This window comes from Nannocystis exedens, assembly GCF_002343915.1.
Lineage (GTDB): Bacteria > Myxococcota_A > Polyangia > Nannocystales > Nannocystaceae > Nannocystis > Nannocystis exedens.
This window is the reverse complement of the sequence record NZ_NETK01000001.1, coordinates 4,028,875-4,257,017: the sequence shown is the minus strand read 5'-3', so window position 1 is coordinate 4,257,017 and position 228,143 is coordinate 4,028,875. Positions and strand designations below refer to the sequence as shown.

The window sequence follows — 228,143 nt, the reverse complement described above, 5'->3', positions numbered from 1 at the left end:
ACCTTCACGCTCACAGGTGGCACCATCGTATATCCGGTTGTCGACGACAATGCTCTCTGTGCCAACTGCGGGAAGCCGATGAACGCTCACAATCCCGACTACCGCCTCCCCGAGAGCAACGAGAGCCGGGATGCGGTGACGCAATTCGGCACGGACCTACAGAACAGCCCGACGACTGGTAACAAGGCGGGTATGATCGGCGCGCTCGTCTCGAACTGTCCGGGCCCCCCGCCGCACAAGGACACCTTGCTAGCCGTCGCAGGCGCTCCGACCGGGAAGGTGGCATTCAAGGGCTGGGCAGGCGTCGCCGGAGCCGGCAAGGCCGCGACCAATTTCACGCCCGGCAGCCCAGTCACCGTGCAGACCGTACGAGGCCCCGCGCAGATCACCAAACCCCCCGCTGGGACCCATCCGCCGCTTCAGTGCGCGGCCCAGAAGCTGATCCAGACCGCGCTGGCGAAGGGATGTAAACCTGCGTCGTTGACCGAGGCCTGGATGGTGAAACAGGACGGCGGTGACACGACTCATTCCGTCGCCTCCTGTCCGACCTGCCAGGACAACATCGCCCGCATGTTGTGCCCCGACGAGCCTGCCTGAACCCGGATAACTCCCATGGATGCGCAGACTTACCCCCAGAGCCTGGTGACGTGGGTCGAACGGTGGGAGCCAGACTTTCGCGAAGGGATCGCCGGTGCGGCCGATGAACAAATACGGGAACTGGAAGGAACGCTCGGCGTCGAGCTGCCGGCCGTTTACCGTGTCTTCCTCGCTCACATGGGTCACAGCCACAATGGTCTGAACGCCTACGGGGATGACAACCTGCGCATGGATGTTCTGGCCCTCCAGGCCTTCGCGCGAGATCCCGAGTTGTGTCCCGATCCGCGGGAGTTCCTGTGCGTCGGCGCGCCGCGCCCAGGCGTGGAGGGCCTCTTCTTCGACATGCGCGCCGGTCCGGCCGCGAACCCGCCGCTCGTACGCCTGGCGGCGGGAGGAGCAAGGCCAACGGTGATCGCCGAACACCCATCGCTCCCGGCGATGCTGTTCGGCTTCGCTTTCCTACTCAAGGCTCTCCCGTGCTTCGAGCACCAAATCCAGCTTCGCTCGCCCGGGACCGTGCAGCCGCGCTTTCCTGGTTGTCCGCCGGGAACCTGGCTCCCACGGTTCCGCTGGATCGCTGACCGCCTGGGTTTTCACGCCGTTCCCGAGACGGGCCCGTGGTGGGCTTGTCAACTTCGGAGTGACGCCACGGTCATGATGTACGAAGCGCCGGGATGGGCTCCGGACGTCCGCGTCGGAGCTCGCGACCGCCGCACAGCAGCGTTGATCGCGGAGATCCTCATGGACAATCTCGACCTCCGGATCTACTCAGCGCCCGCAGGCAGCGCTCCTTGAGCGCGAGCAGTTCCTCGCGGGTCAGGACGGCAGGATGTGGCGATCCGGCTCGAAGTTCGCCAGGGCGGCGAGCCAGGGCGGGCTCCATCCAGCGAAGCGCCTCCTCCGCGGCCTTGATCGCCTCCTCGTTTCGGCCGAGCTGGGCCGAAGCCGCGGCGATGATGGCGTATGTGTCGGCGTCGATCGACGCGTGTCGGGCTTCTTCACGCGCACGCCCGGGGTCGCCGGCATGGAGGTGTGCGCGCGCGAGGTAGTGGTGTGCGAACCCGAGTTCGAGGGGCGAGAGAGGGCCCGCGGACGCGTGCCTGAGCGTTGCCAGCGCCGCTTCATGGTCACCGCGCAGCTCCTGGGACGCCCCGCGGAACAGGTCGATACGCGGGCTCCCATTGAACGCATCGATCAGCTCTTGGTACTCGCCGCGCGCGAAGAGCAGCCGGGCGAGCCGCTCTCGCGCCGGTGGCGCGTCTGGGTGCCGCGTGAGGACGCCGCGGAGGAGAGTGAGCGCGCGCTCGGGCGCCTCAGTCTCGACCAAGCTGGCGAGGGCGAGCGCGCTTTGGTCATCGCCCGGGTTTGCCAGGAGCGTGGCCTCGAGCGCTGCAATTTCCTGGCGCCGCCGATCGTCCGCCGCCCGTTCCACGTCGAGAAGATCCTCGTACCAGCGAGGAAGGCCGCGGCTGAGCGGGCGGAGCTCCTGCGTCCCCCCTGGGACGAATCGCCACATGCGCCCGCGCTCGGGTCCAGTCACGACGAGCAAGTCGACCGTGCCGCACCCATCATCCAGGAGAGGAATGCAGCCTCTCAATGCATATGGATCGGCATACTCATCAGCATCGTCGTCCCAGGGCAGATCCACGGGTTCATCGCCCGTGAAGGGGAACGGCTCGTGAATGGGCCCGGCCGGCCCTAGTCTGTGGAGCTGGGGCACCGCTTCGGCGAGCGGAATGAGCGCGTGATGTCGCGAGACCGGCGCCCTGTCGCCGATCTCCGTCAGTAAGGCGATGAACTCGGCGGGAAGCGTGGCCTTGAACTGTTGTTCCCACTCCGCGATCTGCTGGTTCGACAGCGGCCGCGCCCAACCCTTCCACTCCGGCCGCACCAACAGGAGCGCTTCGTACTTGTCTCGGAGGTGGCCCGGCAATTTCTTCATCGGTCCTCAGTACAATGCGAGGCTCACCAGCTCGTCTCGATCTGCCCGTGGTCGGCGAGCCACTGCTTGCGCGCCGGGTAGTCGGGCAGGACGCGCTCCAGGCGCGCCCAGAACGCCGAAGTATGATGGGGCTCGTGGATGTGGACGAGCTCGTGGACGAGGATGTAGTCGATGATCCGCGGCGGCAGGAGGATGGTCTTCCAGTGGAAGTTGACAGCGCCGCGGCGGCCGCAGGAGCCCCAGCGGTAGCCGAGGTCCTGGACGCGAAGATCCTCGACGATCACGCCGACGCGCGCGCAGAAGCGGGTGAGGCGCGCGGACAGCCACGCCTGGCCGTGAGCGGTGTACCAGGCGACCATGTCCTCCCGGGCGCGGGCGGCGTCGCGGCGGCGCAGGCAGAACCGGCCGCCGGTGAGCTTGACAGGGACGTCCTGCTTCTCGACGAAGAGCAGGCGGTAGCTGCGGCCGAGGTAGCGCAGGCCCTCACCATTGACGAACTGCTTGGCCGGTGCTGGGTGGCGGAGCGCCTCCTTCTCGGCCAGCTTGGTGAAGATCCACATCCGGCGCGAGCGGACGAATGACTCGATGATATCCTGCGAGCACTGCTCGGGGGCAATCAGGACGAGCTCGCCGCCGCGATCGACCGTGATCTGGACGCTGCGCCGGCGGGGGCTGAGACGCAGCTCGAACTCGAGGTCGTCGACGGTCAGCGTGCTCATGTCGCGGCGAGCCGGTCGTGGTTGGCCTTGCCCAGCTCCATCAGGCGATCGGCGAGGCGCTCGGCGGCGTCGATGTCGACGATCGAGTGCTCGTCGAGGAACATGAAGATCTGGCCGCGCAGTTCTTCCTGATACGAGGCGTTCTTCCAGAAGCCGACCATGCGGACGCGTTCACGGATGTGCTCGACGAGCTGGACACACAGGCCCGCGAGCCAGCGCAGATCACCGGTGGAGACCGGCGTCTCCTGCTCCCGCGCCTGTCGCAGCAGGTCGAGGAAGGGGGCGTGCAGCCGCGGGTCAATCCCCTCGACGCCCGGCTGGGCGTCACGGCCGCGGCGGACCTGCTCGACGAATTCGCTGAGCGCCAGGGCGAGCTGCTCCCAGTTCTCGCCGAACTTCTCCAGGATCTCCTCGAGGCGCTCGGAGAGGCGCTGGAAGTGGACCGGATCCTGGTCGAGGTTCTTGCGGATGTGATGCCGGATCGCGTGCTCCATCTCGGACGCCTTGGCACGCGGCGAGACCTGCCGGGCGACGTGCTCGGCGAACTTGGCGTCGGTGATCGAGATCGGCGGGATCTTGGGGTCGATGCCGAGAGAGATGATGTGCTCGTCGATGAGGCGCTGGACCTTGCGGCCGATCGCCTCGCTGAGCTCGAGGGCGTCATCGCGGTACAGGCGCTGCGCGCGGGTGTAGAGCTCGGCGAGCAGCTCGACGTCGCGGACGTAGGGCAGTGCCGCGGGGCGTGGAAGGACGAAGTCGTAGGTGGCGAGGAACTGGCGCAGCTTGACGGCGAACTCGGCGCGCAGCCGTTCGTCGCGCAGCAGATGCACGCAATCGTCTGTCTGGGTGCGTGGGTCGAGGCCGCGGCTGGTGAAGATCGCCATCACCCGGGCATGCTGGGTGGCGAGCTTCGGGACCTCGTCGGCCACGCTCTGCAAGGCGCCGTCGATGTCGGCGGCGTCATAGGCGCTGAGCGCTTCCTTGAGGTGGCGGGCGACTCCGTAGTAATCGACGATCAGGCCGGCCTTCTTGGCCTTGTACGTGCGATTGACGCGGGCCAGCGCCTGTAGCAGATCGGCCTCGCGCAACGAGCGGTCGAGGTACATGACGCCCTCGACCGGGGCGTCGAAGCCGGTCAGCAGCATCGACTTCACAGCCAGGAAGGCGAGCGGGTCGCGCTTGGCCGGATCCTTGTGCGTGAAGGGTCGCTTGAAGCGGGCGATCCGCTCGATGACCTTGGCGGAGTCGGTCCACTCCTTGTATTCCGGGAGGTCGTTGTTGCTCGGGGAGATGACGGCCGCAAACTGGAGCTCGGCCAGCAACGCCTCCACCCGCGCGGCGTAGGCGGCGGCGCGGATCTTGGCCGGCTTGCTGGCGAGATCGACGTCGTCGAGGGCGCGCGTCGCGGGGTCGAGCGCCCGGGCGTCGCGCAGGAGCTCGTCACGGGCGGCGACGAGGGCGGCCTGGTAGGTAACGGCGGCGCGGCGCGAGTAGGCCACGACCTGGGCCTTGAGGCCCGCGGGCAGGACGTGCTGCACGTAGTGACGGAGGATGTCGCGCGCCTTGGCCTCGATCAGCTTCGGCGCCTCGAGGATCGCGCCGCTGGTGGCGTACTTGCGCTTGATCTGCTCGAGCTCAGCCTCGCTGTGCTCGGCAAACATGTCTTCAAAGACCTGGTCGAGGTCGCGCCCGTCGGCGACGGCGCCGTCAGCGGTGCGGCCCTCGTAGAGAATCGGGACGGTCGCGCCGTCGGCCTCGGACTCGCGGAGCGTGTAGCGATCGATCTCGGGGCCGAAGATCTCGGTGGTGCGCTTCTTGGCGCCCATGATGATCGGCGTGCCCGTGAAGCCGATCCGCGCGGCGTTCGGGAGGGCCTGCAGCAGGTGGGCGTGCAGGGTGTTGGTGTGCGAGCGGTGGGCCTCGTCGACGAGGACGAGGATCGCGTCGTCGTCGTTGAGAAGGCCGAGGTCGCCGACGTCGTCGCCGGGCTCGAGCTGCTCGAGGTCGGGATCCGTGTACTTCTGGATCATCGCAAACACGAGGCCGGGGCCTCGCTTGCGCAGCAGTTCCTTAACGCGCTTGACGGACTTGCCGACCTGCACGGTCTCGCCGGTGAGACCCGCAGTGCCGGAGAGCTGGCGCTCGAGGTCCTTGCGGTCGGTGACGACGACGACCTTGAAGCGTTTCACGGCGTCCAGCGAGCGCAGCTTGCGGACGAGGAAGACCATCGTGAGGCTCTTGCCCGAGCCCTGGGTGTGCCAGATGATGCCGCCGCGGCGATCAAGCTCGCCGTCCTGGCGGCGGGTCTTGCCGTGCTGGAGGCGCTCGAGGGCGCGATGGACAGCGCGGAACTGCTGGTAGCGGGCGACGATCTTGATCGTGCGGCCGTCGCTTTGGTTGAAGATCGTGAAGTGGCGGATGATGTCGAGGAGGTGGGCCGGGCGCAGCATGCCGGCTACCAAGCGCTCCTGGCTGTTCAGCTTGGCCTTGCCGCCGAGCTCGGCCCGCACGTCGTCGAGCGAAACCGGGGCGGTGTCCTTCCACTCGAGGTAGTCTGGGGCATCGGCGCCGATCGTGCCGACGCGCGCGCTGTCACGACAGGTCGCGATGAGGAACTGGTTGGTGTAGAAGAGGCGCTCGTTGCCCTCGTTCAGGTCGGTCTCGCCGGCCGCCTTGCGGCCGTTGTGGTAGCGGCGGAGCTGGTCGATCGCCTGCTCGAGCGGAGAGTTGACCCCCGGGCTCTTGCACTCGACGACCACGACCGGGATCCCATTAATAAAGAGGGCGATGTCCGGGATGATGCAGCGCTTGGCCTGTCCTCCGGGACAGTCGACGCGGAACTGCTGCACGGCGGTGAAGGTGTTGCGCTCGGGGTGCTTCCAGTCGATGAAGTGGACCGTCCGAGCGCGGCCGAAGTCCCAGTCCGGGAGGCCGTCGACCGAGACGCCATCCAGGAGCAGCCTGGTCGCCTCCTGGTTGCCCTCCATGAGCCGCGGGGTGGCGAGCCGCTCGAGCTCGCTGACGGCCTGGGCGATCCGGGCGTCGTCGAGCCACGGAGCGCCGTCGCGCAAGTTGATCCGCCGCAGGGCCCTGCGCAGGTCGGATTTAATAAGGACGTCGCGGAAACTCTCGCGGCCGGTGACGGTCGGCTCCTCGTCGTGGCCGACGATCACCTTCCAGCCGAGGCCCGCGAGCTGATCCAGAAAGGGCGCTTCGACTTCGACGTACTCGGGACCTCGGCTCATATTCTTTTATGCATTCCCTTCCAGGAGCGGGGTGACGCGGACGCGGCCGGTGAGCAGGTCGTCCATCAGGGCCTGCTTGAGCAGGCGGAGCTTCTCTAGCACCGTCACCTCGGCGCGAATTCGACCATCCTCGGCCGCCAGAAGCTGGGTGATGCGGTCCTGCTCCTCTAGCGAAGTCGGCAACGCGACCAGTGTCCTCCGAAGGTTTGTGGGGTTGATGTTGACTTGATGGACGCCTGGAGTGGCGTATCGCCGAATTTGTAGTTGAATGATATCCCAGTTAAGTAGACGGTTCAGAAATTCGCATCTCAGCCGCGCGGGATCGGGATCGAGTTTTACGAGATATGAAGCAAATGATGCTGTAGCGATCTGCCCACGCCAAATCCCGGTGCGACCCACATGCTCGATGCTATTTGTTCTGTTGAACAACACATCGCCATCCCGTAGCAAGAGACCGCGGTAGCATGGATGGTCTGAGTACTTTAGATCCTCAAGATGCGCCTCTCCGTCCCTAATGTTGTTCATGCGCAGGACAGGAATGCCCGGACCAGCGGTGAGGGCCTCCGATCCCCCATAGGTTGCCCGTGGGACCACGCCCCCTAACTGCGTCGCAACCCATGTTTTCGGGATGCGGCCTAGGGGGGAGTCCTGGAATTGCTCGGGGTGGCGGTCGGGGTCGCGGAGTTCGCCGTTGTCGTCGATGCCGCGGGTCAGCAGGTCATGAACTAGCCCCTGCTTCACCAGCTTGAGCTTGGCCACTATTTGCTCGCTACGCGATACCGCACTGTCAATGGTATCGAGGATTTGAGCGATTAAATTTTGTTCGGCCAGGGGTGGCAACGCCACGCGGAGGCGCCGCAGGCTGCTCATGTTGAGCGTGCCTCCTTTGATCGCCACATCGATAACAGCGCGCGATGCGATCGGCGGAAGCGCGTAATATAGCCAATGTGTATCAGCGCTTGCTCGATCGAGAAAAAAAGAAGCGATGGCTTCGTTGCTGTAGAGCAAGCGGGCGGCGATCGCGCATCGGCCGATCGTCAGCTTAAAGCTCATCATCAAGGTACCGGGAGGGATCGGCTTGGTGTTGCTGTGCCGTACACCGGCGTCGGTAATTGTCTCCGAGGTGGTCGATATCCATTTTCGCGTCAAATCGGCGATAGATGCCCAGGCATGTCCCTCTTGGGAATGTGCCCAGAATCGTGGCTGGTCGCGCGCAGGTGTTCCTCCGATCTCGATACGAGCGATTTCTCCAAGATGGACTGAGCGCCAGTCAGACATACCCGAGCCTCCCGAGGAACCCGCGCAGGGTCGTGCTGGCTGCGTCACGGTCGGCTTCGATGCTCGTCAGCGTCACGCGGTACTTGTCCCACCAGGCCTCGAACGCTGCGACGACGCGCTGGAGCTCGGCATCGGCGTAGCGGGCGAGGATCGCGTCGAGGTGGCCGCGAAGGATGTCGAGCACCAAGTCGCGGGCCTTGTCGCCAGACAGGGCCGTACAAGCTTCGCGCAGGCGCGAGGTCAGGTTCGCCTGGGCCGTCTTGATCGCCTTTTTGGCGTCGGCGAGCTGTTTCTTGAGCGCCTTGAGCTGCTCCTCGGACAGGGCCTCCTCGCCCTCGCCTTCCTCGGCTTCGCTCTCCTCGGCATCCTCGTCGCCCTCGCTGGCGGTGGCGCCCTTGATCGTCGCCTCGAGCTCGGCCCGCTTCGCGCCGAGCTCGGCGAGGTCGTTGAGGTAGCCGGGAAGCAGGCGGGTGACGAGCGGGTGGTCGAGCGGGCTGTCCTTGCCGCGGGCCTCCTCGAGGCCGGCGAGGATGCTGGTCTCCCAGGCGAGGACGAGGCCGTAGAAGCCGCGGCTGGCGATCGTGCGGATGTCGTTCTGGGCGTCCTCCCACCACGAGGCGATCACGCCGGCGACCTGGTAGCGGTCAAGCGAGCCGATCGGACGCAGCGCGGCCTCGAAACTGGTGAGGAGCTTCTCGCGCGCGACCATCGGTGCGCCGGTCTTCGGCAAGTCGCTCAGGGTCTTGCACGCGCCGGTCCACCAGACCGACACCGCGTTCAGCAGTTGCTCGCGCCGGGCCAGCACCCCGGCGTCCTGGCGAAGCATCCGCGCCAGCTCCGACCGCTCGCCGAGGCTGGCGGCGAAGTCGAGGTAGGCGGCGTCGCGCGGCGTGAAGTAGCGCTGCGGGTCGAGGCCCTGGGCGGCGAACAGCGGCTGCTTCGCGGCGACCTCGGCACGCGGCACCCCCCCGAACAGGTGGGCGCGAACGTCCTGCGGCTCGGGCGGCGGCGCGTTGTCGGCGTAGCGGCGGATGTTGAGGTTGTCGGCGTTGTCGCGCAGCTCCGCGCGGTCGACGACGCGCGCGAAGCCCGGCACGTCGGCGAACTCCTCCCAGGTGCGGACGATCTTCTCGATGTGCTCGGGGTAGAGGTAGTTCTGGGCCCGACCCTCGGTGTATTCGCGGTCCGCGTTGATGAACAGCACCTTGCCGCGGCGCTCGCGGGGCTTCGAGCCGGGTGCGCGGAGGACCAGGATGCAGGCAGGAATACCTGTCCCGTAGAACAGGTTGGGTCCGAGGCCGATCACTGCGTCGAGCTGGTCGGCGTCGAGGATCCCCGCGCGGATCTCCCGCTCCTTGCCGCCGCGGAACAGCACGCCGTGGGGCATCACCGTCACCGCCATGCCGCCGGGCTTGAGCACCGCAAGCATGTGCTGGACGAACATGAGGTCGGCCTTCTTGCCGGTCTCGGGGCACCAGCCGAAGCGGAAGCGCTCGGGGAACGGGATGTTCGCCGCGCTGTAGTTCTGTGAGAACGGCGGATTCGAGAGCACGCGGTCGAAGGGCACGAGCTCGCCGCCCTCGGTGTGCTTGGGCTCGGCGAGCGTGTCGCCGTTTTGCACGTCGGCGCCGGCGATCCCGTGCAGCAGCATGTTCATCTTCGAGATCGCCCAGACGCCGCCGTTCGACTCCTGGCCGTAGAGCGCCAGGTTCTTGATATTGCGGCGGTGCTCGTCGAGGTACTCGCGCGCGAGCACCAGCATGCCGCCCGAGCCCGAGCACGGGTCGTAGACGCTCATGCCCTCGTCGGGCCGGGCGATCCGCACCATCAGGCGGACGACGGAGCGCGGGGTGTAGAACTCGCCGCCCTTCTTGCCGGCGGAGTCGGCGAAGTCGCGGATCAAATACTCGTAGGCGGCACCGAGGAGATCGGGATACTCGAAGTCCTCGTTGCGCAGGCGGTGCTCGGAAAAATGGTCGATGAGGTCACGCAGGCGGGCGTCGGGGATCTTCGACTGGCCGACCTTGCGATTGAAGTCGATGTGCGTGACGACGCCCTCGAGGCTGGTGTTCTCGTGCTCGAGCGCGCCGAGGGCCTTGTTGAGGCCGTCGCCGACGTTGTGGTGCAGCTCGTCGCGGATGTACGTCCAGCGGGCGATCGGCGGGACGTAGAAGGTGCCGGCGCCGGTGTAATAGGCGGCGTTGTCGAGGCGCTTGGCGGCCTCGGCCCGGGTCCTGCCCTTCTCGAGCTCCTTGGCGAGGTTCTGCTCGTAGCGCGCCTCGAACTCGTCGGAGCAGCGCTTCAAGAACAACATCCCGAAGATGTATTCCTTGAACTCGGAGGCATCCATCTTGCCGCGCAGAATGTCGGCGGCGGCGAAGAGGTGGCGCTCGAGCTGCGGGAGCGTCAGCGGGCCTTGGGGACGCGGTGCCGGCGGTGACGGCGCAGGCGATGCGGGCGCGGTCAGGGGAAGTTGCCCCTGGGCCGGGGCCGGGCGCGCGGGGGCTGGCGGGTCGTCCTCGGCCGGCGCCTTGCCGAGGAGGCGCGCGGCGAGCACCGCCTTCTCGCGGCCGGAGCTGTCGAGGCCGAGGGCGCGGCAGAGCTCCTGCAGGCGTTCACGCGAGTAGTTCTCGAGGAGGGGGCCTAGCTTGGCCTTCTTGGAGGCGGCGATGGCCTCGAGCATGGCCGCGGGGCTGCGACGGTCGGCCGTGAGCTGGAAGTGCTCGAGGATGGCGAGGAGCTCGTCCCGGGTGAGCTTGGCGAGGAGGTCGCGCTTGGTCGGCATTCCGTGCGGCTGCGAGAGTACGGCACTTGCGTCCGGCCGGACATCGTGCGCACTTGGCGCAGGCCAGGAACGGCCTCAACTACGCGGCGCGTCCGCAGCGCTGGACTGCTGCATCGGGATGCTCCCCTCGCGCCCTTGATTCGTGTCGAGCTCGGCCAACGCAGCGAGCACCTCGGCGATCGTGAACCCCGATGCGCGCCGGTGCGCGATATAGCGCGCGCGCTCGACCGCCCACGCGGGGAAGCGGTTGAACACGCCGCCCGGCGAGCCCTGGGAGACCTTCGTCGGCGCTGGCAGGAGGCCCTGAGCCACCCATGCCGCCACGGTCCGGCGCGTGACCCCGGCCGCCCGCACGATGTCTTCGGTCGTGGCGAACGCGGGGTCCAGGCGGCGGGGCTGCGTCACGGTTGCGGAGTGTAAGCCGGGCCGGGGGCGGCGCGCCACTTGCGGGGCGCGGTGCTCGAGGATAGCTTTGATTTCCCACTGAAAGGACATTGAGTTCTCATGGCTCGGATCCGTTCCACGCCTACCGTCACCCGCACCCCTGCCGGCCGCCTGTTGTTCTCCAGCGAGGACCGAAACCTCGCTGCCAACCTCGCGGCGCTCGTGCGCTACGCCGTCGAGTCCGCGCCCAGCGCGGAGAGCTGCGCGGCCCGGCTCGGGGTCTCGATGCAGAAGCTCCGCCAGCTCGCGCGCGCCGCGGGCGTGCCCCTCGAGTTCGGTGCGGGCAAGCCCGCCTCCGCCTCCTCGACGCCGGTCCCCAGCCGGTCGGCGGCGACGGCGCCCGCTACACGGCCCCGTTCCTCCACGTTCGCCAGCTCGGTGTCGAGGCCCGTCGCGCAGAAGGGAGGCCGGCGATGAAACCCGTCGCTGCCGGAGAGGCTCTCCCCTCGCAGCCCAAGATCCGGTGGAAGGCGTCCGGTCCCGCCATGTGCAACCGTGACGGCATGGTGGACATGGGCGGGACGATCCACGTCGTGCGGCAGGACGACGGGCGCTACACCGTCAAGTACGCCGGGAAGGTCCGTGCCACGGACCTCGACGATATCGAGACCGCGAAGCAGTGGACGCGCGACCACGTGGCGGCGTGGGTCGAAGAGGCGGCAGCCGCGCGCAAAGCCCAGGAGGAGAGCCTGGCGCGCAAGAACGCCGAGTACGCGGCGCACCAGGAGCGCCGCAAGAAGGTCGCTCGGGAGCTCCAGGAGCTCGGGGTCCTCGCGCGTGCTGTGCCAGGCCTCATCGTCCTCGACACGTACGTCGCCGAGGACCTGGCCGAGCGGCTCCGGGACGAGCGCGCACGGCGGGAGGCCCAATGACGCAGCACTCGCCGGCCGAGCTCGACGTCGACATCGCTACGGAGGATGTGCCGGCGCCTCCGCTTGGGGCACCGGCGGACTTCCGGGAGCGGTTGGCGCTGGCGCTCCGTACGACCGAGCCGAAGATCCTCGAGGCCGCCGAGGCCGGCTACCGCGGCATCTACCCCTCCAAACACGATTACATCGTCGAGCGAGTCGCCGAGCACCTGAACCCGAGCCTTGCCTGGGTGCTGGCGTGCACCGTCCCCGAGAGCCTTCAGCGCGGCTACGAGGCTGAGGCGGTGGTCGTGTGGTCGATCCCGCTCGGGGAGGGCACCTGCATGGTCTTCGAGACGCGACTGCAGCCCTGGGCCTGATGACCCGGACCGCGTCTGGCGTACACTCCGCGGACCGTGACGCCGCCGCCACGCAACCTCGATCCGTCGTTCGCCACGACCGAAGACATCATGAACGCCGCCGGTATCACGCGGAAGACCGTGGCGGCGTGGGTTGCTTGCGGCTTCCTGCCCACGCCGATACGGGTGTCGCAGGGCACCGTCGGCGGCGTGTTCAACCGCTTCCCCGCATGGGCGGTCGAGCGGGCCCGCTTCGTCGCGCAGCGCCGGGCGGCCGGCTTCACGCAGGACGAGATCCTCGAGATGCTGGCCGAGCTCGACGCGCGACAGGGCATCTCCGGCAAGGCCGCGGCGCCGCCGCGGAAGGACAAGGGGCGCAGCACCGGCCGGAAGTAGCGCGAACGCCGTCTGACGGCGTATCCTCGCCGAACCATGACCGAACGCCGCCGGCTGGACCCGTCGTTCGCCACGACCACGGACATCATGGAAGCTGCGGGCATCACCCGCCGCACCGTCACGGCGTGGATCAACGCCGGGCTCTTGCCACGGCCGATCAAGATCTCGCTCGGCAGCCCCGGCGGGGTGTTTAATCGATTCCCAATGAGCGCGCTCGGACAGGCGCGCTTCGTCGCCGCCAAGCGGGCCGAGGGCCTGTCGCTCGAGCAGATCGCAGAGTTGCTCGCCGCACAGGCTGGTACCGCTGCACGCTCTAAGGTACGATCGCGCGATGCCGCGCCCAAGTCTGCTCGCGCGAGTCGCCGCCGCTAGCCTGGCGGTCGCGTGCGGCGACTCGACGGCGACGACCGGCTTCACGACCACGCCGAGCACGACGACGGCGCCGCTCACCACGAGCGGCGCCGACAGCTCCGACGGCACCAGCAGCAGCACGAGTACCAGCACGAGCACGGGCTCCGGGTCCGGCGGTGAGGACAGCACGGCAGGCTCGAGCAGCACGAGCTCGAGCGGCGTCTCCGACGTCGGGTCGATCCCGGATTTCCCGACCACGCCCGGCTGCAAGGGCAAGATCGACTTCCTGTTCGTGATCTCGTCGAACGAGGAGATGGCCTACAAGCAGGTCCAGCTCCAGGAGGCGTTCCCGGAGTTCGTCAAGATCCTCGAGGCCGACTTCGCCGACTTCGACTACCACGTCATGGTCGTGGACGCCTCGCTTCCCTTCCTCCCGAGCTGCGACATCTGCTACTCCTGCTCGCAGGTGATGTGTGATGGCCCGGGCTGCTCGCAGTGGGACGGGCCGCCGGACTACCCGTGCAACGAGATCTTCGAGGAGTGCACGGGTGTCTATGGCGCAGGAGTGACCATCGTCGGGAACTTCGATGCCTCGAACACGCGCTGCCTGCCTGCAGATGGGCCTCGCTTCATCACCAGGGACGATCCCGATCTCAAGGGCACGTTCGAGTGCATTTCCAAACTCGGTGCGGGCCCGAAGGCTCCCCTTGCGGCGCGCTCGATGATTAAGGCGCTCGAGCCCGACATCTTGAGCAAGTGGGGCTGCAACGCAGGGTTCCTGCGATCTGATGCGCTCTTGGCGCTCGTGGTCCTCGCTGGAGAGGACAACTTGACGCCCGGGACGCCGGCGGAGTGGTACGCGGCTGTCCTCGAGGCCAAGAAAGGTAACGAGGACGCGCTCGTCCCCCTGGTGTTCTCCCACGATCGCGATCTGCCGAATCCGAAGTGTGAGGGTCCGGAGGCTGGCCCAAACGTGATGCGCCTCTTCGCCGAAGCGGGGAAGCATGGGCGCTTCGCCAGCATGTGCGAGCCGAGTTACGTCCCGTTCATGAAGCAGATGGCGGAAACGATCCTCGAGCAGTGCTCGGTCTTTATCCCGCCGCAGTGAGCATCAGCCGCGGATCATCCCCATGATCCACTGCGCTGCGCCGTCGACCTCCTCCGAGCCGGTCCACGCGCACATGTACTCGCACGCCAGCCCGAGCACACGGTCCTGCCCACCCGACATGCCGTTGCGCTTCATGTAATCCACGCGGGGCGAGGCCGCATCTTCGACCGCGAAGATCCAGGCGTTGTCGCCGTCCAGGTTCTCGTGGACGGTGGCGCCGACGATCGTCGCGCCCTCCATGTTCGTGCCGACTCCGTAGCACGTGGACGCGTCGGGCGTACTCTCGAGGCGCGGGGCCTTCGCTTCCGAAAGATCCTCCCCCAGCCAGCGGATCAGGATCTGCGGCTTGTTGGCCGGGATGTTGGTCTCGTTCTGCGCGTAGCCGCAGAGCACGACGCCAGTCCTGGCTGGTGCGGCCGCGAAGATTGTGTCGTTCACCATCTTGTCGCCCGACGATGTCCATTCGTGGACGCGCTTGCCCTTGCCCTCATAGATGAGCACGACGCCGCGCAGATAGAGCTTGTTGGTCACGGGAGACCACACCTCGCGGGTGCCGGCGACGGCGACTCGGCCGCTCGCCAGTACCGCGACCGCTCGCCCGTGCTCGCTGTAGTCCTCCAGTTCGTCCTCCAGATCTTTGAAGATGTCGGGTCCGAACGCCTGCTTGTCAGGGCCGTAGACCCACGTCGCCATGTCCCAGACGTCGGGCCCCTTCGCCACGCGCACCCCGCCGGCGACATAGATCGATCCGTCCTTCGTGATGCCCGTGCCGCGCGCCTCCGTCCCGATCGGCCCGAGCACCTCCCAGATCAGACCGCCGCCGGATCCGAAGCGGGCGACGTACATCCGCGGTTCGCCGTCGACCTGCGCCGTGCCGACCGCGACGATGTTGCCCTCGGCGTCCACCGCGAGCGCGTTCAGGCCGAGGTGCCCAGTCTTCAGCTCCGCGCGCTGCGTCCAGTCCGTGTGCTGCTGGGTCCACCCGTCGCTCGTGGCGATCCACGTGCCCGACTTGTCGTAGCGGCGCAGGGTTGCCAAGATCTGGTTGTTCTCCCAGCGGACGCCGGCGCCGATGGCGTTGTTGCCGTCCAGCGCGACCGCCCCGCCGCTGCTGAACTGGCCGTCGTTCGGCTCGAGGGTGGTCCAGACCGTGCTGCCCGGGTCCTTGATCAGGCTCGGCTGGTAGATGGACGCCTCCGCGGTCTGGCCGGCTGGGTCACGCACAACCACCGACAGATTGCTGCCGGGGTTGTTCGTCGGGCCGCTCGTGACCGGGAAGACGAAGGGCGCTCCCGCGGGGCCGGTGGCGATCACCACGCCGTCGTCCAGAAGATCCGCCTCGACCGCGTCGGCGCTCGCCTTGTAGGTGACGACGGTCGGCCCGACCTCGAAAGCCTCCGGGGGATCGCACGCGAGATCTTCGATCCACGGTGGGGGATCGCTCGGCTCGCCCGTCGACGGCGAGGTGCCGCCCGAGGTGTCCGTGTCCCCGCTGCCGCTCCCGGTGAACGCGTCGGACGTCATGATGCCGGGCCCCGAGCTGCTGCCGGACGTGCTGCCCGCTCCTTCTCCGGTGCTCCCGGCGTCCGCCTCGCAGTAAGTCATGGAGATGCTGCAAGCCGCCAGATCCGCCCCGTCGAAGCACCCGGGGGTCAGCAACGCGGCGGCATGGATCACAAGCAGGGGACGGCGTACGGTCCGGATCATACCTTCCACAGTAGCGCAAGTGCGCCCGCCATGTCAGCGGGGGCGGGCAACCGCATGTAAGATAATTGCCCACTGAAAACGCAACCGCGGCGCGTTGCTGACCGAAGATCCGGTACCATCCGCGGTCATGATGCTTTTTCCCGTGTTCCTGGCGGTGGTGCTGTCGCCGGGCCCGGCCGAGACCCCCGCCGAGCCGTGGCAGGTACACGCGGCCGAATGCCAGCGACGCAAGGCCGCGGGGGAGCACGCCAAAGCGGGCGACGCTTGCCGCCGGGCGTTCGAGGCCGTGCCGGAAAGGCCGGAGTCGTTCGACCAGCGCTCCCTGCTCGCGTTCTCCGCCGTCCGCCTCTACAAGAAGGCGCACAAGGCTAGCTACGACGTAGCACCGCTCTGCAACGCAGCGGCGCTTCTGCGAACGTTCGAGGCGCAGCTCGCCACCCTGCCGCCCGCCGATCGCCCAGGAGATCGGGCGGGCGTCGCCGACGCCCTGCGAGAGATCGAGCCGCGGATCGCCGGGATGTGCACGGACGCATCCCCCGACGATTTGGTCGCTGTCGGTCGTCCGGCCGGCAAGCCCAAGACCGACCCTCCGGCCTCACCCGCTCAAATGCCGGCGGCGGTGGTCGTCCAGCCCGCGCGCCCCGCGATGACCTCGAAGACCGACCGTCCGTCGATACGGAGCGGCGAGCGCCGCCCGCTCCGTATCGCTGGATTGACCACGCTCGGCGTCGGACTGGCCCTCGGCGGTGGGGCGATCGCCATGCTGGTGAGGGGAGCCGCGATGGACGTGCAGGTGGACAGCCTGAATGCCACGTACCCGGCAAGCACCATGATCCCTCACGCGGAAGCGCAACGCTTCCATGACCTCACGCGGCAGGGAGAACGCGCCAACGACCTGGCGCTCGGCCTCGGTGTCCCTGCGCTCGCTCTGTTCATCTCCGGCGTTACGCTGCTGGGGATCGACGCGCATCAACGGCGCACCGATCGCCGCTTCGCGGTGCATCCTGGCCCGGCGGGGCTCCGCCTCACGATGGAGTTCTAAGCATGTTCACGGAACCGGATCAGGGCTTCCGACCGCGCATCGCCCACGACTTCACCGGCGAGACTCTCGGAGGCCGTTACCACTTCGACTACCGGATCGGCTACGGCGCCGCCGCCTCGATCTACGCGGCGACGTGCAAGAACACCGGGGCGATCTTCGCCCTCAAGGTGCTCCACCCCGACCACGACAACGACGCGGTCGAGGTCCAGCGGTTCAAGCAGGAGGGACTGCTCGCCGCGCAGATCCGGCATCCGAATCTGATCCCGGCCTACGATGCCGGGTGGCTGGGCGGGCGCCACTTCATCGCCATGGAGCTCATCGAGGGCAAGACGCTGGCGGACGTGCTCAAGGACGGGCCGATCCCGTGGGAGCGAAGCGTATCGATCGTCTGCGATGTGCTCGCGGGGCTCGCGGCGCTCCACGAGCGAGCGGTCGCGCACCGGGACATCTCGCCCAACAACTGCATCCTCGAGTTCATCGGCGGTAGCGAACGCGCCCGCCTCTCCGACCTCGGCTACGCGCGCGTCGTCGAGGGGATGTCCGAGGCCGAGGGCTTGAAGCTCGGCGTGCCACCCGAATCGGTGCCGACGATGATCTTCGGGACCCCGTACTTCATCGCCCCGGAACGCCTGCGCGGCAGCCCTGGAGATTTCCGGGCCGACATCTACTCGGTGGGTGCGCTGTGGTACACGATGCTCACCGGCGAGGCGCTTCCCGATCCGCGCGACTCGGACCCTGTTGCCGTCGCCCAGCGGATCGATCTTCCGCCGACGCTGCGCGCCGTGCTGCTCGGCTCGGTCGAGATCCGCATGCGGCGTCACCACAGCGCCGCGTCGATGGCCGACGCGATCCGCAAGACGCTCGAGGACATCCGGGCTCCCTCGAATGACGCGATCCACAAAATGCTCGCAGACCTCCATGGCCAACGCCGACGCGCGCGACGGTTCAAGACGTTCGCGCCGCTGTTGGTCGTCCCGGTCTGGCTCGCGGTCCAACCCGAGCCGACCTCGTCCGAGTGTCCCGACCCGAAGATGCTCGTGGCATCGCCTGCGGTGGCTGCCTGTCCCGAACTGCCTGTCGCCACGCCTGTAGACCCGGAGCCGGAGATACGACCGGAGCCCGCGCCTTCAGCCGCGACTCCGACCACACCGCCACCGGAGTGGAAGTCCGATTCGCAGGTGTTGGTGGAGGTGCACGCCGACGAGCCGCGTGCTGCCTCTCGCCGTGAGGTGGCTGGCTCCGCGCGCGTGTTCAACCTCCGGCGCGCTCTGGCGAAGTGCAAGCCGCCCGGACCGATGTCGCTCGAGATAGCGATCGTTTCTGGCGAGAAGACGCAGATCGACGGAGAGCCTGCGGAGGGCGAGCTCGGGCGCTGTGTCGAGGGCGTGCTCGCCTCGCACCCACCGAAACGTGCCGAGACGCTCAAGCTCTAAATCAGCGATCGGTGGTCACGAGGGACTTTCGCGCCGTCATGGCCGCGCGGGGCCGTGCCGATGGACATCGTGTTGCATCCGGACGTCGGACGCCACACGGGGCTTTATGCCCGCGCTGAACAACGTTCCTGCGCGGGACGCGAGAGCTTCAACAGACTGGCGTCGGACGGGCCTTTGGGCTACGTTCCCGCTCGCCGGCATGTCGTCTCTCTGCGTCTCCATGATGATGTTGCTGCTCGTGGCGCCAGCGGACCCCACGGCGACGAACGCGGGCGCGCCAGCCGAGACGACCAGGCCGGCCGCATCCAGCGACAGGGCCGAGCGGACCACACAGGCGGCTGATTTCTTCGAGGGCGGCCGCTACGTCGAGGCTGCACTCGAGTTCGAGGCGCTTCGGCGCGATTACCCTGACGAGCCCTCTCTGCTGTTCAACGCCGCCGCGAGCCGCGATGCCGCCGGTCATTTCGCACATGCGGTCGCCTACGTGCGCGAATACCTGGCGCGCACAGACATCGGGCCCGACGATCGCAAGCAGGGCGAGGAGCAGCTCGCGGAGGCGGTCCGCAAGGTGACGGCGGTGACCGTGACGGTCACGTTGCCGCTCGAAGGCCCGCAGACAGTCAGCGTGGTCGCGCGGCACGTCTCCAAGAGCCCTGCGGATCTGCGGCCCGAGCTCTCGTTTCCGCTGACGAACCCGCGGCAGCCGCTAAAGCTCGAGCTCGATCCCGGCGCGTGGGTCGTGCGGGTGGAGGGCTCCGGCTATCAACCCGCGGAGCAGCAGGTCGCGGTCGGCTCCGCGCCGCTGGCGATCTCGCTGCGACCCGAGCTGGCTCCCGTCGCGCGACCCGAGCCGCCGCAAGCGCGCATGGTGCCGCCCAAGGTCGTGAAGGACACCGCGCGCGGTGTCTACATCGGCGGTGGTGCGGTGGCAGCGGTCGGGCTCGGACTCATCGGCGGCGGCGTGGGGATGATCCACGGCCAGCGGGTCAAGACGTGCGACGATCCGACGCTCGCCGACTGCCGGCGCCGATTTGCCAACGCGTTCGTGGTGCGCAACGTCGGCGCGACGCTCCTCGGCGCGGGCGCCGGGCTGGCCGCGAGCGCGCTGGTGTGGCGCGCGAACGATGCGCGCCAGCGCATGATCGCATGGAGCGCCCTCGCGGCGGTCGGCGGCGTGGGCGTCATCCTGGGCGAGGTGTTGGCGGTCCGGGGCCCGATCCCGTTCAGTCGCGACAACACGGATCCGGAGGCCACGCTCGCGGGCTGGCCCGAACATTGGAGAGAGCACCGTCATTCGGTGCTGCCGGCCCTCGGGGCGACCGTGCGCGGGCTCGGCGTCGGTCTGCTCGCAGGCGCGGTGACAGGTCTGATCGTCCAGCGCAAGCACCTCGGCCCCGGGGGAGCTCGGGCAATTCGCGTCGATCCCAGCGCCGGCCCGGGTCACACCGGCATCGTGCTCTCGGGCAAGTTTTGAGTCGCCGACCGGCTGGTGCCGAGCGGCACGCGCGAACGATGCTTGCGGCCCCGCTCGGGTCGTGATTGCGGCGCCGCAACCATGCTCAGGGCTGCAGGGCCGCGCGGCAGCGAGGCGGCTCCCTGGGGCGCAGGCTCTTGCATACGAAACGATCGGCGCACGGGCAGTCCTGGCAACAAGTGGTCCGGCTCTCGTGGGGGTCGCAGACGCCGTTGCCGCACATGGGTGAGGACGCGGGCGCTGTTACCTGCAGCTCGGGGAGCTTCTGCAGCCGGGAACACTTGCCATTACGGAGCTGAGTCTTCGGTGGGCACGTGGTCGGCAGAACCTCGGGCGATGTGACGGCGACGGACGCAGCGGGCTCGGGCTCGACGACTTCTGCGGTGCCGGGGAGGTCGCTACTACGACGGCGCAGCGGCCCGCAGTCCTCGAAGCTGTGATGCGCGGCGGTACGCTCGATCGCCTCGCAGCGCCCGTTGCCGGGCCATTCGAGGGTGCACCAGGCGCCAGGGCGGGTGTCCGCGAGCTCGGCGCGGAGCTGGTCGATGATCGGTTCGAGGGCGGCAAAGTCGGCCTCGCCGAGCTGTTCGAACTTGGCCCAGCGGACCCGACGGTTGCAGTCGAGCACCAGCGTGACCGGCAGGTTGCCGCGGTAAAGACCGCCTCTGTCGCCGACTGCGAGGGTCGAGGCGAGAGCGTCGCTCATCGTGCGATCGGCGAGGCGGATCGGCGCTGGCGGCATGACGCCGGCATAATCATGGTAGGACCGCAGCGGGTCGGTGTGGTCCTTGATCTGGATTGGCACGAAGCGGACGTCGTCCCACTCGCGGTGGCGAGTGAACATCGACTTGAACTCGGGCAGCTCGGCGAGGCACGGATCGCACCAGGTCGCCCACAGGTTGACGACGTGGATCGTCCGCGGCGGGAGGACCTGCGGCGAGCCGAGGCGCAGGGTGTCGAGCGGGAGCTTGCCGGCCTCGCCCGGAGGCAGCGCCTCGAGGTTGAGGCGCATCGCCGGCGAGATGTCCATGCCCGAGGCGCCGAGGTAGCCTGACTTCGCCGAGTCCTGGCGTGGCGGCGCCTGCACAAGCTTGACAGTCGCCGGCTCTTCGGTGAACTCGGCGGGGGTGCAAGCATTTCGTCGCTCCGCGTACAGCCGCACGAATTGCTCGTGCTGGTCAGTCCGCCGATCCATCACCCATAGGGTGATGATGAGCCCCAGTCCCGTGAACACGAGGTTGATGGCGGACCATCCGAGGTAGAGCCTGGTACGATCAGCGCTCACGTCACGGCTCCTGCTCGCACGCGGCAGCGAGCCAGCGGAGGCTGCTGCGGGCCTCCATCATGGCGCAGGCTTCATTAAAGGACCGCGCCTGCAGCTCGGCGCCGCGGGCCGGATGAGACTCGACCACCTTGATCGCCAGGGTCGCACCGGTCCGGAAGTGGCGGCCGGCCGCATCGTCGTCGAGGTGCGTCGTGCGATGTTCGGGCGCGATCATGATCCAGCACGCCGAGACGTTCTTGCGAGGAAAGCTGGGTCTGGGGAGGTCACGGCGAGCTTTGGAAGCAGTAGAGGTGGAGGCTGGCGCTGCAAGTGAAGGGATTGAGCCCTGCGTTGTTCAGATCAGTCCAGTCGTTGTTCATCGCAGTGGTGTCGCCGAGGCGGCCCGTGGAGAGAGGCATCGCACTCATCCAACTGTTGCAGTTCTCGGCACCTGCTTTCGCTCCGGTGGGGTCCGTGTTCGACCAGGCGAGCAAAGGATCTACGGGTGCCATTCCGGCCTCCGTAAGATTGATTGCGCTCGCTAGGATGCCGTCGGTGAGGTCGGACCAGCCCTTGGCCACGGGGGTGCCGTTGACGAGTTGGTACCAGCCGGTGAAGGTGGTGTCGAAGCGGGTGGAGGGAGAACCGGTGTCGTCGCTGAGCCAGGCGCGCCAGGCGGTGGCGGGGAGGTTGGGGTCGGCGGTCATGCCGGCCGTGCCGCACTCCATGTCGGCACCGGCGAGGCCGCCGAGGTTGCCCTTGAAGTCCGACGACGTGACGAAGACGAGGCGGGGCTTGATGCACTCGTTGCTGCACGCGTCGTCGTCGATCGCGTTGCCGTCGTCGCACTCTTCGCCCGGCTGCGGGATGCCGTTGCCGCACGTCGTGCAGTTGTTACGGCACTCGTCGTTGTCGATCATGTTGCCGTCGTCGCACGACTCGCCAGCGGCGGGGTTGTGTTGGCCGTCGCCGCACTCGACCGCGGTGCAGTCCGCGTCGCAGGTCGGGGTGGCCGAACCTTCGTCGCAGGTTTCAGGCGCGCTCACGATGCCGTCGCCGCAGGTGCAGTCGGCGCAGGTGGTGTCCTCGTTCGCCTCCTGGCAGACTCCGTCGCCGCAGTGGGGGGCTTGGCCCGTGCACGCGGTGTTGCAGGCGACCTGGTCGGGGCTGTCGTCGTAGGCCTCGGAGTTGTCTTCGCCGTCATCGCAGGTCTCACCGGCCGCAGCGTTGAGAACGCCGTCACCGCACTCGACCAGCGTGCAGTCGGCGTCGCAGGTCTGAGTGCCCTCGCCCTCGTCGCATGCCTCCGGCGCTTGCACCGACTGGTCCCCGCACCAGCCGGGATAGAGGCCGTTGCAGGCCGCGTTGCAGTGCTTCTCGCCGGTGTACTCGTCGGAGTTGCACACGCCAGTGCCGCAGTCCTCGCCGTCGTCGCAGGTCTCGCCGGGGTCGACCACCGCGTTGCCACACAGGCCCCCGGTGGTCGAGGAGTCGGTGCTGGTCTCGGTGGTCGTGTCCGTCGTCGAATCGGTCGTGGTACTCGGATCGACGGGGGCCCAGCACACAGCGGTGATGCATTTGCCAGGGATGTCGGCGCAACCCAATGGGCCTGGGAGGACGGCGGAGAGAACGACGACTGAGAGCGCGGCACGTCCGGAGGCGAACATCGGGCCCGACCTTATCGAACGAGACGCTACCGTGCAAGACGCGATCGGCCCCGAACGACGTTCGGCGGCATTTCTCAGGATCTCGGGAGGCCCGTGTCGGGCGGCCACCGGAGCAGGTCGTCGGGCCTGTGCCTGAACGTCCGGTTCGCGCGTGGACGCGCTCGCGCAGAGACGCGGCGCAAGGCAAAAATTTGGTGGCCACGTGCCGAGGTGAGCGACGGCCACATGCTCTTGGCGACGCTCCAGAACCACGTCGGCCGCCATGGGGTAAGCACCGAGAGTGCCCCCGCGTGCGGTGCTCTGCTCGTCGCCACGCTTGTCGTCCTCGTGATGGTGCCGCTCGTGGACATCGTCGTCGCTCGCTGCTTGGCGGCGAGTGGCGCCACGTGTGTGGCGCCAGTGGCCGCCGCGTGTGTGGCCCTCGTGGCGGCCGTTGGCGTAGCCCGCGGGAGGTGCCCTACAGGCGGCATCTGCCTGCCATCTGACCCGTCTGGCGGGCCTGATCTCGCAGTACGACGCCGACCAACAGCGGTGTCACCTGCCTGCAAGTCGGCGTGCGATCGATGGCCGACAGGTGGGCGCCTACCGGCGGGATGAGGCGCGTCAGCTCGTCGCTCGCCTGTGCGTCGGCTCGCCCGCTGGCTGTCGGCTCCGCGTCGCGACCTGGCGTCGGATGTCGTCCGCTTGCTGGTCGCGCCGCCCGCTAGAATCACCTGCCAGTGCGGCGCTCACCGAACAGCCGGCGCGTGGCAAGCGGGTGCCTTCCCGGCACGGAGCCTCGACGGCGAGCGCACGCGGCGTTCCGGGGGGCACCAGGTGACCGTCGACCAGGCTCCGCGGGGCTCCCTGGCCGCGAGCGTCGAGCGCCCTCGAGAGCCATCACCGCGAGACCGAGCGTGTCCAACAACCGGCGCGCGCACCATTCATCGCGCGTCGTCCTCGTGGGACGATTGGGCACGGTTGTGATGCAGCGCGCGTGGGACGTTTGGGCACGATCGTGATGGCCCGCGATCTCGAGGAGGGCACACGACCCTGGCGGCCAGGCGTATCCCTCGACAGTATGACACCATGAAGACCATCATCGTGTACAACAACAAGGGTGGCATCGGAAAGACCACCTTCTCCGTGCACCTCGCGCTGTTCGCCTCGGAGCGGCGGATCAGGACCCTCGTGGTCGGGCTCGATCGCCAGGGCGACATCTGCCGCTGGCTCTCCGGCGGCGACGAACACCTCATGAACGGGCACTTCTTCCGCGTGAACGAGTGCCTCCAGGTCCTCTACAGCCCGATGGAGCTGCCCCAGGACCTCGCCAACTTCGACCTCGTGGTCGCGGACTGCCCGCCGCACGTCGAGATCGTCGATCAGGTCGACGCGGATCTTTGGCTCGTGCCGATCGACGGGCGCCTGGCGATGGAGAACATGGGGAACGTGTACTCCGCGCTGCGGCGGGCCGACGGCACGATCTTGATCGTGCTGAACCGCTGCGATCTCATCGGCAAGCGCGCGCTCGAGGGACTCCGCGAGGCCGCGCATCAGATTCCCCACGCCACCGTGCGAGACGAGCCGATCCCTTCATCGGCGGCGATCGCCAAGGCGTCGGAGTACTTCCGCCCGGTGTGGAAGGTGCCCTACGGCAAGGACACGCAGGGTGATCGCGCGATGCAGGCGATGTGCGGCGACGTGCTGAAGATGTGCGGGTTCGAGGGGAGGCTGTGACATGGCATCGAAGTCGTCCAAGAACAGCGGCCTCCGCTACGGCATGACGGGCTTCGCGCACGCCAGGCAACCTGCCGGTGCCCACCCGGTGGCCATCGTGGCGCTGAAGGAAGGCGGCAACATCCGGGAGGCGGCAAGCCCCCCCGCCGCGCCACTCGCCAGCGAGTCCCCCGCTCTCGGGCCCGTCGTCGACACCACCGCGACCGAGGTGCGGACGGTCGCCCAGGACTCGCACACCGTCGCGCCGGCCGAGCCGGCGATCCGATCGGAGACGCCCACTTCAGCGGCCAAGCAGGAGCAAGCGAGCGTGGGCACGAGTCGACGTCGGGGGCGCCGAGCCTCCGACGAATACAAGCTGCCGCCGCGGGGAGCCGCCAAGCAACGACCACGATCGCATCATTTCCGGTTTCCGGAAAAGATCGACGTCTACCTCAACACACTTGCCGAAGCGTTCGACTGCACCCGGACCCACGTCGTTTGTTCGGCGATCCGTTCGGAGTGGCAGCGCCTCCGCCGCAAGCAGGCGAAGGATGCGAAGAAGGCCTCGACCTCTCACTGATCCTGGCGGTCGACGACGCGATCCTTGCCCGGGCGAGACCCGAGTCGAGCAATGCACGTCGCGTTCGGCTCGCTGAACCATTCCACGTGGTTCTTCCAGTACGCGATCCGCTTGACGACCGCGCGCTCGAACAGCGGGGATCGAGCGGCCAGCCAGTGCAACGCGCCACGGCCGGCGCGCTCCTTCGGCGGCGCCCGCATGTCGCCTTGCTCGAGGACCCAGGCGAAGATTTCCGTGTGCGTGCCGATGACGGGAGTCCTGCGGCCGCGCGCGTGTGCGGACACGAGGGCCCAGACCAGATGCCGCGCGTACTCGGTGCCGAGCTCGTCCCGGGCGGCGCGCACGAGCGCCGCGAGGTGGTCGCGGATCGCCGGATCCAGCTTGGGCTGGCGTGCGATCGCGTCGGCGACCGTCTCGGGCGTGAAGGGTCGCGGCCGCTCGAGCAGCGCGACCGGGACCTCGTCAGGGAGAAGCTCGTGGCCGTTCGCCTGGCTGGCTGTCCCTCGAAACAGGCATCGTGCGACGCCGTCCTCGCCGACGAAGACGAGGGCGACGTCGTCGTCACCGAGGAGACAGAGGTAGACCTCGCCGAGCGGCGTATGCACGAACCCGGCAAGTCCCGGAAGCCGGACGTACTCGAGCCGATGCGGCACACCGCAGACGCGAACGGCGAACGGCTCGTCGCCGTCGTGCAGGTCGCTCGCAAATTCGTTGGTCAGGTTGCCGCGCCAGAAGTTCGCGAGCGCCGTCAAGTTGTAGTCGGGCCCAAACCCGACCAGCACGAACGCGCCCGTGGGGCTGACCAGGAAGAGAGCGTGGTCTCCGTGGAGGTTCGCCCCGAGCGGGCGCACGCGCGCTTCGTAGCCGGCGCCGAACCCCTGCGACAGCGCGCTCTCGTGGGTCTTCATCCTCTTGAACTGCGTCAGATGAAGCCGTCGCTGCGGGCGTCCAGGTCGAGGAGGCTCGTCTTCGGTGACGAAGGGCGCGCCATGGGGGCCCCCTCTCCGGCAGATCTGCTGCGCGCGAGTCTGCAGTGCCAAGAGCTCGCCGCGGCCGATGATGCGGGAGCCACCCCGCGGCCAGCGGAACCGGAGCGTCATCTCGCGGCTCCGTGCGCGCCCCGACTCGATCTTGATGTCGAAGTCCTTCCACCACGCGTAGTAGTCGCTCCCGTGGCGTTCCCACTCGAGGGCGACGGTCTGCGATGTGAACTGCCGCCAGTGCCGCAGCAAGTATGTGAACGTCTTCTCCTCGCTCGGAAAGTTGAAGAGCTCCCGGAGCCGTTGCTGGATCTCGAGCATCATCGATGCACTCCTTCCGGGTCGGAGGCCCGGAGATCTCGTTGTTGGCAACTATCTGAAAACTCTAGCAGGGCCATGGCCTCATTTGCCAGATTGATCTAGCTGTGCGCTCTGACGCGCAGAATTCATGGGAATATAGGCTGGCAGATAGCTCCGTGAGCGAAAATAGACTCTGGCAAGACGCGGGTAGCCCGGCGATCGAGGTCCTATCTTCACCACATGGGAGGTTGGAGATGATCCGCGAGGAAGGCTTTAAGACGCTGATGGAGTATGTCCGCGGGATGATCCGAGGCGAGCGCCCGGATATGGACGTGGTGTCGGCGCGGGCGCTGGAAGCCCTGCGCCGACAACCGCTCGCGGTCTTCCTGGCCGAGCTCGCGGCGTCGGGTTGCAAGATCCGCGGCGCCCGCGGGAACACACCCGGCGACGTGATCGACCTGCTCGAGCAGGTGCGGGTGCAAACTGGCGTCTCGAAGCAGGAGTTGTCTCGGCGCTCCGGCGTGTCCCGCGGGCACATCATCGCGTTGCTCGGCGACGGCGCCAACCCCACGCTCGAGACCATCGTCCGCCTGGCGATCGGGCTCAGCTTCCCGCTCGAGGTCGTCTGCCAGGCCGGGAGCGACCTCGACGACGGCAAGGTCGACGACGAGTCCCTATCGAGGATGGACGAGGCCGCGCCCGCGAGCGTGAGCGCCGCGTGGGGGCAGGTCGGCACCTTCGGCGCGACGATGGCAGGGGCGACGTTGCTCCCGCAGTTGTTCAGGGATCCGCGCGCCGTGGTGTTCGGCTGCGGTGTGCTCGGGGTCGCATCTCTCGGCGTCGCGGTCCTCGTCGAGGATCCGGCCGTGCGTCGCGCGTCTAGCCTCGTCGCCGCCGGCCTGCTCACCGGCGCGGCGCTCGGCGGCCTCGTGGGTCTCGTACGCGCGCATCGCAGCGCGCAGCAGCAAGGAGAGGCTCATGTCCGCTGAGACGACGCGGCCGGAGTACATCGGGTCCAGCGAGGCCATGAAGATCACCGGGTTCTCGCGCACGACCTTCTACCGCCGGGTCAAGGATGGCGACATCCCGTGCGTCCGGGCGATCCATCGCTGGATCTTCCACCGCGAGACCCTCATCGCGTGGCGCGAGAAGCTACTGGCGCCCTCGCGCTCCGTGCCCTGAGCCGCTCGTCGTTGAGTTTCTGCATCCCGCTCGCCGACTGCTGGTCGAGCACGAAGGAGGGATCCGTGAACAACTCCGATCCTTACGGCAAGGAACCGTCCCGAGGACGACATGTACATTCGGACAGGCGCGCGGAGATCAGTCTTGAGCGCCGTTCACTCGCCGTGAGTTCGCGCGAGGCGTCGTCGCTCCCGCCGCCGCTGATGACGGTCGAAGAGCTCGCCGCACTGCTCCACACGAGCAAGGGCGCGGTCTATGCCCGCCATGCGCGCGGCGGGATCCCAGGCGGCCTGCGTCTCGGCCGGACCTTGCGCTTCGACCCCCGGATCATCGCACAATGGCTCTCGGCGAACAGTGCGAGCGCGGGAGGTCGGTCATGACGATCAAGCTGCGCCCGTGGAAGGGAAGGAAGAATGAATTTGAAGTCGACGTCATCGTCAAGAACGCAAGAGGTGACGAGCTCAGGAGCCGTGTCAAGGCGCCCGTCACCGGCAAGACCAGCGTCGAGCGATGGGCCAGGAATCTGGAGCAGGAGCTCCTCGCGCGGCTGCTCGCGCCTGAGCCCGAGCCCGAGAAGCCGCCACCCCCGACGTTCGAGGAGTTCTCCAAGACCTTCCTCGATCTCTGCGAGGCCGACCGGCTCGGGACCAACACGCGGATGAACTACGACGTCCATCTGCGCCTGTACCTGCTGCCGGTGCTGGCTCGACGGCGGCTCGACGAGGTGACGCCCAAGGACATCACCGCGATCAAGAAGTCGCTGGTGAGCAAGTCGCACAACACGATGTGCGAGGTCCTCAAGACTCTCCGCCGTCTGTTCAACCGGGCGATCGCGGAGAAGGAGATCAAGTGCGCTCCGGTGGACTTCGAGGTCCCCCGTCGGAAACGCAAGCCTGCGGTCGCGTATGACGACCAGGAGCAGGTGGCGCTCCTCGCTGCGGCCGAAGCCCTCGGTCCGATGTTCGTCATCGTGGTCCTGCTGGGCCTCGACGGCGGTCTGCGCCGCGGAGAGATCCTCGCGCTCAAGTGGACGGACGTCGATTTCAAGCGACGGCTCGTCGCGGTCCGCCACAACATCGTGCGCGGTAAGCTCGATGTCCCCAAGGGGAGGACCGAGGATGAGGTCGGCTTGACTCCGCGCCTCGCCGAGGTTCTGCGGAGTTTCCCGGCCACCGGCCCCTTCGTGCTCGACAACAGCGGGAGCCACTTCAAAGAGCACCACATCAAGGGGTGGATGAAGGCACTCGTGAAGCGCGCGGGTCTGCCCTGGCGCGGCACTCACGTCCTCCGCAAGTCGTGCGGCACCCGGATCGCCGAGGGCGGTGGCGGCGTGGCCGCCGTCGCCAGCCACCTCCGCCACAAGGATCTGCAGACGGCGAGCGACTATGTCGACCGCCGTGGCGGCAGCGCCGGCGCGCTCCATGCGCTGGAGACGTCGTGGAGACGCGCTTCCGAGCACTCGTAAGTGCCCGGAATCTTAAATTGAATTTGTCTTATCTTCACTGCTCGAAGCAGTAGAGGTGCAGCTTTTGCGAGCAGTCGACGGCGGGGCAGCCTTCGGTCCAGCCGAGGTTGGTCGCGTGCACGAGGCCGGCGACGGCGGTGCCGCTGCCGAGCAGCCAGCCGCTGCACGGGTCGCCGGGGAAGGGGCTGCCGGTGGCGCGGGTGTGGGTCCAGGCGAGGTCGGCGGGCTCGCTGCAGGCGAGGCCGCCGGCGAGCTCGAGGCCGGCGGCGGTGTGGTCGATGGCGTGATCGAGGGCGCCGTCGACGAGGTCGAGCCAGCCGTCGGCGACGACCGCGAGCGAGCCGGGCAGGACGTAGGGGGCGTCGTGACGCACGAAGCCGGCGGCCGGCGGGTCGCCGGGGAAGGTCAGCCAGGCGCGGTAGGTGCCGGGCAGGCCGGCGTCCTCGGCCGCGTCCTGGCAGTGCGCGTCGGCGACGGCGACGGTGCCGAGCGCGCCGGAGAAGGTCTCGGCGGTGACGAACACGAAGTAGGCGTCGCGCTCGCAGGTCGGGGAGCAGCCGTCGCCGGCGACGTCGTTGCCGTCGTCGCAGGCCTCGCCCGCGACGAGCACGCCGTCGCCGCACATCTCGAGCTGGCAGTCGGGCGAGCAGCCGTCGCCGGACACGAGGTTGCCGTCGTCGCACATCTCGGTCAGCGCGGGCACGCCGTCGCCGCAGACGTTGAGCAGGCAGCGGTCGGTGCAGTGCTCGTCGGCGACCTGGCACTCCTCGCCGGGCTCGGGGTCGGTGTTGGCGACACAGCTGGCGAGGGCGCAGGTGGCGTCGCACGGCGGGTCGGGGTTCGTCGGCTCGCAGGCCTCGCCGGGGCCGACGACGCCGTCGCCGCAGGCCGCGAGGGTGCAGGCGGTGGTGCAGGCGGCGGTGTCGGCGTTGTGCGGGCCGTGGTCGCACTCCTCGCCGTCCTGCAGCAGGCCGTCGCCGCAGCCGGTCTCGCGGCAGGTGCGGGTACACGCGTCGGTGTCGTCGAGGTCGCCGTCGTCGCACTGCTCGTCGTCGCGATTGACGAGGCCGTCGCCGCAGCGCACCGGGGTGCAGTCGGGCAGGCAGTCGTCGCCGCCGTCGCAGGCCTCGGTCGGGGCGCGGAAGCCGTCGCCGCAGGCCGCGACCGTGCAGTCGGTCTTGCACGTCGCCCAGTCGCCGTTCAGCGGGCCGGCGTCGCACTGCTCGCCCGGCTGCACCAGGCCGTCGCCGCACACCGCCGCGGCGCCGGTGGTCACCTCGCCGCCGGTCGTCGTGGTCGAGTCGGCGCCGCCGGTCTGGCCGGGCGCAGGGCCGTCGCCGGGGCCGAGGTCGGCGAAGCAGCCGGCGAGCGCGAGCGCGGCGAGCAGCGCGGGGAGGGATGCCCGAAGGGACAGGTGATCTCGGGTATGGCCGAGGCCTCGGGCGGGCCGGCCGCGGGCGGCCTGGGATGTCCGATGAGACCTGTTCTTTTGGCCGTCGGCGGCCCGCGGCTGCGGGTCGATGGATGTCCGAAGAGACATGTGCGTTCGGACATGGCGGGGAGCGCCGCCGGCGAGGCGGTCGCTCGCCGCCGCCTGAAGAGGGCCGGTCACGACGGCTGCTCGAAGCAGTAGATGCGGGCCGACAGGTTGCAGGCGACGTTGCTGCAGCCTTCGGTCCAGCCGCCGTCTTCGAGTCGGACGCTGCCGGCGAGGCCGTTCATCTCCATGTCGCCGCTGGCCCACTTGGAGCAGTTGTCGCCGAAGCCGTTGTCGCCGTGGATGCCGGTCCAGACGACGTTGTTGCCGGCGCAGTCCGACCCGCTGTTCAGCTCCTGGTTGGTGTCGGTGACGTCGATGCCGGTGATGATGTCCGCGTCGGTCAGGTCGGTCCAGCTCTCGGCGATCTTGGTGGTGGTGGTGTTCCGGAGGGTGTAGTAGGGGATCGAGCTCTTGTGGAAGTTGTTGCCGGGGCCGACGGTGCCGTCGCCGAGCCAGGCCTTCCACTTGCCGCCCTTGATCTTGAGCCAGCCCATGTCGCTGGCGGCGAGCTCGGCGCAGCGGGCGTCGGCGGCGGCGATCGAGTCGAAGCCGCTGCCCGGGATGTAGAGCTGCGAGCTGACGAACACGAGGAAGCCGCTGCGGGTGCAGTCGGTCTTGCACGTGCCCTTGGTGGGGTCGCTGTTGTTGTGGGTGCCGTGGTCGCACTCCTCCTCGGAGTCGGCGTGCAGCCAGCCGTCGCCGCACGTGGCGAACTCGCAGTTGTTGAGGCAGTCGTCGGTCTGGTCGTCGTTGCCGTCGTCGCACTCCTCGACGCCGGCGTGGACGAAGCCGTCGCCGCAGGTGTTGTTCTGGCAGGTGTCGAGGCAGCCGTCGGTCTGGTCGTCGTTGCCGTCGTCGCACTCCTCGCCGTCCTGGACGATGCTGTCGCCGCACATCGGGGTCTTGCACCCGTTGGTGCACGCGTCGTCGTCGACGTCGTTGCCGTCGTCGCACGGCTCGACGCCCATGTGGACCTTGCCGTCGCCGCAGACGTTGTTCTTGCACTCGAGGGTGCAGGCGGCGTTGTCGGCGTTCTGGGTCACGCCCTGGTCGCACTCCTCGCCGGCCTGGACGATGCTGTCGCCGCACTCGGGGTTCTTGCAGGTGTTGCTGCAGCCGTCGTCGTTGACCTGGTTGCCGTCGTCGCACTCCTCGCCGGGCGACATGATGCCGTCGCCGCAGCCGGGCGGGCCGCAGCTGTTGGGGCAGTCGTCGTTGTCGACCTGGTTCCCGTCGTCGCAGAACTCGGTGCCGTCCCACACGAGGCCGTCGCCGCACACGGCCATCTTGCAGTCGACGCAGGCGTCGGTGTCGAGGTCGTTGGCGTCGTCGCACTGCTCGACGCCGGCGTGGGTGAAGCTGTCGCCGCAAATGGCGTGCTTGCAGGTGCTGAGGCAGGCGTCAGACTCGTCGAGGTTGCCGTCGTCGCACTCCTCGCCGACGTCCATCATGCCGTTGCCGCACGAGGCGAGCTGGCAGCCCACGCAGCCCTCGACCGCCCCGTCGCAGTCCTCGCCGGCGCCGACGTAGCCGTCGCCGCAGGTGTTGTAGGCGCACTTCGGCGTGCACACGCCGTTGCCGTTCGGACCCTGGTCGCACTCCTCGCCGTCGTCGAGCTGATAGTTGCCGCACAGGTCGCCCGGGACGGTGGTGGTCGTCGGCTCGCTGGTGACGTCCATGGTGGTGGTGGACGTCGAGGTGCCGGTGGTCTCGGTGCTCGCCTGGGTCGTCTGGGGCTGCTCGCCGAAGCCGGTACCGTCGAAGGTGCAGCCGGCCAGGGCGATGCAGGAGAACAGCAGGGCCGCGGCGTTGCGGGTGATCATCGGAAGGCGCTCCTAAGCGAAGGCGCCCGGCGACGCGGGCGCGCAGAATTGCCGACACGATACGAGAGCCGGCGGGGGCGCGTCCACCCGGACGCCCGTCCTCATCGGTGCGGCTGCGGGCCGCCCGCGTAGGTCATGAGCCCGCCCGGCGCGCGGGCGATCCGGCGCGCACCCCACAAGAGGACCCATCCCCCGAGCAGCACCGGGAGCGCGGTGGTCGCGATCGCAAGGTTGAGGCCCGCGGCCTCCGCCGCCCGCACGGCGGCCTCGGTCGGCACCTGACCGGCGAGGTAGGCGGTCTTGGCCCGGTCGCTCACGTAGCCGATCAAGGTGCGCGACAACGCGTCGCCGAACGCGTGAATGCAGAAGATGTTGACGGCGAAGGCGGTGCCCCGCAGCCACGCGGGCACGCAGCCGACCAGCGCCGCGTTGAGCGGGCCGGTGTTGAGGAACAGCAGCAGCTCGGCGAAGAAGGCGACCACGAACAGGGCGACGAGCTGGTCCATCGTCGTCATCAGGACGATCAGCGGGGCGCTCAAGACCAGACCCAAACCGCTCAGCCAGAAGTAACCGCCCGCCGAACGGGCCTGCAGACGGTCGCCGAGGCTGCCGCCGAGGAGGGTGCCGCACAGGCCGGCCACGACGGTGACGGCGCCGAACACCGGGCCCGCGGTGGCGGTGCTCATGCCGTGGACCCGCTCGAGGTAGGTCGGCATCCACAGCGAGAGGCCGCCGACGGTGAAGGTCATCATCGCCAGGCCGACGGTGTTGATGCCCCACGCCGGGGTGCGGACGATCCGCCCCAGCGCGGTGAAGAAGGTGCCCTCGGTCCGCGCGCTCGCCGGGTCGAGCCGGCCGCGCTCGGGCTCGACGATCCGCGCGGCCAGGGCGGCGAACAAGAGCCCCGGCAGGCCGCCGACCAAAAACACGGCGCGCCAGCCGAAGTGCTCGCCGATGAGGCCGCCGAGGATGAAGCCCAGCGCCGAGCCGACCGGGGTGGCGACGTAGAACAGCGCGAGCTTGCGGCTGCGCTCGTCGGGGCCGTAGAGGTCGGCGATGATCGAGGGGGCGGTGGTGGCGTAGGCGGCCTCGCCGATGCCGAGCAGCGCGCGACACACGAGCAGCTCCTCGTAGCTGCGCGCGAACGCGGCGGCCAGGGTGGCGAGGCTCCACAGGGTGACGCCGCCGGCGATGATGTTCTTGCGCTTGAAGCGGTCGCCGAGGTACCCGAGCGGCGCGGCCAGCGTGTAGGTGATGACGAACAGGCTGCCGAGCAGGCCGCCCGCGGTGTCGCTCAGGGTGAACTCGAGCTTGATCTGCTCGAGCACGGAGCTGAGCAGCATCTGGTCGATGTAGTTGAGGAAGTTGATGACCGTGAGGACGGTCAGGATCGCCGCGGCCCGCCCGCGCCAGCTCGTGCTCGCGTCGCTCATGCGTCTCCCAGCGCGGACCGCAGCTCGGCGACCCTCGCCGCGTGCTCGCGGTCGGTCAGCACCGGCTCGACGTCGCCCGCGACCGCCTCGGCGAGGTCGACCCAGGAGTGGCAGCCGGCGTACTCGGCCCGGTCGGCGATGTCGATGACCTGTCCCGAGCGATAGGTGCGGAGGAACAGGACCCAAAGACCAGGTTTGCGATAGGCGAAGCGGTCGGCGACGCACTCGCGGGCGAGGCCGTGGGCGTCGCCGAGCCGATCGAGCCGCGCGAGGTCGTGGACCTCGACGGCGGCGTCGACCTCGGTCCACAGCGAGAGGTGCAGGCGGCCGGAGGGCGGGGCGTCGGCCAGGACCTGCGGCAGGCGGGCGCGCGCGGCCGGGGCGAGGTCGCGGTCGCGCCCGGGCTCGCGGGCGTGGAACCAGGTCGGGAGCAGCCAGAAGCCGCGGTGTTCGGGCGTGAAGGTCGGAGCCTGCCCGGCCGCGCGCGGCTCGCGGATCCCGCCCTTGCGCACGAGCACGCTCTGCTCGCCGGCGTCGAGGCCCGCGCACAGGACGGCCCACTCCTTGAGGGCGACGGAGGATGTGACCCGCATGCGCCCTCAGGCTACCATGGGGCGGTGTTCCAGCGCCGACGGCGTCCGCGAGCCTCGGCCGCGCTGACGGCCCTGCTCGGGCTCGCGGGCTGCGCCCACGGGCCCGGGCGCGGGCAGGACGGGGCGCTGCGCTGGCGTTACCGCGTCGAGGTGCCGGCCGCGCTCGACCGCCTGCGCGTCGAGGTCTGCTTCCCCGACGGGGCGCCGCGGCGGCTGAAGATCGACGAGGACGACGCGGCGGCGGTGGAGGCGGTGTCGGAGGTGGCGGCCGACACGGGGGAGGCCCGGCTCGACCGCGAGGCGGCGACGATCGTGCTCGGGAAGCTGCCGGCGGGCGCGTGCGTGCGCTACTCGGTGGCGACGGAGCTTCTGCTCGCGGGCTCGGGTTCGCGCCTGCGCGCGCGCGCCGGCGAGGTGGTGTCGGTCGACCCACGCCTGGTGCTGTGGCGCCCGGCGACGCTCTACTACGAGGCCGACGTCGCGCTCGAGCTGGCGCTGGCCGAGGGCGTGAAGGCGTCGGTGCCGTGGCCCGCGACCGGCGAGAACAATTTCCACCTGCCGGTGACGGCGCTGATGTGGGCGTCGCAGGCGGTGTTCGGCGGGCTGACGACACAGACGGTCGAGGCGGCGGGCGCGACGTTCTCGGTGGCGATCGTCGACCAGCCGCGCAAGCTCGGCGCGGCCGGGGTGGAGAAGTGGATCGCGACCGCGGCCGAGACGGTGGCGACGCTGTACGGCACGTTCCCGACCGAGCGCATGCAGGTGGTGGTGCTGCCGTTCCCGGGCGGCGGCGGGCCGGTGTACTTCGGCATGGCGCTGCGCGGCGGGGGACCGTCGGTGCAGCTGCTGGTGTCGAGCGAGGCGGCCGACCACGCGTTCCCCGGCGAGTGGGTGGCGATCCACGAGTTCCTCCACCACGGGATGCCGTTCGTGCAGCAGGCCGACGCGTGGCTGTCGGAGGGCTTCGTCACCTACTACACGGAGATCTTGCCGACCCGCCGCGGCTTTCGCAGCGAGTCGGCCGGCTGGCAAGTGTTGATCGACGGGTTCGGCCGCGGACGCCGGGACGGCAGCGGCCAGCCGCTCGCGCAGGAGAGCCGCGAGATGCACGAGACGCACAGTTATCAGCGCGTCTACTGGTCCGGCGCCGCGCTCGCCCTGCTCGCCGATGTCGGCCTCCGCTCGGGCGCCGGCGAGAGATCGCTCGACGCCGCGATGCGCCACTTGCTGCGCTGCTGCGCGGCCACGCCGCGGGTGTGGACCGCCGCGGCGGCCCTGCGCGAGCTCGATGCCTGGGCCGGCAGCCCCGTGTTCACCGACCTGGCGGCCTCGTGGCTGCCGCGCGCCGAGTTCCCCGTGCTGGAGGCGCTCTATAGGAAGCTCGGGCTCGATGTGTTAGACGGAGAGGTGAAGATCCGCCAATCCGCCCCCGCAGCCGCTGTCCGTCGGGCCATCTTCGCCAGACCCTCCGGCCCCTGAGCGAGACCGACGCACGCGCCCCGCCGGTGCGTAGACCACCAAGCAGCAAGAAGGAAGCACCCTCTCATGAACGTCAAGCACATCGCCGCCACCCTCGCCATCCTCGGCTCCGCCTCGTTCGCCGTCACCGGCTGCAAGAAGAACGCGGAGGGCACCGAGGTCCCCGCGGAGGGCGAGAAGAAGGCCGACGGCAGCTGCGGCGCGAACAAGGACGGCAGCTGCGGCGCGAACAAGGACGGCAGCTGCAGCGCGAAGAAGGAAGGCGAGGGCGATGTCCCCGCCGCCGGCGACGCCCCGGCCGAGGCCACCCCGCCGCCGGCGAACTGAGCTCCGCGCCAACGACCGGCCCGGATTCGGCAGCCAGGCCCCGCCTGCGCGGCGCCGGGCCCGGGTCGGGCGCTTCTCCGGCGCGCTGCTATACTGTTTCTTCGGACATGTCTTTTCGAGCAGGTATCGCCGCGCGCGCCGCGGTCCCCACCGGGGTCGGCCTCGGCCTGCGCAGCACGTTCCTGGCCGAGGTCGATCGCGGGGCCGCCGACGGCCGCGTGCCGTTCTGGGAGATCTCGCCCGACAACTACGTGGCCCGCGGCGGCAGCCGCCCGGCCCGCCTGGCCCGCGTCGCCGAGCGCTTCCCGATCCTGTCGCACGGGCTGTCGCTGTCGCTCGGCGGGCTCGACGCATTGAACGATGACTTCCTGAGCGGGCTGCGCGGGTTCTTCGCCGGGCTGCAGCCGCCGTGGCACTCCGACCACCTGTGCTTCTCGGCCCACGACGGCAAGATGCTGCACGACCTGCTGCCGCTGCCGTGGACGACCGCGTCGGCCAGGCGCGTGGCGGCCCGCGTGCGCGAGGTGTCCGAGCGGCTCGAGCGGCCGATGCTGGTCGAGAACATCAGCTACTACCTGCCGCTCGGCTCGAGCCCGCTCGACGAGGCGGCGTTCGTCGTCGAGGTGCTCGAGCGGGCCGACTGCGGGCTGCTCCTCGACGTCAACAACGTGTTCGTCAACGCGACCAACCACGGGTTCGACCCGCTGGCGTGGCTGGCCCAGATCCCGCTGGGTCGCGTGGTCCAGCTGCACGTGGCCGGCCACGAGTTCTGGGACGACGAGCGCCAGGACCTGATCATCGACACCCACGGCGCGCCGGTCCGCAGCGAGGTCGACGCGCTGCTGGCATGGGTGGTCGAAAGGACAGGCGCGCTGCCGGTGCTGCTCGAGCGCGACGAGAACATCCCGCCGCTCGCGGAGCTGCTGGCCGAGCGCGACCGCGTCGACGCGGTCTACCAGGCGGCGCTGGCCCGCCACGCGGCGCAGCAGGCCACGCAGGGGGCCGCATGAGCGAGGAGGCGCTGATCCGGGCGTTCGCCGCCAGCGTGATCGAGCTCGACGCGCCGGCCGCGGTGCAGGCCGATGTCCGCCAGTTCTTCGCCCGCCACGGGGTGCCGCCGGAGGTGGCGGCGCGGCTGCCGGAGACGGCGGCGGAGCGCCTGGCGATCTACCGGACCATGGTCCACAGCCGGCTGCGCGCGGCGGTGGCGGAGTTCTTGCCGAAGACGGCGATCCGGCTCGGCCGACCGCGGCTGCGGCGGGAGATCGAGCAATTCGTGGCGGAGGCAGCGCCGAAGGCCCCGTACTTCTGGCGGCTGACCGGTGAATTTTTGGAATGGGCCGGGCCGCGCTGGGCGAGCGACGCGACGCTGCCGGGCTACCTGCTCGACCTGGCGCGGCACGAGTGGTCGGATGCCGAGGTCGGCAACGACCCGGCCGGTGGTGAGGCCGCGAGCGGCAAGCCGCTGGCGCTCGACCAGCCGGTGCAATTCGACGGCACGGTCCGGCTCCGCCGCTACGCCTGGGCGGTCCACCGGGCGACCGAGACGGAGGCGCCCCCGGCGGAGGCGACGGCCCTGCTGCTGTACCGCGACCGCAACGACCACCAGGTCAAGACGCTCGAGCTGACGCCGCGCGCGGCCGCGGTGACGGCCCGCCTGCTGGCCGGGGAGCCGCTGCAGGCCGCCCTGACGGACGCGTGCGCCGAGCTCGGCACCCCGCTCGACGACGAGTTCCTGGCGGCGATGGCCGGCTACCTCGCCGACCTCGCCGAGCGCGGAGCGCTGCTCGGCGCGGCCTGAGCGGGCGGCCGCGGCAGATGTCCTCGCGGACAGGCTGCCCCCACGCGCCGGAGGCCGCGGCGGGCGGTCCGGCGCGGACAGGTGATGCGGAGCATGCCCCTCCGAACATGCTCCCGGGAGCATGGCCTATGGAGCATGCCCCGAAGAACATGTCCCGAACGCCCGGTCAGGCCGGCGCGCCGTTGAAGATCCACCGGAACAGGATCTGCACCTTCTCGGCCTCGAGCGGGGCCTTGCCCTTCGGCATCTGCTCGCCGGTGGTCTGGGTGGTGCGCGTCAGCTTCTTGAACAAATAGCTCTGGCCGGGCAGGTCGGGGATGACGCGCTTGGTCTGGGCGTCCTGGGTCGCGGGGGCGAGCAGGGCGGCGTGGACGTCGGGGGCGGCGAGGTCGAAGGCCAGGCCGGCCGGGGGCATCGCGCCCTTGTGGCAGCCGCAGTTGGTCGACAGGACGTTGAGCGCGTCGGTGAAGCCGGCCGCCGCGACCGCCTGGTTGTTGAGGACGGAGACCGTGAGCGACTCGCTGACCACGCCCTCGACCTCCGCGGTCACGTCGGAGGTGCCGGGGTTGAGGCCGAGGAGGGTGCCCTTGGCGTCGACGTAGAGGACCGTCTCGTCGCTCGACAGCCACTTGACCGTCGGGCCGACCACCGGGTCGCCGTTCTGGTCGAGGACCGTGACGTCGAGGTCGAGCATCTCGCCGATCTCCACGTTCACCGGGCCCTGCTCGTCGATCGTCACCGAGCCGGCCTCGCCGTCGCCGCCGCCGCCGCAGTCGAACGCGCCGGCCTCGGGCGCCCCGGCGGCGATCCACGTCTCGATCAGCGCGATCTGGTCGGCCGCCAGCATGCCGCCCTCGGGCATCTGCAGGCCGACCGGCGGCATCGGCTTGATCTTGGTGACCAACCAGCTCCCCGCGGGGTTGCCCGGGTCGACGTAGGGGGTGCCCGGCTGGCCCATGCTGTCGACGCCGACCAGCGCGGCGAACGACTGGCCCTCGCTCAGCACCAGCCCCTTCGGCGGCATGTTGCTGAGGTGGCAGCCGCAGCTGGCGCTGAAGATCGGCTGGATCGAGGTCGGGTAGTCGCAGTCCGCCGGCGGCGGATCGCCCGTGGTCGGATCGCTGCTGACGGTCGGGTCACTGCTGGGCCCGGCGCTCGGGTCGGGCCCGGTGGTCGTGCTGCTGCTCGTCGACGTCGTCGGGTCGAGCGGGTCGGTCGTGGCGTCGCCCGAGCTGCCGGTGGAGGTCAGCCCGGTCGGGTTGCCGGTCGCTCCGGTGGCGTCGGTGTCCCCCTCGTCGGGGACTTGATAGACGGTGCAGGCGGTCAGCAGGACCAAGCAAAGACATCGTGTCGAGCGCATGCGCACATGCAACCGCATGCGCAGGCGTGAAGACAGTCCTCCCTCGCCGGGTGTAGGAGTGAAAAACGTCACGCAAACGCAGGATGCGTGGGACCTGTCCTGAGAGTCAGCTCGTGATCCGCTCGTGCGGGGCGCCGAGGCGGCGGGCGATCGCGACCGCGACGCGGAGGCCGTCGAGCGCGGCGGAGACGATGCCGCCGGCGAAACCGGCCCCTTCGCCGCACGGGTAGAGGTGCGGCGTGCTCGGCGACTCGAGCGTCTCGCCGTCGCGGTCGACGCGGACCGGGCAGCTGGTGCGGCTCTCGACACCCACGGCGATCGCGTCGTCGCCGAGGAAGCCGGGCATGCGCGCGCCGAGGGCCTGCAGCGCGCTCTGGAGCGGCGGCGCGAGCGGGCCGAGGAGCAGGTCGAGGCGGGCCGGGTGCAGGCCGCGGTGGTAGCTGGTCGGCGGCAGCTCGCGCGAGACGGCGCCGGCGACGAAGTCGGCGAGACGCTGGGCCGGTGCGACGAAGGCCCCGCCGCCGGCGACGTAGGCCGCGGCCTCGAAGCGGGACTGGTACTCGACGCCGGCCAGCGGGTCGTCGGGCGACAGGCCGGCGGCCGCGAGGTGCTGCGGGCCGACCTCGGTGACGAGCCCGGAGTTGGCGAACCGGCCGCGCCGGCTGTGCGGGCTCATGCCGTTGACGACCTGCATCCCGGGGTCGGTCGCCGCGGGCACGATGTAGCCGCCGGGACACATGCAGAACGAGAAGGCCGCGCCGGCGGCGGTCTGTTCGACCAGGCGATAGGAAGCCGCGCCGAGGGCCGGGTGGCCGGCCAGCGCGCCGAACTGCAGGCGGTCGATCAGCGCCTGCGGGTGCTCGATGCGGACCCCGAGCGCGAACGGCTTGAACGACAGCTTGACCCCGGCCGCGCGCAGCCAGGCCTGGACGTCGCGGGCCGAGTGCCCGGGCGCGACGACGACGGCGCGGGCCGGCACGACCTCGCCGCCGCGCAGGCGCACGCCCGCGGCCGCGCCGTCGTGCACGACCAGCGCGTCGGCGCGGGCCTCGAAGCGGAACGCCACGCCGGCGCCGATCAGGTGCTCGCGCATGGCGGTGATCACCCGCGGCAGCCGGTTGGTGCCGATGTGCGGGCGGGCGTCGACGAGGATCTCCGGCGGCGCCCCGTAGCCGGCGAACGCCCGCAGCACCAGGTCGACCGGGCCGCGCTTGGTCGCCCGCGTGTACAGCTTGCCGTCGGAGTAGGTGCCGGCGCCGCCCTCGCCGAAGCAGTAGTTGCTCTCGGGGTCGAGCTCGCCGCGCTGGCTCAGCCCGGCGAGGTCGCGCCGCCGCGCCCGCACGTCGCGCCCGCGCTCGAGCACGACCGCCCGCACCCCCGCGCGCGCCAGGCCCCAGGCGCAGAACATGCCCGCCGGCCCGGCGCCGACGATCACCACGGCGGGCTCCTGGGACATGTTCGGCAGGACATGTGGCAAGTAACATGGCTCTTCGGGCATGTCCTTGCCGACATAAACGAGCAGCTCGACGTGGACGCGGACGCGGCCGCGGCGGGCGTCGATCGAGCGGTGGGCGACGGCGACGTGGCGGACGTCGGCCTCGCGCACGCCGGCGGCGCGGGCGCCGGCGCTGCGCAGGGCGGCGGGGTCGAGGAGGGCGTCGGGGTGGAGGTCGACGCGCACCCGCTGAGCGGCGGACGACACGGCGCTCACTCCGCGGCCGGGGCGGTGACCGGAGCCGAGGTGCCCTGGACCCGCTTGACGACGGTGTCGGGGTTCGAGCCGGGCAGGCCGGGGGCGAGCCCGCCGCCCTCGGGCGGGGCCTTGTAGGGGACCGGCAAGCCGTCGGCGACCGCGCGCGTGACCCCGTGGACGAGCGTGCCGATCGCCACCAGGCCGTCGTAGTTGATCTTGTCGGCGTGGTCGCCCGGCCGGTGGTAGTCGGCGTGGGTGCCGGTGAAGAAGAACAGCACCGGCAGCTTCTTCTTGTAGAAGTTGGCGTGGTCGCTGCGGGTGGCGACGCTGGCCTCGTAGAGGACGGAGAGCCCGGCGGTCCCGACCCGGTCGAGCAGCGGCATCCAGGCGTCGGACGAGACGATGCCGCCGATCGCCAGGCCCTTCGGTCCGAGTCGGCCGATCATGTCGAGGTTGACCATGGCGACGACCTTGTCGAGCGCAAACGGCGGCTTGTCCGCCAGCGCCTTCGAGCCGAGCAGCCCCAGCTCCTCGCCGGCGAAGTGGGCGAACACCACCGTGCGCCGCGGCCGCTGCTGCGAGAAGTGCCGCGCCAGCTCGAGCAGCATGGCGGTGCCGCTGGCGTTGTCGTCGGCGCCGTTGCAGATGACGTCGACCGCGTCGCCCTTGCGGCTCTCGCCGCACTCGCCCTTGCCGACGGCGCCGATGTGATCGTAGTGCGCGCCGAGGACGACGATCTCGTCGCCCAGGTCGCTGCCGGAGATCTTCGCCAGCACGTTCGGCGCGCGCACCTGGACCGGCTCGACCACCGCCGACAACTTCAGCGCGACCCCCGGGAGCTCGGCCGACCTCGGCTCGAGCTTGGTGTCGATCGCCTCCTGCAGCGCGGAGATCTTCTGCTTGCCCTTGCCCACGCGCAGCAGCCGGTCGGCCGCTTTCCACTTGAGCTGCACGACCGGGAGCGCGTACGCCTCGCCGAGCGCGCCGTCCTCTCGCTGCAGCGGCGCGAACGCGTCGGCCTCGCGCTCCTCCGCGTCGAGGAAGCTCCGGGGCCCCCGCACGGCGACCACCCCGACGGCGCCGGCCTTGGCCAGCCGCTCGACCTTGGTCCGCAGCGATCCCGCGCCCGCGCCGAACTGCGGGCCCTTGCGCTTGCCGGCCTCGCGCATGACCGGGCCGACGAGCGACTGGAGGTCGAACTCGACCGTGAGCGGGTCGGCCGGCAGCGGCCACATGTCCTTCAGGTCAGCCTCGGGCATGAACCGCTGGAGGATGGCGATCACGCGCCCGCGGGTGCGCTCGTGCAGCGCGCGCAGGCCGGCCGCGTCGCCCTTCTCTTTCAGCGGGGCGGCCTCTGCCGCAAATTCGCTCGCTTCGCGCTGAAGCCTGCGAAAGAAGGTCATCGTGTCGGGCCGTCCCGGAGCGTCGAGCAGCACGACGGCGATCTTCCCCTTGAGGTCGAGCCCGGCGAGGTCGTCGTAGACCCTGGCCTCGGGCGCGTCGCCGTCGGCGCCGGGCGTCGGCTCCGAGGCGGCCGCGTAGCCGACGAACACGGCCGGTCCCTGCACCGCGCCGCTCGCGGTCTGCGGCGAGATCGAGAAGTCGGTGGCGGCGATCGCCGTCGCCCGCTCGCCGCGGACAAGCTGCAAGCTCACAGGCTGACTTGGGCGCACGCCGACGGAAATCGAAAAGTCGGCCAGGAACGAATCGCCCGCAACCGGCTCGAGGCCGAGCGTACGGTGCCTCTGCGCCAAGTACTCCGCGGCCGCGGCGAGCTCGGGGCTCAAGGTGAAGCGGCCGCGAAGCTCGTCGCGCGCCAGCGCAGCGATGTCCGCTTGCAGACGGGCGCGGTCGGGGGCCCACGTCACCGGCGTCGGGGACGGCGATGCATCAGCTCGCTCGACCGGCGCTGCCGTCGGTGAAGCGGCCGGCCGTGTGCAGCCTGGCGCCGGCATCAGGGCCGCAGCCAACAAGAGCGACGTGGACGAAAACGGCGGGCGCACGAGCGACTCTTAGCGCCCTTTTGACCGTCGCCTCGGACATCGCGGTGCTCCCGCTTGCGTGCGTTGCTTCACGCATCATCGGCCCACTACTCGACCGAACCTGACGATCATCGCGTACTCGACGGTGCTCGAGGCGCACCACGTGGCACGTGCAACCTTGGTTGCACGGCCGTCCTCCGGTGTATTGACGCCCTCACGGACTCTGGCGTACCGTGCCCCCCGCTGTCCCAAACCCGCGAAACGTTACGCGCACGCGCGTGGTGTGTCGGAACCGGTCACTAAGCCCCACAAGGATTACCAGCAATGAAGCGTCTCAGTCTGATTGGAAGTTGGAAGCGCCTCGGCGTGCAGGTCGGTCTCCTGGCCGGCGTCGGCATCGCCTTCATCGGCGGCTCGGAGCCGCCGCCCGCGGCCGCTGCCCCTCAGTGTGTCGAGGAAGGTCAGTGCACCTTCGTCAAGCCGCTGTTCCTGATCGTCGCCGACTACTCGACGTCGATGAACACCATGTTCGACGCCAACCAGACCCGCTGGGAGGCGGCGGTCAGCGCGATCGTGGCGATGGTCGACGCCGACAACGGCTACCTGCAGGGCAACGTCCTGCTCGGCCTCATGCGCTTCGGCCACGACCCCAACGTCGGCCAGACGGGCACGCTGATCCAGAACGACTCGTCGGGCATCACCGACGGTCAGAAGATCGACGTCGGCTTCTACGACGAGCAGGCCCCGGACAAGGCCTACTACCAGTGTAACGGCGAGGCGATCAAGAACGCCATCATGACGGTGCCCGCGCCGATCAACGGCAGCCTCACCGGCATCGGCACGTGGACCAAGGGCGCGATGGACAAGGCCAAGGCCTACATCCATCAGACCTGGGCCGACCACCCGAACGACAAGCAGCAGCGCAAGGCCGCGATCGTGCTGCTCACCGACGGCCAGTGGACCGACCCGTCGGGCACCCAGTCGCCGGGCCCGGCCAACCAGAACCCGTCGATCACCGCCAAGGATCTGTTCGACAACGACAAGGTCCCGACCTACGTCGTCGCCATCGGCGAGGCGATGGGCAAGATGTTCGCCGACGAGATCGCGATGAACGGCGGCACCGGCACGGCGTACGACGCCGCCAACCCGCAGCAGCTGATCGACGCGCTCAAGATGGTCGTCCAGGCGATCATCAACGACGTCATCCAGCCGGTCTGCGCGCCCGGCCTCCCGCGCATCATGGTGCTCCTCGACGCCTCGTCGTCGATGCTCAACATCAACAACGGCAACCAGGCCGGCCCGATGGGCATGACCGGCTGGGACGCGGCCCGCGACGCGCTCGCCGGCGCCAACTCGCTGTTCGACCAGGTCGTCATGGGCAACCAGGCGGTCGAGAACCTGGTGCACCTCGGCCTCGCGGTGTTCGGCTACAACATGCCGGCGCCGGGCGAGCAGAAGCTGCTCGTCGATTACGGCCCGTGCATGAAGGACAACTTCGCGTGGGCCCTCGACCCGAACACCTCGTGCGAGGCGCCGGGTTGCACCGACCCGTGGGGCGGCCCGCCGATCACGTGGACCTTCAAGGATGGTTCGGCGAACGACCCGCCGGGCTTCGACGCGCAGACGCTGAGCCACATGCCGAAGTGCGACTTCGCCGGCAACCTGCCGGAGGCGTGCGTCGGCTCCGGCACGTACACGCACCTCGGCCTCCAGCTGGTCCAGCAGAACATCACCGACTACAAGGCCGCCTGCGCCGACCCGCTGTTCCCGTACCCGTGTGACGCGAACACCAAGTTCATCAACATCCTGGTCACCGACGGCGACTACCAGTCGACCGACGCGCAGGTCCAGGCGCCGCTGCAGGCGATGTACAACGCCGGCGTCACGACCTACGTGATCGGCTTCGGCGACCTCGTCAACTCGCCGCAGTCGATGACGAAGCTGAACAACATGGCGAACTGGGGCTCGGGCGGCTCCGAGATGTACTACGACGCCAACAACCAGGCGGCCCTCGAGGCGGCGCTCGCCAACATCATCGAGCAGATCACGTTCGACCCGTGCTGCGGCTTCGTCAACTGCGCGCTCAACCCCGAGCCCGACACCAACGAGCCCGACCCGCTGCCCCCGGAGACGACGTCGACCACGTCGGAGTCGGAGACCGACACCGACACGGCGACCGCGACGGACACCGACACGACCGACACTGGCGTCACCGCGACGGACACCGACTCGACGGACACCGACACGCCGGTCACCACGACCGAGACGACCGACGGCACCTCGGCCGGCCCGACCACCGACACGCCGCCGACCACCACCGACACGCCGACCACCTCGGACGGCACCGGCACCTCGGAGAGCGACACCGGCGAGCCGACCACCGGCACCAACCCGACGGGTGGCAACGTCGGCGAGACCGACGGCACCGACACCGAGGCCGGCACCGACAGCGACAACCCGGACTCCGCCACCTCCGGCCAGACCGACAGCGCCGGTGGTTGCGGATGCAAGGTCGACGACGCCGAGGGCCAGACCCGCGGCCTGCTCGCCTCGCTCTTCACCTTCGGCCTGGCGGGCTTCATCCGCCGTCGCCGCCGCGCCTGAGCGCACGACTCGGGCCCTCGAGGTCCGTGAGCGGCCGTGCCGCACGCAGGGGCCGCCTCCGGTTTCGGAGGCGGCCTCCGCCTTTTTTTGTCGTCGATCCGGATCGTCGCGGGTCGCCTCGGGCCGTCTCGGGGTCGGCCTCTTCTGCCGCAAAACGGGGCCGAGCGGCCCGTTGCGGTCCGTGTGACGAATTTATGGGTCGCCTCACACCGAGGCGTGCTCGCCTACTGGCCGGCTAGCGGCCCTTTTGCTATGCACACCGATCGTGTCGCAGGAGCACCACGACCCTGACCTCAACGCGCTGTCCTCCGAGGGCGGCCGGATCGTCGCCGAAGAGCTCGACATCTTGCGGCGGATCCAGGAGCGCCTCGAACGCGAGGCCCAGAACGCGCCCGGGCAGATCGAGGACCTCGACGCCCAGCTGATCGAGCTGCGCGACGCCCTGGCCGAAGCCAAGGAGGAGGACCAGGCCTCGCTGGTCGAGCAGATGCATCAGGTCGCCGCCCTGAGTCGCACCCGCGGGCAGGGCCGCGACGCCCCGGTCGATCCCAAGAACCCGTACTTCGGGCACCTCCGCCTGCGCGAGGCCAAGTCGTCGCGGCAGCGCGACGTCCTGGTCGGCAAGCGCACCCTCCTCGACGACGGCGACGGCCTGTCGATCGTCGACTGGCGCAACGCCCCGGTCTCGCGCCTCTACTACCGCTACGAGGAGGACGACGAGTACGAGGAGGAGTTCGACGCCCGCTCGCTCGAGGGCACGGTGATGGTGCGTCGCTCGGTCGCCGTGATGGACGCCAGCCTGCGCCGCGTGTCGGCGCCGCAGGGCACCTTCGTCAGCGACCGCCGCGGCCGCTGGCGCGACGCTGTCGGCGCCGCCAAGCCGACGCTCGAGGGCGGGGTCGGCACCGCCGTGCGCGTGCCGCAGGGCCAGCTCGGCGTCCACAGCGAGGACGACCAGCCGCGCGCCGACAAGCACCTGCAGGAGATCACGGCGCTCATCGACAAGGAGCAGTTCAACCTGATCACGCAGCCCGAGTCGGGCATCGTGCTGATCCAGGGCGGCGCCGGCTCGGGCAAGACGACCGTCGCGCTGCACCGGGTGGCCTACCTGGCCTATCAGGACCGCCGCCGGTTCGCGCCGGGCAAGATGCTGATCATGGTCTTCAACGAGGCCCTGGTCGAGTACATCCGCCACGTGCTGCCGTCGCTCGGCATCGACGGCGTGCCGGTCACGACCTACCGCAAGTGGAGCACCCAGCTGCTGCGCAAGCTGAAGCTGCGGATCCCCATCAGCCACATCGACGGCGTCCCCGACGCGGTCAGCCGCTTCAAGAAGCACCCGGTCGTCCTGCGCATGATCGACGACCGCATCGCCTGGCAGCTCGAGGAGGCCGAGGAGCTGCTCAAGAAGCGGCTCGGCGAGCGCGCCGGCGCCGACGCGGCGTTCGCGGTGTGGCAGCACAACGCCGACCTCCCGCCGGTCGTCCGCGCCGAGCGCACGCTCGACCAGATCAAGGCCGACGTCAGCATCCCCGGGCCGGCGCGCGCCGCCGCCGAGACCGCCCTGCGGGCGATCCGCGACGACCTGCGCGACGTCTGCGACGACTGGCTCGAGCTGATGACCGACAGCGAGGCGCTGCGCACCGCGCTGCGGGAGTACGCCCCCGGCGCGTTCAACGAGGCCGACACCGCGACGATCGTCCGCTGGTGCGCGGCCAAGGCCGAGCTCGACGAGGAGCCCGAGCCCGAGGAGGAGCGCGACGAGGAGGAGGCCGAGGAGCGCGCCGAGCCGAGCATCGACGCCGAGCCGGCCCCGCCGAAGGGCGAGGCCGAGGACGGCGAGGACGGCGACGGCGACGCCGCGCCGCCGCCGCGGGTGCGCAACCACGCGGTCGGCCTCGACCCCGAGGACGACGCGATCCTGCTGCGCCTGTTGCAACGCAAGTACGGCGGCCTGTTCCTCGGCGGCAAGCGCTTCGAGTACGAGCACATCGTCATCGACGAGGCCCAGGACCTGGCGCCGATCGAGGTGCGGGTGCTGCTCGACTGCGCGACCGAGGGCCAGAGCGTGACCATCGCCGGCGACCGGGCGCAGAAGATGATCTTCGACAACGGCTTCGTCGACTGGCCGCAGCTGCTCGGCGACGCCGGCCTGCCGCACGTGGCGATCCAGCCGCTCAAGATCACCTACCGCTCGACCCGCCAGGTGATGGAGCTGTCGCGTCACGTGCTCGGGCCGCTGCACAGCCCGGAGGACGCCCTCATCGCCCGCGAGGGCGCGCCGGTCGGCTACTACCAGTTCGGCGACACCGGCGAGGCGGTCGCGTTCCTGGCCGAGGCCCTGCGCGCGCTGATGCAGCGCGAGCCGACCGCCAGCTGCGCGCTCGTCACCCGCTACCCCCAGCAGGCCGACGTGTACCACGACGCCCTGCGGATCGCCGAGGTGCCCAAGCTGCGCCGCGTCGGCCGCCAGGACTTCAGCTTCACCCCCGGCATCGACGTCACCGACATCCGCCAGGTCAAGGGCCTCGAGTTCGACTACGTCGTCCTGCTCGACCCGACGGTCCAGAACTACCCCGAGGTGGTCGAGTCGCGCCACCTCCTGCACATCGGGGCCACCCGCGCCGCGCACCAGCTGTGGCTGGTCTGCTCCGGTCCGCCGAGCAAGCTCATCCCCGAGGACCTGATCGTCGCCAGCCTCGAGTAGCGGCGGCCCAGGGCACGAAAAAGGGACATGCTCCGCGGAGCATGTCCCTTTTTGCATGTTGGATGGGACATGCCCGCGAGGGCATGTCCCCGGAGACACTGCTTCAGCTCGCCGCCTGCGCCAGCTTCTGCAGCGCGAGGTCGGCGATCGCCTGGCCGACCTCGGAGCAGCGGGCCGCCTTGGCCTCGCCGACGAGGTCGTAGGTGAGGGGGTGGCCGTCGCGGAGCACGTCGACGACCGCGGCCTCGATGGCGGCGGCGGCGCGGACCAGGCGGTCGTCGTTCTTGCGCTCGCCGAGCCAGTCGAGGCCTTCCTTGACGGCGAGGATCATGGCGATCGGGTTGACCTTGTCCTTGCCGGCGTGCTTGGGCGCGCTGCCGTGGATCGGCTCGAACATGCCGTGGTCCTTGCCGACGTTGGCGCCGACGGCCATGCCCATGCCGCCCTGCAGCACCGAGGCGAGGTCGGTGACGATGTCGCCGAACATGTTGGTGGTGACGACCACGTCGTAGTACTCGGGCTGGCCGATCAGCCACTGCGTGAAGGCGTCGACGATCGCCGAGTCCTTCTCGATCTGCGGGTACTCCTCGCCGACCTGGTTGAAGACCTCCTGGAACAGGCGGCAGCCGTGCAGCACGTTGTCCTTGACGACCGCGGTGACGCGCAGCTTGCCGTCCTTCGGCGCGCCCTTGTTGCGCTTCTTGCACAGCTCGAAGGCCTTGCGGATCACCTGCTCGCTGGCGCGGCGCGTGATCACGCGGGTGTCGATCGCCAGCTCGGTGGTGCCGCCGGGGGCGAGCTTGCCGCCGACCTGCGAGTACAGGCCCTCGGTGTTCTCGCGGATGATCACCATGTCGACCTGGCCCGGCTGCCACACCAGCTTGTTGGCGCCGTGGATCCGGTGCTGCACGCCCTCGTACAGCTTGACCGGGCGGACGTTGGCGAACAGGTTGAGGCGGATCCGGTTGCCGATGACCGGCGAGTAGCCCGCCATCTTGCCGTCCTTCATCAGCACCGGGCCCGGGCCGGTGGGCGACGGCCAGCCGACCGCGCCGAGCAGGATCAGGTCGGCCGCGTCGCAGCGCTCCTCTGCTCCCTCCGGCCAGTCGCGGCTGCCGTGCTCGAGATAGAACTGCCCGCCGCACGGGATGTCCTCGACCTCCCACGCGACATCCAGGACCTTGGACAGCGCCGAGAGCACGCGCAGTCCCTCGCGCATCACTTCCGGTCCGGTCCCGTCCCCGCCAAGGGTCACCAGCTTGTACGCCATGGCTTCCGGTGTACACGCGCGTCGGCGCGTGCGACCGACCGCGCCGTTCGCCGCGCCGGTGTGGATCCTCACCCAATTCGCGCGCAGGACGCGGTATACATGCACCGCCGGCCGCGAACCCGTACGCGGCATCTTGGGATCTCGACGTGCTCGCGCAGCTCCTGCCTGTCTGGGTCCTGGTCGCGTGGGGTCTGTCCGCACGGGCCTTCGCCCCCGCGCCGGCCGCAGGCGCCGCCGACCCGAAGCAGCCCACGGCCGGGCCCGCCGTCGACAAGCTCGCGCCCGGAGCGGGCGCCCCGTTGCCGGAGCCGGCGCCGAAGGCACCTGGCGTCCAGGACATGTCCGAAACGCCATTGTGGGTGCGGCCGACCAGCGCGCCGCCGCTGCGGCCGGTCGTCGGCAAGGCGCGGGTGCGGGACTTCAAGCTCAAGTCGTCGCGCATCGACGACGACGCGATCGAGATCGACGGCCGGACGACCGAACCGGCGTGGATGGCGGTGCCGCTGCTGCCCGACCTGGTCCAGATCGAGCCGCGCTACGGCTACGGGCCGACGCACGAGACGCGGGTGCGGGTCGCCTACGGGACCAAGGGCCTCTACGTCGCCTTCGACTGCATCGACGACCCGAAGCACGTGCGCGCCGGCGTGTTCCGCAAGGACCAGCTCGGCCCTTCGGACATCGTCTGGCTCGAGCTCGACCCCAACAACAACGACACCACCGGCTACTCGTTCGCGCTCAACGCCTCCGGCTCACAGGAGGACTCGCAGCTGTTCCGCGACGACTCCGAGGAGCTGCTGTGGGACGGCGTGTGGAAGGGCGCGGCCAAGCTGACCGACACCGGCTGGTCGGCCGAGATGTTCATCCCGTGGTCGACGATCCGCTTCACCGCCCGCGACGAGTACACCTTCGGCCTCAACATCGGCCGGTGGATCAACCACGACGGTGAGACCCAGGTCCTCTCGCCGGCGCCGCAGGGCCTGCCGGGGCGCATGAGCTGGGCGCTCGACTACACCGGCGTCAGGGGCATCCAGCCCGGCCTCAACCTCGAGCTGCGGCCGTTCTTCTCGCTGCGCGGGGTGCCGCGGCGCGGCGACGACAGCCTCGACCGCTCGTTCCCGCTTCTGCCCAACGGCGGCTTCGACCTCAAGTACGGTCTGCGCGGCAACCTGACCCTCGACCTCGCCGTCAACCCCGACTTCGGCCAGGCCGAGGTCGACCCGGCGGTGCTGAACCTCGGGCCGTTCGAGGTCTACTTCCCCGAGCGGCGCACGTTCTTCCTCGAGTCGAAGGAGATCTTCGAGACCCGCTTCCAGCTGTTCTATTCGCGCCGGATCGGCCGGGTCCCCCGGGCCGCGCTGGCCGACCAGACGCCGCGCGGCGAGGAGGACGGCGAGATCGTCGCGCTCGACCCGCTGACGCGGATCTTCGGCGCCCTGCGCGTCACGGGGCAGGTCAAGCCGGGCTGGAGCCTCGGCGTGCTGACGGCCAACACCGGCGCGAGCTTCGGGGTCGAGCGCTTCTCCGACGGCTTCGAGCGGCGCGTGACCGTCGACCCGATCAGCGAGTATTCGGTGGTCCGCGTGCGCCGCGAGTTCGACGGCCAGACCAGCCTCGGCGCGCTGGTCACCGGGGTCGTGCGCGGCGGCGGCGAGCCGTCGGCGTTCACCGGCGGCTTCGACTACCGGATCCGCTTCCGCGAGCGCTGGCGGCACTCGGCGCAGATCATCGGCACGCACAACGGCCGGCGCGAGGGCATGGGCGCGGTGGCCGACATCAACCGCACCGGCAAGAACCTGTCGATGGGGGCGGTGTTCGAGACCCTCACGCCGCACGCGGACTTCAACGACCTCGGCTTCATGCGCTTCAACAACTACATCGACGGCAAGGCCAACGTCGGTGTGTTCAACGCCCAGCCGGTCGGCAACGTCCGCCGCATGTCGGCGACGCTGTCGTCGCAGGTGGCCTCGTCGTACCAGGGCTACCTGCTGCAGAAGCAGCTCCACCTCGACCTCAGCCTGACCACGCTCAAGCTGTGGGGCACCTCGCTGTGGGCGGGCGGCCACCTGCCGCAGTACGACCTGTTCGAGACGCGCGGCGGGATCCCCTACCTCGTCCCGTTCCACTGGTGGATCGGCGGCACCTCCACGAGCCCCGACAACAAGAAGGTCGTCGGCGTGTTCAACTGGGCCTACGGCGAGCAGAACGGCCGCCCCGGCCCCGACTACGGCCTCGAGCTCCGCCTCCGCCCCGTCCCTCGGCTCGAGCTCACCCTCCGCGGCGACCTCAACCTCAGCTTCGGGCGCCCGCGCTGGACCACCACCAACGACCTCGACGAGGCCGTGTTCGGGCGCGCCTACGTCACCCAGTACATCGGCGTGCTGCGCGGCACCCTCGGCATCCTGCCCAACCTGACGCTGCAGACTTTCAATCAGTTGTACTTCCTGTCGGCGCGCCACACCGACTTCTTCATCCTCGAGCGCCCCGGCACGCTGGTCCCGACCAACCCCGCGCCCTACGCCGGCGAGGTCGACCAGGGCCTCACCAGCTTCATCTCCAACTCGATCCTCCGCTGGGAGTACCGCCCCGGCAGCTTCCTGTTCTTCGTCTACACCCACCGCACGGTGCTGACCGATTTCAGCCCCCGCTTCAGCTACCGGCCGATCGGCGGCTTCAGCAACCTCGTCGCCCCGGGCGTGGCCAACGAAGACATCCTGTTCCTCAAGCTGCAGCACATGTTCGGCCTGTGAGTGGGGGGAGTTCCCCGGGGACATGTCGGGGAGGGCATGCGACGAAGGACATGTTCCTCGGGGCATGCGCCGAAAGACTGGCCCGATGCACGTGCGCACCGGGCGCGGCGGGTCGACGGTGACGCAGGCTCAATCTCGCCGGGGCGGCCTACGGGTCCGGCGAGACCAGGCCGGCGCGCACGGCGTACTTGACCAGGCCGGCGAGGTGATGGACATCGAGCTTGGCCATGATCCGGCCGCGGTGACCCTCGACGGTCTTCATGCTGAGACCGAGGTCCCGCGCGATCTGGTTGCTCGACTGGCCCTGCGCGACGAGCCGGAGGATCTCGCACTCCCGATTGGTGAGGGCGTCGGCCGGATGGGTCTCGCGCCGGCGGGAGTCGACGAGCACGAGCTTGGCGATCGCCGGGCTGAAGAAAGCGCCGCCGCGGGCGACGGCGGCGATCGCGGCCACCAGGTCGGACAACGCCGAGCCTTTCAATAAATAGCCGCTCGCGCCGGCGCGGATCGCCGGCCGCACGTACTCTCGCCCGAGTACATCGACAAGACCAGGACCTGGGTCCCGGGAAATTCGCGGCAGATCGCGCGCGTCGCCTCGACGCCGTTCATCTCCGGCATGCCGAGGTCCATGACCACGACGTCGGGCCGCAAGCGCCCGACGGCCGCGACGGCGGCGCGTCCGTCCGCGACCTCGCCGACGACCTCGACGCCGGGCTGGCCGGCGAGCAGCATGCGAACACCTTCCCGGACGATCGCGTGATCGTCCGCGAGCAACACCCGGACAACCTGCCTCTGTTCCACGCCGCGGACCCTAGCACGCGCCGTCCCACGACGCGCACCACGAGACGCCGGACGCATGAAGGCGTGTTCATGACGTTGCCGAAAGGGCATGTATTAAAAGACATGTGAGGCCGGCTCGCCGCTGCGAGCGCCGTGCGGCCGGAATGCGTGTTCAGAAGAATCACGGTCCGGCGCGGCGGAGCGAGCGAACGAGGCGGCCTGTCGCATGGGACATGTGGTCTCTCCGGCGTTGGGTCGGACCGCCCTTGCTCCCGCGGTGCGGGTCGGTCGAGCGATGCGGGGCGCCGAGACGCATGGCGAGGAGCACCGGCGCTTCGCCGCGCTCGTCCGGGCGGAGGCTCGCGACGCTCGCGCGACTCACCGCGTGAAGGGCACCGGCTCACTCGTCGCGCCCGGTCGAGGCATGCGGATGACTGGCGACGCCCGCGGCCCATGCATGGCGAAGGGCACGGGCTCGCTCGGTCGAGGCGTGCGGACTGCCTGCTTCCGCAGGACCTGCGTGCAGGGCACCGGGGCGGAGGACGACCTCCCGCGAGGGCGTCGAGCCGCGACGAGCGCCGCGCGTGAGCGCGAGGAGCCACTCGTGCCCACACCTCGCGGCGGCTCGGTGCGTCGCGGCTCGGCAGTCCTCCGGGCCGCGACGTCGCCCGAAATTGCGCCCGGCGTTCAGCGGCGGGCGAGCTTGCGCAGCATCGCCTGCACCTCGTCGCGGACCTCGCCGAGGCGCTGGGAGCGGTAGACGCCGTAGGCGCTGCCGAGGACCGGGCCCGTGATCATGCCGACGACCGGCAGGACCGAGGCGGCCAGGCCGATCTTGGCGCCGCTGATCAGCGCCCCGCCGGGGGTGAGGCGCTCGTGGAGGGCCAGCAGCTCGTCGGCGAGCTTCTGCCGCTCGTCGGCGTCGAGCTCGCTCAGGCGGGCCGTGCGCTCGCGCAGGGAGTTCAGCTCGCGCTCGAGCGCCGCGTCGCTGAACGGGGCCACGTCGACCATCTGCTTGAGGCGCTCGCCCTGGGCCTTGGCCCAGCCTTTCGGGTCGCTGCGGATCTGGTCGGTCTGCTGCTTGGCCCAGTCTCTCGCCTGGTCGCGGATGGACATCACGGGCCAGCATAGCAAACGGGGCGGCCGGGCGCCCGAACCGCCCCGGTCGACCGGACCGGCCGCGCGGCCCGTGCTATGCGACGGGCATGGACGACGTCGCCCAGGTCCAGTGTCCGTACTGCTTCGAGGTGGTCGAGATCGTGGTCGACCCGGCCACTCGCGGTGAGCTGATCCAGGACTGCGAGGTCTGCTGCCGTCCGTGGCGCCTGCTGGTCCGCCGCCGCCGCGACGGCTCGCCGCTGGTCACCGTCGAGCGCGCGCAGTGAGCCGGGCGGCGCGGCGCCGGGCCGCGGTGCGAGCAGGACATGTCCTTCGGGTCATGTCACCGGGGCGCGGCATGGCGAGACGGCGTCCTCCGCGACGCACCGGGGTGGTGGCGGCGCCGGGGGCCGCGATCGGCCCCGCGGCGGGGGGCCGCGTCGAGGTGTGACCGTCGTTGCGGCCCCGCGGCGGCGGATCTGGCCGCGGGCGTGATGTCCCTCAGGGGCCGGCCGGGCCGGCGCCCCGTCATGCGGCGCGGGGAGAGCAGCTATCCTCCAGCCTCATGCCGACGCACAGCAGAGTCCTCATCCTCGGTTCGGGCCCGGCGGGCTACACCGCCGCGATCTACGCCGCGCGCGCGAGCCTGGAGCCCGTGATGGTCGCCGGCCCCGAACCGGGCGGCCAGCTCACCACGACCACCGAGGTCGAGAACTATCCGGGCTTCCCCAAGGGCATCACCGGCCCCGACATGATGGAGGAGTTCCGCGCGCAGGCCGAGCGCTTCGGCACCAAGGTCCACTACGACATGGGCGTGCGCGTCGACCTGTCGCGCCGGCCCTTCGTGGTCGAGGGCGAGGCCGACACCTACCACGGCGACGCCCTCATCATCGCCACCGGCGCCTCGGCCAAGTGGCTCGGCCTGCCCAACGAGCAGCGGCTGCGCATGTCGGGCGGCGGCGTGACGGCCTGCGCCACCTGTGACGGCGCCTTCTACCGCAACCAGGACGTCGCGGTGGTCGGCGGCGGCGACACGGCGATGGAGGAGGCCACCTTCCTCACCCGCATGTGCCGCAACGTGCACCTCATCCATCGCCGCGACAGCTTCCGCGCCAGCAAGATCATGCAGACGCGCGCGATCGAGAACCCGAAGATCACGGTGCACTACAACACCGAGGTCAACGACGTCCTCGGCGGCGACCGGGTCGTCGGCCTGTCCCTGCGCGACACCGTGACCGGGGCCCTGCGCGAGCTGCCCGTCACCGGCCTTTTCCTCGCCATCGGCCACCAGCCGAACAGCGAGATCTTCAAGGGCCAGCTCGACATGGACGAGACCGGCTACCTCAAGGTCCGCCCCGGCTCGACCTACACCAACGTCCCCGGCGTGTTCGCCTGCGGCGACGTGGCCGACAAGGTCTACCGCCAGGCCGTCAGCGCCGCCGGCACCGGCTGCATGGCGGCGATCGACGCCGAGCGCTGGCTCGCCGAGCACCTGTGAGCGAGAGGCGGCCGTAGCGGCATCGAGACGAGCGCGGCGCCCGAGGGACGCGGGGCTCGTCTCGGTGCGAGAGCCTCCGGATCGCTGCGCGACAGGTTAGCGAAGACATGTCCCGATGGGCATGGTCGATGCGGCATGTTGCTCGCGACATGTCGCCCAGGACATGTGCCCCGGCGACCACGGGAACCAGCGGCGGCCGAGGCTCCCGGGTCGCGCCGCAGGCGCCGACGAGTGTGAAGCAGGCCGTCGCCGCCCGTGGGGGCGCCGCCGGGCGGCGAGTTCGGTGAGCCTTGATGTCGGCTCACGGGTGTGTGCGCGCGAGAGCCGGCGCCGCGTGCGGCGTCCGGGCTCCGGCTCTTCGGGCCAGGCGCTCAGCGGCGCTCGATCATCGCCGAGTGGGTCGAGCCGCCGCGCTTCACCTCGACGGCGACCTTGGCGTCGTCGCTGGCCAGCGCGCTGGCGACGTCGCTCACCTGCGTCACCTTCTGGCCGTTGATCGTCTGCAGCACGTCGCCCTCGCGCAGGCCGAGCTCGTCGGCGAGCGAGCCGGGCATGACGCTGCGGACCGTCAGCCGTCCGTCCTTGGCCTCGACCTGGGCGCCGAGGCGCGGCTGGCCGTCGGGGAACAGCTTGCCGGGCTCGCCGCTCATGCGGCGGGCCGAGCGCTGCAGCTCCTCCTCGCTGGGCAGCTTGCCGATCGTCGCCTTGAGGTCGACCGTCTTGCCGCCGCGGTCGACCGACAGGATGACCTGAGAGCCAGGTTTGGTGTCGGCGATGCGGCCGCGGAGGTCGCTGAAGTTGAGCACGTCGCGACCGTTGATCGCGGTCACGCGGTCGCCGGCGCGCAGGCCCGCCTGCGCGGCCGGGGTGCCGGGCTGGACCGCGCCGACCACCGCCCCGGTTTCGGGCGCGCGGCCGACGGCCGGCTCGATCTCCCGGCCGGAGATGCCCAGCCAGCCGCGGACCACCTTGCCGGTCGCCTTGAGCTGCGGGATGACCGTCTTGGCCTGGTCGATCGGGACCGCGAAGCCGAGCCCGCGGCCGATCCCGCCGACCGCGGTGTTGATGCCGACGACCTCGCCGGCCATGTTGAACAGCGGCCCGCCGCTGCTGCCCGGCGCGATCGAGGCGTCGGTCTGCAGGAAGTCGATGTAGCTGTTGGCATAGAGGCCGAGGCTGCCGCGGCCCTTGGCCGAGACGATGCCGGCGGTGGCGGTCTGCTCGAGGCCCATCGGCGAGCCGATCGCCATCACCCAGTCGCCGACGGCCAGCGCGGTGCTGTTGCCGAGCGTCGCCGTCTTGAGCCCGCTCGCGCCCTCGAGCTGGACCAGGGCGATGTCGGTGTACGGGTCGGAGCCGAGCACCTTGCCCTTGTACATGCGGCCGTCGTGGAGCTTGACCTCGAGCCGCTCGGTCCCGTTCACCACGTGGTGGTTGGTGACCACGAGGCCGTCGGAGGTGAGCACGAAGCCCGAGCCGATGCCTTGCTGCGGCGGCGCCTCGGCGCCGGGGCCCATGAACTGGTCGATGAAGGGCAGCATGCGCGGGTCGACGCCCTGCATGTCGAGCTGCGCGCGCTTGCCGTAGGCGCGGATGTTGACCACCGCGGGGGCCAGCTCCTTGACGAGCGGCGCCAGGCTGCGGCGGGGGTCGAAGTCGCCGCCGACCACCGGCGTGCCGCTGCCCTCGCGCCACAGCGTCCCGGCGGTGTTGGCGGCGGCGACCTCGCCCGCCGCCTCGGCGTGGTTGTGATAGCTGAGTGCGACCGCTGCGCCGCCGATCGTCGTCAGGCCGAGGAAGGCGAGCAGCGCCTGCGGCGAACGGAGTCGTCGGGACCGGATCGTGGTTGAGCTCATGCCGCGGGAACCGGGGGCTGGGCGCCGCTATTCCCGTCGTCGGTCTCCTCTTGGAAGCCCATCCGGTAGAGCTCGGCGTACACGCCGCCGCGCGCGAGCAGGACGTCGTGCGGGCCCTGCTCGACGATCACGCCGTCTTGCAGCACGAGAATCTTGTCGGCCCGCCGGACCGTGCTCAACCGGTGGGCGATCACCAGCACGCTGCGCCCGCGCAGCAGCCGCTCGATCGCGGCCTGCACCTTGTGCTCGGTCATGCTGTCGACGCTCGCCGTCGCCTCGTCGAGGATGAGCAGCGTCGGCTGGCGCGCGGCCACCCGCGCGAACGCGAGGAGCTGCGCCTCGCCGGCCGACAGGTTGCGCCCGCGCTCGCCGACCACGAACTGCAGGCCGCCGCGCTCCTGCACGAAGTCCCACGCCTGCACCGTGCGCAGCGCGGCCTCGATGCGCGCCGGGTCGTCGGCCAGCCCGGCCTCGCCGAGGCTGACGTTGAAGGCGACGTCGTCGTTGAACAGGAACACGTCCTGTTGGACCATCAGGACATGTCCCCGGAGACAGTCGGGGACGACGTCGCGGACCTCGACCGGCCCGGCCGGCGCCTGCAGCGAGACGCTGCCGCGGTAGCCGTCGTAGGTGCGGGTCAAGATCCGTCCGAGGCTGGTCTTGCCCGAGCCGGTGCGGCCGACCACCGCCACGACCTCGCCCGGGGCGATGTCGAAGTCGATGCCCTTGAGCACGTCGGGCGCGCCCTCGCGGTAGCCGAAGCGGAGGTCGCGGACCTGCAGCCCGCCGGTCCAGCCCTGCAGCGGGTCGGCGCCCGAGCCGATGCGCGCCTCGGGCGGCTCGTCGAGGAGGCTGTAGATCCGCTCGAGCGAGGCGACCGCGCGCTGGATGGTGGCGAGCTTGGCCGAGAACTCGCGGATCGGGATGAACACCCGCTGCAGGTAGTCGATGAACGCGAACAGCAGGCCGAGGGTCACGCCGCTGCGCGCGACGTCCTCGAACAGGTAGGGCGCGGCGAAGTAGATCAGCAGCGCCACGCACATCGCGCTGACGCCGTCCATCACCGAGTAGAGCCCGGCGTCGTACCAGTTGGCGGTCTTGACCGCGCGCAGGAAGCGGTCGCCGAGCCGCTCGAACTCCTGCACCGCCGCGCGCTCGCGGCCGAACAGCTGCAGCACCGTGACCCCCGCGAGCTGCTCGGCCAAGTACCCGCTCTGGACCGACTGGGCGCGCCGGATCTCGAGCTGCAGCGCCCGCAGCCGGGCCGAGAAGTGGGCGACGATCACCCACAACAGCGGCGCGGCCGCCAGCGACACCAGCGTGAGGCGCCAGTCGAGGGCGAACATCGCCACCAGGATCGACAGGATCACCGCGACGTCGGTGAGGATCGTGAACACCCCGAACGCGAGCGTCTCGCTCAGCGCCTCGATGTCGCTGGTGCTGCGCGCGAGCAGGTTGCCGATCGGCGTCTTGTCGTAGAAGCGGGCCGGCAGCTTGAGCACGTGGCCGAAGATCGAGCGCCGCAGGTCGGTGATGGTGGCGTGCCCGGCCCGGGACAGCGCGTAGACCTGGGCCGCGGTGGCGAGGAACTCGGCCATCACCGCGGCGAGGAACAGGATGCCGGTGACCCGCAGGGCGATCAGGTCGCCGTGGGCGATGTCGGTGTCGACGGCCTGCTTGACGAGCAGCGGCCGCAGCGCCGACATCGCCGCGACCACCGGGATCATCCACAGGCCGAGCCACAGCCAGCGCTTGTGCGCGCGCGCGTACGGCCAGAACCGGCGCAGCGCGGCCCAGGTGCTGCCCTGCGGCGCGCCGTCCTGGCCCTTCGACCTGGTCTTCGGGTCAGCCATGGTGCGCGGCCTCCTGGTGGCGGTGGGTCTCGGCGTAGACGCCGTTCAGCGCGAGCAGCTGGGCGTGCGTGCCGCGCTCGACGACGGCGCCGCGCTCGAGCACGAGGATCTCGTCGGCGTGCTCGAGCACGCTGGTGCGGTGCGACACGATCACGGTGGTGGCCGGCTGCTTCATCAGGCCGCCGCCGCCCTCGTCGTGGAGCCCGCGGATCGCCGCGACCAACCGCACCTCGGTGCCCTGGTCGACCGCCGACAGCACGTCGTCGAGCAGGAGCAGCCCCGGCCCGCGGTACAGCGCTCGCGCCAGCGCGGTCCGCTGGCGCTGCCCGCCCGACAGCATCACCCCGCGCTCGCCGACCACGGTGTCGAGGCCCTCGGGCAGCGAGCGCACGTCGTCGACCAGGCAGGCCGCGCGCAGCACCTGCTGCAACCGCGGGTCCTCGGGCGCCTCGGTGCGCAGGTGCGACGACGAGGCCGAGCCGCCGCCGTCCTCGCCGCGCACGTGCCCGGTCCGCTCGCCGCGCAGGCGGATGTTGTCGCGCAGCGTGGTCGAGAACAGGAACGGGTCCTGCGGCACGACCGCGAGCTGGGCGCGGACCTGGTCCAAAGGCAAGGTCGTGACGTCTTTGCCGGCCACGAACACGGTGCCGGTCGGCGGGGTGTAGACGCGCGACAGCAGGTGGATCAGCGTCGACTTGCCGGCGCCGGTGCGGCCGAAGATCCCGAGCGTCTTGCCCGGCGCGAGCGCGAACGAGATGTCGCGCAGCGACGGCTCCTCCGCGCCGGGGTAGGTGAAGGTCAGGCCGCGCAGCTCGAGCGACGGCGGCGGGCCGGGCGGCAAGATGTCCGTCGGGACAGGTAGCCCGTCGGGGGTGGCGATGACCTCGTCGACCCGCTTGATCGCCACGATCCCGCGCGACACCGAGGCCAGCACCCACGCGACCGCCATCAGCAGCGCGACCAGGCTGGCCAGCAGGGTGGTGAAGGTGACGAGCGCGCCGACCGGCAGCTCGCCGGCGATCACCCGCGCGCCGCCGACCCACAGCACGATCGCCGCCGCCACCTGGCCCGACAGCCCGAGCACCGGCATCGAGAACGCGCGCATCGACGACAGCCGCAGCTGCAGGTCGAGGTAGGACTGGTTGCGGGTGTCGAAGTGGCGGAGGATCGCCGCCTCGGCCGCGTGGGCGCGGACCGTGCCGATCCCCGCGTACGACTCGAGCACGCGGTCGGACAGCCGCCCGAGCTCCTCGAACGACACCCGGATCAGCGAGTAGAACTGGCGCACGACCGCGATCGTGTAGGCGCTGCCGGCGGCGATCGGCAGCAGGCACCACAGCGTCAGCCAGGCGTCGGTGAGCAGCATCTGCCCGAGGTGCAGCGGGACCGCGACGACGACGTTGCACACCTGCAGGCCGGCGAAGCCGATGAGCAGGCGGATCGACATCGTGTCGTTGGTCGCCATGCTGACCAGCTCGCCGACCTTGCGCCGGAGGAAGAACGGCCGCTGCAGCGCCAGCAGGTGGGTGAACAGGTCGACGCTGACGCGGTACTCGACCTCGCGCCCGGGGTTGAAGAACAGCACGCGCGACAGCGTGCGCACGAACACCACCGCGACCGCCCAGATCATCAGCTCGAGGGCGATGCCCTGGCCGACGGCGAGGGCGTCGGCCTTGCCGCCGCCGAAGGCGTCGAGGGCGTTGCCGATCAGGGTCGGGATCCGCACCACCGCGTAGTTGGTCGCGACCAACATCGCGAAGCCCAGCGCGTACTGCGGCAGGTTGCGCCGGACGTACCGGTGGAAGAAGCGGGCGGCGAGCGACACGATGGGGCCGGGGGTCCGGGGCCTATAGCAGAAATCGACCCCGGGGGTCGGACACTACACTGCAGAATAAAACATGGGCCAGACCGGCGAATTGCCAGTCTGGCCCATGGAACAGCAAGCTGAGATCTCCCGCAGGAGATCGGGCTTACGGGGTGGGGGCAGCCGCGTCGCCGCCCTCGGCCGGGGTACCCTCGGCCGGCTTCTCCTCGCCCTCGGCGGTCTTCTCACCCTCGGCGGGGGTCTCCGCCGGGGTCTCGGTCTTCGCCTCGTCGGGGTTGGCGGTGTCGGTCTTGCTCTTGTTGCAGCCAAAGGTCGCCACCGAGAGGGCGGCGAACACGATCGCGATCGTCTTCTTCATGAGTTCTCCTGGCTTCCCCTCGCGGGGCGAATGCACGGCCCCTTGCGAGGGGCAGTCGTCATGGACGGTGCTTTAGCCAGGTACCGCAAAACTTGGCCAATTACCAGGATCTTGAACGACGCCCGCGCAATGCGCGCAAAATCGCCGCCAGAGGCCTGAATTCATGGCCCTGCGGCCAGTTCTTCGTCGTGCTCGATCTCGTCGAGGACGCGTGACACGGCGGTCAGCGCGTCGCGGAGTTCGACGAGGAGGGCGGAGAAGCGCGCGTCGGCAGCGACTTCACCGCCGAGATCTTCCCGCAGCTCTTCCCACCGGCGATAGGCGTCGGCGAGCAGGCGCTGGGTCTGACCGCCGTCGAAGCCGTCATCAGCGACGTGCTGATACAACCCTGCGACGCGGTCGGCCCGTCGTCTCGAGACCCCGCGCCAGCGCTCGTAGGCCCGCTGCGGGTCGCTGGTCCGCAACCATCGCTTGGCGGCGCGCTCGATCTCCGCCACGTTGCCGCGCAGCGCCTTCACCACCTCGCGGTACGCCGGCAGGTGGGCCCGCACGTAGCTCCGGGCCACCTTCTCGCGGGCCTCGGCGCGCTCCGCCTCGAGCGTCGCCCCGTCCTGGAAGCCGGCCTTGCGGCGGGTCTCGGCCAGCTCGTCCGGGGTCATCGACGCGGGGGCCGCGGCGACCGGCGGGGGCACCGGAGGCGGCTCCGCCCGCGGCGCCGACTCCGGCTCACCGCACGCTCCGAACACCAGCGCGACCGCTGCGACCCTGCGCATCTCTCGTCCGGCCAACCTTGTAAAATTGCCCGGCGCCTCGAACAAGCCCCGGGCTACACTTCGCGGCGGTGCTCCCGGTCGCTCGTGCCGTCGTCGACGTCCTGTCCGGAAGGACTGGTGGGCCTGCGGCTCTGGCGACGGTGATCGCTCGTTCGGGCTCGGCGCCGCAGGTCGTGGGGGCCCGTCTGCTCCTGCGCGAGGACGGGGTGCAGGTCGGCACGGTGGGCGGCGGTGCGATCGAGGAGCAGGTGCTGGACGCCTGTCGCGCCTGTCTGCGCGACGGCAGCCCGCGGGTTGTCAAGGCGCACCTGGTCCGCGACCTCGGCATGTGTTGCGGCGGCGCCATGGAGGTGTTCGTGGAGTATCTCGCCCCTGAAGCGCGGCTCGTCCTCGTCGGCGCCGGCCATGTCGCCCAGGCGGTGGCTCCGGTGGCGGCCGGGGTCGGCTTTCGCGTCGTCGTCGTCGACGACCGCGAGGAGCTGCTCGGGCACCCGGCCTTCGCCGGCGCCGAGCGACACGCCCGCGACGTCGACGAGCTCGACCTCGCCGTGCCCGACCTCGGCGAGCGCGACTACGTCGTCGTCCTCACCCGCGACCACGCCCGCGACGAGCGGGCTCTGGCGCATCTGGTCCGCCGCCCCCACCGCTACCTCGGGATGATCGGCAGCGTCCGCAAGGTCCACGCGATCGTCGCTCGCGTCCTGCGCCGCGAGCAGGAGCTGGGCCGCTCCGTCCCCGACCTGTCGCGCGTGCGGGCCCCGGTGGGAATTGCGCTGGGCGGGCGGACGCCGGCCGAGATCGCCATCAGCATCGTCGCCGAGCTGCTGGCGGACCGCCACGGCGGCACTGGTGCGGCCATGAACGTCGTGCCCCAGGCGCTCGCCCGGCTCGGCGTACCGGCCTCGGCCGTCGCCTCCGGCCGCGAAGGCGACGCGCGCGACGACCGCTGATACACTCCGCGGCGATGTTCACCGCCCGCGTCGCGCTCGTGACGACCGCCATGGTCGTCGCTCCTGCCACACTTGGCTGCGCCAAGAAGACACCGCCGCCCAACGTCGTTGTGGTCGACGAACCGCAGTCGCAGGACGGCGGCGGCGGCGCTCCGGGCGAGGGTCAGGCCGGGCGGACCCCGCGCAAGCCGCCCGCGGGCCAGCCGCTGAAGCTGCGCGCCACCCTCCACGGCGCCGGCGATCTGATGACCCTGGTCAAGCAGACCACCACCGCCTGGACCCCCAAGTCGCCGATCGATCCGGCCGCGCAGATCCAGGCGATGCTGCTGCAGATGGGCTTCGGACCTGGTCTTTGGGCCAGCCTCGATCTGGCCGGCCCGTTCGCCGTCGACGCCACCTTCTACGCCCAGGACCCGAGCAACGACCTCAAGCTCGCCGGCACCCTCGCGGCGGTCAGCGCCAAGGGCATCATGGACGGCATGCCCTCGGCCCAGCGGCCGCAGCCGCTCGGCAACGGCCTGTGGGAGCTGGTCCAGGGCGAGCTGCGGGTGCTCCTGCGCGAGAAGCCGAAGGCCCTCGAGTTCGCGCTGTCGAACGCCGACCTCGAGCGGGCCGCCGGGCTCGCCGAGGAGGCGGGGCAGGGGCGGCGGCTGCGGCTGCGCGGCACCGACCTGCCGCCGGGCATGCTCGAGACCAGCGCGCTCTCGGGGCTGCCGGCCGGCCTGCGCAAGCAGGTGCTCGCGGTCCTGCGCGAGGCCACCGCGGGCTCGCTCGAGCTCGACGCCGGCACCGACCGCGACCTCGTGCTGCAGCTGTCCGCCGAGGCCCCGTTCTCGCGCCTCGGCCTGTCGCCGCTCGGCCCGGCGCGCACCGCCCCGACCCCGCTCGAAGCTGTCCTTCCGGCCAGCCCCGCCTTGGTCGTGGCGATGCCCTGGGGCACCCCCGAGGCGCTGCACGGCGCCCTCGACAAGGGCGTCCCGCTGAGCCAGATCCCCGCGCCCTTCGACGTCGTCGCCAAGGACGCCATCGCCGCCGCCCACGCCGTCCTCGACCAGGTCCAGAGCGACGTCGTGTTCGCCCTCTACCTCTCGCCGAAGGGCGAGGCCACCGCGGTGCTGGCCGCCAACGTCAAGGACGAGGCCGGGGCGCGCGCGGCCATCCGCGGCGTCGAGCAGGCGCTGGCCAAGGGCTTCGCCGCGTTCGACAGCCTGACCGGCGAGGACAAGTCGGCCAAGATCAACTTCACGCTCAAGACCGACGGCGCCAAGGCCGGCCCGGTCAAGGGCGACCTCCTGACGATCCCTGTCCCGAAGAACATGGCCAAAGAGGCAGCCGACCTCGAGCCGTTCCTGGTCGGCAAGAAGAAGCTCGAGGCCGCCTCGTTCGTCGCCGGCAACCTCGCCGTGTTCACCGTCGGCGCCGGCGCGACGAAGGTCGCCGGCGACATCGGCGGGGCGCTCAAGGGCCGCAAGACGAGCCTCGGCGGCGACGCCGGGCTGCGCCTGGCCCGGGCCGCCAGCCAGGGCTGCCACTTCTGCGCCAGCCTCGACCCGACCGCGCTGCTGCGCCTGTCGGTCCTGAGCAGCGCCGAGGCGCGGGCCGACAAGGCCCGGCTCAAGAAGATCGAGGCCGGCTCGGCCGCGTTCGCGCGCATCGGCGGGGCCGTCGGCGTCGGCGTCAAGCTCGACCCCAACCTCGGCAGCCTGGCCGTCGGCGTGCCCAAGGCGGTGCTCGTGCCCTCGCCGGCCGACGCCGCCCAGCTCGGCGAGCTGTTCGGCGCCAAGGCCGAGCCGGCCCGCCCGAACGACAAGCCGCTGGCGAAGGACAAGCCGCTGCCGGCCGAGTGATCGACGGCGCCGCCTGCCTGAACGGACAGGTGCTTACGGACAGACCGAACCAAGCTGCGCTCCTGACTGAAAGGACCTGCCGTAACGGCCAGGTCCTTTCGGCCATGCTCATGAGGACATGCTCGATCAGCCAGCCTCGCTCGACGGGCCGGGCTCGGTTCGCCGCGCAGGACGGCCTCGCACGGTCGCGGCGGGGCCTGCGATCGTCGCGTCGCCCCGCGCCGCGCGAGCTCGCGTCGCCTGCGACTTCGCGTCGCCCCGCGTCCCGTGAGCTCGCGTCGCCTCCGACCTCGCGTCGCCCCTCGTCCCGCGACTTCGCGCTGCTCGCCTCGACCGGCCTCGTCTCTCGCCGCGGAGGCCGCCCGTGACCGCCCTCGGCGCCGTCGTCCTGGCCGCCGGCGCCGGCGAGCGCATGGGCCGGCCCAAGGCCCTGATCGCGTGGCGCGGCCGCAGCTTCGTCCGCCACGCCGTCGCCCAGGCCGAGGCCGCCGCGGCCGGCCCGATCGTCGTCGTCGAGGGCGCGGTCGTCATCCCGGCCGAGCACCTCGGGCCGGCGATCAAGGTGACCAATCCGACATGGCCGAAGGGACAGATGGACAGCCTGCGCCGCGGCCTGGTCGAGCTGGGCGGGCTGGCGCCGGGCTGCGCCGCGCTGGTGCTGACGGTCGACCGCCCGCACGTGCGGCCCGAGACGGTCGCGGCGCTGGCTGCGGCGTTCCGCGCGGCGCCCACGCAGGTGTGGCAGCCGGAGCACGGCGGTCGCCGCGGACACCCGCTGATCTGGCCGGCGATGTTGGTGCCGGAGCTGCTGGCGCTGGGACCCGAGGAGAGCCCGCGCGACCTGCTGGGACGTCCCACGGTCACCGGCCTCCGCCGCGCCCTCGCGGTCGACGATCCCGCCGTGCTCGACAACGTCGACCGGCCCGCCGATCTCGCGCGGCTACCGTGAGCCGAGGTGGGTCCCATTACCCGCTGGCACTCGCCCGGCGGCCCTCGTATGGTCCGGGGCGCACATGTTCGAGCGCATCGAGGCCCTGCACCCGCACTACGACCCCGAGCTCCGGCTCCTCACGCTGACCCTCGATCACGGCAAGGCGAACGAGGTCGGCACCGTCACGCTCGACGCCTTCGAGGCGCTGTGCGAGCTGCTCGAGCACGGCGAGGTCGCCTGCCTGTGCACCACCAGCCGGCGCGCCAGCAAGTCGGGCACCCCGATCTTCATCTCCGGCGCCGACGTCACCGAACGCGTCGGCTGGCCCGACGAGCGCGTCAAGGCCCACGTCCGCCGGCAGCGCTCGATCCTCCAGCGACTGCGCCACGTCCCGCTCTTCACCGTCGCGCTGAGCCACGGCGTCACGCTCGGCTGGGGCCTCGAATTCTTGCTCACCGCCGACTATTGCCTGACGACGCCGGCGGGTCGCTTCGGCCTGCCGGAGACGGGCCTCGGCATCATCCCGGGCGCTCGCGGCACGGCGGAGCTGGCGCTGGCGGTGGGCCCGGCGCACGCGCTCCGGCTCGGCTGCACGGGCGAGGAGATCGGCGCCGACGAGGCGCTGCGGATCGGCCTGTGCCACGAAATCGTCCCGGACATCGACGCAGGTCTCGCCCGCGTGCGCACCTTCGCCGAACTCCTGCGACGGCGCTCCCCCACCGCTGTCGCGGTGTACAAGCGTGGCCTGTTGGCGGCCACTGGGCAGGCCGAAGCGGAGCGCCTGTGCATCGAGGCCGCCGCGTACGAACGCTGTATCGACACCGGTCAGGCCGCGATCGGGCGTGCCTCGTTCAGCGCGATTCGCGCGGGAGAAGTGCCACCGTGGGGTCCCCGCCGGTCTTGAGCGACCCTGCCCCAAAAACCCGCCGACCTGCGAATATTTCAATTTGATACGTCACTGGGACGTTGCTGTGGAATACTCGTCCCTCGCGTTCGGCCGTTTTTGGGCGGCGGCAGGGGTCCGTTGTCCGCGCACCGCCGGCGCCTGATCGCCGCCCCGTCCACCTCGCGCCATGAACCAGCCCGACGCGCAGCAATCGAAGCCCTCGGCGGACGGGGCGGAGCCGCCGATGCCGGACAAGATCGCCGGGCGCTATCAGGTCCGCGGGCTGCTCGGGCGCGGCGGTTTCGGCGCCGTCTACGAGGCCTACGACGAGCTGGAGGAGCGCCCGGTGGCGCTCAAGCTGATCCGCCGCGACGCCAGCCTCGACGCCCCCGGTTCGCGCTCCAGCGAGGCCGCGCCGGCCAGCACCATCCAGCCGACGGCGGCCGCCGCGAGCTCGAGCGCGCGCCTGGCCGAGGGCGCCCGGCGGGCCCCGATCACCCGCAGCTTCGGCGCCACCCAGGGCGCCGTCAGCGACGACATCGCCGAGTTCAAGGCCGAGTTTCGCCTGCTGACCCAGCTCCACCACCCGAACCTCGCGGCGGTCTACGACTTCGGCCGCTGCGAGGACGGCGGCGTGTACTTCACGCAGGAGCTGCTGGCCGGCGTGTCGCTGCAGGAGTGCCTGCGCACCGCCCCGCGCGAGACCATCGTCGAGCTGTTCGTCCAGCTGGCGCGCGCGCTCGACTACATCCACGCCGTCGGGTTCGTCCACGGCGACATCAAGCCGAGCAACGTCATCGTCTGCCAGCCCGACGTCGAGGGCGGCCAGCCGCAGGCCAAGCTGATCGACTTCGGCCTCGCGCGCCTGTTCCGGCACCACCGCAAGCTCAAGGACCTCGCGCTCGACCAGCTCGACGAGAACGAGGAGCTGATCAAGGTCCGCGGCACGCCCGGCTTCAGCGCGCCCGAGAAGGTCCGCGGCGAGGTCATCGACAGCCGCGCCGACATCTACTCGCTGGCCGCGACGATCTACACCGCCGTCCGCGGCGTGCGGCCGTTCCCCTCGCGCACCTTCAAGGAGGCGCTGCGCAACGCGATCGACTGGCGCCCCGAGCTGGCCGGCGCGCTGCTGCAGCAGTGCGGCCCGGTGGTCGCCGAGCTGGTCGGCCGCATGCTCTCGCCCGACCCGGAGCTGCGGCCGCAGAGCGCCCGCAGCATCGTGCTCGAGCTGCTGCGGCGCGAGTCGAGCCACATCCGCGACCGCCAGAAGTCGGCCCAGGACCGCCGCGAGTTCGCCCGCGTGCTCGTCGAGCTGCTGCCGTTCGTCGACCGCGCCGACTACCTCGACATCCTGCTGCTGCGCGCCCACGACGTGCTGCGCCCCGACACCGCGCGCAACCGCGGCAGCCGGGTGATCCGCACCGTCATCGTCGAGGCGCCGGAGGGCATGGGCAAGACCCGGCTGCTGAACGAGCTGCGGCGGGAGATCCAGCTCGGCGACGGGCTGTTCGTCGAGGGCTCGTGCTGGACCGGCGACGGCGAGGGCCTCGGCCCGTTCGCGCCGGTCGTGCTGCAGCTGGCCACCGCGCTCGGCGAGCGCAGCGAGGCCGTCCGCAAGTACCCCGACCTGATCCGCGCCGCCCGCGACCGCAGCCACGAGTCGGCGGCGGCCGCCCAGCTGACCGAGTTCCTGGTCCGCTGCGCCGCCGAGCACCCCTACGTGCTCTACCTCAGCGACCTGGCCCGAGGGACAGAGACCACCCGCGCCCTGGTCGAGCAGCTCACCCGCGCCATCGACCACAACGAGGCCCGCGCGCTGCTCTGCATCACCACCGAGCCGCACCCCAAGTTCCGCCCGCAGCTGGTCGCGCTGAGCCGCGAGCAGCTGGTCGAGCTGTGGAACCTGCGCCCGTTCACGCAGAAGGAGATGATGGATGTCCTCAAGGGCATCCTCGGCGACGCGCCGGCGCTGCGCGAGCTCGTCACCATGCTCGACAAGCTCACCGGCGGCCACCCGCTGAGCTTCCGCGAGACCTTGCGCGTGCTGATCGAGGAGTCGATCCTCGTCCGCGACAACGACACCTGGGTCCTACGCTCCGCCTCGGCCGCCGCCGAGCAGCTGCACAAGACCCTGGCCCAGCGCAGCGAGGCCCGCCTCGACGCGCTCGGCGTGTCGGCCTGGGAGGTCGCCAGCATCCTCTACCTGATCGAGGCGCCGATCGACGAGGAGCGCCTGGCCCACCTCACCGACCTGCGGCGCGAACGCTTCCGCCGCACGCTCGAGCGGCTCGAGGGCGAGGGCCTCATCCTGCGCAGCGCCATCACCGGCGCCTCGCAGGTCGTGCTGGCCCACGCGAGCGTGCGCGAGGCGGTCCGGATCCGCTACGAAGACTCGCTGTCCGAGACGCGCCTCGAGCTGGCCGAGCGGATCGCCGAGCAGGCCGGCGCCGACCCGCAATTCGTGTTCCTGCGCGCCCGCCTGCTCGACGCCGCCGCCGACGGCCTCGAGTACCTCAGCGAGCTCGAGAAGGCCGCCGAGGACCTGTTCGCCGCCGGTCAGCCGGCGCTCGCGGCCCAGGTGCTCGAGCGCGTGATCGTCCGCCTGCGCAAGTTCGGCCGGGTCCAGGGCCTGCCGCGCCTGCTCAAGGCCCAGCTCAACCTGGTCGAGCGGGCCCCCGGCGCGCTCAACGACCCCCGCCGCGAGGCCGCGCACCACGAGGCCGGCATCCTCGTCGCCGAGCTGCTCGGCGACTACCGGGCCCAGGCCGTGTTCTGGCTCGGCCTCGTCGACCGCTACACCCTCGACGGCGGGTCCGACGCCGAGATGGCGCTCGGCCGCCTGCAGAACGCCGCGGTCGCGGCCAAGCAGGCGCGCGACCGGATCCTCGAGCTGCGGATCGCCAACCGCCGCGCCGAGATCTTGCTCGGCGCGGGCGAGATCGACGGCGCGGTCCGCTGCTCGAAGGAGGCGATGGAGATCCTCGACCTCCCCGACGCGCAAGACCACTACGTCTGCCACGTCGTCGGCACCCGTCTGCGCTGCCTGTCCCTCGCCGGACAGCTGGCCGAAGCTCGCCGCTTGCACGACCAGGCCAAGCCGCTCGCCGCCCGCGTGTCGGTGCTGCAGCGCCAGGCCTATATCTCCGGCATCGCCTACCTCGCGGTGCTCGGCAACGAACCCGAACGAGCGATTCCGGAGACCCGCGCCGCCCTGGAGCAATTGCGCGCTGCAGGGGTCACGCGCATGCTCATCAACCCGCTGCACAACCTCGGCGACCTGCTCCTCCGCAGCGGCGACTTCGAGGGCGCGTCCGAGAGCTTCCGCGAGGCCCTGCGCTTCGCCGGCCTGCACGGCTTTGCCTACCACCTCCACCTCAACCGCGGCTTCCTCGGCTACACGCTGGCCCGCATGGGCGAGGTCGAGGAGGGCGCCGCGATGCTCGCCGAGGCGCGTCGCGGGATCCAGACGATCCAGAACGAGCAGTTCGCCCAGCATCAGCTGCGCCTCCTCGACGCCGAAGTCGCGCACATGCTCGGGCAGAGCCCGAGAGCGCGCCGCGAGCTCGAAGAGATGCTGGCCGACTTCCACTCGACCAATGAGCTCAGCCTCGCGCAGTGGGCTCAGGAGGCGCTCAGCCGCATCGAGCGCGACCGCGGCACGAGCTTCATCGAGACCCCCGACGAGGCCGACGCGCAGACCGTCTCCCCCGACCAGGACACCGTGCGGACCAAGCCCCTGCGCTGACGCCGGCACAGTGTTCTGCCCCACGCGCGTCCGGCCTGATTTCCGCTTCCCGGCCCTCCGGGCCTGCATTAATGTCCGTGTTGCCTCGAGCCCTCGAGGCCACCTCATGACCCCCACCCTTAGACTACGCGGCGACGTGCGAGACCGGGCGCAGACATGACCGCCGCGGCTGGCACCTCTCGCGACCTCGCGTCGCTGGTCGGCACCGTCCTGGACGGCACCTACCGGCTCGACCAGCTCATCGGCGAGGGCGGCATGGGCGCGGTGTTCCGCGGCCGCCACGTCATCATGATGCGGGACGTCGCGATCAAGGTCCTGCACCCGGACTTCAACCGCGACCCCGAGCTGGTGCGGCGGTTCGACCGCGAGGCCCAGAGCGCGGCCCGCCTCGACCACCCGAACTGCATCCACGTGTCGGCCTACGGCACCACCGAGGACGGCATGCGCTACCTGGTGATGCAGCTGCTCGAGGGCGTCGAGCTGGCCGACCTGCTGACCGAGCCGACGGCGCCGAAGCGGGTGGTGGAGTGGTCGATCCAGATCTTGCGAGGCCTCGAGCACGCCCACAGCCAGGGCGTGATCCACCGCGACCTCAAGCCGCAGAACGTGTTCCTCACCCGCGACCAGCACGGCAATCAATTGCTCAAGCTGGTCGACTTCGGCATCGCCAAGCTGGTCGGGAGCGACGCCGGCGACCCGCTCACGCGCGCCGGCATGGTCTTCGGGACGCCGCAGTACATGAGCCCGGAGCAGGCGCTCGGCATGGAGATCGACCCGCGCGCCGACCTCTACGCCGTGGGCATCCTGATGTTCCAGATGCTCACCGGGCGGCTGCCGTTCAACCACGAGGACGCGATCGCGCTGATCCGCATGCAGGTCAGCACCGAGCCGCCGCAGCTGCCCGACAACGTGCCGCAGGAGCTGGCCGCGATCGTCTACCGCCTGCTGTCGAAGCAGCGCGAGCAGCGGTTCCCCGACGCCCGCACCGTCCGCGCCGCGCTCGAGCGCTACCGCAGCAACATGTCGCACAAGGGCCGCGGCGACACCTCGGACCCGCTGCTCGACATCGGCGCCGTCACCACCGACACCGCCAACCGCCCGCTGCCCGAGGCCCTGCGCCCGCGCCAGATCGACTTCGTCGAGTCGGTGCTGCAGACCGACCGCTGGTCCCGGCGCACGTGGTTCAAGGCGCTGATCGCCGGCTGCGTCGTGCTCGCGCTCGCCTCGGTCGGGCTCATCTACTGGCTGTTCTTCAGCGAGGGCCCGCCCGCGCCGGCCGAGCCCGCCGCGGCCGAGGCCCCGGCCGACCCGGCCGGCAAGACCGCGGCCACCGGTGGGCCTGGCCCTTCAGCCATGTCCCAAACGCCAGGCCCCAGCGAGCTCGAGCTGGCGGCCCTCGACGACCTGATCAAGCAGGGCAAGCTCGACGAGGCGCAGACCCAGATCGACGCCCTGCTCGAGCGCTACCCGGGCCACGCGCAGCTGGTGTGGCGCGACGCCCGGCAGCTGGCCAAGCGGCCGACGATGCACGAGGCGGCGGTGCGGCGCTACGGCGAGGTGCTGAAGAAGTCGCCCGACCTCGAGCGCGACCTCGGCTTCATCGACGAGGTCGACGCCCTGCTGCGCAAGCGGCCGTACACCGACGCCGCGATCGCCCTCGCGACCGACCTCGGCGCCGCCGGCGTGCCGATCCTCGTCCACTACATCAACGACGCCAAGCCCTGGGCCACCTGGGCCCAGCGGCGACAGATCCGCGACGCCCTCCCGGCCGACGCCGCGGCCCAGATCGACGTCGTCCTCAACCGCCGCCGCGACCTCGAGCAGTACGCCGAGGCGCCCGACCCGTGCGCCGCCGCGTTGCCGGTGCTGCAGGCGATCCAGGCCGAGCCGCTGGCCGACTACATCCCGGCGCTCAAGGCGGCCCAGCCGCCGGCCATGCCCGCGGGCGCCCCGCCGAACCCGGCCTGCGACCAGGCAGCGGCCCTGCTGGCCACCGTCCGCACCGCCTACGCCGGGCGCTTCCCCGAGGCCTTCGCCCCGGCCAAGCCGGTCAAGAAGAAGCCGACGGTGAAGAAGAAGAAGAAGCGCGGGAAGTGACCCCCGGGATGATGAGCCCGATCAAGTCACTGACCTGACGGTGCGCCTCGATGCGGTGGCGCAGCGGCTGGTTCGTGTGCACGACGTACAAGTTGCGACGTCCGCTTCGGTGGCGGGTGATGTATCCCGACTCTTCGAGTTCGGTGACGATCCGCTGGACCGCTCGTTCCGTGATGCCGACTGCCTCCGCGACGTCGCGCAGACGGATCTCCGGGTCCTGCGCCACGCAGAAGAGCACGTGCGCGTGATTGGTCAGAAACGTCCACTCCGAGGGCCTATCGGGCACAATAAGTCTCCGGTGTCGATCATGAAGAAATCATCACCTTCGGTCAACTCGATCGCGCCGTCACCGCCCACCCGGGCGTGAGAGGCTGCCAAAACTGATGCGGAACCTTGTTCTAGCCTCGACATCGCGCTATCGGCGCGAGCTCCTGTCCCGCCTCGATGTTCCGTTCTTCACGGCGGCGCCCGCGTACGACGAGCGGGCCGAGGACGCGCGCTTCGGCGAACTCGGCGCCGACGCGTTCGCCCTCAGGCTCGCCCTGGGGAAGGCGGAGAGTCTGCGAACCACGAACCCGAATGCGTGGATCCTCGGGGCCGACCAGGTCGCGATCGGGCCCGGGCGAGAGCTGCTCCACAAGCCAGGTACCGAAGACCAGGCGATCGTCCAGCTCATGCGCCTGTCGGGGGCGACGTTCCAGCTGATCACCGGCGTGGTCCTGCTCGACGCCGCCTCCGGCGCCACCGAAACGGCCGTCGACGTCCAGACCTTGACCATGCGCCCCTACGGCGAGGAGGAGGCCGCGGCGTACGTCCGCCGCTACCAGCCGCTCGACTGCGCCGGCAGCTTCCGCATCGAGGACGCCGGCATCAAGCTGTTCGCCCGCATCGACAGCGGCGACTTCACCGGCATCATCGGCCTGCCGCTGCTCGCGGTGGCTCGCCTGCTGCGCGGCGCCGGCCTGCTCCCGGGCCCATGATCGCCGGGCAGCGTGAGCGGCAGGCCGCGGTCGTCGCTCCTTCGCTCGTCGGTCGACGATGTCCGTGTCCGGCGGCGGTCAAGGCGAACGCGGGCGGGTGGGCACGGCGTTGCGCAGGTTCGCGGTGAAGTCGTCCTCGACGATGCTCGCGTCACCGCGGCGCCAGCGAGCCTCGAAGGCCTTGATGGCGCGGACGATGTCGTCGATCGTGCCGTCGAGCGCGTGCGACTGTTCGAACCTTCGCAGCATCTCGGACGCGTGGAGGCGGGCCTGGGTCGGCGACGCGCCGTTGTTGGGCAAACTGACGCGGTTCGGGTCGCCTCCCTCGCCGTCATCCTCCCACAAGCAGACGACGCACACTTCGTAGCTCGCGCGCTCGCTCAGGGTCGGGAAGCCGCACACTGAGCAGGTGTGCTTGTGGTGGAGGATGTTGCTGGCTTCCAGCGCGGCCTCGAAGGCGGAGCGCCGGCGAGTAAACTCGGCGAGCAGCTCGACCTCCTCCGGGGTGAGCGGGGGCGCCGGTGCCTCTCGTCGCTTGTCTCGCCGCGCCATGCGGGGGCGGATTTTCGCAAATTCCGCGGTCGAGGAGGCGGTCAGCCGCGGCCCGCTGATCGATCGCGCACTGCGGCACACAGCGCGAACGGTGGCGGAGTCATGAGCCCCGAAGCTGAGGTCGCAATGGCGCAGCCGCTCGCGTCGCTCGGATTGCGACCTTCACCCCGCGGTCGCGCATCGAGCGGACAGCGACGAGCCCTGCGGAAGAGACCTCGGCTCGAGCACTCACTCGCACGCTCCATCCGTCAGCGATCCGCCGCGATGGCAGTGTCGGGCGAGCTCGGTGCTCGTCTCGCCCTCCTTCATGCGGATCGTGATGTCGCACTGCTTCGCCTCGCCCGCGGCCGCGCCGGGCGTTTGCAGCGTTCCGGTGCGCCAGATCGACTCGCCGCGCTCGAGCGCGTCGAAGTGGCCGCGGCCGAGCGTCATCTGGCCCGGTCTGCTGTCGCAGGTCGCGGCGAGCGTGACCGAGAAGCCGGCGGCGGGCAGCGGACCATGGAGGGTCAGCAGGCTGCCGAAGATCGGGCCGTTCGAGCCGTCCCTGGGCGGCCGCGCGCTGACGACCTTCGCCGTCAGCGTCCTGCCGGCCTGCGGCGTGCGCGGCACGACGTCCGCCGGGCAGGCGCCCTCGGCGAGCGCTCGCGTGCCGTCGACCTTGCGGTAGCACAGCTTCCCGAGCGGCTGCTGCTTCCTCCCCGGCACCGGCGGGCCGTTCTCCTCGAGCCGCAGATCGAGCTCGCAAGCGGAAGGTTCGTCGCTGCCGGTCGAGCGCAGGTAGTCGTCGAGCTCCGCCATCATGATGTCCAGGCTGAGCTTGCCGTCGACGGGCGCGTTGCCATAGGCGACGAAGCCCTCGGTGAGGACGACATCGCCGACGACGCAGCTGTACTTGACGCCCGGCCTGTAGTTCTTCAGCGCCTCGCCCGCGGCCGCGAACTTGACGCTCAGGCTCTTGTACGTGCTGCCGTCGTCGCGGCGGAGCTCGACGACCTTCAGCTCGACGTCGGTGACCGCCACGCCGGCGGTCGCCGGCACCGCCATCACGGCGAGCGTGGCGCGATCGCTGTCGACGACGTTGCCGCCGCACGCGAAACCGAGGAGAACAGGGAGCGCGAGGAGTGAGCGCGACGTGGACATCGACGATCCTTCTGAGGGCGGGAGATCCGTGTGGTGAGACCGCGGAGTTTGCGGCGCCGTCGGCCGCTCTCTCCGCTCCGAGGACCCGGGCACCCGGCGGAGGTCGCAAAAATTCCACCGGCGATCCGCGCCTCAGCCGCGCTCGCTCCGCTCGTCGCGCATCGATTCGCGCGTCTCGTCGCGGTGATGCCGGCGAGCGCAGCCGCGAGCGGGCCATGCCCGATGCGGCGATCAGCGCGAGACCGTGCGGCAGGCTCCCAGCGTCCGCCCCCGATGCGCTCGCGGCCCTGGTCCGACGCGCCCGAGCGTGCAGCGACGGTCCGCGCATCGAGCTCGGCCGCGGAGCCCACCTCTGCTTGAGCCCGGTCTGCGCTTCGCAGCCTGCCGTGGACACGCGGGCCTCCCGGACCGCCTCGTTTCGCCCGCCCTCGCAGGTGACTTCGTGCGAGTGAGCAACGACGCTCGCTCCGCCGGCGTCGACCGCTGCGGCCTCGTGCCGGCTATCTTGCGGTCATGCTCCGCTCGCTGCTCGTCCTCGCGCTCGCGCTCGCCCCGGCCGCCGTCACGACCGGCTGCGGCGGCGCGGCGAAGACCGAGGTCGAGTTGCAGCGGCCGCTGGTGCTCACCCCGGTCGACGATTCGAAGGGCGCGCTGAGGCGGGTCGCCGAGGCCGTGCGCGCCGATCCGCAGTCGGGCCTCGAGGTCGAGTCGAGCGTGGTCGCCGGCGTCGACGGCGGGCCGACCCTTGAAGAGCACTTCGCGACAGGTCCCGAGAAACATGTCCTCGAGGACTACATCCGCACGCACCCCGAGCTCGCCCCGCCGGCCGACCAGGAGTTCGGCTACGAGCGCCTGCGCGACGGCGAGGGCCGGACCTACTGGCGCATGCACTGCGTCCGGGCCGGCGGCCTCGCGCTGCGCAAGCTGGCGGCCGCCGAGCTCGTCGAGGGCCCCGACGCCCGGCCGCGGATCCACGTGCGCCTGACGCCCGAGGACGGCCAGCGCCTCGCGGCGCTGACCGCCGAGCAGCGCGGGCATCGGCTCGCGGTGGTCCAGGACGACGAGGTGTTGATGGCGCCGACGATCCGCGAGCCGCTGACGACCGGCGAGCTCGAGATCCCGCTCGCCGCGGTGGCGACGCGAGCCGAGGCCCAGGCCGCGCTCGACCACCTGCTCGGCGGTAGCCTCGCGCCGAAGCTCATCCGGGGCGGACGGTGACCGGCTCGAGCAGCGACAGCGTCGCGCGCCGGGGGTCGAGCTCGACGCGGGCGCCGCAGGGCAGGGCCGCGTGCTCGTGCGGCAGGTGTCCGAAGGGCAAGCCGAACACCAGCGGCACTCCGAGCGCCTGCAGGCGTTCGCGGACCACCGCGCGCGCGTTCGGGCTGTCGGGGTTGCCGGCGGGCGGCTCCTCGCAGGCGTACAGCTGACCGATCGCGAACCCGCGCACTTTGGCGAATGCGCCGCTGGTGATGAGCTGCGTCAGCGCGCGGTCGATGCGGTAGGGCCGCTCCCCGATCTCCTCGAGCGCCACGATCGTGCCGGCCAAATCGGGCATCCACGGCGTGCCGACCAGCGAGCGCAGCACCTCGAGGTTGGCCGGCACGAGCGGCGCGGCCACGCGAGCCTCGCCGACGCCCTCGTCGCCGGTCAGGGGGGCGGGGAGCTCGCCGCGCATCAGCGCCGCGAGGCGCAGGCCGTCGGCCGGCGGCAGCGCGGACAGCTGCGTCACCACCGGCCCGTGGACGCTGCACACGCCGGCGCCGAGGGCCCAGCACAGCAGCGCGGTCGCGTCGGAGAAGCCGACCAGCAGCTTGGGCGCGGCCTGAAACCGCTCCGCGCGCAGGTGCGGGAGCAGGCGGGTCAGCCCGTAGCCGCCGCGCGCGCACACGATCGCGGTCACCTCGGGGTCGTCGAGCGCCGCCTGCAGCGCGGCCAGGCGGACGGCGTCCTCGCCGGCGAAATAGCCGGTCTTCACGCCCAGGTTGGCCGCGAGCGAGATCTCACCGATCTGCAAGTCGCGCAGGACGGCCAGGCCCTCGGCGAGCCTGGGCTCGGGGACGGGGCCGGACGGGGCCACGACGACGACGCGGCCGCTGGGGCCAGACGGGGGCGGACGCACGAGAGCGGCCTTCACGGCGGCGACAGTACCAGCGGGCGTGTCAGTTATCGCCTTTCTTCTGCGATCATGCCGCGTGGACACGGGCGCGCCTCGCCCGTACCCTTTGCCCCGCGCACGGCCCGCCATGTTCAACGGACTCATCAAGAAGATCTTCGGCACCAAGCACGAGCGGCAGATGAAGAAGCTGCAGCCGCTCGTGAGCGCGATCGCCGGTTTGGAGCCCAAGATGAAGGCCCGCAGCGACGCCGAGCTGAAGGCGCTGACGGCCGACTTCAAGCAGCAGGTGCACAACGGCCGCTCGCTCGACGACCTCCTGCCCGAGGCGTTCGCGGCCGTGCGCGAGGCCTCGGTGCGCGTGCTGGGCATGCGCCACTACGACGTGCAGATGATCGGCGGCATCGGCCTGCACCAGGGCAAGATCACGGAGATGCGGACCGGCGAGGGCAAGACCCTCACCGCCACCTCGGCGCTCTACCTCAACGCGCTGGTCGGCCGCGGCGCCCACCTCATCACCGTCAACGACTACCTCGCCAGCCGCGACGCCGAGTGGATGGGCCAGATCTACGGCTTCCTCGGCATGTCGACCGGCGTGATCGTCAACGGGATGTACCACACCGAGCGGCAGAAGAACTACCGCGCGGACATCACGTACGGCACCAACAACGAGTTCGGCTTCGATTATCTCCGCGACAACATGAAGGAGACGATCGAGAAGTACGTGCAGCGCGACCTGTACTACGCGATCGTCGACGAGGTCGACTCGATCCTGATCGACGAGGCCCGCACGCCGCTGATCATCTCCGGCGAGAGCGACAAGCCGCCGGAGACCTACATCACCGTCAACAAGGTCATCCCGTCGCTGCGCCGCGACCTCGACTACACCGTCGACGAGAAGGCCCACAGCGTCCAGCTGACCGACGCCGGCGTCGACCGCATCGAGCGGCTGCTCGGCTGCCGCAACCTCTACGCGCCCGAGAACAACGAGCTGCTGCACCACGTGTTCCAGGCGCTGCGGGCCCACGTCCTCTACAAGAAGGACGTCAACTACATCGTCGAGAAGGGCCAGGTGGTCATCATCGACGAGTTCCGCGGGCGCAAGATGGAGGGCCGGCGGTGGAGCGACGGCCTGCACCAGGCGGTCGAGGCCAAGGAGGGCGTGGAGATCCAGCCCGAGAGCCAGACGCTGGCGACGATCACGTACCAGAACTACTTCCGCATGTACGACAAGTTGGCGGGCATGACCGGCACCGCCGACACCGAGGCCGAGGAGTTCCACAAGATCTACAACCTCGACGTCATCGTCATCCCGCCCAACCGCACCATCCAGCGCAAGGACGAGGACGACCTGGTCTTCAAGAACGAGCGCGGCAAGTTCCGCGCGGTCGTCAACGAGATCATCGAGGCCAACAAGCGCGGCCAGCCGGTCCTGCTCGGCACCGCCAGCGTCGAGAAGTCGCAGGTGCTGCACGCGATGCTCGAGCGCGCCGGCATCCCGCACGAGGTCCTCAACGCCAAGAACCACGAGCGCGAGGCGTACATCATCGCCCAGGCCGGGCGGAAGTTCGCGGTCACCGTCGCCACCAACATGGCCGGCCGCGGCACCGACATCCTCCTCGGCGGCAACCCGGAGATGATGGCCCGCGCCCGCTTCGACCCCGACAAGGAGCCGGAGAAGTACGAGTCGCTCTACAAGCAGATCAAGGCCCAGTGCGACGAGGAGAAGAAAGAGGTGCTCGCGGCCGGCGGCCTCTACGTCATCGGCACCGAGCGCCACGAGAGCCGGCGCATCGACAACCAGCTGCGCGGCCGCTCGGGCCGCCAGGGCGACCCGGGCCGCTCGCGGTTCTTCCTCAGCCTCGAGGACGACCTCATGCGGATCTTCGGCGCCGACCGGATCACCGGCCTGATGGAGCGCCTCGGCATGGAAGAGGACGTGCCGATCGAGGCGCCGCTGGTCAACCGGGCGATCGCCAACGCCCAGTCGCGCGTCGAGGCGATGCACTTCGACACGCGCAAGAACCTGTTCGAGTACGACAACGTCATGAACGACCAGCGCAAGGCGATCTACGCCCTGCGCAAGCAGATCCTCGAGGGCCGCTACCAGCCGGAGATCCTCGACGAGCAGGCGCGCAAGGAGCAGGCCAAGAGCCTGCCGCCGCCGCCCGAGAAGTCGGGCCCGCACACGATCGCCTCGCTGTCCGAGACGGTCCGCACCCGCATCACCCAGATCCTCAACAACCACTGCGCCGCGCTGTTCGAGGCCCAGGGCCAGCCGATCGTGCCGAACGCCTTGCCGCCCGGCGGCATCGTCCCCGAGAAGCTGACCCACGAGATCTACCGCCACTACGGCGCGCTGGTCCTGCTCGAGGACGTGAAGCACGACCGCGAGAAGCTGCTCGCGCGCATGATCGACGTGGTCGCCCGCTCGCTGATCCAGCAGCGCGAGCGCGTCCACGACCTCGCGTTCAAGCTGGTCGAGCAGACCGTGCTCGAGCTGTGCCCCGAGGACGTCCACCCCGACGAGTGGGACCTGCCCGGCCTCGAGAAGGCGATGCTCGAGCGCTTCAAGGTCAAGACCGACCTCAGCCAGGTCGAGGACAGCGTCGACAAGCTGGTCGACCGCGTGTGGCGCTCGGTCGAGGCGCTGCTGACCCGCCCCGAGAAGGAGTTCGACCTCTACACGTTCCTGTTCTACGTCCGCCAGTTCTACCTGGCCGAGATCGACGAGCAGTGGATCGCCCACCTCAAGAACATCGAGCACCTGCGCACCGGCATCGGCCTGGTCGGCTACGCCACGCGCAACCCGAAGAACGAGTACAAGATCCGCGGCTTCAACCTCTTCAAGGAGATGTGGGAGGGCATCGAGAACACCGTGCTCGGCAAGGTGATGTCGATGCAGCTCACCGCCGCTCAGAAGCGCCAGGCCGAGGAGGGCGCCGAGTACGAGACGGCCGTCACCCGCGCCACCCGTCAGGCCCAGGACAAGGTGTCCTCCGCCCAGCGGCAGATGGCCCAGGTCCGGGCCGAGCTGTCCAAGCTCCAGGAGGCGTCCCGCGCAGTGCGTGAACGGGTCGCCCAGCCCGCCGCACCGGCTGGCGGGACCGGGCCGGCCGCCGCCGCGGCCGAAGCGGCTGCGCCGCCCGCGGCCGAGAAGAAGCTGCCGAAGGTCGGCAAGAACGACCCGTGCCCCTGCGGCTCGGGCAAGCTGTACCGCAAGTGCCACGGCAAGGAAGTCGCGGCCTGAGTGTCCGGACGCATGGCCGGCCCCGCCGCCCCCGCGACGGCCGTTGCCGCTCACGGCGCCGGGGAGTACCTTCCCGGCCATGCGCAACCTGTTCGCAGTGGTCCTCGGGGTCGCGGTCGCCGTGTTCGCGATCATGATCGTCGAACTTATCGGCCACGCCGTTTATCCGCCGCCGGCCGACCTCCGGCTGGATGACCCAAAGGCCATCCGCGATTACATCGAGCACGCTCCGTTCCTCGCCCTCGCCTTCGTGCCGATCGCCTGGGCCGCCGGCGCCTTCTGCGGCGGGGCCGTGGCCGCGCTGGCCGCCAGCGGCCGCCGGCCGCAGCGCTTCGGGGTGATCGTCGGCGCCGTGCTCCTCGTCGCCAGCGCGATGAACCTGTGGGTCATCCCGCACCCGGCCTGGCTCGTCCTCGCCACCCCGTTCGCGTGCCTGATCCCGGGCAGGATCGGCGGCGCGGTCGGGGCCCGGCGCGACTATTGACAGGGTGAGGTGGCGCAAGGGACATGCTTCATGGGGCATGTCCTTTAGAACACGTAGCTACGGCGTCGCGACGAGGCAGTTCTCGTCGATGTCGGGGCAGACGTCGGCCTCGTTGCCGAGGATGCAGAGGATGGTCGGCATCACCGTCATCGCCTCCGGGACGGCGACGGCGCCGCAGGTGGCGAGCGCCTCGTTGCCGACGATGCTCAGCGACTCGGTGGTCGCCAGCGAGCCGCCCACGCCGATCTGAAGGGCGGCGACCGACGTGAGCGCGGGGTTGAAGTCGACGGCCACGAACTGCGCGCTCTCCAGGCCCTCGAGCCCGGCGAGGCTCGCGAGCGCGGGGTTGACCCGGATGTCGAGGGCGGCGCTCCGCAGCGACGCGAGGTCCGAGAGGTCGGTGATCGCAAGGGCCGAGAGCGTGAGCCGCTCGTCGACCGTCTCGAGCTGCCCGAGCCCGACCAGCGAGGCGAGCGCCGGGTTGTCCACCAGGTCGATGCGCCGGATCTGCTGCAGCTTCGGGAACGCGGCGAGCGTCGTCAACGCGTCGTTGTCGGCGATCTCGACGCACCCGGGGCTGGACGTCAAGGCGTCGAAGCCGGCGACCTTCGTCAGCGCCGCGTTGCCGTAGATCCGCAGGGTCTCGACGGCGACCAGCGCGTCGAACCCGGCCAGCTCGGTCAGGGCGCCGTTGAACTCGACGGCGACGGTGCCGACCGACGCGAGCGCGGGGAATCCCGCCGCGGCGGCCAGGGCGTCGTTGTCCTGGATCTCGAGCGCCGCGCCGATCGTGGTCAGCGACTCGAAGCCGGCCAGATCGGCGAGCGCGTCGTTGCCGGCGAGCTCGAGGTCGCCGCCGACGGAGCCCAGCGCGAGCGCGCCGAGGGTCTGGAGCGCGTCGTTGTCGACGATCCGCAGGTCGCCCCCGACCGCGGCGAGCGGCAGCTCGCCGAGGGTCTGGAGCGCGTCGTTGTCCTCGATCTCGAGCCGCTCGCCGATGTCGGTGAGTGCGGCGAGGCCGGAGAGGTCGAGGAGCTCCGGGTCGTGACGGACGAGCATGAACTCCCCGACGGAGGCGAGGCTCCCCAGCCCCGCGAGGCTGGTCAGCGCGTGGTTGAACGTGATGTCGAGGTGGCCGCCGATCGACGCCAGCGCGTCGAGGCCCGCGAGCGACGTGAGGGCGGTGTGGTGAATCGTGACCGAGCCGGCGATGTGGGTGAGGTTGTGAAACGGCAAGCCGGTGATCGGGACGCCGGACAGGTTCAGGCCGCCGCCGGTGATCTCCTGCAGGTTCGCCAGGGCGCTGATGTCCGTGAGGGCGGAGTCCAGCGTGATGCCGAGGTGACCGACGCGCTCGAGGTTCTCGAGCCCGGCGAGCGAGACGAACTCGCTTTGGCTGATGTCGAGGTATCCCCCGACCTGCCGCAGCGACTCGAGGCCCTTGAGGTCGGGGCGGTCGACGTTGAGGATCGACAGGAAGCCGGTGATGCACTCGACGCCCGCCAGCGCGGCGATCGCAGCCTCGGTGTCGTGCTCGCGGATGTCGACGTCGCCCTCGAGACAGTCGACGGGCAGGGCGTCGGTGGTGGTCGGCGCGTCGGTGGTGGTCGGCGCGTCGGTGGTGGTCGGCTCGACCGCGGTCGTCGAGGCGGTCGCGTCAGTGGTGATGCCCGTGCTCGTGGTCGCGTCGTCGCTGGTGGTCGACGGTTCGCCGGGCTCGGGGCCGCAAGCCGTGAGCAGCAGCATCGGGACGCCCGTGCGGAGAGCGGCTCGGCAGCGTTCGATCATGCTCTCACAGCATCACGCCGCCCGACTCGGGACAAGCCGGGCGGCGCAGGGGAGGGGTGATCGTTCGCGTCCGGCTCGAGCCCCGGCGCGTCGATGGAACTCGCCGCGCGTGGCCATGCGGGCCGTCCGCGCGACGACGGCTCAGTTCTTGGTCAGGTCGTCGAGCTGGAGCACCTGGCGGGCGGTCTCGAGGTCCCGGACGTCGCGCAGGCGGCCGCGCTGCGGCGCGTCGGCGTGCGGCACGTTGGTCTCGAGCAGCTCCTTGAAGCGCTGCAGGTCGGACTCGATCTGCTTCTCGGGGTTGGCCCCGAGCGCGCTGGAGATCATGTTGCCGATCACACCGGCCGGCGGGTGGTACTCGAGGTTGACGGTGATCCGCGTGGTGTGACCGCCGACGCCGCGCTCGAACCGGACCGAGCCAGCGTTCGGCACCTCGGCGCCCTCGAGCGAGCGCCAGGCGATCAGCTCGCCCGGGACGTCGTTGATGATCTCCGCGTCCCACGACACCGAGATGTCGGCCGGGCCGCGCACGCGCCAGCGCGAGCGGCGTTCGTCGAGCACGGTGACCGACTCGAGGTGATGCATGAAGCGCGGCAGGTTGTCGAGCTCGCGCCAGAACCGGTAGACGCGCTCGGGCGGCTGGCGCACCGTGAGCGTGTGCACCAGCTTGACGCCCTGGTGGTGGGGCACGCTGGCGCTGGGACCCCGCACGCCGTGGGCCGTGCTGACCTTGAGGCGGGCGTAGAGCAGGCTGTGGCCGGTGACCGCCCGGTGCAGCAGCGCGCCGCCGAGGGCGAGCACCGGGATGCTGCCCCAGGTGCGACGCACGGCCGCCAGCGCGAAGCAACCGACGGCGCCGGCCAAGGAGGCGGCGCGCTCGAGCGGATGCACGTTGACTTCATCAGGCCAATCGGATCGGTCGCCGAGGTGGCGACGCAGGTCTCGGAGCTTGTCGAACATGGCACCTCTACCGCCGCGCGGCGCCATGTCTTGGTCCCGGTCGGCGCGCCGTGCAAGCCGCGGCGTCACGGCCGAGCCCGGTGAGCCGCCCGCGCCGGCGCTCACAGGGCCGCGCGGCGGCCCGCGCTCAGGGGATTTCGCCGGCCTCGAGCTCGGCCTCGTCGGTCCACGCGCGCATGTCGGGGGTGGCGAGGACCGCGTCGACGTAGGTCGCGCACACGGGGTCGAGCGCGACGCCGTAGCTGCGGAAGCGGGTGGCGACCGGGGCGTACATGCAGTCGACGATCGACCATGTCCCAAAGAGCATGTCGCCGCCGGCCCCGAAGCGAGCCCGACAGTCGCGCCACAGCTGGCAGATCCGGTCGATCTCGAGCTGCGTCGCGGTCGACGGCGTGGCCCGCGTGCGCAGCGTCAGGTCCATCGGGAACTCGCGCCGCAGGCTGGCAAAGCCGCCGTGCATCTCGGTCGCCGCGCTGCGCGCCTGCGCGCGGACGCCGGGGTCCGCGGGCCAGAGCCCGGCGGCGGGGAACCACTCGGCGAGCGTCTCGCAGATCGCCAGCGACTCCCAGATCGCCAGCTCGCCGTCGAGGAGCACCGGCACCTTCGCGGTCGGCGAGGCGGCCTCGAGCTCGGCCCGCGTGGTGTCGCGATCGAGGAGGATCTTGCGCTCGCGGAAGGGGTAACCGGTGGCCCGCAGCGCGAGCCAGGGGCGGAGGCTCCACGACGACTTGCGCTTGTCGCCGATGACGAGGATAAGCTCGGGGCTGTGCGGCCGGGACATGCGCTCCGGAGCGTAGGACAGCGGCTTGGCGGTGGACAGTCCTGTTGCTATCGTGCGCCCGCCATGATCGCACGCCAGGCCGTCTACCCCCTCACGCTCGCCCTCGTCCTCGCCGCCTGCGGCGGCGCCAGCGACCCCGCCAAGGGCGCCAAGGCCGACGCCAAGGACGCCAAGGTCGACGCCAAGACCGATCTCGCCGACACCAAGCGCAACGACGCGACCAGCCTCGACAAGGCGGTGCAGGCGCTCGACCTCAGCGGGCCGGTGCCCCCCGAGGCCAGCGCGGTGTTCTTCACGGTCGACGGCGCGCTCATCCCGATCGGCTGCTACGACAGCGCCAAGAAGAAGCTCGACGGCGGCAAGGACTGCCTCGCGCTGGTCAAGGCCGGCGACGAGGTCTACCTGCGCTCGAACAGCGTCGAGAAGCTCGACAAGGCCGGCGCGCCGAAGAGCGCGATGTGCCAGCCGGGCGAGGACAAGCCGACCAGCATCGGCATCCCCTCGGTCGACTCCGGCGAGACGTTCGACTACGCGGTGTTCCCGAAGTCGATGGGCAAGCTGGTCAACCGCGTCGACCCCGAGACCTACAGCGAGAAGGGCCGCGTGGCCAGCGAGGACGAGAAGAAGGCGCTGTCGGAGCTCATCAAGCCCGACGCGGAGTTGCAGATCAACCAGTCGGTGGCGTTCGACGTCGACGGCGACGGCCAGGCCGACAAGCTGTTCTCGGTCTACGTGGTCAACCCGAAGGACAGCGAGAAGCTGTCGTACAGCGGCGTGCTGCTGCAGCGCGGCAACGCCCCCGGCAAGTGGGTCCCGCTGCTCGAGTCCCGCAACGACACCGAGACCTACACGGTCCGCGCGTTCATCGACCTCGACGGCGACAAGTCGCAAGAAGTGTGGGTCAACGCGGTCCTCACCGACGGCGGCGGCGGCGACCGGATCCTCAAGCTCAAGGACGGCGGCGCCGACCCGCTGGCCAAGTGGTCTTGCGGGATCTGAGGCAGGGCCTGACCGAAGAGACAGCCGGCGCGGCGGGGCGACCTGCCGCGCTTCGTCTGTCGGGGAGGGCGGGGAGGACGGGCCCTCGCGAACTCGGATGGCCGAAGAGACAGGTGGGCGGCCGCGGGGGCGTGGTCGCGCGGCGGGGACGGCGGGTGTGCGAGGCGGTGCGAGGGGAGCCAGCGCGAGGTCACGCGGTTCGGGCTCGGCGCGCGGACGTCGGCTCTGCTAGGCTGCAGCGGTGATTCGCTTCGGCGGCTGGTTCGCGGTGATGTTGGCGCTCGGCTCCTGTCGCAGTCCGGCGGAGCGGCTGGCGAAGCCGCCGGAGCTCGAGATCCCCGGGCAGGGCAAGTGCGTGGTCGGGGGCGCCGCGTCGCATCCGCTGGTGGTCGAGTGGGCGGCGGCCGAGCGGGCCTCGCTCGAGGCTCGCCTCAAGCGCGGGCTCGTGGCCGTGCGCGTCGACGGCTGCGAGATCGCCGTCATGCGCCAGTGCGACGTGCAGGGCGAGTACTCGTACCTCGGCCTCACCCGCAAGAACGATCGCGTGAAGATCCGCAGCGCCGACGAGCTCTACGCCCAGCTCCCGCTCGGCGCCGCCCGGCTCGAGGGCAAGCTGGCCCGCGCCGGCGAGCTCGACGTCGAGATCGCGCTGGTCGGCATGCTCGAGGCGCCGCAGGGCCGGCCGGGGCGCGACCTGCTGACGGGCGACTGCGACGCGGCGACGCACATCATCACCGGGGTGCAGGTCGGGGCGTTCCACTTCTTCGCCGGCGGGGCGGGGGAGATCAAGGTCGGCGCCGGGTTCAATCAGATCGGCGCCGGCGCGGGTTCGACGGCGGAGCGCGAGACGCTGTCGGCCGACGGCCAGCCGGCCAGCTGCGACGCCTCGACCACGGCGGACACGAAGCCGCCCGAGGGCTGCGGGGCGCTGATCCGCATCGAGCTGAGCGCGCTGCCCGGGCTCGCGGCGGCCCAGCCGACCGCGTGCCCGACCGGCAGCCGGTGGGACGGGCAGACCTGCGCGATGGAACCTTGCCCTGTGGGCATGTCTCGAAAGCCAGATGGGACCTGCGTCGCGGCGGGCGGGTCCCCCGGGCCGACGACGTCGCCGGGCACGATCGGCCCCGAGCCGACGACGACCACCCCGACCAGCGCGCCGAAGCCGGCCGACGACGAGGTGGCGCTGTGCCAGCAGCTGTGCGACCGCCAGCTCGGGTGCGAGTCCGAGGCCAACAACGTGGCTCCGCCGGAGGGCAAGGCGCTCGAGCGCTACATGCGGTCGTGCCGGCGCATGTGCGAGTTCGCGGTGACCGACTGGAACCGGCCGCAGATGCGAAGGTGCATGACCGCCGAGACCTGCGGCGAGTTCACGCGCTGCGTCCAGCCGCCCGACCCGAGCTGAGCGGGACTCGGGCGCCGCCGCCTGTCGAAGGAGACATGCCCTCCAGGCCATGTCCGCCAAGACATGTCTGCAAAGGCATGTCCCCAGAGATATGCCTCGCGCGCCAGCTGGGGTCCAGGTGAGCCGCGGTCCCTCGTCCACGCCTGCCCGCGGGCGCCGGGGCTCAGTCGCGCAGGATGCCGAGCTGGTAGCGGCGGACGACCGGGGCCTTCTGCGGGTTCTTGAGCCATGACCCGCGGGACAGGTCCGTGAGGCCATGGAAGTCGATCTCGCCCATCATGTGGACGACGCCCTCGTGGTCGAGGCGCTCCATCGCCGCCAGCTCGTCGGCGGTGACGCCGATGACCTGGAGGAACAGCACCGAGCCGTAGGGGCCGGTGATCTTGCCGAGCAGGGGGTCGGGGACGCAGACGAGGGCGGTGAGCTCGGTGCTCATGCCGGTGGCGATCGGGCCGCCGAGGTCGGCGCGGTGGCCGGTGTCGAAGCCCTTGCGGCTGCCGAGGACGTAGCGGCCGAGGCTCTGCAGGGTCCGCAGGGCCCACGCGGGCGGCTGCGCCTCGCCCTCGGCCCGCGGGACCCGCATCGTGAGCTCGAAGCCGAAGCCGGACACGTTCGGGTCGTGAGATGTCTTTTCGAACAGCTCGGTGAGGCCGTAGGTGACGTAGTGCCAGTGGGCCGGCCGCTGGCCCTCCCACACGGTGATCGCCGGCAACGGGCTCGGCGACTCGAGCTCGTAGGCGGTCTTGCTGGTGTACTGGTGCGGGACCTGGCGCGGGTAGAGCCGCTGGCAGGCGGCGTCGATCGCGGCCCAGCCCGGGGCCTTCATGGGTTCGGACATGCGGCGGAGGTCGTGGGCGAGGTCGGGCCTACAGGCGGCGCTCGAACTCGGTGATGAACTCGCACAGGGCGACGACGCCGGCCTCGGGGAAGGCGTTGTAGATCGAGGCGCGGAAACCGCCGACCGACCGGTGGCCCTTGAGCCCGTCGAAGCCGAGCGCCTGCGCCTCGGCCAGGAACTTCTTGGCGATCGCCTCGCGCTGGGCCTCGGGCGCGCGCCCGCAGGTCCACGTGACGTTCATGTGCGAGCGGCTGCCCGGCTGGGCGTGCGGCTGGAACACCTTGCTGTGGTCGAGCACGTCGTACAGCCGCCGGGCCTTGCGCTCGTTGCGGGCGCCGATCGCCGCGAGGCCGCCCTCGTCGCGCATCCACTCGAGCACGAGCTTGAGCACCAGCACACCGAAGGTGTTGGGCGTGTTGTAGAGGCTCGGCTCCTTGGCGTGGGTGCCGTAGCGCAGGTACACCGGGACGTGCGCGGCGGGCTTCTTGGCCAGCAGGTCCTTGCGCACGTAGACGAGCGTGACGCCCGACGGGCCGAGGTTCTTCTGCGCGCCGGCGTAGCCGAGCGCGGCCCGCTCGAGCGCCATCGGCCGCGCGCCGGCGTGGCTCGAGAAGTCGATCACCAGCGGCACGCCGCCCTGGGCCTCGGGGATCTCGGGGTACTCGGTGCCGTAGATCGTGTTGTTGGTGGTGATGTGGAGGTAGCTGGCGCCGGCGTACGTGTCGGCCGCCGGGAACTCGGGGATCCGATCGTAGTTGGTGGCCTTGGAGCTTGCGACCACGCGCGTCGGCCCGAGGCCCTCGCTCTCGGCGATCGCCCGGCCCGACCACACCCCGGTGTCGACGTAGGCGGCGAACTTGTCGGCCTCGCGCAGGTTGAGCGGCACCATCACGAACTGCAGGCTCGCGCCGCCCTGCAGGAACAGCACCTGGTGCGTCTCGGGGACCCCCAGGACCTCGTGGACCAGCTTCTCCGCGCCGAACGTGATCGCCTCGTACGGCGCGCTGCGGTGCGAGATCTCGAGGATCGACATGCCGACGCCGGCGGCGTCCTTGGCGTGCCCGTCCTGACGCAGCTCGTGCACGGCCTCGGCCGCGCGCTCGAGCACCACCGGCGGGAGAATGGCCGGACCGGCCGAGAAGTTCCACAGCTTGGGCTTGCCGCTGCTCATGGCGCAGGAGCATATCAGCGCCGCCCGCGGCCAAGGTCGTGGGTTTGCGCACTCCCGCGCGGCCCGTGCGGGCCTCAGCGGCGCGTGTGACCGCGGAAACGTCGCTCGAGGAACTCGCTCGCGCGGACCACGAGCGCGTGTGTCTCCGGGGACAGGTGACCCTCGCGCGCCGCGACCCGCGCCCGCACGAGCGGGGGGCCGTCGCCGGGCAGCGCGTCGGTGACGGCAGCGAGGCGCGCGCGGGCCTCGGCGACCACCGCGAGGGCGTCGGCGAGCCCGACCTCGTCGGCCGCGAGCGCGGCGTACAGCATGCACTCGTAGCGGCGACAGGGCGCGGGGCGGTCGTCGTAGATCGCGCAGCTCTGGGCCTGCAGGGCCGCGCACGGCTGGGCCAGGGCCGCGCCGGCGTCGCGGTCCAGGACGACGAGGCCGCGCCGGCGCACGGCGCCGACTTCGCCGGGCTGCAGCGGGACCGTCGCGAACAGGTTGCCGTCGCAACACAGGGCGCAGCGCTGACACAGGGTGGCGAGGGACATGCGAGGGCGCAGGGAGAGCGTGAGCGAGGTCGAAGCGGGAAGCTCGCGGAGCGCGGGGCTCGCGGAGCGTGAGAGCAGAGATCGAGGAGAGCTCCCGCAGCAGGGAGCGGCGCTGCGGGTCGAGCTCGCGGAGCGTGAGCGAGGTCGACGCGGGAAGCTCGCGGAGCCGGGAGACGGACGCCTGAAGCGCAGGAGAGGGACCGGCGGAGCGTGAGCGAGGTCGGGAGCGGGGAGGCCGAGCGGAGGCCCGAGGCGAAGGAGAGGAGCTGGCGGCCCGAGAGCAGGTTGGAGGAGGGAGGCCGAGCGGACGCCCGAGGCGCCGCGCTGTGGCGAGGTCGAGAAGGTGATCGAGGCGACGCCGACGCCGGACGGAGGCGCGAGGACGCGGCGCTCCTCAGCGGGAGGAGTAGCAGTGCTTCTCGTTCGGGCCGCAGCGGATCCGCACGTGCATGTGCGTGGTGTGGCCCTCGACGTGGCGGATGAGGACGCGCTTGTTGCTGCGCTTCTTGATCTTCACCGGCCACTCGAGCCACGCGTCGAGCTGCTCGCGCGACACGCCCGACTCGCGGGCGGCCTTGTAGATCCGCTTCTGCAGGTTGTACTCGAGGAAGATGTACTCGACCTCGCCGGTGTCGAGGAAGGCGCGCATCAGCTGCCAGGTCGCCTTCCAGTCGACGTCGGCCGAGGTCGTGTGCCGCTTGCCCTCGGCCGAGCGCAAGAGCGGCAGGCGGATGTCGACGTCGCGGCCGCTCTGGTGCGACTTGTGCGGCCGGAACCGGCCGCCGCGGGCCCGGCTCATCCCGCCGATCACGACCTGGCCCTTGAAGTTGCTCTCGTGGCGGAAGCGGGTGATCGCCGCCAAGGTCTGCATCACCGTGTGGGTCGAGCCGTACGACTCGTCGGGCTTGCGCTTGACGTAGAGGTCGGGGCGGTCGGGCAGCTCGACGCCGCGGACCAGCTTGCCGCGGTTGGGCTTGCCGATGCTGAGGCCGCCGGCGCGGACGCGGATCTGCGCGAGCTTGGTGCCCAGCGCGGCCGAGGGCGAGAGGTCGAGGTCCTTCCAGGCGACGACCTTGAGCTTCTGCTTCGGCTTGGGCTGAAGCTTGTCGCCGAGGCGCGGGTTCTGCTGGCGCAGCTTGGCGACGTCGACCCCGAACTCGGCGGCGATCTTCTCCCAGGTGTCGCCGCGCTTGACGAGGTGCTCGAGCTTCTCGCGCGGCGGCGGGCTGTGGGTGGTGATCACCCGCAGGTCCTTCTTCTTCTTGGGGATCGGCTCGCCGGCCCGGATCCCGTTCCACTTGGCGAGATCGCCGACCTCGACCTGATACAGCCTGGCGACGTCGTCGAGGGTCTCGCCGGGGATCAGCACGTGCTTGAGCGAGCGCGGCTTGACCGGCGGGGGCGGAGGCGGGGGCGGACCCTCGGCGTAGACGATCTCGGGCTCGGGGCCGGCCGGCTGGGACAGCAGCTCGCGCTCGATCGCCTCGAGCTCCGACTCCGGATCTCCGGCGTCCCCGGTGTCCTCCTCGAGGTCGCCCTCGCCGTCGGTGTCGGTCTCGCCCTCGGCGTAGTCGCCGTCGGGGACGGCCTCGGGCCCGACCACGTCGCGCTGCAGCGGCTTGATCGGCTTCGGCGCGGCCGACTTGCTGCTCGCTTTCTTCTTCTTGCTGCTCGACTTCTTCTTGCTGCTCGACGACGACTTCTTCTTGCTGCTGCTCGACGCCGCCGCGGCCTCGGACACCAGCGGCGTCGCCAGACCGCCGCAGAGCACCACGAGCAGCGCCCAGAACGACCACCACCGCCGGAGGGCGGCGTGCCGGAATGGGCGTGCGGACGAGGCCTGGGTCATGCGGGCAAGAGCACCGGACAAGCTAGCAGAGGCCGTCCGCTGCGGGCACGCCGGTCGCGCGCGCCTCGCCCTCGCCGGCGCCGGCCGCGGAGCCTGCGGCTATTGCCGCGCCGTGCGGCCGAACGACGGCATACACACGGCGCTGGAGGCAAAACTGCAACTGCAATCGGATTGCAGAATACCCGAGTGCGCGGCGCGCGAGGCGACGCGCAGGGGAGATCTGCCCAGGTCACTTCTGGGGTTTCTTGCCCTCAGCGGCGTCTTCGACGCCGAGGACGCGCAGCACCTCGGGATAGACCTTGTCGGCGAAGAACTCGCTGCCGGCCATCGTGAAGTGGATGCCGTCCTCTTCGCGGAGGGCCTGCGCCTTGCGCTTGCCGACGGTCGCGGTGTCGATGAGTTCGCCGGCCGAGTCGGTGAGGAAGGGGGTGGTGTCGAGGTAGACCCCGGCCTCACCGAAGTCGGCGAGCGCCTGGCTCTGCACCTCGCGGATGGTGTTGAGCTTCTGCTCGAAGCTGGTGGTGCCGGTGCGGGGCAGGCCGAGCCACAGGACCTTGCGGCCCTCGGCGGAGATCTCGCTGAGAAATTCAGCGACCCGCTCCTTGTAGGCGTCGTTCCAGCCGTCGGACTTCCAGGCCACCCGCTTGCCCTTGCCGGACTTGGTGGTGAGGTCCTGGCCGTCGTTGCCGCCCATGATGACGACCACAAGGTCGGGCTTGCGCTGCTCGACCGCCTTCTTGGCCTCGGACTCCCAGTCGTAGAAGTCCGGCCGAGCCAGGCCGGTGGCGCTCTTGGCCTTGCGGAAGCACTCGATGTCGGGGTGCTCGTCGAGCTTCTTCTCCAGCATCGCGCCGAAGCCGGTCGCGGCCAGGCTGTCGCCGAGCACGAGCACCTTGCGCGGGCCGCTGGGGGCGGCGGCGACCTCTACGGGCGCAGGCTCCGGAGTCGCCGGCGCGATCGCGGGCTCCTGGGGAGCCGCCGCGGCCGCAGGAGCAGGCTCAGCGGCCGGCGGATCGCCCGAGGGGATCGCCGCGGGCGGGGGCGTCAGCGCCGGGGTCGCAGGCGTCGACTTGTCGCAGGCGAGGGCGAACACCAGGGTCAGAGGGACAAACAGCCGCAGGAGGGGCATGGGGCCACGCCTATAGCCCGAACGGCGGCCGGTTGGCAAAGAAGCTGGCACTTCGCCGGGGCGAACCCGAGCAGGGGCCGGGAATGGCGCCGCCGAAAGGCCGGTATTTGCGCCGCTGGCAACCCCCGCGAAGCTGTGAAACACTCGACAAGCCTGAGCATCCACGACCTCGAGGCGTCAGGCACAGGAGCGATGGTCATGCAGAATTCAGAGACCGACACCAACCTGGCCACTTCGATCTCCCGCTGGCGGACAGCGCGAAAGATCATCCTCGGCTCGATCATCCTCGCAGGCTCGATGGCCACCTCGGCCGCCCTGCTGCAGCGCTACGCCGGCACCAACTGCAAGGCCCAGCGCGCCGTCGCCGTCGCTGAACGCGGTTACACCTACTCGGGCATCGGCGCGGTGATCCAGCAGCGCGGCGAGTTCGTGGTCGTCCGCGATGTCCTCCCCGGCGCCCCGGCCGACGGCGTCCTCCGCGAGGGCATGCACCTCGTGTCGGTCGACGGCATGTACCCGGTCAGCGTCGAAGACTGGGCCGCCGCCCTCCGCGGTCCGGCCGGCACCAGCGTGACGATCGAGGTCGCGACCCGCTGCAGCGGCCACAAGTTCGTGACCCTCGAGCGTCAGCTGATCCGCGTCCAGAAGTGAGCCCGGGCCCCTCGGCCCGACTCCCGGCGGCCCTCCTGTCCGCTCCCGACGGCCCCCGGCGCCTCGCGCCGCGGGGCTGTTCGCGTTAATTTCGGCCAGCGAGGCGGGCTTCGGGTCCGCGAGCGCGACCGGGGCCCGAGCATCCGGCTCCGGCGACCGTGGGGTCGCGACGCGCCGCCGGAGCGCCGCTCGACGCCCGGGCCTCGGCGACCTTCCGCCTCGAAGCTTCCGTCGGCGGCTCCGCGTCGGCGCCGGACTTCCGCGGCTCGCGACGCGGCGAGGCTGCGTCACGGCGTTCCGCGCCTGCATTCGCCTCCGGGGTTGCTCGCGCCGGCGGGAACCAAAACACTCCCCGTCATGATCGCCGCCGAGCACGAGGCCCGCGTCCACACCATCGCCGCCGAGGTCCGCGAGCGGACGAGCCGCGGGGAGCGGGTCCACATCGACAAGGGCGGGGTCCACCACGTGGTGCCGCTGCCGGGCGACCGTCGCTTCCGCAGCCCGGCGATCGACGTGTCGGCGCTGCGCCGGGTGCTGCACATCGACCGCGAGGCGCGGCGCTGCGTCGCCGAGCCGGGGCTGACGTTCGCCGACCTGGTCGATGCGACATTGCCTCTGGGACTGGTGCCCGCGGTGGTGCCGGAGCTCGAGGGCATCACGATCGGCGGGGCGGTGGCCGGGTGCGCGGTCGAGTCGACCTCGTTCCGGGTCGGCGGCTTCCACGACACCTGCCACGAGCTCGAGCTGGTGAGCGGGGCGGGCGAGGTCATCACCTGCTCGCGCGAGCGCGAGTCGCTGCTGTTCGACATGGTCCACGGCTCGTACGGGACGCTGGCGATCCTGACGCGGCTCGAGTTCGACCTGGTGCCGGCCGAGCCGTTCGTCCAGCTGACCTACGAACGCCACCGCGACCCGGTCAGCTACTTCGCGGCCATGCGGACCTACTGCGAGGCGGGCGACCACGAGTTCATCGACGGCATCGTCCACGGGCCGGACGAGCTGGTGCTGTGCCTGGGCCGGCACGTCGCCCAAGCGCCGTACGTCAGCGACTACCGCCGGCTCGACATCTTCTACAAGAGCACGCGCGCGCGCGCGGTCGACTACCTGCGGACGCGCGACTACTTCTTCCGCTACGACACCGAGTGTCACTGGCTGACGCGCACGGTCCCCGGGCTCGAGAACCGGCTGGTGCGCGCGCTCGTCGGCAAGCACGTGCTCGGCTCGACCAACCTCATTCGCTGGTCGAACCGGCTCGCGCCGCTGCTCGGGGCGATCAAGCGGCGGCCCGACGTCGTCGTCGACCTGTTCGTGCCGCACCGGCGGATCCTCGACTTCTACGGGTGGTACGCCCGCGAGCCGCGCTTCTATCCGCTTTGGGTGATCCCTTACCGTCTGCCGAGGTGGTATCCGTGGCTGAGCCCGGCGATGGTCGACAAGATCGGCGATCCGCTGCTGGTCGACTGCGCCGTGTACGGCATGCCCAACGGCGATCCCGAGCTCGACTGGTCGCAGGTGTTCGAGGAGCAGACGTACGCGTGCGACGGGGTGAAGACGCTGATCTCGCGCAACCACTACACCCGCGAGCGCTTCTTCTCGATCTACGACGAGGGCAATTACGACGCCGCCAAGCGGCGCCTCGATCCGCACGGCGTGTTCCCGGGCCTGTACGAGAAGCTGCACCGCGTCGGTTGAGGCACGACATCGCGCCTGGACTTCGCAGGTCGCCCGCTGCACCCTTCGCCGCATGAGCCTTACGCTTCACCCCGACCTTCGCGCGCTCCTCCTCGCCACCTGCACGCTGACGCTGGCGGCGTGCCCCGAGAAGGAGAACGAGACCGACAGCACCACCGGCACCGCGACCGAGCCGAGCACCGCGACCGAGCCGAGCACCGAGGGGACGGGCACCGAGACGACCACGAACACGCCGACGACCGGCACGCCGACCGAGGGCAGCGCGACCGGGACCGAGAGCGCGACCGAGGCCGCGACCGAGACGGCCGGCACCGACACGATGGGCGGCGACACGACCGTCGAGACGACGAGCGTCGACGAGACCACGACGATGCCGGTCGACACCGACACCGAGACCGGCGGGCCGGTCCCGCCCGAGCTCGACGCGGCCTGCATGTCGGCCTGCGAGAAGTTCTTCGAGTGCTTCCCGATGCCGCCGTTCCCCAGCGTCGACGCGTGCAAGGGCGACTGCGCGGGCGCGCTCGGCAGCGGCGAGGGTTGCCTCGACGTCACGGTCGCGTTCAACTCGTGTATCGGCGAGATGACGTGCGACGAGCTGTTGAAGGCGTTCGAGGACGAGGAGTTCGGGCCCTGTCAGGACGAGTTCGACGCCGTGGACATGACCTGCGAGAACCCCGACGAGTGCGCCGGCTTCGGCTCTAGCGACGGCGGCGACAACTGCTCGATCGGCGAGGAGTGCCCCGAGGGGATCGTCGAGTTCAAGTGCGAGGGCGACACCTGCACCTGCCTGGTCGACAACATGCCCCAGGGCGAGTGCCCGGCGCCGGCCGACTTCTGCGCCCTGGAGCTCGAGCAGCAGTCTCAGGCGGCCGCGGAGTGCTGCGGCTTCGATCTGTAGAGGTTGGCAGCGGGGCGCGGGTCGGGTAGGTTGCGGCGCCGATGCAACCGGACGACCCGCGTCTCGCGTATGTCCTCTTGTATACCGACGGCGCCTGCGCCGGGAACCCCGGCCCGGGCGGCTGGGCGTACGTGCTGATCCACCCGGCCAGCGCCAAGCAGCGCGAGGAGTCGGGCGGCGAGCCGCACACGACCAACAACCGGATGGAGCTGATGGCGGTCATCCGCGGCCTCACCGCGCTGCGCCGGCCGATGACCGTCGACCTCTACTCCGACTCGCAATACGTCTTGAAGGGCATGTCCGAGTGGCTGCCCGGGTGGAAGCGCGCCGGCTGGCGCACGGCGGACCGCCAGCCGGTCAAGAACCAGGACCTGTGGCAGGCGCTCGACGGCTTCCTCGCGACCCACAAGATCCGCTTCCACTGGGTCCGCGGCCACAGCGGCCACCCCGAGAACGAGCGCTGCGACCGGCTGGCCGTCGCCGCGCGCGACGCGGCGCGCAGCGGGTATGCCCCGAAGGACAGGATCTCGGTGGGCGACGCGCCGAGCCTCGCGGTCAAGCGCTGAGGCGCTGCGGTGAAGGGCGGCGGGCCCCGCACGACGGGGAGCGCGGGGCCGCGGAGAATGACTGTTTGAAAGGACAGGTCGGCGAGCGGGCGGCGTGGGCCAGGAGCGGGGCCCCGGCCCTGTGAAGTACCTGTTTAGGAAGACGGGTTGACGGCGAGCGGGCCGCAGGACCGGGAGCGAGGCATCGGCCTGGAGGGGCGCCTGTCCAGGAGGACAGGTCGGCTGCGGGCGGCAGCGCGTCGCGCTGGGCGAGGCTTTGCGCGCGGGGACGGGCTGCCTCGAAGGACGGGTCGGAGCTCGCCGCTCCTGGCGGGCTCGGCGTCCCGCCGCGCGGCGCCTCAGCGCTGGTAGACGATCACGTTGTGGACCAGCGTGTGGGTGCGGCCCGGGTTCTCGTAGCTGTGCGGGACGTCGGCGGCGAAGCTGGCGGTGTCGCCGGCGGCGAGGTCGTGGACCTCCTCGGCGACGCGCAGGCGGAGCTGGCCGACCAGGACGGTGACGCTCTCGCCGGTGCCCGGGGCGTGGGGCTCGGAGCTGTGGACGGCGCGGGGGGCGAGGCGCAGCTCGTAGACCTCGACGCCGCCGAGGGTGCCGGCGGGGGTGAGCGGGCGGCTCTCGAGCTGGCCGTCGGCCGAGCGGAGGACCCGCTGGTCGGGGCGGCGGAGCACGCTGACGCGCTCGGTCTTGTCGGCGCCGAGCAGGGACGAGAACGGGACCTCGAGGCCGGCGGCGATCTTCCACAGGATGGCGATCGTCGGGTTGGTCTTGGCGGTCTCGACCTGCGACAGGCTGGCCCGCGAGACGCCTGACCTTCGGGCCATGTCGTCGAGCGAGTAGCCGCGGGCCTTGCGGAGCGTGCGGATGTTGTCGGCCAGCCGGCGCGTCAGCTCGGCCGCGCCGATGTCGCCCTCGCCGAGCAGCGCGATCTCCGACGCCGGCTCGGTCGAGCGGCCGCCCGACTCGGGCTCGGACCGCGCGCTCTCGGCCCCCGCCGGGCGCGGGGCGCTCGCAGCGGGAACAGCCTCCGAAGCCGGGCGCCGTGGCGTTCGTGAGGCCATTTCGCGGGTTCGTTATATGTCAGAGGGCGGCGCGTCCGCAAGCGCGGTGGTTGCACGCCCGGGCCGTTGACGGACCCGCGGACCTCGCGTAAGCCCCAGGCCGCCTGCGTCCCGCGTCGTCATCCCCGGCCGAGCTCGTGCTGGTCCGCCACGGCGAGACCGAGGGCCAGTCGTCGATCCGCCTCCACGGGGCCACGGACGTGGCGCTGTCGTCGCTCGGGCTCCGGCAGATCGAGCGCGTGGCGGCCGCGCTGGCGGGCGAGCCCGGCTTTGCGGCGGTGCTGGCGTCGCCGCTCCAGCGCTCGCGGGTCGCGGCGGCGCTGGTGGCCGGCGGCCAGCGCCCGCCCCCGCCGGTCACGGTGGTGCCCGAGTTCGCCGAGGTCGACTTCGGCGCGTGGGAGGGCCTCACCTTCGAGGAGGTCGCCGCGCGCGACCCGAGCGGCCACGGCCGCTACCTCGCCGAGGGCCTGGCCTTCACCTACCCCGGCGGCGAGTCGCGCCAGGCGTTCTGGGACCGCGTGCAAGCGGGCGCGCTCCGGGTCCTGGCCACGCCCGCGAGCCCGCGCGTGGCCGCGGTGCTGCACAAGGGCGTGATCAAGGCGGTGATCGCCGCGCTCACCGGCATGCCCCACGCCGAGGCGATCGCGCTGCCGGTCTCGCTGGCCGGGGTCTATCGCCTGCGCCACCGCCCGGATGGCCGATGGGACATCCATGTCCAGAATGCCACCGACCACCTCGGCGAGCTCGATCTCGGCGGGTGAGGTCCGAAGCCCTCGGCGGGCCGCGGGCCGCGGTTGGCAGGGACGAGACCGCTTGCTACCGTGATCGCGAGCGAGGACGGGCATGCAGCGGCCTGAGTTCGTGTTCGCGTCGAGCATCGTCGTGCGATCGACCGATCACGTCGGCGGACGAAGAGCGCGCGAGGTCCGGCGATGAAGCTGCGACTGGTGGCCCACGCGTCGCTGCTGATCGAGGCCGGCGGCGCGACGATCTGGACCGACCCCTGGCTCGGCGGCAAGGTCTTCAATAATTCGTGGTCGCTGCTGGTGCCGCCGGCGTGGGACGCGGCGCTGCTCGAGCAGGTCGACTACCTCTGGGTCTCGCACGAGCACCCCGACCACTTCCACCTGCCGACGCTGCGCGACCTGCCGGCGGCGTTCAAGCGGCGGGTGACGGTGCTGTTCCAGCAGATGCCGACCGACAAGATGCCGCAGGCGTTCGCCCGCCTCGGCTTCGCCGACGTCCGCCTGCTGCCGCACCGCGCGCTGGTCGACCTGCGGCCGGGGCTGCAGGTCTACTGCTACCAGGTCGGCCAGATGGACTCTGTCCTTGCGGTCATGGCCGACGGGACATGTCTCGTGAACGTCAACGACGCCGAGGCCGACGCCGCCGACTGCCGGCTGATCCGCGGCGACCTCGGGCCGGCGCAGGTGGTGCTGAACCAGTTCTCGCTGGCGGGCTACGGCGGCGAGGCCGACCGCGACGAGCGACTGCCGTGGAAGGCCCGGGCGATCGTCGACAGCATGATCGCCAACCATCGCGACCTCGGCGCCGAGACGACGATCCCGATCGCCAGCTTCGTCCGCTTCTCGTGCGAGGACAACGCGTACATGAACGCGTACGCCAACCCGCCGCGGCGGGTCGCGGCGGCGTTCGAGCACCTCGGGCTGCGCCTCGACGTGCTCGCGCCGGGCGACGTCTACGAGGTCGGGCGCGCGTGGGACTCGCGGCCGGCGCTGCAGCTCTGGGACGAGGCCTTCGCCCGCGCGAACGCGGCCCCGCTCGACCCGCCGGCCCCGGTCGAGCTGTCGGCCCTGGTCGCCGCCGCCGAGGCGCTGGCCGCCCGCCTCGCCGAGCACTACCCGGCGTGGCTGCTGCGCGCGTGGCTGGGGCCCGTCACGATCCGCGTGCGCGACCTCGAGGTCACGTTGCGCCTCGACCTCGCGCGCGGCCGCTGCGAGCCGGTCACGGGCGCCGCCGTCGACGTCGAGGTGTGCGGGCAGCCGCTCCTGTTCGCGCTGACGCAGCCGTTCGGGCTGCAGACGCTGGGGGTGTCGGCGCGGCTGGTGGTGCGGCGCGGCCTGAAGACCTGGCGCCGCCACCGGATCCTCCTGTCGATGTTCAACGCCGAGGTCTACCTGCGGCCGCGGCTACTGCTGACGCGGCGCAACCTCGGGCACCTGCGGGCTCGCATGCGCGGCGGTCTGCGGCAGCTGCGGTACCAGCTGCAGCGGATGCGATGAGCGCGGTCGCGTGATAGGGTGAGGCGCGATGATCGAGGAGACCCTGGACGTCCCGATCACCGTCGTCGGGCTCGACGGCGAGGTGATCACGCTCGACGCTCGCACCCGCGCGCTGGTCCAGTCGGTGCTGCCGGCGGCGATGAACCACCTCCGGATCGGCGACGTCATCGCGGCCGGCGGCGTCGGCTCGGTCAGGGTCGCGTTCGACAAGTCGCTGCAGCGCCGCATGGCGCTCAAGACCCTGCAGGCCGGCTCGTACAACTATTACCTGCTGGTCCACGCGTTCATCCGCGAGGCCCAGGTCTCGGGCCAGCTCGACCACCCCAACATCGCGCCGATCTACGAGCTCGGCCGCGACCCCGAGGGCGGGATCTTCTTCACCATGAAGCTGATCGAGGGCCGCTCGCTGTACTCGCTGATCAACGGCCGCCCGGCCCGCACGCCCGACCAACTGCAGCGCCGCCTCGACGCGTTCGTCAAGGTGTGCGACGGCGTCGCGTTCGCCCACAGCCGCGGCGTGCTCCACTGCGACATCAAGACCGCCAACATCATGGTCGGCCCCTACGGCCAGGTGTTCGTGATGGACTGGGGCAACGCGTTCCTGCTGCCGCCGCGGCCCGGCAGCGAGGGCACCTGGGCGCGCGAGAGCCTGCCGCCGCTGCGGCCCGAGGAGGCCGACAACATCGTCTGGGGCACGCCCGAGTACATGTCGCCCGAGCAGGCGATGGGCCGCCGCAAGTCGCTCGACGAGCGCTCCGACGTGTTCCTGCTCGGCGGCCTGCTGTTCGAGCTGCTGACCGGCCGCCCGCTCTACCAGGACCCCGACCCCAAGCGCGTGCTGAAGCTGGCGCAGCGCGGCGAGGTCACCCCGCCCGACGTCGTGGTCGGCCCCGAGGTCAGCTTCCCGCCCGAGCTGGTGCGGATCTGCATGAAGGCGCTGGCGGTCAAGCCCGACGACCGCTACCCCCGCGTCGACGACCTCATCGAAGACATCAAGGCGCTCCTGCGCGGCGGCGGCAACTTCGCGGTCACCAGCGTCGCCGCCGGCGAGCTCGTCATCCGCGAGGGCGAGGTCGGCGAGGCGGCCTACATCGTCCGCGCCGGCAAGCTGCAGGTGTTCAAAAATGTCGGGCAGGGCAAGGTGGTGCTGCGCCAGCTCGGGCCCGGCGACGTGTTCGGCGAGACGGCGATCTTCGCCGCCTCGCCGCGCACCGCCAGCGTGGTCGCGCTCACCGACAGCGAGCTGGTGGTGGTGACGAAGAGGACGATCGAGCGCGAACTCGACGCGATGCAGCCGTGGCTGGCCGCGTTCGTCCGCACGCTGGCGACCCGCTTCGGCGGCGTGGGCACACCCGAATACCTGGCCTGAAAGACATGAATGAAAAGCAGGCCGCGCTGATGCGCCTGATCGAGCAAATCGACGATTTGTGGTACACGCTGGCCGCGGTCACCCACAACAACGTCGAGCTGATCGCGCTGCTGATGGAATACGGCGCGGACATCCACGCGACGACGGGCTACGAGACGCCGATCCACCGGGCGGCGGAGTTCGGGGGCCCACCGCGTGGTCCGGTTCCTGATCGAGCAAGGCGTGGACCCGCGGACCGGACCCCGAGCGGTCGCTCGGTGCTGGCGGCGGCCAGGGCCGCGCGGCGCAGCCGCGACGTGGTGCCGATGCTGGTCGAGCTGCTGCCGACGAAGTCGCGGGCCCGGACCTCGTCCTCGTGGCCCGGCGCGACGGGTAGAACGGCGGTCCACTCGGTGCGGATCGGCGCGACCTGCCAGACGCGCACGGTGTGCGCCGGTTCGGCCGGCTGGAGCCCGGCCTCGTACGCGCGCTGGTCGATGCGGTCCAGGATCAGTTCGGCCTCGGTCATGGGAACGAGGATACGCCGGACGACCGGAGCGGTCTGCGCAGACACCGCGAGGTCCGCGACGTAAAGCCGCCGAAAACAATCAATTGTGCGGAACTCGAGCGCGGCGGCGCTGTCGTGGCGGTCCGGAGACGTCGGCTGCATGGTCGAAGACGATGGGCGCTGGAGTCTGGCGCGGCGGTTCGGGCTGTCGTTCCTCGGCCTGTATTTCTGCCTGAACCTCGTGCCCCTGATGCTGCTGTCGGTCCCGCTGATCGACGACTGGTTCGGGATGTTGTGGCTGATGCTGTGGACGAAGTTGATGCCGATCCTCGGCAACGCGGCGCTCGGGATCGCGGAGCCGATCTCGATGGAGATCGCCGGCAGCAGCGACATGACCTGGAACTACGTGCAGCAATTCTGGTACGTCGTGCTCGCGGCGGTCGGCGCAATCGCGTGGGCGACGCTGCCGCACCGCCGGCTGCTGTTTCCGGCGCAGTACGCCTGGCTGCGGATCGTCGTCCGTTACGGCCTGGCGATGATGATGCTGTCCTACGGCTTTATCAAAGTGTTCGGGGCGCAGATGGAGCCGCTCGGTCCGGTGCATCTGTCGCGGACCTACGGCGAATCGTCGCCCGGCGGCCTGCTGTGGTCGTTCATGGGCTTCTCGCGGTTTTACATGGGGTTCACGGGGATGGCCGAGGTGATCGGCGGGGCGCTGCTGCTGTGGCGTCGCACGGCCACGCTCGGGGCGCTCGTCACGGCCGGCGTGATGGCGCACGTAGTGGTGCTCAACTTTTGCTTCGACGTGCCGGTCAAGATCTACTCGTCGCTGTTCCTGGCGATGGCGCTGTTCCTGGCGGCCCACGACGCCCGGGCGCTGATCGATCTGTTCGTGCGCGGACGACCGGCCGCGCTCGGCGATCCGTCGCTCGCGCTCGGCCGGCGCATGCGGATCGCCCGGGTCGTGCTCAAGGCGGTCGTGTTCGTCAGCGTCCTCGAGACGCCGGTGAAGCTGGCGATCCGTCAAGCCGCGCCGGAGCCCGAGCCCGGGCCGCTGGCGGGCGCGTGGGAGGTGGTGGAGTTCGTCCACGACGGGCAGGTCCGCCCGTGGTCGCAGCACGACGAGATCCGCTGGCGACAGCTCGTGATCCTGCCGTATCCGGTCGCCATGGTCCGGGGCATGCGCGGCCAGCGGACCGGCTTCGCCGTGGCGCACGACGAGGCGGCCGGGACGCTGACGCTGACGCGCATGGCCGAGCCGGCCGCGACGCACGTGCTGGCGCTCGAGCGACCTGCCGCCGACGAGATGGTCCTCCGCGGCCCCATCGCCGGCGGGACGGCGATGGTGCGACTGCAGCGCCTCGACACCGAGCACGCGCCGCTGGTGACCCGCGGCTTCCGCTGGATCATCGAGGAGGGGTTTAATTGAGCGAGGGCTGCCCGGAGACGGGGGATGTCGAAGAGGATCTGTTCGGTAGAGCATGTCCTCTTCAACATGTCCTTTTAAATGATTCACTTGTGTCGGTGGGCGCGGGCGGCTTCGTCGTCGGCGGCGCGGGCCATGGCGTCGGCGCGGGCGGCGAGGCCCTGGGCGCGGAGGGCCTGGGCGAGGGCGGCGAGGGTGGCGGCGCGCTGTTCGGAGGGTGGGCCGACCTCGCCGTGCAGCTCGAGCGCGCGGCCGAGCACCGCGGCGGCGCGGACCGGGTCGCCGAGGGCCAGCGTCGCCTCGCCCACGAGGGTCCAGGCCTCGGCGCGGGCCCCGGAGGTCGCGGAGATCCGCTCGCGCAGCTCGGCGGCGCGGGTGAACGCGTCGCGCGCGGCCGCGACGGCGCCGCGGGCCATGTGCGTGCGGCCGAGGTCGATCAGCGCCGCCGCGACGTCGGGGTGGTCGGGGCCGAGCAGGCGCTCGCGCAGGGCCAGGGCGTCGTTGTGGAACAGGAAAGCGGTGTCGAGGGCGCCGTGGGCGAGGTGGGCGTCGCCGAGGTTCTTCATCGAGGTGGCGACGTCGTGGCTGTCGACGCCGTAGGCCTTGCCGCGGATCGCCAGGGCGCGCTCGTGGTGGCGCACGGCCTCCTCGTACTCGCCGCGGGCCAGGGCGACGTTGCCGAGGGTGTTGAGCGCGCGGGCGACGTCGGGGTGCTCGGGGCCGAGGAGGGCCTCGCGCAGGGCCAGGGCGTGCTCGGAGTGCTCGCGGGCGGCGTCGAGGTCGCCGCGCAGGCGGTAGACGGTGCCGAGGACGCTGTGCAGCCGCGCGGCCCGCAGCGAGTCCTCGGCGCCGAGGCGGCGCAGCGCGGCCCGGCTGAGGCGGGCCCAGCGGAGGGCGTCGTCGTGGCGACCGGCGCGGAAGCTGACGGTGAAGGCGAGCATCGACGCGGCCTCGGCGACGAGCTCGTCGTGGCCCTCGCCGGTGGCGATCCACACCGCCTCCTCGAGCGCGCGCTCGGCCGCGGCGGCGTCGCCGAGGCGCTCGTGGAGGTTGCCGATCCGCATCTGCGCCTCGGCGCGCACGGCCTGCAGGCCGAAGCGCTCGGCCTCGTGCAGCACGTCGCGCGCGGCGGCCAGGCCCTCGGCGAACTTGCCCGAGTCCTCGAGCGCGGCGGCGCGGACCAGCCGCCGGCGCAGCGCGAGCGGGTGCATGCCGAGAGCTGACTCATGGGACAGGTCGACGGGGCGCGGGCTCCGGACCTCGCGCAGGCAGGTCGACGCCGGCACCAGGCCGGACGCGAGGTAGGGGGCGCGCTGCACGACCTCGGCGTCGGCCTCGACCAGCACGCCGACGACCGCCTCGAGGTCGATGCGGCGCTCGTCGAGGCAGGCGGCCTGGCCGGCCGCGAGCTCGAGGGCGTGCGTGTGGTCGATGGTGGCGGCGCGGCAGACGGAGAGGCGGGTGTCCTTCCAGTCGGCGGCGAAGCGGTCGAGCCACTCGGCGCTGTGGTCGGCCGTGACGGCGCCGAGCAGCGGGTCGGTGCGGATGAAGACGGACGCGAGCCGGGCCCGCACGTCGTCGTTCCACACCTGCTCGACCGCCGTGCCGGCCTGCTCGCAGGCGGCGACGACCTCGGCGCGTCGGAGCTCGCGGGCGCCGTAGAGCCCGGCGCACCCGAGCAAACCGATCGCCAGCGCAACGCCCTGCTTCCAGCGACGCGCGCGACCCTGGCCGTGCGCGAGCTCGGCGAGCAGCTCGTCCATGCCGGCGAAGCGGGCCCGCGGGTCGGGCTGAAGGCCGCGCTCGAGCGCCCGTCGCAGCCAGCGCGGGGCGGTCGGCGGCGGCGGTCGCAGGGCGCCGCCGCTGACGGCGACCGCGAGGTCGATCAGGCTGTCGCCGGCGAACGGCCGCTGGCCGTAGAGCGCCTCCCAGCAGGTCGCGCACCAGCCGAACTGATCGGTGCGCGCGTCGGCGGGCAGGCCGGCGAACTGCTCCGGCGCCATGTAAGCCGGGGTGCCGAGGATCGCGCCGACGTTGGTGGCGACGAGGCTCTTCGGGACGTCCTCGGGCGAGACCTTCGCGGGCGCGAGATCGGCGGCGCCGCTGCGCGCGAGGCCGAAGTCCATCAGGCGCACGCGACCGTCGCTGCCGACCATGATGTTGTCGGGCTTGACGTCGCGGTGTACGAGCCCGGCCGCGTGCGCCGCCGCCAGGCCGCGACCGGCCGCGCACAGGACGTCGAGGACCTCGCGCCAGTTGCGGCGCGTCGCCGCCGACCAGGACGACAGCGCCTGCCCCTCGACGAACTCCATCGCCAGCCACACGTGGCCGCGGAAGGCCCCGACGTCGAACACCGCGACCACGTTGGGGTGCTGCAGCCGGGCCATCGCCTGGGCCTCGCGCAGCAGGCGGGCGCGCGCGTCGGCCTCGTCGGCGCGCGCGCGCAGCAGCTTGAGCGCGACCTTGCGGTCGAGCTCGGGGTCGTAGGCGGCGTAGACGACCCCCATGCCGCCGGCCCCGAGCCGCGCGAGCACGATGTAGCGATCGACGGCCTCGCCCGAGGCGAGCTCGAGCTGCGCCTCGTCCGTCCTGGTGGCGCCGAGCGTGGCCGCCAGCGCCGTCTCCGTCAGGTCCGCCGCCTGCGCCAGCGAGCCCGCGCGGATGGTGTCGTCGGCCGAGTCCGACAAGCACCCGAGTATAAACGCTGGTCGTGTCGCGGCTGACACAGGGAGTCGCTCGCAGGCGTGCGCTTGGGCCGAGCGCTCGAACTCGCGCCCCTGCGTGCGGGGCGCGGCGGACGAGATCATGTTCTAGTGATGCATGTCCCGCGGGACATGCCCGATGAGACACATATCGTGTCGCACCTGCGGTCACTTCGGCGGCACGACGAACAGGCCGGCCAGGCACATCTCGTTCTGGGTGCCCCAGCCGGGCGTGATGGGCTCCTTGTCGGCGGAGGTGTCGTACTCGCACGTGACCTTGAGGCGGGACGTCGGCGTCAGCAGCGGCGGGGTGGTGAAGAAGTAGTAGAGCTGCCAGGCGAAGTCCCAGCGCTGGACGTCGCCGATGCACCGCTCGCCGGCGTCGTCGGCCAGGGTGACGTGCCACTTGCGGCCGCGCTCGTGCATGTGCGGGAAGATGCCGTGGACCTCGAGCGACTCGGCGCCGAGCTCGGTGAGCAGCCAGTTGCCGATGTCATCCTCGAACTCGTAGCGGGCGTCGGGCTTGCCGGGCGGGAGCGACGCGGGCTCGGCGTCGAACAGCGTGTCGATGAAGTGGTCGACCAACAGGAACACGCCCTCGCGCTCGACCGAGTCCTCGAGGCGCAGGCGCACCTGCGTGCTGTCGGAGGCGGTGCTGTCGGGGCCGTCGTGGAGGTTGTAGTGGATCTGCACGACGAACACGTCGGTGTCGCGGACCCGCACGCCGGTGCCGGCGGGGTAGTCGACGACGCCCATGCCGGGGGCCCAGGTGACCGGCTGCTGCTCGACCGAGACGCCCTCGCCGGCGGCGCTGAAGCACGGCCAGCCGTCGCGGTCGGGGCTCTCGGCGTCGAGCTTCTCGATGACGTCGCGGTTGGTGCTGCCGTCGCCGAACCACGACTCGGCGTCGAGGTCGACCGGCATGGCGATCACGTGGTGCACGAGCTGCGGGTTGCCCGGGATGACCTCGTAGCCGGTGATGAACTTGTCGCGGTCGAGGCCGGGCTCGACGAGGAAGCAGCGGTACTCGTCGAAGGCCGCCAGCGGGCCGCCCTCGGCCTTCGGCACGAATTCGGGGGTCACGAGGTCGAGGCCCGACTCGAGCCGCGGCGGCTCCACCGGCTCGAGGTCGTCGCGCGGCTCCCCCTCCGGCGCGTCGGCGTCGGCCCACGCGGTGATGGTGTCGATCTGCTCCTGCGACAGCGCGAGCGAGCCGCGGTGCTCGCCGCAGCTGCCGTCGGCGGTCAGCAGCCACGGCGGCATGGTCCGCGCGGCCACGGCGGCGGCGCTCGACTGGGCCCAGGTGCTCGCGTCTTCGTAATTGTCGAGGCGGAACGGCGCGATGCCACCCTCGGCGTGACAACCGACGCAGCTCTTGAAGAAGATCGGCGCGACGTCCTGCCAGTAGGTGATCGTCTCTTCGGCGGGGGGCGGGTCCTCGTCCTTGCACGCGCTCGCGAGCACGAGGAGCGCCGGGGTGAGATAGCGGAGGTCACGGAGCATGCGACCTCGAACACCGCGCGGCCGCAGAAGTGTCACCGCCTGCGTCGCCCTTGCGAGGCGGTGTGCGCCTGGACAATCATCCCGCCATGGCGCGCGGCGCGAACGGGGGGGCTGGGCGGTCCCTCACAGGCGCTCGCCCGGGCGGGCGCCGGGGCGCGGGCGGCGACGTCGGCGCGGCTCCGCGCGCTCGCCCGCCCGACGGGGCAAAAAAAAATCATCGATGCAGTGACGGGCCCGGCCGCGGGCGGTGTTGGAGGGTCGAGGCGAGCGGGGGCTGATGGCCATCGACGTCGAGGAGACCTACAAGCGCCACGGACCGATGGTCCTGCGCCGCTGCCGGAGCTTGCTGCGCGACGAGCAGCAGGCGGTGGATGCCATGCACGATGTCTTCGTACAACTACTGGTGCACCGCGAGCGCCTGGTCGACAAGGGCGCGTGCAGCTTGTTGTGGCGGATCGCCACCAACGTATGCCTCAACAAGATCCGCTCGCGCAGGCGGCGGCCCGAGGACCCGCAGTCGGAGCTGCTGGCGGAGATCGCCGCGCTCGACGACGCCGAGTCGCGCGGGGTGGCGCGGGTGGTGCTCGACAAGATGTTCGCGCGCGAGCCGGTGTCGACCGGGACCATGGCGGTGATGCACCTGGTCGACGGCATGACGCTCGAGGAGGTCGCCGAGAGCGTCGGGATGTCGGTCTCGGGGGTCCGCAAGCGGCTCCGGACGCTGCGCGCCGGCGTGATGGCGCGAGAGGGGGCCGCATGAGCGACACGGGCAGGAGGAATCGACCGGCGCTGCACGTCGAGGAGATCGCGGCCGGCGAGCGCGCGGGGGTGATCGACGAGGCCGAGCTGGCGGCGCTGCGGGCCTCGAACGCGGCGATCCTGGCCGCGCACCCGGCCGCGGCGGTGGCCGCCGAGGTCGGGCGTCGGGTCGGTCAGCGGAGGGCCGAGGCCCGCGCGCACCGCCAGCGCCACGCGGCGTGGTGGTTCGGCCTGCCGACGGCGGCCGCGGCCGCGGCGGTGGCGATCGTGATGCTGCGCCCGGGCGACCCCGAGGCGCCGACGGCGGAGCCATCTGTCTTCGGAGACATGTCTCAAGGGGAATCTCCCGACGGCGTCCGGGGCGATGTTCGGATCAAGGGGCTGGCCTCGCACCTGGTGGTCCACCGCCAGGTCGGCGAGGCGACCGAGCAGCTGCGGGCGCCGGCGCGGGCCGGGGCCGGAGATGTCCTTCAGGTCAGCTACGTCGCGGCCGGGGCGACGCACGGGGTGGTGGCCTCGCTCGACGGCGCCGGGGTGGTGACGCTGCACTTCCCGGCCGAGGCCGGCGGCTCGACGGCGCTGCGCCAGGGCGGGGCGGTCCGTCTGGCGCAGGCCTACGAGCTCGACGCGGCGCCGAACTTCGAGCGGTTCGTGTTCGTCACCGCGAACGCGCCGATCGACGCCGCACGGGTGGTCGCGGCGCTCAAGATGGTGGCGCCGTTCGCCGACGCGCCGACGCGGCCGCTGGCGTTGCCGGCGAGCTGGGCCCAGTCCTCGTTCCTGGTCGAGAAGGTGTCGCCATGATCACGCTGACCTCGCTCGCCGCGCTCACCCTGAGCAGCGCGCTGACCGTCGCCCCGCGCGAGCCGGTGTACGACGACGCGGCCGCGGTGCCGGTGCCGCAGGTCCAGACGCGGCGGATCGCGCTGATCGTCGGCGCCAACGACGGCGGACCCGGCCGGGTCAAGCTGCGCTACGCCGGCAGCGACGCCAAGGGGCTGTCGCGGGTGCTCGCCGAGGTCGGCGGCATCGACCGGCGCGACTCCTTCGTCTTGATCGATCCGAGCCCGACCCAGTTCCTCGACGGCTTCCGCTGGGCCCAGGATCGCGTCGCCAAGGCCCGGGCCGCCGGCGAGCGCGTGCAGTTCCTCTTCTATTATTCGGGGCACGCCGACGACCGCGGGGTTCACCTCGGGGCGTCGCAGATCGACTACCCGAAGCTGCGCGGGCTCATCCACGCGGTCGACGCTCAGGTCCGGCTCGGCCTGCTCGACTCGTGCTCGTCGGGCGCGTTCGTGCGGCTGAAGGGCGGGAAGATGCGGCCGCCGCTGTCGACCGGCGACCCGAATATCCAGGGCCACGCGTTCCTGACGTCGAGCTCGGCCGAGGAGGCGGCGCAGGAGTCGGACCGGATCGGCGGCTCCTACTTCACGCATTATTTGGTGTCGGGTCTGCGCGGCGCGGCCGACGTCAACCGCGACCGTCGCGTCACGCTGCACGAGGCCTACCGCTTCGCCTTCGACGAGACGCTCAAGGGCACCGAGACGACGCTGGGGCGGGCGCAGCACCCGGTCTACGACATCCAGCTGGTCGGCACCGGCGACCTGGTGATGACCGACCTGCGCGAGACCACCGCGACGCTCGACATCCACTCGAGCGTCGGCGGGCGGGTCTACGTGCGCGACGCCGACGGCCGGCTGGCGGCCGAGCTGTACAAGGGCGTCGGCGCCGGCGCGGTGTCGCTGGCGCTCGAGCCGGGGCGCTACTCGATCGTGATCGACGACGGCGCGAAGATGTGGCGCGGCACCGTCGACGTGCGCCCGGGCGTGCAGAACGAATTGACGCGCTCGGAGCTGTCGCAGGTCGGCGCCGAGATGACCACGATGCGCGGCGACGAGGTCCCGATCGACCCGTCGCAGTACCGCGTCATGCCGATCCAGTTCGGCTTCGTCTACCCGCTGACGACCAACAAGATCGAGAAGCAGCGCAAGGTCATCAACCACTTCTCGCTCAACCTGATCCTCGGCCGCGCGGCGATGATCGACGGCGTCGAGCTGTCGAGCGGCGCCAACTGGGTCGACGAGAACGTGCGCGGCGTCCAGCTGTCGGCGGGGGTCAACTACGTCGGCGGCAACGTCCGGGGCTTCCAGTCGACCGCCGGCGCCAACATCGTCCGCGGCGACGTGCGCGGGGTCCAGGGCGCGGCCGGCTTCAACGTCACCGGCGGCGACGCCCAGGGCGTGCAGGCGGCCGCCGGCGTCAACGTCGTCCGCGGGCACATGCGCGGGATCCAGGCGGTCGGCGGCGCCAACTGGGCCCGCTCGGTCGCGGGCGTGCAGGTCGGCCCCATCAACGTCACCCGCGAGGCGCGCGGGGCCCAGATCGGGGTGATCGGCGTCGCCGGCGGCAAGGTCAGCGGGGCGCAGATCGGCGTGATCAACTACGCCGACGAGGCCGACGCACAGGTCGGGGTGATCAACGTGACCCGTAAGGGCGGCGTGTTCGCCGACATCTGGACCTCGGACCTCGCGGCGTTCAACCTCGCGGTCAAGTTCCGCGCCAAATACACATACTCGTATCTGGCGCTCGGCCTCCACCCGGCCGGCGAGGGCCGCGGCTTCATGTCGGGCGTCGGCTTCGGCGGTCACGTCCCGATCAAGCAGAGCTTCTATCTGGACCTCGACCTCGGCAGCTACTGGGCCCACCCGCAATTCAAGTTCACCGCCAACCCTTCGCTGCTCGGCACCCTGCGGGTCATCCTCGGCTGGCAGGCGACGCGCCGGATCGCCGTGTGGGGCGGCCCGACCCTCAACGTCGACTTCGACTTCGAAGGCGGGCGCAAGCGCATGGGCTACGGCTGGGTCGTCTTCCGTGAGCCGCTCGACCGGCTCGAGATGCGGATGTGGCCGGGCTTCGTGTTCGGCGTGCAGCTGTGAGCGGGAGCCGCGCGACAGAGCATGCTCGAAGGAGCATGCTCCCGAAGACATGTCCTTCCAAGCATGTCATGGATCGGCGGGAGCCGGCGCGGGCGGCTGGTTCAGCGCCTGCTCGCAGACGGGCTCGAGGACGACGTCCTGCTGGACGCCGGAGATCTCGCAATGCAGCTCGAGGCTGCCGCTCTTGAGGCAGCCGGCGAAGGGGCCGCACGGAGGCTCGCCGAGCGGGAACAGTTCGTCGTCGACGACGGCCTGGACGCAGGCGGCGAAGTTGGCGGCGACAAAATTTTTATAGTGGGTGAGCGACTCGATCACGCGGGCCTTGCAGCCGGCGAGGACGCCGCACGGCGCGGTGGTCGCGGGATCGGCGAGCAGCTCGTCGAAGCGGAGGAGCGCGCCGAGGCAGGCCCCGTGGGCGCAGTCGCTCTTGCAGCCGGCCACCAGCGCCTCGGCGGACACCCCCGCCTCGCAGCAGGCGCCGACCTCCTCGTCCCCGGGGAAGGCGACCGCCTCGACCGATTGCTTGACGGGGTTGCCGCAGGTGAGCTTGCACTGATCGAAGTAGAAGTACGAATCGGCGAGCCGGCCCTCGCAGCGCACCAGCTCGCCGGGGCCGGCGCCGTCGACGAATTGTGGCGTCGCGCACGAATCGTCGATCGCCTCCGGGAGGGCGTCGGGCGCATCGCCCGAACCCGCGCGGGCGAGCACGCCGGCGCTCGTGTCCGCGAGCGGCGTCGCCGATTCGTCCCACTCCCCGCCGCAGGCGGCCGCCGAGAGCGCGAGGATGAGATTGAATTCGAGAGGTGCGGTGTTTCGTGGCATGGACTGCAACGAGACAACATGACCGACATCCGCCCGGGAGCACCTGGGAGCGGCGGCTGCACGCGGCGAGGCGTTCGCCGCGGCGGCGGAGGCATGTTCGAAAGGGCATGCCCTTTCAGACATGTCACCGCTCACGCCGGCGGCGGCACCTGGACGATCGAGATCGCGTGGCGCCCGACCAGGCCCTTGAGCTTCAGCTCCTCGGTGCGGGCGGGCAGCTTCGTCTCGGCGAGGGCGGCGCGGACCTCGGGCAGCTCGAGCATGGCCGGGCTGAGGGCGACCTCGTGGCCGCCGGCGACGCCCTGCACGCGGGCGGCGGTGTTGACGGTGGTGCCGAAGTAGTCGATGCGGTCGTTGGCGGTCATGGCGATGCAGGGGCCGCGGTGGAGGCCGATCCGCAGGGCCAGGCCGGCGCCGCCCTCGACCTCGCGGAGGCCGGGGATCTTCGCGTGCATCGCCAGCGCGGCGCGGAGGGCGTCGTCGCCGCGGCGGAACACCGCCATGATCGCGTCGCCGATCGTCTTCACCAGCGCGCCGCCGTGCTGCGAATAGATGTCGGCGAGCAGGTCGAAGTGGCGGCGCACCAGGCTGAACGCGGCCGCGTCGCCGAGCCGCTCGTACATCGCGGTGGAGCCGACCAGGTCGGTGAACAGGAACACCATGTTCTGGATCGAGAACTCGGCGCCCGGGGCCAGGAGCTCGCCGCCGAACAGCTCGCGGAACTCCTGGATCGCCGTCAGCTCGGCGACGGTGACGGCGTCGTCGGCCCAGCGCGCGCGGGCGATCATCAACTCGGCGGGCACGCCGAAGCGGCTGTCGACGACCAGGCGCACCGGCCCGGCCCGCATCCGCTCGGGCGCGCCGGACAGGCCGTCGGTGGCGAGGGTCAGGGCGGCCTCGCGCGGCGCGTCGGGCTCGTCGACGACGTCGAAGTAGACCGAGCCGGCCTGCGGCGAGACGAGCTGGTGCCGGCCGGGGCCGAGCAGGGCCTCGACCTGTCTCGAAGTACCTGGCTCGAAGTTCCAGCCGGCGACGCGGTGCGGGGTGTTGCGCGGGCCGGCGTGGCAGTACTCGGCGGCGTCGTCGCCGACGCCGAGCGGGCGGGGCGAGAAGCGGACCTCGACGGCGCGGTCGAAGTCGACGTCGAAGCGGATGTTGCAGCTCGGGCAGTGGCCGTGTTCACGCAGGTCGGCGAGCGAGGCGACGGAGGCCTTGCTGCGCCGGCACGACGGGCAGACGAGGTGATACTGGAGGGCGAACAGCCCGGCCCTGGTGGCGTGGAGGAACAGGCGCAAGAGCGGCCGGCGATCGACCCGCCACTCGCTTGCGAGCACGTGGGGCGCGAGGCTGTCGAGCTCGCTGTCGGGCTTGCCGAGCAGGTGATGCGACAGGTGCTCGGCCAGCGCGGGGGTGCCGAGGCGGTGGGCCAGCGGGACCAGCACGCGCCGCAGCTCGCGGGCCGCGAACCCGCGCGGCGGCAGGCGCTCGCTGCCGATCGCCGGCAGCTCTTGCCCCGCGGCCCACTGCGGCGCCAGGGCGTAGGCGCGGGCGAAGCCGGCCCGCGTCTGCACGCCGATGGCGACGCGCGCGAGCACGCGACCCATGAAGTGGCCCGGGGTGACGGTGATCGTGTGCGTCAGCCTCGTGGTGCCCGGCCGGTCGCCGTCGCGCAGGCGCACCTCGGACACCAGGCGCACGAACGGCCCCTTGCTGTAATCGCGGGTGAAGCGGAAGTACTCCGGCTCGACCCATTCGCACGGGCGCTCGACCCATCGCAGCAGCACCCCGGCCGCCCGCGCCTCGGCGACGACCTCGCTGCCGCCGGTGTCGAGCGGCTTGTATTGATAGTGGACCGGGAACACGCCGGCGAGCCGGTTGAGCCGCTCCGTGTCGGACACGAAGGCCCACAGCGAGGGCCGGGCGACGGGGATGTCGAACTCCCAGGCGTAGACTTCCGGCTGCATCACGCCCGACTTTAGCAGGGCGGCGGCGCGCGGCGGACCATTGCGCGCCGCGATTTCACGCACGCGGCGCTTCGCGAGTCGGCGCGGGCCACATGTCTCGCAGGACATGTGCTGCCATAACGTCGCCGCGGCGGGGGCGAGATGTCCCGGGGGACATCTCGTCCAAATCGACCGCGAATCAGCCGGGCGGCTCGGTCGGCGGGACCCACAGCGACTTGAAGTTGAGGCCGCCGGGGTAGCCGTAGGAGGTGGCCCAGTCGAGGCCGGCGACCATCACGCCGATCGGGGCGTCGGCGCTGATGAAGTGGGCCCCGTCGACGCAGTTGCCCTCGCCGCTGTTGTCGTCGAGCTCGACGTAGCCGACCTCGTAGCTGGTGCCGGCGATCGCGGTGAAGTGGTCGTCGGGGACCACGCCGAGGCAAGCCAGCTCGACGACGGTGCCGGCCTCGCGCATGATGATGGCGAAGTCGCGCGGATAGGAGGTGTCGGTGAGGAACGGCAGCGCCGTCATCCATTGCTCGATCGGCGGCACCTGGATCATGTAGGGGTCGCCGGTCGGGCCCTGGCTGCAACTGTTGGGGGCGTTGGTGGTCTTGATCACGTTGTAGCAGCCGGTCATGAATTGCATGAGCATGAACGGCTGGTCGCCGGTGGCGACGAAGCTCTCGGTGCTGGCGAACTCGACGATCTGGCCGGCCTTGGCGATGTTGATCATCCCGCCGACGCCGGGCTGCGGCGGCTGCAATTGCACGGTGGTGCCGTCGACGGCGCCGACGACCCGCCAGCGCACCTCCTCGGGCGTGGGGTTGATCTCGGGCACGCGCTGCGGGTGGCGGGCGCCGACGTAGCTGGTGCCCCACGACGCGAGCGGGACCATCTGCTCCTCGAGGTGGTCGCAGGCGTACCAGGGGTTCCCGGGGATCAGCACGCAGTCGGTGCCCGAGAACACGGCCACCGGCTTGTCCGAGCCGACGAAGAAGGCGTTCGTGTCGTCGTTCGGCAGGAATGTCCAGGCGTCGAAGGCGTCGAGCGCGGCGTCGCCGGTCGAGGTGGTGATCGTGGTGCCGTCCTCGACCGCGACGACCACCGTCCACGTGCCGTAGTCCCACGCGTACGAGGTGGCGAAGTGCGAGGTCGCCAGCGCCTGCCGCGGCAGCAGCAGGCTGGCCTCGGCGACGTGCGAGGGGCCGCCGCCCACCGGGTTGATCTGCATCGCCGTGACCGGGACCGTCGACGTCACGCGGAACGCCGCCGCCGGGGTGATGCCCTGCGGCGCGACCTTGTGGTCGCCGGCGACGACGCCGTCCTGGCCGTTGATCTTGACGAGCTGGCTCTGCTTGGGCGCGACCTCGAACTGGGTGACGACCCGCAACGTGCCGTTCGGGCCGCGCAAATCCTCGATCGTGACCATGGCTGGCGCTTCGGACATGTTGCCGACGCTGATGCCGTAGGCCATCTCGTTGTACTGCAGCATCGGCAGGTCGACGCCCCAGAACTCGCAGCCGACGCTGGTCGCGGCCTGCATGGCGATGTTCTCGCACGTCAGCGGCAGCGGCTCCTCGTCGCCGGTGTCGTCGCCGAAGTCGGGCAGGCCGCCGATGTCGAGCTTGGTGTTGTGCCCGGTGCTGTCGACGCCGTCGGTGGTCGGCGCGGCCTCGCTGGTCGACCCGGTCTCGCCGCCGGTCCCGTCGGTCGGGCCAGCGGTGGTCGACGGCGACACGGTGGTGCTCACCGTCGGGCTGCTGTTGCTGCCGGCCGAGGTGACGCCCGTCGCCTCGGTGCTCGATTCGCGGCCTCCTGTGTCGCTGCAGCCGGCGAGGACGAGCGCGAGGGCGCTGAACGAGAGGAGCGGACGCGTCGAGCGGCGTTGCAAGAGGTGCCTCCACGGTCACGCTACGTCGCCGCGCGCGGGCGCGTCAAGCCGAGCCCCGGGCACGAGCCGCCGCCCTCGCGCGGCGCGAAGAGCCACTCGCGGGTTCGCGCGTGCCGTCCCACGGGCCGGCGCGCGAGGATCTGCGCGCGACTGCGGTGATCTTCTCGGCGCGCAGCCGCGGGTGACGAGCGCGTGACGCCGGAGGCGCTGCGAGGCCGCCGGGGCCGCTCGTGCGCACGATGGCGCTGCCGCCCGAGCCTCGATCACGCGAAGCTCGCGGGCGGTCGCGGCGAGCGCGAATCGCCGGCCTCGTTGTGCTCATTCGCGGCGAGCGGGCGCCCGACGCTCCCCGCAATCACCGGCGCCGCTGGGATGTCGAGCGCTCGCCCAAATATGCTCAAAGGGACAGGTGACGACGATGGCCGCATGGCCGATCGGACAGGTCTCGATGGACACCTGCGGTCCGCCGTACACGGGCGGCAGACGTGAGGGTTGGATCCAGCCACTCGTGACATTCGCCGGAATGCGAGTGGGAAATTCTGCCCCCACTCGCTGGGGGTTTCGGCGGAATTTCGGGGGCAGCGTACAGAACACGGATCAGGCCGCTGGACATTTTCGCTCTGCTTTGCAAGGTTCCCCACCCCATGACCAAGACCCACCCCTCAGTCCTGTTCATCGCGCTGACGCTCCTCCCCCTGGCCTGCAGCAGCTCGCCGAAGACCGACACGGCGACGCCCGAGTCGACGGCCTCGGCTCCGCCGGCGCCGGCACCGGAGCCGCCGAAGCCCGAGGTCAAGCCGATCCCCGAGGGCTTTCATGCGATCACCCCGCAGATCGTCGTCAAGGGCGTCGACGAGGCGGTCGACTTCTACACCAAGAACCTCGGCGCCACGAAGGTGCTGACGATCCCCGGCGAGGGCGGCAAGTCGATCCACGCCGAGGTCAAGATCGGTGACTCGATCCTGATGATCGACGAGGAGACGGGCGACATGAAGAGCCCGCTGGCCCTCGGCGGCTCGCCGGCGTCGCTGCTGATCTACTCGCCCGACGTCGACGCCACGATCGCCGCGCTGACCACCGCCGGCGCGAAGGTGACGATGCCCGCCGAGGACCAGTTCTGGGGCGACCGCTGGGGCGAGATCACCGACCCGTTCGGCCACCGCTGGGAGATCGCCACGCACATCGAGGACCTGACGCCGGAGCAGATGGCGGAGCGCGGCAAGATCGCCTTCACCCCGACGAAGAAGAAGCCGAAGAAGGGCGCGCCGCCGGCGTGGAAGAAGATCGCCGGCACCCCGGCGACCGAGAAGGTGGCGAAGGAGTACCACACGATCACGCCGAGCTTCGTGGTGGCCGACGCCAACGCGGCGATCGAGTTCTACAAGAACGCGTTCGGCGCGACCGAGAAGACGCGCATGCTCGGGCCCGACGGCAAGAAGGTCATGCACGCCGAGCTGACCTTCGGCGACAGCACGATCATGCTGTCCGACGCCTTCCCGGAGATGGGCAGCAAGTCGATCGCCGACTACCAGGGCACGCCGGTGTCGCTGCACCACTACGTGACCGACGCCGACGCCGTGTTCGCCAAGGCGACGGCGGCCGGCGCCAAGCCGCTCATGCCGATCGGCGACATGTTCTGGGGCGACCGCTACGGGATGGTCCTCGACCCCGCCGGCATGGCGTGGGGCATCGCCACCCACAAGGAGGACGTGTCCCCCGAGCAGATGGCCGAGCGCATGAAGGCCGAGATGGCCAAGCAGAAGCCGCAGTCCTGAGCGGGCTCCGAGCCGACGCACCGGCGGCGCGCCGACCTCGCGGGCGAGGCGGCGCGCCGTCGCCGTTTGTGCACGGGCCGGAAGAAATGGGGGGAGGCCGGCTGAAGATGCAGGTGCAGCGGCCACGCGATGCACGCGCTTGCGCTCGCGCGGAAGAGCGGCTGTCGTCGCGCCTGGATGCCGCCGAAGAAGCCGAAGCACGGGCAGGCCGCCGGGCCGCACCGGCGCTTTGCCGCGCAGGCCGTCGGCCCAGCGGGGGCCTGTCGCCGGAGCCGGCCCCGCGCCGACGCGGAGCCTCCGGGCGGCGCAGCGCGAAGGATGTGCCTCGGAGGACATGTTTTAAGAGATAGGCGAATGTGTTGAGCGTACGCGCCCCTCAAGCTCGCTTCCATGTCTCCGAAGACATTCGGGTGAGCCGCCGCGCTCGTGATCGTCTTTTGCAAAAAAAAGAGATGCCCTGAAGGACAGCTCAGCTCGACAGCACGCGCACCACCGGGCCCGCGACCTTGTGGTCGAGGCGGCGGGCGGCGCGGTCCCATGCTTCTTTGAAGGCGCCGGGCGGGACCAGCTCGATCCGCGGCGGGCGGAGCTGGCGGGCGGCGCGGAGGTGGGCGTAGGCCGGGCTGCGGCGGATCAAATCGTCGTCGATCGAGCGGCCGAGGCGGGCGCGAAAGTCGGCCCGGGCGACCCCCTGGACCTCGACTTGCACGTGCAGGCCGGTCGCGCGCAGGGGCTGGCGGATCCCCGAGACATCGGCCGAGCCGAGCTCCGTGTCGACGAAGTGGTTCGGGCGCGAGTCGGCGGGGGATGGGTCGTCGGCCACGCTCTGCGGGTCGGGGCCGACGGTCGCCGCGACCAGGGCGGGGTCCTCCGGGCGGAACGCCGCGCGCACGCTGGCGGCCAGCTCGGCGCCCGGCAGCGACAGGCCGGCGAGGGGGACCGCGGGGTCGGGGGCGGGCAGGCGGACCACGCGGGCGCGGGGGAACGGGACCAGCGCGGTCGGCGGGTCGAAGCCGACCACGCGCACGAACTCGCCGGTGCGGAGGCGCAGGCAACCTGTCCCCGAGGACACCACGAGCTCGTAGCGTTCGCCGACGATCGCGTGCTCGGGCCACAGCGCGGCCGCCTCGTCGGAGCCGCGGCGGTCGTCGCCGGGCGGCAGCAGCTCGACGATCGCGCTGGCGAGCGCGAGGGTGAAGCCGCGGGCCGGCGGGCGCAGCGACGGCAGGCCGAGCCGGCCGGCGCGCGGGTCGATCCACCCGGCCGAGTGCAGCTCGGCGCGGGCGCGCAGGCGCAGGCGCACGTCGAAGCTGGCGAGCAGCAGGCGCAGGCGGGGCAGGCGGCGCTCGAGCGGGCCGCGGGCCTGCTCCTCGAGGCAGGCGAACGCGGCCGCGCTCGGGCTGACCAAAAGGCCAGGTTCGAACGCGGCCAGGCGCTCGAGCGCGTGGGCCGGGTCGTCGAGCGCGTGCAGGCGCAGCACCTCGGCCCCGAGCGCGGCGAGGTCGTCCTCGGCGATCGCGTCGACGGCCGGGTCGGCCCGGCGGGCCTGCAGCAGGCCGGCGCGCAGGCCAGTCCCATCAGACATGCCCGATCGAGCATGCTCCGAGAGCCATGTCCTCCAGACCAGCACCACCTCGTCGCGCTCGGCCGCGGCGCCGGCGTCGGCCGGGCCGTCGAGGTCGAGCAGCGGGTCGACGCGGGCGGCGTGGGCGCGGGCGTCGAGCAGGGGGACCTGGGCGCGCAAATCGGGGAGGCCGGAGATCCGCCGCAGCCCGAAGGTGCGGCCGAGCTCGCCGGCGCCGAGCTGGTCGACCAGGCGCTCGAGGCAGCGTTCGCGTCCGGGTGCGCGCAGCGGCCTCGGGTCGGACATGCGCAGCTCCTGGCTAGCCGGAGCCGAGCTCGCGGCGGAGGGCGGCGACGACGCGGGTCGCGTGCTGGCGGCGCTCGCGGAGCGACCCGGCCTGCTGGGCGGCGGCGAGGCCGTCGACGCCGGCGATGAAGCGCTCGAGGTGGGCCAGGGCCTGGCCCTTGCCGCCGACGGCCAGCAGGGCGCGGGCCAGGCCGTAGTGGGCCTCGAGCGAGTCGGGGGCGGCGCGCAACAGCTGGCGGTAGCCGGCGATCGCCGTCTCCGGATCACCTGTCCGCAGGGCCAGGGCGGCGAGGTTGGCCTGGGCCTCGTGCTGACCGGGGTCGCAGCGCAGCGCCTGGTCGAAGTGGTCGCGGGCGCCGTCGAGGTCGCCGACGGCGGCCAGCAGCGCGCCGAGGTTGGTGTAGGCGGCGGCGAACTCGGGGTCGAGGTCGAGGGCGCGGTCGTAGGCCTCGCGGGCCTCGGTGAACGCGGGGTCGTCGGGGTCGTCGCCGGTCCACGCGGCCTCGCGCTCGCAGGCGTAGAGGAACCACTCGTAGGCGCTGCGCTCGGGGGTCGGGCCTTGCAGGCGCGGCATGGCCAGCACCTGCGCGACTTCCTGGTGCAGCGTCTGCACGTTGAGGTCGAGCAGCACCTGGCCGGTCGCGGCCTCGAAGCTGTGGGTCTGGTCCTCGACGACCACGCGCTCGTGCTCGCAGCGGACGCGCAGGCGGGCCAGCGGTTGGTCGACCTCGGGCAGCTTGACGCGCAGCGAGTCGAGGCTGCGGCGCACGCGTTGCAGCGGCATGCCTGCGCCGAGCAGCTCGCGGGCCACCTTGATGGCGATGAGGTCGCGGAAGCTGTAGAAGGTGCGCCCGCGGACCCGGATCGACGGGCAGATGAAGCCGGTCTGGGCCCAGTAGCGCAGGCGGCTCTCGGGCAGCTCGAACAGGCGCGACACGTCGCGCACGGCGTAGGCCGACTGCGCCGACGGGTCCGACGTTGCGATGGTGGTCTCGTTCGTCTCGCTCATCGCTTGCTCGCCTCGCGTGCGGCCTCCAGCGATACCATGGCATCGCCGTCGATGAAGACTCGGGTGCCCTCGCTGCGCACGTGATGATCGATCTCCACGTGCAGCTGCGCGGCCGGCACACCCGCCAGCCGCGCAAGCTCCGGCCGCGCCAGCGCGATCAACTTCTGCCGCACCCGCGCGCTGCCCAGCATCAGCTCCGCCAGCTTGTCCGCGGTGGCCACGTCGGCCGGCTCGCGGAAGTGGGCGGCGCAGCGCCGGAGGTCGACGGTCACCATCACCGTCGCGTAGAACCGCTGGCCCGGCGCGCGGCGCCCGCGGCCCAGCTCCGGCCCGGCCTCGATCACCAGCTCGCCGTACTTGAACAGCAAACCGAGGGCGCTCGGCGCCAGGACCTCGCGCACCTCTCGCCGGATGAGCTGGACCTTCTGGACCTTCGCCCAGCCCGGTTCGGGCAATTGCGCCTTGGGCGCGGTTGCAGCGCGGGGTCTTCGGGCGGCGGCGGCCATGGGTCTACAAGTATGTGCATGTAGGATATGAACCTCCAAATTTCCTGCGGGCGCGGGACCGCCCCCGAGCGGGTATCCTGGGGCCATGCCGACCGTGAAGCATGCCCGGGGGGACGTGCTGTTCGTCCTCGACCCGCTCGAGACGATCCACCCGAAGAAGGACAGCTCGTACCTCATGATCGCCGAGGCGCTGCGGCGCGGCTACCAGCCGTGGTCGGTCGAGCTGCCCGGGCTCTTGCTGCGCGGGGCCGAGGCGGTCGCGCGGGCCGTGCCGCTCGGGCTGCACGAGCCCGGCGCGCCGCTCGCCCCGAGCGGCGACCCGCAGGTGCGCCCGCTGTCGAGCTTCCGCGTGGTGGTGATGCGCAAGGACCCGCCGGTCGACCCGGACTTCGTGACGGCGACCTGGTGCCTGGACCGGGCGGTGAGCCACACGCTGGTGATCAATCAGCCGCAGGGGCTGCGCGACCTGAGCGAGAAGCTGGCGATCCTCGACTTCCCCCAGTTCATCCCGCGCACGTTCTTGCTGCGCAATATCGGTGATCTGCGCGACGCCCTCGCCGAACTCGGCGGGCAGATGATTCTGAAGCCGGTGTTCGGATTCGGCGGACGCGAGGTGCTGATCGCCCGTGAGGGAGATCCGAACCTCAGCACGTTGTTCGAGCTGGCGACCCGCGACGGCAGCACCTGGACGATCGCGCAAGAGTTTGTGCCCGCCGCGAAGCTCGGCGACAAACGCATCTTGTTGGTGGACGGCGAGCCGATCGGGGCGGTGATGCGGGTCCCGGCGGAGGGCGAGCTGCGCAACAATTTCCATGCGGGCGGCAGCCCGGCGCTGACGCAGCTCAGCGCCCGCGACCGGGAGATCTGCGCCGCCCTGGGGCCTTTCCTGCGCGAACGGGGCCAGTTCTTCGTCGGCATCGACGTGCTCGGCGAGTTCCTCACCGAGATCAATGTGACCAGCCCGACCGGCATGCAGGAGATCAATCGCCTCGGCGGCCTCACCGGCGACGAGACCATGCAGGCGAGGTTCTGGGCCGCCCTCGAGCCGCGGCTGCGCTAGCACCGCCGCGCGACCCAAAACGCGCGAATGATGCTAGACATGAGCCAGCCCCCCCACGATGTCCAGCCCGACCGAGCTCGCGACCCTGGTGCGCGCCGCGATCCCGCGCCTCTACGCATTCGCGTACGTGATGTGCGGCGCGCGTGACGAGGCATTCGTCCACGTCCGCGAGGCGCTCCGCGGGCTCGACCGCGACGCGCTGCTGGCCGCCGAGAAGCCCGGCGATGTGTTGCTCGGCAAGCTGGCCCGCGGGATCGAGGAGTCGCTCGGGCGCAAGGCCGACCACAGCTTCGTCATCCTCGACAACCTGCTGCGCAGCGAGGAGACGCAGCCCATCGACCCGCTCAAGCCGCCGATCGAGGGCGACCTGGCGCGCGTGCCGGTGCTGCTGTGGGAGCTCAAGCGCACCTGCCTGGCGTCGGTGCTCGGCGCCCTGCCGCCCGGGGTGCGCGTGTCGTTCGTCGTCACCGACCTGTTCGGCTTCCCGCCCGCGGCCGCCGCCGAGCTGCTCGGCATCAAGGAGAGCGCCTTCCGCGTCCGCCTCACCCGCGCCCGCCGCCGCCTCGAAGACTACCTCGCGCCCCGCTGCGGCCACATCGACCGCCACAACCCGTGCTATTGCGAGGGCCGCCTGAACCTGGCCCTCGAGACAGATTTCGTCAAGCTCCCGCCGCACACCGCCGACGTCCCGGCCGCCGCCTACAACGACGAGCCCGAGCACCGCGACATCGCCGAGCTGTACCGCACCCTCCCCCCCGTGCAGCCGACCCCCGAGCAGCACGACGCGCTCGTCACCATCGCCGTCGGGGACGACGCGGTGCCAACATAGTAGGACAGGAATGCCGCCCGGCGGCCGGAGCAAAGTAGTAGGAATGCGCCGCGGGTCGCGAGGCCGCGGACCTGACTCCGAGGTCAGGCGGGGCGCTGCGCGCGTGCAGGCAGAGCCCGAGGACCGGCCGCTGTCCTGTCCTTGATCGCCGGTCGAAGCCGCGGAGCCCGACCTCCCCGAGTAAAACACTCGCTCGAGGATGTCCGAAAGGACAGGTTAAACTTCTGTCCTTTCGGACATATCGAAGCCGACCGGGGCAGCGGCTCGGTAAGAAATTACTCCGGCTCGTCGCCCAGCACCTGGACGCGCAGGCGGGCGGCCCAGGCGTCGAGGTTGGCGAGGGTGCTCTGCAGCAGCACCGCCGAGGTGCTGAGCTCGCGCAGGCGCGCTTCGAGCAGCTCCCGGCCGCGGCGCAGGCGGGTCTTGGCGGTGCCGACCGGGATAGAAAGCACCTCGGCCAGCTCGGCCGCGCTGATGCCCTCCCAGTAGTGCAGCTCGAGCACGACCTGGTAGTCGACCGGCAGCCGCCGCAGGCCCTCGAGCAGCAGCCGCTGCTCCTGCCGCGCCGCGACCGCGCTGATCGGCGACGACAGCTCGTGCGCCGAGTCCTCCGCGAAGTCGACCCGCGCCTCGTCGCGCCGCTGCTCGCGGTAGTGCTTGCACAGCATCTTGTAGGCGATGGCGAACAGGTAGCTGCGAAAGGCCGCCTCGTGGCGGAAGCGCTCGCGGCCCTCGAGGCAGGCGAGGAAGGTCCGCTGGATCAGGTCCGGCCCCGCCTCGCCGACCTTGTTGCGGAAGAACCGCGCGATCGCGGCGTAGTGGCGCTGGAACAGGCGCTTCCCCGCCTCCCGATCGCCGCCACGCCAGGCGTCCACGAGCGCCGCGTCGCTGTCCTCGACCACCGGGCCGCGATGCTAACAGACTGCCGCGCCGCTGCTGACCGACGCCAGCGGGCCCAGGCGCAATCCCGCCGGCGCCGCCGCGAGCGCGCGCGAGGCGATTGGCGATCGCGTGGTCCGGAGTCGCCGGCGAAGCTCGCGGCAGGACGTCCTGCGAATGGAGCCATGGCCGCGGCACGCCGCGCCGCCGCGAGGCGCGACCGACTCGCGACGCTCGCTCGCCGGGCGGCCGGCGTCGGGCCGCCGCTGCGCCTGGCTCGATCGATCGCGGGCGCCCGCGGGCGCCGGAGGGTTCGCGGGATTCGTGACCGGCCCGAGTCCCCGAGGTCCGAGGGGCCGCCGCGACGCAGCTCGACTCGAGCGGCGCGAGCGATCCCCCTGGCCACCGCCGCGACCCTCTCTGGGCCGGCACGACGGGGCAGAGGAGGTCGGACAAGGATGAGCGATTTCGCACGCCGTGCTCACGGGCAGGGGAACGCGGCCCCCAGCGCGTTTGCGCGATCTCGCCCACGGTTTCCGCGCCCGTGGCCGCTCGCCGCAGACCCGGCCCGCTTGGCTGCCGCGGTGCGGCAGCGGGGAAGAACGGCGCGTTCGTGCGCGTACGGGGGCCGGGCGTCGGGCGGGGCAACTCCGCGAAGGCGGACTTCCTCGGCCGGGATGGCCCCGTCACCATGCTCCGGTTCCGCCGTAGCGAAAAAAGTTCCCGGGGCCGCGATCCAGCAGCCCCCTTCCGGGACAGCACCCTGAAAGCGGCCGCCATGCCAGGGCTCCGAGACCGAATCCGCGCGTTGTCGTCCTCCTCGTCGGGGGAGCCGACGCTGCAGCACACGCCGGCCGGGGCCACACCGGACGGGCGACAGGTCGACCCGAACGCGCCCACGATGATCCCGGTCGCGCCCGCCGACACGCGGCCGATCGCCCGCCCGCCGCGCGTCGAGGACGCGCCCGCGCCGGCGAAGATCGGCCGCTTCACCGTGCTCCGCGAGCTCGGGCGCGGCGGCACCGGGGTCGTCTACGCCGCCTTCGACGAGCAGCTCGACCGCAAGGTCGCGGTCAAGCTGCTGCACTCCGAGACCCGCGAGGACGTCGCGCGCGCCCGCCTGATGCGCGAGGCGCAGGCGATGGCCCGGGTGTCGCACGCCAACATCGTCGGCGTCCACGAGGTCGGGACGTTCGGCCGCCAGGTCTACGTGGCGATGGAGTTCGTCCACGGCATGACGCTGCACGCCTGGCTCAAGAGGCAGCGGCGCAGCTTCGCCGAGATCGCGGCGATGTTCGTGCAGGCCGGGACGGGCCTGGCCGCGGCCCACGAGGCCGGGCTGGTCCACCGCGACTTCAAGCCGGCCAACGTGATGGTCGGCACCGACGGCCGCGCGCGCGTGCTCGACTTCGGCCTGGCCCGCGCCGAGCTCGAGCCCGGGCCGGCACCTGGCCTCGGGGACATGCGACCCGCCGAGGAGCACACCTCCGCGGTCGCCAACCTGCGCTCGCTCGACGCCTCGATCACCGTCACCGGCGTCATGCTCGGCACGCCGGCGTACATGTCCCCGGAGCAGTTCCTCGGCGGCCGCGTCGACGCGCGCGCCGACCAGTTCGCGTTCTGCGTCGCCCTGTTCGAGGCGGCCTTCCGCGAGCGCCCGTTCAAGGGCGACACCCTGGCCGAGCTGATGTCGAGCGTGCTGTCCGGCCAGGTGCGCGACGTGCCGGCGCCGGCCGGGGTGCCGCGGGCCGTCCGCGCGCTGCTGCTGCGCGGCCTCTCCCGCGACCCCGACGCGCGCTGGCCGAGCATGCGCCCGCTGCTGGCCGAGCTGGCGAAGTTCGCCCGCCCGCCGGCGCGCCGCAGCTGGGCGATCGCCGCCGGCGTGGCGGCGGCCCTGGTCGGCGGCGGCGTCGGCCTGGCCTATCAGACAGGTGCGTTCGCCGAGGCGTGCAGCGGCGAGGAGCGGCTGTCGGCGGTGTGGAACCACGGCGTCCGCGAGCGGCTGGCCGAGGTCGCGCAGGCGTCGGGGGTGGCCCAGGCCGAGGCGGCGTGGTCGCGCGCGGCGGCGGCGTTCGACGCGTACGGCGCCAAGTGGGCCGCGGCCTACGGCGAGGCGTGCCGGCAGGAGTCGGCCGAGCAGCTCGACCTGCGCATGACCTGCCTCGGCGAGCGGCGCGACCGCCTGGCCGCGGCGATCGACATGTTCGAGCGGCCCGACGACATGCTGGTCGCCAAGGCCGACGAGCTGACGGCGATGCTGCCGAGCATCGCCCAGTGCAGCGACGACAAGTACCTGCGGGCCAAGGTGCGGCCGCCCGACCCGGCGGTGGCCGACAAGGTGGCGGCGGCCCGCGCCGAGCTCGGGCGGGCCGAGACGCTCGAGCTGACCGGCCGCTTCGCCGAGGCGCTGGCGCTGCTCGACGCCGCCGAGGCGGCCGCGGCCGGGGCCGACTACCCGCCGGTGCAGGCCGAGCTGGCGTTCCGCCGCGGCTCGGTGCGCGAGAACGACGGCGACTACCTCGGCGCCCGCGCCAGCTTCGAGGACGCGTTCTTCGTCGCCATCGCCGCCGGCCACCAGGAGGTGGCGATCGACGCCGCGACGCGCCTCGCCTACGTGGTCGGCCGCCGCCTGTCCGACGCGTTCGCCAGCCGCGACTGGCTCAAGCACGCCGAGATCTACGCGGCCCGCAGCGGCGACCCGATCCGCCGCGCCCGCGCGCTGACGATCCGCGGGGCGATCGCCAACCTCGCTCGCGAGCACGGCGAGGCCCGCAAGGCCCTCGTCGAGGCGATGCGCCTCTACCACGAGGCCGACCAGGAGAAGACCATCGACTTCGCCCGGGCGCTGCGCTTCTACGGCGACCACCTGATCAACAACAGCGAGACCAAGCAGGGCATCGCCCAGCAGGAGCGCGCGCTCGCCATCATGCGCGACAAGCTCGGGCCCCAGCACCCCGATGTGGCGATGATCCACAACAGCCTCGGCCTGGCGCTGCGCGTCGACGGCCAGTACGAGCGCGCGCTGGCGGTGTTCAAGCAGGCGCTCGACGCCGCGGTCGACCTGCCGAACCAGCGCAACCACGTCTACATGACCCTGTGGGCCAACACGAGCTACACCTACGAGGCGATGAAGCGGCTCGAGCTGGCCGAGCAGCCGGCGCGCGAGGCGATCGCCGTGCTCGAGCGCTCGAGCGACCGCCTGCTCGGCGACAGCTACGAGATGCACAACTACCTCGGCATGCTGCTGCACCACCTGAAGCGCCCGGTCGAGGCCGAGGCCGAGCTGACCGCCACGCTGGCGCGGGCCGAGAAGAGCTGGGGCCCCGTCGACCCGCGGCTGACGCAGGTGCTGCTCAACCTGAGCGGGCTGAGCCGCCTCGAGGGGCTCGCGGAGCGGGCGGTGGCCTACGCGGAGCGGGCGCTGGCGCTGACCCGCCGCGACCCCAACCCGGCCAACGAGCACTGGCACTACTACGCGATCTGGCACCTCGCGGCGGCGCTGGCCGAGGTCGGCGAGGACCGGCGCGCGGTCGAGCTGGCGTACGAGGCCCGGGCCTTCGCGCTCAAGCAGCGCAAGGACGCGAAGGAGTGGATGTCGGAGATCGACGAGTTCCTCACCAAGCAGGCGATGAAGCGCGGAGGCCAGCGATGACCGGCCCGACCATCTTCCCGGAGGCCCTGCGCCCGCAGGTCGAGGGCGACTTCGCCAACGAGCGCGTCAAGCAGGCGATCATGGCCAGCCTGTTCGACGAGCCGGCCGCGCCGGCGAAGATCGGCCGCTTCACGGTGCTGCGCGAGCTCGGCCGCGGCGGCACCGGGGTCGTCTACGCCGCCTACGACGAGGAGCTCGAGCGCAAGGTCGCGGTCAAGCTGCTCCACTCCGAGGCCGGCGCCGCCTCCACGCCCGAGGCCCGCACCCGCCTGCTGCGCGAGGCCCAGGCGATGGCCCGCCTGTCCCACCCCAACATCGTCAGCGTCCACGAGGTCGGCACCCACCTCGACCAGGTCTACGTCGCCATGGAGTTCGTCCACGGCGTGACCTTGAGTACATGGCTCAAGAGACAGCAAAGGACCTGGCGCGAGATCGTCGACGTGTTCCGCCAGGCCGCCTCGGGCCTGGCCGCCGCCCACGAGGCCGGGCTGGTCCACCGCGACTTCAAGCCGCAGAACGCGATGGTCGGCGACGACGGGCGCGTCCGCGTGCTCGACTTCGGCCTGGCCCGCGCCGAGGGCGACCCGCAGCTGTTCGCCGACCTCGAGCGGACCCGCGACCCCGAGCTCAGCTTCGGCTCCGGCTCCGGCTCGGCCGGCATGCGCCCCCTCGACGCGTCGCTGACGATCACCGGCTCGCTGGTCGGCACGCCGGCCTACATGGCCCCGGAGCAGTTCCGCGGCGACCGGGCCGACGCCCGCTCCGACCAGTTCGCGCTGTGCGTCGCGCTCTACGAGGCGCTGTTCCGCAGCCGCCCGTTCCCCGGCGACAGCCTCGCCGAATTGATGCGCGCGGTGCTGGCCGGCCAGCTGCGCGAGCCCGGCGGCGCGAGGGTCCCGCGCGCGCTCCGGGCCGCGGTGATGCGCGGCCTGCAGGTCCGCCCCGAGCACCGCCACCCGTCGATGGACGCGCTCATCGCCGCGATCGACCGCGTCGTCGAGCCGCCGCGCACCGCGTGGCTGGCCGCCGCCGGCTTCACCGCGGTGTTCGCCGCGGTCGGGGTGGGGCTGTCCTATCAGACAGGTGTGAACATTCAGGTGTGCGAGGACCGGGCGCGGCAGGAGATCGCCGAGGTGTGGAACCCGGCCCGCTTCGCCGGCGTCGGCGCGTCGCTGCGCGCGGTCGACCCGACGGTCGCGCAGTCGTGGACGGTCGCGCGCCGCCAGTACGACGAGTACGCCGAGCGCTGGACCGAGGTGGCGGCCGACGCCTGCGTGGCCGCCGAGGTCCGCCACGAGCAGTCGAGCGCGCTGTACGAGCTGCGGCGGGCCTGCCTCGGCGACCGCCTGCGCGACTTCAAGGCGGTGCTCGACCTGTTCGGCCGGCCCGACGCGGCGTTCGCGGTGCACGCGTCCGACCTGGTGGCCGGGCTCGAGTCGCCGCAGTCGTGCGCCGACCCGCTCGAGCTGCAGCGCCGCGCCGCCCCGCCCGACGACCCCGAGCTGGCGCGCACGCTGGCCGAGCAGCACGCGGCGATCGCCCGCGCCGAGAGCCACCGCCGCGCCGGCAAGTTCCCCGAGGCGCTGGCGGTGCTCGACGCGCTCGCGCTGCCCGACGGCCAGCTGCCGCTGCGCGCCGACTACGAGCTGACCCGCGGCCGCGTGCTCGTCAGCAGCGGCCGGCCGAAGGACGCGCTGCTGTCCCTTCAGACAGCTTACTTCGCGGCCCTCGAGTCGGGCCACGAGCGGGTGGCGATCGCCGCCGCCACCGAGCTGGTCGAGGTCACCGGCGTCCACCTGGCCGACTTCATCGCCGCCGAGCGGTGGGTCCGCCACGTCGACGCCCTGCTGGCCCGCGGCGGCGCGCCGCCCCAGCGCGCCGCCCTCGCCCAGGCCCAGGGCGAGGTCGCGCTGGCCACCGGCCGCTACGCCGAGGCCCTCGGCCACTTCGAGCGCGCGATCGCCATGCACGAGGCGGCCGGCTCGTCGCACCTGCCCGAGGTCAGCGTGCTGTTCCGCCTCGCCTCCGACGCGGCCACCAGCCTCGGCCTGCTCGACACGGCCGAGCAGCACGTCGACCGCGCGCTCGTGACCCTCCGCCAGCGCCTGTGCGACCCGGGCGTGACGCCGGCGACCACGGTCGACTACAAGACCCTGGTCGCCGCCGGCGACGCCGCGCCCGCCGAGGTCGGCTGCTGCCAGCGCCACCCCGAGTACGCGGCCAGCCTGCGCTCCGCGGGGATGCTGGCGCTGCGCCACGGCCAGGCCGACGCCGCCGCGGCGATCTTCGAGCGCGCGCGCCTGGGCATCGCCGGCCTCGTGCCCGACGACAGCCACCTCGCGCTGCAGCTGACCAACGGCGCGGTCGAGGCGCTGATGCTGCGCGGCGACCCGGCGCAGGCGGCCCGCCAGATCCGCCGCGCCCTCGTCGGTGCGACCAGCGCGACCGTGGGCCTGCCGATCGACGCGCGCCCGCTCCACCCCGAGCTGTTCCGGCTGCGCGTGTGGCTGGCGCAGGCGCTGCTGCGCCAGGGCGATCTCGCCGGCGCGGAAGCCGAGATCCGCGCGACCGTGGTCGACGCCGAGCGCGCGTGGGGCGAGGACGAGCCCTACATCGCCAGCGCGCTCGAGGTGCTCGCGGAGGTCCTCGCCACCGCCGGCCGGACCACCGAGGCGGTGACCGTCGCCGAGCGCGCCTACGCGGTCGCCAGCGCTCGCGGCGAACTGGTCCAGCCGTCGCTCCGCTACGCGAGCGCGTTCCGCCTGGCCCGCTCGCTGGCCTTCGCCGGCCAGAGCGAGCGCGCCGAACACGTGGCCGAGGAGGCCCGCGCCCTCGCCGCCGCCGCCAGCGACGTCCGCATGGTCGCGGCCGTCGACGCCTGGCTGCTCGAGCGCAAGAACGGCTAACCGTTCGGACATGTCCTCACGGACATGTTCGGACGCGTGTCCGTGACGCCCGTGAGGACCTGTCGCAACGGCCAGGTCGGACGGCTGTCCGCGACGCGCGGCGGCAGATGTCTCAAGGGCCAGCTCCGGTGCGCCCCGAAGCGCAGGCGCAGACGGCGCGACCGTCGGCCGCGGGGAACGGTGTTGCTGCGCACCGTCGGGCTCGCCTACGCTGAGATGCATGAAGGTCGCCCCGCTCCCGCAGGATGAACCCGAGCGACTGGCGGCGCTGCGCGGCTACGCCGTCCTCGACAGCGCGCCCGAGGCCGACTTCGACGAGCTGACGCGGTTCGCCTCGGAGCTGTGCGGCACCCCGATCGCGCTGGTCAGCCTGGTCGACGCCGGGCGGCAGTGGTTCAAGTCGCGGGTCGGGCTCGACGCGACCGAGACGCCGCGCGACATCGCCTTCTGCTCGCACGCGATCTTGCAGCGCGGGGTGTTCGAGGTCGAGGACGCGAGCGCCGACCCGCGCTTCGCCGACAACCCGCTGGTGGCGTCGCAGCCGAACATCCGCTTCTACGCCGGCGCGCCGCTGGTCAACGCCGAGGGCTTCGCGCTCGGCACCCTGTGCGTCATCGACCGGGTGCCGCGCAGCCTCGACGCCGTGCAGCGCCAGGGCCTCGCGGTGCTCGGCCGCCAGGTGATCGCCCAGCTCGAGCTGCGGCGCCAGCTCGTCGACCTCGCCCACGCGCGCGACCGGGCGCTCGCCGGCGTGCGCGCGAAGGACGTGTTCCTCGCCACCATGGGCCACGAGCTGCGCACCCCGCTCGGCGGGATCCTCGGCCTCAGCGAGCTGCTGCTCGAGGGCCCCGTCGGCCAGCTCGACGGCACCGCCGACGACCTGCGGGCGATCCACCGCGCCGGCACGCACCTGCTCGAGGTCGTCGAAGACATCCTCGGCTACGCCCAGCTCGAGCTCGACCAGCCGCGCCTGCGCCCGCGCCCGTTCGACCTCGGCGAGCTGCTGGCCGACGTCGAGGCGACCGTGCGCCCGCTGCTGCGCGGCCGCTCGGTCGCGCTGAACGTCGCCCGCGGCCCGGCGCCGATCGTCGCCGACCCGACCCGCGTGCGCCAGATCGTCTACAACCTGGTGGCCAACGCGATCCGCTTCACCGAGCGCGGCTCGGTCGACGTGACCCTCGAGCCAGGCGACCGCCAGATCGCCGTACGCGTCCGCGACACCGGCGTCGGCATCGCCCAGAACAAGCTCGCCCTGCTGTTCCGCGACTTCTCCCAGGTCCACGGCGACCACGAGGCCGAGCTCCGCGGCACCGGCCTCGGCCTCGCCATCAGCCGCCGCTACGCCCGCCTCATGGGCGGCGACATCGTCGCCGAGAGCGAACCCGGCCGCGGCTCGACCTTCACGCTGACGCTGCCGCGCGAGCCGATCTGATGGATGTCTGATTGGACATGCTCGAAGGAGCATGTCCGAATGGTCATCCGTCTGCGCGCCCGCGAAGGTACGGGCGGCGGTCCCAGGAGGCGGCGACAGGCGGGCCAGCCGCAGGCGAGCGGTCACAGGCGGGCGGCGATCGCCGGCGGCGGCGGGTCGAACGCGGCCGCCAGCCTGCGCCACCTCTCCGCGTGCACGTCGAACTCGCTCGCGCGTGCTGCCCGTCGCTCGGGGAACGCGGCGGCGAACGCCGCGGCCGCTTGCTCGCGCCGGCCCGTCGTCGCCAGCGCCGCGGCCGCGTACCAGCGGACCGTCCATACCGGATCGGCCAGGGCCGCCACCAGCGCCGCCGCGATCGACTCGCCCAGCCCGAGTCGGTGCGCCGCGGAGGCCGCGTGGATCTGCACCACCGGCGAGGGATCGACGAGCCCCGCGCGCACGACGGGCGCGAGCCGTTCGCGGTGCGGGGTCGCGTGCCGCAGCGCCTGAAACACCCAGCGACGGACCTCCGGCGACGGATGGCCGGCGAAGCGCGCCACGCAGGCGACGTCCTCCGCGCTCGGCACCACGGCGCGGCGCGGCAGCTCGCAGCGTCGGAGCGACCGCGTCGGCGGGATGTCGCGCCACAGATGCTCGAGCGCCTGCAGCCGGTGCTGCACCCGCGACTTCGCGTCCGCCGGCAGCGCGCGCAGCCCGGCGATGGCGCTCTCATGCCGCCGAAGATCGTCGGGCGATGGAGCAGGCAACTCGCGCGCCGGCACGCTCTCAGGATAGCGCAGTCCCGGCCGCCGCGCGCCGCTCGGCTGCGAGCCTCGCCCCCGCCGCGAGCGCTCGCGGCGGTGAGCAGGCTGCACGGCATGCGTCGCCGGAAGCGCTCCGCCCGGAGACGACCCATGGCGATGGGCGAGCGTGATCGGCCACAGAGCCCACCAAGGACCTTTTCCCCGCCATGCCGTGATCGGAGCATCGGTCGCCGGACGTCTCGCCGCACGGGAATGACACGCTGCAAGGAAGCGGGGCCGGGGCGGCGCTGCGCGGCTCGGCGGATCGGTCCCGCCTGCTCGCCGGGCAGAGCTCGGAGGCGCTGGCCCGGTCGGAGCGCGGGAGAGTGTTCACGGTCGACGCCAGCTTCGAAGCGAGGTTCGGCTCGGCTCACGCTACCTCGGCAGCGTGAGCGGGTACCATGCGGCTCCCACCATGAACGATGCCTGGCCCATCCAGCCGAGCCCGAAATGGCCGAGCAACTGCCTGATCGAGAACGTAGCCGTCCACCCCGGTCAACCGTGGCTCGCGGTCGCGTGCACGGACGCAGAGAATCAGGGCGGGGCAGTGCTGGTTTTCGACGCTCAGGCGGGCAGCCTGCGCTCGTCGACGGGCTTCGATGACCACGTCGGCTGGTCCGAGCAGCCCGGCCTCCTGCGCTGGCATCCAGACGGGCGGCGCCTGGCCACGAACGTGGGGACCAACGGGATCGCGCTCCTGGACAGGGCTCGGATCGTGGGCGATGCGTGGCCCGACGAGACGCGGGACAGCGGGGTCCGCTACGTCTGGGTCGACGAGACGCGGATGTTCTCGGACACCGGTGCGCTCTTCGAGATCCGCGAGGGCGACTCGCGCTTTGACTTCGAGGACATCGGCTCGCCGAGGTTCGCGCAGCTCGAGTGGAACGCGGCGACGGGCGCGGTCGTCGGCACGGTCGGGCACGGGATCGCGGCCTTCGACCCGCTCGGCCGCAAGCTACTCTACCATCACACGCTGGAGGACCTTCCTTCGTCCCACGAGGTGCACTGGTCGGGGGACGGGCGGTGGTGTGCCAGGGTCCACTGGGGCCAGTCGCCTGCGCGCGACGAGATCGTGATCTTCGACGGCGACGACGGACGGCGCGTGTGCACGCTCGCGCCCTCCCTGCCGCACTTCGACGAGCTGCGCTGGGGTCGCGAGGGCGCGCTGCTCCTGCGCAGTCACGGGCTGGATCGGAAGACCACGCATCTGGATATCGTTCGCAACGGTCGTATCGAGGTCACGATCGACCTCGCGCCGCGGCTGATCCAAGCTTCGCATGCTGTTCCGGAGGCCTCGGGCATCGCATGGTCACCGGACGGCCACGGCGTGGCGCTGTTGCTGGATGGGCAGGAGATTCGCCTGTTCGACGCGAGCAGCGGGCTCGCGCTCTCGACGTTCTCGGCGCCCGCTCCCGCGATCCCGGACGGTCTGCCGGACTACTACCGACATGGGCACCGACCGGACTACGGCTTCCCCGGGGACCTCATCTGGCTCGGCATGCAGCGCCTCGTTCGTCTGGCGCCCCACTTCGTGGATTTTTGGTCGATCGACGGGCAGAAGATCGCCCAGTTCGTGGTGCCCACCGAGCTGGGATAATGCGCTCCACGCCGCTCGACCTGCGAGACGTGCCAATCCCCCTGAGAAACTCGAGGCGCTCGAGCACACAACAACGGCCAGGGCGCCTGGAACGCGTGCATCGAGCAGAAGGTGCGGTGCTACGACAGTTCGTTGCTATGTTTGAAGCCCGCCGGCAAAGCGCGCTGCGACGCTCAGCTGTCGGCATGCAAGGCCGCCGACGCGGAAGCCACAAAACACCTTGCTCGCCGAACGCTGCGCCCTTGTCGCGCGGTCGATCTGTCCGTCTCGGCGGCCGGTCGGCCTCCGGTCCCGAGGCGCGGCCGCAGCGAGGTCGAGCCGTTCAACGGGGAGCCGTACGCGCCCCACGGGTTCGAGAAGGAGCAGGCCACTCCGCGCACGTGAGGATCTCTGCCCCCCTGCTGGGGAAGATTTTGTCGACGAAGAACTCGTGCACCGCCGGGTCCTGGTCGGCGCACCCGTCTCGGAGCACGGTCAACCCGTAGCCCCGGTCCGACGCGTCGTAAAACGTGGCCGCGACCATGGCGCTCGTCGCGACGCCGGTGAGCGCCAGCGAGTCCACGCCGCGGGCGCGAAGCACCAGATCGAGATCCGTCCCCGCGAACGCGCTCGTGCGCCGCTTGAGCACGACGACGTCGTCCGCGGTGACCTCCAGCGCGACCTCGGTACCCGGTGCACCCTCGTGGAACAGGTCACCCTGCCGGTGGAAGGCCGCGAAGACCTCACCCGCCAGATCCGCGCCGTTGGCCCGAAACGCGGTACGCACGAATACGACCAGCACCCCGGCCGCGCGGGCTCGTGGCAGCAGCTCGGTCACCGGCGGCACCACGGCCTTCGTGAACGGGTAGTTGTCGAGAATCCCGGCCTGGAGGTCACCGACGATCAGCGCGCTGCTCATGGTGCGAGCTTCTCCATCCGGCAGCCGACCGTCAACAGCGCCCTGCGCCCTGACGGCGAGCGCGTCGGCGGCGACGCGTCAGTCGTCGAAGACGTTCCAGCAGATCGCGCTTCGATTCCGCTGATCGTCGAGGACGAGCTCCCGAACTTTCGCGGGGATCCTCGCTCGTTGCCAGTCCCGTTCGGCGATGCGCGCCGCCTCCGCCTCACCGCTCGTAGGAGCGTCCGCGGCGGCAGCCCTGATCGCATAGGCCGCAGCGCCCAGGGCGTGGGCGGCGACGTGGGCCACTGCCACTGCTTGCCCGGCCGCGAGCGCCGCATACTTCGCGGGCTTGGGCAGGTCACGCCCGGCGGCATTCGCCGGGAAGGCGGCCCGGTGCGCGTCACGCATGCGCACCTCGCCGCGCACCCAGGCACGACAGATGTCGATCGCGTCACGGGGCGGGTGTCGTCGGGCCGGGCCTGCTCGAAGAGATGCAGGACGTGGTCTGCGCAGAGGGCCGCCCACTCCGCCAGCAGCCGGTGATCGTCGTCCGTCAGCGTTCCGCCGCGGCGCACTGTGATCAGTCGGGGGTCACGGTCTGCGGGCAGGATGGGCATGGGCCGCCGCTCTAACACAGCTGGCGAACGAAAGGCCACGCGCTGCCGAGCCAGGGTCGGGGGTCGACGAAGTCCCGCGCACGGCGCTTTCCTCATGGGCGGATGCCACGGACGAGGCGCCCCGGTGAAACACCGCAGGGCGATGCTCGCAAGCCTCACTCCGGGGCCGGCGCGTACAGCGAGAGCCCGCGATAGTTCGGATCGACCCGCAGCGGCACCTTCAGCGAAGGCAGCGCCCGCTGCTCGCAAGCCGTGCGCTCGCACAACCTGCACGTGACCCCGACCGGCGTCACCAGCCCGGGATTGTGCAGATCGACGCCGTCGGCATACACCAGCCGCGGCGCGTGCTCGACCGCGCAGCCGAGCCCGATCGCCTGCACCGGCTGCTGCGCGTGGTACCCGCCCGAGTCTTTCTGAATCGTGCGAGCGATGCAAAAGAAGCTCGCGCCCTCGGGCATGCGCGACACCTGCACGCGGATCATCCCGGGCGTCTGGAACGCGCTGAAGATGTTCCAGCGCGGGCACACGCCGGCGTAGCGGGCGAAGCGGATCCCGCTGGCCGAGAAGCGCTTCGAGATATTGCCGGCGACGTCGATGCGCACCATGTGGAACGGCACGCCCTCCTGCGTCGGCCGGCGCAGGGTCGTGAGGCGGTGGCAGGTCTGCTCGAAGCCGACGCCGAAGCGGCGGCCGAGCACGTCGATGTCGTAGCGCAGCTCCTCGGCGGCGCGCAGGAACTCCATATAGGGCATCCACACCGCGCCGGCGAAGTAGTTGGCCAGGGCGACGCGGGCCAGCGCGCGGCTCTCGGGGCTGGTGAGGAGCGGGTCGCGGCCGAGGCCGTCGAGCACGTCGGCGTGGGCGATCAGCGCCACCTGAGCCGCCAGCTGGAACAGGCGCGAACGCGTCGGCAGCAGCTCCGACAGCCAGAGCACGCGGCTGCGCGGGTCGAAGCGCCGCAGCGCCGCGCCCGGCTGGCCGGAGCGGGCGATCTCGACCCGCACGTCGCACGCGCGCGCGAGGTGGCGGACGAGCGCGCCGAAGCGGTCGAGCTCGCCGAGCCCGGCCTCGCGCCGCAATTGCTCGGCTCGCTCCTCGAGCGCCGGGAAGTAATTCATGTGCTGCTGCAACAGGTCGCTGACCTCCTCGCTCGGCAGCGACGAGCGCGACGCGCCGCCCGCGTCGTCGCCCGCCTCGAGCCGCGACGACAACGCGTCGGTCGCCACCTGCGCCCCGCGATAGGCCCGGTACAGCTGCAGCACCGCCCGCGCCGCCGCCGGGCTCGCCGACGCCACCTCGCGCACCTCCGTGTTCGTCAGCGGCGCCTCCTCGAACAGCGGGTCGGCGAACACCTCGAGCAGGTCGTGCACCAGCCGCGCGTCGTCCTCGCCGGCGAACGAGGCGAGGTCGACCTCGAGCACCCGCGCCAGCTTGATCAGCAGCGGCGCCGGCAGGGCCCGCTTGTCGTGCTCGAGCAGGTTCAAGTACGACGGCGAGACCTCGAGCCGCTGGGCCAGCTCGGCCTGCGACAGCCCGGCGCAGCGGCGCAGGCTCCGGATCTTCGCGCCGAATCGAGGGGTGTCGCGGGCCGAGGCCGCTGGCTTCTTGGGGGCGGTCATTGACACGATTTACAGCATGACTGTCGCATGTTGACAACGCTGGAATGCCGTTTCACCCCTTACAGCAGCGTCTGTTTGAGAGATGGGCCGATCCAGTTTATTGTCACGGCGTCGATGCAGCCGCTCTCCACACCCCCCGGCGTGATCCTGCGCGGCTCCCGCGTTCCCGGTGATTCCACCGTTCTGAGCCACGAAGCCCTCGTCTTCGTCGCCGAGCTGCAGCGCCGTTTCGGCCCACGATTCGCCGGAGAATTGTCGGCGCGACAGGCCCGGCAGAGCCGCCTCGACCGCGGCGAACGGCTCGATTTCGCGCCGGAGACGCGAGACCTGCGCGAGGCCGCGTGGACCTGCGCACCTGTCCCCGAGGACATCCTCGACCGGCGCGTCGAGATCACCGGCCCGGTCGACCGCAAGATGATCATCAACGCCCTCAACTCGGGGGCGCGCGTGTTCATGGCCGACTTCGAGGACGCGACCGCGCCGACCCTGCACAACCTGGTCGACGGCCAGCGCAACCTGATCGACGCCGTGCGGCGGGAGATCCGCCTCGAGCAGAACGGCAAGCTCTACCAGCTGGCCGAACAGACAGCCGCGCTGTTCGTCCGCCCGCGCGGGATCCACCTGCCCGAGGCGCACGTGCGGGTCGACGACGAGCCGGCCCGCGGCTGCCTGGTCGACTTCGGCCTCTACGCCTTCCACAACGCCGCCGAGCGGCTGCGCCGCGGCCTCGGCACCTACGTGTATTTGCCCAAGCTCGAGAGCGCCGCCGAGGCGCGCGTGTGGGCCGACGTGCTGCGCGCCAGCGAGGACCTGCTCGGCCTGCCGACCGGCACGATCCGCGCCACCGTGCTGATCGAGACCTTGCCCGCGGCCTTTCAGATGCACGAGATCCTCCACGCCCTGCGCGAGCGCTCGGCGGGGCTCAACTGCGGCCGCTGGGACTACATCTTCAGCTTCATCAAGCGCCGCCAGGGCGACCCCGCCGCGCTGCTGCCCGACCGCGCGCTGGTGACGATGGACCGCGGGTTCTTGCGCGCGTACTCGCAGTTGCTGATCCAGACCTGCCACCGCCGCGGCGTGCACGCGATCGGCGGCATGGCGGCCTACATCCCGGTCAAGCACGACCAGGCGCGCAACGCCGAGGCGCTCGCCAAGGTCCGCGCCGACAAGGAGCGCGAGGTGCGAGACGGCCACGACGGCACCTGGGTCGCGCACCCCGGCCTCGTGCCGATCGCCCGCGAGGTGTTCGACGCCCACATGCCCGGGCCCAACCAGATCTGCCGCGTCCGCGAGGACGTGCAGGTGCAGGCGGCCGACCTGCTGGCCGTGCCCTACGGCCCGCGCACCGCCGAGGGCCTGCGCCGCAACATCGCCGTCGGCGTGCAGTACATCGAGGCCTGGCTGCGCGGCGTCGGCTGCGTGCCGCTCTACGACCTGATGGAAGACGCCGCGACCGCCGAGATCTCCCGCGCCCAGGTGTGGCAGTGGCTCAAGTACTCGGCCACCCTCGAGGACGGCACCGCGCTCGACTTCCCGCGCGTGCGCGAGGCGATCGACGCCGTCCTCGCCGAGCTCCGCGCCGAGCTCGGCCACGAGCGCTACGCCGCCGGCCGCTTCGCCGCCGCCCGCGCCCTGTTCGAGCGCCTCGTCGCCGCCGAACGCTGCGAAGAATTCTTGACGCTCCCCGCCTACGAGGCCCTCGTCGCCGACGACGTGACCGCGCCCGCGGCCGCTCAGGTTGCACGAGTGACCTGACCTTCGAGACATACCACGCCGGACCGGCGACCAGGCCCGGCGAGCGAGCGCCAGCAGCGGCGCGCAGCGTCGCCGCGACATGACCTTCGAGACAGCTTTGAACCGAAGAAGAGCGAGCGCCAGCAGCGGCGCGCAGAACCACCGCGACATGACCTTCGAGACAGCCCTGAACCGAGCCAGCGAGCGAGCGCCAGCAGCGGCGCGCAGCATCACCGCTGCATGACCTTTGAGACAGCCCCGAGACGAACGGCCGGCGAGTGAGCGGGCGCCAGCAGGGGCGTCACAGAACCACGGCATGACCGTGGAGACATTACGCGTCGGGCCGGCGCCGCCGAATCGCCGCCCCGCGACCTGACCCTTGAGACACGTGAGCGCCGCGGCGAGCGCGCCGCAGCGCGCCGCCGGTCGGCCGCCCGACATCACCCCTTTTTTTGAGGAAAACGAGCTCCGCGCCTGCGCGGCGCGAGCCGAACACCGAGACAGCTCGGCGACGCGATCGCCGGGGAAGAGGACAGACATGGACATCGTACACCGGCAACCGAGCCCGATCCTTCGCCCTTACAGCCGCGCCGACGTCGAGCGCCTGCGCGGCTCGTTCACGATCCGCCACACCCTCGCCGAGCTCGGGGCCGCCCGCCTGCGCGAGCTCCTGGCCGCGCGTCCGTTCGTGCCCGCGCTCGGGGCGATGACCGGCAACATGGCGGTGCAGCACGTCAAGGCCGGGCTCGAGGCGATCTACGTGTCTGGTTGGCAGGTCGCGGCCGACGCCAACCTCGCCGGGCAGACCTACCCCGACCAGAGCCTCTATCCTTGCAACAGCGTGCCCGCGCTGGTCGAGCGCATCAACGCAGCGCTGCTGCGCGCCGACCAGATCGAGAGCGCGGAGGGTCACCGGGGCCGGCGCTACTGGCTGGCGCCGATCGTCGCCGACGCCGAGGCCGGCTTCGGCGGGCCGCTGCACGCCTATGAATTGACGAAGTCGATGATCGCCGCCGGCGCCGCGGCGGTTCACTTCGAGGACCAGCTCGCCTCCGAGAAGAAGTGCGGCCACCTCGGCGGGAAGGTGTTGGTGCCGACCAGCCAGTTCGTGCGCACCTTGACCGCGGCCCGCCTGGCCGCCGACGTGCTCGACGTGCCGACCCTGATCGTCGCCCGCACCGACGCCGACGCGGCCAAGCTGATCACCTCGGACGTCGACCCGCGCGACCGCGAGTTCATCACCTCGGCCGAACGCACGCCCGAGGGTTTCTTCCGGATCCGCGGCGGCATCGACGCGGCGATCGCCCGCGCCCGCGCCTACGCGCCGCACGCCGACCTGGTGTGGTGCGAGACCTCGACGCCCGACCTCGCCCAGGCCCGCCGCTTCGCCGAGGCCGTGCTCGCCGAGCACCCCGGCAAGTGGCTGGCCTACAACTGTTCGCCGTCGTTCAATTGGAAGAAACACCTCGGCGAGGCGGCGCTGCGCACCTTCCAGCGCGAGCTCGGGGCGATGGGCTACAAGTTCCAGTTCGTCACCCTGGCCGGCTTCCACGCCATGAACCACGGGGTGTTCGAGCTGGCCCGCCGCTACCGCGACGACGGCATGGCCGCCTACGCCGCGCTGCAGGAGGCCGAGTTCGCCGCGGAGGTCCACGGCTACACGGCGACCCGCCACCAGCGCGAGGTCGGCACCGGCTACTTCGACGCGGTCGCCGAGATCATCTCCGGCGGCGACGCCTCGACCCTGGCCCTCGGCGACAGCACGGAGGCGCATCAATTCCACGACCACGCGCCACGGCGCGCGGTCGCCTCGTGAAGACGGGCCGCGGGGGCACGGCGGGCGCAACTGCGCGCGCCTCGGCGTGATCCCGCGAGCCGTCCGTCGATCGCTGCATGGCCGGATTCGGCACGCCAATCCTCGACTCCTACGATGATGCCGAGCCGTACAGCTGGCGAATGGAGCGACGAGCTCGAGGTCCTCCAGCTGGGCGTGCCGGTGGGGACAATCATCGGCGTTCATCCGGTCGGGCGAGCGCCAGCGGGGCGACGGCTGGACGCGCGCAACCGCGCAGTGCGGCCCCGAGCCGGCCGCACGACGCCGCGCGGCGCTTATTCAACCGGTGTTGATCCGCGCTGGAACAAGCTCGTGCAGTACAAGAATTCGCATGCAGCAACAACTCGTCCTCGATGACTTCAACCTGGGCGCCGCCGAGCGCCGCCTCTGCACCACCGCGCTCGAGCGCGCCGGCAACATCGTCGGCGCCGCCCAGCTCCTCGGCATCACCCGCCACGCGATGAAGCGGCGCATTATTAAATTGGGCATCGACTGGCCGCGCCGCTTGACCGCCCCGGTAGTGTCCGCCAGCTAGCTAGTCCGCGGCGCAGGTCCGCGCCCCTCTTCGCTTGAGTGTGCTTTTCCTAAAAAAGAAGAGATACGCCGACCGCCTCCTTGCGCGCATTCGTGGGCGCGTGATGGATTCGTCGATGGCGGTATCGACCGTCGGCGTCGAAGCACTTCTGACTGCTCATATCATTCAAACATAATATCAGACACCGAGCCGGACGTGCGAGGGTCGCGACGGCGTCGCGCGGCGCTCCGCCCGTCGCTTCCGGGCTCGGGAAGCTCGCGGCCTCGCCGAAACGGCGGGGCCGCGCCAATTTTTGGTTCGCGCTACGCGTCGCGTTCGCAGCGGACGTCGAGCAGCACGAAGCGGTCGCCGCTGCGGACGAGCTCGAGGCCGCGGCGGAGCGCGTCGGGGACCGCGTCGGGTCGATCGACGCGCACGCCCACGCCGCCGCAGGCGCTGGCGATCTGGTCGTACGCGGGGTCGGCCCCGAGGTCGCAGAGCGCGAAGTTGCCGGTGGCCTGGGCGTGGCCGCCGGGGAAGTCGCCGCGGGTCGACTTGCGGATCGTGCTCCACGCGCAATCGTTGAACACCACGATCAAGATCGGCAGGCGATGCGCCGTCGCGGCGTGCAGGGCCGACAGCGGGGTGTTGAACAGGAAGCTGCCGTCGCCGACCGCCGCGAGCACGGCGCGGTCGGGGCGGGCCATCTTGCCGCCGAGGGCCGCGCCGAGGGCCCAGCCGAGGCCGCTGGCGATCGAGTTCTCGAACCAGCTGTCGGGCAGCCGGCGCGGCACCAGCAGCGGGTCGAGCGGGTACTCGTTGAAGATCACGACCTCGTCGTCGACCGCCTGGCCGACGCAGCGCGACAGCCAGCGCTTGGTGATCGCGGGCTTGCCGGCGTCGAAGTCGGCGGCGACGCCCGCGTTGGCGAACACGACCGCGTGCTCGATGCGCAGCGCCTCGCGGCGCGCGGCCGCGTCGGGGGCCGGGTCGGCGTCGAGCAGGCGGGTGAGCAGGCGCAGGCTCTCGGCCGGGTCGCCGGGCAGCGCGAGGTCGCTCGGGAACCCGCGCAGCGGCAGGTCGGCGAACAGCGGGTCGACGCCGATCTGCACGATCGGCGGCACCTGTCCTTGGGGCAAGGCGACGAACGCGGGGATGAACGGCACCGGGTCCTCGACCGCGAGGATCAGGTCGGCCTGCGGCACCTGCGAGGCCGGGTCGAAGCCGAGGTGGGCCGGGCAGTCGGTCGCCAGGTTGAAGAAGTTACGCTTGCCGAATTCGACCACGCCGATGCCGTGGCGGGTCGCCAGCTGCCACAGCGCCTCGGGGCCGCCGCGGTAGCGCCCGAGCTCGGCGGTGAGGATCAGCGGCCGCCTGGCGTTGCGGATCGCGTGGGCCACGCGGGCGAGCGCGACCGCGTCGGGGCGGGCCGGCGGGTTGGGGCGCAGCCGCGGCCGCGGCGACACCGGGGCGCTGCTGGCGGGCGCGCACAGGACCTCCTTCGGCAGGGTGAGGTAGACCGGGCCGGCGGGGTCGCTGTCGGCGATCGCCAGCGCGCGGTCGACCGCGACCTCGAGGTGGTCGGCGGTGGCCAGGCGGTAGTCCCACTTGGTGAACTCGCGGAAGTAGGCGGCCTGGTCGAAGCTGTCCTGGCCCCATTGCACGAAGTTGGTGCGGTGGCCGGGGACCGCCGGCGCATCGGTGTAGGGCGTGAGACCGGCCATCACCAGCATCGGCACCCGCGCGCGGCGGGCGTTGATCAGGCCGAGCCCCGAGTTGGCGGTGCCCACATTGACGTGGGCCATGACCGCAGGGACATGTCCCGAGAGCAATTGATAGCCGTGGGCCATGGCGATCGCGGTGTTCTCGTGGGCGGCCGCGACGACCCGCGGGGCGGCGGCGCCGGGCTTGGCGAGCGCCTCGATCAGCGGGGTGAAGTCCGTGCCCGAGTTGCTGAACAGGCACGGGACGTCGCGCCGGTGCAATTGCTCGAGCAGCGCCTCGGCGACGGTGGCCGCGCTGCTGGGCGTCGGCGGCGCAGCCGGCAGGGCCAGCGCCTGCGGGGCGCGGGCGCGGGCGCGGCGGAGGAACGGCACCAGCGCGGCGTTGAAGGCCTCGGCGCGGTCGAGGTTGCAGAAGTGGCCGCCGCCGGCGAGCACCCGCAGCTCCGCCATCGGGACGCGGGCGAAGATGTCGCGCAGCAGCGGGTCGACGGGGGTGATGCGGTCGTCGCTGCCGCCGATGAGCAGCACCGGCACGTCGATCCGCGGCAGCAGCTCGCGGTAGTCGACCTGGAGCATCGCGTGCCACGACTGCAGGAACACGTCCTTGTCCTTGCCGCCCTCGATCGCGATCGCGGTGTCGACGAGCTCGCGCGGGGCGTCGCTCGCGTAGAGGTTCGGCATGTCCAGGGCGGCGCTCTCGGCCATCGACATCCGGCTCAGCTTGTCCTCCATCCACGTTCGCCGCGCCTCTGCTTCCGGGTGAAAGGACCACGTGGCCGCCAGCGTCAGCGACTGCACCCGCTCCGGCGCGCGGGAGAAGATCTCCTGGGCGACCACGCCGCCCATCGACAGGCCGACGAAGTGGGCGCGGTAAAAACCTGCCTCTTCGACCAGGTCGATGGCGTCGTCGGCGAAGTTCTGGATCGAGATCTCCGGCCGCTCGGGGCTGTAGCTGCGGGCGTGACCGCGCATGTCGAAGGTCAGCGTGCTGTAGCGAGCGCGCAGGGCCTCGACCTGGGGCCGCCATGAACTGTGGTCGCCGCCGACGGCGTGGAGGAAAACGACGAGCTCGTCGCCCCCCTGGGTGAGCGCGGTGTGGATCCGGGGCATCGGCCCGCGAGGGTAATGCGGTAGGCGGAGGTGGGCAAACCATGCGAGGATGCCGCAGCCGACGAGAGGGCGCCCGGAACAGCGTTCACCATGGCCCCGGGGATCCACGACACCGCGTTCCAGACCACCGGCCTGGCCGCCTCGCGGCCGCTGGCCGATCCCGAGGTCTCGTCGGCGATCGAGCCGTCGACCACGGTCGCGGGCGGCAAGCTCGGCCGCTTCATGATCTTGGAGCCGCTCGGCTCGGGGGCGATGGGGGTGGTCTACACCGCCTACGACGAGACCCTCGACCGCAAGGTCGCGGTCAAGGTGTTGCGCGACACCGGCGAGAGCGCGCAGCGCCGGCTGCTGCGCGAGGCGCAGGCGATGGCGCGCGTCTCGCATCCGAACGTGGTCACCGTGCTCGAGGCCGGCATGGCCGGCGGGCAGGTCTACGTGGCGATGGAGTTCATCCGCGGGCAGACGCTCGGCGCGTGGCTGCAGGCGGCGCCGCGCTCCTGGCAGGAGGTGGTCGAGGTGTTCGTGCAGGCCGGGCGCGGGCTGGCCGCGGCGCACGCGGCCGGCCTGGTCCACCGCGACTTCAAGCCGAGCAACGTGATGATCGACGACGCCGGGCGGGCCCGCGTGCTCGACTTCGGGCTGGTGCGCGCGGCCGTCCCCGAGTTGCCGCGCGCGGCGCCGACCCCGGGGACGAGCAACAGCAACAGCAAGCTCGACATGCACCTGACGCACGACGACCAGATCGTCGGCACGCCGGCCTACATGGCGCCGGAGCACTGGCGCGGCCTGTCCCCCGAGCCAGCCGCCGATCAGTTCAGCTTCTGCGTCGCGCTGTACGAGTCGCTGTACGGGGTGCCGCCGTTCCCGTACACGGACGCGGCCGACCTCGTGCTCAAGGTGCTGCACGGGCAAATCAGCGAGCCGCCGCGCAAGCGCGGGCTGCCGGCGTGGCTGTCGCCGGTGGTGATGCGCGGTCTGAAGAATGACCCAAAGGACAGGTACCCCGGGATGCCGGCGCTGCTGTCGGCGCTCGACCGCGGGCGCGCCCGCGGTCGCCGGCGCTGGGTGGTCGCGGCGGTGCTGGCCGGGGCCGTGGTCGGCACCGGGGTCGTGCTCGCGCGGACCAGCGACGACCGCACCTGCACCGGCGCGCCCGAGGAGCTGGCGCAGGTGTGGGGGCAAGCGCAGCGCGACGCGGTGGCCACGGCCCTCGGGGCGGCCGCCCCGGGCTACGCGTCGGTGGTGTGGCCGCGCGTGCAGGAGGAGCTCGACGGCTACGCCGCCGACTGGCGCTCGGTCCACCGCGAGGCCTGCCTGGCCCACCGCCACGGCGAGCGCTCGGGCGCCCTGCTCGACCAACAGATGCGCTGCCTCGACCAGCGGCGCGGCGCGCTGGCCGAGACCGTGACCACGCTGGCGGCCGCCGACGCCGACGTGGCCCTGCGCGCGCTCGAGGTCGCGGGCGACCTGCCGTCGCTCGAGGGCTGCCGCAACCTCGAGGCGCTGTCGTCCGAGCAGCCGCCGCCCGACGACCCCGAGAGCGCGGCCCGGGTGGCCGAGCTGCGCGGGCAGATGACGCAGGCGCAGGTGCTGGCCCGCTCGGGCCGACTGCCGGACGCGCTGGCCCGCGCGAACGAGGTGGTGGCCGCGAGCGAGGCGCTCGACTACCCGCCGGTCCACGCCGAGGCGCTGCTGCTGCGCAGCAAGCTCGCGCTGCACCTGCCCGAACAGGCAGGTGCGGACGTCGAGCGGCTGACGCAGGCGATCAGCGCGGGGTTCGAGGCCCGGGCCGACGGGATCGCGGCCGAGGCGCTGGCGCTGCGGATCTACGCGCTCGCGCGCCAGCCCGACCAGGTCGCGCGGGCGCTGGCCGACGAGCCGCTGGCGCTGGCGCTGGCCGACCGCAGCCCGACGCCGGCGGCGCTGCGCGGGCTCGTGCTCAACAACATCGGCACCGCCTATCTCGCCCGACAGGAGCCGGCGCAGGCGCGGCGCTACTTCACCGAGGCGCTGGCCGTGCGCGAGGTGGCGCTCGGCAGCGAGGACGCCGAGGTGGCCTATACGCTGGTCAACCTGGCGCTGGCCAGCGACCCCGGGCCCGAGCGCGAGCGCCTGCTCGCGCGCGCCGTGACGACCTTCGAGCTGGCGCTGGGGCCGGCGCATCCCGCGACGATCGAGGGCCGGCTGGTCGCGGTCCACCTCGTCGACTTCGCGGCCGGACCGGGGCTCCTGCGCCCCGGCTGCGCGGCGCTCGACCGCTTCCTCCCGGGGGACGTCGTCGGCCGCGCGCGCTGCCTCCTTTATCTGGGTCGTCTCGCGCTCGAGCTGGGCGACGACGACGAGGCCGAGCTCGCGTTCGTCGCCGGCGCGTCGCTGGTCGACGACGGCGGGCGCAAGGGCCCGCAGCTGACCGACTTCGAGGTCGGGGCGCTGGTCGGCTACGCGGCGCTCGACACCGGCGCCCACGAGGCGGCGATCCGGCGGATCGAGGCCGCCCTGCAATTGGTGCCGCAGGCGTGGTGGTCGCGGGCCGACGCCGCCGAGCTGCGGACGATCCTCGGCCACAACCTGCTCGCGGCCGGGCGGCCGGAGCAGGCGCGCGACAACTTCGTGACCGCCATCGCGGACTATCAGGGGCTCATCGACTCGGAGCCGCGCTTCGGCGCCGCGCTGGCGCGGACCCGCCGGGGGCTGGTCGAGGCATTGGTGGCGCTGAACCTCGCCCAAACGCCGGAGGCCCGCGAGAACCTGGCGGCCTCGCTCGAATTTTATCGCAGCGCCGGGTCCAGCTTTAGGCGACAGTTGGCCCGGACCGAGCGGTTGGTCGCCGTCACGGGCACTCCGACCCCTATCGGCCCATAAGTAGGGCGGACCTGGAGGCGGACGCAACATGTACACAAAGACATATCACTGGTTCTTCGCCGGAGCCGTGGCGCTGGCCGCGGGTTGTGACGAGGCGGCGCTCGCGGACGCCGGCGACGACGAGGTCGCGCTGCGGCCGTACGCGTGCCCGACCTGGAAGTGCGGCTTCAACTCCGCCGAGGTCAACGGCAGATCGATCCGCGAGCTCAACCTCGACGGCGCCCCCAACGGCGACGGTATGCGGATCACGGGCTTTTTGGCGCCCGCCGGGCTGCTCGGCAATTATCGCCTCGAGGTCGAGCACGACGCGCTCGTCGCCCGCAACGCGAGCGGGCAGACCCTGCGCGGCGCGCAGCTGATCGGGGCGACGATCCTGGTCCAGGCGCCGGGCCTCCTGTCGTTGCCGGTGCCGATCTCGGTGCTCGGCTACCAGGAGATCGATTCGTGGGCCGAGGGCGCGCCGAAGGTGCCGACCTACGCGCTGCTCTACCCCGATCTGGCGGCGCTGCTCGGCGTGCGCAACGTCTGCAACGGGGATCTGCTCGACACCGTCGCCAGCGCGGCGACGGTGATCGGCGGCGAGACCTACGACCTCGACGACAAGACGGTGAACCCGGACCGGAGTCGATGGCTGACGATCGCCTGCGCCGGCTCGGCCGCGGCGAAGATGCGCCTGCTCGGCTACGGCCCGCAGTCGAGCGCGACCACGCCGGCGCAGCGGCAGGCGACGCTGAAGATGGTGACCGCCGATTACTGCGGCGGCGGCGAGAGCTACACGCAGAACGGCACCGAGGTCCACTGGGCCAACGCCGAGGGCACGGTCGCGCCCGAATCGTTCGCCGAGCTCGGCGAGCTCGAGGCGGTGTGGACCGAGGACGGGGCGCTGTGCCTCGGCAGCCCGCGGATCGCCGGCACCCTGACGGATTGTAGCCTGCCGAGCTGCGCGGGGCTGTCGGTGGCCGACGGCGAGTGGGTCACCTACGTGGCCGCGAATTGAGGCGACCGAGATGATGTGTCCTCGGGAGCATGTTCCCCGGGACATGCTTTGAAAAACATGCTGGGCGGGACATGTCGTGAGTCACACGCAGCGGGGTGACGCGTGGTGGTCTTGAGGTTGCGGATCGAGGCCGTGCCCCGCGGCGCCCTCGCCGACTCGGCCGCTGCGCTCGTGCTGTGCGAAGGGACGCGCGGTCTCGGCGTATCGTCGTCGAGCGGTGGCGTGCAGCGACGCGTCGAGCCGGCTGCGAGCGAGGGTGCGGCGGGCGCCGCGGCGCAGCTCTCGCGCGGGCTCTCGAGGCGCGAATGAGGATCGAGAACCGGCCGCGGCCACCACGGGGCTCGGCGCGGCTCACGGGGCGCGGATGATCGGCGCTCACCGGCCGCGGCGGGGCGCGCCCGGCACACCTCACGGCGCGCGGGCGATGATCGCCAGCGGGCCGCCGCCGAGCGGGCCGTGGTGTTCGGCGCGGGTGCTGACGTAGACGCAGGGGTCGCCGACGACGCTGGCGAGCACGGCCGCGAGGGCGGCGCGGGAGTGGCGGGTGTCGTCGATGTCGTCGTCGGACAGCATGGTGTGCCGGCGGCCGCGGATCGAGCCGCGGGGGTCGGCCTCGGACTTGGCGAACACGCCGACCACGTGGGCGCGCTGCTCGGGCGACAGCTGGCCGCCGGTGACGGGCAGGCCGAGCTCGGCGAGCAGGGCGCGGACGGCGTCGACGTCGAGGATGTCCTTGAGGACGGTGTGGCCGACGACGAGGTCGCCGGTGGCCCGGTCGCTGTTGCCGAACATGAGGATCTCGGTGCGCTGCAGGCCGGGCTTGGCCGAGCACGAGGCGACGCCGGAGTAGAGCGACCAGTCGTCGCAGACGACGTCGTCGGACAGGTCGGCGAGGGCGACCTCGCCGAGGGCGAGGGCGACCCCGAGAGCGCTGGCGGCCCGCGAGTGGACCATGTCGTTGCGCAGCGGGGTGCGGGCGCGGCGGGCGGCGAGCACGGCCTCGTGGTCGGCCCTGGGGATCGCGCCCTTCATCTGCACGAGGTGGACGTCGGCGGGCGCGAGGCGCAGCTCGCCGGCCAGCTCGGCGACCGCGCGGGCGGTCTCGACGATCTGCGGCATCCGCCCGATCTCCGCCGGCGTGAACGGCCGCGTGTGGGCTGTCCCCACGACCAGGCGCTTCGGGCCAGGTTCTTCGGACCAGGTGCCCGAGCGGGCGAACGCGACCACGTGCGGCGAGACCACCCCCTCGGTGCCGCCGGACAGCGAGAACACCACGCGGTCCTGCACGCGCGCGGGCGGCAGGCCGAGGCGCGGGGCCAGCAGGTCCTCGAGCGCGCGCATGGCGAGGTCCCGGGTGAAGTCGTTGCGGCCGCCGTTGCCCTCGGTCTTGCCGAGGACGCACACCAGCTCGTCGGCGCGGACGACCCCGTCGTCGAGCAGGGCCGTGAGGCCGCGGACGTCGGCGGGGCCGTCGGTGGGCAGCTTGAAGGCGTCGACGCGCATCAGAACAGCACCGCGCGCAGCTGGGCGCCGAGGCGCTTGCGGATGTCGATCTTGAACACGTCGCCGTGGGCCATCTCGGCCGGCTCCTTCATGCCGGCGAGGGCCTCGACGACCTCCTCGGAGTTGGCGGTGAGGACGGTGACGGGGCCCTCGACGGCCAGCGGGAAGTCGTGCCAGGTGCCCTCGTGGATCATGATGCCGCTGCCGGGCGGGAGGACGAAGCAGCGCACGTCGTCGAGGTCGGGGGTGTCCATCCCGCGCTGATGCGTCGGCTTGCCGAGGACCATGGCGAACGGCTGGTCGCCGAGGCCGACGAACAGCTGGGTCATGTTCATGTGGCGCTCGAGCCAGGTGACCTCGGGGGGCCGGCGGTGGATCCGGGCCGAGCGGATGACGCAGCGGCCGTTGCACTTGAACGCGAAGTTGTGGCCCTCTTCGACGGCTCCCTTGTAGAAGGGGATGCCGAGGCCGGCCTGCGGGACCTCGTTGCCGATGTAGAGGCCGTAGTCGGCCACGGCCTCGCGGGTGGCAGGCACGACAGGGACCTCGATGTCGCGGACGGCTTGCATGACCCGCCGATGATGCCATGGCGGCGCGGGGCGGGGCAATGCGCGGGCCGGGCTCGCCCGCGGAGCGGGGCGCGAAAGGAGTGCGCGCGTGGCCGCGGGCGGCGGACTGCACCCATGCGGGCAGCCGGTGCGGAGCCATCCGTGGCCGCGACGCGGGGCCGGCACCGCTCCGTTTCCGGCGGCACCGCGGGCGCTCCGGCGCCGCCATCGCTCGCTCCCTCGCCCGCGTCGCTCGGGCCCGGCGATGTCCTGTCGGCACGACCTGCGGGCGCCTCGAAGGGCACGCCGAGCCGCGTCTACTCGACGGGCCACATGCACAGCCCGGAACCCTGGAGGTCGCAGACCATGTCGTCCGGGCACTGCTGGCCCTCGCTGCAATCGAGCGAGCCCACGCTCGGCCGGCTGTCGAGGTCGCACGCCGGCGTCGCGGTGCCGCTCGCCGGTAGCGGGCAATCGTCGTCGTCGCCGCAGAACGGGGCGCAGACCGAGAACTCGAGGCCGTCGTGCGCGCTGGCGATGCAGACGACCACGCCGGGCTGGCAGGTCGCCGAGCTGTCCTCGCAGGCGGCGTAGGGCGGCGCGTTCGGGTCGCCCTGGGGGGCGCACGCGGTCGTGCAGGCCAGCAAGTCGCTGCAGACCGGCTGGTCGCAGGCGACGAGGCCCGCGCGCAGCGCCTCGTCGGCGGCCTGCGAAGATCGTTGGGTCCCGCGACCCCTCGGAGGTGGTTGCGGCGGCGCGTCACGGGGGGTTCGCGCTCGCGGCGGGGACGGTAAAGCGGAGGGTGGTCCCGCGTCCTGGCGTGCTCTCGACCCAGATCCGTCCGCCGTGGGCCTCGACGATGCCCTTCGTGATCGTCAACCCCAGGCCGGCGCCGGCGCGGGAGGCCCGTTTGGCCTGCCAATAGCGGTCGAAGATGTGAGGCAAGGCTTCGGCCTCGATGCCGCGGCCCGTGTCCTCGACCGCGATCTCCACGCCGCCGCCGGAGCGGCGTGCCCGCAGGCTCACCCGGCCCGACGGCGGCGTACACTTGAGCGCGTTGTCGAGGAGGTTCAGGAGCACTTGCATGAGGCGACGACGATCGCCGCTCACCTCCACGTCGTCGTCGGCGACCGCGTAGTCCAGGCTGATCCCGAGCTCGGCGGCGCGCGGCTGCATCAGCTCGACGGCGGCGCGGAACAGCGCCGCGAAGTCCACCCGGGAGCGCTCGATGGCGAGGGTGCCCGACTCGATCCGCGAGGCGTCGAGCAGGTCGCGGATGAGGTGCTCGGTCGCCTCCGCCGCGCGCTGGATGGCGCCGACTCGCCGGGCCCGCTCGTCCTCGGGGAGCTTCGGCCGCTCGAGGCGGGCCACGCACAGCAAGATCGTGCTGATGAAGTTGCGCAGGTCATGGGCGACGATGGCGAGCGTCTCGTCGCGTTGGCGGGTGGCTCGCTCCGCCTGCGCCCGCAGCTCGCGCTCGGCGTCGAGCATCCGCTCGCGGTCGGCCTCGGCCTGCTTCAGCGGCGTGATGTCCTCGAGCGTGCCCACATAGCCGACCGGGGTGCCGTCGAGGAACATCGGCGCCGCGCGGCCGCTCACCCACACCACGCGGCCGTCTCGATGCAGGAAGCGGTAGGTCTCCGCCCACGGCTCCCCCGCCCCTGCTGCCTGGTACCACGACGACACGACGCGAGCCCGATCCTCGGGGTGGATCGCTTCGGTCCACCCCCGGCCCTGCGCATCGGCGAGGCTCAGGCCGTGCAGCTCTTCGCACTTCGGGTTGAAGAACACCGGGTGACCCGCCAGGTCCATGATGTCGATGCCGAGCGGCGAAGCGTCGAGGAGGGCGCGCATCCGGGCCTCGCTCTCGCACAGCTTCGCCTCGGCGCGCTTGCGGTCGGTGACGTCGCGGTGCACTGCCACGAATCCGACCGATCGTCCCTCGTCGTCGTGGCAAACGCTCAGGCTGGCGGCGACCCAGAGCGTGGCGCCGTCCTTGCGGGACGACACGAACTCGCATGTCCGCGGGGGAGCGCGCCCCTGCGACCGCAGCGTGCCCATGGCGTCTCGCAGGCATTCGGCGCGGAGCAGGTCCGCCAGAGCCTGGCCCGACGCCTCCGCGGCGGTCCAGCCGTACATCCGCTCGGCCCCCCGGTTCCAGAACGTGATGCGCTCATTCTCGTCGAGGGCGATGACGGCCTCATGCGTGAAGTCCAGCAGGTTCTGCTGGTTCGGCGGCGTCGCGCCCGGCATCGCCGGAGTATCCTCCCGCCGGCGTGTACGACCAGCGGTCTCATGCGGTTCGTGGCGCGGGCCGCCGGTACGGCCGTGCTCTTCGTGCGCGGGGCAGGCGGGTGCCGGAGGCGCCGGAATCATGCGTGTGCCGCGTCTCGCCAGCGGCCTGCTCGTCCCCGCGGCGGCTCGGGTCGCGGCGGCTCGTCGGCGCAGGCCGCGGGCCGCGGGCGGACGATCGGGGCGGCCGCAGGGCGATGCGCGTCGTTCTCCGCCTTGCGGTCCGTCGACGGGCCCGCGCCTCCCGGCGCGCGGCTCAGCTCTTGGGCGCGGTGAGCGAGGCCTGGATCTCCTTCGCAGCGTTGTAGTGGCGGTCGAGGGTGGCGCGGAAGTTGTTGAGCTCGACCCGCAGCTCCGGCATCTGCGCGTGCGGCAGGAGCTTGGTGTCGATGAAGTTGATCCACATCGCGTGGGCGTCGACCTGCATGTCGATGTACGCCTTATCGAACGCGTCGCCCTTGTCGACCTTTTCAAGCACTTCCATCTTCTGCTTGGCGTCGTTGCGGATGTCGTCGCGCAGGCGGCTGTCGGTCTTGCGCAGGCCGAGGCGGTCGCGGGTCTCGTTCGCACGGTCCCGGATCGAGCCGTGGTCGGTCATCATCAGCGCGGCGTATTCTTTGACGCGGGTGCCCTTGGCCCATTTCTTGGCGTATTCGGCCATCCGGATCTCCTCCTCGTTCATGACGTTGAGGACGCCGAAGATCTCGTCGTCGTTGGTCATGGACTCGGGGGGCGCCTTGACCTTGGCGTCCTCGGGCATCGCGGCGACGGCGACGGCGGCCGGGTCGTCCGGCTTGGCGTTGGTGGCCGGCAGGTCGGTCGAGACCTGGCTCGGGGGGACAGTGTCCGGGCTCGTGCGGGAGCACGCCGCGGCGAGCACGAGCGACAGCGTGAGCAGGGAAGTCTTGCGGTGGTGCATGGCCCGAGGGGTGGCCGCATTCGCGCCGCGATGCCACGTGCTGTGGATCGCAAGCGCGTCTGTGCGCCGTCCAGCCCGCCCGGGGCCGGCGGGCGGTCCGCGCGGCGCGATCGCGGGCGGGCGTGCGCGGGCGCCACCGCCTTCGAGACATGGCCGAAGGAGCATGTCATGCCATTGCCCCCCGCTCGCCCGCTCAGTCGGGGACGAAGGTCGCCCACTCGCCGTCGTCGAGGGTGAAGTCGTCGCAGGCCGGGAGGGCGCAGGCGACGTCGGCGTCGGCGAGCCGGGTCGCGTCGAGGCAGAGCGCCCCGTCGGGGCCCCAGATCGCCTCGGGGCGGCCCCACGGACCGGGCGAGACCACGGTGCCGCCGCTGTTCTTCCACTGCAGCGCGACCTGGTTCCGGGTGTAGCTGTCGCCGCCGCCGCAGTAGTCGGCGGTGATCATCTTGAGCGTGGCCTGCCGCTGCTCGACGGTGGCGGGGTGGCCCTCGCCGTCGAAGTCGCCGTGCGGGCCGTAGTTCATCAGGCGCATCTTGGCCGCCGCCGAGCCGGCGCAGGCGATCGTCAACCAGCGGTCGCGCCCGGGCTCGACCGTCTTGGCGTCGAGGTCGTAGGTCTCGCCGCCGATCACGGTGGCCGCGGTGGCGAAGACGTCGAGCAGGTCGCCGGCGCAGACGTTGCGCACGCCGAACAGCGAATCGAGGTCGAGGTACAGCATCGCGTAGGCCGGGACCTTGCCCGCGCCCGCGGCCCAGCCGTCGATCTCCTGATAGTCGAGGATGGTGATCGGCAGCGGCAAGGACAGGAGCCCCGGCTTTTTGACCAGAATCGTCGCGCCGATCAACTGGTCGCCGCGCAGGACCGAGCCGGCGGCGTTGCGGGCGATCAATTCGTCGCCGTCGAAGTCCAGCCTGTATTTGCCGGGCAGGCCGGCGGGGGCGACGAACCCGACGAGCCGCACGCCGTCGTCGTTGGGCTGGCCGTCGAGGTTGAGCTCGCGGATCGAGCGGCCGTTGACCTGCGCCGAATTGAAGCCGCACTGCCAGATGGGGCAATGGTACGGCCGCATCTCAATGTCCTCACTCTCGGGGTCGGCGCACCCCGAGAGCAGCGCCGCCAGCGCCGTCCAATGCCTGCGGTGCCGCCGGAGCCGCGTGATTCCTCGTGTCATGCCCTCATGGTGAAACCCCGTCCCGGGGACGGACCGCCGTCCGCGGCCTGATGGTGTTTCCAGTCGGGAGCGGCGACCGGCGGCGAGACAGGGGTGGAGGTGCGAAGCCGCCGCCGTCGAGCCACCGGTGAATACAGGGTGTCACCGGGCGTTGCGATGGCGAGGCCGAGAAGATACGTTTTCTTCGCGACTCATGCTTTGGAATGAATGTCAGTCAGGCACGTAGGTCGACCACTCGCCGGCGGGCCCGGTATAGGTGGAGCACGACGGCAAGGAGCACGTCACGTCCACGTCGGGGACGCGGGTGGCGTCGAGGCAGACGGCACCCGTCGCGGTCCAGATCGCCTCGGGATCGCCGTACGGGCCGGGCGAGGCGACGGTGCCGTCCTGGTTCTCCCATTGCAGCGGGGCGCCGTTGACGGTGTAACTGTGACCCGTGCCGCAATAGTCGGCGGTCAGCATCTTGAGGGTCGCCTGCCGCTGCGCCACCGTGGCGGGGTGGCCCTCGCCGTCGAAGTCGGCGTGGGGGCCGTAGTTCATCAGCCGCATCTTGGCGGCCGCCGAGCCCGCGCAGGCGAGCGTCAGCCAGCGGGTCTGGCCGGGGTTGACGGTCTTGTGCGTCAGATCGTAGGTCTCGCCGGCGAGCACCGTCGCCGCGCTCGCCAGCGCGTCGAGCAGGTCGCCGTTGCAGACGTTGCGCACGCCGAGCAGGGCGCCGAGGTCGGGATAGACGAGCGCGTAGGTCGGCACTTTGGCCGCGCCGTCGGCCCATGAATCGATCTCCTGATAGCCGAGCACCGTGATCGGGACCGGCAGCTCGAGCAGGCCGTTCTTCTTGACGAGGATGATGGACCCGATCAGCTGGGGGCCGCTCAGCGAGTGGCCCCGCTCGTTGCGGGCCACCAGCGCGTCGCCCTCGGTGTCGAGCTCGTAGTTGCCGAGGAGGCCCTGCGGGGCGACGAAGCCGACGATGCGGACGCCGTCGCCGTTGGCCTGGCCGTCGAGGTTGAGCTCGCGGATCGAGCGCCCATTCACCTCGGCGGAGTTGAAACCACATTGCCAGGTCGGGCAATTGTAGGGGCGAAAGTGGGTATCCTCGATCGAGGGGTCGTCGCACCCCGAGGCGAGGGTAGAGAGAACCACGATAACACTGTGGATTCGCCAGGGTCGCATCATGCCTCCGGTACCCCGATTGTGTGTTGTCCCACACGGGAGGGGAGGCGACGGCGACCTGTGGAACGGTATTCGGGCCGGACGGCTTCGCGCGGGCCTCGCGGCGGCGAGTGCGAGGATGCCGCGATTGATTGACTCCAGTCACTGACGTCTTTCGGCGATTGCAGGCATACGCCAGGCGAATTCGCCCTCGGACCGGCGGTACCATGATTCGGCCGCGGCGAGCTCGTGCGCGGCGGCCTCGGGGTCGAAGCCGGCGCTCAGCGCTTCGGCGAGGGCCAGGCGGGCCGCGGCGAGGGTGCGCGGCAGCACGTTGTCGTGGGCCTTGGCGGCGATCTGCTCGAAGATGGCGACGCTGTCCGCGAGCGCGCGCCGGGCCCCGGGGACGTCCCCGACGGCGAGCAGATGCAGGCCGATGCACAGCTCGATCTCGGCGACCTTGCGCCGTTGCCACCATTCCCCGCCCCGCAGCTCGTGCAAGGTCCGCTCGAGCCAGGCGAGGGCGGTCGCGTGAGTGCCGTCGACGAGTCCGGCGTAGCCGCGAATGAGCGCGTCGTCGAAGCGAAACGGGTCGGCGTCGGGCAGGTGCTCGATCAGCGCGCGCGCGCGCAAGATCTCCTGGTCGGCGAGCGCCTGCTCGCCGGCCTCGCGCGCGTGGGCGGCGAGGTGCTGTAGACATTCGGCGCGGGCGCGCAGGTCGTCGGGGCGGTACTCGTCGAGGGCGTCGCAGCCGCGCTCGAGCAGCTGTACGGCGTCCTCGGGGTCCTCGGCGAGGGCGCCGGCGAGGATCCGGACGGCCATGGCTTCGGGGTGGGCGACGCCGAGGTTGTCTTCGAGGATCTGCAGCGACTCGCCGACGAGCTCGCGGGTGCGCGCGGGGTCTTTCGCCAGCAACGCGAGGTTGCCGAGGGTCTTGGCGACCTCGACGTCGTCTCCCCCGGCGGCCCGGCGCAGGCGCAGCGACTCGTGCAGGTACGGCTCGCCGTGCCGGGCGTCGCCGGCGGTGAGGTACAGCGAGCCGGCGTTGTTGAACACGAGCGCCTGCAGGCTCGGCGGGTTGCCGATCCGGGGCAGCAGGGCGGTGACGACGTCGAGGTCCTCGAAGGCGCGCGGGAGGCCGTCGGGGGCGTGGCTGCGGGCGTAGAGGCGCAGCGCGAGGGCCTCGACGACGCGGTTGTCCTCGCCGGCGCCGAGGGCCACGAGGTAGGCGCGGTTGAGGAATGGTTCGGCGCGGGTCGGGTCGACCTCGATGTCGAGGCGGCCGCGCTGGAGGAACGCCTCGGCGAGCGTGGGTCGGTCGCCGAGCGCGTGGGCCTCGCGGATCACGTCGTCGGCGAGCTGCTTCGCGGCGAGGGTCCGGCCGGCGCGCGCGTGGACCTTGACGTCCTCGATCCGGGCCATGACTCGCCGGCGGCGCACGGCGGTGCCGATGTCGCGCGAGGCCCGGGTGTGGGCGACGAGGCCGGCGCTGCTGCGGCACTCGGCGGGGTCGGGCAGCGAGGTCGCGACCTCGAGGGCGTGCAGGCCGACGTCGGCGTCGGCCTTGTGCAGCACGACCACCGCCGAGGCGAGCGCGGCGCGGGCCCGCTCGAAGCAGGCGGAGCTGCGGAGCGCGAGCTCCTCGGAGAACTCGTGGCGCTCGCGGGCCTCGCAGGCCTCGCGGTAGCTCCGCTTCCAGTCGGCGCTCCAGTCGTCGAGCACGCCGCGGACCTGCGGCCAGAAGTTGGCGGCGAACGCGGGCGGCAGCGCGGCGAAGGCGTGCTCGATCGCCGCCCGCGAGTCGGGGTTCCACACCTGATCGATCTGCGCGGCGCCGTCGCTGCACGGGTCGGCCGCCTGCGGGCGCGCGCCGAGGTAGCCGCCGCCGAGCCCGAGGACCGCCGCCCCGAAGACCGCGCCCATCAAGGTGCGGCGGCCGCGGGTGCGGTCGTGGTCGAGGTTGCGCAGCAGCTCTTCCATGCTGGCGAACCTGTCCTTCGGGTCCTGTCGGAGGCCGCGCAGGATCGCGGCGCTGACCCGCGACGGCACGCGGACGTGGCGCGGAGGGGTGCGCACCTGGCCGCTGGTGACGGTGAGGCGCAGCTCCTCGGCGTTGTCGCCGGGGAACGGCAGCTGACCGAACAGCGCCTGGTACAGCGAGGCGCAGAAGCTGAACTGGTCGGAGGCGGGGCCGACCGGCTGGCCGAGGAACTGCTCCGGGGGCATGTACGCGGGCGTGCCGACGACCTCGCGGCCGGCCTTGGCGGGGGTGCAGGACAGGCCGAAGTCGAGGACGCGGACGCGGCCGTCGTCGCCGATCATCGCGTTGCTGGGCTTGAAGTCGCGGTGGACGAGGCCGGCGCCGTGGGCGGCTGCGAGGCCGCGGCCGGCCTGGATGAACGCGTCGAGGATCTCGGTCCAGGTGCGGGGCTGTTTGGCGAGCCAGGCGTGGAGCGTGGCGCCGCGGACGAACTCCATGGCGATGAAGATGCCGTCCTCGTGGAGGCCGACCTCGTGGACCACGGCGACGTTGGGGTGCGAGACCTTGGCCATCGCCTGGGCCTCGTCGTGGAGGCGCACGCGGCCGTGGCTGTCGGGGCGGCCTTGCGGGCGCAGGACCTTGAGCGCGACCTTGCGGTCGAGCTCGGGGTCGTAGGCGGCGTAGACGATGCCCATCGCGCCGGCGCCGAGGTACGACAGGACGGTGAAGCGACCGATCTCGTGGCCGGGCTCGAGCGCGATCGGGTCCGGCAGGGTGTGGGGGACGTTCGTCGCTCGCGTGGGCCCGGTCGGCCTGTCCGGGCCGGGACGGACGTCGCGGCCGCCAGAGCCGGGAGCGCGCAGCGTTGGGGGCGGGTTCGACACGGACGGGTTTGCTAAGAGGGCCCGATCCTACGGCCTCGTCAAGCTCTGTTCACGCTGTCGAAGGTTTGGAAAAATCGTGACTGGTGCGACTGGCCGCGGACCGTCGACCCTGGGCCGGCCGCGAGCCGCGACGCGCGGGCCGGCGAGGTGGGGCGAGGGCGCGTGCGCGAAGGCCCCCGCGCTGCGGGGCCGCCGCCCGGGCGCCTCAGACGACCAGAGCCCAGATCGCCAGGTAGTGGACCAGGGCGGCGCTGAACACGAAGACGTGAAACAGCTCGTGGTAGCCGAACACCAGCGGGGCCGGGTTGGGCCAGCGGAGCGCGTAGATCACCGCGCCGAGGACATAGAGCAATCCGCCGGCGGCGAACAGCAGGAACACCTCGTCGGCGGCGGCGCGGAGGGCCGGGGCGGTGGGCAGCGTGAAGCAGCCCATGAGCACGTAGAGGGCGGCGCTGAGTTTGCGCGGGGCGTGCGGCCAGGCGAAGGTCTTGATGATGCCGAGGCCGGCGGCGAGCCACATGGCCGACAGCAGCCACACGCTGGCGGGGCCGTCGAGCGCCAGGGCCAGGGGGGTGGCGGTGCCGGCGATGAGCAAATAGATGTTGGCGTGGTCGAGCTTGCGCAGCCACAGCGCGGTGCGCAGGGGCCAGCCGGGCAGGTGGTAGACCGCGCTGCCGACCAGCAGGACGACGAGCGAGACGCCGTAGACGAGGGCGGACAGGGTTGCCGCGCCCTCGCGGGCGTACGCGACCAGGGCGACCACGGCCGGGACCGCGAGCGCGGCGGCGTAGATGTCGGCGACGCCGCGGAGGCGCGGGCGCAGGACCGAGGAGGTCGGCGAGGTCCGGGACACGAGGGCGCGAGGATACACGAGCGGCGCGCGGACGCGAGAGCGGGGCGGGGCCGGCGGCGACCGCGGACGTCCGCGGGGCCGGCGAGTGGAATCGATCGAGCGGGACAGGCCGCAATGGTGAGATCGTGGTGCGCGGATTCGCGGTGGTGTGACGTGGGATACAGGCGATTGTGGGGACCCTCCGGCGCTCGCGAAAAAATCGTGCGAGGGACTTGACCGGTGAATCGGCTTGCTGTACATACCCCGGACCGAGTCAGGGTGAAGGTCGTGACGAACCATCAGCACATCACCGGGTCGATGCTCCAGGGCCAGCCGCGTACGGCGGGGCTCCTGCTGCTCCCCGCGCTGTTGGTCCCGCTGCCGCCGTATCTACGCCTGCCGTATCTACCCCGGTAAACGGGGCGCCCCCGTCGGGGTGCAGGCAGCGCTGCGACGAGCGCGGGAGACATCCGAATCGTTGCACCTCCGCGAGAGCGCGTCGGCGCCCGCACGCGCAGAGCGATCCGTTTCGATCGATCTGCCGGGCGGCGGGCATGTGACAGCGGCTTCGTGCGAGGTCCCGTCATTCGTCTTCGGGGCGTAGCTCAGCCTGGTCAGAGCGTCTGTCTTGGGCACAGAAGGTCGTGGGTTCGAATCCCGCCGCCCCGATCCCCCGTATTCGGGCCACGGAAGGCCCGAGGGGTACGAATGACACAATACGCGCAGGTGCTGGAACTGGTAGACAACTGGCCTCGAGAGCGCCAGGCCCACCGGGCGTGAGAATTCGAACCCCTCCCTGCGCATTCCGTACGCCGATCGAACCCGAGGAGGACGACGAGGGGGAGCAATTCGCGCAGGTGCTGGAATCGGTAGACAACCGGCACTCAAAACGCCGGGTCCCGCGAGGGACGTGAGGGTTCGAGGCCCTCCCTGCGCAAACCGAGGACATGAATTTCCGCGGGACGCCTCAATGGTGAGGCAGTCGGCTGTAAACCGACGGCGCTCCGGCGCAGGCGGGTTCGATCCCCGCCCCGCGGATTCTTTTGAACGAGGAGCGAACAGAGGGCGGGGAAAAAAAACGCGCAGGTGACGGAATTGGTAGACGGCTGGCGCTCAGAACGCCAGGCCCCGGCTGGGGCGTGAGGGTTCGAGTCCCTCCCTGCGCATAGCTTTGGATGAAAGACGGATGACCTTTCCGCGGGACGCCTCGATGGTGGGGCAGTCGGCTGTAAACCGAGGGCGCTTCGGCGCAGGCAGGTTCGATCCCTGCCCCGCGGGTCTTGCGAACGAACAGAGGACGGAGAAGCACGCGCAGGTGACGGAATGGGTAGACGACTGGCGCTCAGCACGCCAGGCCCCGAAGGGGCGTGAGGGTTCGACTCCCTCCTTGCGCATCATTTTGAAGAGTCTCTACGGGCGAAGGAGCGAGCGCAGGTGACGGAATGGGTAGACGGCTGGCCTTGAGGTGGCCAGGCTCCGACCGGGGCGTGAGGGTTCGAGTCCCTCCCTGCGCATTTGGCAGAAGAGATCGACGGGGAGAATTTTCCGCGGGACGCCTCAACGGGAGGCAGCCGGCTGTACACCGGGGGCGCTTCGGCGCAGGCGGGTTCGATCCCTGCCCCGCGGACTTTTGCATGACGACACGCGCAGGTGACGGAATGGGTAGACGACCGACGCTTCGCTCGTCGGGCCCCGCGGGGGCGTGAGGGTTCGAGTCCCTCTCTGCGCATGCGAGCGCGTCAGCTCAGGCGGAGGGCGACCAGCGGCGAGGGTTTGTAGCAGGGGCGGCTGTCGTTGCAAGCTTCGGGGGCGGCGAGCTCGTCGTCGGGGCCCCACGGCTGGCAGGTGTGCAGGCACGAGTAGGGGACCTGGTTGCGGGCGAAGGTCAGCTGAAATTCGGCCAGCTCGGCGGCGTCGTGCGAGTGGCCCTTCCAGCGCAGGTGGCGGCACAGTTGCATGGGCTGTCCTCAAAGTCAGGTTGGGGCGGGGGCGGGCGCAGCGGCCGGCGTCGGGGGCTGGGCGAGGGCGCGCTCGAGCGCGTCGAGGACGGCGCCGCGGAGGAGGTCGAGCTTGTAGGCGGTGCCCGCGAGCGGCTTCGCGCCGTCGGCCGCGACCGCGGCGGCGGCGGTGAGGGTCTCGGGCCGGGCGGGCTTGCCGACGAGCAGGGCTTCGACGGCGCCGAGGCGGAGCGGGAGGTTGGCGACGCCGCCGACGGTGACGCGGGCGGTGTCGATCTGGTCGCCGGCGACGAGGAGGCGAGCGACGACCTCGACGAGCGGCCACTCGGCGCGGGCGCGGCTGGTCGCGCGGATGTAGGCGGCCTGTTCGCCGGCCAGCGGCGGGCCGAGGCTGACGCCGGTGAGCAGGGCGCCGGGCGGGAGCATGTGCTGGCGGCGGGCGTCGGAGGCGTCGCCGTAGAGGCTGGCGAGGGTGTGCTCGCGGTCGCCGGCGACCTCGATGCGGACGTCGTGGGCGAGCAGGGCGGTGGCGAGCGACGAGGGGTGCGGGGCGACGCAGGGGCCGAGGTCGAAGCAGGCGTGGAACAGGTGGTCGCCGGTGCGGGCGGGGCAGCCGCTGCCGCCGCTCTTGAGGCAGTCGGCGCCGGGGCGGCGGTAGTACCAGCAGCGGACGTGCTGGAGGAGGTTGCCGCCGACGGTCGCGCGGGCGCGGATCTGCGGGGTCGCGACGCTGGCCGCGGTGGCGGCGAGGGCCGGGTAGCGGGCGCGGACGTCGGGGTGCTCCGCGACGGCGGCGAGGGTGACGAGGGCGCCGAGGTGGAGCTGTCCTTCGCGCCAGGTGACGGCGTCGAGGCCGGGGACGTCGCGCAGGTCGATGACTGTCCCTTTGGACAGGTGGAGCCGGCGCCGCTCGGTGAGGTCGGTGCCGCCGGCGCGCGGCTCGCCGGCACGGCCGAGCGCGGCGTCGAGGGAGGTGGGGAGCTCGAGGGTGGTCATCCGCGGATTCCTTGCAGGACGCGATCGGGGCGCAGCGGCAGCTCGCGCGGGCGGAAGCCGGTGGCGTGGGCGACGGCGTTGCCGATCGCGGCGGCGGGGGCGAGGGTGACGAGCTCGGCGAGGCCGACGCTGCGGCCGTTGACGCGCTCGTAGCCGTCCTCGACGAAGTTGACGTCGAGCTCGCCGATGTCGCCGATGCCGGGGATCCGGTAGTCCTCGAGGCCGCCGGTGAGCAGGGCGCCGGTCTTCGGGTCGAGGCGGCGCTCTTCGTAGAGGGCGTAGCCGATGCCCTGGATCACGCCGCCCATGGCCTGGCTGCGGGCGAGGGCGGGGGCGACGATGTGGCCGGCGGCGACGCCGGTGTGCGAGCGGAGCACGCGGATCCGCCCGAGCCGGGTGTCGACCTCGACCTCGACGATCTGCAGCGCACCGGCGACGTAGCGGCCCGGGGCGATGTCGTACATCGGCGGCAGGAAGTAGCCGCCCTGGTCGCGCTTGCGCGTGCCGACGAAGCGCAGCGGCGGCGAGCCGGCCAAGAGCTGCTGCCAGGTGACGACGCCGCGCGGGTGGCGGACGCCGCCGGGGACGGCGACGCCCTTGACGCCGAGGAGCTGCTCGGCGCGCTCGAGCAGCTCGTCGCGCAATTGCTCGGCGGCCATGATCGCGGCCGGGACGAGCGAGGCGGTGGTGCGGCTGCCGCCGGTCATCGGCCCGGGGACCAGCGAGGAGTCGCCGATCTGCACCTTCACGTCGGCGGGGGCGATGCCGAGGACCCCGGCGACGGTCTCGGCGATGACCGTGCGGGTGCCGTTGCCGATGTCCTGGCAGGCGGTCGAGGCGACGATGCCGTCAGGGCCGGCGTCGATCTGCAGGCGCGCGCTCGGCTGGACGAAGTAGAACCACCCGCCGACGGCGAGGCCCAGGCCGCGGCGGTGCCGGCCGCGGTCGCTCTGCGCGGGCTGTCTCTCGCGCCATGTCTTGAGGGACAGGGCCCAGTCGTACAGACGATTGCGGGCGGGGTTGGGGTCGAAGCGCTTGCGCAGGAGGATCGGGTCGAGCTCGAGCCGCTCGGCGGCGACGTCGACGGCCTGCTCGAGGGCCCAGAACACCGGCGGGCCGCCGGGGCCGCGGAACGGCTTGCCGGGCGGGGCGTGGTTGACGACGTCCCAGTCGGCGATGTCCTTGGGCGCCTTGGCGTACATCAGGCGCAACAGGACGGTGCTGTTCGAGCCGACGCCGCAGCCGGCGTCGGCGAAGGCGCGGGCGGTGACGCCCTGCAGGTAGCCGTCGCGGTCGGTCGCCAGCGCCAGCTCAATCTCCTGCGCCGGGCGCAGGCCGCCGGTGGTCAGCTCCTCGCGCCGCTCGAGGACCACGCGCACCGGCCGACCGGTGACGCGCGCGAGCTCGACGGCGGCGACGCACTCGAGCTGCAGCGTCGCCTTGCCGCCGAAGCCGCCGCCGATGTACTGCGCGAGCACGCGGACGCGGTCGCGGCGCAGGCCCCAGCGCTCGGCGATGTCCTCGGCCACAGCGTGGACCGACTGGGTCGAGAGGTAGACGGTGACGGCGTCGGCGGCGGTCCAGTGGGCGACGCAGGCGTGCGGCTCGAGGGCCGAGTGGCACTGGACCTGGGTCTTGTATGTCCCTTCGACCAGGACGCCCTCGGCCGGCTGCTCGCGCAGCCTCTGGACGGCGCGGCGGGCCCTGTGCTTGGCGGTGCTGAACAGCTGGAACGGGCCGCGCAGGTTGCCGTCCCAGCCGAGCGGCAGGAGCGGGCCCTCGCTGGCGTTGGGGGCCGACTTGCGGGTGTTGCGGGTCGGGTAGACCGGCGGCGCGCCGTCGGCCCGGGCGGCGTCCATGCCGATCAGCGCGGGCAGGACCTCGAGGTCGAGGTCGACGGCGGCGAGGGCGGCCTCGGCGGTGCGCGCGTCGACGGCGGCGATGGCGAGGATCTCCTGACCGGCGAAGCGGATCGTGGTGCCGCCGTGCAGCAGGTCGACGGCCCCGAACACGCCGGGCAGCGCGAGGGCTCTCGACCAGTCGACCTTGCGCACGCGCGCGTGCGCGTGCGGGGAGCGCAAGATCTTGCCCTCGAGTTGATCGGGGAGCTGGACGTCGACCGTGTACCTGGCAGCGCCGGTGACCTTGTCGCGGGCGTCGTAGCGCGGGGCCGCAGGCTCGGGGCCGAGCGGTTCTTCGTAGGCGCCGGAGCTGGCCTTTTGGACAGCTCGGATGATGCCGTCGTAGGCGGCGCAGCGGCACAGGTTGCCGGCCAGGGCGGCGGCGACGGTGTCGCGGTCGGGCTCGGCGTTGCCGTGCTCGGCCCGCCAGCGCCTGTAGAAGGCGCTGGCGGCGACGACGAAGCCCGGGGTGCAAAAACCGCACTGCAGGGCGTCCTCGGCCATGAAGGCGCGCTGCACCGGGTGCAGCTCGCCGGCCGGGGCGAGGCCCTCGACGGTGGTGAGGCGCCGCCGGTGCAGCGCGACCGCGGGGAGCAGGCAGGCCGCGACGGGGACGTCGTCGAGGAGGACGCTGCAGGCGCCGCACGCCCCGTGACCGCAGCTCTCCTTGCAACCGGTGAGGCCGAGGTCGCTCCGTACGAGCTCGAGGGCGGTGCGCTCGGGGTCGACGGCGAGCGCCCTGGCGACGCCGTTGACGGTGAACTCGAGCTTTTGTGAGGGGGAGTCGGCGGTGGCGACGGGGGCAGCCGCGGGAGCCTCGGCGCGCTCGCTGACGATCTTCGGGGCGCAGCTCTCGCCGACGAGGACGGTGCCGCCGAGAGTTCCGCGCAAGACGCCGCGCCGCGAGATCGGTGGGCTCATGCGGCGATTGTTCGGCGAGCGCGCGCAGATTGTCAATGGTGCGCGGCTTCATCCGCCGGAGACTCGGCGAGGTCCGGATGCGGCGATGAGCGAGGACTTCAGCGGGCGAGCGAGACAATCGTCGGCCCAATGATGGTCCTGTGCAATGATAACACTCGCCGGCGAGCGCTGGCGGATCCGCGGCGCTTGTGGTTCGACGCGGTCCAGCGCGAGCGGTCGTCCCGCGATGAGGGGGACCGCTCAGGTCGGCGACCGCTGCGAGCGCTCAGCCGCACAGGACGCTGCCGCCGTTGACGTTGAGGATCTCGCCGGTGATGTGGCGCGCCATGTCGGAGGCGAGGAAGACGATCGGAGCGGCGATGTCGTCGGCGGTGGCGACGCGGCGCAGGGGGATCTGGCTCTCGATGCGGGCGCGCTCGGCGGGATCGTGGCGCAGCGCGCCGGCGGTCATGTCGGTGTCGACCCAGCCGGGCGCGACGCTGTTGACGCGGATGCCGGGGGCGAGCTCGACGGCCCACGACTTGGTGGCGGAGGTCAGGGCGCCCTTGGAGGCCGCGTAGGGGCTGTAGTCGGCCTCGCCGCGCTGGCCGGCGGTCGAGGTGACGTTGACGATGGATGCCCTCGGAGACAGGCGCAGCAGCGGCAGGGCGCGGGCGACGGCGAGGAAGGGGCCGAGGAGGTCGACGTCCATGGTGTGGCGATAGACCTCGACGTCGAAGCGAGCCAGCGCGTCCTCCTCCCACATGCCGGCGTTGTTGACGAGGCAGTCGAGCCGGCCCCACTCGCGCGAGGTGCTCGAACATGGCGTCGACCTGGGTCGAATCGGCGAGGTCGGCGGCGAAGCGCAGATGCGAGACGTCGTGGACGGCCCGCAGCTCGTTCAGCAGCGACTCGGCGACGTCGTGGCGGTCGCGATCGTGGACGAGGACGACGGCGCCCGCGGCGGCGAATCGCGACAGGCGGCGGCGCCGATGCCACGACTGCCGCCGGTGACGAGGACGTGAAAGCCGGCGAGCGAGAGCATCGCGCGCGACCTTGCCACGGATCGACGACGGGCGCGAGCCGAAAGCCGTGCGACGAGGTCGGGCGTAGCGCCGCGGACGTCCGCTGGCGCACCGAGGAAGCGCGGAGAGTTCGTCGCGCAGCGACGAGGGCGTGCCGCGCAAGTCGTGACGCGGACACCGCGCGAGGGCTGTCTGAAAGGACAGTATGAGATCCGGCTCGACTGGAGCGATTCAGCAGACTCGCAGGAACAATGGTGTCCGGCCGCAGTCACCACCCCGCGGGCGGGGGCGTCGCGGAGCGCTCGCCGGTCGTGAAGTCGAGCCGCAGCCGATCGTCCCCGCGGGCGATCTCATAGCGACGCGCGTCGAACGGCGCCCGGACGAACGGGTTGTCGATGCGCTGCTGGTGGTGGAGCGGCACCTCGAGGCCGTCGACCGTCAGCGGCGCGTGCCAGCCGAACGTGACCGTCCCGCGCGACGGCGAAGCGTAGGTGACATCGAACCCGTCGCCGTGGCCGTCGCCGTCCTGATCGGCGACCGGAACGACAGAGAGCTCGGCCGCGGCGATCGCGGCACGAAACGCGGCGAAGTCCTGCCATTCAGCCGCGTCGCCGACCTCGACGATCCAGGCGTTCTGAACGCCGGTGGCGACCAGATCGAACGGCAGCCCGCCGTTTCGGTAGACGGCGGGTTGATCCAGGCGCCAGCTCGTCGGATTGTGCGAGTACAGGGCGACGTAGCCGTCGCCGCGGCGCCCGAACGTCCAGCCGCCGTGCTGGACGACCTCGTCGAAGTGGGCGACCGGGAAGTAGGCGTGGGTCTCATCGCGGTAGCCGTAGTTGGCGAAGAGCGGCGTCGGCGTATATTGCGGGGCATAAAGGACGATCGCCACGTTGTCGATCTGGCCCGCTCGCGGCAGCGAGGCCTCGCCGGTCCAGTAGCCGGGGCCCGGCTCGTCGAAGACCCGCCAGTCGAAGTCGGGCGCGATCGGCTCGCCCGCGGCTCGCGGCAGCCGGCGGGGTTGCTGCGTGAACACGATCGCGCGCTCGTCGAGCGTCGCCTGCCATGAATGGACCTGCCGGCCGATCGAGCCCTTCCGATAGTCCTGAGCGCTCGAGAGCATCGTCGCCGCGGTCCGGTAGGTCGTTGTGTGGACCTCCTCGAGGAGCCTGGCGTTGAGCGAGGTCCAGAGCGAGCGGTAGAGCGAGTGAAAGTCCTCCATGATGCCGCCGGGCCCCTGCGTCGTATCGACGAGCTTGGTCAGCACCGCCAGATCGGCGAGCTGGCTGTCCCACAGGCCATCTCGGCCGGCCACCGCGAAGGTCAGCGGGAGCAGCGGCCACGCGGCGAATGCGTTCATGGACCACCACAGCGGCAAGTCGGCCTCGGTGTACGTCAATTCGTACGGCGGCGGCGGAGCGGGAGTGTCCCACGCGGAAGGCGGGCGCTCGTCGACCGGCAGGTTCATCCGCTCTCGGTCGACCATCGGCGCGTCGTCGCGGGCGATCTCGCGGATCACCCACGGCAGAGCGTACGCGGTCGACAGCGACAGCAGCCCCGCGAGTTGCGAGGCGGGGTCGGCCCAGTCCGTGCGGGTATCGTCGAACAGCAGCTTGCTGCCGTCGAACGTGTCGTTGAGCTCTGCCGCCGCCTTGTCCTTGATGTACGAGCGACCGTGCGTGCCGCCGGAGTTTCCGTGATGGAGGTGGAGGGCGACGTCGAGCCACAACAGGTCGAGGAGCATCGCCGCGCGAGCGCTCACCTCCTCGTCCTCGGCCCACTCGACCAGCATCAGCAGCGGCTCGAGGTCGAGGGCGTAGTAGACGTCGGAGTGCCACTCCGTGAAGCCCCAGCGCGCGCGGTAGTCGAGCCACGCCAGCAGCTGGGGCCGCGCGCGCTCGCGGTGCTCCTCGCCGGTGAGGCCGGTGACGGCGAAGATCTCCTCGGCGTAGCGCTGTCCGGCCAGATACTCGGCGGTGCGGAAGATCAGCGAGTGATTCTCGCTCCAGTACCACATCGAGTCGGTCACCGGCGCGCCGTCGAGCACCCGCTCCGGCGTTGGATCGCTCGACCAGTATTTGAACGACAGCAGCGCCTCGTCGACCCGCGCCCACAGCCCCGACGAGAGCGCCGGATGCCCGGAATGGGCGTAGACGAGGCTCAGGAAGCGCAATGCGTTGAGGTCGCTCATGTCTTGCAGTCGCAGCATTCGCGCGAAGCGGTCGTCCCACGCGTCGTCGGGGACGCTGCCCGGCGCGAGCGCGAAGCCGTCGAGCCGCCGCTCGCAAGTCAGGTGGATCAACACCTGCGACTGCCGCGTCGGATCCAGCGGTCGAGCGCACGCGAAGCGCAGGTACGCGAGCTGGCGCTCCTGCTGCCATCGCGGGACAGAGCCGGCGAGCTCGCCGATATCGAGCGGGTCGGCGAGCGAGCATGCGAGGGCGAGCGAGGGGATGAATGGGCCGACGCGCATGGTGAGCTCCGGTATGGCGCGTCTCTCGGACGCTGCAGCCGGACCCATGCGCGATTGGGCACCGAGCCGACGAGCGACCTGCCATTGCCCTGCAATGGCGGCCTCGTGTGTCCGATCGGATGGTCGGCCCCGCGGAGACGAGTGCTACAACCCCTTCCCCTCGACCTGCCACGGCTAACGCCAAACGCGTAGCGAAGAAGGTTGCCGCACTCGGCGTCACGCCACCGCGAGCAGGGCCTGCAGGATCGCCTGCGAGCGGCGCTGGCCGTAGCCGCGCCCGTAGGCGCGGCTCGTGATGGCGATCACCAAGTCCAGCGCCGGCACCACGTAGATCTTGTTGCCGCCGTTGCCCGAGGCAAAGATCACGCGCACCGGCCCGCCGCGCGCAGCGTGGGTGGCGTGGTACCAGTACAGGCCGTAGTGCGAGGCGTAGGGATCGGCGTTGCCGATGTCGACGGCGGGTTGCAGAGTGCGGTCGATCCAGTCGCGGCCGATCACGCGCGTGCCCCCGTGTTTGCCGCCGTCCAGCAGCAGGCGGCCGATACGTAGCATGTCGTCCACGTCGAGCGAGAGATTGCCCTGGCCCTTCACGTTTCCGGCCGCGTCGCGTGCCCAATGCCAGCGCATGATGCCGAGCGGCGCGAACAAAGTGTCGCGTGCGAAGGCTTCGAGGTCCTGTCCGCAGGCCTGCTGCACGACGAGGCCGGCGACGTAGGCGGCCAGCGAGTTGTAGCGGTAGTGCAGGCCCGGCGCCGTGGCCCGCGGCACCGACCAGGCGAAGGCCACCGGATCGGGTGCGGCATCCATGCGATCTTCGTGGCCGGGCGAGGCGGGATCTTCGTCGAAGGCGTCGACGCCGCTGCGCATGTCGAGCAGATCGCGCAGCGGCACATCGGCAAAGGCGCTGCCGCGCGAGGTTGGGAGGTAGCGCTGCACCGGATCGGCGGGATCGCGCAGCATGCCGCGATCGAAGGCCGCGCCGGCCAGCAGCGAGGTGATGCTCTTGCCTGCCGAGCGCACGTCGTGCAGCTCGTCGGCACGCGCGCCGTTGTAGGTGCGCAACGCGACGCGTCGCCGACCGCGGTGAACGCCGACGGCGCGCAGGTCGGCATGCTCGTCGTGGTCGAAGCCGACAAGCACGTCGTCGAACCGGTCCGCGGCGCGCGATGGCGTCGCGAGCGCTGGGGCGCAGGCGAACAGGGGCAGGGCGCGGAGCAGGTCGCGGCGGTGCATGGGCATCGGTGTCGAGGGTCCCGCCCCTTGGTTGCACCGGCAAGCGGCGCCGGTGCGCGCGTGCTCACCCGCGAATTCCGGAGGATGTTCGCGAGGATACGCCGTGAACGACGTGAAGTGGCGGGTGTTCGGCGGCCAGCCCTGGCCGTCGAACCCGCTCGTGACCTGTCCCCGAGGACATTCGCCATCGAAGCCCGCGACGGCGGGTCGGCCTCTCACGGCTGCGGCCCTTCCCCGGACCCCCCGCGCACACCCCGATCCTCCGGATCCTCGTCTCCTGGCTCAGATCGGTGTTCGGTGAGGGTTTGAGTCGCCCGCCGTTGCCCGACCTTGCTCCCTTAGTGGCTGGCAACGGAGCGGCTGGGCAACGCTCTGGCAACGCCCCTTGCCTCCGCTCGACTCATTCATCGCGCCCCGGCGAAGCGCGACTGAGAGCGAACTCCTCGAGTACTCAGCGACCTCGTTTTTCAACAGTGCGCGGCGATCGTTGCGTCCGGCGGCGCCGTCGTGATCGGCGACGTATCGCTCTGGGATGGCTGGCAGGCGAGCGCGAGACCAAGGGTGAGGAGAGGCCGAACCATGGCCGCATGCCCCAACGGTCGCCCATGGCGCGCGCGGAGCGTCCACGAACCACGACCGACGCGCCGGGCACGATCACCGGCCACAGAGCGGACCGAGACGAGCCGTTAACAGGCGTTCGAGGCCGAAATCGAACGGCTCAGGGCCAAGCTGGGACCAGGTCATCGCCGAGGTGACCGAAAGGCCTGCTTGCGGGAGTTGCTGGCGCGCCGTGTCGAGTCGAGAAGCGGTTGAACACTCCGTTGGCTACCGGGCGAGATTTGGCTACCGTCGTCCAAGTTGGGCGGGGCGGCCGCAGCGGTCGCATGTTTCAGAACTTCTGCAGCTTTTCGTGACCGCTAGCACATGGAGCGGACCCAGAGTGCTTGCAGCGGGAGTAGCACACTTCACGGTTTTGTGTGTCCGTGAGCGAACGGATGAGGGGGGAGAGCAGAAGTGAGTCAACAGAACCAGGTCTTCATCGTTGCTGCAGCAGTGACTGTCCTCGCGGGTAATGAGTCGCGGAGCGAGGCAGCGCCCGCGGCGACGGCGAGCGAAGCGGCCCCCTTCGATACGGCCGCAGACGCCGTGGAAAGGGCGTGGGCGCCAGAGTGGCCACCAGAGGGGTACACCATGCCGAAGCTGGATGTTCCCCCGATCGCGCTGCCACCGGTTCCGATCCTGAATGACCTTTCGGTGGCGGCCTGGGCCGAGGCCGGACGGTTCGCATACCCGTGGGCGGCAGGCATCATGCGGGCTCGCCACGCCAACCGACCCGAGCACACGATTCAACGCACCGAGCGAGCCGTCCTGCGAAGGTTCTTTGGGGATCTCGTGGATCGCGTCACCGTCTTCTATGGGGCCGATCCGCTCAACTATTGGGACTTTGGGCCTTACGTTGTCGAACTCGGTGGCACGGAAGCCGGCGCGCAGAACTACGGTTACCACATCTATATCCAGGCAGCCAGGGAGGACAGGACTCCCCTCGAGCGGCTGGTTACCCTGGCTCATGAACTCGTTCACGCCGAGCAGTACGAGAGGTTCGGAGGCAGTCTTCAATCGTTCGGCTTCTACTATTTCCAGGAGTACAAGAAGGCGAATCTGGTATACCGGGACAACGCTTTTGAGGAGGAGGCGTACGGACGGGTCGAGGATAGCGCAGCGTTCCTGGCGGCTCTCGAGGCAGCGTACCACGCAGAGAGCAATCCGCCAGCCTTCTGTCTCGTCGGTGTCGAGGCTGTGCTCACGATCCACAACACTACCGCAATCAAGATGCCGTACAGCCTGCGGTGGAGCGAACTCCAGCCGTGGAAGGTGTATTGGCTGGATCCGAACCATCACCGCAAGCACTTCGTCCCCAACGGGTGCGGCGGTATCACCCGCACTCCCGAAATCATGTTCGACCACAGTCTTGCACCGGGTTATCAGAAGCGCTACTTTCCGCTGGACTACACCGATCAGCCGGAAGTCCCGGATCCGGCCAAGCGACCCCCTGGCTTGGTGTTCGAGTTCAAGCAGGTCGGCAGTGACCTCCAGCTCAAGCGGCCCATCAAGTAGGCACTGGGTGGCCCGGCGCCGGTGAGGGAAATCCTGCGTTTGCGTGTGGTCACTCGGGCGCGAATTTGCGGCTCCAGAGCTTGCTGAGAACCCAGCCGGCGACGAAGAGACCGCCGAACGCGGCGCTCCCGCTGCGAGGTCGCGCGGCACCTTCCGAGGCGAAATGCCAGCGCTCAGAGGCTGCCCTTGATCGCCACGCCGACGCCGGTCAGGCACATCTCGTCGAGGGTGCCCTCGCCGAGGCCGACGTCGACCGGGGCGTCGAGGCCGGCCTCGGCCAGCATCTCGACGACGCCGGGGTTCGACATCGTGTTGTTGTAGACGCAGCGCAGGCGGACGCGGTCGCCGGCGCGGACGCGGAAGCTCTCGGTGATCGGGGCGTCGTATTGATAGGAGCGCTGCCAGTTGAAGTCCCACTGCGGGGTGTGCAGCAGGCAGGTCTCGCCGCTGCCGTTCTCGACCCATACGCGCATGTCGACGCCGACCTTGTGCATGTGGTTGAGGACGGTCCATACGCGCACGTCGGCGAGGGCGGGGATGTTGTCGGGGACGATGTACTCGTACTCCTCGACGTGGGCCTCCTCGCCGGCGGGGATCATCAGCGGGCCATGGAGCGACTCGCCGACGCCGGGGGCGCCGATGAGGGTGAAGAAGGTCGACCACTGGGCCGCGGTGTCGCTCCAGCGCAGGGCGAGGCCGGTGGCGCTGTCCTCCTCGGGGCCGCCGCCGGTGGCGTGGTAGTGGACGTTGAGGATCAGCCGCGCGCCGGCCGGGAGCTCGGTCGACACGCCGGCCGGCGCGACCATCGGCATGCCGCCCGGGACCCAGCCGCCGATCAATTGCGCGTTGCCGATGCCGGCCCCGCCGCCGCAGTTCTGCTTGACGCCGCCGGGCCAGCTCGCCGAGTCGGCGCCGGCGTCGACGTAGATCAGGACGTGATGCACGATCTTCGGGTTGCCCGCGAGCACCTGGATCCCGTCGACGTACACCGGCGCGGCGTTGCCGGGGTCGAGGCTGAGGCAGTGGAAGAAGTCGAGGGTGTTGCCGACCTTGTCGACGGTCAGCGGGGTGGTCATCGTGATCGATTTGGTCGGGTTCTCGAGGTCGAGCGAGGGCGGCGGCGGCAGCGGAGCGGCGAGCGCGGGATCGCCTTCGGGGGCGCCCAGATCGGCCCAGTCCTGGAACATGGCCTTTTGGTCATCCGACAGCCGCGGGTCGTGCAGGTAGGGCAGCGGCGGCTGGCAGACGTCGGTCTCGAGCGCGTGCCACGGCGGCATGAGGCCCTGGGCGACGTCGGTCGCCATGACGCCGGCCCACGGCTTGGCCTCCTCGTAGGTGGTCAGCGCGAACGGGGCGATCCCGCCGGGCACGTGGCAGCTCTGACAGCTGGCGGTGACCAGCGGGGCGATGTCCTGGTGCCAGTTGGGCCGCAGGTCCTCGGCGCCCTCGGTCGTGCCGCCGGTGGTCGGGACGGTCCCGGTGGTGGTCGGGGCGCTGGTGGTCTCGCTGCCGCTCGCCTCGCTGGTGCCGGTGGCCTCGCCGGTCGACTCGGCGGCGGTGGCGGCGGTGTCGGTGCTGCCTTGCGAGTCGCCGCAGGCGACGAGGACGAGCGAGGTGAGGAGCAGGGAGCCGCGCGAGACGGAGACCATCGCAGGATGCTGCCACGCGCGCGGCGAGGCCGTCCACGCCTGCCGTGGCGGGCGGCGGGCGCTTCCGCACGGACACATCGCGCGCCCGGCGAGGGCCGGGACGCGCTAGGGTGCCGTCCGTGCGCAGGACGATCGCAACGCTCGCGCTGCTGGCGGGCTGTGAGCTGAAGGGCGACGGGAGGCCCGCGGAGACGGTGCGCACGGTGCCGCCGTTCTCGCAGATCGAGGTGTTCGACGACTTCGAGGTGACGGTGACGGTGCGCCCCGAGCTCGACCCGGAGGCCGACGTGACGCTGCGCGTGACCGGCGACGCGAACGCGCTCGGGCGGCTGTTCACCGAGGTCCACGGGGACGGGCTGTTGTCCATCGCGGTCAACCCCAACCTGCTCCAAGAGCTCAAGGCGATCCCGACGGTGACGCTGGAGGTGCCGGCCCTGGTCGGGGTGTTCGCGACCGACCGCGCGGTGGTCCGCGTGAGCGGGGCGCGCGAGGCGCTGGCGATCGAGGCCGAGCTGTCGAGCGTGGTCGAGGCGACCGAGTTGACGGAGATCGCGGCGAACGTGGTCGCCCGCGACGCGAGCTACGTGGCGCTGGCCGGCGCCGGACCGGAGCTGGCGATCGCGGCCGCCGACATGGCCAGCGTCAACGCGTCGCGGCTGACGGCCGAGCGCGCGGTGGTGACGGTCGAGGGGGGGTCGACGAACGTGACGGTGTGTACCAGCGGCGCGCCGCCGGAGATCGTCGGCGAGGCCGAGCGGGTGGCGCTCGAGTGCAAATGACCGAACAGACATGTTTCTAGGGACATGCTTGTCGAAACATGCCCATGAAGACATGTGAGGGCTGGCTGCCCTTCGCGGGCAGCGCCGGCCCCCGCGATCGATCACGGGCGACCTCCTGGCCAGCTCGAGGCCGCGCCCGGTGGTCGTTCGTCGGCCCCGGCCGGCCGCCGACGAGGTACACTCGCCCGCGGTGACCGCCTTCGAGTTCCAGATCCGCCCGGCGATCTTCGAGGACGCGGCCGGCATTGCAGCGGCGCACGTCGCCTCGATCCGCTCGCTGGGCCCCGCGGCCTACGCGCCCGAGGTCGTGGCCGACTGGGGTGCGCCGCGCAGCGGGAGGCGTTATCTGCGGGCGATGGCGAACGGGGAGCGCTTCTTCGTCGCGGTCGACGGTCAGGGGCGGGTCCTCGGGTTCGCCGGGCACCGCGTCGAGGCCAGGGAGCATCGGATCGCCGTGTACGTGCGCGGCGACGCCAGTCGGCGCGGGGTCGGATCGGCGCTGCTCGCCGCCGCCGAGGCGGTCGCCCGGCAGGGCGGAGCCGCGGGGATCCGCGTGGACGCGTCGCTGGTCGCGGTCCCGTTCTACGCGGCGAACGGCTTCCGCGCGCTCGCGCCGGCAGTGCATACGCTCCGAAGCGGCCGGCCCATGGCCTGCGTCAAGATGGAAAAGTCGTTCGTCGCGGCGGCTCAGCTGCCGTAGCGGCGGAGGTAGTCGCGGGTCGGCATCTTGCGGGCGGTGTTGTCGCTGCTCATGTAGCGGACCTTGCCGAAGATCGGGCGCTCGGGGCCCCAGGGGCGGTCGTAGCGGCCGAAGATCCACAGGATGTTGGTGTAGGAGTTGGGGTCGCGGCCGTCGAGGGCGTACCTGTCGTTGAGGCGGATCAGGCAGGCCAGGGCCTTTTGCGGGCTGGGGCTCCACTCGAGGATCTTCTTGCCCCACAGCATGCGCAAATAGTTGGTGATCACGCCGTCGCGCACGAGCTGGTTCTGGGCGGCGTTCCACAGCGGGTCGGCCGTGGCGGCGCGCTCGAGCTGGGCGACGGTGTAGAGGTGCGGGCGCGGGTCGTCGGCGTGGTCGGCGAGGGTCTGGCGGGCCCAACCAGGGAGGCTGTCGTATTCGGCGTAGTCGTCGCGGTACGTGCACATGTTGAAGCCGAGCTCGCGCCAGGTGACGAGCTGGTCGAGGAAGGCCTCGGTGTCCTGGGCAACCCCCCAAAAGCCGTGGCGCTTGCCGCCCGCGTTCTTGTTGAGCTTCTCCAGGCTCCAGCCGGCCCGGCGCATGACGGCGTCGAAGACCTCGTGGGCGCCGGCGTGGCCGAAGTGCAAATAAGGCGAGAGGCCGCTGGTGCCGTGCTCGTCGAGGGTGTTGTGGCTGGTCTCGTAGCCGGGGAGGGTGGCGGCGACGAAGGCAGCGAGGCGCTCGTGCGCGGCGACGCTGCCGCCGCGGCCGGCCGGAGCGACGGTGTGATCGATGGGCAAGGAGGAGAGGTCGTCGGGGATCGCGGCCGGCCAGCGGCGGGTGACGGCGGGCGGTAAGGATGGCATCGCGGGCGATCGCAGGCGCGCGATCGGATCGGCGCGCGGGCCCTCGTCGATATGTTTGAGAACGGTCGATTGGAGGTAGCGGCGGAAGGCGAAGGCGGTCGGGAAGACGCGGCCGGCGGCGCGGATCGGCAAGAGGCCGTTGCCGTCGACCTTCTCGAGGCGGACGCCGAGCTGCTCGCCGGCCGCGGCGACCATGCGCGGGAGGAAGAAGCACGGCCAGTCGTCGGTGACGACCACGCACGCCCGCGCGGCCAGGGCGGCGAGCAGGCCGGCGCCGGCCCGCTGCTGCGGCTCGACGTAGGGGTAGTAGGCGACGCCGGCCTCGGCGCAGCGGCGCCGGTTGTCGCGCATGCCGGCGAGGACGAAGGCGTGCAGGCGGTCGGAGGCCCACGGGTAGTCGCAACGCAGCGGCTCGAACACGAGGAGCGGTCTGTTCAATTCGCGGGCCCAGCGGAGGGCGCGGTCGAGGCTGTGATTGCCGCGGGTGCGGCGGTAGGCGATCATCCAGTAGAGGACGTAGCCGCCTTCGGGGCGGACGGGGGCGGCGTTGACGGCGGTGACGCGGGCGTCGGGGAGCTCGGCTGGGGTCGTCATGGGGAAGCGCGGGGACGGGCGGGGAACGTGCGCGCGAGGACGGAGAGGTGTCCTTTGGGTCATGTCATGTGAATGACCCAAAGGACAGGTTCTTCGTCAGAGGATTCAGGCGGCGGTGGGGCGGCGGCCGAGGCGTTCGGGCATGGGGTAGGTCGGGCGCTCGCCGTTCATGCCGACGGCGACGACGAGGTCCCAGTAGCGGCGGCCGAGCGCGACGGCGGAGGCGTCGATCGGCGGGAGGGCGGCGCGCAGCCGGTCGAGGCCGCCGAACACGGAGGCGAGCAGCGGGACGGAGAAGGGGTGGCGCTCGGACGGGACGCCGAGCGCGTCGGCGAGGCCGTGCCCGACGAGGTGGCGGCAGATGCTGGCGCTGAGGCGCACGCGGGCAGCGGCGACGCGACGCTCGCCGGGCGTGCGCGCGGCCTGGAGGGGCGCCTGCAACAGCGCAGCGGTGAGCGCCCGCGAGTCGGCGTCAGGCGGACCCTGGGTGAGGAAGATGCACTCGGCCAGGCGCCGCGCGGCCGGCTCGCGATCGGGCACGAGCTCGCCGTCGACGCCGAGGATCCAGCTGGCCAGGCGCCACAGGTGGACGTAGTCGTCGGCCTCTTCAGGGCCGACCTGGAGGCCGAGCAGGCGCAGGCCGTCGAGGTAGATGTGGCTGAAGAGGAGGCCGGTGGCGAGCATGTCGTGCTGGTTGATCGGCACGGCCCAGGCGGCGCGGTCCCAGCGGCCGGTGGCGAGCAGGAGGCGGCGCACCTGGGCGTGCATGAGGCGCACGCGCAGGGCGATCGCGCGACCCTCCCCGCCGGGCAAGAGGCCGCCGGGCTCGCACACGGCGGTGACGAAGCGGGCGGTCTCGGCGAGCCGGCGCGGGGCGGCCTCGCGCAGGCGACCGCTGAAGGCCAGCGGCTTGTTGCCGGCCGGGGCGGCGTAGCCCAGCACGAGCGAGCGCAGGCCGAGGACGAAGCCGCCGACCACACCTGCCCGCGAGAACAAATGACTGGCGCGCGCGAGCCGGGCCGGCCGGGCCCACTCCGGCAGGCCGGCGACCGACTCGAGCAGGGCAGCGACGGGCTCGGGGGCGCGCTCGGGCCGGACCAGCGCGGCCTCGAAGACGGCATGTCCTTCGGGACAGGTGGAGAGCCAGGCCGCGGCCGCGTCGGCGAGCGGGTCGGCGCGCTCGAAGGCGGGCAGGAGTCGGCCGATGAGGTCGCCGAACTGGGCGCGCGCGGCCGCGAGGTTGTGGACGCGGGCAGGGACGTCGGACATGGCCACGAGCGTGCCACACGTCGGGCCGCGCGCACGCGAGGAGGCCGCCCCGCGCGGACGGCGGCGTGGTAGGGTGCCGGCCATGCAAGGCCCCGCGCTCGACCACGAAGTCCGGACCCTCGCCGGCGCGCCCCGCTCGCTCGCCGACTACCGCGGCCAGGTGCTCCTGATCGTGAACACCGCCTCCCAGTGCGGGCTGACCCCGCAGTACCACGCGCTCGAGGCGCTGCACCAGCGTTTCCGCGGCCGCGGCTTCTCGGTGCTCGGGTTCCCCTGCAACGACTTCGGCGCGCAGGAGCCGGGCTCGCCGGAGGAGATCCAGCAGTTCTGCGCGACGCGGTTTCAGATCAACTTCCCGCTGTTCGAGAAGGTCAAGGCCAAGGGCGACAAGTCGCCGCTGTATCGCACCCTGACCGAGGAGCTGCCCGAAGGGCTGCGCGGCGAGATCAAGTGGAACTTCACGAAGTTCCTGGTCGGCAAGGACGGCCGGGTGTCGCACCGCTTCGAGCCGCAGATCGAGCCGCTCGCGCCCGAGGTGATGCAGGCCGTCGAGCGGGCACTGTCCGCATGAGCGACTCGACCTCGGTGCGCCGTTGCGAGGCGCACGCGTCGTGATATACGTTGCGGCGCGATGTCACGCACCGGCTCGGCGATCCTCTTTCTGATTGCGATGACCGCGGGCTGCGACCGCGCGCCGACGACGAAGAGCGAGCCGACGCCCGCGGAGGTCGCAAAGCCGGAGCCGCCGAAGTCGCCGCCGCTGCCGGCGGCGGTGACGTCGCTGGCGCAGGCCGAACACCGGCAGAAGGGCGGCGGGGCGGCGCAGATCTGGGCGCTCGCGCGGGGCCAGAACGCGTTCCTCGGCAAGCTCGAGATGGCCCCGGGGGGTAAGGTGCCCGAGCACCGCGACCCGACCGAGGAGTACATTCACATCCTCAGCGGCTCGGGCAAGTTCATGATCGACGGCCAATCGCACGAGGTGGGCCCGGGGACGACGATCTACATGCCGCCGGGCGCGCTCGTCAGCTTCGAGAACGGACCCGAGCCGCTGGTGGCGATCCAGGTGTTCGCAGGGCCCGAGCCGGCGGCCAAGTACGACGCGTGGGAGCGGGTGCCGGCGTCGCCGTGAGACCGGGGCGCGCGGGCGAACGCCGGCGCGTCGACCCGGTGCTAGGATGGGATATGCGCTCGTATTCGCCGTTGTGGTCCGCGGTGCTGGCGACGGGGCTCGTCGCCGCCGGCTGTCGACCCAAGCCGGAGACGGCGACGGCGTCGCCGACGGCGTCGACGACGGCGCCCGCAGCGACGACGTCGCGCAACGCCGCGCCGCCCCAGGTCGTGGCGCCGGCGCAGGCGCCGATCGACCTGCTGCCCGAAAGGACAGGTATGGCGGTGAGCGCGGCGAGCGTGCGCCACCTGCTGCGCGTGGTCGACGGGGCGGCGCTGTTCGAGAGGTACCGCCCGTACTACGAGCAGGCGGGGGCGTACCTCGAGCAGTCGTTCGGCCACAATTTCCTCGACCCGGCGCGCTGGCCCGAGATCGGAGTCGACCCGGAGCGGCCGCTCGGCGTGGCGCTGCTCGACGCGGGCAGCGAGACGATCTGCTACTTCGTCTCGCTGACCGACCCCGACCGCTTCCGCAGCTTCGTCGATCGGCTGGGCGCGAAGCTCGGCGGCTCGCTCGAGTCGGTCTACGAGGACCGCGGGATCGTCCTGGCCCAGGAGCCAGGTGCACGCAATCAACTGGTGCTGCGCGACGACTTCGCGTTCGTGGTGATGGTCGGCAACCAGAACCTCGCGCCCTACGACTTCGCCCGCGAGCTGGCCGGCGTCGACCCGGCCCGCGGTCTGACGGCGTCGCGGCGGTGGCAGGAGGCGATGGGCCCGGCGGCGCCGCGCGACCTTGTCGCGTTCATCGACGTCGGCGGGATGATCCGCGCGGAGATCGAGGCGGCCCGCCGCATCGACGACCAGGGGGTCGCGAGCTGGGCGGAGCAGGAGCTGCAGCGGCTGCGCGAGCACGGCGGCACGGCCGAGGAGGTCGCGCGGTGGGAGCAGGTGGTGGCCGAGCAGCGCGCGTCCGAGACGCAATTCCGCGAGCGACGACGGCGCGAACAGGAGCTGTGGAGCGCGGTGTTCGGGCCGCTGGGGCCGATCGCGCTGGAGCTGTCGCTGGCGCCCGAGGCGATCGTCGGGACGGCGCGCGTGCAGGTGCCGGAGTCGGCGCCGCTGCGGCGCGTGGTGACGGCCGGGTCGGCGCCGCCGCTGGCGATCACGGCAGCGAGCGAGCGGGTGCTGTTCGGCGCCGGCGGGACGCTCGCGGTGGGCGAGGGGCTCGCGGCGCTCGACTCGCTGCTGCGCACGCTCGGCAAGAGCGTCGACGGGCTGTCCGCGGAGCTGCAGCGCAACCTCGGCGGCGACCCGAAGGCGGCGCTCGAGCTGCTCGACGGGACAATGAGCTTCGCGCTGACGAGCAAGGACGTGAACGCGCTGGCCCGCGGCGGCGGGAAGGCGGAGCTCGGCTTCAACCTCGCGCTCGGGTTCAAAGATCCGGTCACGGCCGCGGCGCTCGTCGCGGTGACGATGGCGAAGATCCCGAGCTCGCCGCTCGGCCTGGCCGGGCTGAAGGTGAAGCGCGGCAAGTCGCGCGGCCACGTGGTGACGGTGCCGACGTGGCGCGAGGTCCACGTGGCGCTGGTCGGCTCGACGCTGACGATCTCGACCGATCCGAAGTTCGCGCAGCAGGTCGAGCGCGGGCCGGCGCGCGCGTGGGAGCCGCGGCTCGCCAAGGCGGGGCCGGTGGTGACGGCACCCGGGACGGCGGCGTCGCTGCTGCTCGACCACGCGCTGCTGGTCGGGATGTTCATGGCCCGCCGTCACCACGAGAGCGCGCGCTACCTGCCGTCGCAGAACCAGCCCTACTGGCGGTTCCCGTCGCTGGCGCACGAGGCGATCGACAAGGTGCCGCAGTCGGCCGCTTATAAAGTGCGGCTCAAGGAGTGGCTGCGGCTCGACGGGAAGATCGAGCGGGCCGAGCAGGCGCAGGAGCGGCGTCGGGTCGAGGTGGCGCTGGCGGCCGCGGACAGCCTCGGGACGCTGGCAGTGCAGCTGCGCGAGACGCCGGACGGGCTCGAGACGGAGGGCGGGCAGTACTTCGGCCCCGGCGGGCTGGCCCGCACGATCGAGCGCATCGGCGAGGGGCTGGCGGCGGTCGAGACGGATTACTCGATCCACGAGGAGCGCGGCCGCGTCGAGCAGGAGCTGCAGGAGATCCGCGTCCGCGACGTCGAGCGGGCGCTCGGCGTGCGCGCGGGGGAGTGATGGCGCGTCGCCCCGAGGCGGGCTGTGCAGGCTGAAGGGACGCCGGTTCGGCGCCGAGCCCAGACCGTCGATCCGGCGCGCGAGGCCAGCCCAGGGCATCGAATCATGCGCGCGCATCCGGGCTCGACCGGGCGGCCGGTCATGGTGCGATCAATTTCGTGGTCGTTCGCTGGACGGCACGGTCAAGCGATACATCGTTCGCACGCCGTCGGTCCCTGCAGGCATGGCCTCGCCGATCCCGGACAAATCACAAGATAGAGGAGTCGAGCCGATGTCGATCATCCACGCGTTCATGCACCCGATCCAGGCGGCGTGCTTCGGCCTCTTCGCCGCGTCCGCAGGCCCCGAGGCGGCGTTCGCCGAGCCCGAAGCCCAGGGGTCCGCCGCCGAAGCAGTCCGTGACCAGGTATGGCATGGCTGCTCGTATCCATCCGAGTCCGGGCGAAAGTACGCAGAGGTGCGGATCTCGCCGCAGGACCCCACGATGTGCTTGCGGATGAGGTTCGATGAACCGGCCTGGCCGGATTCTCCGAGCTGCTATCGCGTTGCGATGGACCTCGGGTGCGTCGACATGGTCACCTTGAATTAGCCCGCGCCGCAGGGCGCGAGTGCCCGGCGCGGGCCGGCTCTCGGCCCGCGGCGGACGGCCTGGTCGCGGCTCGGGCCTCGTGCCGGCGTCGCTGCCGGTCACTCGGGGGCGAACTCGGCGTACAGGTCGAAGTCGATCAGCGAGTGCTCGCCCTGGGCCGAGAGCGACAGCCCGCCGTCGAGCGTGCCGAACACGTAGCCGCGGACGATGTGCTCCCCGATGTAGCGCCCGTTCTCCCCGGCGACTTCGGTGCCCGACACGAGGCCGCTCACGTTGAACACCAGCGAGTCGGGCGGGAAGATCACGTAGTCGAAGTTCGGCAGCCAGATCCCCATCGTCGGCTGCTTGAGGCTGATCTCGACGTCGGTGAACGTCTTCGTGACGGTCGGAGCGACGGGCCCCCCCGAGATGGTGGCCGAGAACGCCCCATTGGCCGCCAGATCGAGCTGAGGGAGGTAGATCGGACAAGCGTCGTATCCGCAGCTGTACGCCGTGTACGCGGCCTCTCCGGACAGCGTCTGGGTCGCCGGGGTGGGCTGGGCGTTGCCCTGCACCATGATGAGCGACGCCATGGGCACGGTCTCGAGCAAGGTGTCCGCGGTGTATCGGACCGTGGAGGTCGGCGGCGTGCTGAGCGCCTGCTGGGCCGCGAGGCTGAAGTAATCGAGGCAGTCGTCCCCCAGTTCGCACGGAAGGTCCTCGGCGGCGGCGGCGGCGGGGGCTCCGAGCGTCTGTTCGATCACCGACGCATTCATCGTCGATGCCGTCTCGCACGTCTGGCGATTGTCGGGAGGTTCCACCGAGGAGAAGTTCATCGGATTGCACACGAACCCGGGTTCGGAGTTCTCGCAGCGGGCGCTGCACGCGGCCCTGACTTCTGTGTCCCAGGTGACCGACGGGTCGACGTAGACGCAGGCGTTATAGAACTCGGGCTCGATCGTCATGCCACCGATCACGTGATGGTTCTTGGTCGGACCTTGATTCCAACAGTAGAAATTGTAGATGTCCGGCGCGCAGTCCGCGAAGTCGAGCTCACACGGGCTCGGCGGCGGTGTCGCGGTTTCACTCGTGTTCGGGTCGTCGTCGCCGCAATTGCAGAGCCCGATCACCATTGCCCCGAGTACCAGTAGATTAAACTTGTTCATGATTTCCTCTTTCATCCTCACGACGGATCTCGTCTGCTTCGCGCGCCGACGATGACCGTCATCGTCGAGGCGGGAGTGGACGGTCGCAGGCCTCAGCAACCGACGTGCCTCGATTTTGTCGTGGAGTTCCGTGGGCCGGGCGGAGGTGCCGGGGGCGAGGTCGCAGGGCGGCCCCGGGGCGCCCCATGGGGCCGGCGGCGAGGAATTCCGGGCTGCCGAGCCGGCTCACGGCGGAGAGGCCACGCACCGGAGGAGCGACGCGCGCTCCAGTGCGTGCAGCGGCTCGTCGCCTGGCCGGGCTCACGGCGAGGGATGGGCCGGCCAGAGAGGCGACAGGCGTGGAGCCTGCAGGCGTCGCCTGCTCTCCGTCGCGCCGTCGAACATTATGGGTGCGGGCAGCCGCAGGCCGCGTGGCGCTCGGCCGAGAAGCAGGACGTATGCCCCATGGGCAGCACGCCGCAGGCGACGTCGGCGACCGCGACCTGCCCGCTGCCGAGGTCGCGGAAGTTGTCCCACTGAAGATCGACGCAACTGGGCCCCCCTGAGCCGGGCCAGCGGCCCGGGAGGCAACGGGAGGACACGGCGCCGCTACACGTCGGGCCCTCGCTCGAGGCGACGAAGGAATGGTCGGCCCACGAGCACAGGATGATGACTCCCGCCGGATCGAAGGTGCCGTCGAGCCGCATGAACCCGTCGCACTCTTCGCGGGTGCGAAGGGCCTCGCACGCGGGGGCGAGCTCCTGGGCGCACGCTTCCAGATCCGACGAGCTCACGCTGTCGATGTATTTTGCACAGGCCGGGAAACGCGACGCGAAGCCGTCGGTGGCGCGGAGGGTTCACTGTCGTCGGCGCACCCGCTGCAGATGCCGGCGAGCAGCGCAGCGCATGCCGAGCGGACTGCGAACCGAGGTGGACGGATCCGGTGGACCGCGAGTATCGACGAAGATGTCCAGTGGGGCATGTTCTTCGAGCCTTCAGCGGTTCGGCAGGCCGAGGAGGAGCTCGACGGTGCCGGGGCCGAGGGGGTCGTCTTCCATGGCCGGGCGGCCGCCGGCGGGCGGGTTGAAGACGACGGGGTAGCGGAGGCGGTAGATCTGGTCGTCGAGGCGGCCGGCGGGGATCTCCAGGGCCCAGGCGGCCTCGAGCAGGCAGGCCTCGAAGCCGGGCTCGCGGTGGTTGAGGCCGGCGGTGTCGACCTTCGCCAGCATGACCTCGCCCTTGCCGACCTCGATCTCGAACACGACCTTGCCGCCGAGCTGCTGGTCGCGCGCGAGGGCCTTGTTGAAGCAGGCGCGGGCGCGGGGGAAGACGCGGATCCCGAGGTAGTTGCGGAAGATCTTCTCGTCGAGGAAGCCGCGCTCGTCGCCGTTGCCGCGGCCGGCCCAGGTGATGCCGAGCCGGGCCACGCGCTGCTGATTGAGGTTGAACCACGGCGGGCGGGTGAAGCCGTCGGCGGCGGCGCGGTCGAGGTCGGACAGGCCGAACGAGGCGACCAGCGCGGCGGGCGGCGGACGCGAGGCGACGGCGCGCAGGGTCCGGCTGGTGCGCACGCCGGCCAGCTTGCCGCGCACGCCGATGGTCGGCGGGGCGCCGGTGTAGCTGCCGCGGACGACGAGGACGTTGCCGGCGACGAGGCCGCCGGGGGCCGGCTCGTCGAGGGTGGCGCGGCGCGGGAGCTGCAGCTCGAGGTCGGAGAGGACGGCGGGGGCGGCCAGCAGCGCCTCGGTGAGGCCCTCGGGCGGCTCGCCGCCGGTGCGGCGGGCGTGCTGGGCCAGCGATTCGAGGCTGATGCGGGCGCCGAGCGCGGTGGCGACGCCGGCGATCGGGTGCTGCGGGGTGATCCCGCCGCGCAGCATCATCGGCTCGTCGACGATGAACAGCAGCTCGGGGCGGGTCGACTTCGTCAAGCTGTCCGAAAAGACATGGCCGATCTGCTGCGCGCCGATGCCGGCGGGGAGCATGCCGTCGGTGATGACGACGACGAGCGGGCGGCGGGCGCCGCGGGCGGCGATCCGGCGGCCGGCGAGGGCGAGGGCGGCGGCGAGGTCGGTGCCCTGCTCGCGCGCGCCGGCGTCGAGGGCGGCGGCGACGCGGTCGCGGGCGCCGCGGTCGCGCACGCTCGGGAACTCGTCGCCTTCCAGCAGCGGCCGCGCGGTGCGGGCGAAGCTGATCGCGTCGAAGGTGAGCTGCGCGGGCAGCTCGTCGAACAGGCCGGTGAGCGCGGCGAAGGCGTCGCGGTGCAGGTCGGGCGCGGTGCTGCGCGAGCGGTCGAGGACGACGACGACGTGGTCGGGCCGCGGCGGCGGGGCGGCGCCGAGGCGCAGGTAGGCGCGGAAGCGGCCGCTCCTGGCCGTCACGCCGGGCGGGGTCGGGTCGGGCAGGAGCTCGAGGTGACCGTCGAGGATACTCCTGTCCTTTGAGACATGTTTATAAGGCCATGAAACGACGGACCTGTCCTCGGGGCGCGACAGCAAGAAGGCGGCGCCGTCGCTGGCGCGGTCGTCGAGCCAGAAGCGGGGGGCGTCGCCGGGGCGGGCGCCCTGGACGACGACGCGGCGCTCGGGGGCGAGGCCCCAGCGGTCGTCGCCGCGGCCCGGCAGCTCGAGCTCCCAGCGGTCGGCGCGCAGGCGCGGCGGAACCTTGAGCTGCAGCTCGATCTGGATGGTCGTCTCCGGGTCGAGGTTGAAGACGACGACCTCGGCCGCGGGCAGGTCGCCGGCGACCGCGGGCGCGAGGGCGCGGGCGAACACGGTGCCGGAGGCGCGGTGGGCCGGCTCGACGGCGACGGCGGCGGCCCGGCCGGGGCTCCACGTGCCGTCGCGCGCGACGGCGAGGCCGACGAGCTCGGCGTCGCGGGGCAGGGCGAGGCTGAGGACGGCGTCCTGGCGGCGCTTGCTGGCGTTGTGCAGGGCGACGCGCAGGCGCAGGTCGACCTTGTAGCCGTCGACGCCGGCGACGATCGCCTCGTAGGAGAGCTCCTGCACCGGGGTGAAGTTGCGCTCCGGGTTGGACTGGACGTCGATGTGCAGGCTGTCGGCGCGGGCCGGACCGGCGGCGACGACGGGGCCGAGGACGAGGGCGGCTGCGACGGCGAACGACCGGGACGCGGCAGGCACGATGGTTCAGTGTAACGCGGGACCCGCGAGGTGGTCTCGGGACCGCGATCAGCCGCGGCGATCGCGGAGGACGGTGCGGAAGGTCAGCGACAGCCGGCGACCGCGTGGCCCGCGATCGGGGTCGCGCTTGCGCGCCGGGATGGCGTGGCGCCAGCGGTAGCGCGCGTCGTCGGCGAGGACCAGGAGGCTGCGCGGCGGCAGCCAGACCGCGGCCCGCGAGCCCGTGGCCGGGTCCGACAGCTCCATCGGCGCGCCGCTGCCGAGGCTGAGCGAGGCGACCACGGGGCCGAAGCAGGGGACGCAGTCGATGTGGGCGGAGATCCCCTGGCCGGGCACATACTCGTTGACGATGACCTGGTCCGGAGGACAGGTGAAGAGCGCTTCCCTGCACAGCCGCGCCGCCAGCTCGGCGGCCCACGGCGGCAGCGGCCCGAGCGGCTCGGCGGCGTCGACCTTGCGGCCGCGGTAGGCGTAGCGGTAGCCGTGGTGCTGGACGCGGCGGCGCAGGCCGTGGTCCCACGGGAGGGCGTCGGCGGCGGCGATGATGTCGCGCTCGTGTTCGCCGGAGATCCACTCGGGGACGAGGCGGAGGCCGGGGACCGCGACGGACATGCGTCATGCTGCCACGCGCTCGCGCCCGCCGCCGCGTGCAATTGCGCGCGTGGGCCGGGCTTGCAAGCGGGCGGAAGTTGCGGGATGGCGGCCAGGCCATGCGCTCCCTGCTCGCGGCGACCCTGCTCTGGGCGTTCTCCTTCGGGCTGATCAAGCGCCACCTGGGCGGCCTCGATCCCAACTTCGTCGCGGCGATGCGGCTCGTGCTGGCGCTGCCGCTGTTCCTGCCGCTGCTGCGCACGCGCGGGCTCGGGGCGGGCGTGATCACGCGATTGCTGGTGATCGGGGCGGTGCAGTACGGGCTGATGTACGTCGGCTACATCACCGCGTTCCAGTTCGCGGCCGCCCACGAGGTGGTGCTGTACACGGTGCTGACGCCGCTGTACGTGGCGCTGATCTGCGACGCCCAGGCGCGACGGTTCGACGTCGTCAACGTCGCGCTGGCGGCGATGGCGGCCGCGGGGGCGGCGGTGATCCAGCACCGCGAGGGCGCGGGGGTGGCGTGGCTCGGGTTTCTGCTCGTGCAGCTGTCGAGCGTGTGCTTCGCGTGGGGGCAGGCGGCGTACCGGCGATTGCGACGCGAGCGGACCGAGCTGCGCGACCGCGAGGTGATCGCGCTGCTGTACCTCGGCGGCGTGGCGGTGACGGTGGCCGCCACGACGATGAGCGGCGGGTGGGCGACGCTGGCGCGGTTGTCGAGCACGCAATGGCTGGTGTTCGCGTACCTCGGGGTGCTGGCCACGGGGGTGGGGTTTTATCTGTGGAACCGCGGGGCGGTGCAGGTCGGCGCGGGCGCGCTCGCGGTGGCCAATAACCTCAAGGTGCCGCTCGGCGTGCTGGTGGCGCTGACGATCTTCGGCGAACAGGCCGATCTGCTGCGGCTCGGGATCGGCGGCGGATTGATGGTGCTCGCGGCGGCGCTCGCGGCCCGCCGCGGCGAGGCTTGACAGCCCGCGGCGAACGGCGTGTGCTGACGGAAATGACCGAGCCTAAACTTCCCAGGTTGACGCCGCTGCCCCCGGGGCCGGCGCTGGTGCGCACGACGCTGATCGCGGTGACGCTCGGCGCCGCCGGCTGCGGCGAGGAGAACAAGACCAGCGAGTCGGCCAGCGCGACGACGCAGTCGCCGATGCCCGGGCCGACGGCGACCGACGACCCGACGGTCCCGCCGATGCCCACCACCGCCGACGAGTCGGCGAGCACGACGCTGATCCCGCCGATGGTGCCCCCGACGCCGACCGAGGGCACGACGGGCACGACGACCACCAGCACGGGCACGACGGCGGTGCCGCCGATGCCGCCGCCGACGTCGACCGGGGACGAGACGAGCGGGACGACCACCGAGGAGACCGCCGGGACGACGGTGGTGCCGCCGATGCCGCCGCCGCAGACGACCGGGGGCGAGACGACGGGGACGACCACCGAGGACGGGACGACGGCGATCCCGCCGATGCCGGCGCCGCGGCCGGATCCGTGACGTGTACGGATGGACATGCTGCCAGGGGCATGTCGTGAAGGGCATGGTCTCGAGGACATGACTTTGAGAGCAGTCAAAATGGCGGCCCGGCGCGGGCGGCCGTCGCTGACGCCGGCGTACCGGGCGTGGCTGGCGGAGAACCTGCTGCGCGGGGCCGAGGAGGCGGCGATCCGGGCGGCGCTGGCGGAGCGCGGCGTGCCGGAGGCGGCGATCGCCGGGGCGCTGGCGCGGGCGCGGCGGTCACCCGAGCTGGCGGGGGCGCGGGCGGCCACGGCGGGGCTGCGGCGCGAGGCGCTGGTGAACCGGCTGCGGCGGGCGCTGCGGGCGACGTCGCCGGCGATCGAGCGCCGCGCGTTGCCGTCGCCGGGGGAGTTCTTGGCCCGCTACTGGGCGACCGGGACGCCGGTGATCTTCACCGACGTGGTGCCGCGCTGGCCGGCGTTCTCGCGCTGGAGCCCGGCGGACTTGCGCGCGCGCTTCGGGTCGGCGGAGATCGAGATGTCGATCGGGCGCGCGGCGGACGACGACCCCGACGTCCGCTTCAAGCAGCACGTGCGACGGACGACGCTGGCGGACTACGTCGATCGCGTGCTCATGGCCGGCGAGACGAACGACCTGTACCTGATCGCCAACAACCGCAACCTGGCCCGGCCGGGGCTCGCAGGGTTGCTCGACGACGTCGCGCTGCCGGCGGGCTACTTCGACGCGGCGCGCAGCGCCGGCTGCGGGGCGCTGTGGTTCGGCCCCGCAGGGACGGTGACGTCGCTGCACCACGACACGTCGAACATCCTGTTCTTCCAGGTGGTCGGGCGCAAACGCTTCCGCCTGTACCCGCCGGACCAGCCGCAATTGCTGGCGGCGGCCCGCGGGGTCTACAGCACGCTCGACCCGGAGCGGCCGAGCCCCGAGCTCGCGGGCGCGTTCGGCTTCGACGAGGTGCTGCTGCCGGGCGAGGCGCTGTTCCTGCCGGTCGGCTGGTGGCACCACGTCCGCGCGCTCGACCTCAGCATCAGCGTGGCCTTCAACAATTTCGTGTGGCCGAACGACTTCGAGTGGTACAAGCCCGGCGCGCCCGGCTGAGATCGGCGTGAGCGATTCGCAGGCCGCGCGCTCGCCCGGCGCCCGCGCGTGCGGAGGCCCGGCGCTCCGCTCGCGGCGCTCCGCGGCGGCGCCGGTTGACAGCCGCAGGCCCGGACCGAATACTCGGAGGACGCGCGAGGCAGGTCGCCCGCGCGGTCCGGACAGCGCCGGGAGCGAGAGCCCCGGCAGAAAGCGAAAATCATGCATCCCTGGTTCTCTGCGTGGCGCGGGTTCGCGCGCCGGGTGGCCTCGTCTCGGCATTACGGGCACGAGCACGTCCATTGTGGTGGTTTTGGTAGAGGTCGCTGCGGCGACCATGACGAGAGCGGTGGTGGTGGCGAGCAGGGCGGCGGCCCGGAGGGCTTCTTCTGGGGCGGCGGTCCGTTCGGCGTGCGCCGGCCGCTGCGCTTCCTCGCCTACAAGCTCGGGCTCGACGAGCGACAGGTCGGCGAGCTGGCGGTGATCCTCGACGGCCTCAAGGTCGAGCGCGCCCAGGCCGAGCTCGACCTCCGCCGCACCAGCGGCAGCTACGCCGACCTGCTGGCCGCCGATACGTTCGACGACGCGGCCGCGGCGCAGATCGCCGCTGAACGCACGCGCTCGGCCGAACGCGTGCAGAAGGCCGTGCAGGTGGCCGTGGGCAAGATCCACGCGCTCCTGGCCGAGGAGCAGCGGCGCCGCTTCGTGTACATGCTGCGCACCGGCCTCGTGCGGCTGTGAACGCGGTGAGCCGCGCGGGTCGCCGCGCGGCTCGTTGCTCGCCGCGGGTCCTCCTGCGGAGCGATCCGCGGCGCCGGCCTCGATCGATCCGCTGGAAGGATCGACGAGGAAGGCCCGGGCGTGCGCGCCCGGGTGGGTGCATCGATCATGGATAGGAGTCGGGAGTGCCGCCATTCGGCGCGGTGAACCTGTGCCGCCGTCTCGACCTCCGAAGATCGACGTCGGGTTCAGGCGCCGCTGCCGTCGCGCCGATCTGGCTCAAGGGCCAGATGCACGGCGAAATGGAGTTCGGCCTACATGTCCCTCGCGGCCGGGCGTGCGTGACGTGTGCACACGTTCGTTCACCCGGAAATTTCCGCAACCGCGGACGAGTACTTCACCTCAGGGTCTGGGTATCCTCGTTGCGTGGACGATCGCAGCAACAACGCTCCTCGCGTCGTGGTCGAAGTGGACGACGTTCTTCGGGTCATCGGCTGGAACCGGCGAGCCGAACGCGTGCTCGGGGTCAGCGCCGGCGAAGCAGCCGGTCGCCCCCTCGGGGAGCTGGTCCCGGTGGTCGACGAGCCCGAGGCATGGGAGAGGCTCCTCGTCGCGGACAGCGAGGAGCCGGAGGTGCTGCGGGTCGCCCGGCCCGACGGCGAGCTGTACCTCGAGGCGTGGTGGGAGGTGACGCGTGAGGCCGACGGCCGGGTCGTCGGCGCGACGCTTCACGCTCACGACATCACCGCGCGCGAGCGAGAGTTCCGCCGGCGCGGCGTCGATTCGATGATGCTCGCCGCGCTCCTCGACAACCTCGAGCTCGTGGTGTGCTCGCTCGACAAGCAGGGCATCTTCGTGTCCCAGCGGGGCAAGGCGCTCCGGACCGTCGGGCTCACTCCGGATCAATTCGTCGGTCAAAACTACTTCGATCTGTTCGGCGGCACGGAGTCGGGCGAGTCCACCCGCAGGGCGATGAACGGCGAGATGCAGACGGCGGTGCCGTCGGAGGTGTACGGCGTCCACTGGCTGTCCTGGGGCATCCCGCTGCAGGACCCTGAACTGTCGGTCATCACGGTGTCGCTCGACGTCACCGAGACCCGGCGCAACGAGCTCGAGCTGCGGGCCAAGCTCGACCTGATCGAGCGGCAGCAGCAGGTGATCCGCGAGCTATCGACGCCGATCATCGAGGTGTGGGACGGCGTGCTGGCGCTGCCGATCGTCGGCCTCATCGACACCGTCCGCACCGCGGAGATCATGGACAACCTGCTGCAGGCGGTCACGAGCACGCGGGCGAGGTTCGCGATCCTCGACCTCACCGGGGTGGAGGTCGTCGACACCGGCACGGCGAGCCACCTGATCCGCATGATCCAGGCGATCCGCCTGCTCGGGGCGGAGGGCGTCCTCACCGGCATTCATCCGACCATCGCCCAGACGATCGTGTCGCTCGGCGTCGACCTCACGCGCGTGGCCGTGTTCGGCAAGCTCCGAGACGCCCTCACGCACTGCATCGCCCGCCTCCGGCCGTCGCGGCCGCGCTCCTGAGGCGCGCCGGGGTCGTCGCGGCACTGCGAGCCGCGGAGGGTTCGCCTCGCGGCTCGCCGCAGCGAACCTGTTTCTTCGGTCATGACCGCGCCGCCGTCGCCGCAGGCCGCGAGGGCGGCGAGGAGGGCGAGGCCGGGCTTGGGCTGCACGGCGGCGAAGGTACCGCGCGTCCGACCGCGAGGGCCCGGGGGATCGAGACGACACGGGGCGCGCGCACGGGGCGGTGTTCAGGCGCTCGCGGGATTCGCGGGAGCGGCGCGGCATGCCGCCGGGCGACGGAGAATCGCATGAGTCCGCTGGGAAACGAGGGGACGTCCGGGGGCTGGCGCGATTACGAGAAGTGTCCGCGGATGCGGCCTGGCAGGGTCCGCGGGGCGGATTAGCCTTTCGCCTGCATGCGCAGGGCGAGGCTCCGGTGGCTGACGAGCACGCTGACCGCGGCGATCCTCGGGCTCGCCTGCGAGGAGCCGCCGCCGGCCCAACAGCCGACCGGGGCGCTGTGCGCGAAGGCGGCGGACTGCTATCGCGAGGTCGAGCACGCGCTGCTCGGGACGGTCTTCTGCGAGACCCAGTTCGAGGACGGCTATTGCACGCACACGTGCGAGACGGACGAGGATTGTTGCGCGGTCGAGGGCGAGTGCATGCCGGGGATCGGCCACGTCTGCACGCCGCTGACGAATGACCAGACGAAGCGCTGCTGGGTCAGCTGCGAGGACGATGCGCGCCTCGACGCCGATCCGATGGCGTATTGCTTCACGCACGCCGGCCCGGGCGCGGTTTGCCGCTCGTCGGGCGGCGGGAGCGAGAGTCGCAACATCTGCGCGCCGCCGTGACGAGACGGCGGACGCACCGGCGACGAACGTGCGGTGGGACTCGCAGCAATCGCGCGGTCGCTGATGACGCGGGTCCGTGAGAGCGCCGAATCGTGACTCGTGCGCGGGCACGTTCTCGCGGGTGGGGGCTGGCGCGAGCGCTGCGACGGGGCCGCTTCGAGAGCGGAGGAGCGGGAGCCTGGGCGTGCGAGGGAGCATCGGCGTGCTGGCAAGGGGTCCGCGCCGAGCGGGCCGAAGCGAGAGGTGGTGGCGCGATGGCGCAAACGAACGGGAGACGCGCGCTTGCGTACGCCGGGGGTGTTGGGGCAAGTTCGCCCTGGAATTGGCCTCCGTGAGCGATCTTGCCTCGACCTCTGCCGCCCCGCCCGAGCCCGTGCGGACCCCTCTGCCCGCCACGCTGTGGCTCCGCTCGAAGCGGCCGGTCGCGTCGGCGGCGGCGCGGATCTACGTGCCGATGGCGGCGATCGCCGGGGCGCTGATCTTCGCGCCGCGCGGGCCGGTGTTCTGGGGGCTGCTCGCGGGGGCGGTGCTGTGGTTCGCGCTGTTCCCGGTGATCGTGCAGGGGCTGCTCGGTCCGCTCGAGCGGGCGGTGCTGGCGGCGACGCCGAGCACGGCGCCGGGGCTGCTCGACGCGCTGCGCGGGCGACGGCGGGTGCGGTGGTTCGCGCCGTTCGCGTGGACGGCCGCGCAGGAGGGCCGGCTGCATCTGGTGCGCGGCGAGGGGCGGGCGTCGGCGAAGGCATGGACGGAGGCGGCGCGGCTGGCCGGGGTGATCGGCGATCCGCCGGCCCCGATCGTGTCGGCGCAGGCGCACGCGCTGCTGATCGCCGACGCTCCCGAGCAGGCGCGCGACCTGTTGCAGTCGCTGGTGAAGCGACAGGCGCTGGGGCCGTGGGATCGGCTGCACCTGGCCGCGGCGCTGCTGCTGGCCGGAAAGCCGCGGGCCGACGAGGTCCGGGCGCTGCTCGACGCGGCCCAGGCGGCGCTCGGGGCGACGCCGCGGGTGCTGGCGACCCGGGCGCTGCTCGAGCAGCGCGCGGGGGCGTCGGAGACGGCGCTGTCGGCCCTGCGCGGCGCCGAGGCGGGGCTCGAGGCGAGGCCCGACAGGCTGGCGCAGGCGCTGGTCGAGCGGGCGCGCCGGCTGCTGCGGCCGGCGGTGAAGGCGAGCGAGAAGCGGGCGCGCAAGCTCGAGGCGCGGGCGGGCGAGCGCAAGGATGGCTCCAAGGACATATCGCCAGGGGCAGGTCCGAAGGGGCAGGCGGGCAAGCCGGCGAGCAGCGGGGCGGCGCGGGGGGCGAAGGGGCCGGCGGTCGCGACGGGCGCGAAGGGCCCGGCGGTCGCGAGCGCGGCGACGAGCGAGGCGCGGTCCGCCGAGGCGGGTCCGGGGAGCGCGCCGGCGGCCGCGGGCGGGGTGGTGCTGGCGCTGCCGGCGGGAGCCGACGAGGAGCGAACGGCCGAGCGCGAGGCAGACAAGCCGCGAGGGAAGCGGAACGTCCGGCGCGAGGAGCGACGGGCGGCCCGCCGCGCGGCCAAGGCGGAGCGGCGCGCGACCCAGCGGGTGGTGACGAGCACGCCGGCGCGCGGCGCAGGCCGACCGGTGGGCAAGGCCGAGGTGAAGGGCGCGGTCCAGGGGCGGACGGAGGCGGGCCAGGCTGGCTTGAAGGACAGGTCCGGAAGGGCAGATGCCGAGGCGAAGCCGGCGGTGGCTCGCCCGACGACGGGCCCCGAGGGGGCGAAGGCGGGGCAGGCTGGCCTCGGGGACAGGGGCGCCGGTGCGGCCAAGGCGGGGGAGGCTTTGCGAGCCGCCGAGCGCGCGACGGCGGGCCAGGCTGGCCTTGGGGACAGGGGCGCCGGTGCGGCCAAGGCGAGCGAGGCTTTGCGGGCCGCGGAGAGCGCGACGGCGGGCCAGGCTGGCCTCGGGGACAGGGGCGCCGAGGGCGTCAAGGCGGGCGAGGCTTTGCGGGCCGCGGAGAGCGCGACGGCGGGCCAGGCTGGCCTCGGGGACAGGGGCGCCGAGGGCGTCAAGGCGAGCGAGGCCGTGCGAGCCGCGGAGGCTGTCCTTGGGGACAGGGGCGGCGAGGCTGTCCGGGTCGCGGAGAGCGTCAAGGCGAGCGAAGCTGTCCTTGGGGACAGCACCGTCGGCGAAGGGGAAGGCGCGGCTGTCGGCCTCTCCGGGGCGGAAGAGACGGCGGGCCGGGTCGCCGAGAGCGTGCGGGCGAGCGAGGCGGTTCGGGTCGCCGAGGCGGGCGAAGCTGTCCGCGGGGACGGCAGCGGCGAGGCTGCGCGTGGGGACGGCCGGTCCGGACCGGCGATCGAGGCTGGTCGCCGGGACAGGGTCGAAGAGACAGGCATGAATGTCGTCGGCGATGCCGTGAAGCCGCCGGTTCCGCCGGTCGAGCCTGCGGCGGGAGCCGGGGCTCCGGCGCCGCGGCCTTTTGCCGGGGCGCCGCCGGCGGGGTCGTTGTTCGGGGATCTCGGTGGTTCGTCGGCGCCGCCTTCGGGGCCGATCGCCGCGGCCGGGCGGCCGGGTACGTCCGGGCCGTCGCCGGCAGCCGCGGTGAAGCCGCCGCCCGCGTTCTCGGTGCCGCTGGCGAAGCCGCCGGGAACCGGCGGCTTGCCGGTGGGCGGACCGCGTTCGCCTGGCCCGCCGCCGGTCACGGCGAAGAGCCCTGCTGCTCCCGCCGCGCCGATCGTACCGGGGGCGGGCGCACCTCCGATCGATGCCCCGAAGTCGCCGTCGCCGTCGCCGGCGCTGCCCGGGACGGGTGGAGCAGCGCCGGGGGCGCCGGTGGGAGGGGGAGCTCCGTTGCTGACGCCGAAGCCGGCAGCAGGGGCGGGGGCTTCCGTGGCGCCGCTGCTGGTGCCGAGGCCGGGGGCGCCGCTGGTGGCCCCGAGCGTGCCCGCGGCTCCGGTGATTCCGGTCGTGCCCTCGGTGGCGCCGCTGGTGCTGGCGAGCGGCGGGCTCGTTCCGCCAACGACGCAGGCGCCCGGCGTCGCTCCGCCCGTCGTGTCGGCTGCGCCGCCTGCGGTCGCGCCCGCGCTCGGAGGCGAGGCTCCGCCGTTCTCGGGGGCGCCGGGCGGGGCCGCGGACGACGCGGAGTGGGATTCGCTGCTCGATGCGCTCGACGATGCGCCAGGGCCGAAGCCGGCGTGAGCGGTCGAGAGGCATGTCTCGCAGGACATGACCTTTCAAACAGGTGAAGCCGGTGCGCTCCCCGGCGGTCACGGCGGGGCGCACCTGCGAGCGCTCGAACGGCCTCGATACGCGATGTTTTCAAGGACATGTCCTCGACAACATGTCCTTCGTCGCTAGCGCTGGTCGGCTCAGGCCGGCGGGCGGGTGAGGCGGAAGATCATTTCGCCGCTGCGCGAGCGGCCGACGTCGGCCCAGCCGGCTGCACGGTAGACGTGGTCGGCGCGGGTGCCGACGGCGGTGGTGAGCTGGATGGCGTCGAGCTCGGGGTGCGACCACAACCACGCGACGGCGCGGTCGAGCAGGGCGCGGCCGAGGCCGCGGCGGTCGTGCGCGGGGTCGACGAAGAGGGCCCAGATCGATCCGGGCTGCGGGTGCGCGGACGAGAAGCCGAGGACCCGGCCGTCCTCCTCGCCCACCCACGACTTGCCGGGGCCGCGGATGTGCTCCTCGTAGTCCGGGACGGTCACGAGGCCGGGGTTCGACAGGATGTTCTCGCGGACGGCGGCGCGGATCACCTGCAGGCGGGGGATGTCGGCCAGCACGGCCTCGCGGTACGTCAGCATGCCGGCGAGAGAATAGGGCGCGACGCGGCGGACGACCAGCCGGGCAGGCACAGCAGGCCGGCACTTTAAAAAACAGTGGCTGTTTCGCCCTGCTCGAAGCGGCGGCCGACGAATACGCCGCCGGCCTTCGCACCGCTCCGGCGAGGGCGCTGTTCATCGGCGACCCGAGCAGAGGCGCCGAGGCCGAGGCCGCGGCCGCGGCTGAATTCGCGGGGTCGTTCTCGACGCGGCCCTGGCCGGGTTCGCGGGGCGGTTCTCGACGCGGACGCGGCTGCCTTGCGGGGCGGTTGCGACCTCGGGCGGTCCAGCGATGGACCGCTCGCCTCAGTCGGCGAGCTGGGCGAGCACTTGCGGGAGCTCGCGGGTGGTGAGGCCGTGGAAGCGGCAGGTCTTGACGAGGCGACCCGGCAGCTCGGGCATGTCGAATTGATCGTCGATGGCGACGTACCGGGTCGGTGGCTCGGGCTGCGCGTCGAGCCAGGCGCGGATCTCCCGGCCGCGGCGCGGGCCGTCGACGTCAGGCGTGATGCCCACGACCTGGGCCTCGCAGCCGGCCGCGGCGAAGCTGGCCCGCAGCTCGGCGAGCGGCAGCGACAGTCGCCAGGACGACGACAGCACCACCACCGCGCCGGTGGCTCGTACGATCTGGTTGAGGACGGCGACGTTGTCGGGATCGAGGCACGCGGCCAGGCCGGGGCGCTCCGGCTCCGATGGCGTGCAGAGGTTGTTCATGACGCCGTCGATGTCGAGGAAGATGACCTTGGGCGGCACGAACATAAGCTAGCACCGCGGCGCGGCCGGCTGCGAGAGGCATGGATCCGCGCGGCTCGACTCGTCAGACATGTCGTCAAGGTCAGGCCGCACGCTCGACTCGGGCACTCGCCGAGCCGGGCCTCGATCACGCATCGCTGTTCGGGGAACGTGGGCACTGCAACGACTCGGGCGGCCTCCGACCTGCGATCGCCACCCGTACGAAAAAAGCGGCGAATGAAATGCGCGGCACTTGGAATTTTACGGGCACGCACTGTCGTGGTGCGCTGCTGGAGTGAATGATTGCACCTGTCTTTTCGGGCAGGTCTGCAAGGGCCGCCTCAGGCGCGGCCCTTGCTGTACCCGCGCCCGAAAGCGCCGGCGATCAGGTGGGCCAGGCGCAGCGGCTCGGGCAAGGCCCCGTGAACCCGCCCACGCTCGAGCAAGAGGGCGGCCTCGGCGACCCCGAGCCCCTTGCGCTGGACCCATACGCCGGCCAGCGGCTCCATCGCCCCGGCCCGCTGGATCAGGTTCCACTTGCGGGTTCCACCGGGGAGGCGATCCAGGGCGGCGCGGATCTTCACGAGGTCGGGCGGACGACGAGCGACGACGAGGATCGGGCGAGCGATCGCCTCGTGCAGCGCGTCGAGGTCGACGACGTTGAAGCCGGCGAGGGCGATGCCCTGCAGAACGACGGCCTGGACCGCCTCGGCGAAGGGCGAGCCCAGCAGCATGGCGGCGATCCGGCGCGCCGCGTCGGCGCCGTCGCGGCGGACCTTGCCGCGCAGGACGCCGTCGAGCCGGCCCGAGGTGCACACGGTGCCGATGATCGCCACGTCCCCCCGATGCTCGCGCGCGAACGGAGCGTCGTCGACGCCGAGCAAGTTCGAGAGGCGACGGACCGCGGTCATGCGCGACGCTCGGACGTGGCCGTCCGGGGCGGCAGGGCGAAGGGGTGACCCGCGCGGGCGGCTCGGACGGCGAGGTCAGGCGAGGTCGCGGAGCGACAGAGAGAGGGACCCGGCCCGGCCTCGCTCGGGCGCCTGGCCCCAGCGGGCGCGCGGGCAGCACCGTTGTCGAACGCGTGACTGAAACGTGGCCGTCGGTGGTGACCCCGGGTCGGGCAGCGATCGGTCCCGCAGCCGAGACGCGGCCGCGGGGGCCGTCGCGCCGGCCGGCGACGCAGATGTTTTAAGGAACATGTCGCTTCAAACATGTCCTGAGGGCTTGGTGCAGAGGCCGCACTGCGAGTCGGTGCCGGGGGCGAGGCGGGCGCCGCGGAAGTTGCCGCCGAGGCTGTCGAGCGTGAGCCCGGCGGCGGCGACGAGGTGGCGCAGCTCTTCGGGGAAGATCTGGCGGTGGGCGAGGTGGACGACCTGCACCGGCTCCGGCGGCGGCTTGAAGGCCCGCGGGCGCTTGGGGGCGTCGTCGTAGTAGATCCGCACGTGGCACACCTGGGTGTGCGGGTCGTAGGTGTGATTGGTCGAGTAGACCATGGCCGCGCCGGTGCGCGGGTGGGTGAAGTGGGTGACGCTGTGGCGCTCCTCGGGGTCCCAGGTCAGCCACTCGAGGTCGGGCAGGAGGACGTCGAAGGCGAACCGCCCGCCGGGCACGAGCACGCGCGCGGCCTCGCGGAAGCAGCGCAGCAGGTCCTCCCACGAGTAGAGGTGCATGAGCACGTTGAAGGGGGCGAACACGAGGTCGGCGCCGGCGTCGGGCAGCGGCAGCGCGGTGATGTCCCCGAGGACAGGTTCGAGGCGGGCGGCGACGTCGCTCGGGGCGCCCTCGGCCTTGCGCCGCAGGTGGTCGAGCATGCTGGGCATGCGGTCGACGGCGACGACGGTGTGGCCGTCGTGGCACAGAGGCAGGCTGATCCGCCCGGTGCCGGCGCCGAGCTCGACGATCCGCTGGCGCGGGCCGCGGTCGCGCGCGAGGCCGCGGTACCAGGCGACGTCGTGGCGGTGGTCGCGGTACTCGAAGTCGTACAGCTCGGGGTCTTCGTAGTGCTCGCTGGTGCCCAGTCGCAGCAGGGTCTCGGGGTCGAGGGGGCCCTTGCCGCGCCTCGTCACGGCGAACCCGGCTCGGCGGAGTGACGGCGGCCGTCGGGCCCGCCGTGTCGCGGCCGCCGCCGCCGCTTGCGCCGCGGGCCGCTGTCGAAGTCGTCGCCGGACTCGACGCGCAGCGGCTGGGTGACGGCGGCGAGGCGCTGCCAGTGGCCGAGCTCGCTGCCGTCGCCGCCGCGGGCCTTGACGGTGAGACCGAGGAAGACCAGGGCGTCGTGGAAGTACTGCCGCTGGACCAGCGAGGGCCGCCGCTTCTTGCGGGTGAGCGACTCGACCATGCGCCGGTGGGCCATGAGGATCTGCCGCGCCAGCTCGCGGTCGCGCCGGGCCACGCCGAGGCTGACGCAGACCGGGCCCATGAGGTCGTCGATCAGGCGGTCGAGGCCCTGCCGGCTGGCGGTGTGCCACTGCTCGTCGAGCAGCGGCGCGAACAGCACCGCGAGCAGGACGCCGTTGCTGGCGACCTGGCTGGTCGCGCTCGTGTACTCGTCGAGCGCCTCGAGCAGGTTCCACATCACCCGCGACGGCTCGCCGGGCTTGGTCTTGCTGGCCGGCCCCGCCAGCCCGTGCGGGCTCAGCTTGCGGTAGAGGTCGACGTAGCTCGGCATGAGCTCCGTCATCAGCCGCGACTCGAGGAGCAGCTCGAAGCTGCGCCGCGCCGCGCCGCCGCGCAGGAGCTTGTAGATCTCCTCGAGCACGCGGGCGCGCGAGCACTTGCTGATGTGCCCGACGGTGTCGAGCAGGGCCCTCCAGGTGGCCTCCTCGATCGTGAAGTCGAGCCGGGCGGCGAATTTGACCGCCCTCAGCATGCGCACCGGGTCCTCCTGGAAGCGCAGCAGCGGGTCGCCGATCGTGCGGATGACGCCGCGCTCGAGGTCGGCCAGGCCGTCGACGAAGTCGACGATGGCGTCGGCGTCGGTGTCGTAGAAGAGGCCGTTGATGGTGAAGTCGCGCCGCCGCGCGTCGTCCTCGACCGTGCCCCACTCGTTGTCGTGGGTGATCAGCGGGTCGTCCTCGGCGGTGATCGGCGTGGTCCGGAAGGTGCTCGTCTCGATGATCTTCGGGCCGAAGAACACGTGCGCGAGCTTGAAGCGGCGGCCGATGATGCGGCAGTTGCGGAACGCCTTGCGGATGGTCTCCGGGGTGGCGCTGGTCGCCACGTCGAAGTCCTTCGGCCTCCGCTTGAGGAACAGGTCGCGCACGCAACCGCCCACCAGATAGGCCTCGTGGCCGCCGGCCACCAGCTTGCGGACGACCTTGAGCGCGTCGGGGTCGACATCCCGAATGGAGATGGCCCCCTGAAGGCGCGGCGGCGTCGGGACAGAGGGGCTGCTTGCCTTCACTTCGGGCATCGCGTGCTGCAGCGCCCCTCTACCACACCCGGGGGCCCGAGATGGTGGAAAGCCGATGCTGAGCGTTTTCGCGCATGGCCGCGGGCGGGGGAGGACCGAGACCGGGCGCCCTCGACCCGGTCCCGCATCCCTGCGTAACTTCACGGTTTGGCTGCGTTTTCGCTGCGCCAAATGCGCAATCGCGCAGGGTCGCCGAGGCGCGAACGCCCTCGGGTGCGGTCGCTGGCGAGCGCACGCCCCGCTCGTGCCGCCGCCTCCGGCCTCCGGGTGGAGGTCGCGGCCGGGCAGTGCTTCGCAGGTCCGGCCGATCGAGGGTCGTCGGCGGGTCGAAGCGCGCGGACGACGGTGTGAGCGAACCCGTGCGAGCCGGGCGCGAGGTTGCCGTCGAGGCGCGTCGACTTCGCGCGGCGGAGGTCGCGCACGGGGTCATCGCCGGGCGCCGGTCAGCGTGCTCGGAGCGCGGAGCTTGTGGACCCCCAGGCTGAGCGGCACGGCGACCAGCGCGACGAGCGTGGCCACCAGGTAGACGTCGTTGATGCCCGCCACGAGCGCGAGCGTTTCGATGGCGCGGCGCTCCGTCATTCCCTGCATCGCCAGCGCCTCTGCCTCTCGCGTCGAGAAGAGGGACAGGAGCGACGTGAAGACGGCGATCGAGAACGCCCCGAACACGTTGCGCAGCCAGTTGCTGATCGAAGACGCGTGGCCGGTCCGCTCGCGCGAGATCTCCTCCATCCCCGCGTTGCCGGCCGGCATCATCGCCAGCGAGATGCCGACGTTGCGCACCAGCATCCACGCCAGCACGTAGGTCTGGGAGATCTCCGGCGTCAAGCGGCTCAGGGCATAGGTGCCGCCCGCGATCATCAGGACGCCGGCCGTCATGAGCGTGCGCGGCCCGAGCGGGCCGTACATGCGGCCGACCACGGGCATCAGGAGCGCCATGGCCAGAGACGCCGGCAGCAGGATCAGGCCGGTCTCGAGCGGGGTCACGCCCTGGATCGTCTGCAGGAACACCGGCACGAGGAAGGCGCCCGAGTACAGGCTGATCGTGATGATGATCGAGACGATCAGGGTCACGAGATAGCGGCGGTTGGCGAGCACGCGCAGGTCGAGCAGCGGGTGGCGCGATCGCAGCTCCCGGACGACGAAGGCGACGAGCGACAGCGTCCCGAGCAAGAACAGCGACACGGTGCTGCGATCGGTCCAGCCCCAGTCCCTCCCCTGGCTGAGGGCGATCAAGAGCGAGAGGGTGCCGGTGATGACGGTGAGCAGGCCGGGCAGGTCGAAGGCCTTCGGGACCTGCAGGCGGTAGAGGGGGATGGTCCGCCCGGCGAGGGCCACGGCGACGAGGCCGAGCGGGACGTTGATGAAGAACAACCACCGCCAGTCGCCGAGGGTGATAAGCCAGCCCGCGAAGGTCGGCCCGAACGCGGGCGCCAGGCTGGCCGCGAGGCTCCAGAGGCTGGCTGCCAGCGCCTGCCGTTCGCGCGGCAGGAGCTGGTAGATCAGCGTCATGGTCACCGGCATGATGGCGCCGCTGAAGGCGCCCTGAAGGAAGCGGAAGGCCACGAGGGAGCGCACGTCCCAGGCCACGCCGCACAGCACGGACGCGAGGGTGAAGCCGACCAGGCTGGCGACGTACAGCCGCTTGAAGCTGAAGCGCCCGCCGAGGTAGCCGGTCAGCGGCGCGCTCGTCCCCATGGCGAGCATGAAGCCGGTCAAGGTCCACTGCAGCAGCGAGAGCTCGGCGCCGAAGTACCGCTGCAGCTCGGGGATGGCGAGCGTGATCGTGCTCGAGCTCAGCACCGACATGAACGACCCGACGAACAGGGCGAACATGAACGGCCAGAATCGGGTGACTCGCGGCTCTTCGAGCATCGGGGCGGCCGTCCCCATACCAGCGGCGCGCCGCGTCGTCACCACGGCGCGCGAGCGCGCCGCTTCGGTGGACCCGCTGCGCGCGGCGCACGGCCGCGCGTGCCACGCGGAGCGCTCGCCGCGGGGTCCCGCGAGCGCTCGGGGGCCCGCACGCGCGAGGTTCATGCCGCGCTGCGAACGCTCAGGGCGTATAGACGAACGTCTTCTCGAGCACTCCGTCGGAGTCGTAGTAGCGGACGCTGCCGATCGCGCCGCCGGGGACCGAGTCCTCGAATTGACTGACGACGAAGCCGCTGTGGAGGAGGCTGCTCGGGCTGAGCCACTCCACTTCGTCCTGGTAGGCGATGTTGATGTTGCGGTTGTACAGCGCGACGCGGTTGCCGGCGTAGGAGCCCGCGACCGCGCCGAGCTCGTCGAAGGTCGGCGTGACGGTGCACGTGCCGGCGGGGTCGCCGACGATCCGCAGGGCGTAGACCCGCCCGAACGTGTCCTCGTCCGGCGCGCCGACGACGACGTCGACGGTGCCGTGATCGATGGCCAGCGGATCGAAGCGCCACTTCGCGGCCAGACCGCTGCCGAAGCCGTCGAAGTCGATCGTGCTGTCGTAGCGGCACATCTCGTCGCCCGTCTCGCCGGAGATCACCGAGATCGACGACGTCCCCAATGTGCCCTGGACGTTGGGCGCGCCGACGATGAAGTCGTCGACGCCGTTGCGGTCGAGGTCGCCGGTGCGCTGGAGCGTGTAGCCGAACAGGATGTTGTTGGCGTGGAGGTCCTGATCGTCGGTGTTGTCGATCCGGTCGATCGTCGCGCCGGTCGCCGGGTTGATGATGTACACGCTGCCGCGATAGATCTGGCCCCCCACGACATGGGTCTGGCCGATCGCCGACACCAGGATCTCGTCGACCCCGTCGGCGTCGTAGTCGGTGTAGGTCGGCTCGATCGCAAAGCCGAACCCTGACCCCTCCGGCCCGGGGATCGTGGTCAAGAGGCCGCCCTCGAGCACGCCGGAGAAGATGTAGACCACGCCCGAGCCGGCGTAGTGCGGCGCTCCCGTGGCCGCGACGGCGAACTCCGGGACGCCGTCGTCGTCGAGGTCCTGGTGCAGCGCGGCGATGGTGTGGCCGAACCGGGTGGGCGCGCCGGCCGGCGAGGACCAGGCGGCGAGCTCGTCGCCGCTGCGGGCCGACAGCAGGAACACCTCGTCGGTGTAGGAGTTGGCGACGAGGAGGTCCTTGTGGTGATCCTCGTCGAGGTCGTGGAGGAGGTCCATCGGCACGAACTCCATGCGCCGGTAATCGCCGATGTCGGCGGTCCATAGCGGCGCGCCGGTGTCGCCGGACAGCGCGGCGATGCTGGCGGTCCCCAGGTCGTTGAAGCCGATGTCCGGGACCAGGACGGCGAGCTCGGCCAGCTTGTCGTTGTCGATGTCGGGCAGTCGGCTGGCTTCGTAGCCGAAGTCGACGACCGCGGCGGACGCGGGTGTGACGAGGGTAAAGAGAGTCGAGGCGGTGAGGGTGATGGCAATCGAGGTTTTCATGAGAGGGCTTTCGGTAGAGCGGCCGGGCATGCGCACGCTGCGATGCTCGGCCTCGCCGTCTCCTCGCAATCGGCGTGCCGAAGGCCGCTCTTTTGAGAGGGCGCCGTTTTTGCCAGCGACCGCGCCGATCCGCGGGGCTGTCTCATGGGACCCGTCACACTGTCCCAGGGAGGCGTCGCGGGGAGCATCCGCGGGCCTCGACTCCATCGCGGCTCGCCGTCGAGGCGGGTCTCGGCGAGAGCCGGAGCGTCACCGTCGCTCCCGAGGCCGGTGCCACCGGGCGCGGCCCTCAGGCGGCTGCCGGAGGCGCGGCTTCGTCGTCGTTCGTCCATCGCGGGGAGCCGCGCGGGCGGAACAGCGCCGCGGGCGGGCGCGTCGACGTGAGGTGCGCTGCGCCGGCGCGCCTTGTCGGGGCCGGCCGGCCTCGCTACGCTCGCGGACGGCGCGGTTGCCTGTCCTGATGAACATGTCCATTCGACCATGTCCATGGCTCGCCGCGCTGTGTGCGTCGCTGCTCGGCGCGGGCGAGGCCGCGGCCGCGCCGGCGTGGCTCGAGCTGCGCTGGCCCGCGGTGGAAGGCTGCCCGACGCGCGAGGAGGTCGAGGCGACCACCATGCGGCTGACCGGCGGCGAGTCGCCGCAGCCGGTCGCGGCCGAGGCGCAGATCACCGCGGACGCTGCAGGCTTCACCCTGGCGCTGCGCGTGAGCGACGTCGGCGGCGTGCAGGAGCGGACGCTGCAGAGCCCGCGCTGCGAGGCGCTGGCCGCCGCGACCGCGGTGATCGTCGCCGTCGCCGCGGCGCCGATCGGCGTGTCCGCGCAGGTCGTCGCCGCGCCGCCGCCCCGCGACGCGCTCGACGTCGATCTCGCGCCGCTCCCCGCCGCGGAGGTGCCCGCGCCCGCGCCCACGCCCGCGCCCGCCGGCCCGACGATGGGCATGGGCCCGGAGTCCGACGCCGCACCGTCGCGCCGGCGGCCCGGACTTGCGATCGGCTTCGGGGCGGCCGCCGGGATCGGGCCGACCAAGCGCTTCGTCGCCGGCCTGTCCGGCACCGTCTCGCTGCTGTGGCGGCGGGTCCGGCTCGACCTCCGCGGCAGCGGCTGGTTCCCCGGGCTCGCGCGCGCCAGCGAGCTGCCGGGGATCGGCGTGAGGCTGCAGCTCGCCGCCGCGGCCGTGCGCGGCTGCCCGCGCCTCGTGCTGCGGGCCCTCGCGCTCGAGCTGTGCGCCGGCCTCGAGCTCGGCGCGCTGCTGGCCGAGGGCGCGGGCTTGCAGGAGAACAGCCGCAGCCGCGGCGCGTGGGCGGCCGGCCTGCTCGCGCCGGGCGTGCGGTGGCAGCCGCTGCGGTGGCTGTCGCTCGGCGTCGAGGTCGAGGGCCTGGTCACGTTCACGCGCCGCCGCTACCGGGCCAGCGACGCCGAGGCGCTGGTCTACACGGTCCCGCCGGTCGGGGTGCGGCTCGGCGGCGGGTTGGCCGTGCATTTTTTCTGACGGATCGGCCACGGCCCGGAGATCCCGCATCGCCACCCCCGTCCGCCCTGCGAACTCCGGACCCGTCGACCAAGGATGCACCCGATGTCACGCATCATCACCCGCTCGCTGCTCCTCCCCGTCGCGCTGGTCGTGCCGGGCTGCCCGCTGACCCCCGAGATCATCGGCGAGACGGTCACGACCTCCGGCGCCAGCGGCGGCTCCGCCTCCGCGACGACCGACGACGATCCGGGCGCGAGCACCACCACCGTCCCGACCGGCACGACGACGAGCCTGCCGAGCGGCGCCTACGGCTCGGCCTGCGCGCTGGCCGGTTTTCCACCCATTATCAATCACTCCGCGATCACCCCCCAGCCGGCCTGCGACGGCGGGATCTGCCTGCTCGTCATCGACGCGAAGTACCAGTGCGAGAGCGACCTCGACTGCGAGACGAACGTCGGCGAGGGCGTGGCGTGCGAGGAGGGCTACTGCGACGTGTCGCCGGCCGTCATCCTGGAGGAGGGCTCGCGCTGCACCCAGACCTGCGAGACCGTCGCGGATTGCCCCGAGATCCCGGGTTGCATGTCGGGGGCCATCTGCAGCTCGTTCATGGTGAGCGGCGAGCTGTGCTGCCAGAAGGTCTGCGGCTGCATCGATTCCCTTTATGTGTCCGGGGTCATGAGCCTGCAGATGCTCTGCGACGAGATGCCTGATTTCACGTGTCCGGGGTCATGAGCCTGCAGTTGCTGCGCGCCTGAGCCCCTGCGCCAGTCGGTCGGTGAAGCGCGCGTCGACGCTCGCCCCACGAGATGTCTTTAAAAACATGTTATAAGGGTCATATTCGTGATCCTTCGCGCGGGCTACGTCGAGCGGCGACTCGGCGCCTCGAATGCGCGCACCTGCACCTCGACGCCGGCGAGGAAGCACGCGAGGCCGCACTCGAACAGGGCGTCGAGGCTCATGTCGAGGTCGGCGATCTCGCTGATCCGCGCGAGCATGGGGAAGCGCGGCATCACCGCGGCGAACCGCTGCTCCTGCGCGGCCATCCACTCCTCGCTGTTCATCCCGGTGTCGCGCTCCGCCTCGCGCTCGGACTCGACGCTCATCGCCATCCCGCGCACGTGGGCCATGAACGTCACGCAGGTGCGCATCGCCGCCGCCGGCGGGAAGCCGGCCTCGATCAGCGCCGCGAGCCCCCATTCGGTGTGCTGCATCCCGCTCACCGACAGCTGCGGCCGCGTCATCGACAGCGCCGGCGCCAGCCACGGGTGGCGCGTGTACAGCTCCCAGTGCGTCCGGGCCAGCCGCTCGAGCCGGGCGCGCCAGCCGGCCGGCTGCGCCATGGCCGGCCGCGCCGTCGCCAGCGAGTCGTTCATCACCGCGTCGACCATCGCCAGCACCAGCTCGTCCTTGCCCGGCACGTGGCGGTACAGCGACATCGTCGCCACCCCGAGCTCCGTCGCCACCGCGCGCATCGACAGCGCCGCCAGTCCCTCGTCGTCGGCGATGGCGATCGCCGCTCGCACGATGCGCTCGCGCGACAGCTCGGGCCCGTCCTCCCGCGCCCGCACCACGGTGCCGACCCCCGGGACCACCCGCACCAGCCGCTCGCGCTGCAGCTGCGTCAGCACCTTCATCGCCGTCGCCAGCGCGACCCCGTCGTCGCGGGCGATCTGCCGCGCCGACGGCACCCGGTCGCCCGGCCGCAGCGCGCCGCGGCGGATCTGCTCGCGCAGCCGATCGGCGATCCGACCCGCCGAGGTGTTCTGTTTCATTCCCGGTGTTCTAGTACACCCGCGCGCTCCTGTCGACGGTTCGGCCCGGCGCGCGTACACCGTACGCATGCACGTCCTCATCACCGGCGCCAGCATCGCTGGCCCCGCCTTGGCCTTCTGGCTGCACCGTCACGGCATCGACGTCACCGTCGTCGAGCGGGCCCCCGCGCTGCGCGAAGGCGGCTACTGCGTCGACATCCGCGGCGTCGCCCTCGAAGTCGTCGCGCGCATGGGTCTGCGCGACGCCCTGCGCCCGCTGGAGGCCGACACGCTCGAGAACATGATGGTCGACGAGCGCGGCCGTCGCTTCGGTCGGACCCCGCGCGGCTTCGGCGTGATCGACCCCGAGGACGTGGAGATCCTCCGCGGCGACCTGGCGCGGGTCCTCTACGAGGCGACGCGCGAGCAGGTCCGCTACCGCTTCGGCGACTCGGTCGCGGCGCTCCGGCAGCACGACGGCGGCGTCGACGTGACCTTCGCCGGCGGCGACGCGGCGACCTTCGACCTGGTGGTCGGGGCCGACGGGGTCCACTCGCAGGTCCGCGCGCTCGCGTTCGGGCCCGAGCGCGAGTGTCTGCGCGCGATGGGCAGCGCGATGGCGATCTTCACCGCGCCCAACCACCTCGGCCTGCACCGCCAACAGTTGTTGTTCACAGGTCTGCGCCGGGTCGCCAGCATCAAGAGCACGAACGGCGACCGCGACCTGATGTGCGCGGTGTTCTTTGCGCACCGCGACCGCTTCGACCACCGTGACGTCCCCGCGCAGCGGCGCCTCGTCGCCGAGGCCTTCGCCGACGCCGGCTGGGAGTTCCCGCGGCTCATCGCCGCGATGCAGCGCGCCGACGACTTCTACTGCGACCTCACCTGCCAGATCCGCCTGCCCACGCTCTCCCGCGGCCGCGTGGCCCTCGTCGGCGACGCCGGCTACTGCCCGTCCCCGCTCACCGGTCAGGGCACCAGCCTCGCGCTGGTCGGCGCCTACGTCCTCGCCGCCGAGCTCGCCCGCAGCGCCGACGTCTCGACGGCCCTGCGCCGCTACGACGAGCGCGTGCTGCCGTTCGTCCGCAGGAACCAGGACATCGCGTGGAAGCTCGGCGACGGCTATGCGCCCGATTCCGCGTTCCAGGTGCGCGTGCGCCGACTCGCCATGAAGCTGCTGCCGTACATGCCCGGCAGCAGCTTCGTGATGAAGCTGGCGATGCGCGGCGTCCGTGAGGCGTCCCGCGACCTCGAGCTGCCGGCGCCGATGCACGGCGCGCGAGCCGGCGGGGGCGTCGCTCCGGGCTCAATGGCGACAGTCACTTCGGGACAGGTCTGATGGTTCGCGCGGAGCGCGGCACGCGGGCCCCGGTCGGGCCGGGGCCCGCGCGGTCTCAGCCGACGACCCTGGCGAGCAGGAAGTCGAGCGAATCGATGTCGGCTTCCCGCATCGCGCATTGGTTCTTCATGGTGACGTTGTCCCACTCATCCTGAATGCATTCGACGGTCGGGAACACGGGCCCGCAGTCCTGCATGTAACAAGCTTCGTCGAAGGTGTGCCCGGCGCCCGGCAGCTGGACCCACAAGAGCTCGTCGGCGCTGCCGGGGGTGGTGCCGTACGTGTCGTGGGCGGTGGTGACGCGCGCCTGGCAGTCGTCCTCGAAGTCGTCCTCGGTGCCCATGTTCAGGCGCAGCGGGTTGGCGGGCCGCCACCAGCCGTCCGTGTGGTCGTTATAGCCGAAGCCGAGCGCGGAGCCGCAGCCGGGGTAGAACGCGACGGCGGCGGCGTAGGGCGGGTCGGTGGTATAGGGGGTGCTGGAGTCCCTGGAGGTGGCTGCCATCGCCACGAGCACGGCCTGGGCCCCCTGCGACCAGCCGAGCAGGCCGATGGCGCCGGTGTCGACGTCGAACTCTTCGATCAGGTAGTCGAGCGCGGCGCCGATGTCCGCGACCCGGGTGGTATACGGATTCACCCGGGCCGGGTCGCCCATGTAGCACTGATTCTGGTACTGCAGGTAGGTCATGCTGGTGGGACGGCGCCCCTCGTAGCTGTCGACCGCGATGGCGACATAACCCTGGGCGGCGAGCTCGCGGCCCCAGCGCTCGATCTCCCGACTGGCACCATTCGCCGGGTTGTCATTGTACCACATGCCGCTGCATCCGTGCATCATGATCACGGCGGGCGGGTTCGCGGGCAGCGGATCGGGGACGTAGATCCGCCCGTCCAGGGTCACCCCGGCGGTCGGGCCCGGGACGGTGATGTTGCCGTAAGTATCTGCCCGAGCGTCCGCTGGCAGCGAGAGCCAGACGAGCGCGGCAGTGAAGGTGACGAGGTATGCATGAGTATTGAGCATGGCGATCTCCGATGAGAGGCTGGCCCGCAGCACGTCGGCCGCGGGTAGCTCTGGGAAGAGCAAGCGCCTCGCCAACGCTGCGAGGCGCGCCCGATCGCGGAGATCGCAGCGAGATCAAGGTGTAACGAGTTGGGGTCGTGACGGGATCGACGAGCTGTCCCCCGGGACACGGGACAGTGCCCCAGGGGCACTGTCGCCGCGTCGATGCCCTCGTCGAGCGGGTGCCCTCTTTATTGGGACGGCGAGTCGAACGCGGATGCCATGACGGCCGTGATTTTGACGGATCTATGTCCAATGCGATGGGGACGGGCCCGCGGGGTTCCCATGCGATTTACGGCGCTCGGGACCCCGCGGGCCACCGGCGTCGGCGTTCACTCGCCGTCCCACGTGTACCACTCGGCGCCCGGGTACAAGGGGGCGTCGCACGGCGGGAGGTCGCACACGAGCGCCACCTCGGCGGGGTCGACGAGGCGCGGGGTGCCGAGGCAGAGCGCGCCGTCCTCGGTCCATACGGCCTCGTACTTGGCCTCGTCGGGGAGCCCGACCGCGGGGACGTAGCGGGAGTGGTTCTCCCAGTGGACGAGCGTGCCCTGGGCGGTGAAGCTGTAGCCGGTGCCGCAGTAATCGGCGGTGATCATCTTGATGGTCGCCTGCCGCTGGGCGGCGGTCGCGGGGGCGCCGAGGCCGGCGAAGTCGTCGTTCGGGCCGTAATTCATCAGCTTCATCTTGAACACCGCCTCGCCCTCGCAGGCGAGCGTGACCCAGTCGGGCTGGTTGGCGATCACGAGCTTGCCCGCGTCGTCGTAGCGCTCGCCGACGATGAGGGTGACGGTGGGGCGGTCGGGCTCGTCGCGGAACTCCGGGCACAGGTTGACGGTCTCGCTCGGAATCTCGTCGGTGTCGAAGGCGAGGGCATAGGCCGAGATCGGGTCGCCGTTGGTGGCCCAGGAGTCGATCTCGGCGTCGTGGGCCCGGATGTGGATGTCGATCGTGTGGACGCCGTCGCTGACGACGAGGTCCCAGCCGACGAGGTCGTCGTCGCTGGCGACGATGGTGCCGTTGCCAGTCCGGGCGACGAACTCGTCGGCGACGGCGTCGAATGTATAGAGCGTGCCGCCGGGGTTGCGCAGACCGACGACGTAGATATCGTCGCCGTTGGGCACGCCGCTGCGGCTGAGCTCGGGGAGGCGGAAGTCGTTGGTGGCCGGCGAGTTCGGGGGGCAAGTGCCGCAGGCGACGGTGGTGGTGTCTCGATAGGCGATCGTGTCGTCCGGCTGAGCGCAGGCGGAGGCGAGGGCGGCGGTGACGGCGAGGGGCAGCGTGAGGCGGGGCAACATGGTCGAGGTTCTCCAAGCAGCAGGGGTGATGCGTCGCCGGCGTGTCGTGTCGCCGGCGGACACGTCTCTCTTGAGCAAGCTACACGCCCGGGAACACTGTCAGTGATTTCAAAGAGGTACGCCCGGGCGCAGGGGGGGAGCGCGTACCGTCTCAGGGGCAGTCCCATGAGACACTGTCTCATGGGCATCGGTCGCAGGGGGCAGCGACGCGAGGGCGTCGCGGGACGCGGCCAGCAACAGGCGTGGCAGCGTGAGCAGCTCGCGGTCGACGGTGCGCGCGAGCTCGGCTTCCACGTCGGTGAGCACGGCCCGGGCCTCGTCGGCGCGGCCCAGCGCGGCGAGGGCCCGACCACGCACGAGGCCGAACTCCGGCAGCTCCGCGGCCGCGTGCGGCAGGTGACGGTAGGGCCACACGCTGGCGCGCCCGCTCTCGGCGTGGGCGACCGCGTCGGCGGGCCGCTCGTCGAGCAGGGCCAGGAAGGCGGCCGCCTTCGAGCGGAAAAAGGCGGATTGGGCCGCGGCGCCCTGCGTGACGGCGCCGCGCTCGGGACAGGCGAGCGCCCGCGCGAAGCTGGCGGCGGCGTCGGCTTGCCGCCCGAGGAGGTGCTCGTGCTGCCCCTGCGTGTAGAAGCAGCGGACGCAGGTGCTGGCTTCGTCGGGGTAGTAGGTCGCGAGCAGGGGACAGGTCGCCGCGAGGACACGCGCGCCGACGGCGGGGTCCGGGTCGTAGTGGGCCTGGCTGAGGCGGAGTTCGAGGGCGAGGCGGTGGTTCGGTCCGAGCGTGGCCTCGAGCGCCTCCGTCGCCGCCCTCAAGGTCTCGCTACGGACCGCAGGGTCGGGGTCGCTGACGGCAGTGTTGTTGCGGTAGAGCGCGAGATCGATCGGGTCGACGACGGGGGCCCGCTGTAGGGTGTCGAGGGCGCGGACGAAGTCGCGGTGGGCGGCCTCGCGGTCGCGCTCGGCCAGGGCGATCGCGCCGCGGTTGTTGAACAGCCGCGCGAGGGCCTCGTGCGGTTCGGGCAGGCGGCGGGCGACGGCCTCGGCGATCGGCAGGGCGGCCCGCGCGGCGTCGCGCTCGCCGTCGTGGACGCCGGCGATGTAGAGGGCGCGGGCGAGCGCCTCGGCGGCGACCTCGTCGCGGCGAGCGGCGAGCGCGAGCGGGCCGGCCTCGGTGAGGGCCTCGCGCGCGACTTTCCACTCGTAGGCGGTCATCGCCGTCTGGCCGAGGACGAGCAGGGCCTCCGCCCGCGAGCCGTCGAGCCCCGCGCTGCGGGCCGCCTCCGCGGCCTCGCGTGCGCGCGCCATGGCGGTGGCGAGGTCGCCGGCGTGGTGGCGCGCGCGAGCGTCGCTGAGGCGCGCGTCGATCTGCGCGGCCTCGCGCGCGAGCGCCGGGTCGTCGGGCGGCGGGGCGGCGGCCAGCACCGCCTCGACGTCGCTGCACGTGGCGATCGCGGGCAGGCGCGCGACCACCTGGGCGGCGTCCTGGTCGGCGCCGCCCTCGGCGAGGACCGTGGCGGCGCTGGCGAGGGCCGCCCGCCGACCGGCGAGGCAGCGCATCCGCGCGTCGAGCAGGGTGGCCGACTGCTCGCCGCGGTGATGGTCGAGGCAGGCGTCGCGGTGGGCCTGTTGCCAGGTGGCGGCGAAGCGGTCGAGGCCGGCGAGGGCGCGCACGGGCACGTCAGGGTCGCGCGCGCCCTCCAGGGCGGCGGCGACGGCGGACCGGCGCTCCGGGCCCCACGCGGCCGCGAGCTCCTCGGCGGCGCCGTTGCACACGCCGGCCTCGGGGTCGCGCGAGAGCAGGGCGGCGAAGGCCGCTGCGCCGAGCGCGGCGACCAGGGCGACGGCGCCCAGCCGGGTCCGCCGGGCGCGCCGCGGGTCGCGGGCCAGCGCCGCCAGGAGGGCGTGCATGCTCGGCCAGCGCTCCTCGGGCTGGCGCGCGAGGCCGCGGCGCAGCACCTCGGCGTACCGGCGCGGGGCGGCCTCGCCGGGCTCGCCGATCTGCCCGCCCAGCACGGCCTCGGCGGCGGTGGTCGGGTTTTCCCCGACGAAGGGGCGGCGGCCGTAGAGGGCCTCCCACAGCGCGACGCAGAAGCTGAACTGATCGCTGCGCGCGTCGACGGTGTGGCCCAGGTGCTGCTCCGGCGACATGTAGGCCGGCGTGCCGAGCAGCGCGCCGGCGCGGGTGAGGGAGAGGGCGAGCGGGCCCTCGCGCGGAGGCGCCGGGTCGCCGTCCTCGATCGAGGAGTCGCCCTCGCGCGCGAGGCCGAAGTCGGCGACGCGCACCCGCCCGTCGACGCCGACCAGCAGGTTGTCGGGCTTGATGTCGCGGTGGACCAGGCCGGCGTCGTGCGCCGCGGCGAGCCCACGACCCGCTTCGAGGAACACCCGCACGATCTCGGCCGGCGAGCGCTTCTGTCCCTTGAGCCATGTCCGAAGATCCTGGCCGCGGACGAACTCCATGGCGATGAAGACCTGGCCGTCGACCATGCCGGCGTCGTAGATCTGGACGACGTTGGGGTGGGACAGGCGGGCCAGCGCCTGCGCCTCCCGCAGCAGCCGCACCGGCGAGCCGAACGGCGACGAGTCGTCGCGCAGCAGCTTGAGGGCGACCTTGCGGTCGAGGTCGGGGTCGTAGGCGGCGAGCACGACGCCCATGCCGCCGGCGCCGATCCGCTCGAGCACGTGGTAGCGACCGAGCCTGGCCGGCAGCGCGCGCACGGCGGGCGAGGGGCCGTCGAAGTCCATGGTGGCGTCGTCGAGGCCGACGCGCCGGCCGGTCGAGGTCTGCGCGAACGAGGCGTCGGCCGGATCCATCACGGAGACGAAACGACCACTCTCTACACGCTGCGCCGGTCCTTGTCACCGAGCGGTCGCCGCAGGTCCGGGCCGCGAGCGAGCGTGAGGTCTCTCGGTCGGGCGTTTCCCGCTTGCCGCGGCGTCGCCGGCCGGGACACAATCACCGGGGTGAAGCCGTCGCCGCGGCCCGACGAGACGGTCTCCACCGATCGGAGCGACTACCCCCGCACGGTGGCGCGCGGGGCCCGGCTGATGTTCGTGTGGCCGCGCGAGCTGGCCGCGATCCACCCACTCGGCGAGGCCGACGTGCTCATCGGCCGTCAGGCGCCGGCGGAGGGCGTGATCTCGGCGATGCACTCGACGGTGTCGCGCCAGCACGCGGTGATCCGCTGGGACCCGGTGGCGGAGCGACACGCGGTCGCCGACCTCGGCAGCCGCAACGGCGTGGCGCTGCAGGGGCAGCAGGTGTCCGCGCTGCCGCGCTACGTCGAGGACGGCGCGGTGCTGCGGATCGGCGACGTGCTGGCGGTGTACGAGCGGCTCGACGCCGCCGCCGTCGACGCGCCCGAGGTGTCGCGGCGGGAGATCCCCGGCGAGTCGCAGGCGGTCGGCGCGCTGCGGGCCGCGATCGCGCGCGCGAGCGCCGACCCGTCGCCGGTGCTGGTGCTGGGCGAGACCGGGGCCGGCAAGGAGCGGATCGCCGGCGAGCTGCACCGGCTGAGCGGACGGCGCGGGCCGCTGATCGCGGTCAACTGCGCGACGCTCAGCCCGCAGCTGATCGAGAGCGAGCTGTTCGGCCACGTGCGCGGGGCCTTCACCGGGGCCACGCGCGAGCACGCCGGGCTGTTCCGCGAGGCCAGCGGCGGCACCCTGTTCCTCGACGAGCTCGGCGAGCTGCCGCTCGACCTCCAGCCCAAGCTGCTGCGGGCGGTCGAGCTCGGCGAGGTCAGCCCGGTCGGCAGCGTGCAGCGCTACAAGGTCGACGTCCGCCTGGTCGCGGCGACCAACCGCTCGCTGTTCGACGAGGTCGAGCGCGGCCGGTTCCGCCGCGACCTCTACGCCCGCCTGGCGCTGTGGGAGATCCACGTGCCGCCGCTGCGCGCCCGCCGGTCCGACCTGCTCGGGTGGATCGATCGCCTGCACCGCGGCTGGGGCGAGCACCGCGGACAGGCCGAGGTGCGCCCGCTCGACTTCTCCCCGGAGGCGGTGGAGCGGCTGCTGCTCGCCGACTGGACCGAGAACCTGCGCGGGCTGCAGCGCTGCGTCCACGAGCTGGCCAGCGCCGCGCACGCGCGGCCGATCACGCCGCTCGACCTGCCGGCGTGGCTGCGCCAGCGTTCGGCGGCCGCCCCGGCGCAGTCGACCGAACCCGCTCTGAAGGACAGGCTGCTGCGACAGCGGCCGAGCCGGGACGAGGTGATGGCGGCGCTGATCGCCAACAACTGGAGCATCCGCGCCACGGCCAAGCACTTCGACCGCGACCGCAAGCAGATCAGCCGCTGGATCGAGTACTACGCGATCGAGCGGCCCGACCGCGGCGACGATTGAGGCCGCGGGCGAGGCGGTCGACTCGTGGGTCTCCGGGGTCACGGAGACGAGCGTCGCAGGCGACCGTTTGCTCCGCCCTGGACAACTCGTGCGCCCGCAATGACCCGCGGCCTGCAGAGTTCCGCCGCCCGACTGGCAGCGCGCACTCTCATATGTCTTCAGGGACATGTTACGAGCGTCGAACGCGGCGTCCGCGGTGGGCCAGCGACACCAAAAGGAGGATGCCGAGCCAGCCGTGGCCGGCGCCCTGGCTGCCGTTGCAGGCGCAGCCATCCTGTGAGTCCGGGGCCTCGGGGAGGCCGTCGCCGTCGCCGTCGCTGGTCGTGCCCGAGCCGCCGGTGGTCGAGGTGGGCGATCCGGTGGTCGGGTCGAACCCGCCGGTCGGCTCGCCGGTCGGGTCGTCGGTCGTGTCGCCGGTGGTGTCGCCCGTGTCTCCGCCCGTCGTGGAGGTGTCGGGCATGTCCCCGGTGGTCTCGCCGTCCGGCTCGACGCCGACGTAGATGGTGGCCTCGTCGAAGCCGACGTTGCCGTCGTGGTCGAGGGCCTCGACGCGGATGGTGTACTTGCCCTTGGGCGGGGTGAGGACCCACTCGGTCTCGCGCTTGTAGGCGGGGAGCTCCTGACCGGCCTCGGGGATCATCAGGCGCCAGCCGGCGCCGTCGAAGTTGTCGGTGACCTCGGCCTCGACGGTGAACTCCTGGCCCGGGGCGAGGACGGCGCCGTCGAGCGGCGAGAGCAGGTGGACGGTGGGCGGGACGTCGTCGACGGAGTTCGGGCCGAACATGGCCAGGAGCTCGGCGGTGTCGTTCTGCATCTTGGAGCCCTCGCCGCAGAACTCGTCGTGGACCGAGGCGCACATCGGCTGGCTGGTCTCGGTCATCACGCATCGGTCGCTCCATGTGCGCGGGAGGCCCGAGATGAAGCTGTTCATGATGTAATTGAAACCCGCGAGCCCGTCGAGCCCCCAGTGGTGGCCGGCGACTTTGAGCGCCGCGTCGCCGAGCACCTGGATCTCGCCGGGGTAGCTGTCGGCGAACACGAAGCCGGTCTCGCGCCACCAGCTGTCGCCGCAATCGGTCGCGCACGTGAAGATGCTGCTCGGTTCGGCGTCGAGCAGCTCCCCCTTCCCGCCGATCATGATCTGGCTGTAGGGCAAGTGCTTCGGCGGCCGCTGCTCGTGGACGACGCGGATCCCGAACGGCGCCACGCCTGTCTTGAAGATCTCGACGATCGCCAGCCGCTCCTCGTCGGTGCCGCTGAAGGCCGGGTACTCGAGCTGACCGGTGACGCACCCCGCCGTCCCCTCCGCCGCATTGACGCCGACTTTGGCGGCCGACTTGAGCTGGGCGCCGTCGAAGTTGAGATAGACGGTGTGACGGTGGGGCGGCTTGTCCCACGCGGCGTGCGGCTCCGGCTCGATGCCGGTCAGCGCGCTCGAGCCGTGCTCGGGAGGGATGGGGCGGATCGCGAATTGTCCGAGTTCGGAATCCGCATCGGCGGCGAACAACAACGACAACGTGCTGAGGGTGGTGAACAGATGAGCAAACATTGCAGTCTCCGGGGTGTGTGTGGAGGCAGAGCAAGCGCCACGCCCCACCGATCGGCTTGATTCCACTCGATCTTCGCCGGCGGCGCGGCGCGGTGTCCCATGGGACACGGGACACGTACTCATGGGACGCGCGCAGGGGGGAGGATCCCCGGCGGGAGCGGGTTCGGCGGGCCCGCGCATTCGCGGGACAGGCGGGTTCGTCGCGCGGCTCGAAGGGTCGGAGCTCGATATGTCCTCAGGGACATGTTGAAATGCGAGCGTCGTCCCGGTCTCCGACTGCTCCCGGCGAGCTGGTCGCCCCCGGGGGGGCAGCGACACAAGGAGGAGCATGCCGGGCGCGAGCAGGACGGCGCGAGGGCTCGCGGTATGTCCTCAGGGACATGTCACGAGCGTCGACTGCGGCGCCCGCGGTGGGCCAGCGACAACAGGAGGAGCATGCCGAGCGAGCCGTGGCCGGCGCCCTGGCTGCCGTTGCAGGCGCAACCTTCCTGCGAATCCGGGGCCTCGGGGAGGCCGTCGCCGTCGCCGTCGCTGGTCGTGCCCGAGCCGCCGGTGGTCGAGGTGGGCGCGCCGGTGGTCGGGTCGGGGTCGCCGGTCGGCTCGCCGGTCGTGTCGCCGGTCGTGTCGCCCGTGTCTCCGCCCGTCGTGGAGGTGTCGGGCGTGTCCCCGGTGGTCTCGCCGTCCGGCTCGACGCCGACGTAGATGGTGGCCTCGTCGTAGCCGACGTTGCCGTCGTGGTCGAGGGCCTCGACGCGGATGGTGTACTTGCCTTTCGGCGGGGTGAGGACCCACTCGGTCTCGCGCTTGTAGGCGGGGAGCTCCTGGCCGGCCTCGGGGATCATCAGGCGCCAGCCGGCGCCGTCGAAGTTGTCGGTGACCTCGGCCTCGACGGTGAACTCCTGGCCCGGGGCGAGGACGGCGCCGTCGAGCGGCGAGAGCAGGTGGACGGTGGGCGGGACGTCGTCGACGGAGTTCGGGCCGAACATGGCCAGGAGCTCGGCGGTGTCGTTCTGCATCCCGGAGCCCTCGCCGCAGAACTCGTCGTGGACGTGGGCGCAATACGGCTTGCCGAACGAATCATCGCTCTCGACGCACTGGTCGCTCCACGCGCGGGGCTGCTCGGAGACCAGGCCGTTCATGATGAATTCGTAGTCCGCGAGCATGTCGAGCCCCCAGGCGTGACCTGCGACCTTGAGCGCCGCCTGACCGAGCAGCAGCGCCATGCCGGGATACGCGTCGGTGAACACGAAGCCGGTCTCGCGCCACTGCGCGTCGCCGCAGTCGGTCGAGCACGCGACGCTGCTGCCGCCCGGCGCATCGAGCAGGGACGGCAGGCCGCCGAACATGACCTGGCTGTACGGCAGGTGCTTCGGCGGCCGCTGCTCGTGGACGACGCGGATCCCGAAGGGCGCCACGGCCGTCTCGAACACCTCGACGATCGCCAGCCGCTCCTCCTCGGTGCCGCTGAAGGCCGGGTACTCGAGCTCGCCGACCTGGCACTGCACCGCCCCTTCGGCGGCGTTCACCCCCGCGTTGGGGCCCGACTTGAGCAGGGCGCCGTCGAAGTTGAGATAGACGGTGTGACGGTGCGGCGGCTTGTCCCACGCGGACGACGGCTCCGGCTCGCCGCCGGCGAGCGCGCTCGAGCCGGGCACGCGAGGGACGGGGCGGATCGTAAATTGCCCGAGCTCGGGATCCACATCGACGGCGAACAACAACGAAAAGGGAATGAGGGCGGTGAACAGGTGAAACATCGCAGGCTCCGGGGGCGTGGGACGGCAGAGCAAGCGCCACGCCGCGCCGATCGCCTTGATTCCACTCGCTCTTCGCTCGCGGCGCGGGATGGTGTCCCATGGGACACGGGACACGTACTCATGGGACTCTCGCCGGGGAGTCCTCGAGATCCGACGACGACGCGGACGGGCGAACTTGCGTCAGTCCTCGAGTGCGCCGGACGCGGGACACGAGCTCATGGGACTCGCGCCCGCAGACCCGCGAGTCTCGGCGACGAGGCGACCGACGAACTCGCGTCAATCCTCGAGTGCGCCGGACGCGGGACACGAGCTCATGGGACTCGCGCCCGCAGACCCGCGAGTCTCGGCGACGAGGCGACCGACGAACTCGCGTCAATCCTCGAGGGCGCCGGACGCGGGACACGAGCTCATGGGACTTGCGTCAGCAGATCCGGCGAACTCGCGTCAGTCCTCGGGGCGCCGGACGCGGGACACGAGCTCATGGGACTTGCGTCGGCCGATCCGACGAGCTCGCGTCAGCCTCGGGGCTTCGGCCGCTGAATCGCGCCCGGCTGGAGCCGCGGCCGTTCTGCTCACGGTCGCAAGGAAGCGCTCGGCCGTGGCGCCGAGGTTCCGCTCGTCAGCGCTCGACCTCGTCGATGGCAGCCTCAGCGCGGCTCGCGGGGGCACGACTGAAGCTGCCCGAAAGGACAGGTTTCCCGGCAGCTGTCCGCTCCGTGAGGTGCCGCAGTCGTGATCGGCGGCGACTTCCGTGAGGCCGATGGCGGCGGCGACCCGCTGAGAGGGAGCGTCCGAAATGCTGCCGGCAGCCGCCTCCCGGCAGGAGAGGGACCGGCCAGTGCTGCTCGAAAGTGTGCCCATCGGCGCCATCGCTGGGGCCAATTTCGCGCGCAGATCAGGGAATTCCTGGGTCGGAGCTGCGCCCGCGGCCGCGCGCTTGATCTGAACCAGATCACGCGCTGCATTGACCCCACTGCTCGCCAGGCGCACTTTACTGAACAGGCGAGCAAGCTGACCATGAGTTCCGGATTCACCACCCTGCAAGTCCTGTCGTCCTGCACCGGCCTGCACGTGATCCTCGGCAGCCGGGCAGGCGCCCCGGTGCCCTCGGCCTCGCCGGAGCTGGCTCTGGCCGGTCTGCTCGCCGAGTTCGAGGCGCGGGGCGAGCGCGTCACGGTGGTGACCCTGCGCCTGGCCCGGCGCGAGGACGCGAGCTGGGCCGAGCCGGCGCTGCGCTGGCTGACGGCCCACGGCCGCCGGGTGATCCTCCGCAGCCCGGCCACCCTGGCCCGCTCCCTGGTCCTGCGGGCGAAGGACTGCCAGGCTTCGGTGGCGTACGAGATCGCGCACCAGAAGGTGGAGATCCAGCGGGCTCTCCTGGGCGCCGAGGCGGAAGCTGCGCCGGCGCTGTTGCTCCAGGCCCAGTACCTCCGCCGCCTCGGGGTGCCGGTCTCGGTCCACCTGGGGCCGCTGCTCGCGGGGCTCCACGACCGCCCGTTCGGGCCCGACTTCGAGCCGCTGCTCCGCCACATCGCCGCGGCCGAGCTGCGCGACCTCCACTTCGTGCCCGGCCGCCTCACTCCGGCCCGGATCCAGGCGCTGTCCGCGGTGCTCGACGCCGACACGATGACCTCGGTGCTGCGCCGCTACGGCGTGCCCCCGGCCGCCCAGAGCCGCGACGCCGCCCCCACCAGCACCGGCTGGCGCCTGACGGCCCAGGCCACCGGCGCTTTGGTCGAGGGCCTCAAGGGCCTGGCCGAGCGCCACGGGATGCGCCTCGACGCCTGCGGCTGCGCTGCCCACTGCCACCGCGACGAGCAGCGCCGGGAGGTGGTCTCGGTCCAGGGCCCGGGGCTGTTCGCCGCCCACGGGTGGTGAGCGGACGCGGCGCTCCCAGCGACCTCCGTAGCCTCCGGCAATGCGGAGAGGGGCGTCACCCCGTCATCATCCCGTGTCCTGTCTGTCGCGGCACCGGCCGCGATCCAAGGTGCCAGCCGCGCTCGCTGGCGACGGACCTGTTGCGGCCCAGCCCGGTCGGATCCATGGCTCGCCCAGGGAGCTCGATCCTCGATCGCGTGAGTCTCGTCCGCCGTCCGGACAGGAGGTCACGGCCTCGAGCCTCGAGACTCGCGGGGCCGCGCAAGTCGCGGCCTCGTCAGAAACGCTGAGGCGAAGCCGGGCAGGGCGCGACCTCGCGTGCCGACGACCCCCAATTACTTATTAAAAGACTCGACGCTCGGGGGTCGCGGAAGGGGCGACCTGTCCCGAGCGTCAGGTGGGTTTGCGAGGGGCGGAGCGGCTAGGTGGCGCCGTCGGTCTCGTCTTGCTTGTCGAACTCTTCGACGGTCTGCAGACAGGCCATGCTGCCGGCGGCGATCATGAGGGCCGTGAGGAGCAGGAAGGAGAAGAACTTACGGCTCATGGGCGAAGACTCCGACGGGGTCGGCTGAGAGTATCAGGGAAGGTTCGAACAGCCGCAAGGCGTCGCGGTGCCGCGCGACAAGCGCGGTCCGATCGCCGGGATCGGCGGCGAGCCAGGCGGTTTTTTCACGGAGCAGGAGCTCGGTGGCATCGGCCGGACGTCCGAGGTCGAGGAGGAGCTCGATGTTCGCGAGCAGGGCTTCGGGCCGCTCGGGGGCGAGGTCGAGGGAGCGGCGGTAGTGGAACCGGGCCTGCTCGGGGTCGGCGAGGCGATGGAAGATCCGCCCGGCCGTCGCGTGCAGCTCCGGGCTGTACGGGTAGCTCGCCAGGCCCTCGGCGAGGTGACGGCGGGCCAGGTCCGTGCGTGTCGTCTCGGACGTCGCAGGCAGGTCGAGGCTCACCTCGGCGAGGCCGGCGAAGATCCCCGCGTTGCGATCGGGGCTGACGGCGAGGGCCGCCTGATAGCGGCGATAGGCGGTCGCCCAGTCCTCGCGGGCCGCGGCCAGACGGGCGAAGCACAGCTGCGGCAGCTCGTAGCGGGGGTCGTGGCGCTCGGCGTTGCGGCAGTGGGCCTCGGCGCGGGCGAACGCGAGGGCCTTGTCCTCGCGCGGAGCGTCGGCCGGGACGTTGCGGACGACCAACTCGCCGAGCACCGCGTGGGCGCGGGCCGAGTCGGGGGCGCGCTCACGGGCCACCCCCCACAGGTGCGAGTTGTCGCGGTAGACCGCGGCCGTGGCCACGCGCACCGAGCCCTGGACGACCACGACGGCGGCCAGCGGGGCGACGCGGGCGACGAGCTTCATGTCCTCGGGGACATGTCGCGAGAGCCAGCGTCCGGCGGCGAGCAGGAGCGCGGCCAGGCCGAGGCAGACCGGGACGCTCGGCAGGTACATGAAGCGGTCGGCCCGCATGTTGGGCATCGGGAACAGGTTGCTGGTCGGCAGGGCGAGGGCGAAGGCGCCGAGGATCGCCAGGGCGACCAGCGGGCGCCGGCGGGCGCAGCCGAGGCCGTAGCCGGCGAGCGCGAGCAGGGCGGCGCCGGCGAGCACGACGGCGGGGTCGCGGAGGTCGGCGGCGCGATCGGTGTACTCGGGCGAGAGGCCGATCGGGACCAGCATCTGCTGCAAGTAGCCGAGGTGGATCGGCAGCGAGGCGGCGAGCACGGGGCCGAGACCGACGCGGTGGCTGTAGACCCGCAGGTTGTCGGCGCCGTACGGGTCGAGGGCGCCGTAGAGGGCGACGGTGTAGACGAGGACGGCGGCGACGCCGAGGCCGAGCGCGAGGGCGCCGCGGACCAGGCGCGCGGGCGGGGGCCGCGGGCGCCACGGCGAGAGGCCCTCGGCGAGCAGCCACAGCGCCGGGATCGCGCCGGCGCTGAGCTTCATCGAACACGCCCCGAGGGACAGGAAGGCCGCGGCGGCGAGGCGGCCGCGCGAGGCGGCGAGGGCGGCGGCGAGGCCGAGCAGGGCGGCCAGCAGGTCCTCGCGGTAGGAGACGACGGCGACCGCCTCGGCGTGGATCGCCAGCAGGCCGAACAGGCCGGCTGTCCCGAGGGCCAGGTCGAAGGGGGCGCCGAGGGCGCGCAGCCAGCGGACCAGCACGGCGCAGACGCCCAGGTGCAGGGCGATCGACAGGGCGTGGTGCAGGCCGGACGACAGCCCCAGCAGGTGGTAGCCGAGCATGTCGAACACGACGAGGCCGGGGCGGAAGGCGTCGGGGACGTGGCGCGCCACGGCCTCGGCCGAGAACAAGAGCCCGAGGTCGGTCGGCACGCGGAGGAAGCCGTTGGCGACCAGGGTCCAGCCGTCGTCGTAGACGAACTGGTAGCCGAGCAGCGGCAGGTGGACGAGGGCGATCAGCGCGAGCACGCCGACGAGCGCGAGCCGCGGCGAGAGGTTGCCGAGCGAGTCCGATGGCCCGGGGGACATGTTTGAAGGATCATGGTGGGGGACCACGGAGGCGGCGGGCTCGGCAGGCAGACCGCCGGATGGCGCGGAGGACGTGTCCGAAGAGACAGGTCGGGTGGCCGCGGAGGCGGGCTCGCCCGGTGGCCGGGCACCGGATGGCGCGGAGGACATGTCCGAAGAGTCGGGGCGAAAGGCCGCGGAGGCGGACTCGGCAGGCGGCAGCGCGCCGGATGGCGCGGAGGACATGTCGGAAGAGCCGGGGCGGGCGGCCGCGGAGGCGGGCTCGCCCGGTAGCCGAGAGCCGGATGGCGCGGAGGACATGTCGGAAGAGCCGGGGCGGGCGGCCGCGGAGGCGGGCTCGCCCGGTGGCCGGGCAGTGGATGGCGCGGAGGACATGTCCGATGCGCCGAGCGAAGCTGGCCCGGAGTGCGCGGGGGAGCGAGCGGACGCCCGTGCGGCGGCAGGCGAGTCGGATGTCCCCGAAGACATGTCCGAAACCGCAGTCGCCGTCCCGGGGGACATGCCCGGGCGCGCGGCCGGCGTCGGCTTCTCAAACATGTCCTTGGGGCCAGATGGCTCGGAGGACATGGCCGCGGGGCTAGTTGCCGGGCGCCGCGGGGGCGGGGCCCTCGGCCGCGGGGGCCGCCGGGGCGGGGCTCTGGGGGGCGGCGGCGGGCGTCGGGCTGAGGCCGGGGCCGGCGGGCGCGGGCTGGGAGGCGGAGACGACCACCGGTCCGTCGGGGCTCTTGTGGTCGGGGTGGTACTCCTCGCAGCGGCCGCGCGGGGCGGTGTCGCGGCGGCGCTTGGGCGCGAGCGGGCCGCAGCGGGCCCAGTCGACGCTGTAGGAGATCAGGGCCATCGCCGCGAAGGCGACCGCGGTGAAGCCGAGGCCCCAGCTCGCCTTGCTGAGGCGGTTGCCGGTCTCGACGGTGCGGTCGTAGTCGTCGTAGCCGAAGCCGTCCTGGAAGTAGTTGTCGTCGAGCTTGCGGCGCAGGCCGTACGAGGCGAAGCTGGTGGCGATCGTGCCGACGCCGGCGGCCACGGCCATCGAGATGCCGAGGTAGAACAGGATCGGCGTGACCGGGCGGCGGCGCCTGCTCGAGCGATCGTCCGCCGGGGGGGTCGGGTCCTGCGCGGCGTAGAGCGTGCGGATCTCGAAGTTCGAGCGCGTGCCGACGTTGCCGATCGCGGCCAGCCGGCGGTCGGGCTGCGGCAGGTCGGCCGTGGTCGTGGCGCAGGCGGTGCCGAGCGCCAGGGCGGCGACCAGGAGTCGGCGAGGGACGTCGGGGCCCGCGGGGCGGTGGAGCGGTCGGTAGGTCATCCGCTGGTCTCGGTTTCGCTGGTGGGAGCTTCCGTGTCGCTGACGTCGGTGGTCGCGTCGGTGTCGCTGGTCGGCAGCTCTTCGGGGACGCAGATCGCCAGCTCCTCGCTGCACGTGTAGCCGTCGGGGCAGGTCGTCGCGTCCTCGCCCAGGCAGGTCGGCAGGCACAGGCCGAGGCCCTGGACGCAGACCTCGCCCTTCTCGCAGGTGTTCTCGCCGGCCGGGTCGCACTTGACGATGCAGGTCGAGAACCCGCCGAAGGCGAAGCACTGGGCCGAGTCGGCGCACGGGGTGGCGCCCTCGTGGGCGCAGTCGGGCAGGCACATCGCGCCGCTGCAGTACTGTCCCGGAGGACAGGCGCGCGCGCCCTCGGCGTCGCAGCGGATCCCGCACACGCCGGTGCCGATGAGGTCCTCGATGCTGGTGCTGCCCTGAGACTGGCCAGCGCCCGGGAAGCCGCCGCCGCCGCCGCCACCGCCGCCACCGCCGGCCCCGCCGAGGAGGTCCTCGACCAGCGCCAGCTCGATGTCGTCGCCGAACTGCACGCACTGCAGCTTGCCCGAGCAGGTCGCGTCGGGGTCGGGGAAGCGCTCGTCGTCGAAGCCGCAGGCGGTCGCGCAGATGCCGTTGAAGCAGAGGTTATAGCCCTTCCCGGCCGGGCAGACGTCGGTGCTGAGCTCGCACGGGAACTCGCACAGCCCGTCGAGGCAGGCCTGGCGGGCCTCGTAGAACTTGCTCTTGTCGGCCTCGAGCACCTCGTCGCAGTTCTCGGCCAGCGTCAGGCCGGCGGCGTCGGCGTCCGGGATCGCCACCAGGTCGCCGCGGCAGGTGAGCACGCGGCAGTCGCTGTCGGCCTTGCAGGTGTAGCGGAACGACGGCGGGGGGTTCGGGGTGAGGAAGCAACCGCCGAGGGCGCCGAGAGCGAACGCGAGGGCGAGGAGCGGACGACGAGACATCGACAAGGCGCTCATATCACAGGGGGGGCCGCGCGATCAGCGCGATTGGCGCGGAGAGCAGGGACAGGGCCGTCCGATCGCGTGAGACGCGGACAGCGGCGCCTCGCGGGTTTGACCGGGACGCGAGGCCGGCGGAGTCGCGGAGCGAGACGAGCAGGCTCACGCGTTCGGGCGCGCGGCCCGGGGCAGCCCGAGGGCTTTCGTCGGTGAAAGCGAGTGCGTTTACGGGGGGTGAGGACGCCGCCAGGCGGTGCCGGCGGCGCCTTGCCCGGCGGCCGGGGTGCGTGCTAAACGGCCCGCCCAACCAACACACATGCCTCGGGAGGGCCCCGTGGCGTCACCGCGGCCGCGGTGTTCGGGGCCTGAGGATCGGGGCAGCGGCCCAACGCCAGGAAAGAACCAAGAAGATGAGCACTCAAGATGTCTCCCAGAGCGACCTGCAGCAGTCGCTCGACATGTCGGACGGCCAGCGGATCATCACCGTGCGCCAACTGCTCGAGGCGGGCGTCCACTTCGGTCACCGCACCGAGCGCTGGAACCCGCGCATGCGGCCCTACATCTACGGCGCCCGCAACGGCATCCACATCATCGACCTGCAGCAGACCGCGGTCATGTTCCGCCGGGCGTACGCGTTCATCCGCAGCGTCGCGGCCGAGGGCAAGCCGGTCCTGTTCGTCGGCACCAAAAAGCAGGCCGCGGACGTGATGGTCCAGGAGGCCGAGCGCGCCAACCAGTTCTTCGTGTGCAGCCGCTGGCTCGGCGGCACCCTGACCAATTGGACGACGGTGCGCCAGTCGGTCGACAAGCTGCGCAACATCGAGCGTATGAGCCAGGACGGCACGTACGACGCGATCACGAAGAAGGAAGCGCTGATGTTCGAGCGCAAGCGCGGCAAGCTCGAGCGCAACCTCGGCGGCATCAAGGACATGCCGAAGCTGCCCGGCGCGGTGTTCGTGATCGACCCGGTCAAGGAGCACATCGCCGTGGTCGAGGCCAACCGCCTCGGCATCCCGGTGGTCGCGGTCGCCGACACCAACGCCGACCCGCGGCTCATCCAGCACGTCATCCCCGGCAACGACGACGCCATCCGCGCGATCAAGCTGTTCTGCAGCAAGATCGCCGACGCGTGCCTCGAGGGCGCGCGCCTCGGCAAGTCGCGCGCGGTCAACGAGCCCGAGGGTCACAACGTCCCCGAGACGATCCGCGTGACCACCGGCGGCGACGGCCCGCGCGTCGAGGTCGTCTCGCGCCGCACCCAGCTGCCGGCCCCCGAGGCCGCCGCCACCCCCGACGAAGACGCTGGCAACAAAGAGGACTGAGCCATGGCCACGATCACCTCCGACATGATCAAAGACCTCCGCGAGCGGACCGGCGCGGGGCTGATGGACTGCAAGAAGGCGCTGACCGAGGTCGACGCCGACATCGAGAAGGCGGTCGAGTACCTGCGCAAGAAGGGCATCGCGGGCGCGGCCAAGAAGGCCGGCCGGATCGCCACCGAGGGCGCGGTCACCTCGTACATCCACATGAACAACCGCGTGGGTGTGCTGCTCGAGGTCAACTGCGAGACCGACTTCGTCGCCAAGACGGCCGACTTCCAGGCCTTCTGCGCCGACGTGGCGATGCAGATCGCGGCGATGAACCCGGCCTGCGTCCGGCGTGAAGAGATGGACACCTCCAAGGTCGAGGCCGAGCGCGCCCTGCTGCGCGAGAAGGCCCTGGCCGAGGGCAAGCCGGAGAAGATCGTCGACAAGATCGTCGACGGCCAGGTCGCCAAGTTCTACTCGGAGCACGTCCTGCTCGAGCAGAAGTGGGTCAAGGACGACAAGAAGACGATCGAGCTGCTGCAGCAGGAGCTGGTGGCGAAGCTCGGCGAGAACATCAAGATCCGCCGCTTCACCCGCTACGAGCTCGGCGAAGGCCTCGAGAAGAAGTCGGAAGACTTCGCCGCCGAGGTCGCGGCCCAGATCAAGGCGTGAAGACGCGAGCGAGAGAGCGGGCGACCCCCGCTCTCTCGCTATGTGCGTCGCGACGATGTCCCTTTTTCGCCGGCCCGCGGGCCGGAGAGACGGTCCCCATGGCAGCCGCCCCCCGCTACAAGAGGATCCTGCTCAAGCTGTCCGGCGAGGCCCTGCAGGGCGCGCAGGGCTACGGCGTCGACGCCGAGGTGCTGCGCACGATCGCCGAGGAGGTCAAGGACGTGGTCGCCCTCGGGGTCGAGGTCGCGCTCGTCATCGGCGGCGGCAACATCTTCCGCGGGCTGTCGGCCGCGGCCTCCGGCATGGACCGCGCCAGCGCCGACTACATGGGCATGCTGGCGACGGTGATGAACTCGCTGGCGCTGCAGGACGCGCTCGAGCAGCGCGGGGTCTACACGCGGGTGATGTCGGCGATCGAGATGAAGGAGGTCGCCGAGCCGTACATCCGCCGGCGCGCGACCCGGCACCTCGAGAAGGGCCGCGTGGTCATCTTCGCGGCGGGGACCGGCAACCCCTACTTCACCACCGACACGGCCGCCGCCCTCCGCGCCATGGAGGTCCACGCCGACGTGCTGATGAAGGCGACCAAGGTCGACGGGGTCTACGACAAGGACCCGCACAAGCACAAGGACGCGGTCCGCTACGCCCGCCTCACCTACCTCGACGTGCTGGCCCGCGGCCTCAACGTCATGGACAGCACGGCGATCTCCTTGTGCAAGGAGAACAGCCTGCCCATCCTTGTCTTCAACATGCTCGGGCGGGACAATATCCGCCGCGTGGTCTGCGGCGAGGAGCTCGGCACGCTGGTCTGCGCGGAGTAGCCCGCGCCCTCTCGAACCACCCTATCCAAGCGACGGAGCACGACGATGAACGACGCACTCGAACTGGCCCAAGACGGCATGGAAAAGGCGCTCGACCACCTGCGCAAGGCGGTCTCCAAGGTCCGCGCCGGCCGGGCCAACCCCGCCATGCTCGACGAGATCCGCGTCGAGAACTACGGCACCCTGATGCCCCTCAACCAGTGCGCCACCGTCTCGATCGGCGACGCCCGCCTCCTCGTCGTCAAGCCGTGGGACCGCAACATGGTCGGCCCGATCGAGCGCGCCATCAACGCCGCCAACCTCGGCATCAACCCCCAGAGCGACGGCGTCGTGATCCGCCTCGCCATCCCGCCGCTCACCGGCGACCGCCGCAAGGCCCTCGTCAAGCAGGTCAAGGACCTCGGCGAGGAGGCCAAGGTCGCCATCCGCCAGTCGCGCCGCGAGGCCAACGAGTTCCTCAAGGAGGCCGAGAAGGGCCGCGAGATCACCGAGGACGAGCTCAAGAAGGCGCTCGAGAAGGTGCAGGAGATGCACGACAAGTTCGTCAAGCAGGCCGAAGAGATCTTGAGCAAGAAGGAAGCCGAGATCACCGAGGTCTGAACGCCTGTCCCGTGGGGCAGGTCGCTCGTCCCGAGTGACGCGCGGCGAGGGCGGCGAGCGATCGCCGCCCTCGGCAATTTCGCGGCGCGAAGGAGGCGTCGCCGGCCCATCCGAGGGTCGGGCACGGCGACGGCACGGCCCGCCGCACGCTCGCCGCTCACGGCGGGCAGATCGACACCAGATCGAAGCTCCAGTAGCAGCAGGCGTCCTGGCGGCGCGGGTCCGGACCGCACATCGCGTCCCCGCCGACGCTCTCGCACAGCGAGCAGTCGTCGAGCAGATC

At 71.6% G+C, this 228,143-nt stretch carries 180 protein-coding genes, 9 tRNA genes and 2 pseudogenes (2 of these 191 only partly in view); 97 read left to right on the top strand and 94 right to left on the bottom strand.

Annotated elements, in window-relative coordinates; genetic code table 11:
• Both NAEX_RS16765 and NAEX_RS47925 read left to right on the top strand, forming a co-directional pair.
• Positions 1 to 597, top strand: the 3' portion of a protein-coding gene (locus NAEX_RS16765) for a DUF4150 domain-containing protein (RefSeq protein WP_096328500.1). It extends 378 nt beyond the left edge of the window; only the last 597 of its 975 coding nucleotides appear in the window; its start codon lies off the left edge, out of view; the stop codon is at positions 595 to 597.
• Positions 598 to 612: 15 nt separating this feature from the next.
• The gene (locus NAEX_RS47925; RefSeq protein ID WP_143140589.1) at positions 613 to 1,392 is read left to right on the top strand and encodes an SMI1/KNR4 family protein; all 780 of its coding nucleotides are present in this window, start codon (positions 613 to 615) and stop codon (positions 1,390 to 1,392) included.
• Here NAEX_RS47925 and NAEX_RS16760 read toward each other — a convergent pair.
• The 6 genes from NAEX_RS16760 to NAEX_RS16735 all read right to left on the bottom strand — a co-directional run bounded on the left by NAEX_RS16760 (position 1,337) and on the right by NAEX_RS16735 (position 10,971).
• Entirely contained in the window at positions 1,337 to 2,539 is a 1,203-nt protein-coding gene (locus tag NAEX_RS16760) for an SMI1/KNR4 family protein (protein WP_096328499.1), read from the bottom strand. The two genes, NAEX_RS47925 and NAEX_RS16760, sit on opposite strands and share 56 nt — an antisense overlap.
• 23 nt (positions 2,540 to 2,562) lie before the next feature.
• On the bottom strand, positions 2,563 to 3,258 hold the full coding sequence (locus NAEX_RS16755) for a M48 family metallopeptidase (RefSeq protein ID WP_096328498.1): 696 nt from the start codon (positions 3,256 to 3,258) through the stop codon (positions 2,563 to 2,565).
• Positions 3,255 to 6,503 (bottom strand): type I restriction endonuclease subunit R, encoded by a 3,249-nt coding sequence (locus NAEX_RS16750; RefSeq protein WP_096328497.1) that lies wholly within the window; start codon positions 6,501 to 6,503, stop codon positions 3,255 to 3,257. Before NAEX_RS16750 ends, NAEX_RS16755 begins: the two co-directional genes overlap by 4 nt.
• 6 nt (positions 6,504 to 6,509) lie before the next feature.
• The gene (locus tag NAEX_RS16745) at positions 6,510 to 7,781 is read right to left on the bottom strand and encodes a restriction endonuclease subunit S (RefSeq protein WP_096328496.1); all 1,272 of its coding nucleotides are present in this window, start codon (positions 7,779 to 7,781) and stop codon (positions 6,510 to 6,512) included.
• A complete protein-coding gene (locus NAEX_RS16740) occupies positions 7,774 to 10,566 on the bottom strand; it encodes a type I restriction-modification system subunit M (RefSeq protein WP_245913739.1) in 2,793 nt (930 codons plus the stop codon). The genes NAEX_RS16745 and NAEX_RS16740 overlap by 8 nt, the downstream gene beginning before the upstream one ends.
• A 75-nt stretch (positions 10,567 to 10,641) precedes the next feature.
• Positions 10,642 to 10,971, bottom strand: a complete 330-nt coding sequence (locus NAEX_RS16735) for a helix-turn-helix domain-containing protein (protein WP_170135778.1) — start codon at positions 10,969 to 10,971, stop codon at positions 10,642 to 10,644.
• Between the two features lie 452 nt (positions 10,972 to 11,423).
• Between NAEX_RS16735 and NAEX_RS16725 the strand changes: the two genes are divergently transcribed.
• The 5 genes from NAEX_RS16725 to NAEX_RS16705 are packed head-to-tail and all read left to right on the top strand — an operon-like array spanning position 11,424 to position 14,072.
• Positions 11,424 to 11,882: a hypothetical protein gene (locus NAEX_RS16725; RefSeq protein WP_096328493.1), complete on the top strand. Its 459-nt coding sequence runs from the start codon at positions 11,424 to 11,426 to the stop codon at positions 11,880 to 11,882.
• Positions 11,879 to 12,238: a hypothetical protein gene (locus tag NAEX_RS16720; RefSeq protein ID WP_096328492.1), complete on the top strand. Its 360-nt coding sequence runs from the start codon at positions 11,879 to 11,881 to the stop codon at positions 12,236 to 12,238. Before NAEX_RS16725 ends, NAEX_RS16720 begins: the two co-directional genes overlap by 4 nt.
• Before the next feature lie 36 nt (positions 12,239 to 12,274).
• Positions 12,275 to 12,613, top strand: a complete 339-nt coding sequence (locus NAEX_RS16715) for a MerR family transcriptional regulator (RefSeq protein WP_096328491.1) — start codon at positions 12,275 to 12,277, stop codon at positions 12,611 to 12,613.
• Between the two features lie 36 nt (positions 12,614 to 12,649).
• Positions 12,650 to 12,985, top strand: a complete 336-nt coding sequence (locus NAEX_RS16710; RefSeq protein WP_096328490.1) for a MerR family transcriptional regulator — start codon at positions 12,650 to 12,652, stop codon at positions 12,983 to 12,985.
• Positions 12,945 to 14,072, top strand: a complete 1,128-nt coding sequence (locus tag NAEX_RS16705; RefSeq protein ID WP_096328489.1) for a hypothetical protein — start codon at positions 12,945 to 12,947, stop codon at positions 14,070 to 14,072. Before NAEX_RS16710 ends, NAEX_RS16705 begins: the two co-directional genes overlap by 41 nt.
• Before the next feature lie 3 nt (positions 14,073 to 14,075).
• On the opposite strand, the gene NAEX_RS16700 is transcribed toward NAEX_RS16705, so the two are convergent.
• Positions 14,076 to 15,779: an NHL repeat-containing protein gene (locus tag NAEX_RS16700; protein ID WP_177325922.1), complete on the bottom strand. Its 1,704-nt coding sequence runs from the start codon at positions 15,777 to 15,779 to the stop codon at positions 14,076 to 14,078.
• 127 nt (positions 15,780 to 15,906) lie between these two features.
• On the opposite strand from NAEX_RS16700, the gene NAEX_RS16695 reads away from it, so the two are divergent.
• The 3 genes from NAEX_RS16695 to NAEX_RS16685 all read left to right on the top strand — a co-directional run bounded on the left by NAEX_RS16695 (position 15,907) and on the right by NAEX_RS16685 (position 19,728).
• Positions 15,907 to 16,821, top strand: coding sequence for a hypothetical protein (locus NAEX_RS16695; protein ID WP_096328487.1), 915 nt, complete (start codon positions 15,907 to 15,909; stop codon positions 16,819 to 16,821).
• A 2-nt stretch (positions 16,822 to 16,823) separates the two neighbouring features.
• Entirely contained in the window at positions 16,824 to 18,254 is a 1,431-nt protein-coding gene (locus tag NAEX_RS16690; protein WP_096328486.1) for a serine/threonine-protein kinase, read from the top strand.
• Between the two features lie 220 nt (positions 18,255 to 18,474).
• Entirely contained in the window at positions 18,475 to 19,728 is a 1,254-nt protein-coding gene (locus NAEX_RS16685; RefSeq protein WP_096328485.1) for a tetratricopeptide repeat protein, read from the top strand.
• A gap of 85 nt (positions 19,729 to 19,813) precedes the next feature.
• Here the strand turns inward: NAEX_RS16685 and NAEX_RS16680 are convergent, their stop codons facing one another.
• Genes NAEX_RS16680 through NAEX_RS16670 form a run of 3 tightly spaced genes read right to left on the bottom strand, consistent with a single transcriptional unit; the run spans position 19,814 to position 22,557 of the window.
• Positions 19,814 to 21,013, bottom strand: a complete 1,200-nt coding sequence (locus tag NAEX_RS16680) for a TlpA family protein disulfide reductase (protein WP_143140591.1) — start codon at positions 21,011 to 21,013, stop codon at positions 19,814 to 19,816.
• Position 21,014: 1 nt separating this feature from the next.
• Entirely contained in the window at positions 21,015 to 21,227 is a 213-nt protein-coding gene (locus tag NAEX_RS16675; protein ID WP_096328483.1) for a hypothetical protein, read from the bottom strand.
• Positions 21,228 to 21,276: 49 nt separating this feature from the next.
• A complete protein-coding gene (locus NAEX_RS16670) occupies positions 21,277 to 22,557 on the bottom strand; it encodes a DUF4215 domain-containing protein (RefSeq protein WP_100792984.1) in 1,281 nt (426 codons plus the stop codon).
• Between the two features lie 1,170 nt (positions 22,558 to 23,727).
• Here NAEX_RS16670 and NAEX_RS16665 point away from each other — a divergent pair.
• A complete protein-coding gene (locus NAEX_RS16665; RefSeq protein WP_096328481.1) occupies positions 23,728 to 24,375 on the top strand; it encodes a ParA family protein in 648 nt (215 codons plus the stop codon).
• A 1-nt stretch (position 24,376) separates the two neighbouring features.
• Positions 24,377 to 24,934, top strand: coding sequence for a hypothetical protein (locus NAEX_RS16660; RefSeq protein WP_096328480.1), 558 nt, complete (start codon positions 24,377 to 24,379; stop codon positions 24,932 to 24,934).
• Here the strand turns inward: NAEX_RS16660 and NAEX_RS16655 are convergent.
• The gene (locus tag NAEX_RS16655; protein WP_143825582.1) at positions 24,928 to 26,238 is read right to left on the bottom strand and encodes a hypothetical protein; all 1,311 of its coding nucleotides are present in this window, start codon (positions 26,236 to 26,238) and stop codon (positions 24,928 to 24,930) included. The genes NAEX_RS16660 and NAEX_RS16655 overlap by 7 nt on opposite strands.
• A 101-nt stretch (positions 26,239 to 26,339) precedes the next feature.
• Here NAEX_RS16655 and NAEX_RS16650 point away from each other — a divergent pair, with 101 nt between their 5' ends.
• The 4 genes from NAEX_RS16650 to NAEX_RS16635 all read left to right on the top strand — a co-directional run bounded on the left by NAEX_RS16650 (position 26,340) and on the right by NAEX_RS16635 (position 28,861).
• Complete coding sequence (locus NAEX_RS16650; RefSeq protein ID WP_143140592.1) at positions 26,340 to 27,203, top strand: helix-turn-helix domain-containing protein; 864 nt, start codon at positions 26,340 to 26,342, stop codon at positions 27,201 to 27,203.
• Positions 27,193 to 27,396, top strand: coding sequence for a helix-turn-helix domain-containing protein (locus NAEX_RS16645; protein ID WP_096328477.1), 204 nt, complete (start codon positions 27,193 to 27,195; stop codon positions 27,394 to 27,396). Before NAEX_RS16650 ends, NAEX_RS16645 begins: the two co-directional genes overlap by 11 nt.
• Before the next feature lie 65 nt (positions 27,397 to 27,461).
• Positions 27,462 to 27,776: a helix-turn-helix transcriptional regulator gene (locus NAEX_RS52945; RefSeq protein WP_245913738.1), complete on the top strand. Its 315-nt coding sequence runs from the start codon at positions 27,462 to 27,464 to the stop codon at positions 27,774 to 27,776.
• Complete coding sequence (locus NAEX_RS16635) at positions 27,773 to 28,861, top strand: tyrosine-type recombinase/integrase (protein WP_170135777.1); 1,089 nt, start codon at positions 27,773 to 27,775, stop codon at positions 28,859 to 28,861. Before NAEX_RS52945 ends, NAEX_RS16635 begins: the two co-directional genes overlap by 4 nt.
• A 34-nt stretch (positions 28,862 to 28,895) precedes the next feature.
• Here NAEX_RS16635 and NAEX_RS16630 read toward each other — a convergent pair whose 3' ends face one another.
• The 4 genes from NAEX_RS16630 to NAEX_RS16615 form a co-directional block, all read right to left on the bottom strand.
• Entirely contained in the window at positions 28,896 to 30,401 is a 1,506-nt protein-coding gene (locus tag NAEX_RS16630) for a DUF4215 domain-containing protein (RefSeq protein WP_096328475.1), read from the bottom strand.
• Between the two features lie 68 nt (positions 30,402 to 30,469).
• Entirely contained in the window at positions 30,470 to 32,224 is a 1,755-nt protein-coding gene (locus NAEX_RS16625; protein ID WP_096328474.1) for a DUF4215 domain-containing protein, read from the bottom strand.
• Between the two features lie 101 nt (positions 32,225 to 32,325).
• The gene (locus NAEX_RS16620) at positions 32,326 to 33,657 is read right to left on the bottom strand and encodes a spinster family MFS transporter (protein WP_096328473.1); all 1,332 of its coding nucleotides are present in this window, start codon (positions 33,655 to 33,657) and stop codon (positions 32,326 to 32,328) included.
• The gene (locus NAEX_RS16615) at positions 33,654 to 34,250 is read right to left on the bottom strand and encodes a DUF1802 family protein (RefSeq protein ID WP_096328472.1); all 597 of its coding nucleotides are present in this window, start codon (positions 34,248 to 34,250) and stop codon (positions 33,654 to 33,656) included. The genes NAEX_RS16620 and NAEX_RS16615 overlap by 4 nt, the downstream gene beginning before the upstream one ends.
• Before the next feature lie 24 nt (positions 34,251 to 34,274).
• On the opposite strand from NAEX_RS16615, the gene NAEX_RS16610 reads away from it, so the two are divergent.
• From NAEX_RS16610 to NAEX_RS16595, 4 genes are all read left to right on the top strand, one after another.
• Positions 34,275 to 35,729 (top strand): gluzincin family metallopeptidase, encoded by a 1,455-nt coding sequence (locus tag NAEX_RS16610; RefSeq protein ID WP_096328471.1) that lies wholly within the window; start codon positions 34,275 to 34,277, stop codon positions 35,727 to 35,729.
• Positions 35,730 to 35,795: 66 nt separating this feature from the next.
• Positions 35,796 to 36,056 (top strand): hypothetical protein, encoded by a 261-nt coding sequence (locus NAEX_RS16605; RefSeq protein WP_096328470.1) that lies wholly within the window; start codon positions 35,796 to 35,798, stop codon positions 36,054 to 36,056.
• A 107-nt stretch (positions 36,057 to 36,163) separates the two neighbouring features.
• Positions 36,164 to 37,066 carry an MbnB/TglH/ChrH family RiPP precursor modification enzyme gene (locus NAEX_RS16600; protein ID WP_096328469.1) on the top strand — a complete coding sequence of 301 codons (903 nt, stop codon included), beginning with the start codon at positions 36,164 to 36,166 and terminating at the stop codon, positions 37,064 to 37,066.
• The gene (locus NAEX_RS16595) at positions 37,063 to 37,857 is read left to right on the top strand and encodes an HvfC/BufC N-terminal domain-containing protein (RefSeq protein ID WP_096328468.1); all 795 of its coding nucleotides are present in this window, start codon (positions 37,063 to 37,065) and stop codon (positions 37,855 to 37,857) included. Before NAEX_RS16600 ends, NAEX_RS16595 begins: the two co-directional genes overlap by 4 nt.
• Before the next feature lie 166 nt (positions 37,858 to 38,023).
• Here NAEX_RS16595 and NAEX_RS16590 read toward each other — a convergent pair whose 3' ends face one another.
• The 3 genes from NAEX_RS16590 to NAEX_RS16580 all read right to left on the bottom strand — a co-directional run bounded on the left by NAEX_RS16590 (position 38,024) and on the right by NAEX_RS16580 (position 42,565).
• The gene (locus NAEX_RS16590) at positions 38,024 to 39,193 is read right to left on the bottom strand and encodes an Ig-like domain-containing protein (protein ID WP_096328467.1); all 1,170 of its coding nucleotides are present in this window, start codon (positions 39,191 to 39,193) and stop codon (positions 38,024 to 38,026) included.
• A gap of 130 nt (positions 39,194 to 39,323) precedes the next feature.
• Positions 39,324 to 40,919, bottom strand: coding sequence for an NAD(P)/FAD-dependent oxidoreductase (locus tag NAEX_RS53825; protein ID WP_211302417.1), 1,596 nt, complete (start codon positions 40,917 to 40,919; stop codon positions 39,324 to 39,326).
• Positions 40,920 to 40,924: 5 nt separating this feature from the next.
• Positions 40,925 to 42,565: a M20/M25/M40 family metallo-hydrolase gene (locus NAEX_RS16580; protein WP_143140593.1), complete on the bottom strand. Its 1,641-nt coding sequence runs from the start codon at positions 42,563 to 42,565 to the stop codon at positions 40,925 to 40,927.
• A gap of 651 nt (positions 42,566 to 43,216) precedes the next feature.
• Between NAEX_RS16580 and NAEX_RS16575 the strand changes: the two genes are divergently transcribed.
• Both NAEX_RS16575 and NAEX_RS16570 read left to right on the top strand, forming a co-directional pair.
• Positions 43,217 to 45,496, top strand: coding sequence for a VWA domain-containing protein (locus NAEX_RS16575; RefSeq protein WP_096328464.1), 2,280 nt, complete (start codon positions 43,217 to 43,219; stop codon positions 45,494 to 45,496).
• Between the two features lie 265 nt (positions 45,497 to 45,761).
• A complete protein-coding gene (locus tag NAEX_RS16570; RefSeq protein WP_096328463.1) occupies positions 45,762 to 48,203 on the top strand; it encodes an ATP-binding domain-containing protein in 2,442 nt (813 codons plus the stop codon).
• Positions 48,204 to 48,306: 103 nt separating this feature from the next.
• Here NAEX_RS16570 and NAEX_RS16565 read toward each other — a convergent pair whose 3' ends face one another.
• Positions 48,307 to 49,473: an isocitrate/isopropylmalate dehydrogenase family protein gene (locus NAEX_RS16565; RefSeq protein WP_096328462.1), complete on the bottom strand. Its 1,167-nt coding sequence runs from the start codon at positions 49,471 to 49,473 to the stop codon at positions 48,307 to 48,309.
• Positions 49,474 to 49,619: 146 nt separating this feature from the next.
• Between NAEX_RS16565 and NAEX_RS16560 the strand changes: the two genes are divergently transcribed.
• Entirely contained in the window at positions 49,620 to 52,220 is a 2,601-nt protein-coding gene (locus tag NAEX_RS16560) for a DUF5916 domain-containing protein (protein ID WP_096328461.1), read from the top strand.
• A 148-nt stretch (positions 52,221 to 52,368) separates the two neighbouring features.
• Here NAEX_RS16560 and NAEX_RS52130 read toward each other — a convergent pair whose 3' ends face one another.
• From NAEX_RS52130 to NAEX_RS16550, 3 genes are all read right to left on the bottom strand, one after another.
• Positions 52,369 to 52,686 carry a response regulator transcription factor gene (locus tag NAEX_RS52130; protein WP_211302416.1) on the bottom strand — a complete coding sequence of 106 codons (318 nt, stop codon included), beginning with the start codon at positions 52,684 to 52,686 and terminating at the stop codon, positions 52,369 to 52,371.
• Positions 52,687 to 52,697: 11 nt separating this feature from the next.
• Positions 52,698 to 53,021 carry a response regulator gene (locus NAEX_RS52125; protein ID WP_211302415.1) on the bottom strand — a complete coding sequence of 108 codons (324 nt, stop codon included), beginning with the start codon at positions 53,019 to 53,021 and terminating at the stop codon, positions 52,698 to 52,700.
• Positions 53,022 to 53,687: 666 nt separating this feature from the next.
• The gene (locus NAEX_RS16550) at positions 53,688 to 54,116 is read right to left on the bottom strand and encodes an HAD family hydrolase (protein WP_096328460.1); all 429 of its coding nucleotides are present in this window, start codon (positions 54,114 to 54,116) and stop codon (positions 53,688 to 53,690) included.
• Positions 54,117 to 54,205: 89 nt separating this feature from the next.
• On the opposite strand from NAEX_RS16550, the gene NAEX_RS16545 reads away from it, so the two are divergent.
• Both NAEX_RS16545 and trxB read left to right on the top strand, forming a co-directional pair.
• Complete coding sequence (locus NAEX_RS16545) at positions 54,206 to 54,385, top strand: zinc ribbon domain-containing protein (RefSeq protein ID WP_096328459.1); 180 nt, start codon at positions 54,206 to 54,208, stop codon at positions 54,383 to 54,385.
• A 278-nt stretch (positions 54,386 to 54,663) separates the two neighbouring features.
• A complete protein-coding gene (gene trxB, locus NAEX_RS16540) occupies positions 54,664 to 55,596 on the top strand; it encodes a thioredoxin-disulfide reductase (protein ID WP_096328458.1) in 933 nt (310 codons plus the stop codon).
• Between the two features lie 371 nt (positions 55,597 to 55,967).
• On the opposite strand, the gene NAEX_RS16535 is transcribed toward trxB, so the two are convergent.
• The 5 genes from NAEX_RS16535 to NAEX_RS16515 all read right to left on the bottom strand — a co-directional run bounded on the left by NAEX_RS16535 (position 55,968) and on the right by NAEX_RS16515 (position 62,261).
• Positions 55,968 to 57,452 carry a trypsin-like peptidase domain-containing protein gene (locus NAEX_RS16535; RefSeq protein WP_096328457.1) on the bottom strand — a complete coding sequence of 495 codons (1,485 nt, stop codon included), beginning with the start codon at positions 57,450 to 57,452 and terminating at the stop codon, positions 55,968 to 55,970.
• Positions 57,449 to 59,305 carry an ABC transporter ATP-binding protein gene (locus NAEX_RS16530; protein ID WP_096328456.1) on the bottom strand — a complete coding sequence of 619 codons (1,857 nt, stop codon included), beginning with the start codon at positions 59,303 to 59,305 and terminating at the stop codon, positions 57,449 to 57,451. Before NAEX_RS16530 ends, NAEX_RS16535 begins: the two co-directional genes overlap by 4 nt.
• On the bottom strand, positions 59,298 to 61,130 hold the full coding sequence (locus NAEX_RS16525) for an ABC transporter ATP-binding protein (RefSeq protein ID WP_096328455.1): 1,833 nt from the start codon (positions 61,128 to 61,130) through the stop codon (positions 59,298 to 59,300). Before NAEX_RS16525 ends, NAEX_RS16530 begins: the two co-directional genes overlap by 8 nt.
• A 145-nt stretch (positions 61,131 to 61,275) precedes the next feature.
• Positions 61,276 to 61,488 (bottom strand): hypothetical protein, encoded by a 213-nt coding sequence (locus NAEX_RS50275; protein WP_170135776.1) that lies wholly within the window; start codon positions 61,486 to 61,488, stop codon positions 61,276 to 61,278.
• Between the two features lie 161 nt (positions 61,489 to 61,649).
• Positions 61,650 to 62,261, bottom strand: a complete 612-nt coding sequence (locus NAEX_RS16515; protein WP_096328454.1) for a hypothetical protein — start codon at positions 62,259 to 62,261, stop codon at positions 61,650 to 61,652.
• Positions 62,262 to 62,329: 68 nt separating this feature from the next.
• Between NAEX_RS16515 and NAEX_RS16510 the strand changes: the two genes are divergently transcribed.
• The 6 genes from NAEX_RS16510 to NAEX_RS50270 all read left to right on the top strand — a co-directional run bounded on the left by NAEX_RS16510 (position 62,330) and on the right by NAEX_RS50270 (position 72,717).
• Positions 62,330 to 63,211, top strand: coding sequence for an XdhC family protein (locus tag NAEX_RS16510; RefSeq protein ID WP_096328453.1), 882 nt, complete (start codon positions 62,330 to 62,332; stop codon positions 63,209 to 63,211).
• A 14-nt stretch (positions 63,212 to 63,225) separates the two neighbouring features.
• Positions 63,226 to 65,058: a hypothetical protein gene (locus tag NAEX_RS16505; RefSeq protein ID WP_096328452.1), complete on the top strand. Its 1,833-nt coding sequence runs from the start codon at positions 63,226 to 63,228 to the stop codon at positions 65,056 to 65,058.
• 364 nt (positions 65,059 to 65,422) lie between these two features.
• Positions 65,423 to 66,007: a nucleotidyltransferase family protein gene (locus NAEX_RS16500; protein ID WP_096328451.1), complete on the top strand. Its 585-nt coding sequence runs from the start codon at positions 65,423 to 65,425 to the stop codon at positions 66,005 to 66,007.
• 64 nt (positions 66,008 to 66,071) lie between these two features.
• Positions 66,072 to 66,893 carry an enoyl-CoA hydratase/isomerase family protein gene (locus tag NAEX_RS16495; protein ID WP_096328450.1) on the top strand — a complete coding sequence of 274 codons (822 nt, stop codon included), beginning with the start codon at positions 66,072 to 66,074 and terminating at the stop codon, positions 66,891 to 66,893.
• 169 nt (positions 66,894 to 67,062) lie between these two features.
• Entirely contained in the window at positions 67,063 to 70,620 is a 3,558-nt protein-coding gene (locus NAEX_RS16490; protein WP_096328449.1) for a serine/threonine-protein kinase, read from the top strand.
• 156 nt (positions 70,621 to 70,776) lie between these two features.
• Positions 70,777 to 72,717, top strand: coding sequence for a serine/threonine-protein kinase (locus NAEX_RS50270; protein ID WP_096328448.1), 1,941 nt, complete (start codon positions 70,777 to 70,779; stop codon positions 72,715 to 72,717).
• On the opposite strand, the gene NAEX_RS54535 is transcribed toward NAEX_RS50270, so the two are convergent.
• A complete protein-coding gene (locus tag NAEX_RS54535) occupies positions 72,671 to 72,943 on the bottom strand; it encodes a helix-turn-helix transcriptional regulator (RefSeq protein ID WP_245913957.1) in 273 nt (90 codons plus the stop codon). The two genes, NAEX_RS50270 and NAEX_RS54535, sit on opposite strands and share 47 nt — an antisense overlap.
• Before the next feature lie 157 nt (positions 72,944 to 73,100).
• Here NAEX_RS54535 and NAEX_RS16475 point away from each other — a divergent pair, with 157 nt between their 5' ends.
• A complete protein-coding gene (locus NAEX_RS16475) occupies positions 73,101 to 73,697 on the top strand; it encodes a Maf family protein (RefSeq protein ID WP_096328446.1) in 597 nt (198 codons plus the stop codon).
• A gap of 78 nt (positions 73,698 to 73,775) precedes the next feature.
• On the opposite strand, the gene NAEX_RS16470 is transcribed toward NAEX_RS16475, so the two are convergent.
• The gene (locus tag NAEX_RS16470) at positions 73,776 to 74,249 is read right to left on the bottom strand and encodes a CPCC family cysteine-rich protein (protein WP_096328445.1); all 474 of its coding nucleotides are present in this window, start codon (positions 74,247 to 74,249) and stop codon (positions 73,776 to 73,778) included.
• A 228-nt stretch (positions 74,250 to 74,477) separates the two neighbouring features.
• Positions 74,478 to 75,389: a hypothetical protein gene (locus NAEX_RS16465; protein ID WP_096328444.1), complete on the bottom strand. Its 912-nt coding sequence runs from the start codon at positions 75,387 to 75,389 to the stop codon at positions 74,478 to 74,480.
• Between the two features lie 513 nt (positions 75,390 to 75,902).
• Between NAEX_RS16465 and NAEX_RS16460 the strand changes: the two genes are divergently transcribed.
• Positions 75,903 to 76,607, top strand: coding sequence for a SecDF P1 head subdomain-containing protein (locus NAEX_RS16460; RefSeq protein WP_096328443.1), 705 nt, complete (start codon positions 75,903 to 75,905; stop codon positions 76,605 to 76,607).
• On the opposite strand, the gene NAEX_RS16455 is transcribed toward NAEX_RS16460, so the two are convergent.
• Complete coding sequence (locus NAEX_RS16455; protein WP_170135774.1) at positions 76,588 to 77,523, bottom strand: S66 peptidase family protein; 936 nt, start codon at positions 77,521 to 77,523, stop codon at positions 76,588 to 76,590. The genes NAEX_RS16460 and NAEX_RS16455 overlap by 20 nt on opposite strands.
• 109 nt (positions 77,524 to 77,632) lie before the next feature.
• On the opposite strand from NAEX_RS16455, the gene secA reads away from it, so the two are divergent.
• Both secA and NAEX_RS16445 read left to right on the top strand, forming a co-directional pair.
• Positions 77,633 to 80,752 carry a preprotein translocase subunit SecA gene (gene secA / locus NAEX_RS16450; RefSeq protein ID WP_096328441.1) on the top strand — a complete coding sequence of 1,040 codons (3,120 nt, stop codon included), beginning with the start codon at positions 77,633 to 77,635 and terminating at the stop codon, positions 80,750 to 80,752.
• A gap of 79 nt (positions 80,753 to 80,831) precedes the next feature.
• Entirely contained in the window at positions 80,832 to 81,236 is a 405-nt protein-coding gene (locus tag NAEX_RS16445; RefSeq protein ID WP_096328440.1) for a hypothetical protein, read from the top strand.
• A 57-nt stretch (positions 81,237 to 81,293) separates the two neighbouring features.
• Here the strand turns inward: NAEX_RS16445 and NAEX_RS16440 are convergent, their stop codons facing one another.
• The 3 genes from NAEX_RS16440 to NAEX_RS16430 all read right to left on the bottom strand — a co-directional run bounded on the left by NAEX_RS16440 (position 81,294) and on the right by NAEX_RS16430 (position 84,765).
• On the bottom strand, positions 81,294 to 83,024 hold the full coding sequence (locus NAEX_RS16440; RefSeq protein ID WP_143140594.1) for a receptor L domain-containing protein: 1,731 nt from the start codon (positions 83,022 to 83,024) through the stop codon (positions 81,294 to 81,296).
• A 141-nt stretch (positions 83,025 to 83,165) separates the two neighbouring features.
• Positions 83,166 to 83,915 carry an SRPBCC family protein gene (locus NAEX_RS16435; protein WP_170135773.1) on the bottom strand — a complete coding sequence of 250 codons (750 nt, stop codon included), beginning with the start codon at positions 83,913 to 83,915 and terminating at the stop codon, positions 83,166 to 83,168.
• Positions 83,916 to 84,111: 196 nt separating this feature from the next.
• On the bottom strand, positions 84,112 to 84,765 hold the full coding sequence (locus NAEX_RS16430) for a glutathione S-transferase family protein (RefSeq protein ID WP_096328437.1): 654 nt from the start codon (positions 84,763 to 84,765) through the stop codon (positions 84,112 to 84,114).
• A gap of 63 nt (positions 84,766 to 84,828) precedes the next feature.
• Here NAEX_RS16430 and NAEX_RS16425 point away from each other — a divergent pair, with 63 nt between their 5' ends.
• Together NAEX_RS16425 and NAEX_RS16420 are read left to right on the top strand one after the other, a co-directional pair.
• Complete coding sequence (locus NAEX_RS16425) at positions 84,829 to 85,764, top strand: hypothetical protein (protein WP_096328436.1); 936 nt, start codon at positions 84,829 to 84,831, stop codon at positions 85,762 to 85,764.
• A gap of 241 nt (positions 85,765 to 86,005) precedes the next feature.
• On the top strand, positions 86,006 to 87,166 hold the full coding sequence (locus tag NAEX_RS16420) for a hypothetical protein (RefSeq protein WP_096328435.1): 1,161 nt from the start codon (positions 86,006 to 86,008) through the stop codon (positions 87,164 to 87,166).
• A 163-nt stretch (positions 87,167 to 87,329) separates the two neighbouring features.
• Here NAEX_RS16420 and NAEX_RS16415 read toward each other — a convergent pair whose 3' ends face one another.
• From NAEX_RS16415 to NAEX_RS16395, 5 genes are all read right to left on the bottom strand, one after another.
• Entirely contained in the window at positions 87,330 to 88,004 is a 675-nt protein-coding gene (locus NAEX_RS16415) for a suppressor of fused domain protein (RefSeq protein WP_096328434.1), read from the bottom strand.
• A 28-nt stretch (positions 88,005 to 88,032) separates the two neighbouring features.
• Positions 88,033 to 89,175, bottom strand: a complete 1,143-nt coding sequence (gene serC, locus NAEX_RS16410; RefSeq protein WP_096328433.1) for a 3-phosphoserine/phosphohydroxythreonine transaminase — start codon at positions 89,173 to 89,175, stop codon at positions 88,033 to 88,035.
• Between the two features lie 74 nt (positions 89,176 to 89,249).
• Entirely contained in the window at positions 89,250 to 89,711 is a 462-nt protein-coding gene (locus NAEX_RS16405; protein WP_096328432.1) for a YkgJ family cysteine cluster protein, read from the bottom strand.
• 394 nt (positions 89,712 to 90,105) lie between these two features.
• Positions 90,106 to 91,560, bottom strand: a complete 1,455-nt coding sequence (locus NAEX_RS16400; protein WP_096328431.1) for a penicillin-insensitive murein endopeptidase — start codon at positions 91,558 to 91,560, stop codon at positions 90,106 to 90,108.
• Between the two features lie 229 nt (positions 91,561 to 91,789).
• Positions 91,790 to 92,689 (bottom strand): SGNH/GDSL hydrolase family protein, encoded by a 900-nt coding sequence (locus tag NAEX_RS16395; RefSeq protein ID WP_096328430.1) that lies wholly within the window; start codon positions 92,687 to 92,689, stop codon positions 91,790 to 91,792.
• 198 nt (positions 92,690 to 92,887) lie between these two features.
• Between NAEX_RS16395 and NAEX_RS16390 the strand changes: the two genes are divergently transcribed.
• The 4 genes from NAEX_RS16390 (at position 92,888) to rnhA (ending at position 96,496) form a co-directional block, all read left to right on the top strand.
• The gene (locus NAEX_RS16390; protein ID WP_143140595.1) at positions 92,888 to 93,340 is read left to right on the top strand and encodes a PDZ domain-containing protein; all 453 of its coding nucleotides are present in this window, start codon (positions 92,888 to 92,890) and stop codon (positions 93,338 to 93,340) included.
• 357 nt (positions 93,341 to 93,697) lie between these two features.
• A complete protein-coding gene (locus NAEX_RS16385) occupies positions 93,698 to 95,032 on the top strand; it encodes an FAD-binding oxidoreductase (RefSeq protein WP_096328428.1) in 1,335 nt (444 codons plus the stop codon).
• Positions 95,033 to 95,084: 52 nt separating this feature from the next.
• A complete protein-coding gene (locus tag NAEX_RS16380) occupies positions 95,085 to 95,930 on the top strand; it encodes a hypothetical protein (RefSeq protein WP_096328427.1) in 846 nt (281 codons plus the stop codon).
• A 41-nt stretch (positions 95,931 to 95,971) separates the two neighbouring features.
• Complete coding sequence (gene rnhA / locus NAEX_RS16375; protein WP_096328426.1) at positions 95,972 to 96,496, top strand: ribonuclease HI; 525 nt, start codon at positions 95,972 to 95,974, stop codon at positions 96,494 to 96,496.
• Between the two features lie 338 nt (positions 96,497 to 96,834).
• Here the strand turns inward: rnhA and NAEX_RS16370 are convergent, their stop codons facing one another.
• A complete protein-coding gene (locus tag NAEX_RS16370; protein ID WP_096328425.1) occupies positions 96,835 to 97,554 on the bottom strand; it encodes a helix-turn-helix domain-containing protein in 720 nt (239 codons plus the stop codon).
• A 137-nt stretch (positions 97,555 to 97,691) separates the two neighbouring features.
• Here NAEX_RS16370 and NAEX_RS16365 point away from each other — a divergent pair, with 137 nt between their 5' ends.
• The 5 genes from NAEX_RS16365 (at position 97,692) to NAEX_RS16345 (ending at position 103,082) form a co-directional block, all read left to right on the top strand.
• A complete protein-coding gene (locus NAEX_RS16365; RefSeq protein WP_170135772.1) occupies positions 97,692 to 98,315 on the top strand; it encodes a histidine phosphatase family protein in 624 nt (207 codons plus the stop codon).
• A 171-nt stretch (positions 98,316 to 98,486) separates the two neighbouring features.
• Positions 98,487 to 99,797, top strand: a complete 1,311-nt coding sequence (locus NAEX_RS16360) for an MBL fold metallo-hydrolase (protein ID WP_096328423.1) — start codon at positions 98,487 to 98,489, stop codon at positions 99,795 to 99,797.
• A gap of 28 nt (positions 99,798 to 99,825) precedes the next feature.
• Entirely contained in the window at positions 99,826 to 101,166 is a 1,341-nt protein-coding gene (locus tag NAEX_RS16355) for a serine/threonine protein kinase (protein ID WP_096328422.1), read from the top strand.
• A 5-nt stretch (positions 101,167 to 101,171) separates the two neighbouring features.
• Entirely contained in the window at positions 101,172 to 101,738 is a 567-nt protein-coding gene (locus NAEX_RS16350; protein ID WP_096328421.1) for an ankyrin repeat domain-containing protein, read from the top strand.
• A 75-nt stretch (positions 101,739 to 101,813) separates the two neighbouring features.
• A complete protein-coding gene (locus NAEX_RS16345) occupies positions 101,814 to 103,082 on the top strand; it encodes a hypothetical protein (RefSeq protein ID WP_100792991.1) in 1,269 nt (422 codons plus the stop codon).
• Positions 103,083 to 103,165: 83 nt separating this feature from the next.
• On the opposite strand, the gene NAEX_RS16340 is transcribed toward NAEX_RS16345, so the two are convergent.
• Together NAEX_RS16340 and NAEX_RS16335 are read right to left on the bottom strand one after the other, a co-directional pair.
• Positions 103,166 to 105,766, bottom strand: a complete 2,601-nt coding sequence (locus tag NAEX_RS16340) for a serine/threonine-protein kinase (protein ID WP_170135771.1) — start codon at positions 105,764 to 105,766, stop codon at positions 103,166 to 103,168.
• 183 nt (positions 105,767 to 105,949) lie between these two features.
• Positions 105,950 to 107,284: a monooxygenase gene (locus NAEX_RS16335; protein ID WP_096328418.1), complete on the bottom strand. Its 1,335-nt coding sequence runs from the start codon at positions 107,282 to 107,284 to the stop codon at positions 105,950 to 105,952.
• Positions 107,285 to 107,561: 277 nt separating this feature from the next.
• On the opposite strand from NAEX_RS16335, the gene NAEX_RS16330 reads away from it, so the two are divergent.
• The 3 genes from NAEX_RS16330 to NAEX_RS16320 are packed head-to-tail and all read left to right on the top strand — an operon-like array spanning position 107,562 to position 110,979.
• Positions 107,562 to 108,044 carry an RNA polymerase sigma factor gene (locus tag NAEX_RS16330; protein ID WP_096328417.1) on the top strand — a complete coding sequence of 161 codons (483 nt, stop codon included), beginning with the start codon at positions 107,562 to 107,564 and terminating at the stop codon, positions 108,042 to 108,044.
• Positions 108,041 to 108,847 carry a hypothetical protein gene (locus NAEX_RS16325; RefSeq protein ID WP_096328416.1) on the top strand — a complete coding sequence of 269 codons (807 nt, stop codon included), beginning with the start codon at positions 108,041 to 108,043 and terminating at the stop codon, positions 108,845 to 108,847. Before NAEX_RS16330 ends, NAEX_RS16325 begins: the two co-directional genes overlap by 4 nt.
• Complete coding sequence (locus tag NAEX_RS16320; RefSeq protein ID WP_096328415.1) at positions 108,844 to 110,979, top strand: caspase family protein; 2,136 nt, start codon at positions 108,844 to 108,846, stop codon at positions 110,977 to 110,979. Before NAEX_RS16325 ends, NAEX_RS16320 begins: the two co-directional genes overlap by 4 nt.
• A 66-nt stretch (positions 110,980 to 111,045) precedes the next feature.
• Here the strand turns inward: NAEX_RS16320 and NAEX_RS16315 are convergent, their stop codons facing one another.
• The 3 genes from NAEX_RS16315 to NAEX_RS16305 form a co-directional block, all read right to left on the bottom strand.
• Positions 111,046 to 111,801, bottom strand: coding sequence for a hypothetical protein (locus NAEX_RS16315; protein WP_096328414.1), 756 nt, complete (start codon positions 111,799 to 111,801; stop codon positions 111,046 to 111,048).
• Positions 111,802 to 111,932: 131 nt separating this feature from the next.
• Positions 111,933 to 113,765: an adenylate/guanylate cyclase domain-containing protein gene (locus NAEX_RS16310; RefSeq protein WP_100792992.1), complete on the bottom strand. Its 1,833-nt coding sequence runs from the start codon at positions 113,763 to 113,765 to the stop codon at positions 111,933 to 111,935.
• A 178-nt stretch (positions 113,766 to 113,943) separates the two neighbouring features.
• Entirely contained in the window at positions 113,944 to 115,638 is a 1,695-nt protein-coding gene (locus NAEX_RS16305) for an IgGFc-binding protein (RefSeq protein ID WP_096328412.1), read from the bottom strand.
• Between the two features lie 800 nt (positions 115,639 to 116,438).
• Here NAEX_RS16305 and NAEX_RS54530 point away from each other — a divergent pair.
• Positions 116,439 to 116,852, top strand: a pseudogene (locus NAEX_RS54530) (VOC family protein); the annotation flags it as partial.
• Positions 116,844 to 117,413, top strand: a complete 570-nt coding sequence (locus NAEX_RS54525; protein WP_096333632.1) for a VOC family protein — start codon at positions 116,844 to 116,846, stop codon at positions 117,411 to 117,413. The pseudogene NAEX_RS54530 and the gene NAEX_RS54525, both read left to right, overlap by 9 nt.
• A gap of 469 nt (positions 117,414 to 117,882) precedes the next feature.
• On the opposite strand, the gene NAEX_RS16295 is transcribed toward NAEX_RS54525, so the two are convergent.
• The 3 genes from NAEX_RS16295 to NAEX_RS16280 are packed head-to-tail and all read right to left on the bottom strand — an operon-like array spanning position 117,883 to position 120,798.
• Positions 117,883 to 119,283 (bottom strand): GH3 domain-containing protein, encoded by a 1,401-nt coding sequence (locus tag NAEX_RS16295; protein ID WP_143140596.1) that lies wholly within the window; start codon positions 119,281 to 119,283, stop codon positions 117,883 to 117,885.
• A gap of 13 nt (positions 119,284 to 119,296) precedes the next feature.
• On the bottom strand, positions 119,297 to 120,292 hold the full coding sequence (locus NAEX_RS16285) for a helix-turn-helix domain-containing protein (protein WP_096328409.1): 996 nt from the start codon (positions 120,290 to 120,292) through the stop codon (positions 119,297 to 119,299).
• The gene (locus NAEX_RS16280; RefSeq protein WP_143140597.1) at positions 120,289 to 120,798 is read right to left on the bottom strand and encodes a hypothetical protein; all 510 of its coding nucleotides are present in this window, start codon (positions 120,796 to 120,798) and stop codon (positions 120,289 to 120,291) included. Before NAEX_RS16280 ends, NAEX_RS16285 begins: the two co-directional genes overlap by 4 nt.
• Before the next feature lie 85 nt (positions 120,799 to 120,883).
• On the opposite strand from NAEX_RS16280, the gene gshB reads away from it, so the two are divergent.
• Both gshB and NAEX_RS16270 read left to right on the top strand, forming a co-directional pair.
• Positions 120,884 to 121,858 (top strand): glutathione synthase, encoded by a 975-nt coding sequence (gshB, locus tag NAEX_RS16275; protein WP_096328407.1) that lies wholly within the window; start codon positions 120,884 to 120,886, stop codon positions 121,856 to 121,858.
• A gap of 58 nt (positions 121,859 to 121,916) precedes the next feature.
• A complete protein-coding gene (locus NAEX_RS16270; RefSeq protein ID WP_096328406.1) occupies positions 121,917 to 122,687 on the top strand; it encodes a sigma factor-like helix-turn-helix DNA-binding protein in 771 nt (256 codons plus the stop codon).
• 275 nt (positions 122,688 to 122,962) lie between these two features.
• Here the strand turns inward: NAEX_RS16270 and NAEX_RS16265 are convergent, their stop codons facing one another.
• Complete coding sequence (locus NAEX_RS16265) at positions 122,963 to 123,589, bottom strand: RNA polymerase sigma factor (RefSeq protein ID WP_096328405.1); 627 nt, start codon at positions 123,587 to 123,589, stop codon at positions 122,963 to 122,965.
• A gap of 785 nt (positions 123,590 to 124,374) precedes the next feature.
• Between NAEX_RS16265 and NAEX_RS16260 the strand changes: the two genes are divergently transcribed.
• The 3 genes from NAEX_RS16260 (at position 124,375) to NAEX_RS16250 (ending at position 131,556) form a co-directional block, all read left to right on the top strand.
• Positions 124,375 to 127,218, top strand: coding sequence for a serine/threonine-protein kinase (locus tag NAEX_RS16260; protein ID WP_170135770.1), 2,844 nt, complete (start codon positions 124,375 to 124,377; stop codon positions 127,216 to 127,218).
• Positions 127,215 to 130,124 carry a serine/threonine-protein kinase gene (locus NAEX_RS52115; protein WP_096328403.1) on the top strand — a complete coding sequence of 970 codons (2,910 nt, stop codon included), beginning with the start codon at positions 127,215 to 127,217 and terminating at the stop codon, positions 130,122 to 130,124. Before NAEX_RS16260 ends, NAEX_RS52115 begins: the two co-directional genes overlap by 4 nt.
• Positions 130,125 to 130,344: 220 nt before the next feature.
• Positions 130,345 to 131,556, top strand: coding sequence for a GAF domain-containing sensor histidine kinase (locus NAEX_RS16250; RefSeq protein ID WP_096328402.1), 1,212 nt, complete (start codon positions 130,345 to 130,347; stop codon positions 131,554 to 131,556).
• Positions 131,557 to 131,678: 122 nt separating this feature from the next.
• On the opposite strand, the gene NAEX_RS16245 is transcribed toward NAEX_RS16250, so the two are convergent.
• Positions 131,679 to 132,317 (bottom strand): HEAT repeat domain-containing protein, encoded by a 639-nt coding sequence (locus tag NAEX_RS16245; RefSeq protein WP_170135769.1) that lies wholly within the window; start codon positions 132,315 to 132,317, stop codon positions 131,679 to 131,681.
• A gap of 436 nt (positions 132,318 to 132,753) precedes the next feature.
• On the opposite strand from NAEX_RS16245, the gene NAEX_RS16240 reads away from it, so the two are divergent.
• Positions 132,754 to 133,935: a hypothetical protein gene (locus NAEX_RS16240; protein WP_143140598.1), complete on the top strand. Its 1,182-nt coding sequence runs from the start codon at positions 132,754 to 132,756 to the stop codon at positions 133,933 to 133,935.
• Between the two features lie 322 nt (positions 133,936 to 134,257).
• Here the strand turns inward: NAEX_RS16240 and NAEX_RS16235 are convergent, their stop codons facing one another.
• The 3 genes and pseudogenes from NAEX_RS16235 to NAEX_RS16225 form a co-directional block, all read right to left on the bottom strand.
• Positions 134,258 to 134,833 (bottom strand): cysteine hydrolase family protein, encoded by a 576-nt coding sequence (locus NAEX_RS16235; RefSeq protein ID WP_096328399.1) that lies wholly within the window; start codon positions 134,831 to 134,833, stop codon positions 134,258 to 134,260.
• 78 nt (positions 134,834 to 134,911) lie between these two features.
• A pseudogene (locus NAEX_RS54240) lies at positions 134,912 to 135,432 on the bottom strand (putative immunity protein).
• A 155-nt stretch (positions 135,433 to 135,587) separates the two neighbouring features.
• Positions 135,588 to 137,051: a helix-turn-helix domain-containing protein gene (locus NAEX_RS16225; RefSeq protein ID WP_096328398.1), complete on the bottom strand. Its 1,464-nt coding sequence runs from the start codon at positions 137,049 to 137,051 to the stop codon at positions 135,588 to 135,590.
• Between the two features lie 114 nt (positions 137,052 to 137,165).
• On the opposite strand from NAEX_RS16225, the gene aceB reads away from it, so the two are divergent.
• The 4 genes from aceB (at position 137,166) to NAEX_RS16210 (ending at position 141,154) form a co-directional block, all read left to right on the top strand.
• The gene (aceB, locus tag NAEX_RS16220) at positions 137,166 to 138,806 is read left to right on the top strand and encodes a malate synthase A (protein ID WP_096328397.1); all 1,641 of its coding nucleotides are present in this window, start codon (positions 137,166 to 137,168) and stop codon (positions 138,804 to 138,806) included.
• Between the two features lie 79 nt (positions 138,807 to 138,885).
• Positions 138,886 to 139,029, top strand: a complete 144-nt coding sequence (locus tag NAEX_RS50265; RefSeq protein ID WP_170135768.1) for a hypothetical protein — start codon at positions 138,886 to 138,888, stop codon at positions 139,027 to 139,029.
• 294 nt (positions 139,030 to 139,323) lie between these two features.
• Entirely contained in the window at positions 139,324 to 140,601 is a 1,278-nt protein-coding gene (aceA, locus tag NAEX_RS16215; protein ID WP_096328396.1) for an isocitrate lyase, read from the top strand.
• 349 nt (positions 140,602 to 140,950) lie between these two features.
• Positions 140,951 to 141,154, top strand: coding sequence for a helix-turn-helix domain-containing protein (locus NAEX_RS16210; RefSeq protein ID WP_096328395.1), 204 nt, complete (start codon positions 140,951 to 140,953; stop codon positions 141,152 to 141,154).
• Between the two features lie 302 nt (positions 141,155 to 141,456).
• Here NAEX_RS16210 and NAEX_RS16205 read toward each other — a convergent pair whose 3' ends face one another.
• Complete coding sequence (locus NAEX_RS16205) at positions 141,457 to 143,967, bottom strand: thiamine pyrophosphate-requiring protein (protein ID WP_096328394.1); 2,511 nt, start codon at positions 143,965 to 143,967, stop codon at positions 141,457 to 141,459.
• A gap of 90 nt (positions 143,968 to 144,057) precedes the next feature.
• Here NAEX_RS16205 and NAEX_RS16200 point away from each other — a divergent pair, with 90 nt between their 5' ends.
• Both NAEX_RS16200 and NAEX_RS16195 read left to right on the top strand, forming a co-directional pair.
• Entirely contained in the window at positions 144,058 to 146,829 is a 2,772-nt protein-coding gene (locus NAEX_RS16200) for a serine/threonine-protein kinase (RefSeq protein ID WP_096328393.1), read from the top strand.
• Positions 146,830 to 146,857: 28 nt separating this feature from the next.
• Entirely contained in the window at positions 146,858 to 147,826 is a 969-nt protein-coding gene (locus NAEX_RS16195; RefSeq protein ID WP_143140599.1) for an ADYC domain-containing protein, read from the top strand.
• 408 nt (positions 147,827 to 148,234) lie between these two features.
• On the opposite strand, the gene atzD is transcribed toward NAEX_RS16195, so the two are convergent.
• The 9 genes from atzD to trhA all read right to left on the bottom strand — a co-directional run bounded on the left by atzD (position 148,235) and on the right by trhA (position 159,129).
• Positions 148,235 to 149,329, bottom strand: a complete 1,095-nt coding sequence (gene atzD, locus NAEX_RS16185; protein WP_096328390.1) for a cyanuric acid amidohydrolase — start codon at positions 149,327 to 149,329, stop codon at positions 148,235 to 148,237.
• Positions 149,329 to 149,898, bottom strand: coding sequence for an ureidoglycolate lyase (locus NAEX_RS16180; protein ID WP_096328389.1), 570 nt, complete (start codon positions 149,896 to 149,898; stop codon positions 149,329 to 149,331). Before NAEX_RS16180 ends, atzD begins: the two co-directional genes overlap by 1 nt.
• 296 nt (positions 149,899 to 150,194) lie before the next feature.
• Positions 150,195 to 150,524, bottom strand: coding sequence for a hypothetical protein (locus NAEX_RS16175; protein WP_096328388.1), 330 nt, complete (start codon positions 150,522 to 150,524; stop codon positions 150,195 to 150,197).
• 112 nt (positions 150,525 to 150,636) lie between these two features.
• A complete protein-coding gene (locus NAEX_RS16170; RefSeq protein ID WP_170135767.1) occupies positions 150,637 to 152,130 on the bottom strand; it encodes a sensor histidine kinase in 1,494 nt (497 codons plus the stop codon).
• 295 nt (positions 152,131 to 152,425) lie between these two features.
• Complete coding sequence (locus NAEX_RS16165; protein ID WP_170135766.1) at positions 152,426 to 153,088, bottom strand: DUF4142 domain-containing protein; 663 nt, start codon at positions 153,086 to 153,088, stop codon at positions 152,426 to 152,428.
• A 193-nt stretch (positions 153,089 to 153,281) separates the two neighbouring features.
• Positions 153,282 to 154,157: an ADYC domain-containing protein gene (locus NAEX_RS16160; protein WP_245913735.1), complete on the bottom strand. Its 876-nt coding sequence runs from the start codon at positions 154,155 to 154,157 to the stop codon at positions 153,282 to 153,284.
• 312 nt (positions 154,158 to 154,469) lie between these two features.
• Entirely contained in the window at positions 154,470 to 155,402 is a 933-nt protein-coding gene (locus NAEX_RS16155) for an ADYC domain-containing protein (protein ID WP_143140600.1), read from the bottom strand.
• A 171-nt stretch (positions 155,403 to 155,573) separates the two neighbouring features.
• Positions 155,574 to 158,276 carry a serine/threonine-protein kinase gene (locus tag NAEX_RS16150; RefSeq protein WP_096328384.1) on the bottom strand — a complete coding sequence of 901 codons (2,703 nt, stop codon included), beginning with the start codon at positions 158,274 to 158,276 and terminating at the stop codon, positions 155,574 to 155,576.
• 205 nt (positions 158,277 to 158,481) lie between these two features.
• Positions 158,482 to 159,129 (bottom strand): PAQR family membrane homeostasis protein TrhA, encoded by a 648-nt coding sequence (gene trhA / locus NAEX_RS16145; RefSeq protein WP_245913734.1) that lies wholly within the window; start codon positions 159,127 to 159,129, stop codon positions 158,482 to 158,484.
• Between the two features lie 267 nt (positions 159,130 to 159,396).
• Here trhA and NAEX_RS53815 point away from each other — a divergent pair, with 267 nt between their 5' ends.
• The 10 genes from NAEX_RS53815 to NAEX_RS50240 all read left to right on the top strand — a co-directional run bounded on the left by NAEX_RS53815 (position 159,397) and on the right by NAEX_RS50240 (position 160,837).
• The gene (locus NAEX_RS53815; protein ID WP_256254049.1) at positions 159,397 to 159,525 is read left to right on the top strand and encodes a hypothetical protein; all 129 of its coding nucleotides are present in this window, start codon (positions 159,397 to 159,399) and stop codon (positions 159,523 to 159,525) included.
• Positions 159,526 to 159,702: 177 nt separating this feature from the next.
• Positions 159,703 to 159,777: transfer RNA gene (locus NAEX_RS16140), tRNA-Pro, on the top strand.
• 182 nt (positions 159,778 to 159,959) lie between these two features.
• Positions 159,960 to 160,045: transfer RNA gene (locus NAEX_RS16135), tRNA-Leu, on the top strand.
• Positions 160,046 to 160,063: 18 nt separating this feature from the next.
• Positions 160,064 to 160,146, top strand: a tRNA-Tyr gene (locus NAEX_RS50260).
• Between the two features lie 42 nt (positions 160,147 to 160,188).
• Positions 160,189 to 160,274, top strand: a tRNA-Leu gene (locus NAEX_RS16130).
• 29 nt (positions 160,275 to 160,303) lie between these two features.
• Positions 160,304 to 160,386 (top strand) — tRNA-Tyr (locus NAEX_RS50255).
• Positions 160,387 to 160,417: 31 nt separating this feature from the next.
• A tRNA-Leu gene (locus tag NAEX_RS50250) sits at positions 160,418 to 160,502 on the top strand.
• A 34-nt stretch (positions 160,503 to 160,536) separates the two neighbouring features.
• Positions 160,537 to 160,622 (top strand) — tRNA-Leu (locus NAEX_RS16125).
• A 31-nt stretch (positions 160,623 to 160,653) separates the two neighbouring features.
• Positions 160,654 to 160,735: transfer RNA gene (locus tag NAEX_RS50245), tRNA-Tyr, on the top strand.
• Between the two features lie 17 nt (positions 160,736 to 160,752).
• Positions 160,753 to 160,837: transfer RNA gene (locus NAEX_RS50240), tRNA-Arg, on the top strand.
• A 10-nt stretch (positions 160,838 to 160,847) separates the two neighbouring features.
• Here the strand turns inward: NAEX_RS50240 and NAEX_RS16120 are convergent.
• From NAEX_RS16120 to NAEX_RS16105, 4 genes are all read right to left on the bottom strand, one after another.
• Positions 160,848 to 161,066 carry a hypothetical protein gene (locus tag NAEX_RS16120; RefSeq protein WP_096328382.1) on the bottom strand — a complete coding sequence of 73 codons (219 nt, stop codon included), beginning with the start codon at positions 161,064 to 161,066 and terminating at the stop codon, positions 160,848 to 160,850.
• A gap of 15 nt (positions 161,067 to 161,081) precedes the next feature.
• Positions 161,082 to 162,062, bottom strand: coding sequence for an FAD binding domain-containing protein (locus tag NAEX_RS16115; RefSeq protein ID WP_096328381.1), 981 nt, complete (start codon positions 162,060 to 162,062; stop codon positions 161,082 to 161,084).
• Entirely contained in the window at positions 162,059 to 164,884 is a 2,826-nt protein-coding gene (locus NAEX_RS16110; protein ID WP_096328380.1) for a molybdopterin-dependent oxidoreductase, read from the bottom strand. Before NAEX_RS16110 ends, NAEX_RS16115 begins: the two co-directional genes overlap by 4 nt.
• Before the next feature lie 265 nt (positions 164,885 to 165,149).
• Positions 165,150 to 165,629, bottom strand: a complete 480-nt coding sequence (locus NAEX_RS16105; RefSeq protein WP_245913733.1) for an SDR family NAD(P)-dependent oxidoreductase — start codon at positions 165,627 to 165,629, stop codon at positions 165,150 to 165,152.
• Here NAEX_RS16105 and NAEX_RS16100 point away from each other — a divergent pair.
• Positions 165,628 to 165,888 carry a hypothetical protein gene (locus NAEX_RS16100; RefSeq protein WP_096328378.1) on the top strand — a complete coding sequence of 87 codons (261 nt, stop codon included), beginning with the start codon at positions 165,628 to 165,630 and terminating at the stop codon, positions 165,886 to 165,888. The genes NAEX_RS16105 and NAEX_RS16100 overlap by 2 nt on opposite strands.
• 268 nt (positions 165,889 to 166,156) lie before the next feature.
• Here NAEX_RS16100 and NAEX_RS16095 read toward each other — a convergent pair whose 3' ends face one another.
• Complete coding sequence (locus tag NAEX_RS16095; protein ID WP_096328377.1) at positions 166,157 to 168,361, bottom strand: hypothetical protein; 2,205 nt, start codon at positions 168,359 to 168,361, stop codon at positions 166,157 to 166,159.
• Positions 168,362 to 168,577: 216 nt separating this feature from the next.
• Positions 168,578 to 169,594 carry a serine hydrolase domain-containing protein gene (locus tag NAEX_RS16090; protein ID WP_096328376.1) on the bottom strand — a complete coding sequence of 339 codons (1,017 nt, stop codon included), beginning with the start codon at positions 169,592 to 169,594 and terminating at the stop codon, positions 168,578 to 168,580.
• 1,014 nt (positions 169,595 to 170,608) lie between these two features.
• On the opposite strand from NAEX_RS16090, the gene NAEX_RS16085 reads away from it, so the two are divergent.
• Positions 170,609 to 171,709 (top strand): hypothetical protein, encoded by a 1,101-nt coding sequence (locus NAEX_RS16085; RefSeq protein ID WP_143140601.1) that lies wholly within the window; start codon positions 170,609 to 170,611, stop codon positions 171,707 to 171,709.
• 173 nt (positions 171,710 to 171,882) lie between these two features.
• On the opposite strand, the gene NAEX_RS16080 is transcribed toward NAEX_RS16085, so the two are convergent.
• A complete protein-coding gene (locus tag NAEX_RS16080) occupies positions 171,883 to 173,358 on the bottom strand; it encodes a hypothetical protein (protein ID WP_096328374.1) in 1,476 nt (491 codons plus the stop codon).
• Between the two features lie 119 nt (positions 173,359 to 173,477).
• Between NAEX_RS16080 and NAEX_RS50235 the strand changes: the two genes are divergently transcribed.
• Positions 173,478 to 174,137 (top strand): GIN domain-containing protein, encoded by a 660-nt coding sequence (locus NAEX_RS50235; protein ID WP_170135765.1) that lies wholly within the window; start codon positions 173,478 to 173,480, stop codon positions 174,135 to 174,137.
• Positions 174,138 to 174,327: 190 nt separating this feature from the next.
• Entirely contained in the window at positions 174,328 to 174,837 is a 510-nt protein-coding gene (locus NAEX_RS16070) for a GNAT family N-acetyltransferase (protein ID WP_096328372.1), read from the top strand.
• On the opposite strand, the gene NAEX_RS16065 is transcribed toward NAEX_RS16070, so the two are convergent.
• Both NAEX_RS16065 and NAEX_RS16060 read right to left on the bottom strand, forming a co-directional pair.
• Positions 174,825 to 176,276: a cryptochrome/DNA photolyase family protein gene (locus tag NAEX_RS16065; protein WP_096328371.1), complete on the bottom strand. Its 1,452-nt coding sequence runs from the start codon at positions 176,274 to 176,276 to the stop codon at positions 174,825 to 174,827. The genes NAEX_RS16070 and NAEX_RS16065 overlap by 13 nt on opposite strands.
• A gap of 105 nt (positions 176,277 to 176,381) precedes the next feature.
• Positions 176,382 to 177,545 carry an oxygenase MpaB family protein gene (locus NAEX_RS16060; protein ID WP_100792994.1) on the bottom strand — a complete coding sequence of 388 codons (1,164 nt, stop codon included), beginning with the start codon at positions 177,543 to 177,545 and terminating at the stop codon, positions 176,382 to 176,384.
• A gap of 82 nt (positions 177,546 to 177,627) precedes the next feature.
• Here NAEX_RS16060 and NAEX_RS16055 point away from each other — a divergent pair, with 82 nt between their 5' ends.
• The 4 genes from NAEX_RS16055 to NAEX_RS16040 all read left to right on the top strand — a co-directional run bounded on the left by NAEX_RS16055 (position 177,628) and on the right by NAEX_RS16040 (position 181,455).
• On the top strand, positions 177,628 to 178,116 hold the full coding sequence (locus NAEX_RS16055; RefSeq protein WP_096333630.1) for a glutathione peroxidase: 489 nt from the start codon (positions 177,628 to 177,630) through the stop codon (positions 178,114 to 178,116).
• A 60-nt stretch (positions 178,117 to 178,176) separates the two neighbouring features.
• Positions 178,177 to 178,674, top strand: coding sequence for a cupin domain-containing protein (locus tag NAEX_RS16050; protein WP_096328369.1), 498 nt, complete (start codon positions 178,177 to 178,179; stop codon positions 178,672 to 178,674).
• A gap of 53 nt (positions 178,675 to 178,727) precedes the next feature.
• Entirely contained in the window at positions 178,728 to 180,866 is a 2,139-nt protein-coding gene (locus NAEX_RS47900; RefSeq protein ID WP_100792995.1) for a hypothetical protein, read from the top strand.
• 271 nt (positions 180,867 to 181,137) lie between these two features.
• Positions 181,138 to 181,455: a hypothetical protein gene (locus NAEX_RS16040; protein WP_096328368.1), complete on the top strand. Its 318-nt coding sequence runs from the start codon at positions 181,138 to 181,140 to the stop codon at positions 181,453 to 181,455.
• A 98-nt stretch (positions 181,456 to 181,553) separates the two neighbouring features.
• Here NAEX_RS16040 and NAEX_RS16035 read toward each other — a convergent pair whose 3' ends face one another.
• The 4 genes from NAEX_RS16035 to NAEX_RS16020 form a co-directional block, all read right to left on the bottom strand.
• Positions 181,554 to 182,600 (bottom strand): hypothetical protein, encoded by a 1,047-nt coding sequence (locus NAEX_RS16035; protein WP_143825581.1) that lies wholly within the window; start codon positions 182,598 to 182,600, stop codon positions 181,554 to 181,556.
• A gap of 383 nt (positions 182,601 to 182,983) precedes the next feature.
• A complete protein-coding gene (locus NAEX_RS16030; protein ID WP_096328366.1) occupies positions 182,984 to 183,373 on the bottom strand; it encodes a hypothetical protein in 390 nt (129 codons plus the stop codon).
• A 201-nt stretch (positions 183,374 to 183,574) separates the two neighbouring features.
• On the bottom strand, positions 183,575 to 185,716 hold the full coding sequence (locus NAEX_RS16025; RefSeq protein ID WP_096328365.1) for a hypothetical protein: 2,142 nt from the start codon (positions 185,714 to 185,716) through the stop codon (positions 183,575 to 183,577).
• Positions 185,717 to 185,764: 48 nt separating this feature from the next.
• Positions 185,765 to 186,328, bottom strand: a complete 564-nt coding sequence (locus tag NAEX_RS16020; RefSeq protein WP_096328364.1) for an alpha-ketoglutarate-dependent dioxygenase AlkB — start codon at positions 186,326 to 186,328, stop codon at positions 185,765 to 185,767.
• Between the two features lie 98 nt (positions 186,329 to 186,426).
• Between NAEX_RS16020 and NAEX_RS16015 the strand changes: the two genes are divergently transcribed.
• The 7 genes from NAEX_RS16015 (at position 186,427) to NAEX_RS50225 (ending at position 195,113) form a co-directional block, all read left to right on the top strand.
• Positions 186,427 to 187,275 (top strand): EamA family transporter, encoded by an 849-nt coding sequence (locus NAEX_RS16015; RefSeq protein WP_170135764.1) that lies wholly within the window; start codon positions 186,427 to 186,429, stop codon positions 187,273 to 187,275.
• 56 nt (positions 187,276 to 187,331) lie between these two features.
• Positions 187,332 to 187,805, top strand: a complete 474-nt coding sequence (locus tag NAEX_RS50230) for a hypothetical protein (protein WP_170135763.1) — start codon at positions 187,332 to 187,334, stop codon at positions 187,803 to 187,805.
• A gap of 57 nt (positions 187,806 to 187,862) precedes the next feature.
• Positions 187,863 to 188,885: a cupin-like domain-containing protein gene (locus tag NAEX_RS16005; protein ID WP_143140602.1), complete on the top strand. Its 1,023-nt coding sequence runs from the start codon at positions 187,863 to 187,865 to the stop codon at positions 188,883 to 188,885.
• A 201-nt stretch (positions 188,886 to 189,086) separates the two neighbouring features.
• A complete protein-coding gene (locus tag NAEX_RS16000; protein WP_096328361.1) occupies positions 189,087 to 189,605 on the top strand; it encodes a periplasmic heavy metal sensor in 519 nt (172 codons plus the stop codon).
• Positions 189,606 to 190,010: 405 nt separating this feature from the next.
• Entirely contained in the window at positions 190,011 to 191,126 is a 1,116-nt protein-coding gene (locus tag NAEX_RS15995; RefSeq protein WP_170135762.1) for an STAS domain-containing protein, read from the top strand.
• Between the two features lie 395 nt (positions 191,127 to 191,521).
• The gene (locus NAEX_RS15990) at positions 191,522 to 191,959 is read left to right on the top strand and encodes a hypothetical protein (RefSeq protein WP_096328359.1); all 438 of its coding nucleotides are present in this window, start codon (positions 191,522 to 191,524) and stop codon (positions 191,957 to 191,959) included.
• 331 nt (positions 191,960 to 192,290) lie between these two features.
• Positions 192,291 to 195,113, top strand: coding sequence for a hypothetical protein (locus tag NAEX_RS50225; protein WP_170135761.1), 2,823 nt, complete (start codon positions 192,291 to 192,293; stop codon positions 195,111 to 195,113).
• A 170-nt stretch (positions 195,114 to 195,283) separates the two neighbouring features.
• On the opposite strand, the gene NAEX_RS15980 is transcribed toward NAEX_RS50225, so the two are convergent.
• From NAEX_RS15980 to NAEX_RS15950, 7 genes are all read right to left on the bottom strand, one after another.
• Entirely contained in the window at positions 195,284 to 195,718 is a 435-nt protein-coding gene (locus tag NAEX_RS15980; protein ID WP_096328357.1) for a GNAT family N-acetyltransferase, read from the bottom strand.
• 324 nt (positions 195,719 to 196,042) lie between these two features.
• Complete coding sequence (locus NAEX_RS15975) at positions 196,043 to 196,489, bottom strand: HAD domain-containing protein (RefSeq protein WP_143140603.1); 447 nt, start codon at positions 196,487 to 196,489, stop codon at positions 196,043 to 196,045.
• A gap of 320 nt (positions 196,490 to 196,809) precedes the next feature.
• The gene (locus NAEX_RS15970) at positions 196,810 to 197,379 is read right to left on the bottom strand and encodes an endonuclease dU (protein ID WP_096328355.1); all 570 of its coding nucleotides are present in this window, start codon (positions 197,377 to 197,379) and stop codon (positions 196,810 to 196,812) included.
• A gap of 297 nt (positions 197,380 to 197,676) precedes the next feature.
• Positions 197,677 to 198,537 (bottom strand): class I SAM-dependent methyltransferase, encoded by an 861-nt coding sequence (locus tag NAEX_RS50220; RefSeq protein ID WP_170135760.1) that lies wholly within the window; start codon positions 198,535 to 198,537, stop codon positions 197,677 to 197,679.
• Complete coding sequence (gene pcnB, locus NAEX_RS15960) at positions 198,534 to 199,874, bottom strand: polynucleotide adenylyltransferase PcnB (RefSeq protein ID WP_170135759.1); 1,341 nt, start codon at positions 199,872 to 199,874, stop codon at positions 198,534 to 198,536. Before pcnB ends, NAEX_RS50220 begins: the two co-directional genes overlap by 4 nt.
• A gap of 435 nt (positions 199,875 to 200,309) precedes the next feature.
• A complete protein-coding gene (locus NAEX_RS15955) occupies positions 200,310 to 201,719 on the bottom strand; it encodes a DHA2 family efflux MFS transporter permease subunit (RefSeq protein ID WP_245913732.1) in 1,410 nt (469 codons plus the stop codon).
• Positions 201,720 to 201,939: 220 nt separating this feature from the next.
• Positions 201,940 to 203,298, bottom strand: a complete 1,359-nt coding sequence (locus NAEX_RS15950) for an integrin alpha (protein ID WP_096328351.1) — start codon at positions 203,296 to 203,298, stop codon at positions 201,940 to 201,942.
• 466 nt (positions 203,299 to 203,764) lie between these two features.
• Between NAEX_RS15950 and NAEX_RS15945 the strand changes: the two genes are divergently transcribed.
• The gene (locus NAEX_RS15945; RefSeq protein ID WP_143140604.1) at positions 203,765 to 204,787 is read left to right on the top strand and encodes a hypothetical protein; all 1,023 of its coding nucleotides are present in this window, start codon (positions 203,765 to 203,767) and stop codon (positions 204,785 to 204,787) included.
• Between the two features lie 84 nt (positions 204,788 to 204,871).
• On the top strand, positions 204,872 to 205,501 hold the full coding sequence (locus NAEX_RS15940; protein ID WP_143140605.1) for a hypothetical protein: 630 nt from the start codon (positions 204,872 to 204,874) through the stop codon (positions 205,499 to 205,501).
• Positions 205,502 to 205,626: 125 nt separating this feature from the next.
• Here the strand turns inward: NAEX_RS15940 and NAEX_RS15935 are convergent, their stop codons facing one another.
• Positions 205,627 to 206,541: a TetR/AcrR family transcriptional regulator C-terminal domain-containing protein gene (locus tag NAEX_RS15935; protein ID WP_096328348.1), complete on the bottom strand. Its 915-nt coding sequence runs from the start codon at positions 206,539 to 206,541 to the stop codon at positions 205,627 to 205,629.
• A gap of 67 nt (positions 206,542 to 206,608) precedes the next feature.
• Between NAEX_RS15935 and NAEX_RS15930 the strand changes: the two genes are divergently transcribed.
• A complete protein-coding gene (locus NAEX_RS15930; protein ID WP_096328347.1) occupies positions 206,609 to 207,859 on the top strand; it encodes an FAD-dependent monooxygenase in 1,251 nt (416 codons plus the stop codon).
• Between the two features lie 55 nt (positions 207,860 to 207,914).
• Here NAEX_RS15930 and NAEX_RS15925 read toward each other — a convergent pair whose 3' ends face one another.
• The 3 genes from NAEX_RS15925 to NAEX_RS15915 all read right to left on the bottom strand — a co-directional run bounded on the left by NAEX_RS15925 (position 207,915) and on the right by NAEX_RS15915 (position 213,025).
• Complete coding sequence (locus NAEX_RS15925) at positions 207,915 to 208,937, bottom strand: dienelactone hydrolase family protein (RefSeq protein ID WP_096328346.1); 1,023 nt, start codon at positions 208,935 to 208,937, stop codon at positions 207,915 to 207,917.
• 308 nt (positions 208,938 to 209,245) lie between these two features.
• Positions 209,246 to 210,211 (bottom strand): ADYC domain-containing protein, encoded by a 966-nt coding sequence (locus tag NAEX_RS15920; protein WP_096328345.1) that lies wholly within the window; start codon positions 210,209 to 210,211, stop codon positions 209,246 to 209,248.
• 108 nt (positions 210,212 to 210,319) lie between these two features.
• Entirely contained in the window at positions 210,320 to 213,025 is a 2,706-nt protein-coding gene (locus NAEX_RS15915) for a serine/threonine-protein kinase (RefSeq protein WP_096328344.1), read from the bottom strand.
• Between the two features lie 150 nt (positions 213,026 to 213,175).
• Between NAEX_RS15915 and NAEX_RS15910 the strand changes: the two genes are divergently transcribed.
• Positions 213,176 to 214,555 carry a sigma 54-interacting transcriptional regulator gene (locus NAEX_RS15910; RefSeq protein WP_096328343.1) on the top strand — a complete coding sequence of 460 codons (1,380 nt, stop codon included), beginning with the start codon at positions 213,176 to 213,178 and terminating at the stop codon, positions 214,553 to 214,555.
• A 169-nt stretch (positions 214,556 to 214,724) separates the two neighbouring features.
• On the opposite strand, the gene NAEX_RS15905 is transcribed toward NAEX_RS15910, so the two are convergent.
• Both NAEX_RS15905 and NAEX_RS15900 read right to left on the bottom strand, forming a co-directional pair.
• Positions 214,725 to 216,104: a hypothetical protein gene (locus tag NAEX_RS15905; protein ID WP_096328342.1), complete on the bottom strand. Its 1,380-nt coding sequence runs from the start codon at positions 216,102 to 216,104 to the stop codon at positions 214,725 to 214,727.
• A gap of 383 nt (positions 216,105 to 216,487) precedes the next feature.
• A complete protein-coding gene (locus NAEX_RS15900; RefSeq protein WP_096328341.1) occupies positions 216,488 to 217,858 on the bottom strand; it encodes a hypothetical protein in 1,371 nt (456 codons plus the stop codon).
• A gap of 1,017 nt (positions 217,859 to 218,875) precedes the next feature.
• On the opposite strand from NAEX_RS15900, the gene NAEX_RS15895 reads away from it, so the two are divergent.
• Positions 218,876 to 219,736, top strand: a complete 861-nt coding sequence (locus NAEX_RS15895; RefSeq protein ID WP_096328340.1) for a hypothetical protein — start codon at positions 218,876 to 218,878, stop codon at positions 219,734 to 219,736.
• A 421-nt stretch (positions 219,737 to 220,157) separates the two neighbouring features.
• Here NAEX_RS15895 and NAEX_RS53810 read toward each other — a convergent pair whose 3' ends face one another.
• The 4 genes from NAEX_RS53810 to NAEX_RS15880 all read right to left on the bottom strand — a co-directional run bounded on the left by NAEX_RS53810 (position 220,158) and on the right by NAEX_RS15880 (position 224,463).
• Entirely contained in the window at positions 220,158 to 220,280 is a 123-nt protein-coding gene (locus NAEX_RS53810; protein ID WP_256254051.1) for a hypothetical protein, read from the bottom strand.
• Positions 220,270 to 222,207: a tetratricopeptide repeat protein gene (locus NAEX_RS15890; protein WP_096328339.1), complete on the bottom strand. Its 1,938-nt coding sequence runs from the start codon at positions 222,205 to 222,207 to the stop codon at positions 220,270 to 220,272. Before NAEX_RS15890 ends, NAEX_RS53810 begins: the two co-directional genes overlap by 11 nt.
• 577 nt (positions 222,208 to 222,784) lie before the next feature.
• Positions 222,785 to 223,507, bottom strand: coding sequence for a hypothetical protein (locus NAEX_RS15885; RefSeq protein ID WP_096328338.1), 723 nt, complete (start codon positions 223,505 to 223,507; stop codon positions 222,785 to 222,787).
• Complete coding sequence (locus NAEX_RS15880; RefSeq protein ID WP_143140606.1) at positions 223,504 to 224,463, bottom strand: hypothetical protein; 960 nt, start codon at positions 224,461 to 224,463, stop codon at positions 223,504 to 223,506. The genes NAEX_RS15885 and NAEX_RS15880 overlap by 4 nt, the downstream gene beginning before the upstream one ends.
• A gap of 407 nt (positions 224,464 to 224,870) precedes the next feature.
• Here NAEX_RS15880 and rpsB point away from each other — a divergent pair, with 407 nt between their 5' ends.
• From rpsB to frr, 4 genes are all read left to right on the top strand, one after another.
• Positions 224,871 to 225,782 carry a 30S ribosomal protein S2 gene (gene rpsB / locus NAEX_RS15875; protein ID WP_096328336.1) on the top strand — a complete coding sequence of 304 codons (912 nt, stop codon included), beginning with the start codon at positions 224,871 to 224,873 and terminating at the stop codon, positions 225,780 to 225,782.
• Between the two features lie 3 nt (positions 225,783 to 225,785).
• On the top strand, positions 225,786 to 226,439 hold the full coding sequence (gene tsf / locus NAEX_RS15870; RefSeq protein ID WP_096328335.1) for a translation elongation factor Ts: 654 nt from the start codon (positions 225,786 to 225,788) through the stop codon (positions 226,437 to 226,439).
• Between the two features lie 98 nt (positions 226,440 to 226,537).
• The gene (pyrH, locus tag NAEX_RS15865) at positions 226,538 to 227,260 is read left to right on the top strand and encodes a UMP kinase (RefSeq protein WP_096328334.1); all 723 of its coding nucleotides are present in this window, start codon (positions 226,538 to 226,540) and stop codon (positions 227,258 to 227,260) included.
• A gap of 45 nt (positions 227,261 to 227,305) precedes the next feature.
• Positions 227,306 to 227,860, top strand: coding sequence for a ribosome recycling factor (gene frr / locus NAEX_RS15860; RefSeq protein ID WP_096328333.1), 555 nt, complete (start codon positions 227,306 to 227,308; stop codon positions 227,858 to 227,860).
• Positions 227,861 to 228,017: 157 nt separating this feature from the next.
• On the opposite strand, the gene NAEX_RS15855 is transcribed toward frr, so the two are convergent.
• On the bottom strand, positions 228,018 to 228,143 hold the final stretch of the coding sequence (locus tag NAEX_RS15855; RefSeq protein WP_096328332.1) for a hypothetical protein. The gene runs 402 nt beyond the window's last position; only the last 126 of its 528 coding nucleotides appear in the window; its start codon lies off the right edge, out of view; the stop codon is at positions 228,018 to 228,020.

What these genes read in the sequence shown, in the direction of transcription:
- NAEX_RS16505 (WP_096328452.1), top strand. Translation starts at nt 63,226, where the DNA reads ATGTTCACCGCCCGCGTCGCGCTCGTGACGACCGCCATGGTCGTCGCT.
- NAEX_RS16000 (WP_096328361.1), top strand. Translation starts at nt 189,087, where the DNA reads ATGCATCCCTGGTTCTCTGCGTGGCGCGGGTTCGCGCGCCGGGTGGCC.
- NAEX_RS16400 (WP_096328431.1), bottom strand. Translation starts at nt 91,560, where the DNA reads ATGACCCAGGCCTCGTCCGCACGCCCATTCCGGCACGCCGCCCTCCGG.
- NAEX_RS16425 (WP_096328436.1), top strand. Translation starts at nt 84,829, where the DNA reads ATGATCGCACGCCAGGCCGTCTACCCCCTCACGCTCGCCCTCGTCCTC.
- NAEX_RS16205 (WP_096328394.1), bottom strand. Translation starts at nt 143,967, where the DNA reads ATGCCCCGGATCCACACCGCGCTCACCCAGGGGGGCGACGAGCTCGTC.
- NAEX_RS16745 (WP_096328496.1), bottom strand. Translation starts at nt 7,781, where the DNA reads ATGTCTGACTGGCGCTCAGTCCATCTTGGAGAAATCGCTCGTATCGAG.
- NAEX_RS16360 (WP_096328423.1), top strand. Translation starts at nt 98,487, where the DNA reads ATGAAGCTGCGACTGGTGGCCCACGCGTCGCTGCTGATCGAGGCCGGC.
- atzD (WP_096328390.1), bottom strand. Translation starts at nt 149,329, where the DNA reads ATGCGCGTCGACGCCTTCAAGCTGCCCACCGACGGCCCCGCCGACGTC.
- NAEX_RS16445 (WP_096328440.1), top strand. Translation starts at nt 80,832, where the DNA reads ATGCGCAACCTGTTCGCAGTGGTCCTCGGGGTCGCGGTCGCCGTGTTC.
- NAEX_RS16390 (WP_143140595.1), top strand. Translation starts at nt 92,888, where the DNA reads ATGCAGAATTCAGAGACCGACACCAACCTGGCCACTTCGATCTCCCGC.
- NAEX_RS15920 (WP_096328345.1), bottom strand. Translation starts at nt 210,211, where the DNA reads ATGTTGCCCCGCCTCACGCTGCCCCTCGCCGTCACCGCCGCCCTCGCC.
- NAEX_RS16345 (WP_100792991.1), top strand. Translation starts at nt 101,814, where the DNA reads ATGGTCGAAGACGATGGGCGCTGGAGTCTGGCGCGGCGGTTCGGGCTG.
- NAEX_RS16495 (WP_096328450.1), top strand. Translation starts at nt 66,072, where the DNA reads ATGTTCGAGCGCATCGAGGCCCTGCACCCGCACTACGACCCCGAGCTC.
- NAEX_RS16685 (WP_096328485.1), top strand. Translation starts at nt 18,475, where the DNA reads ATGATGATGTTGCTGCTCGTGGCGCCAGCGGACCCCACGGCGACGAAC.
- NAEX_RS16120 (WP_096328382.1), bottom strand. Translation starts at nt 161,066, where the DNA reads ATGCAACTGTGCCGCCACCTGCGCTGGAAGGGCCACTCGCACGACGCC.
- NAEX_RS15955 (WP_245913732.1), bottom strand. Translation starts at nt 201,719, where the DNA reads ATGTTCGCCCTGTTCGTCGGGTCGTTCATGTCGGTGCTGAGCTCGAGC.
- NAEX_RS15915 (WP_096328344.1), bottom strand. Translation starts at nt 213,025, where the DNA reads ATGGATCCGGCCGACGCCTCGTTCGCGCAGACCTCGACCGGCCGGCGC.
- NAEX_RS16115 (WP_096328381.1), bottom strand. Translation starts at nt 162,062, where the DNA reads ATGACCACCCTCGAGCTCCCCACCTCCCTCGACGCCGCGCTCGGCCGT.
- NAEX_RS54525 (WP_096333632.1), top strand. Translation starts at nt 116,844, where the DNA reads ATGGCGGAGCGCGGCAAGATCGCCTTCACCCCGACGAAGAAGAAGCCG.
- NAEX_RS16645 (WP_096328477.1), top strand. Translation starts at nt 27,193, where the DNA reads ATGTCCGCTGAGACGACGCGGCCGGAGTACATCGGGTCCAGCGAGGCC.
- NAEX_RS16110 (WP_096328380.1), bottom strand. Translation starts at nt 164,884, where the DNA reads ATGAGCCCACCGATCTCGCGGCGCGGCGTCTTGCGCGGAACTCTCGGC.
- NAEX_RS16620 (WP_096328473.1), bottom strand. Translation starts at nt 33,657, where the DNA reads ATGAGCGACGCGAGCACGAGCTGGCGCGGGCGGGCCGCGGCGATCCTG.
- NAEX_RS16430 (WP_096328437.1), bottom strand. Translation starts at nt 84,765, where the DNA reads ATGTCCCGGCCGCACAGCCCCGAGCTTATCCTCGTCATCGGCGACAAG.
- NAEX_RS16605 (WP_096328470.1), top strand. Translation starts at nt 35,796, where the DNA reads ATGAACGTCAAGCACATCGCCGCCACCCTCGCCATCCTCGGCTCCGCC.
- NAEX_RS16225 (WP_096328398.1), bottom strand. Translation starts at nt 137,051, where the DNA reads ATGACCGCCCCCAAGAAGCCAGCGGCCTCGGCCCGCGACACCCCTCGA.
- NAEX_RS16550 (WP_096328460.1), bottom strand. Translation starts at nt 54,116, where the DNA reads ATGTCCATCCGCGACCAGGCGAGAGACTGGGCCAAGCAGCAGACCGAC.
- NAEX_RS15945 (WP_143140604.1), top strand. Translation starts at nt 203,765, where the DNA reads ATGTCCATTCGACCATGTCCATGGCTCGCCGCGCTGTGTGCGTCGCTG.
- aceA (WP_096328396.1), top strand. Translation starts at nt 139,324, where the DNA reads ATGGACATCGTACACCGGCAACCGAGCCCGATCCTTCGCCCTTACAGC.
- NAEX_RS16250 (WP_096328402.1), top strand. Translation starts at nt 130,345, where the DNA reads ATGAAGGTCGCCCCGCTCCCGCAGGATGAACCCGAGCGACTGGCGGCG.
- NAEX_RS16050 (WP_096328369.1), top strand. Translation starts at nt 178,177, where the DNA reads ATGTCACGCACCGGCTCGGCGATCCTCTTTCTGATTGCGATGACCGCG.
- NAEX_RS15970 (WP_096328355.1), bottom strand. Translation starts at nt 197,379, where the DNA reads ATGACCGCGGTCCGTCGCCTCTCGAACTTGCTCGGCGTCGACGACGCT.
- NAEX_RS16330 (WP_096328417.1), top strand. Translation starts at nt 107,562, where the DNA reads ATGGCCATCGACGTCGAGGAGACCTACAAGCGCCACGGACCGATGGTC.
- NAEX_RS16470 (WP_096328445.1), bottom strand. Translation starts at nt 74,249, where the DNA reads ATGGCGCGGCGAGACAAGCGACGAGAGGCACCGGCGCCCCCGCTCACC.
- NAEX_RS16395 (WP_096328430.1), bottom strand. Translation starts at nt 92,689, where the DNA reads ATGCCCCTCCTGCGGCTGTTTGTCCCTCTGACCCTGGTGTTCGCCCTC.
- NAEX_RS47925 (WP_143140589.1), top strand. Translation starts at nt 613, where the DNA reads ATGGATGCGCAGACTTACCCCCAGAGCCTGGTGACGTGGGTCGAACGG.
- NAEX_RS16020 (WP_096328364.1), bottom strand. Translation starts at nt 186,328, where the DNA reads ATGTCCGTCGCGGTCCCCGGCCTCCGCCTCGTCCCCGAGTGGATCTCC.
- NAEX_RS16615 (WP_096328472.1), bottom strand. Translation starts at nt 34,250, where the DNA reads ATGCGGGTCACATCCTCCGTCGCCCTCAAGGAGTGGGCCGTCCTGTGC.
- NAEX_RS16320 (WP_096328415.1), top strand. Translation starts at nt 108,844, where the DNA reads ATGATCACGCTGACCTCGCTCGCCGCGCTCACCCTGAGCAGCGCGCTG.
- NAEX_RS16755 (WP_096328498.1), bottom strand. Translation starts at nt 3,258, where the DNA reads ATGAGCACGCTGACCGTCGACGACCTCGAGTTCGAGCTGCGTCTCAGC.
- NAEX_RS15935 (WP_096328348.1), bottom strand. Translation starts at nt 206,541, where the DNA reads ATGAAACAGAACACCTCGGCGGGTCGGATCGCCGATCGGCTGCGCGAG.
- NAEX_RS16060 (WP_100792994.1), bottom strand. Translation starts at nt 177,545, where the DNA reads ATGTCCGACGTCCCTGCCCGCGTCCACAACCTCGCGGCCGCGCGCGCC.
- NAEX_RS16635 (WP_170135777.1), top strand. Translation starts at nt 27,773, where the DNA reads ATGACGATCAAGCTGCGCCCGTGGAAGGGAAGGAAGAATGAATTTGAA.
- NAEX_RS16335 (WP_096328418.1), bottom strand. Translation starts at nt 107,284, where the DNA reads ATGCTCCGTGACCTCCGCTATCTCACCCCGGCGCTCCTCGTGCTCGCG.
- NAEX_RS16355 (WP_096328422.1), top strand. Translation starts at nt 99,826, where the DNA reads ATGATCGAGGAGACCCTGGACGTCCCGATCACCGTCGTCGGGCTCGAC.
- NAEX_RS15900 (WP_096328341.1), bottom strand. Translation starts at nt 217,858, where the DNA reads ATGTTTCACCTGTTCACCGCCCTCATTCCCTTTTCGTTGTTGTTCGCC.
- NAEX_RS16665 (WP_096328481.1), top strand. Translation starts at nt 23,728, where the DNA reads ATGAAGACCATCATCGTGTACAACAACAAGGGTGGCATCGGAAAGACC.
- NAEX_RS16710 (WP_096328490.1), top strand. Translation starts at nt 12,650, where the DNA reads ATGACCGAACGCCGCCGGCTGGACCCGTCGTTCGCCACGACCACGGAC.
- frr (WP_096328333.1), top strand. Translation starts at nt 227,306, where the DNA reads ATGAACGACGCACTCGAACTGGCCCAAGACGGCATGGAAAAGGCGCTC.
- NAEX_RS16490 (WP_096328449.1), top strand. Translation starts at nt 67,063, where the DNA reads ATGAACCAGCCCGACGCGCAGCAATCGAAGCCCTCGGCGGACGGGGCG.
- NAEX_RS15950 (WP_096328351.1), bottom strand. Translation starts at nt 203,298, where the DNA reads ATGAAAACCTCGATTGCCATCACCCTCACCGCCTCGACTCTCTTTACC.
- trxB (WP_096328458.1), top strand. Translation starts at nt 54,664, where the DNA reads ATGCCGACGCACAGCAGAGTCCTCATCCTCGGTTCGGGCCCGGCGGGC.
- NAEX_RS16675 (WP_096328483.1), bottom strand. Translation starts at nt 21,227, where the DNA reads ATGATCGCGCCCGAACATCGCACGACGCACCTCGACGACGATGCGGCC.
- NAEX_RS16090 (WP_096328376.1), bottom strand. Translation starts at nt 169,594, where the DNA reads ATGCACCGCCGCGACCTGCTCCGCGCCCTGCCCCTGTTCGCCTGCGCC.
- NAEX_RS16465 (WP_096328444.1), bottom strand. Translation starts at nt 75,389, where the DNA reads ATGTCCACGTCGCGCTCACTCCTCGCGCTCCCTGTTCTCCTCGGTTTC.
- NAEX_RS16625 (WP_096328474.1), bottom strand. Translation starts at nt 32,224, where the DNA reads ATGATCACCCGCAACGCCGCGGCCCTGCTGTTCTCCTGCATCGCCCTG.
- secA (WP_096328441.1), top strand. Translation starts at nt 77,633, where the DNA reads ATGTTCAACGGACTCATCAAGAAGATCTTCGGCACCAAGCACGAGCGG.
- NAEX_RS16475 (WP_096328446.1), top strand. Translation starts at nt 73,101, where the DNA reads ATGCGGAACCTTGTTCTAGCCTCGACATCGCGCTATCGGCGCGAGCTC.
- NAEX_RS16240 (WP_143140598.1), top strand. Translation starts at nt 132,754, where the DNA reads ATGAACGATGCCTGGCCCATCCAGCCGAGCCCGAAATGGCCGAGCAAC.
- NAEX_RS16055 (WP_096333630.1), top strand. Translation starts at nt 177,628, where the DNA reads ATGCAAGGCCCCGCGCTCGACCACGAAGTCCGGACCCTCGCCGGCGCG.
- NAEX_RS16515 (WP_096328454.1), bottom strand. Translation starts at nt 62,261, where the DNA reads ATGCGCAGGGTCGCAGCGGTCGCGCTGGTGTTCGGAGCGTGCGGTGAG.
- NAEX_RS16180 (WP_096328389.1), bottom strand. Translation starts at nt 149,898, where the DNA reads ATGCAAGCCGTCCGCGACATCGAGGTCCCTGTCGTGCCTGCCACCCGC.
- rnhA (WP_096328426.1), top strand. Translation starts at nt 95,972, where the DNA reads ATGCAACCGGACGACCCGCGTCTCGCGTATGTCCTCTTGTATACCGAC.
- NAEX_RS15980 (WP_096328357.1), bottom strand. Translation starts at nt 195,718, where the DNA reads ATGCTGACGTACCGCGAGGCCGTGCTGGCCGACATCCCCCGCCTGCAG.
- serC (WP_096328433.1), bottom strand. Translation starts at nt 89,175, where the DNA reads ATGAGCAGCGGCAAGCCCAAGCTGTGGAACTTCTCGGCCGGTCCGGCC.
- NAEX_RS16440 (WP_143140594.1), bottom strand. Translation starts at nt 83,024, where the DNA reads ATGATCGAACGCTGCCGAGCCGCTCTCCGCACGGGCGTCCCGATGCTG.
- NAEX_RS16655 (WP_143825582.1), bottom strand. Translation starts at nt 26,238, where the DNA reads ATGATGCTCGAGATCCAGCAACGGCTCCGGGAGCTCTTCAACTTTCCG.
- gshB (WP_096328407.1), top strand. Translation starts at nt 120,884, where the DNA reads ATGCCGACCGTGAAGCATGCCCGGGGGGACGTGCTGTTCGTCCTCGAC.
- NAEX_RS16740 (WP_245913739.1), bottom strand. Translation starts at nt 10,566, where the DNA reads ATGCCGACCAAGCGCGACCTCCTCGCCAAGCTCACCCGGGACGAGCTC.
- NAEX_RS16210 (WP_096328395.1), top strand. Translation starts at nt 140,951, where the DNA reads ATGCAGCAACAACTCGTCCTCGATGACTTCAACCTGGGCGCCGCCGAG.
- NAEX_RS16270 (WP_096328406.1), top strand. Translation starts at nt 121,917, where the DNA reads ATGTCCAGCCCGACCGAGCTCGCGACCCTGGTGCGCGCCGCGATCCCG.
- NAEX_RS16720 (WP_096328492.1), top strand. Translation starts at nt 11,879, where the DNA reads ATGACGCAGCACTCGCCGGCCGAGCTCGACGTCGACATCGCTACGGAG.
- NAEX_RS16065 (WP_096328371.1), bottom strand. Translation starts at nt 176,276, where the DNA reads ATGACGACCCCAGCCGAGCTCCCCGACGCCCGCGTCACCGCCGTCAAC.
- NAEX_RS50265 (WP_170135768.1), top strand. Translation starts at nt 138,886, where the DNA reads ATGACCTTCGAGACAGCTTTGAACCGAAGAAGAGCGAGCGCCAGCAGC.
- NAEX_RS16760 (WP_096328499.1), bottom strand. Translation starts at nt 2,539, where the DNA reads ATGAAGAAATTGCCGGGCCACCTCCGAGACAAGTACGAAGCGCTCCTG.
- NAEX_RS16280 (WP_143140597.1), bottom strand. Translation starts at nt 120,798, where the DNA reads ATGGCCGCCGCCGCCCGAAGACCCCGCGCTGCAACCGCGCCCAAGGCG.
- NAEX_RS16195 (WP_143140599.1), top strand. Translation starts at nt 146,858, where the DNA reads ATGTACACAAAGACATATCACTGGTTCTTCGCCGGAGCCGTGGCGCTG.
- NAEX_RS15890 (WP_096328339.1), bottom strand. Translation starts at nt 222,207, where the DNA reads ATGTCCCCCGGGCCATCGGACTCGCTCGGCAACCTCTCGCCGCGGCTC.
- NAEX_RS16575 (WP_096328464.1), top strand. Translation starts at nt 43,217, where the DNA reads ATGAAGCGTCTCAGTCTGATTGGAAGTTGGAAGCGCCTCGGCGTGCAG.
- NAEX_RS16170 (WP_170135767.1), bottom strand. Translation starts at nt 152,130, where the DNA reads ATGCCGGGCGCGACGCCGCCGAACCAGCAGAACCTGCTGGACTTCACG.
- NAEX_RS16035 (WP_143825581.1), bottom strand. Translation starts at nt 182,600, where the DNA reads ATGAACAAGTTTAATCTACTGGTACTCGGGGCAATGGTGATCGGGCTC.
- NAEX_RS16200 (WP_096328393.1), top strand. Translation starts at nt 144,058, where the DNA reads ATGGCCCCGGGGATCCACGACACCGCGTTCCAGACCACCGGCCTGGCC.
- aceB (WP_096328397.1), top strand. Translation starts at nt 137,166, where the DNA reads ATGCAGCCGCTCTCCACACCCCCCGGCGTGATCCTGCGCGGCTCCCGC.
- NAEX_RS16105 (WP_245913733.1), bottom strand. Translation starts at nt 165,629, where the DNA reads ATGTGGGAGGAGGACGCGCTGGCTCGCTTCGACGTCGAGGTCTATCGC.
- NAEX_RS16595 (WP_096328468.1), top strand. Translation starts at nt 37,063, where the DNA reads ATGAGCGAGGAGGCGCTGATCCGGGCGTTCGCCGCCAGCGTGATCGAG.
- rpsB (WP_096328336.1), top strand. Translation starts at nt 224,871, where the DNA reads ATGAGCACTCAAGATGTCTCCCAGAGCGACCTGCAGCAGTCGCTCGAC.
- NAEX_RS16095 (WP_096328377.1), bottom strand. Translation starts at nt 168,361, where the DNA reads ATGCGCGTCGGCCCATTCATCCCCTCGCTCGCCCTCGCATGCTCGCTC.
- NAEX_RS16405 (WP_096328432.1), bottom strand. Translation starts at nt 89,711, where the DNA reads ATGTCCCTCGCCACCCTGTGTCAGCGCTGCGCCCTGTGTTGCGACGGC.
- NAEX_RS16690 (WP_096328486.1), top strand. Translation starts at nt 16,824, where the DNA reads ATGTTCACGGAACCGGATCAGGGCTTCCGACCGCGCATCGCCCACGAC.
- NAEX_RS15940 (WP_143140605.1), top strand. Translation starts at nt 204,872, where the DNA reads ATGTCACGCATCATCACCCGCTCGCTGCTCCTCCCCGTCGCGCTGGTC.
- NAEX_RS15885 (WP_096328338.1), bottom strand. Translation starts at nt 223,507, where the DNA reads ATGACCTACCGACCGCTCCACCGCCCCGCGGGCCCCGACGTCCCTCGC.
- NAEX_RS16695 (WP_096328487.1), top strand. Translation starts at nt 15,907, where the DNA reads ATGATGCTTTTTCCCGTGTTCCTGGCGGTGGTGCTGTCGCCGGGCCCG.
- NAEX_RS16370 (WP_096328425.1), bottom strand. Translation starts at nt 97,554, where the DNA reads ATGGCCTCACGAACGCCACGGCGCCCGGCTTCGGAGGCTGTTCCCGCT.
- NAEX_RS16415 (WP_096328434.1), bottom strand. Translation starts at nt 88,004, where the DNA reads ATGTCCGAACCCATGAAGGCCCCGGGCTGGGCCGCGATCGACGCCGCC.
- NAEX_RS16080 (WP_096328374.1), bottom strand. Translation starts at nt 173,358, where the DNA reads ATGGTCTCCGTCTCGCGCGGCTCCCTGCTCCTCACCTCGCTCGTCCTC.
- NAEX_RS16380 (WP_096328427.1), top strand. Translation starts at nt 95,085, where the DNA reads ATGAGCCTTACGCTTCACCCCGACCTTCGCGCGCTCCTCCTCGCCACC.
- NAEX_RS16630 (WP_096328475.1), bottom strand. Translation starts at nt 30,401, where the DNA reads ATGTCTCTTCGGACATCCATCGACCCGCAGCCGCGGGCCGCCGACGGC.
- NAEX_RS15930 (WP_096328347.1), top strand. Translation starts at nt 206,609, where the DNA reads ATGCACGTCCTCATCACCGGCGCCAGCATCGCTGGCCCCGCCTTGGCC.
- NAEX_RS15895 (WP_096328340.1), top strand. Translation starts at nt 218,876, where the DNA reads ATGAGTTCCGGATTCACCACCCTGCAAGTCCTGTCGTCCTGCACCGGC.
- NAEX_RS16165 (WP_170135766.1), bottom strand. Translation starts at nt 153,088, where the DNA reads ATGCACCACCGCAAGACTTCCCTGCTCACGCTGTCGCTCGTGCTCGCC.
- NAEX_RS16750 (WP_096328497.1), bottom strand. Translation starts at nt 6,503, where the DNA reads ATGAGCCGAGGTCCCGAGTACGTCGAAGTCGAAGCGCCCTTTCTGGAT.
- NAEX_RS15905 (WP_096328342.1), bottom strand. Translation starts at nt 216,104, where the DNA reads ATGTTTGCTCATCTGTTCACCACCCTCAGCACGTTGTCGTTGTTGTTC.
- NAEX_RS16015 (WP_170135764.1), top strand. Translation starts at nt 186,427, where the DNA reads ATGCGCTCCCTGCTCGCGGCGACCCTGCTCTGGGCGTTCTCCTTCGGG.
- pyrH (WP_096328334.1), top strand. Translation starts at nt 226,538, where the DNA reads ATGGCAGCCGCCCCCCGCTACAAGAGGATCCTGCTCAAGCTGTCCGGC.
- NAEX_RS16460 (WP_096328443.1), top strand. Translation starts at nt 75,903, where the DNA reads ATGCTCCGCTCGCTGCTCGTCCTCGCGCTCGCGCTCGCCCCGGCCGCC.
- NAEX_RS50270 (WP_096328448.1), top strand. Translation starts at nt 70,777, where the DNA reads ATGACCGCCGCGGCTGGCACCTCTCGCGACCTCGCGTCGCTGGTCGGC.
- NAEX_RS52115 (WP_096328403.1), top strand. Translation starts at nt 127,215, where the DNA reads ATGACCGGCCCGACCATCTTCCCGGAGGCCCTGCGCCCGCAGGTCGAG.
- NAEX_RS16705 (WP_096328489.1), top strand. Translation starts at nt 12,945, where the DNA reads ATGCCGCGCCCAAGTCTGCTCGCGCGAGTCGCCGCCGCTAGCCTGGCG.
- NAEX_RS16295 (WP_143140596.1), bottom strand. Translation starts at nt 119,283, where the DNA reads ATGTCCGACCCGAGGCCGCTGCGCGCACCCGGACGCGAACGCTGCCTC.
- NAEX_RS16325 (WP_096328416.1), top strand. Translation starts at nt 108,041, where the DNA reads ATGAGCGACACGGGCAGGAGGAATCGACCGGCGCTGCACGTCGAGGAG.
- NAEX_RS15880 (WP_143140606.1), bottom strand. Translation starts at nt 224,463, where the DNA reads ATGTCTCGTCGTCCGCTCCTCGCCCTCGCGTTCGCTCTCGGCGCCCTC.
- NAEX_RS16385 (WP_096328428.1), top strand. Translation starts at nt 93,698, where the DNA reads ATGATCGCCGCCGAGCACGAGGCCCGCGTCCACACCATCGCCGCCGAG.
- tsf (WP_096328335.1), top strand. Translation starts at nt 225,786, where the DNA reads ATGGCCACGATCACCTCCGACATGATCAAAGACCTCCGCGAGCGGACC.
- NAEX_RS16535 (WP_096328457.1), bottom strand. Translation starts at nt 57,452, where the DNA reads ATGAGCTCAACCACGATCCGGTCCCGACGACTCCGTTCGCCGCAGGCG.
- NAEX_RS47900 (WP_100792995.1), top strand. Translation starts at nt 178,728, where the DNA reads ATGCGCTCGTATTCGCCGTTGTGGTCCGCGGTGCTGGCGACGGGGCTC.
- NAEX_RS16530 (WP_096328456.1), bottom strand. Translation starts at nt 59,305, where the DNA reads ATGGCTGACCCGAAGACCAGGTCGAAGGGCCAGGACGGCGCGCCGCAG.
- NAEX_RS16545 (WP_096328459.1), top strand. Translation starts at nt 54,206, where the DNA reads ATGGACGACGTCGCCCAGGTCCAGTGTCCGTACTGCTTCGAGGTGGTC.
- NAEX_RS16235 (WP_096328399.1), bottom strand. Translation starts at nt 134,833, where the DNA reads ATGAGCAGCGCGCTGATCGTCGGTGACCTCCAGGCCGGGATTCTCGAC.
- NAEX_RS16310 (WP_100792992.1), bottom strand. Translation starts at nt 113,765, where the DNA reads ATGCAGCCGGAAGTCTACGCCTGGGAGTTCGACATCCCCGTCGCCCGG.
- NAEX_RS50275 (WP_170135776.1), bottom strand. Translation starts at nt 61,488, where the DNA reads ATGAAGAAGACGATCGCGATCGTGTTCGCCGCCCTCTCGGTGGCGACC.
- NAEX_RS16350 (WP_096328421.1), top strand. Translation starts at nt 101,172, where the DNA reads ATGAATGAAAAGCAGGCCGCGCTGATGCGCCTGATCGAGCAAATCGAC.
- NAEX_RS16040 (WP_096328368.1), top strand. Translation starts at nt 181,138, where the DNA reads ATGTCGATCATCCACGCGTTCATGCACCCGATCCAGGCGGCGTGCTTC.
- NAEX_RS16565 (WP_096328462.1), bottom strand. Translation starts at nt 49,473, where the DNA reads ATGGCGTACAAGCTGGTGACCCTTGGCGGGGACGGGACCGGACCGGAA.
- NAEX_RS16005 (WP_143140602.1), top strand. Translation starts at nt 187,863, where the DNA reads ATGACTTTGAGAGCAGTCAAAATGGCGGCCCGGCGCGGGCGGCCGTCG.
- NAEX_RS16315 (WP_096328414.1), bottom strand. Translation starts at nt 111,801, where the DNA reads ATGCCACGAAACACCGCACCTCTCGAATTCAATCTCATCCTCGCGCTC.
- NAEX_RS16600 (WP_096328469.1), top strand. Translation starts at nt 36,164, where the DNA reads ATGTCTTTTCGAGCAGGTATCGCCGCGCGCGCCGCGGTCCCCACCGGG.
- NAEX_RS16700 (WP_177325922.1), bottom strand. Translation starts at nt 15,779, where the DNA reads ATGATCCGGACCGTACGCCGTCCCCTGCTTGTGATCCATGCCGCCGCG.
- NAEX_RS16660 (WP_096328480.1), top strand. Translation starts at nt 24,377, where the DNA reads ATGGCATCGAAGTCGTCCAAGAACAGCGGCCTCCGCTACGGCATGACG.
- NAEX_RS16725 (WP_096328493.1), top strand. Translation starts at nt 11,424, where the DNA reads ATGAAACCCGTCGCTGCCGGAGAGGCTCTCCCCTCGCAGCCCAAGATC.
- NAEX_RS16160 (WP_245913735.1), bottom strand. Translation starts at nt 154,157, where the DNA reads ATGCGGCCGTACCATTGCCCCATCTGGCAGTGCGGCTTCAATTCGGCG.
- NAEX_RS15990 (WP_096328359.1), top strand. Translation starts at nt 191,522, where the DNA reads ATGCGCAGGGCGAGGCTCCGGTGGCTGACGAGCACGCTGACCGCGGCG.
- NAEX_RS16285 (WP_096328409.1), bottom strand. Translation starts at nt 120,292, where the DNA reads ATGAGCGAGACGAACGAGACCACCATCGCAACGTCGGACCCGTCGGCG.
- NAEX_RS16100 (WP_096328378.1), top strand. Translation starts at nt 165,628, where the DNA reads ATGCCGGCGTTGTTGACGAGGCAGTCGAGCCGGCCCCACTCGCGCGAG.
- NAEX_RS53810 (WP_256254051.1), bottom strand. Translation starts at nt 220,280, where the DNA reads ATGAGCCGTAAGTTCTTCTCCTTCCTGCTCCTCACGGCCCTCATGATC.